This is a genomic window from Paenarthrobacter sp. FR1, assembly GCF_051106045.1.
Taxonomy (GTDB): Bacteria; Actinomycetota; Actinomycetes; order Actinomycetales; family Micrococcaceae; genus Arthrobacter; species Arthrobacter nitroguajacolicus_A.
The window spans coordinates 513,360-740,278 of sequence record NZ_JBPFSF010000001.1 but is presented as its reverse complement, the minus strand read 5'-3'; the positions used below and the strand labels follow the sequence as shown (position 1 = coordinate 740,278).

The 226,919-nt window shown below is 62.7% G+C and carries 213 protein-coding genes, 4 tRNA genes and 2 pseudogenes (2 of these 219 cut by a window edge); 136 read left to right on the top strand and 83 right to left on the bottom strand.

Translation table 11 applies throughout. The features are described from left to right. Both ACR30Z_RS03460 and ACR30Z_RS03455 read right to left on the bottom strand, forming a co-directional pair. Positions 1-566, bottom strand: the 5' portion of a protein-coding gene (locus ACR30Z_RS03460; protein ID WP_144650456.1) for an ABC transporter substrate-binding protein. Its footprint begins 232 nt before the window's first position; the window shows 566 of its 798 coding nt (coding positions 1-566); its start codon is at positions 564-566; its stop codon lies off the left edge, out of view. 158 nt (positions 567-724) lie between these two features. Further along, complete coding sequence (locus ACR30Z_RS03455) at positions 725-2,080, bottom strand: isochorismate synthase (protein WP_434371217.1); 1,356 nt, start codon at positions 2,078-2,080, stop codon at positions 725-727. 91 nt (positions 2,081-2,171) lie between these two features. Here ACR30Z_RS03455 and ACR30Z_RS03450 point away from each other — a divergent pair, with 91 nt between their 5' ends. The 3 genes from ACR30Z_RS03450 to ACR30Z_RS03440 are packed head-to-tail and all read left to right on the top strand — an operon-like array spanning position 2,172 to position 5,418. After that, positions 2,172-2,933, top strand: coding sequence for a demethylmenaquinone methyltransferase (locus tag ACR30Z_RS03450; protein ID WP_434371216.1), 762 nt, complete (start codon positions 2,172-2,174; stop codon positions 2,931-2,933). A gap of 28 nt (positions 2,934-2,961) precedes the next feature. Further along, complete coding sequence (locus ACR30Z_RS03445; RefSeq protein WP_434371215.1) at positions 2,962-4,305, top strand: geranylgeranyl reductase family protein; 1,344 nt, start codon at positions 2,962-2,964, stop codon at positions 4,303-4,305. Between the two features lie 9 nt (positions 4,306-4,314). Beyond that, positions 4,315-5,418, top strand: coding sequence for a polyprenyl synthetase family protein (locus ACR30Z_RS03440; RefSeq protein ID WP_144650449.1), 1,104 nt, complete (start codon positions 4,315-4,317; stop codon positions 5,416-5,418). Between the two features lie 124 nt (positions 5,419-5,542). Here the strand turns inward: ACR30Z_RS03440 and ACR30Z_RS03435 are convergent, their stop codons facing one another. From ACR30Z_RS03435 to ACR30Z_RS03425, 3 genes are all read right to left on the bottom strand, one after another. Then, on the bottom strand, positions 5,543-6,412 hold the full coding sequence (locus ACR30Z_RS03435; RefSeq protein WP_434371214.1) for a type IV toxin-antitoxin system AbiEi family antitoxin domain-containing protein: 870 nt from the start codon (positions 6,410-6,412) through the stop codon (positions 5,543-5,545). Between the two features lie 388 nt (positions 6,413-6,800). Then, positions 6,801-7,223 (bottom strand): hypothetical protein, encoded by a 423-nt coding sequence (locus ACR30Z_RS03430; protein WP_144650446.1) that lies wholly within the window; start codon positions 7,221-7,223, stop codon positions 6,801-6,803. A 13-nt stretch (positions 7,224-7,236) separates the two neighbouring features. Next, positions 7,237-7,908, bottom strand: a complete 672-nt coding sequence (locus ACR30Z_RS03425; RefSeq protein ID WP_434371213.1) for a trimeric intracellular cation channel family protein — start codon at positions 7,906-7,908, stop codon at positions 7,237-7,239. Here ACR30Z_RS03425 and ACR30Z_RS03420 point away from each other — a divergent pair, their 5' ends adjacent. From ACR30Z_RS03420 to mmuM, 6 genes are all read left to right on the top strand, one after another. Beyond that, the gene (locus tag ACR30Z_RS03420) at positions 7,909-8,676 is read left to right on the top strand and encodes a sirohydrochlorin chelatase (RefSeq protein WP_144650441.1); all 768 of its coding nucleotides are present in this window, start codon (positions 7,909-7,911) and stop codon (positions 8,674-8,676) included. Between the two features lie 153 nt (positions 8,677-8,829). Further along, positions 8,830-10,572: a nitrite/sulfite reductase gene (locus ACR30Z_RS03415; RefSeq protein ID WP_434371212.1), complete on the top strand. Its 1,743-nt coding sequence runs from the start codon at positions 8,830-8,832 to the stop codon at positions 10,570-10,572. Further along, positions 10,569-11,321 carry a phosphoadenylyl-sulfate reductase gene (locus ACR30Z_RS03410; RefSeq protein WP_434371211.1) on the top strand — a complete coding sequence of 251 codons (753 nt, stop codon included), beginning with the start codon at positions 10,569-10,571 and terminating at the stop codon, positions 11,319-11,321. Before ACR30Z_RS03415 ends, ACR30Z_RS03410 begins: the two co-directional genes overlap by 4 nt. Continuing rightward, entirely contained in the window at positions 11,318-12,364 is a 1,047-nt protein-coding gene (gene cysD / locus ACR30Z_RS03405; RefSeq protein WP_434371210.1) for a sulfate adenylyltransferase subunit CysD, read from the top strand. Before ACR30Z_RS03410 ends, cysD begins: the two co-directional genes overlap by 4 nt. Then, positions 12,365-13,783: a sulfate adenylyltransferase subunit 1 gene (locus ACR30Z_RS03400; protein ID WP_434371209.1), complete on the top strand. Its 1,419-nt coding sequence runs from the start codon at positions 12,365-12,367 to the stop codon at positions 13,781-13,783. A gap of 98 nt (positions 13,784-13,881) precedes the next feature. Continuing rightward, positions 13,882-14,838 carry a homocysteine S-methyltransferase gene (gene mmuM, locus ACR30Z_RS03395; RefSeq protein ID WP_434371208.1) on the top strand — a complete coding sequence of 319 codons (957 nt, stop codon included), beginning with the start codon at positions 13,882-13,884 and terminating at the stop codon, positions 14,836-14,838. A 25-nt stretch (positions 14,839-14,863) separates the two neighbouring features. On the opposite strand, the gene ACR30Z_RS03390 is transcribed toward mmuM, so the two are convergent. Further along, on the bottom strand, positions 14,864-15,505 hold the full coding sequence (locus ACR30Z_RS03390; RefSeq protein ID WP_434371207.1) for a hypothetical protein: 642 nt from the start codon (positions 15,503-15,505) through the stop codon (positions 14,864-14,866). Between the two features lie 395 nt (positions 15,506-15,900). On the opposite strand from ACR30Z_RS03390, the gene ACR30Z_RS03385 reads away from it, so the two are divergent. The 3 genes from ACR30Z_RS03385 to ACR30Z_RS03375 all read left to right on the top strand — a co-directional run bounded on the left by ACR30Z_RS03385 (position 15,901) and on the right by ACR30Z_RS03375 (position 18,814). Then, positions 15,901-17,052 (top strand): ABC transporter substrate-binding protein, encoded by a 1,152-nt coding sequence (locus tag ACR30Z_RS03385; protein WP_434371206.1) that lies wholly within the window; start codon positions 15,901-15,903, stop codon positions 17,050-17,052. Positions 17,053-17,148: 96 nt separating this feature from the next. Continuing rightward, positions 17,149-17,880 (top strand): ABC transporter ATP-binding protein, encoded by a 732-nt coding sequence (locus tag ACR30Z_RS03380; protein ID WP_144648714.1) that lies wholly within the window; start codon positions 17,149-17,151, stop codon positions 17,878-17,880. Then, positions 17,870-18,814: an ABC transporter permease gene (locus ACR30Z_RS03375; RefSeq protein ID WP_144648713.1), complete on the top strand. Its 945-nt coding sequence runs from the start codon at positions 17,870-17,872 to the stop codon at positions 18,812-18,814. Before ACR30Z_RS03380 ends, ACR30Z_RS03375 begins: the two co-directional genes overlap by 11 nt. A 329-nt stretch (positions 18,815-19,143) precedes the next feature. On the opposite strand, the gene ACR30Z_RS03370 is transcribed toward ACR30Z_RS03375, so the two are convergent. Further along, on the bottom strand, positions 19,144-19,761 hold the full coding sequence (locus ACR30Z_RS03370) for a DUF305 domain-containing protein (RefSeq protein WP_434371205.1): 618 nt from the start codon (positions 19,759-19,761) through the stop codon (positions 19,144-19,146). A 691-nt stretch (positions 19,762-20,452) separates the two neighbouring features. On the opposite strand from ACR30Z_RS03370, the gene ACR30Z_RS03365 reads away from it, so the two are divergent. Further along, positions 20,453-21,010 (top strand): dihydrofolate reductase family protein, encoded by a 558-nt coding sequence (locus ACR30Z_RS03365; RefSeq protein WP_144648711.1) that lies wholly within the window; start codon positions 20,453-20,455, stop codon positions 21,008-21,010. Between the two features lie 50 nt (positions 21,011-21,060). Here the strand turns inward: ACR30Z_RS03365 and ACR30Z_RS03360 are convergent, their stop codons facing one another. The 5 genes from ACR30Z_RS03360 to ACR30Z_RS03340 all read right to left on the bottom strand — a co-directional run bounded on the left by ACR30Z_RS03360 (position 21,061) and on the right by ACR30Z_RS03340 (position 24,916). Beyond that, complete coding sequence (locus tag ACR30Z_RS03360; protein ID WP_144648710.1) at positions 21,061-21,591, bottom strand: hypothetical protein; 531 nt, start codon at positions 21,589-21,591, stop codon at positions 21,061-21,063. 107 nt (positions 21,592-21,698) lie between these two features. After that, entirely contained in the window at positions 21,699-22,253 is a 555-nt protein-coding gene (locus ACR30Z_RS03355) for a hypothetical protein (RefSeq protein ID WP_434371203.1), read from the bottom strand. Between the two features lie 85 nt (positions 22,254-22,338). After that, positions 22,339-22,755, bottom strand: coding sequence for a hypothetical protein (locus ACR30Z_RS03350; RefSeq protein ID WP_434371202.1), 417 nt, complete (start codon positions 22,753-22,755; stop codon positions 22,339-22,341). A 221-nt stretch (positions 22,756-22,976) separates the two neighbouring features. Next, entirely contained in the window at positions 22,977-23,504 is a 528-nt protein-coding gene (locus ACR30Z_RS03345; protein ID WP_434371201.1) for a hypothetical protein, read from the bottom strand. Between the two features lie 20 nt (positions 23,505-23,524). Continuing rightward, positions 23,525-24,916 (bottom strand): hypothetical protein, encoded by a 1,392-nt coding sequence (locus ACR30Z_RS03340; RefSeq protein WP_434371200.1) that lies wholly within the window; start codon positions 24,914-24,916, stop codon positions 23,525-23,527. Between the two features lie 661 nt (positions 24,917-25,577). Here ACR30Z_RS03340 and ACR30Z_RS03335 point away from each other — a divergent pair. The 6 genes from ACR30Z_RS03335 to ACR30Z_RS03310 all read left to right on the top strand — a co-directional run bounded on the left by ACR30Z_RS03335 (position 25,578) and on the right by ACR30Z_RS03310 (position 32,762). Next, entirely contained in the window at positions 25,578-26,630 is a 1,053-nt protein-coding gene (locus tag ACR30Z_RS03335) for an LLM class flavin-dependent oxidoreductase (protein WP_434371199.1), read from the top strand. A 94-nt stretch (positions 26,631-26,724) separates the two neighbouring features. Then, positions 26,725-27,636 carry a glutaminase gene (locus ACR30Z_RS03330; protein ID WP_434371198.1) on the top strand — a complete coding sequence of 304 codons (912 nt, stop codon included), beginning with the start codon at positions 26,725-26,727 and terminating at the stop codon, positions 27,634-27,636. Positions 27,637-27,651: 15 nt separating this feature from the next. Beyond that, complete coding sequence (locus ACR30Z_RS03325) at positions 27,652-28,452, top strand: DNA alkylation repair protein (RefSeq protein ID WP_434371197.1); 801 nt, start codon at positions 27,652-27,654, stop codon at positions 28,450-28,452. A 90-nt stretch (positions 28,453-28,542) separates the two neighbouring features. Continuing rightward, positions 28,543-29,820 (top strand): uroporphyrinogen-III C-methyltransferase, encoded by a 1,278-nt coding sequence (gene cobA, locus ACR30Z_RS03320; protein WP_144648703.1) that lies wholly within the window; start codon positions 28,543-28,545, stop codon positions 29,818-29,820. Positions 29,821-29,839: 19 nt separating this feature from the next. After that, complete coding sequence (locus ACR30Z_RS03315) at positions 29,840-31,306, top strand: FAD-dependent oxidoreductase (RefSeq protein ID WP_144648702.1); 1,467 nt, start codon at positions 29,840-29,842, stop codon at positions 31,304-31,306. Between the two features lie 91 nt (positions 31,307-31,397). Then, positions 31,398-32,762 (top strand): MBL fold metallo-hydrolase, encoded by a 1,365-nt coding sequence (locus tag ACR30Z_RS03310; protein ID WP_434371196.1) that lies wholly within the window; start codon positions 31,398-31,400, stop codon positions 32,760-32,762. Positions 32,763-32,838: 76 nt separating this feature from the next. On the opposite strand, the gene ACR30Z_RS03305 is transcribed toward ACR30Z_RS03310, so the two are convergent. The 3 genes from ACR30Z_RS03305 to ACR30Z_RS03295 all read right to left on the bottom strand — a co-directional run bounded on the left by ACR30Z_RS03305 (position 32,839) and on the right by ACR30Z_RS03295 (position 36,280). Next, complete coding sequence (locus tag ACR30Z_RS03305; RefSeq protein ID WP_144648700.1) at positions 32,839-33,519, bottom strand: FadR/GntR family transcriptional regulator; 681 nt, start codon at positions 33,517-33,519, stop codon at positions 32,839-32,841. Beyond that, positions 33,516-34,772, bottom strand: a complete 1,257-nt coding sequence (locus ACR30Z_RS03300; RefSeq protein WP_144648699.1) for an MFS transporter — start codon at positions 34,770-34,772, stop codon at positions 33,516-33,518. The genes ACR30Z_RS03305 and ACR30Z_RS03300 overlap by 4 nt, the downstream gene beginning before the upstream one ends. 65 nt (positions 34,773-34,837) lie before the next feature. Next, positions 34,838-36,280: a PucR family transcriptional regulator gene (locus ACR30Z_RS03295; protein ID WP_144648698.1), complete on the bottom strand. Its 1,443-nt coding sequence runs from the start codon at positions 36,278-36,280 to the stop codon at positions 34,838-34,840. Positions 36,281-36,424: 144 nt separating this feature from the next. Here ACR30Z_RS03295 and ACR30Z_RS03290 point away from each other — a divergent pair, with 144 nt between their 5' ends. The 3 genes from ACR30Z_RS03290 (at position 36,425) to ACR30Z_RS03280 (ending at position 39,572) form a co-directional block, all read left to right on the top strand. Then, complete coding sequence (locus ACR30Z_RS03290) at positions 36,425-37,855, top strand: gamma-aminobutyraldehyde dehydrogenase (protein WP_144648697.1); 1,431 nt, start codon at positions 36,425-36,427, stop codon at positions 37,853-37,855. A gap of 59 nt (positions 37,856-37,914) precedes the next feature. Then, positions 37,915-39,270 (top strand): 4-aminobutyrate--2-oxoglutarate transaminase, encoded by a 1,356-nt coding sequence (gene gabT / locus ACR30Z_RS03285; protein ID WP_144648696.1) that lies wholly within the window; start codon positions 37,915-37,917, stop codon positions 39,268-39,270. A 149-nt stretch (positions 39,271-39,419) separates the two neighbouring features. Further along, positions 39,420-39,572 carry a hypothetical protein gene (locus ACR30Z_RS03280; RefSeq protein ID WP_434371195.1) on the top strand — a complete coding sequence of 51 codons (153 nt, stop codon included), beginning with the start codon at positions 39,420-39,422 and terminating at the stop codon, positions 39,570-39,572. On the opposite strand, the gene ACR30Z_RS03275 is transcribed toward ACR30Z_RS03280, so the two are convergent. The 3 genes from ACR30Z_RS03275 to ACR30Z_RS03265 all read right to left on the bottom strand — a co-directional run bounded on the left by ACR30Z_RS03275 (position 39,569) and on the right by ACR30Z_RS03265 (position 44,301). Continuing rightward, the gene (locus ACR30Z_RS03275; RefSeq protein ID WP_434371194.1) at positions 39,569-42,010 is read right to left on the bottom strand and encodes a polysaccharide lyase 8 family protein; all 2,442 of its coding nucleotides are present in this window, start codon (positions 42,008-42,010) and stop codon (positions 39,569-39,571) included. The two genes, ACR30Z_RS03280 and ACR30Z_RS03275, sit on opposite strands and share 4 nt — an antisense overlap. 171 nt (positions 42,011-42,181) lie before the next feature. Beyond that, entirely contained in the window at positions 42,182-43,276 is a 1,095-nt protein-coding gene (locus ACR30Z_RS03270) for a LacI family DNA-binding transcriptional regulator (protein WP_144648695.1), read from the bottom strand. Further along, entirely contained in the window at positions 43,276-44,301 is a 1,026-nt protein-coding gene (locus tag ACR30Z_RS03265; protein WP_434371193.1) for a hydroxyacid dehydrogenase, read from the bottom strand. Before ACR30Z_RS03265 ends, ACR30Z_RS03270 begins: the two co-directional genes overlap by 1 nt. A 259-nt stretch (positions 44,302-44,560) precedes the next feature. Between ACR30Z_RS03265 and ACR30Z_RS03260 the strand changes: the two genes are divergently transcribed. Genes ACR30Z_RS03260 through ACR30Z_RS03240 form a run of 5 tightly spaced genes read left to right on the top strand, consistent with a single transcriptional unit; the run spans position 44,561 to position 51,554 of the window. Beyond that, entirely contained in the window at positions 44,561-45,604 is a 1,044-nt protein-coding gene (locus ACR30Z_RS03260; RefSeq protein WP_434371192.1) for an ABC transporter permease, read from the top strand. Further along, positions 45,588-46,517, top strand: coding sequence for a carbohydrate ABC transporter permease (locus ACR30Z_RS03255; protein ID WP_144648693.1), 930 nt, complete (start codon positions 45,588-45,590; stop codon positions 46,515-46,517). The genes ACR30Z_RS03260 and ACR30Z_RS03255 overlap by 17 nt, the downstream gene beginning before the upstream one ends. 31 nt (positions 46,518-46,548) lie before the next feature. After that, a complete protein-coding gene (locus ACR30Z_RS03250) occupies positions 46,549-48,198 on the top strand; it encodes an extracellular solute-binding protein (RefSeq protein ID WP_434371191.1) in 1,650 nt (549 codons plus the stop codon). A 45-nt stretch (positions 48,199-48,243) separates the two neighbouring features. Beyond that, positions 48,244-50,193 (top strand): DUF2264 domain-containing protein, encoded by a 1,950-nt coding sequence (locus ACR30Z_RS03245; protein WP_434371190.1) that lies wholly within the window; start codon positions 48,244-48,246, stop codon positions 50,191-50,193. Positions 50,194-50,243: 50 nt separating this feature from the next. Beyond that, complete coding sequence (locus ACR30Z_RS03240; protein WP_434371189.1) at positions 50,244-51,554, top strand: alpha-L-fucosidase; 1,311 nt, start codon at positions 50,244-50,246, stop codon at positions 51,552-51,554. On the opposite strand, the pseudogene ACR30Z_RS03235 reads toward ACR30Z_RS03240, so the two are convergent. Together ACR30Z_RS03235 and rarD are read right to left on the bottom strand one after the other, a co-directional pair. After that, a pseudogene (locus tag ACR30Z_RS03235) lies at positions 51,551-52,544 on the bottom strand (IS481 family transposase). The gene ACR30Z_RS03240 and the pseudogene ACR30Z_RS03235 overlap by 4 nt on opposite strands. Positions 52,545-52,676: 132 nt before the next feature. Then, complete coding sequence (gene rarD / locus ACR30Z_RS03230; protein WP_434371188.1) at positions 52,677-53,747, bottom strand: EamA family transporter RarD; 1,071 nt, start codon at positions 53,745-53,747, stop codon at positions 52,677-52,679. A gap of 118 nt (positions 53,748-53,865) precedes the next feature. Between rarD and ACR30Z_RS03225 the strand changes: the two genes are divergently transcribed. The 6 genes from ACR30Z_RS03225 (at position 53,866) to ACR30Z_RS03200 (ending at position 61,686) form a co-directional block, all read left to right on the top strand. Then, the gene (locus ACR30Z_RS03225; protein WP_434371187.1) at positions 53,866-55,305 is read left to right on the top strand and encodes an FAD-dependent oxidoreductase; all 1,440 of its coding nucleotides are present in this window, start codon (positions 53,866-53,868) and stop codon (positions 55,303-55,305) included. A gap of 145 nt (positions 55,306-55,450) precedes the next feature. Further along, entirely contained in the window at positions 55,451-56,800 is a 1,350-nt protein-coding gene (locus ACR30Z_RS03220) for a GAF domain-containing protein (RefSeq protein WP_434371186.1), read from the top strand. A gap of 96 nt (positions 56,801-56,896) precedes the next feature. Continuing rightward, a complete protein-coding gene (exaC, locus tag ACR30Z_RS03215; protein ID WP_144648686.1) occupies positions 56,897-58,420 on the top strand; it encodes an acetaldehyde dehydrogenase ExaC in 1,524 nt (507 codons plus the stop codon). Between the two features lie 95 nt (positions 58,421-58,515). Next, positions 58,516-59,538, top strand: a complete 1,023-nt coding sequence (gene adhP / locus ACR30Z_RS03210; RefSeq protein WP_208759945.1) for an alcohol dehydrogenase AdhP — start codon at positions 58,516-58,518, stop codon at positions 59,536-59,538. Between the two features lie 11 nt (positions 59,539-59,549). After that, positions 59,550-59,966 (top strand): DUF779 domain-containing protein, encoded by a 417-nt coding sequence (locus tag ACR30Z_RS03205; RefSeq protein WP_434371185.1) that lies wholly within the window; start codon positions 59,550-59,552, stop codon positions 59,964-59,966. Positions 59,967-60,132: 166 nt separating this feature from the next. Then, complete coding sequence (locus ACR30Z_RS03200; RefSeq protein WP_144648684.1) at positions 60,133-61,686, top strand: APC family permease; 1,554 nt, start codon at positions 60,133-60,135, stop codon at positions 61,684-61,686. 135 nt (positions 61,687-61,821) lie between these two features. Here the strand turns inward: ACR30Z_RS03200 and ACR30Z_RS03195 are convergent, their stop codons facing one another. The 4 genes from ACR30Z_RS03195 to ACR30Z_RS03180 all read right to left on the bottom strand — a co-directional run bounded on the left by ACR30Z_RS03195 (position 61,822) and on the right by ACR30Z_RS03180 (position 65,353). Then, a complete protein-coding gene (locus ACR30Z_RS03195; protein WP_434371184.1) occupies positions 61,822-62,457 on the bottom strand; it encodes a DUF2461 domain-containing protein in 636 nt (211 codons plus the stop codon). A gap of 129 nt (positions 62,458-62,586) precedes the next feature. Next, positions 62,587-64,071, bottom strand: coding sequence for a catalase (locus tag ACR30Z_RS03190; protein WP_144648732.1), 1,485 nt, complete (start codon positions 64,069-64,071; stop codon positions 62,587-62,589). Positions 64,072-64,078: 7 nt separating this feature from the next. Then, positions 64,079-64,558 carry a Fur family transcriptional regulator gene (locus tag ACR30Z_RS03185; RefSeq protein WP_434371183.1) on the bottom strand — a complete coding sequence of 160 codons (480 nt, stop codon included), beginning with the start codon at positions 64,556-64,558 and terminating at the stop codon, positions 64,079-64,081. A 30-nt stretch (positions 64,559-64,588) separates the two neighbouring features. Then, entirely contained in the window at positions 64,589-65,353 is a 765-nt protein-coding gene (locus tag ACR30Z_RS03180; protein ID WP_434371182.1) for a hypothetical protein, read from the bottom strand. A gap of 79 nt (positions 65,354-65,432) precedes the next feature. Between ACR30Z_RS03180 and ACR30Z_RS03175 the strand changes: the two genes are divergently transcribed. Together ACR30Z_RS03175 and htpX are read left to right on the top strand one after the other, a co-directional pair. Continuing rightward, positions 65,433-66,704 carry an MFS transporter gene (locus ACR30Z_RS03175; RefSeq protein WP_144648680.1) on the top strand — a complete coding sequence of 424 codons (1,272 nt, stop codon included), beginning with the start codon at positions 65,433-65,435 and terminating at the stop codon, positions 66,702-66,704. A 110-nt stretch (positions 66,705-66,814) separates the two neighbouring features. Beyond that, the gene (gene htpX / locus ACR30Z_RS03170) at positions 66,815-67,684 is read left to right on the top strand and encodes a zinc metalloprotease HtpX (protein WP_090819055.1); all 870 of its coding nucleotides are present in this window, start codon (positions 66,815-66,817) and stop codon (positions 67,682-67,684) included. Positions 67,685-67,755: 71 nt separating this feature from the next. Here htpX and ACR30Z_RS03165 read toward each other — a convergent pair. Both ACR30Z_RS03165 and ACR30Z_RS03160 read right to left on the bottom strand, forming a co-directional pair. Further along, a pseudogene (locus ACR30Z_RS03165) lies at positions 67,756-68,520 on the bottom strand (Dyp-type peroxidase); the annotation flags it as partial. 38 nt (positions 68,521-68,558) lie between these two features. Next, a complete protein-coding gene (locus ACR30Z_RS03160) occupies positions 68,559-69,050 on the bottom strand; it encodes a YajQ family cyclic di-GMP-binding protein (RefSeq protein WP_017200185.1) in 492 nt (163 codons plus the stop codon). Between the two features lie 182 nt (positions 69,051-69,232). Between ACR30Z_RS03160 and ACR30Z_RS03155 the strand changes: the two genes are divergently transcribed. Together ACR30Z_RS03155 and ACR30Z_RS03150 are read left to right on the top strand one after the other, a co-directional pair. Further along, complete coding sequence (locus ACR30Z_RS03155; RefSeq protein WP_434371181.1) at positions 69,233-69,499, top strand: hypothetical protein; 267 nt, start codon at positions 69,233-69,235, stop codon at positions 69,497-69,499. 128 nt (positions 69,500-69,627) lie between these two features. Further along, positions 69,628-69,709: transfer RNA gene (locus tag ACR30Z_RS03150), tRNA-Tyr, on the top strand. Positions 69,710-69,854: 145 nt separating this feature from the next. On the opposite strand, the gene ACR30Z_RS03145 is transcribed toward ACR30Z_RS03150, so the two are convergent. Then, positions 69,855-70,613: a potassium channel family protein gene (locus ACR30Z_RS03145; protein ID WP_144648678.1), complete on the bottom strand. Its 759-nt coding sequence runs from the start codon at positions 70,611-70,613 to the stop codon at positions 69,855-69,857. 446 nt (positions 70,614-71,059) lie between these two features. Between ACR30Z_RS03145 and ACR30Z_RS03140 the strand changes: the two genes are divergently transcribed. Next, on the top strand, positions 71,060-71,605 hold the full coding sequence (locus ACR30Z_RS03140) for an acyl-CoA thioesterase (protein ID WP_434371180.1): 546 nt from the start codon (positions 71,060-71,062) through the stop codon (positions 71,603-71,605). Here the strand turns inward: ACR30Z_RS03140 and ACR30Z_RS03135 are convergent. The 3 genes from ACR30Z_RS03135 to ACR30Z_RS03125 are packed head-to-tail and all read right to left on the bottom strand — an operon-like array spanning position 71,602 to position 74,061. After that, entirely contained in the window at positions 71,602-72,402 is an 801-nt protein-coding gene (locus ACR30Z_RS03135; RefSeq protein ID WP_144648675.1) for an ABC transporter permease subunit, read from the bottom strand. The genes ACR30Z_RS03140 and ACR30Z_RS03135 overlap by 4 nt on opposite strands. After that, positions 72,395-73,387, bottom strand: a complete 993-nt coding sequence (locus ACR30Z_RS03130; protein WP_434371179.1) for an ABC transporter ATP-binding protein — start codon at positions 73,385-73,387, stop codon at positions 72,395-72,397. Before ACR30Z_RS03130 ends, ACR30Z_RS03135 begins: the two co-directional genes overlap by 8 nt. After that, on the bottom strand, positions 73,384-74,061 hold the full coding sequence (locus tag ACR30Z_RS03125; protein WP_434371178.1) for a TetR/AcrR family transcriptional regulator: 678 nt from the start codon (positions 74,059-74,061) through the stop codon (positions 73,384-73,386). Before ACR30Z_RS03125 ends, ACR30Z_RS03130 begins: the two co-directional genes overlap by 4 nt. A 172-nt stretch (positions 74,062-74,233) precedes the next feature. On the opposite strand from ACR30Z_RS03125, the gene ACR30Z_RS03120 reads away from it, so the two are divergent. Beyond that, positions 74,234-76,105 (top strand): GDSL-type esterase/lipase family protein, encoded by a 1,872-nt coding sequence (locus ACR30Z_RS03120; RefSeq protein ID WP_434371177.1) that lies wholly within the window; start codon positions 74,234-74,236, stop codon positions 76,103-76,105. 81 nt (positions 76,106-76,186) lie between these two features. Continuing rightward, complete coding sequence (locus ACR30Z_RS03115; protein WP_144648671.1) at positions 76,187-76,564, top strand: thioredoxin family protein; 378 nt, start codon at positions 76,187-76,189, stop codon at positions 76,562-76,564. Positions 76,565-76,661: 97 nt separating this feature from the next. On the opposite strand, the gene ACR30Z_RS03110 is transcribed toward ACR30Z_RS03115, so the two are convergent. Beyond that, positions 76,662-76,940, bottom strand: coding sequence for a putative quinol monooxygenase (locus ACR30Z_RS03110; RefSeq protein ID WP_434371176.1), 279 nt, complete (start codon positions 76,938-76,940; stop codon positions 76,662-76,664). Positions 76,941-77,023: 83 nt separating this feature from the next. Here ACR30Z_RS03110 and ACR30Z_RS03105 point away from each other — a divergent pair, with 83 nt between their 5' ends. Beyond that, the gene (locus tag ACR30Z_RS03105) at positions 77,024-78,700 is read left to right on the top strand and encodes an AMP-binding protein (protein WP_434371175.1); all 1,677 of its coding nucleotides are present in this window, start codon (positions 77,024-77,026) and stop codon (positions 78,698-78,700) included. Here the strand turns inward: ACR30Z_RS03105 and ACR30Z_RS03100 are convergent, their stop codons facing one another. From ACR30Z_RS03100 to ACR30Z_RS03090, 3 genes are all read right to left on the bottom strand, one after another. Continuing rightward, a complete protein-coding gene (locus ACR30Z_RS03100) occupies positions 78,701-79,513 on the bottom strand; it encodes an ABC transporter permease (RefSeq protein WP_434371174.1) in 813 nt (270 codons plus the stop codon). It lies immediately after the preceding gene. Beyond that, a complete protein-coding gene (locus tag ACR30Z_RS03095) occupies positions 79,513-80,481 on the bottom strand; it encodes an ATP-binding cassette domain-containing protein (protein WP_434371173.1) in 969 nt (322 codons plus the stop codon). The genes ACR30Z_RS03100 and ACR30Z_RS03095 overlap by 1 nt, the downstream gene beginning before the upstream one ends. Before the next feature lie 113 nt (positions 80,482-80,594). Next, positions 80,595-81,569: a DNA-3-methyladenine glycosylase family protein gene (locus ACR30Z_RS03090; RefSeq protein WP_144648667.1), complete on the bottom strand. Its 975-nt coding sequence runs from the start codon at positions 81,567-81,569 to the stop codon at positions 80,595-80,597. Between the two features lie 141 nt (positions 81,570-81,710). Between ACR30Z_RS03090 and ACR30Z_RS03085 the strand changes: the two genes are divergently transcribed. The 3 genes from ACR30Z_RS03085 (at position 81,711) to ACR30Z_RS03075 (ending at position 84,780) form a co-directional block, all read left to right on the top strand. Beyond that, entirely contained in the window at positions 81,711-82,103 is a 393-nt protein-coding gene (locus ACR30Z_RS03085) for a VOC family protein (protein WP_144648666.1), read from the top strand. A gap of 80 nt (positions 82,104-82,183) precedes the next feature. Beyond that, a complete protein-coding gene (locus tag ACR30Z_RS03080; protein WP_144648665.1) occupies positions 82,184-83,569 on the top strand; it encodes a cystathionine beta-synthase in 1,386 nt (461 codons plus the stop codon). 47 nt (positions 83,570-83,616) lie between these two features. Beyond that, positions 83,617-84,780, top strand: a complete 1,164-nt coding sequence (locus ACR30Z_RS03075; RefSeq protein WP_144648664.1) for a cystathionine gamma-synthase — start codon at positions 83,617-83,619, stop codon at positions 84,778-84,780. Between the two features lie 86 nt (positions 84,781-84,866). Here the strand turns inward: ACR30Z_RS03075 and ACR30Z_RS03070 are convergent, their stop codons facing one another. Beyond that, the gene (locus tag ACR30Z_RS03070) at positions 84,867-87,005 is read right to left on the bottom strand and encodes a phosphocholine-specific phospholipase C (protein WP_434371172.1); all 2,139 of its coding nucleotides are present in this window, start codon (positions 87,003-87,005) and stop codon (positions 84,867-84,869) included. Between the two features lie 116 nt (positions 87,006-87,121). Beyond that, positions 87,122-87,628: a hypothetical protein gene (locus tag ACR30Z_RS03065; RefSeq protein ID WP_434371171.1), complete on the bottom strand. Its 507-nt coding sequence runs from the start codon at positions 87,626-87,628 to the stop codon at positions 87,122-87,124. 320 nt (positions 87,629-87,948) lie between these two features. On the opposite strand from ACR30Z_RS03065, the gene ACR30Z_RS03060 reads away from it, so the two are divergent. Further along, a complete protein-coding gene (locus tag ACR30Z_RS03060) occupies positions 87,949-88,482 on the top strand; it encodes a winged helix-turn-helix transcriptional regulator (RefSeq protein ID WP_434371170.1) in 534 nt (177 codons plus the stop codon). Next, positions 88,479-89,861 carry an MFS transporter gene (locus ACR30Z_RS03055; protein WP_434371169.1) on the top strand — a complete coding sequence of 461 codons (1,383 nt, stop codon included), beginning with the start codon at positions 88,479-88,481 and terminating at the stop codon, positions 89,859-89,861. The genes ACR30Z_RS03060 and ACR30Z_RS03055 overlap by 4 nt, the downstream gene beginning before the upstream one ends. 72 nt (positions 89,862-89,933) lie before the next feature. On the opposite strand, the gene ACR30Z_RS03050 is transcribed toward ACR30Z_RS03055, so the two are convergent. From ACR30Z_RS03050 to ACR30Z_RS03035, 4 genes are read right to left on the bottom strand one after another with little or no spacing between them, the layout of a single operon-like run. Then, positions 89,934-93,017: a glycoside hydrolase family 2 TIM barrel-domain containing protein gene (locus tag ACR30Z_RS03050; protein WP_434371168.1), complete on the bottom strand. Its 3,084-nt coding sequence runs from the start codon at positions 93,015-93,017 to the stop codon at positions 89,934-89,936. Further along, positions 93,017-93,931, bottom strand: coding sequence for a carbohydrate ABC transporter permease (locus tag ACR30Z_RS03045; RefSeq protein ID WP_434371167.1), 915 nt, complete (start codon positions 93,929-93,931; stop codon positions 93,017-93,019). The genes ACR30Z_RS03050 and ACR30Z_RS03045 overlap by 1 nt, the downstream gene beginning before the upstream one ends. After that, positions 93,928-94,875, bottom strand: coding sequence for a carbohydrate ABC transporter permease (locus tag ACR30Z_RS03040; protein WP_144648658.1), 948 nt, complete (start codon positions 94,873-94,875; stop codon positions 93,928-93,930). Before ACR30Z_RS03040 ends, ACR30Z_RS03045 begins: the two co-directional genes overlap by 4 nt. After that, on the bottom strand, positions 94,872-96,206 hold the full coding sequence (locus tag ACR30Z_RS03035; RefSeq protein WP_434371166.1) for an ABC transporter substrate-binding protein: 1,335 nt from the start codon (positions 96,204-96,206) through the stop codon (positions 94,872-94,874). The genes ACR30Z_RS03040 and ACR30Z_RS03035 overlap by 4 nt, the downstream gene beginning before the upstream one ends. 143 nt (positions 96,207-96,349) lie before the next feature. Between ACR30Z_RS03035 and ACR30Z_RS03030 the strand changes: the two genes are divergently transcribed. Next, the gene (locus ACR30Z_RS03030) at positions 96,350-96,964 is read left to right on the top strand and encodes a TetR/AcrR family transcriptional regulator (protein ID WP_434371165.1); all 615 of its coding nucleotides are present in this window, start codon (positions 96,350-96,352) and stop codon (positions 96,962-96,964) included. A gap of 19 nt (positions 96,965-96,983) precedes the next feature. Here ACR30Z_RS03030 and ACR30Z_RS03025 read toward each other — a convergent pair whose 3' ends face one another. The 4 genes from ACR30Z_RS03025 to ACR30Z_RS03010 are packed head-to-tail and all read right to left on the bottom strand — an operon-like array spanning position 96,984 to position 101,623. Next, the gene (locus ACR30Z_RS03025) at positions 96,984-98,159 is read right to left on the bottom strand and encodes an acyl-CoA dehydrogenase family protein (protein ID WP_434371164.1); all 1,176 of its coding nucleotides are present in this window, start codon (positions 98,157-98,159) and stop codon (positions 96,984-96,986) included. A 28-nt stretch (positions 98,160-98,187) separates the two neighbouring features. Continuing rightward, entirely contained in the window at positions 98,188-99,714 is a 1,527-nt protein-coding gene (locus tag ACR30Z_RS03020; protein WP_434371163.1) for an APC family permease, read from the bottom strand. Then, positions 99,711-100,916 (bottom strand): glutathionylspermidine synthase family protein, encoded by a 1,206-nt coding sequence (locus ACR30Z_RS03015; RefSeq protein ID WP_144648654.1) that lies wholly within the window; start codon positions 100,914-100,916, stop codon positions 99,711-99,713. The genes ACR30Z_RS03020 and ACR30Z_RS03015 overlap by 4 nt, the downstream gene beginning before the upstream one ends. Before the next feature lie 2 nt (positions 100,917-100,918). Then, positions 100,919-101,623, bottom strand: a complete 705-nt coding sequence (locus ACR30Z_RS03010) for a Tat pathway signal protein (protein WP_434371162.1) — start codon at positions 101,621-101,623, stop codon at positions 100,919-100,921. 150 nt (positions 101,624-101,773) lie between these two features. Here ACR30Z_RS03010 and ACR30Z_RS03005 point away from each other — a divergent pair, with 150 nt between their 5' ends. From ACR30Z_RS03005 to ACR30Z_RS02965, 9 genes are all read left to right on the top strand, one after another. Then, positions 101,774-103,291, top strand: a complete 1,518-nt coding sequence (locus ACR30Z_RS03005) for a sensor histidine kinase (RefSeq protein ID WP_434371161.1) — start codon at positions 101,774-101,776, stop codon at positions 103,289-103,291. After that, positions 103,288-103,962 carry a response regulator gene (locus tag ACR30Z_RS03000; RefSeq protein ID WP_434371160.1) on the top strand — a complete coding sequence of 225 codons (675 nt, stop codon included), beginning with the start codon at positions 103,288-103,290 and terminating at the stop codon, positions 103,960-103,962. Before ACR30Z_RS03005 ends, ACR30Z_RS03000 begins: the two co-directional genes overlap by 4 nt. Positions 103,963-103,993: 31 nt before the next feature. After that, on the top strand, positions 103,994-104,647 hold the full coding sequence (locus ACR30Z_RS02995) for an MOSC domain-containing protein (RefSeq protein WP_434371159.1): 654 nt from the start codon (positions 103,994-103,996) through the stop codon (positions 104,645-104,647). A 407-nt stretch (positions 104,648-105,054) separates the two neighbouring features. Then, on the top strand, positions 105,055-107,211 hold the full coding sequence (locus ACR30Z_RS02990) for a DEAD/DEAH box helicase (protein ID WP_144648649.1): 2,157 nt from the start codon (positions 105,055-105,057) through the stop codon (positions 107,209-107,211). Between the two features lie 158 nt (positions 107,212-107,369). Beyond that, positions 107,370-107,861, top strand: a complete 492-nt coding sequence (locus tag ACR30Z_RS02985) for a LysM peptidoglycan-binding domain-containing protein (RefSeq protein ID WP_144648648.1) — start codon at positions 107,370-107,372, stop codon at positions 107,859-107,861. Between the two features lie 118 nt (positions 107,862-107,979). After that, positions 107,980-108,051, top strand: a tRNA-Thr gene (locus ACR30Z_RS02980). A gap of 61 nt (positions 108,052-108,112) precedes the next feature. Next, positions 108,113-108,186: transfer RNA gene (locus ACR30Z_RS02975), tRNA-Met, on the top strand. A 63-nt stretch (positions 108,187-108,249) separates the two neighbouring features. After that, positions 108,250-108,906, top strand: coding sequence for an NAD(P)-dependent oxidoreductase (locus ACR30Z_RS02970; RefSeq protein ID WP_144648647.1), 657 nt, complete (start codon positions 108,250-108,252; stop codon positions 108,904-108,906). A gap of 97 nt (positions 108,907-109,003) precedes the next feature. Then, the gene (locus ACR30Z_RS02965; protein ID WP_434371158.1) at positions 109,004-110,572 is read left to right on the top strand and encodes a Na+/H+ antiporter; all 1,569 of its coding nucleotides are present in this window, start codon (positions 109,004-109,006) and stop codon (positions 110,570-110,572) included. On the opposite strand, the gene ACR30Z_RS02960 is transcribed toward ACR30Z_RS02965, so the two are convergent. Then, positions 110,569-111,792, bottom strand: a complete 1,224-nt coding sequence (locus tag ACR30Z_RS02960) for an ROK family protein (protein ID WP_144648645.1) — start codon at positions 111,790-111,792, stop codon at positions 110,569-110,571. The genes ACR30Z_RS02965 and ACR30Z_RS02960 overlap by 4 nt on opposite strands. A gap of 247 nt (positions 111,793-112,039) precedes the next feature. Between ACR30Z_RS02960 and ACR30Z_RS02955 the strand changes: the two genes are divergently transcribed. From ACR30Z_RS02955 to ACR30Z_RS02935, 5 genes are all read left to right on the top strand, one after another. Then, positions 112,040-113,299 carry an ABC transporter substrate-binding protein gene (locus tag ACR30Z_RS02955; protein WP_434371157.1) on the top strand — a complete coding sequence of 420 codons (1,260 nt, stop codon included), beginning with the start codon at positions 112,040-112,042 and terminating at the stop codon, positions 113,297-113,299. A 23-nt stretch (positions 113,300-113,322) separates the two neighbouring features. Then, complete coding sequence (locus ACR30Z_RS02950; protein ID WP_434371156.1) at positions 113,323-114,240, top strand: carbohydrate ABC transporter permease; 918 nt, start codon at positions 113,323-113,325, stop codon at positions 114,238-114,240. Then, on the top strand, positions 114,240-115,151 hold the full coding sequence (locus ACR30Z_RS02945; RefSeq protein ID WP_434371155.1) for a carbohydrate ABC transporter permease: 912 nt from the start codon (positions 114,240-114,242) through the stop codon (positions 115,149-115,151). Before ACR30Z_RS02950 ends, ACR30Z_RS02945 begins: the two co-directional genes overlap by 1 nt. 75 nt (positions 115,152-115,226) lie before the next feature. Next, a complete protein-coding gene (locus ACR30Z_RS02940) occupies positions 115,227-116,981 on the top strand; it encodes a glycoside hydrolase family 13 protein (protein ID WP_434371154.1) in 1,755 nt (584 codons plus the stop codon). A gap of 22 nt (positions 116,982-117,003) precedes the next feature. Then, a complete protein-coding gene (locus ACR30Z_RS02935) occupies positions 117,004-117,963 on the top strand; it encodes an aldo/keto reductase (protein ID WP_434371153.1) in 960 nt (319 codons plus the stop codon). 103 nt (positions 117,964-118,066) lie between these two features. Here the strand turns inward: ACR30Z_RS02935 and ACR30Z_RS02930 are convergent, their stop codons facing one another. Genes ACR30Z_RS02930 through ACR30Z_RS02915 form a run of 4 tightly spaced genes read right to left on the bottom strand, consistent with a single transcriptional unit; the run spans position 118,067 to position 121,892 of the window. Then, a complete protein-coding gene (locus ACR30Z_RS02930; RefSeq protein WP_144648639.1) occupies positions 118,067-118,996 on the bottom strand; it encodes a TauD/TfdA dioxygenase family protein in 930 nt (309 codons plus the stop codon). A 54-nt stretch (positions 118,997-119,050) separates the two neighbouring features. Next, a complete protein-coding gene (locus ACR30Z_RS02925) occupies positions 119,051-119,971 on the bottom strand; it encodes an ABC transporter permease (protein ID WP_434371152.1) in 921 nt (306 codons plus the stop codon). Next, complete coding sequence (locus ACR30Z_RS02920; RefSeq protein ID WP_144648637.1) at positions 119,971-120,861, bottom strand: ABC transporter ATP-binding protein; 891 nt, start codon at positions 120,859-120,861, stop codon at positions 119,971-119,973. The genes ACR30Z_RS02925 and ACR30Z_RS02920 overlap by 1 nt, the downstream gene beginning before the upstream one ends. A gap of 2 nt (positions 120,862-120,863) precedes the next feature. Then, positions 120,864-121,892, bottom strand: a complete 1,029-nt coding sequence (locus ACR30Z_RS02915) for an ABC transporter substrate-binding protein (RefSeq protein WP_434371151.1) — start codon at positions 121,890-121,892, stop codon at positions 120,864-120,866. A gap of 379 nt (positions 121,893-122,271) precedes the next feature. Between ACR30Z_RS02915 and ACR30Z_RS02910 the strand changes: the two genes are divergently transcribed. From ACR30Z_RS02910 to ACR30Z_RS02880, 7 genes are read left to right on the top strand one after another with little or no spacing between them, the layout of a single operon-like run. Further along, positions 122,272-123,135: an HpcH/HpaI aldolase/citrate lyase family protein gene (locus tag ACR30Z_RS02910; RefSeq protein ID WP_144648636.1), complete on the top strand. Its 864-nt coding sequence runs from the start codon at positions 122,272-122,274 to the stop codon at positions 123,133-123,135. Between the two features lie 2 nt (positions 123,136-123,137). Continuing rightward, complete coding sequence (locus ACR30Z_RS02905) at positions 123,138-124,058, top strand: DUF2797 domain-containing protein (protein ID WP_434371150.1); 921 nt, start codon at positions 123,138-123,140, stop codon at positions 124,056-124,058. Between the two features lie 43 nt (positions 124,059-124,101). After that, positions 124,102-124,326: a DUF3188 domain-containing protein gene (locus tag ACR30Z_RS02900; protein ID WP_434371149.1), complete on the top strand. Its 225-nt coding sequence runs from the start codon at positions 124,102-124,104 to the stop codon at positions 124,324-124,326. A 41-nt stretch (positions 124,327-124,367) separates the two neighbouring features. Next, complete coding sequence (locus tag ACR30Z_RS02895) at positions 124,368-124,817, top strand: FAS1-like dehydratase domain-containing protein (protein ID WP_144648633.1); 450 nt, start codon at positions 124,368-124,370, stop codon at positions 124,815-124,817. Positions 124,818-124,819: 2 nt separating this feature from the next. Continuing rightward, positions 124,820-125,257 (top strand): MaoC family dehydratase, encoded by a 438-nt coding sequence (locus ACR30Z_RS02890; protein ID WP_144648632.1) that lies wholly within the window; start codon positions 124,820-124,822, stop codon positions 125,255-125,257. A gap of 41 nt (positions 125,258-125,298) precedes the next feature. Further along, positions 125,299-126,603 carry an MFS transporter gene (locus ACR30Z_RS02885; RefSeq protein WP_434371384.1) on the top strand — a complete coding sequence of 435 codons (1,305 nt, stop codon included), beginning with the start codon at positions 125,299-125,301 and terminating at the stop codon, positions 126,601-126,603. A gap of 9 nt (positions 126,604-126,612) precedes the next feature. Then, the gene (locus tag ACR30Z_RS02880; RefSeq protein ID WP_434371148.1) at positions 126,613-127,680 is read left to right on the top strand and encodes a UDP-N-acetylmuramate dehydrogenase; all 1,068 of its coding nucleotides are present in this window, start codon (positions 126,613-126,615) and stop codon (positions 127,678-127,680) included. Here the strand turns inward: ACR30Z_RS02880 and ACR30Z_RS02875 are convergent. Continuing rightward, on the bottom strand, positions 127,677-128,156 hold the full coding sequence (locus tag ACR30Z_RS02875; protein WP_144648630.1) for a hypothetical protein: 480 nt from the start codon (positions 128,154-128,156) through the stop codon (positions 127,677-127,679). The genes ACR30Z_RS02880 and ACR30Z_RS02875 overlap by 4 nt on opposite strands. Before the next feature lie 85 nt (positions 128,157-128,241). On the opposite strand from ACR30Z_RS02875, the gene ACR30Z_RS02870 reads away from it, so the two are divergent. Together ACR30Z_RS02870 and ACR30Z_RS02865 are read left to right on the top strand one after the other, a co-directional pair. Then, the gene (locus tag ACR30Z_RS02870) at positions 128,242-129,375 is read left to right on the top strand and encodes a winged helix DNA-binding domain-containing protein (RefSeq protein WP_434371147.1); all 1,134 of its coding nucleotides are present in this window, start codon (positions 128,242-128,244) and stop codon (positions 129,373-129,375) included. A gap of 196 nt (positions 129,376-129,571) precedes the next feature. Next, on the top strand, positions 129,572-130,606 hold the full coding sequence (locus tag ACR30Z_RS02865) for a type IV toxin-antitoxin system AbiEi family antitoxin domain-containing protein (protein ID WP_434371146.1): 1,035 nt from the start codon (positions 129,572-129,574) through the stop codon (positions 130,604-130,606). Here ACR30Z_RS02865 and asd read toward each other — a convergent pair. From asd to ACR30Z_RS02815, 10 genes are all read right to left on the bottom strand, one after another. After that, positions 130,603-131,745, bottom strand: coding sequence for an aspartate-semialdehyde dehydrogenase (asd, locus tag ACR30Z_RS02860; protein WP_144648627.1), 1,143 nt, complete (start codon positions 131,743-131,745; stop codon positions 130,603-130,605). The two genes, ACR30Z_RS02865 and asd, sit on opposite strands and share 4 nt — an antisense overlap. A gap of 107 nt (positions 131,746-131,852) precedes the next feature. After that, positions 131,853-132,074, bottom strand: a complete 222-nt coding sequence (locus ACR30Z_RS02855) for an NF038396 family protein (RefSeq protein WP_434371145.1) — start codon at positions 132,072-132,074, stop codon at positions 131,853-131,855. 10 nt (positions 132,075-132,084) lie between these two features. Beyond that, positions 132,085-132,684 (bottom strand): dihydrofolate reductase, encoded by a 600-nt coding sequence (locus ACR30Z_RS02850; RefSeq protein WP_144648625.1) that lies wholly within the window; start codon positions 132,682-132,684, stop codon positions 132,085-132,087. Continuing rightward, complete coding sequence (locus ACR30Z_RS02845) at positions 132,681-133,442, bottom strand: thymidylate synthase (protein WP_434371383.1); 762 nt, start codon at positions 133,440-133,442, stop codon at positions 132,681-132,683. The genes ACR30Z_RS02850 and ACR30Z_RS02845 overlap by 4 nt, the downstream gene beginning before the upstream one ends. Before the next feature lie 35 nt (positions 133,443-133,477). Then, positions 133,478-133,888, bottom strand: coding sequence for a GntR family transcriptional regulator (locus ACR30Z_RS02840; RefSeq protein WP_434371144.1), 411 nt, complete (start codon positions 133,886-133,888; stop codon positions 133,478-133,480). After that, entirely contained in the window at positions 133,885-135,528 is a 1,644-nt protein-coding gene (locus tag ACR30Z_RS02835; protein WP_434371143.1) for a hypothetical protein, read from the bottom strand. Before ACR30Z_RS02835 ends, ACR30Z_RS02840 begins: the two co-directional genes overlap by 4 nt. Positions 135,529-135,604: 76 nt before the next feature. After that, on the bottom strand, positions 135,605-136,573 hold the full coding sequence (locus ACR30Z_RS02830) for an NUDIX hydrolase (RefSeq protein ID WP_144648621.1): 969 nt from the start codon (positions 136,571-136,573) through the stop codon (positions 135,605-135,607). Positions 136,574-136,581: 8 nt separating this feature from the next. Next, on the bottom strand, positions 136,582-138,831 hold the full coding sequence (locus ACR30Z_RS02825) for an RNA degradosome polyphosphate kinase (RefSeq protein ID WP_434371142.1): 2,250 nt from the start codon (positions 138,829-138,831) through the stop codon (positions 136,582-136,584). Positions 138,832-138,935: 104 nt separating this feature from the next. Continuing rightward, a complete protein-coding gene (gene mshD, locus ACR30Z_RS02820) occupies positions 138,936-139,907 on the bottom strand; it encodes a mycothiol synthase (RefSeq protein ID WP_434371141.1) in 972 nt (323 codons plus the stop codon). Between the two features lie 280 nt (positions 139,908-140,187). Next, positions 140,188-140,886, bottom strand: coding sequence for a winged helix-turn-helix transcriptional regulator (locus ACR30Z_RS02815; RefSeq protein ID WP_018776718.1), 699 nt, complete (start codon positions 140,884-140,886; stop codon positions 140,188-140,190). 262 nt (positions 140,887-141,148) lie between these two features. On the opposite strand from ACR30Z_RS02815, the gene ACR30Z_RS02810 reads away from it, so the two are divergent. The 7 genes from ACR30Z_RS02810 (at position 141,149) to ACR30Z_RS02780 (ending at position 147,219) form a co-directional block, all read left to right on the top strand. Further along, on the top strand, positions 141,149-141,883 hold the full coding sequence (locus tag ACR30Z_RS02810) for a permease (RefSeq protein WP_144648618.1): 735 nt from the start codon (positions 141,149-141,151) through the stop codon (positions 141,881-141,883). Positions 141,884-142,049: 166 nt separating this feature from the next. Then, a complete protein-coding gene (locus ACR30Z_RS02805; protein ID WP_144648617.1) occupies positions 142,050-142,649 on the top strand; it encodes an FABP family protein in 600 nt (199 codons plus the stop codon). A 51-nt stretch (positions 142,650-142,700) separates the two neighbouring features. Then, positions 142,701-143,423, top strand: coding sequence for a flavodoxin family protein (locus ACR30Z_RS02800; RefSeq protein WP_144648616.1), 723 nt, complete (start codon positions 142,701-142,703; stop codon positions 143,421-143,423). 22 nt (positions 143,424-143,445) lie between these two features. Then, positions 143,446-144,531: a YgfZ/GcvT domain-containing protein gene (locus ACR30Z_RS02795; RefSeq protein WP_144648615.1), complete on the top strand. Its 1,086-nt coding sequence runs from the start codon at positions 143,446-143,448 to the stop codon at positions 144,529-144,531. Beyond that, positions 144,528-144,956: an ankyrin repeat domain-containing protein gene (locus ACR30Z_RS02790; protein WP_434371140.1), complete on the top strand. Its 429-nt coding sequence runs from the start codon at positions 144,528-144,530 to the stop codon at positions 144,954-144,956. The genes ACR30Z_RS02795 and ACR30Z_RS02790 overlap by 4 nt, the downstream gene beginning before the upstream one ends. Before the next feature lie 111 nt (positions 144,957-145,067). Further along, complete coding sequence (locus tag ACR30Z_RS02785; RefSeq protein ID WP_434371139.1) at positions 145,068-145,697, top strand: PadR family transcriptional regulator; 630 nt, start codon at positions 145,068-145,070, stop codon at positions 145,695-145,697. After that, on the top strand, positions 145,681-147,219 hold the full coding sequence (locus tag ACR30Z_RS02780; RefSeq protein WP_144648612.1) for a DHA2 family efflux MFS transporter permease subunit: 1,539 nt from the start codon (positions 145,681-145,683) through the stop codon (positions 147,217-147,219). The genes ACR30Z_RS02785 and ACR30Z_RS02780 overlap by 17 nt, the downstream gene beginning before the upstream one ends. A gap of 7 nt (positions 147,220-147,226) precedes the next feature. Here the strand turns inward: ACR30Z_RS02780 and ACR30Z_RS02775 are convergent, their stop codons facing one another. The 5 genes from ACR30Z_RS02775 to ACR30Z_RS02755 form a co-directional block, all read right to left on the bottom strand. Beyond that, a complete protein-coding gene (locus tag ACR30Z_RS02775) occupies positions 147,227-147,976 on the bottom strand; it encodes a GNAT family N-acetyltransferase (protein ID WP_434371138.1) in 750 nt (249 codons plus the stop codon). 17 nt (positions 147,977-147,993) lie between these two features. Next, positions 147,994-149,019: a 6-phosphofructokinase gene (locus ACR30Z_RS02770; RefSeq protein ID WP_018776708.1), complete on the bottom strand. Its 1,026-nt coding sequence runs from the start codon at positions 149,017-149,019 to the stop codon at positions 147,994-147,996. Between the two features lie 209 nt (positions 149,020-149,228). Next, positions 149,229-149,477 carry a PspC domain-containing protein gene (locus ACR30Z_RS02765; RefSeq protein ID WP_144648609.1) on the bottom strand — a complete coding sequence of 83 codons (249 nt, stop codon included), beginning with the start codon at positions 149,475-149,477 and terminating at the stop codon, positions 149,229-149,231. Positions 149,478-149,508: 31 nt separating this feature from the next. Continuing rightward, on the bottom strand, positions 149,509-149,883 hold the full coding sequence (locus ACR30Z_RS02760) for a hypothetical protein (RefSeq protein ID WP_434371137.1): 375 nt from the start codon (positions 149,881-149,883) through the stop codon (positions 149,509-149,511). A 1-nt stretch (position 149,884) separates the two neighbouring features. After that, positions 149,885-151,444, bottom strand: coding sequence for a PspC domain-containing protein (locus tag ACR30Z_RS02755; protein WP_434371136.1), 1,560 nt, complete (start codon positions 151,442-151,444; stop codon positions 149,885-149,887). Between the two features lie 125 nt (positions 151,445-151,569). Between ACR30Z_RS02755 and ACR30Z_RS02750 the strand changes: the two genes are divergently transcribed. Further along, positions 151,570-153,099, top strand: coding sequence for an ATP-binding protein (locus ACR30Z_RS02750; RefSeq protein ID WP_434371135.1), 1,530 nt, complete (start codon positions 151,570-151,572; stop codon positions 153,097-153,099). Next, complete coding sequence (locus ACR30Z_RS02745) at positions 153,096-153,770, top strand: LuxR C-terminal-related transcriptional regulator (protein ID WP_144648606.1); 675 nt, start codon at positions 153,096-153,098, stop codon at positions 153,768-153,770. Before ACR30Z_RS02750 ends, ACR30Z_RS02745 begins: the two co-directional genes overlap by 4 nt. A gap of 111 nt (positions 153,771-153,881) precedes the next feature. Here ACR30Z_RS02745 and ACR30Z_RS02740 read toward each other — a convergent pair whose 3' ends face one another. Further along, complete coding sequence (locus tag ACR30Z_RS02740; RefSeq protein ID WP_434371134.1) at positions 153,882-155,111, bottom strand: pyridoxal phosphate-dependent aminotransferase; 1,230 nt, start codon at positions 155,109-155,111, stop codon at positions 153,882-153,884. Between the two features lie 255 nt (positions 155,112-155,366). On the opposite strand from ACR30Z_RS02740, the gene ACR30Z_RS02735 reads away from it, so the two are divergent. From ACR30Z_RS02735 to rplL, 9 genes are all read left to right on the top strand, one after another. Beyond that, a tRNA-Trp gene (locus tag ACR30Z_RS02735) sits at positions 155,367-155,439 on the top strand. Between the two features lie 80 nt (positions 155,440-155,519). Further along, on the top strand, positions 155,520-155,801 hold the full coding sequence (gene secE / locus ACR30Z_RS02730; protein WP_144648604.1) for a preprotein translocase subunit SecE: 282 nt from the start codon (positions 155,520-155,522) through the stop codon (positions 155,799-155,801). Between the two features lie 113 nt (positions 155,802-155,914). Continuing rightward, positions 155,915-156,778, top strand: a complete 864-nt coding sequence (nusG, locus tag ACR30Z_RS02725; RefSeq protein WP_434371133.1) for a transcription termination/antitermination protein NusG — start codon at positions 155,915-155,917, stop codon at positions 156,776-156,778. Positions 156,779-156,907: 129 nt separating this feature from the next. After that, positions 156,908-157,339, top strand: coding sequence for a 50S ribosomal protein L11 (gene rplK, locus ACR30Z_RS02720; protein WP_011775609.1), 432 nt, complete (start codon positions 156,908-156,910; stop codon positions 157,337-157,339). A 144-nt stretch (positions 157,340-157,483) separates the two neighbouring features. Beyond that, the gene (gene rplA, locus ACR30Z_RS02715) at positions 157,484-158,191 is read left to right on the top strand and encodes a 50S ribosomal protein L1 (protein WP_026539797.1); all 708 of its coding nucleotides are present in this window, start codon (positions 157,484-157,486) and stop codon (positions 158,189-158,191) included. Between the two features lie 107 nt (positions 158,192-158,298). Next, positions 158,299-159,405 (top strand): GNAT family N-acetyltransferase, encoded by a 1,107-nt coding sequence (locus ACR30Z_RS02710; RefSeq protein ID WP_434371132.1) that lies wholly within the window; start codon positions 158,299-158,301, stop codon positions 159,403-159,405. Next, positions 159,384-160,553, top strand: a complete 1,170-nt coding sequence (locus tag ACR30Z_RS02705; protein WP_434371131.1) for a GNAT family N-acetyltransferase — start codon at positions 159,384-159,386, stop codon at positions 160,551-160,553. Before ACR30Z_RS02710 ends, ACR30Z_RS02705 begins: the two co-directional genes overlap by 22 nt. 300 nt (positions 160,554-160,853) lie before the next feature. Next, positions 160,854-161,447 (top strand): 50S ribosomal protein L10, encoded by a 594-nt coding sequence (gene rplJ / locus ACR30Z_RS02700; protein WP_144648600.1) that lies wholly within the window; start codon positions 160,854-160,856, stop codon positions 161,445-161,447. 76 nt (positions 161,448-161,523) lie between these two features. Continuing rightward, a complete protein-coding gene (gene rplL / locus ACR30Z_RS02695; protein ID WP_090817745.1) occupies positions 161,524-161,901 on the top strand; it encodes a 50S ribosomal protein L7/L12 in 378 nt (125 codons plus the stop codon). Between the two features lie 105 nt (positions 161,902-162,006). On the opposite strand, the gene ACR30Z_RS02690 is transcribed toward rplL, so the two are convergent. Beyond that, positions 162,007-162,501, bottom strand: a complete 495-nt coding sequence (locus ACR30Z_RS02690) for an aminoacyl-tRNA deacylase (RefSeq protein ID WP_144648599.1) — start codon at positions 162,499-162,501, stop codon at positions 162,007-162,009. Next, positions 162,501-163,700: an acetyl-CoA C-acetyltransferase gene (locus ACR30Z_RS02685; protein ID WP_144648598.1), complete on the bottom strand. Its 1,200-nt coding sequence runs from the start codon at positions 163,698-163,700 to the stop codon at positions 162,501-162,503. Before ACR30Z_RS02685 ends, ACR30Z_RS02690 begins: the two co-directional genes overlap by 1 nt. A gap of 440 nt (positions 163,701-164,140) precedes the next feature. Between ACR30Z_RS02685 and rpoB the strand changes: the two genes are divergently transcribed. The 8 genes from rpoB to ACR30Z_RS02645 all read left to right on the top strand — a co-directional run bounded on the left by rpoB (position 164,141) and on the right by ACR30Z_RS02645 (position 180,978). Then, the gene (gene rpoB / locus ACR30Z_RS02680) at positions 164,141-167,647 is read left to right on the top strand and encodes a DNA-directed RNA polymerase subunit beta (protein ID WP_144648597.1); all 3,507 of its coding nucleotides are present in this window, start codon (positions 164,141-164,143) and stop codon (positions 167,645-167,647) included. 105 nt (positions 167,648-167,752) lie between these two features. Then, positions 167,753-171,652: a DNA-directed RNA polymerase subunit beta' gene (locus ACR30Z_RS02675; protein ID WP_144648596.1), complete on the top strand. Its 3,900-nt coding sequence runs from the start codon at positions 167,753-167,755 to the stop codon at positions 171,650-171,652. Positions 171,653-172,066: 414 nt separating this feature from the next. After that, positions 172,067-172,441: a 30S ribosomal protein S12 gene (gene rpsL / locus ACR30Z_RS02670; RefSeq protein WP_009358312.1), complete on the top strand. Its 375-nt coding sequence runs from the start codon at positions 172,067-172,069 to the stop codon at positions 172,439-172,441. Between the two features lies 1 nt (position 172,442). After that, on the top strand, positions 172,443-172,913 hold the full coding sequence (gene rpsG / locus ACR30Z_RS02665) for a 30S ribosomal protein S7 (protein WP_003803829.1): 471 nt from the start codon (positions 172,443-172,445) through the stop codon (positions 172,911-172,913). A gap of 69 nt (positions 172,914-172,982) precedes the next feature. Further along, positions 172,983-175,097 (top strand): elongation factor G, encoded by a 2,115-nt coding sequence (gene fusA, locus ACR30Z_RS02660; RefSeq protein WP_011775599.1) that lies wholly within the window; start codon positions 172,983-172,985, stop codon positions 175,095-175,097. 231 nt (positions 175,098-175,328) lie between these two features. Beyond that, a complete protein-coding gene (tuf, locus tag ACR30Z_RS02655; RefSeq protein ID WP_011775598.1) occupies positions 175,329-176,519 on the top strand; it encodes an elongation factor Tu in 1,191 nt (396 codons plus the stop codon). Positions 176,520-176,675: 156 nt separating this feature from the next. Continuing rightward, entirely contained in the window at positions 176,676-180,824 is a 4,149-nt protein-coding gene (locus tag ACR30Z_RS02650) for a hypothetical protein (RefSeq protein ID WP_434371130.1), read from the top strand. 28 nt (positions 180,825-180,852) lie between these two features. Then, complete coding sequence (locus tag ACR30Z_RS02645; protein ID WP_280115942.1) at positions 180,853-180,978, top strand: hypothetical protein; 126 nt, start codon at positions 180,853-180,855, stop codon at positions 180,976-180,978. 20 nt (positions 180,979-180,998) lie between these two features. On the opposite strand, the gene ACR30Z_RS02640 is transcribed toward ACR30Z_RS02645, so the two are convergent. Next, the gene (locus ACR30Z_RS02640) at positions 180,999-182,432 is read right to left on the bottom strand and encodes a GH1 family beta-glucosidase (RefSeq protein ID WP_144648594.1); all 1,434 of its coding nucleotides are present in this window, start codon (positions 182,430-182,432) and stop codon (positions 180,999-181,001) included. 383 nt (positions 182,433-182,815) lie between these two features. Between ACR30Z_RS02640 and rpsJ the strand changes: the two genes are divergently transcribed. From rpsJ to map, 23 genes are all read left to right on the top strand, one after another. After that, on the top strand, positions 182,816-183,124 hold the full coding sequence (gene rpsJ, locus ACR30Z_RS02635) for a 30S ribosomal protein S10 (RefSeq protein ID WP_003803825.1): 309 nt from the start codon (positions 182,816-182,818) through the stop codon (positions 183,122-183,124). Positions 183,125-183,141: 17 nt separating this feature from the next. After that, on the top strand, positions 183,142-183,792 hold the full coding sequence (rplC, locus tag ACR30Z_RS02630) for a 50S ribosomal protein L3 (protein WP_018776685.1): 651 nt from the start codon (positions 183,142-183,144) through the stop codon (positions 183,790-183,792). Between the two features lie 4 nt (positions 183,793-183,796). Further along, entirely contained in the window at positions 183,797-184,414 is a 618-nt protein-coding gene (rplD, locus tag ACR30Z_RS02625) for a 50S ribosomal protein L4 (RefSeq protein WP_089595800.1), read from the top strand. Continuing rightward, positions 184,411-184,716 (top strand): 50S ribosomal protein L23, encoded by a 306-nt coding sequence (rplW, locus tag ACR30Z_RS02620; RefSeq protein WP_011775593.1) that lies wholly within the window; start codon positions 184,411-184,413, stop codon positions 184,714-184,716. Before rplD ends, rplW begins: the two co-directional genes overlap by 4 nt. A gap of 29 nt (positions 184,717-184,745) precedes the next feature. Beyond that, positions 184,746-185,585, top strand: a complete 840-nt coding sequence (rplB, locus tag ACR30Z_RS02615; protein WP_011775592.1) for a 50S ribosomal protein L2 — start codon at positions 184,746-184,748, stop codon at positions 185,583-185,585. A 12-nt stretch (positions 185,586-185,597) separates the two neighbouring features. Continuing rightward, positions 185,598-185,879 carry a 30S ribosomal protein S19 gene (gene rpsS / locus ACR30Z_RS02610; protein WP_011775591.1) on the top strand — a complete coding sequence of 94 codons (282 nt, stop codon included), beginning with the start codon at positions 185,598-185,600 and terminating at the stop codon, positions 185,877-185,879. Positions 185,880-185,917: 38 nt separating this feature from the next. Next, positions 185,918-186,283: a 50S ribosomal protein L22 gene (gene rplV / locus ACR30Z_RS02605; protein WP_090817766.1), complete on the top strand. Its 366-nt coding sequence runs from the start codon at positions 185,918-185,920 to the stop codon at positions 186,281-186,283. Then, positions 186,284-187,105 (top strand): 30S ribosomal protein S3, encoded by an 822-nt coding sequence (rpsC, locus tag ACR30Z_RS02600; protein ID WP_011775589.1) that lies wholly within the window; start codon positions 186,284-186,286, stop codon positions 187,103-187,105. It begins immediately after the preceding gene. After that, complete coding sequence (rplP, locus tag ACR30Z_RS02595; RefSeq protein WP_003803795.1) at positions 187,106-187,522, top strand: 50S ribosomal protein L16; 417 nt, start codon at positions 187,106-187,108, stop codon at positions 187,520-187,522. Between the two features lie 2 nt (positions 187,523-187,524). Continuing rightward, the gene (rpmC, locus tag ACR30Z_RS02590; protein ID WP_014922387.1) at positions 187,525-187,845 is read left to right on the top strand and encodes a 50S ribosomal protein L29; all 321 of its coding nucleotides are present in this window, start codon (positions 187,525-187,527) and stop codon (positions 187,843-187,845) included. Further along, positions 187,842-188,138: a 30S ribosomal protein S17 gene (rpsQ, locus tag ACR30Z_RS02585; protein WP_011775587.1), complete on the top strand. Its 297-nt coding sequence runs from the start codon at positions 187,842-187,844 to the stop codon at positions 188,136-188,138. The genes rpmC and rpsQ overlap by 4 nt, the downstream gene beginning before the upstream one ends. A gap of 352 nt (positions 188,139-188,490) precedes the next feature. After that, positions 188,491-188,859: a 50S ribosomal protein L14 gene (gene rplN / locus ACR30Z_RS02580; RefSeq protein ID WP_003803789.1), complete on the top strand. Its 369-nt coding sequence runs from the start codon at positions 188,491-188,493 to the stop codon at positions 188,857-188,859. A gap of 3 nt (positions 188,860-188,862) precedes the next feature. Continuing rightward, the gene (rplX, locus tag ACR30Z_RS02575; protein WP_062073171.1) at positions 188,863-189,222 is read left to right on the top strand and encodes a 50S ribosomal protein L24; all 360 of its coding nucleotides are present in this window, start codon (positions 188,863-188,865) and stop codon (positions 189,220-189,222) included. Then, positions 189,222-189,809 carry a 50S ribosomal protein L5 gene (rplE, locus tag ACR30Z_RS02570; RefSeq protein ID WP_144648593.1) on the top strand — a complete coding sequence of 196 codons (588 nt, stop codon included), beginning with the start codon at positions 189,222-189,224 and terminating at the stop codon, positions 189,807-189,809. The genes rplX and rplE overlap by 1 nt, the downstream gene beginning before the upstream one ends. A 78-nt stretch (positions 189,810-189,887) precedes the next feature. After that, positions 189,888-190,286: a 30S ribosomal protein S8 gene (rpsH, locus tag ACR30Z_RS02565; protein ID WP_011775584.1), complete on the top strand. Its 399-nt coding sequence runs from the start codon at positions 189,888-189,890 to the stop codon at positions 190,284-190,286. A gap of 18 nt (positions 190,287-190,304) precedes the next feature. Further along, the gene (gene rplF / locus ACR30Z_RS02560) at positions 190,305-190,841 is read left to right on the top strand and encodes a 50S ribosomal protein L6 (protein WP_026539812.1); all 537 of its coding nucleotides are present in this window, start codon (positions 190,305-190,307) and stop codon (positions 190,839-190,841) included. Positions 190,842-190,844: 3 nt separating this feature from the next. Then, positions 190,845-191,228: a 50S ribosomal protein L18 gene (gene rplR / locus ACR30Z_RS02555; protein ID WP_089595796.1), complete on the top strand. Its 384-nt coding sequence runs from the start codon at positions 190,845-190,847 to the stop codon at positions 191,226-191,228. Between the two features lie 29 nt (positions 191,229-191,257). Further along, positions 191,258-191,929, top strand: coding sequence for a 30S ribosomal protein S5 (gene rpsE, locus ACR30Z_RS02550; RefSeq protein WP_011775581.1), 672 nt, complete (start codon positions 191,258-191,260; stop codon positions 191,927-191,929). Positions 191,930-191,931: 2 nt separating this feature from the next. After that, entirely contained in the window at positions 191,932-192,138 is a 207-nt protein-coding gene (rpmD, locus tag ACR30Z_RS02545; RefSeq protein ID WP_090817772.1) for a 50S ribosomal protein L30, read from the top strand. Beyond that, positions 192,138-192,620, top strand: coding sequence for a 50S ribosomal protein L15 (gene rplO / locus ACR30Z_RS02540; protein ID WP_144648592.1), 483 nt, complete (start codon positions 192,138-192,140; stop codon positions 192,618-192,620). The genes rpmD and rplO overlap by 1 nt, the downstream gene beginning before the upstream one ends. A gap of 186 nt (positions 192,621-192,806) precedes the next feature. Continuing rightward, positions 192,807-194,117: a preprotein translocase subunit SecY gene (secY, locus tag ACR30Z_RS02535; RefSeq protein WP_144648591.1), complete on the top strand. Its 1,311-nt coding sequence runs from the start codon at positions 192,807-192,809 to the stop codon at positions 194,115-194,117. Between the two features lie 5 nt (positions 194,118-194,122). After that, complete coding sequence (locus ACR30Z_RS02530) at positions 194,123-194,692, top strand: adenylate kinase (protein WP_434371382.1); 570 nt, start codon at positions 194,123-194,125, stop codon at positions 194,690-194,692. Between the two features lie 186 nt (positions 194,693-194,878). Beyond that, entirely contained in the window at positions 194,879-195,706 is an 828-nt protein-coding gene (gene map / locus ACR30Z_RS02525; protein WP_144648589.1) for a type I methionyl aminopeptidase, read from the top strand. 61 nt (positions 195,707-195,767) lie between these two features. Here map and ACR30Z_RS02520 read toward each other — a convergent pair whose 3' ends face one another. The 3 genes from ACR30Z_RS02520 to ACR30Z_RS02510 are packed head-to-tail and all read right to left on the bottom strand — an operon-like array spanning position 195,768 to position 199,067. Continuing rightward, positions 195,768-197,114, bottom strand: coding sequence for an ABC transporter substrate-binding protein (locus tag ACR30Z_RS02520; protein ID WP_434371129.1), 1,347 nt, complete (start codon positions 197,112-197,114; stop codon positions 195,768-195,770). 52 nt (positions 197,115-197,166) lie between these two features. Continuing rightward, positions 197,167-198,075, bottom strand: a complete 909-nt coding sequence (locus ACR30Z_RS02515; RefSeq protein WP_434371128.1) for a carbohydrate ABC transporter permease — start codon at positions 198,073-198,075, stop codon at positions 197,167-197,169. Continuing rightward, the gene (locus tag ACR30Z_RS02510; RefSeq protein ID WP_434371127.1) at positions 198,072-199,067 is read right to left on the bottom strand and encodes a carbohydrate ABC transporter permease; all 996 of its coding nucleotides are present in this window, start codon (positions 199,065-199,067) and stop codon (positions 198,072-198,074) included. The genes ACR30Z_RS02515 and ACR30Z_RS02510 overlap by 4 nt, the downstream gene beginning before the upstream one ends. Before the next feature lie 321 nt (positions 199,068-199,388). Between ACR30Z_RS02510 and ACR30Z_RS02505 the strand changes: the two genes are divergently transcribed. The 8 genes from ACR30Z_RS02505 to ACR30Z_RS02470 all read left to right on the top strand — a co-directional run bounded on the left by ACR30Z_RS02505 (position 199,389) and on the right by ACR30Z_RS02470 (position 204,681). After that, positions 199,389-200,342, top strand: a complete 954-nt coding sequence (locus tag ACR30Z_RS02505; RefSeq protein WP_434371126.1) for a P1 family peptidase — start codon at positions 199,389-199,391, stop codon at positions 200,340-200,342. 194 nt (positions 200,343-200,536) lie between these two features. After that, entirely contained in the window at positions 200,537-200,758 is a 222-nt protein-coding gene (infA, locus tag ACR30Z_RS02500; RefSeq protein ID WP_011775571.1) for a translation initiation factor IF-1, read from the top strand. 72 nt (positions 200,759-200,830) lie between these two features. Beyond that, the gene (gene rpmJ / locus ACR30Z_RS02495; RefSeq protein ID WP_011775570.1) at positions 200,831-200,944 is read left to right on the top strand and encodes a 50S ribosomal protein L36; all 114 of its coding nucleotides are present in this window, start codon (positions 200,831-200,833) and stop codon (positions 200,942-200,944) included. A gap of 196 nt (positions 200,945-201,140) precedes the next feature. Then, positions 201,141-201,518 carry a 30S ribosomal protein S13 gene (rpsM, locus tag ACR30Z_RS02490; protein WP_011775569.1) on the top strand — a complete coding sequence of 126 codons (378 nt, stop codon included), beginning with the start codon at positions 201,141-201,143 and terminating at the stop codon, positions 201,516-201,518. Between the two features lie 51 nt (positions 201,519-201,569). Beyond that, on the top strand, positions 201,570-201,971 hold the full coding sequence (gene rpsK, locus ACR30Z_RS02485; RefSeq protein WP_014922380.1) for a 30S ribosomal protein S11: 402 nt from the start codon (positions 201,570-201,572) through the stop codon (positions 201,969-201,971). A gap of 149 nt (positions 201,972-202,120) precedes the next feature. Then, entirely contained in the window at positions 202,121-203,131 is a 1,011-nt protein-coding gene (locus ACR30Z_RS02480) for a DNA-directed RNA polymerase subunit alpha (protein ID WP_011775567.1), read from the top strand. A gap of 66 nt (positions 203,132-203,197) precedes the next feature. Then, positions 203,198-203,758: a 50S ribosomal protein L17 gene (gene rplQ / locus ACR30Z_RS02475; protein WP_434371125.1), complete on the top strand. Its 561-nt coding sequence runs from the start codon at positions 203,198-203,200 to the stop codon at positions 203,756-203,758. A 32-nt stretch (positions 203,759-203,790) separates the two neighbouring features. Further along, positions 203,791-204,681 carry a tRNA pseudouridine synthase A gene (locus tag ACR30Z_RS02470; protein ID WP_244296497.1) on the top strand — a complete coding sequence of 297 codons (891 nt, stop codon included), beginning with the start codon at positions 203,791-203,793 and terminating at the stop codon, positions 204,679-204,681. Positions 204,682-204,800: 119 nt separating this feature from the next. Here ACR30Z_RS02470 and ACR30Z_RS02465 read toward each other — a convergent pair whose 3' ends face one another. The 9 genes from ACR30Z_RS02465 to ACR30Z_RS02425 all read right to left on the bottom strand — a co-directional run bounded on the left by ACR30Z_RS02465 (position 204,801) and on the right by ACR30Z_RS02425 (position 212,799). Continuing rightward, complete coding sequence (locus ACR30Z_RS02465) at positions 204,801-205,679, bottom strand: type II secretion system F family protein (RefSeq protein ID WP_434371124.1); 879 nt, start codon at positions 205,677-205,679, stop codon at positions 204,801-204,803. 12 nt (positions 205,680-205,691) lie between these two features. Continuing rightward, the gene (locus tag ACR30Z_RS02460) at positions 205,692-206,633 is read right to left on the bottom strand and encodes a type II secretion system F family protein (protein ID WP_144648584.1); all 942 of its coding nucleotides are present in this window, start codon (positions 206,631-206,633) and stop codon (positions 205,692-205,694) included. A 2-nt stretch (positions 206,634-206,635) separates the two neighbouring features. Beyond that, complete coding sequence (locus tag ACR30Z_RS02455) at positions 206,636-207,955, bottom strand: CpaF family protein (RefSeq protein ID WP_144648726.1); 1,320 nt, start codon at positions 207,953-207,955, stop codon at positions 206,636-206,638. Between the two features lie 122 nt (positions 207,956-208,077). After that, entirely contained in the window at positions 208,078-209,277 is a 1,200-nt protein-coding gene (locus ACR30Z_RS02450) for an AAA family ATPase (RefSeq protein ID WP_144648583.1), read from the bottom strand. Further along, positions 209,274-210,041, bottom strand: a complete 768-nt coding sequence (gene cpaB / locus ACR30Z_RS02445) for a Flp pilus assembly protein CpaB (protein WP_144648582.1) — start codon at positions 210,039-210,041, stop codon at positions 209,274-209,276. Before cpaB ends, ACR30Z_RS02450 begins: the two co-directional genes overlap by 4 nt. A 51-nt stretch (positions 210,042-210,092) precedes the next feature. Continuing rightward, positions 210,093-211,139 carry a TadE/TadG family type IV pilus assembly protein gene (locus tag ACR30Z_RS02440; protein ID WP_144648581.1) on the bottom strand — a complete coding sequence of 349 codons (1,047 nt, stop codon included), beginning with the start codon at positions 211,137-211,139 and terminating at the stop codon, positions 210,093-210,095. Continuing rightward, positions 211,127-211,528, bottom strand: coding sequence for a TadE/TadG family type IV pilus assembly protein (locus ACR30Z_RS02435; protein WP_144648580.1), 402 nt, complete (start codon positions 211,526-211,528; stop codon positions 211,127-211,129). The genes ACR30Z_RS02440 and ACR30Z_RS02435 overlap by 13 nt, the downstream gene beginning before the upstream one ends. Before the next feature lie 111 nt (positions 211,529-211,639). Beyond that, positions 211,640-211,834, bottom strand: coding sequence for a Flp family type IVb pilin (locus ACR30Z_RS02430; protein WP_026539837.1), 195 nt, complete (start codon positions 211,832-211,834; stop codon positions 211,640-211,642). Positions 211,835-212,154: 320 nt separating this feature from the next. Then, positions 212,155-212,799 carry a prepilin peptidase gene (locus ACR30Z_RS02425; RefSeq protein ID WP_434371123.1) on the bottom strand — a complete coding sequence of 215 codons (645 nt, stop codon included), beginning with the start codon at positions 212,797-212,799 and terminating at the stop codon, positions 212,155-212,157. A gap of 288 nt (positions 212,800-213,087) precedes the next feature. On the opposite strand from ACR30Z_RS02425, the gene rplM reads away from it, so the two are divergent. The 3 genes from rplM (at position 213,088) to glmM (ending at position 215,609) form a co-directional block, all read left to right on the top strand. After that, positions 213,088-213,531: a 50S ribosomal protein L13 gene (rplM, locus tag ACR30Z_RS02420; RefSeq protein ID WP_011775554.1), complete on the top strand. Its 444-nt coding sequence runs from the start codon at positions 213,088-213,090 to the stop codon at positions 213,529-213,531. Between the two features lie 39 nt (positions 213,532-213,570). Beyond that, the gene (rpsI, locus tag ACR30Z_RS02415) at positions 213,571-214,077 is read left to right on the top strand and encodes a 30S ribosomal protein S9 (RefSeq protein ID WP_011775553.1); all 507 of its coding nucleotides are present in this window, start codon (positions 213,571-213,573) and stop codon (positions 214,075-214,077) included. A gap of 167 nt (positions 214,078-214,244) precedes the next feature. Further along, a complete protein-coding gene (gene glmM / locus ACR30Z_RS02410; RefSeq protein ID WP_144648578.1) occupies positions 214,245-215,609 on the top strand; it encodes a phosphoglucosamine mutase in 1,365 nt (454 codons plus the stop codon). A gap of 67 nt (positions 215,610-215,676) precedes the next feature. Here the strand turns inward: glmM and ACR30Z_RS02405 are convergent, their stop codons facing one another. Both ACR30Z_RS02405 and coaA read right to left on the bottom strand, forming a co-directional pair. Then, positions 215,677-216,546, bottom strand: a complete 870-nt coding sequence (locus tag ACR30Z_RS02405; RefSeq protein WP_434371122.1) for a D-alanyl-D-alanine carboxypeptidase family protein — start codon at positions 216,544-216,546, stop codon at positions 215,677-215,679. 1 nt (position 216,547) lies between these two features. Next, positions 216,548-217,519 (bottom strand): type I pantothenate kinase, encoded by a 972-nt coding sequence (gene coaA, locus ACR30Z_RS02400; RefSeq protein WP_026539842.1) that lies wholly within the window; start codon positions 217,517-217,519, stop codon positions 216,548-216,550. Positions 217,520-217,657: 138 nt separating this feature from the next. On the opposite strand from coaA, the gene glmS reads away from it, so the two are divergent. From glmS to treZ, 6 genes are all read left to right on the top strand, one after another. Continuing rightward, positions 217,658-219,541, top strand: coding sequence for a glutamine--fructose-6-phosphate transaminase (isomerizing) (glmS, locus tag ACR30Z_RS02395; RefSeq protein ID WP_144648577.1), 1,884 nt, complete (start codon positions 217,658-217,660; stop codon positions 219,539-219,541). A 4-nt stretch (positions 219,542-219,545) separates the two neighbouring features. Then, on the top strand, positions 219,546-219,893 hold the full coding sequence (locus ACR30Z_RS02390) for a holo-ACP synthase (protein WP_144648576.1): 348 nt from the start codon (positions 219,546-219,548) through the stop codon (positions 219,891-219,893). A gap of 16 nt (positions 219,894-219,909) precedes the next feature. After that, on the top strand, positions 219,910-221,487 hold the full coding sequence (locus tag ACR30Z_RS02385) for an NAD(P)H-hydrate epimerase (RefSeq protein WP_434371121.1): 1,578 nt from the start codon (positions 219,910-219,912) through the stop codon (positions 221,485-221,487). A 69-nt stretch (positions 221,488-221,556) separates the two neighbouring features. Continuing rightward, entirely contained in the window at positions 221,557-223,836 is a 2,280-nt protein-coding gene (glgX, locus tag ACR30Z_RS02380) for a glycogen debranching protein GlgX (RefSeq protein WP_144648575.1), read from the top strand. After that, positions 223,833-226,145: a malto-oligosyltrehalose synthase gene (gene treY / locus ACR30Z_RS02375; RefSeq protein WP_434371120.1), complete on the top strand. Its 2,313-nt coding sequence runs from the start codon at positions 223,833-223,835 to the stop codon at positions 226,143-226,145. Before glgX ends, treY begins: the two co-directional genes overlap by 4 nt. Before the next feature lie 47 nt (positions 226,146-226,192). Then, positions 226,193-226,919 carry the beginning of a malto-oligosyltrehalose trehalohydrolase gene (gene treZ, locus ACR30Z_RS02370; RefSeq protein WP_434371381.1) on the top strand. The gene runs 1,049 nt beyond the window's last position, so 727 of the gene's 1,776 nt are visible here — the first part of the coding sequence; its start codon is at positions 226,193-226,195; the stop codon falls past the right edge of the window.

Genomic DNA, 226,919 nt, shown 5'->3' with positions numbered 1-226,919 from the left:
GCCTTGAGGGCCTGGACCAGGAGGCCGGAATCTTCGAACTGCTGTGCGTCGATTCCCTTGTCCTTGGCGTACTGGGCTCCGGTGGTGGCCTGCTGGACGCCCACCTTCTTGCCCTTGGCGCCGTCGATGTTGCTGATGCCGGAGGCAGATGTGGCCACGAGGGTCAGGTCGTCGTCCAAGTACGGGGTGGAGAAGTCCATGACGTTCTTGCGGACGTCGGTGATGGAGATGGAGGAGATGGAGACGTCGCAACCGGTCAGTGCGGTGCCGGTCTCGATGGCTTCGAAGGAGCTGTCCACCACATTGAGTTCAGCCTTGACGTCCTTGGCGAGCTCGGCAGCGATGTCCATGTCGAAGCCGACAATCTTGCCGTCCTTCTGGAATTCGAAGGGCTCGTAAGGAACATCGGAGCACACCGTGAGCTTGCCGGCGTTGATGAGCTTCAGGCCCGAGTCACCCGACGCGGCCGGGGTGGACGAGCCACCGCAGGCGGTGAGGGCCAGTGCGCCGGCGGCGAGCACGGCGGCAATCTTGGTGCCGGACATAACCGAACGGGAGATCTGCATGTTGTTTACCTTTTGTTGCAGTGGATGCTGAACTGAGTCGGTTTTAGTGTAGCGCCGAACGTGAGATGTGCATCACAGGAAACGAAGTTTCACTATTGGATAACTACTTTACCCATTAATCAAGCACTCAAAAGGAGTATCAGTCTGGAATCCCAGATTCAGCGCTTAATGCCGAGAGCCTCAAGCATCGGCCTGAACTTGGCCCATGTTTCGGCCAATTCGGCCTCCGGCTGGGAGCCCTCCACAATGCCGCAACCCGCGTACAGGCGCACCGTGTTGGCATCTTCGATCACTGCGCCGCGGAGCGCGATGCCCCACTCGCCGTTGCCTGCGGCATCGAGCCAACCCACCGGGCCGGCATACGGTCCGCGGTCCAGATGCTCGAGTTTCCGAATCAAGGCGCCGGCCACCAGTGTGGGTGTTCCGCAGACTGCAGCTGTGGGATGGAGCGCGTTGATCAAAGCCAGGCAGGTGGGGACATGGCCCTCGATATCCGCCAGCTCAGCCTTCACATCCGAGGCGAGATGCCACACATTGGGCAGTTCCAGAATGAACGGCTCGCTGTGCGAATTCATGGCCTCGGAGAACGGAGCCAACTGACGCGTCAGGGAATCGATCGCAATCTCGTGCTCGTGGCGTTGCTTCTCGGACCCGGCCAAAACCCGCTCGGCGTAGGCCATGGGGGAGTCGTCCACGCCCTCGGCATCCCTGCGGTCCAAAGTTCCGGCCAGCACACGCGCTTGCGCGGTCCTGCCCTCCACCTGGATCAGCATCTCCGGCGTGGCGCCAACCAGGCCATCAACGCCATACGTCCAGCACTCGCGATACCTGGCCGCGAGCTGGCGAAGTACCTCCGCAGCGTTGACTCCTTCCGGCAGGGTGGCCACGACGTCGCGCGCCAGCACCAGCTTCTCCAGCTTGCCGGCGCGGATTTCCTCCACTCCATCGGCAACAGCCTTCATCCAGTTGGCTTCGCTCAGGGAGCCATGGCTGAGGTGACCGGACCCGCCGTCCTGCGAAACGACCTCAGGTGACAGCCCGACGTCGGACCCTTCTGCGGCTGAACCGTCGCCGTTAGGCTCGGGCTCGGTAAGCCAGCGCTCCACGGACGCGAGGACGCCCGCCTCGGTGAGGGGGCCGTCGTCGAACGTCAACTGTGTTGCCCAGGCGCGTCCGTCGCGGATACCGACCACCAGCTCCGGAAGGATCAGGCGGGAAACGTGCGGGGACGTCTTGGAGAAGGCGAAGGAGCCGAAAGCAACGGGGCCGGTGCCCGGGAGCTCAACATGGTCCGTGATTTCCGCCTCAAGAATGAGGTGCCGCCACCAGATGTCGGCCTCGAGGAAACGCTCTGGGCCCGTGGCGTTAAAACGCGTCAGCTCGCCGTAGCCAACCAGGCCGGCTTCGCGTCGTGACCAGCAAAGGACGTCGTCCCGGACCAGAAACGACGGCAGCCCCCCTGGGGATGATTCAACATCGAGGGGGACTGTCAAGGTACGGAGCGTGCTCGTCATGATGGAACTACAGTACTCCCGGGTGCGGGCAGAACCGGCCCCTTCTTCTACAGCGCAGCAAAGTCGGCTGAATGTCTGAGACAATTACAGGGTGAACCGAGCATCCTTGGAAAAGCGTCCGGACGAAGTTGCGACGATGTTTGATGATGTCGCCCCAAAATACGACGTCGTCAACGATGTGCTGTCCATGGGGCAGACCCGGCGTTGGCGCCGGATCGTGGTGGACGCCATGGATGTGAAGGTGGGCCAGAAGGTCCTTGACCTCGCCGCCGGAACCGGCACGTCAAGCGAACCGTATGCCGATGCAGGCGTGGACGTTGTTGCGTGCGACTTCTCCCTGGGCATGCTCAAGGTGGGCAAGCGCCGCCGCCCGGACATTGACTTCATTGCCGGGGATGCCACCAACCTGCCGTTCGCTGACAACAGCTTCGACGCTTCCACCATTTCCTTTGGCCTGCGCAACGTCGTGGAGCCCCGCAAGGCCCTCGAGGAAATGCTGCGCGTCACCAAGCCCGGCGGTCGCCTGGTCATCGCCGAGTTCTCCCACCCCGTAGTTCCGCTGTGGCGCAATCTCTATACCGAGTACCTGATGCGTGCGCTCCCGGCCATCGCCACCAAGGTTTCCTCCAACCCGGACGCCTACGTGTACCTCGCGGAGTCCATCCGCGCCTGGCCGGACCAGGACCACCTGGCGCAGTGGCTCAGCGATGCCGGCTGGAACGACATCACCTACCGCAACCTCAGTGGCGGCATCGTTGCCGTGCACCGTGCGCAGAAGCCCGCCGAGCACCGCGAAAGCGTTCCCGTGGCCAAGTTGCGCCGCCAGATCAAGCCGCGCCACCAGGCCGGCTGACTCGTACTGCCTGCTGATTTAGGACGACGTGAAAGTACTGATTGTTGGCGCGGGCCCTGCCGGGTCCACCGCCGCGTATTACCTCGCCCAGGCGGGCATTGATGTCACGGTTCTGGAAAAGACCTCCTTTCCCCGCGAAAAGGTCTGCGGCGATGGACTGACTCCGCGCGCGGTCCGCGAGATCCAGAAGCTCGGCCTCCCGCACTCTGTTGAGGAGGGGTGGCGCCGGAACAAGGGACTGCGCCTCATCGCTGGCGGCCGGACCATTGAGTTGCCGTGGCCCGAGGTTGCGGACTTTCCGACGTACGGCCTGATCCGCACTCGTCTCGGTTTCGACGAGGACCTTGCCCGTCACGCCCAGTCCGCAGGCGCCGTCGTCCTTGAACGCCACAGTGTCACGTCCGCACTGCAGGCCGAGGACGGCCGTGTCATCGGCGCCCGGGCTTCCATCCTTGACGAGTCCGGACGCAAGACGGGCGAAACGCGCGACTTCCATGCCGACGTCGTGCTCGCTGCCGACGGCAACTCGACCCGAACCGCGGTGTCGCTGGGCATGCACAAGCGTGACGACCGTCCGCTGGGCGTCGCCGTCCGCACCTACTTCACATCGCCGAGGCACGACGACGACTGGATGGAAGGCTGGCTGGAACTTCCCGGCAAGTCCGGCAAGCCGCTGCCCGGCTATGGCTGGGTGTTCGGCGTCGGAGACGGCACGTCCAACGTGGGCCTCGGCATCCTGAACTCGTCCAAGGAATTCGGCAAGCTCGACTACAAGCAGGTCCTCCGCGAATGGACCGCCGGTATGCCCTCGGAGTGGGGTTTCACGCCTGAAAACCAGGTGGGGGAGATCCGTGGCGCGGCACTGCCCATGGGCTTCAACCGCACACCGCATTACTCGCCCGGACTGCTTCTGCTGGGCGACGCCGGCGGCATGGTGTCCCCGTTCAACGGTGAGGGCATCTCCTACGCGATGGAATCGGCCCGGTTCGCGGCCGAGTTTCTCATAGACGGCGCCGCACGTTCGCGTTCTGCCGGTTGGACCGCCGACGACGCCGACGCGCACCTTTCGCGGTACGCGGACTATGTGCGGGACCAGTGGGGTTCGCACTTTACCCTGGGACGGGCATTTGCCGCGTTGATTGGTAAGCCCGCCGTGATGAAGCTTGCACTCCGGACGGGCATGCCCATACCCGTGCTGATGCGCTTCGTTGTCCGCATGCTGGCGAACCTCACGGATCCGTCCGCGAAGGGCTTCGAAGACCGGGTGATCCGCGTCCTCGAGATGCTGGTTCCGGCAACGTCCAACACTTCTTCGCCTGGCGCTTTGACCGCAGCCGGCTCCGACACCGCGGTTTCCGCAACAACTAGTTAGGGTTAACCCGTGACCAACTCTGCCGAACACAGCTGGACGCATGCCGGGCACGGCCTGCCGCAGACTGTTGAGCCTGCTCCCAACACCACCGCGATTGCCACGGGACTCCAGCTGCCCGCCGGATTTGCCGCCATTGCAGGCGACGTGGAACTCGGCCCGGCCATCACCACCAACCTTGCCCGGGTGGAGAAGAAGCTTCGCGAAGCCATCTCCAACTCGGACCCGCTGGCTGACGCGACGTCGCGCCACCTGGTGGAAGCCGGTGGCAAGCGCATCCGTCCGCTGCTCACCCTGCTGTGTGCGCACCTTGGCGATGCTTCACGCCCTGAGGTTGTCCAGGCTGCCGTGGTTGTTGAGCTGACCCACCTTGCGACGCTCTATCACGATGACGTGATGGACTCGGCTCCCTTCCGACGCGGTGCTCCCACGGCACACGAAGTGTGGGGAAACTCGGTGGCCATCCTCACGGGTGACCTGATCTTCGCCCGCGCATCGATTCTGGTGTCCGAACTCGGCTCCCGCGCACTCGGCATCCAGGCCCGCACCTTCGAACGCCTGTGCCTTGGCCAGCTCCACGAAACCGTGGGACCGCGCGAAGACGAAGATCCCGTGGAGCATTACCTGTCCGTGATTGCTGACAAGACCGGCTCGTTGGTTGCAGCTTCGGGGCAGCTCGGTGCGATCTTCGCCGGGGCGGATCCGGAGTTTGAGGATGTGCTGGTGGAGTACGGCGAGAAGGTTGGCGTGGCGTTCCAGCTTGCCGACGACGTCATCGATGTCACCGGTGTGAAGGTCAAGTCCGGCAAATCCCCGGGCACCGACCTCCGCGAAGGTGTTCCCACGCTGCCCGTACTGCTGCTTCGCCGCGATGCTGCAGCCGGGGATGCCTCGGCGATTTCGCTCCTGGAACTCGTGGATGGGGATCTGTCCTCGGACGAGGCCCTCGCTGAGGCCGTTGCGGGTCTGCGCGAGCACGCCGTCACTGACGAGTCCTGGAAGATCGCCCGCCAGTGGTCCGCCGAAGCCGTTGCCGCTTTGGCCCCGTTGCCCGAGGGGGTTGTGAAGGCCTCGCTGACCAACTTTGCCCACGCCGTGGTGGACCGCAGCAGCTAAGTCTTCCTCGGCGTAGCTTCCTGACCCGGTTTAGGCGCTTGACGGCCGCTATGCACCCTTTTCGGGTTGCAAAGCGGCCGTTCTCGTTCCAAAGTAGCTCGGGTCGCCACGGCAGCCGCTCGAATCACGACGCCGGAACCCACTTTGGCGTCCACCGGGACGGTCCGAAGTGCCCGGCTTCCCTGTTGCCCAGAACGATGAGCACTTCGTCCACCATCCTCCCCGGATGGTGGACGACGTCGGAGTAGTAATACCGAAGAACCAGCAGCCCGCCACGCATGCTGGCGTTGTTCCGGTACTGGTCCTTCTTGACTTGCCTGCCTTCCACGTGGGTACCACCGTCCAACTCGATCACCAGGCAATCGTTGATCAGGCAGTCGACTTCACCAACTCCGGGTAGCTGCACGTGCATCTTCACCCTGAGTCCTGCCCTGGTGAAGTGGACATGAGCCAAAACTTCCAGCAATGAATCTGCCCTGGGAAGGACCAACCCCACAACAGTCCGCGCCCGGCCGTTGCGGGGACCCGGCAGTTTGGACGTTAGGTAATCCGGGCTGAGCAGCGCCTGGCTCACAGCACTCTGGACCATGACCAGGGACTCCAGCTCCGGCCGGCACCGAAGGGCGTGCATGAGAACGTCAGCCACGCCCGCAACGGGTAGATAGGGATGCGGGGGATGCGTCATACCGGCGTGGTCAACAACCCGCGGTTTGGGCAGACCGTTGCCGCAGCTCAGGTGCAGAGTTTCTGGTTCGCGAAGTACCCAAAGGCCGTAGAACCTCGCTGCCGAGATGCAAGTCAGGCGGCCATTCGCGCGAAAGGCGGTTACGACGTCGGGGTCTGCTCCTTTGGTGACGTAGACGCCTCGCTGCAATCTGGTGATCACCCCGTTGCTCAACGCCGATGCCAGTGTTCGTTCAGAGAACCCGGCACGCTTCAAGTCTGCGGTTCTGGCCGCGCCAAGTCTGGATCGAAGGAATTGGGTGAGGTCCATCAGGTCATGGTTGCGGCGTTGGAGACTCCTCAGAGCCTGCTTTTCGGCCTATGTGGATAACTACACCGGGCCGTAAAGGCGCCACGGGATCTTTGAATTTTCATTGACGCTAGGAGTTGCGCTTGTGACAGGATTGTCATAAGCTATTCACGGATCCACTAAATGCCTCCGGTGGGTCTGATGCGAACGGAGATTGTGGTCCCGGTTCGGTGCAGCGTATGACTCGTAACGTTGCAGCGAGCCGGGGCCATTCCGTTTAAGCCCGGAAACCTGTGGCTTTGTGACCTTCTTTCAAAGCGAAACAGCCCTTATGCAATCAATAAAGGTTGCATAAGGGCTGCGTGTCGTTCAAAGAAGGTCAGGAAGCCGCGAGGGCCGCCCGGGGGACTTAGTCTTCGTCGTTGAACGCCCACTCGAACATGTCGAAGACGAACTCGGAGAACGTGCCTTCCTCGCTCTTCCACTGGCCGCGCGCATTGTTGCGGCGCCAGACGATGGGGTCCGGGATGCCGAGGTCGGCGGTGCGGAAGCCCCAGGTGAACTGTTCGTCCTCGTCCTCCAGGAACATGAGGAAGCCTTCGTCATCTACTTCGAGTTCCTCGGGGTCCCAGAAGTAGTGGTAGGCCTCCATGAGGTCTTCGCAACCGCCGAGGGCAAGGTAGAACTCGCGCAGAACCAGGGGGATGGTGAAGGAGTGATCAGCGAGGGCGTCGTCCAGTTCGTCGGGCGTAAGGCCGTCTTCTTCCTGCCATTCATCCTCGAGATACTTTGGGACCAGCGCGCGGAACTTCTCGAGGAACATGTCAGTCATGCTCTTATCCTAGCTAATCCCGGGCACCCGAAATTGCGCCTGTTCCACTGCCGGGCCGGTGCCAACCACGGACCGCGAGCGGCACGTGCCAGCTTCGTCGCCATGCGGTGACACGGAAGGCGAACACCACCCCGGCAATAATGCACGCTGTCAGCCCGGTGAAAGTACCTAAGTGCCATAAAAGGGTGGTGAGTCCCGCGCCAACAAAGGCAGGCAAGGCATAGAGGTCGCGGGCATTGAAGAGGGTGGGAATCTCGTTCGCCGTAATGTCGCGCAGCAACCCGCCACCCACAGCAGTGGTGACACCCAGCAGAATGGCGGCCACCGGGTTGACCCCAGCGGTGAGCGCCTTCAAAGTCCCCGTGATGCAGAACAAAGCCAACCCGCCGGCGTCGAACAGGGTCAGCAAGGAGGTGAAACGCTGGACTGACGAGAACAGGAAGTAGACCAGCATCGCGGCCAACAGCGGCGGGGCAAGATACGCAGGGTTCGTGAACGCGATGGGAGGCCCTGCGTTGATGATGATGTCGCGGATCACACCGCCGCCCAAGGCGACGATGGATGCGAGAAGCACCGAACCCACAATGTCGAACTGTTTGCGGGCCGCCAGCAGCGACCCTGAGACCGCGAAGAAGAACACGCCGACCAGGTCAAGCCACAGAAGGACGATGTCGATGGAAATCAAGTGGACGGGTTCTTTCTGGGTGCGGCTCTCAACAGATGCTGGCTCAACGTTACGCTAGCTCCCATGAACAGCCCCGTTTTGATCGCGTGCGCCCACGGAACCCGCAATGCTGAAGGCCAAGCTGCCATCCGCCAGGTGATGGCTGACATCGAAGCCCTCCGTCCAGGCCTTCAGGTGCTTGAGGCCTACGTCGATGTGCAGGAGCCCGAGTTGTCAGGCGTGGTGGAGGGCCTGCCCGAGGGGACGGACGCCGTCGTCGTGCCGCTTTTGCTGTCCACCGGCTTCCACATCAAAGTGGACGTACCCAAGGCGATCAAAAGCCGGAACGAGGTGGTGGCCGCCAGGCCGCTGGGTCCGGATCCGCGACTGGCTGAGCTGCTGGCCACTCACTTGCGAGCCGCTGGGCTGACCGAGAACGACGGCGTGCTGTTGGCTGCCGCGGGGTCCTCCCTTCCGGACGGTTCGGTGGATTCGGAAGAGCAGGCGAGATTGCTCGCAGAGCTGCTGCCGAACAAGGTGCGGGTGGCCTATGGCGCCAGCGCCCAACCAACAGTGCCCGACGGCGTTGCCTCCTTGCGTGCGGAGCTCGCCGCGGAAGGGAGAACAGGAAGGGTCTTCATCTCCTCGTACCTGCTCGCGACTGGCTATTTCCATGACCAATTGGCCAAGGCAGGGGCGGACATTGTGTCGGCTCCTTTGCTGCCGTCGACGGTGCTCGCCGAGATCGCGCTGGAACGGTACGACTCAGTGTTGGAAAGGCTCTCCTAACCTTTATCTGTGCGGAAAAGTGCTCAAAAGGACCTGCACAAAACGGGCCCTCCGGACAAGGCCGCTGGCGTGTTCGTGACGAAATGTTTCCCTAGGTGACTTAGCATTTCCGGACCTTTGCTGGCGAAATCTGGCCAGACCTACAGTCGAGTTATGACAGATACAGCTGTAGCCGGTGCGTCCGCGGACACCGCAGTCCCTTCGCGCCCAGCACGCACCCGCCCTGCCGCCAAGCCCCATGGCCAGTGGAAGGTTGACGGCACCACCCCACTCAATGCCAACGAGACCTGGAAGCAGGACGATAACGGGCTGAACGTCCGGGAGCGCATTGAGTCTGTCTACTCCAAAGAAGGCTTCGACTCGATCGACGGCACCGACCTCCACGGCCGTTTCCGCTGGTGGGGCCTCTACACCCAGCGCAAGCCCGGGATCGACGGCGGCAAGACCGCAACGCTTGAACCGCACGAGCTTGAAGACAAGTACTTCATGCTGCGCGTCCGGATCGACGGGGGTGCATTGACCACCGAGCAGCTGCGGGTCATCGGCCAGATCTCCGTGGACTTCGCTCGCGGCTCAGCCGACCTCACCGACCGCCAGAACATCCAGTTGCACTGGATCCGCGTTGAAGACGTGCCGGAAATCTGGCGCCGCCTCGAATCCATTGGCCTCTCCACCACTGAAGCGTGCGGCGATGTTCCGCGCGTCATCCTCGGCTCCCCGGTTGCGGGCATCGCCAAGGACGAGATCATCGATCCCACGCCGCTCATCCACGAGCTCGCCGAGCGGTTCATCGGCGACCCTGAGTTGGCCAACCTGCCGCGTAAGTACAAGACGGCCATCACGGGCCACCCGTCGCAGGACGTGGTCCACGAGATCAACGACTTCGCCCTGGTTGGCGTTGTCCACCCCGAACTCGGTGCCGGCTATGACCTCTGGGTGGGCGGCGGCCTGTCCACCAACCCGCGCCTGGCCGAACGCCTGGGTGTGTTCGTCTCCGCCGATGTGGCCGCTGAAGTATGGCTGGGCGTCACCAGCATCTTCCGCGACTACGGCTACCGGCGCATGCGCACCAAGGCCCGCCTGAAGTTCCTCATGAACGACTGGGGCCCGGCCAAATTCCGCCAGATCCTCGAAGACGAATACCTCGGTTTCAAGCTTCCGGACGGCCCTGCGGCTCCGAAGCCCACTTCGCCAGGCGATCACATCGGTGTGCACGAGCAGAAGGACGGCAAGTTCTTCATCGGCGTCACTCCCACAGTGGGGCGTACATCCGGCGAGGCACTGGTCACGCTTGCTGACACGCTGGAGAAGCACGGCAGCTACCGCCTGCGCACCACTCCTCACCAGAAGCTCGTCATCCTGGACGTTGCCAAGGATGAGGTAGAGCCGCTGATTGCTGAGCTGGACACGCTGGGCCTCTCCGCCCGACCGTCCGTGTTCCGCCGCGGCACCATCGCCTGCACAGGCATTGAGTTCTGCAAGCTGGCCATCGTGGAAACCAAGGTCACGGCAGCTACCGCTATCGCCGAGCTGGAACGCCGTTTGGCCGACCTTGTGGAGACCAAGCAGCTGCCGTCGGCACTGTCCCTCCACATCAACGGCTGCCCGAACTCCTGCGCACGTATCCAGACGGCCGACATCGGCCTGAAGGGCATGATGCTGCCAACGCCCGACGGCGACCCCACCCCGGGTTTCCAGGTCCACCTCGGTGGCGGGCTGGCTAACAACGAGCGTGAGGAAGCCGGTTTGGGACGGACGGTCCGCGGCCTCAAAGTCACGGTGGAAGACCTGCCCGATTATGTGGAGCGCGTGGTCCGCAAGTTCGTCGCCGTGGGCGCCGAGGGCCAGACCTTCGCTGAGTGGGCACACTCCGCAGATGAAGGAGATCTCCAATGACAGATCCCGTCACCATTACCGACCTCGCCAGCGCAGCAGCCCGTCCGGCCCTGCGTTCACACGAAGAACTCAAGGCACTGGCTGATGCCGGAGCCGCTGAGCTCGGCTGGAACGCCCCGGCACGGGACGTCATCGCCTGGGTGGCGCGCAACTTCGAATTGCCCACTGTGACAGTAGCCTGCTCCATGGCCGACGCCGTCCTTCCGGCCTTGGTGGCGGACCAGCTTCCCGGCGTCGACGTTTTGTTTCTCGAGACCGGCTACCACTTCAAGGAAACGTACGAGACCCGCGATGAAGTTGCTGCGAACCTGCGCGTCAACGTGGTGGATGTCCTTCCGGAGAACACTGTGGAACAGCAGGACCGCCTGCTGGGTAAGGACCTGTTCGCCCGCGACCCCGCCCAGTGCTGCGCACTGCGCAAGGTCCAGCCGCTGCGCCGTTCGCTGGCCGGCTACGAGGTGTGGTTCACCGGTGTCCGACGCGACGAGGGACCCACCCGCACCAACACGCCGGTTGTCAGCTGGGATGAGGGCTTCGGCCTGGTCAAGGTGAACCCGATGGTCGACTGGACGTTCGATCAGCTGATCGAGTACTCCGAAGACAACATCCTTCCCGTCAACCCCCTCCTGAGCCAGGGCTACCCGTCCATCGGCTGCCAGCCCTGCACCCGCAAAGTGGCCCCGGGCGAAGATCCCCGCGCCGGCCGCTGGGCTGGATCCGACAAGACAGAATGCGGACTACACACATGAGCACTCAAACAACGTCAGCGGACGCCTACGCAGCAGATGCCGCCCCCGCCCCTTCGCTGGACGGCAATGCTGCAAGCAGCATTGCGTCCAGCTACGACAGGCCCGATGCCACTCCCGGGGCGGCATCTGCTGCTTCGGCTCTGCAGTCGACTCGCCTTTCGTCTCTGGACACCCTCGAGTCCGAGGCTATCCACATCATCCGCGAGGTCGTCGCCGAGTTCGAGAAGCCTGCGCTGCTGTTCTCAGGCGGCAAGGACTCCGTGGTCATGCTCCACCTCGCCACCAAGGCCTTCTGGCCGGGCAAGGTTCCGTTCCCGGTCCTGCACGTCGATACCGGACACAACTTCCCGGAGGTCATCGACTTCCGCGACCGAACTGTTGAGCGCCTGGGCCTGAAGCTGGTTGTCGGCTCGGTGCAGGAATTCATCGACCGCGGCGAACTGGCCGAGCGCGCCGACGGCACCCGCAACCCGTTGCAGACCGTTCCGCTGCTGGACGCGATCCAGCGCAACAAGTTCGACGCCGTGTTCGGCGGCGGTCGTCGTGACGAGGACAAGGCCCGCGCCAAGGAGCGCATCCTGAGCCTCCGTGACGAATTCGGCCAGTGGGATCCGCGCAACCAACGCCCCGAGTTGTGGAACCTGTACAACGGCCGCCACACGGTGGGCCAGCACGTCCGTGCGTTCCCCATCAGCAACTGGACCGAGCTGGACATCTGGCGCTACATCGAGCGCGAGAACATCGAGCTCCCCAGCCTGTACTACGCCCACGACCGTGAGGTCTTTGCCCGCGACGGCATGTGGCGTGCAGTGGGCGAGGTTTCCCAGCCGCTGCCGCACGAGGAAGTCATCACCAAGCTGGTGCGCTACCGCACGGTGGGCGACATGTCCTGCACCGGTGCAGTCGAGTCCGATGCCCGTACCGTGGCCGACGTCGTAGTTGAAGTCGCTGCCTCCACCCTGACCGAACGTGGCGCCACCCGAGCAGATGACCGCATCTCAGAGGCCGCCATGGAAGACCGCAAGAAGGACGGCTACTTCTAAATGAGCACCGAAACACTGGCTGCCGGGCTGGAAACAGCCCTGCCCACAACCCTGTTCCGTTTTGCTACTGCCGGATCGGTCGACGACGGCAAGTCCACTTTGGTGGGCCGCCTCCTTCACGATTCCAAGGCGATTCTTGCTGACACGCTCGACGCCGTTGCCCGCACCTCCGCGGATCGCGGCTTCGGCGGCGAGAAGGGTGGGATCGACCTCGCCCTCCTGACCGACGGCCTCCGTGCCGAGCGTGAACAGGGCATCACCATCGACGTCGCCTACCGCTACTTTGCAACGGACCGCCGCAGCTTCATCCTGGCGGACTGCCCCGGCCACGTTCAGTACACCAAGAACACGGTGACCGGTGCGTCCACTGCGGATGCCGTCGTCGTACTCATTGACGCCCGTAAGGGTGTGCTGGAGCAGACCCGCCGGCACCTGTCCGTGCTGCAGTTGCTGCGCGTGGCCCACGTGATCGTTGCCGTCAACAAGATCGACCTGGTGGACTTCAGCGAGCAGGTGTTCCGCGACATCGAAGCGGACGTGCAGAAGGTCGGCCGTGAGCTTGGCCTTGGTCGTGACGATTCACATGCTGGCGGAGTTGCAGATCTTTTCGTGGTTCCGGTGTCCGCCCTGGATGGCGACAACGTAGTGGACCGCTCCGAGCGCACCCCTTGGTACACCGGGCCTGCGCTGCTGGAGGTCCTCGAAACCCTCCCGGCGGCTGACGAGCTGGAGGCCGAGCTGGAAAGCTTCCGCTTCCCGGTCCAGCTGGTGATCCGCCCGCAGGGTGCCCTGGCTCCGGATGCTGTTGCTGCCGGGCTCGATGTCGAGGCATACCGCGATTACCGCGCCTACGCTGGCCAGATCACTGAGGGTTCCGTGAAGGTTGGCGACGAAGTGTCCGTCATCAGCCCCGGGCACGAACCGCGGACCACCACTGTGGTTGGCATCGACTTTGCCGGCCAGTCGATGGAGGAAGCTGCCGCGCCGCAGTCGGTGGCGGTCCGCCTGGCTGACGAGATCGACATCGCCCGTGGCGACACCATTGCTGCTGCCGGAACGGTCCGCGAAAGCACGGCCGACCTGTACGCGTCACTGGCTTGGCTCTCGCCCAAGCCTTTGCGTGAAGGGCAGAAAGTCATGGTGAAGCACGGTACACGCACCGTCCAGGCCCTGGTCCGCAATGTCACCGGAAAGCTGGATCTGGCGACGTTCAACGTGGAGCCGGCATCCAACCTGGAGCTCAACGACATCGGACACGCACAGCTCCGGTTGTCTGCTCCGCTGCCTCTGGAGAACTACCTCCACCACCGCCGCACCGGCGCATTCCTGGTGATCGACCCCATCGACGGCAACACCCTTGCTGCCGGCTTGGTCAAGGACCACCCGGGCGACCACGAAGACGAACGTTACGTCATCTAGGGGCACACCTAGTCACAAAACCGCAGCTTGTTCGCGACTCCTCACGTTGTACGGCGGGAATATCGAGCAGGCTGCGGTTTTCTTTTTTGGAAGGTCGCATGCCACAGAACACCACCCTCAGCACGCTCCTGGCCTCCGGTAAGGACCTGGTTCTGGACGGAGCGTTAGCTACGGAACTCGAAGCCCACGGCTGCGATCTTGAGGATCCGTTGTGGTCGGCCAAGGTCCTGCTGGAGCAGCCCCACCTGATCAAGCAGGTTCACCGCGACTACTTCGAGGCCGGTGCGTCCGTTGCGATCACGGCCAGCTACCAGGCGACTCCGCAGGGGTTTGCCCGGCGTGGGCTTGGTGCTGAGGAGTCGCTGGAACTCGTGGCGTTGAGCGTGCGGCTGGCAGACGAGGCGCGCCGGGAATCTCTTGCGGCTGGCTCTGCTAATGGCCCGCTGTTGGTGGCTGGGTCGGTGGGGCCCTATGGCGCCTACCTTGCCGATGGCTCCGAGTACCGCGGTGATTACACGCTTTCTGCCGCAGAATTCCGGGACTTCCACCTTCCTCGCATTGCCGCGCTGGTGGAGGCCGGCGCGGATTTCCTGGCGTGCGAGACGCTGCCGTCGTTCGCCGAAGCAGAGGCGCTGTTGGCGCTGGTGGCGGAGGAGTTCGACGTCGAATCATGGTTTACGTTTACACTGCGGGACAGCGGCCACATCAGTGATGGAACGCCCCTTGCGGATGTCGCTGCGCTGCTGCGCGCGGAACCGCGCGTGGCCGCCGTCGGGGTTAATTGTGTGCCGCTGGACCTGGTGACGGACGCGCTGGGCACCCTGCAAGAGTCCTCCGACAAGCCGCTGGTGGCCTACCCGAATTCGGGTGAATCATACGATGCCGTGACCAAAACCTGGAGCCCGTCGGAGGGTGTTCAGGGCATTGGAACGTTGGCTGGAAACGCGGCTGAATGGCGGGGCCTGGGAGGCCGTCTCATAGGTGGCTGCTGCCGTACAACCCCACGCGACATTGAAGCCCTCGCGGCGAATATGGCGCCAGGTGACCCTGCGTGAACCTGCGTGAACCTGCAGACAAGGACTACAGGGGCTCCACGGTGGACGGATCAAACGGTGCGCTGTGATGCGCTGGAAATTCGTCGCACACCCACATAGGAACCTTTTCGATTGACCGGAGCGACATGCGTGAGTGTCGACCATTCGAGGAACACCAAGGGCACTCGCCCTTGACCTGTGTTGCGTAGACCGTCCCGTCGTAGCTCTTTTCGTAGGTTCCAAAAGGGCTAACTATGACCTGACCCGGCATAAACACAAGGCGGAAATACGCCCAGCCGAGCAGCATGAAACCGCCGAGCAGGCCGAACACTGTCAGAGGAAGGAACCATCCGCTTCGAATTGATGGCGGAAGAATCGCAGAAATCACAAAGGACAAGATGGTACAGACAGCAGCGACGGCCGCCAGCCAATTGTCCGGAAGTACGCTCTTTTTCTTCGATGTGCGTTCAATGGGCATTCGAAGATCGAACGGGTCCGAGGGGTCTTTTCCGACGATGACCCGGTCTGCGATGAAGTCCCTGCCAGCCTGGATGCCACCAGTGTTGTCGCCCATGGTTATCGCATAGTCCGAGCCGATCGACTCGTCATTGACGTGCGGGACTGGCTGGCCGCAGCCGCAGTACTCGTATCCTTCCGGCGGAGTGCGGCCGCAATCGCATACAAACATCGAGTTCTCCCTCTGCTGTCGTTTCCCAGAGTGTCCATCCACCCACTGACATTTCAGTGTTGGAGGACTGGGATTCATGACGAGGCAAGCGGGGTTGTTCCATTTTGCTGGCTCATTCCTTCTGGATCGCCGGAGGACGGCGGGCTGGCGGGATCTTTGGAGGGGCGGGTCGGAATGATCCAGCAGAACCGGGGCGATGGTTCCCGCGGCGAATATGACGCCACGTGAACCTGCGTGAACCCTGATTTCTACGGGATTGAAGCCGAAATATGACAGTCCCTACTGTGAATGTATGACCTCTCCGGAATGGTCCTTGTCTGCCCTCGACGGGCGATGTCACGGGGCCTGATCCTCGCCCCCCACTTCGCATCCCACATTCATAAGGACCCACCCTCATGTCGAACACTCCCGAGTCACAGAAACCCGGTTCCGGTACCACCCGCATCGTCGCCGGTGAGACCGCCCCCAAGCCCAAGCGCCGCCGCACAGTTGAGATCGCCCTGGCCGTCGGCCTGGTGCTGCTGATCGGTGCAGGCGCCGCAGTTGCTTCCGCTGTTTCGCAGAACAACCAGGCCGCCCCCGCTCCCACTACGTCGCCTGCAGCTGAGCTCAAGCTCGGCTACTTCAGCAACGTCACCCACGGCCCGGCGCTGGTAGGTACCAGCAAGGGCTTGATCGCCAAGGAACTGGGCGACACCAAACTCAGCACCCAGGTCTTCAACGCCGGCCCCGCCGCGATCGAAGCCCTGAACGCCGGCGCCATCGATGCCACGTACATCGGCCCGAACCCGGCCATCAACTCCTTCGTCAAGAGCAAGGGCGAGTCCATCAGCATCATCGCCGGCGCAGCATCGGGCGGTGCGCAGTTGGTGGTCAAGCCGGAGATCAACTCCGCGGCCGACCTCAAGGGCAAGATCCTCAGCTCCCCGCAGCTTGGCGGTACCCAGGATGTGGCCCTCCGGGCCTGGTTGGGCGATCAGGGTTTCAAGACCAACACCGATGGCAGCGGCGACGTCAACATCAACCCGACAGAAAACGCCCAGTCGCTGAAGCTCTTCCAGGATGGAAAGCTCGACGGCGCGTGGTTGCCTGAGCCGTGGGCCTCCCGCCTGGTTCTCGAAGCCGGGGCGAAGGTCCTGGTTGATGAGAAGGACCTGTGGGAGAACGGTGACTTCACCACCACCATCCTGATCGTGAACAAGAAGTTCGCCGCCGAACACCCGGAAACCGTGAAGGCACTCCTGAAGGGCCACGTTGAATCCGTGAACTGGCTCAACTCCGCCTCGGCTGAGGAGAAGGCGACCACCATCAACGCGGTTCTCAAGGACACGGCAGGCAAGCCGCTTCCGGCCAACGTGATTGAACGCGCTCTGCAGAACATCAAGTTCACCACCGATCCACTGGCAGGAACGTACAACAAGCTGCTGGAAGACGGCGTCAAAGCCGGGACCACCCAGAAGGCCGACATCAACGGCATCTTCGACCTCCGAACCTTGAACGAGGTTGAAGGCAAGAAGACCTCAGCTGCAGGACTCGGCCAAGACTAAGCAAGACAGGCTGGTCCGCTTCCCTTGCGATTCGCGCGGGGAGCGGACCGGCCTTTAGCCACATCAGCTCTACCAATCAACACGAAGGACGGGACCATGCCAGTCGTACTCGAGAACCTGGGCAAGCGCTTCGGCGACGGCGCCCCGGTGCTGGACGACGTCAACGCCACCATCGCGCAAGGCGAGTTCGTCGCCCTCCTCGGTGCGTCGGGCTGCGGTAAGTCCACCCTGCTGAACATCATGGCGGGACTGGAAAAGCCGACGTCGGGCGCTCTTGAAGTACCAAGCGACGGTGCCGCCTTCATGTTCCAGGACGCATCCCTGTTCCCTTGGCTGACCGCGCGCGGCAACATCGAACTCGCCCTGCAGTTGGCTGACAAGACCAGCACCAAGGCCGGCCGGCGTGAACGTGCCAGCGAACTGTTGGAACTGGTCCACCTAGGTGGCGCGGGGGATAAGCGTCCCCACGAACTGTCCGGCGGCATGCGGCAGCGCGTGGCCTTGGCCCGCTCCTTGGCACAGGATCGTCAGCTCCTGCTGATGGATGAGCCGTTCGCGGCACTCGACGCCATTACCCGCGACCTACTTCATGACGAGCTTGAGCGGATCTGGAAGGAAACGGGCCGGACCATCGTGTTCGTGACCCACAACGTACGCGAGGCCGTGCGACTGGGCCAGCGAGTGCTGCTTTTGTCCTCGCGTCCCGGCCGGGTTGTTGCCGAATGGGAAGTCACCGAGGAACACCGTACCGATGCTGGTCGTGCTGGGGAGCTGACCGGTGTCATCACCCGCCGTCTTCGCGAGGAGATCCGCCGCCATGCCAAGTAACCCCATCACCACCGAAGAGCGGACCCTTCCCGTGACTGAATCCAAAGAGCACATCACCTCGCCGTCGCTGAAGGGCAACGCCTCGGAGCTCCGGGACCTTGAAGCGGGCCTGGACAACCTCCAGTCAGATACGGGCCGCAAGGCCGGCATCGAATGGAAGCGGGTGTTGCTACCCGTTGCCGCACTGGTGGTCCTGATCCTCGCGTGGCAGTTCTACGTTTCGCTCGAATTCAAACGGCGCGACCTCGTACCCGGACCACTCGACGTGCTCACCCAGTTCGTGACCATGTGGGGCGAAGGCAAGGTCCAGGAAGCGGTGTGGACTTCGCTGCAGCGTGGTGTGATCGGCTTCCTGATCTCCGTGGTCATCGCTACTCCCGTGGGGTTGATCCTGGCTCAGGTAGCTCCCTTGCGCCGCGCGTTTGGACCGCTCATTTCCGGCTTGCAGGTTTTGCCGTCCGTGGCATGGGTTCCTGCCGCCATCATCTGGTTCGGTCTGACCGACGCCACCGTCTACTTCGTGGTGTTCATGGGCGCTATTCCGTCCATCATCAACGGGCTCATTTCCGGTGTGGACCAGATTCCGCCGCAGTACCGCAGCGTGGGCACGGTCCTCGGTGCGAACCGGCTCCAGATGGCGCTGCAGATCGTCCTCCCCGCAGCCCTCCCCGGATACATCGGCGGGCTAAAGCAGGGCTGGGCTTTCTCGTGGCGCTCCCTCATGGCCGCCGAAATCATCGCAGTGGGCGGCACGATCGGGTTCGGGCTGGGCTCGTTGCTGGATCAGGGCCGTTTGCTCTCCGATATGACCATTGTGATGTCCGCGATCCTGCTGATCCTGTTCGTGGGCATCCTGATCGAGCTCCTGGTATTCGGGCCGATCGAGAAGCGACTGCTGCAGCGCCGGGGCTTGTTGGCAGGCAGCAGCCGCTAACCCTTCGGAGTTTTTGTACAAGTAATGCCCTTAAGAGTGCTTCTTAGGGGCATTACGTGTACAAAAACTCGCCACCAAAACCGGCGGCAACGTAGAGATCTCTGAGCAGACACAGCTGGCACACGGTCCTGTGGGTGGCGTGCAGGGCCCCGGCGAGGGGTACGTCTACGACCAAACCGTTGAACTGGCAAAATCCGGGGAAGGCTGGAAGATCGTCAGTGTCCTCGGCCCTTCGCATCGACCGCTGCATAACGTCGACTTCCGGACCGCGAGCAAGGGCTCGACGGCGACCTCCCGCCGTCGAGCCCTTGCGTCACCAGACGGTGAGGTTAGAGTCCGGTCAGCAGATCCCGCATTTCCCGAATCTCTGCTTCCTGCGCCGTGACGATGTCCTTGCCTAGCTGGACAGCCTCAGGGTTCTTGCCTTGGGCTATTTCGGTTTTGGCCATGGTCACAGCACCTTCGTGATGCGCGATCATCTGCGTCAGGAAGAGCTTGGCCGCTTCCACACCCCGGGCATCCCTGAGCTTCTGCAGGTCCGCCTCGCTCAGCATGCCGTCCATGCCGTGGCCGCCATGCCCGGAGGATCCCATAACAGGCACGTCCCAGTTCGTCAGCCAACCCGTCATCTTCTCTATTTCGGGTGCCTGCGCGTCTTTGATCTTCACTGCCAAGGCAGTCACTGCGGGCGGGATGTCAGCCTTCGCCAGCATGGCGTCGGACATCTCCACTGCTTGAGAGTGATGGGGGATCATCATTTGGGCGAACATGGTGTCCGCTGCGTTGTGCCCGGCGTCGCTGCTGCTCGCAGAGGGGCTGATGGAGGTGCCGGAACTTCCATGGTCCATGCCCGGCATGGAACCGGAGCCGGGGTTGGAAGCGCAACCAGCCAGGGCAAGCAGACCTGCGAGAGCCGCTCCGGTCACAGTGAAGTGAGTTCTGTTCATGAGTAAAAGTCCTTTGCATTTCGGGCGGCGGTGATAGTCAGCCGCCCGGTGGTGAGCAGGTGGTGATGGATGTACAGTCCCGGCTGTTACCGGATCATCCAGTGCTCACGTGCGGCTGATGCAGAGTTGCCCGGGTGTAGGACCGTGGGGTTGGTAGGACCAGGACGGAAAGATGGTGGGCAGTCCCCACGATGCAGGGGTGAGTTCCCCTGTCGTGTCGGGTGGGGGAGCGCTCAGGGAAGCTGATGTGAGGGATGGGATGCAACTGGCAGCCTGAGTGCAGGAGCAGCTTCCAAATTCCGTGCCGTGATCGTCGCCAGCCGAGGTACCGCTCACTTCATGAGAAGAGCCGTGCGCAGGGTGGGATGAGGAGGTGCTCACTACAGGTGATGCCGCATGAGTCCCATGCGATCCACCTGCCCCATGGGAACCGCTGATGATGTGCATTCCTAAAATGCCCGCCATGACGGCCGCCACCAGAAGCAGAAGCGACGCCCGCCCGAGGCGGGCGGCAGGAGCTTGAGGGGACAGCTGCTTGCTCACGATGCTTCACCACCTTCGTCCACTTCCAGTGCTGACAGTATACCCCCATAGGGTATCTGAGAGTGATTCATTCCTGTTGGTACTCCTGACCCTGGGCATTCCTCCAATTTCCGCTGCGCCATTGCGATTCGCGGCCTAGAATCGTCGAATGGGCCTTCTAACGTTCAGCATCAACGTCACGCTCGATGGTTGCGTGGACCATCAGGAGGGCATCGCCGACGACGAGACGCACGCCCACTTCACGCGTCTCTTGGATCAGAGCGGCGCAATGCTCTGGGGCCGGACTACCTACGAAATGATGGAGGTTTACTGGCCCTTGGTTGCCCGCGGCGAAGTAGAAGCGCCGCCAGCCTTACGCGAGTGGGCGATCACCTTGGAGGGAAAACCCAAGTACGTCGTTTCCACAACGCGGAGCGACTTCCCCTGGACCAACAGTCATCGGCTGGTTGGCCAACTGGGTACGGCCGTTCAGGAACTTAAGGACAGGACTCCCAAAGGGGTGCTTGTTGGCAGCGGGAAACTAGCAACAGAGTTGGACCGATTGGGCCTGATCGACGAGTACAAATTCCTCATCCACCCCATGATCACAGGCCACGGACCCACCCTTTACCAGGGCGGACTGCCCAGCACCCGGCGCCTTGAACTGATCTCGGCCGAGCCGCTCAGTAACGGGGCGGTGGCGATGCATTATCGCCGGGCTGTCTGACGAATGTGCAGGCAACATGACAACGCCAACCATCCCCATGAACTCCGGTTTTAGAAACCCCCACCGGGATATATGCCCTCGGGCAATGTGAAGCACGGCGAACCGGAATCAATGCGAATTTGATGTGGGGCTAACCCTTCGGCGACAATATAGTTTTCATCGCTTGTGTTGTGAGGGCTTACTTGGACTTCGCAGGATCCTCTGATATCAAGCCTGTTCCCGACTTCGTATTGTCCAATTTGATAGTGGGTTTCGACTTCTTTCAGGATCGGCTCGATTTTGGTTTTTCCGGTGACCGTGATTGTCGTTGAACCATTCCAGCTGTGCTGGGTCTTGTTGCAGGACAAGAGCACGCCCTTCTTCTTCTGATCGATCGAGATAACAGCTTCTTTTGGGATCAGGGCGGCGATCTCCAGTTCCATTGCTTGTGTATGAGCTTTCGCTTGCTGCCATGTCAGCTCAGCATTCATCGTTGCCTCCTGTGTTTTGGCCGCAGTTGGCACAGTCGACTCCGTCGAACTCCCGGTGGGTGGCCCGGCGCAACCGGCAAGCCCGATTGAAACGACCAGCATCAACGCCATGGCGCCGCTCCGAACCCTCATCGAATCGCACTTCCCAGCATGTCCATGAGCGCCTGTTCGTTGTCCTCGCTATTAGAGGAGATGAGGTTACGGTTGTTCATGAGGACCTAAAAATCCCCACCCGGGTAGATGCCCTCGGGCAAGGTGAAGCACTCAGATCCTGATGCAATACGGATTTCGTTTGGAGACAATCCTTCGGAGACGATGTAACTCTCCCCTGGAGCAGGCGGGTCGATTTGGATTCGATAGTTTTCGTTTACATTTCTATCTACGGACACATTTAAGCCATTCGCGCGGTAGTGGGCTTCGATGTCCTTCACGACCGACTGGATTTTGGTTCCTTCAGCTACCGTGACCGTGATTGAAGCATTCCAGTTGTGCTGCGTCTTGTCGCAGGACAGAAGCACGCCCTTCTTCTTCTGATCAAACGAGATGACAGCATCTTTTGGGATCAGCGCGACGATCTCCAGTTGTATGGCTTGTGCGTGGGCTTTAGCTTCCTGCCAGGTTAGTTCAGCTTTCATCGGTTCCTCTTGTGTTTTAGCAGGCGTTGGCACAGCCGACTGGATTGAACCCGTGTTGGGGGTTTTTCCAGCACAAGCGGCGAGCCCGATCGAACCTGCCACCAGCCACAACGCCATGGCACCGCGACGCGCCCTCATCGAGCCACAATTCCAAGCATGTCTTTGAGTACTTGCTCGTTGTTTGCACTGTTTGAGGCGATGAGGTTGTGGTTGTTCATCGGATCTAGAAATCCCCGCCTGGGTAGATGCCCTCGGGCAGTGTGAAGCACGGCGAACCCGAATCGATCCAAATCTCAAAAGGTTTAACGCCTCCACCGACGAGGTAACTCTCCCCGGGAGCAGGCGGATCAATTTGGATAAGAAGCTTTTCATCTATATCCATATCGACGGACACCTTGAGTCCGTTCGCCCGGTAGTGGGCTTCGATGTCTTTCACAATGGGATCGATTTTGGTGCCTTCGGCAACCATGACCGTCGTCGAGCCATTCCAATTGTGCTGTGTCTTGTTGCAGGACAGCAGCACGCCCTTCATCTTTTGATCGATCGAGACAGCAGCATCTTTTGGAATGAGGGCGGTGATCTCCAGTTCCATTGCCTGGGTGTGGGCTTTCGCTTCCTGCCAGGTCAGTCCAGCTTTCATCGGCTCCTCCTGTGTTTGAGTCGCAGTTGGCACAGTTGACTCTGTCGAACCCCCGTTGGGTGGCTCGGCGCAAGCGGCGAGCCCGATCGAACCTGCCACCAGCAACAACGCCATGGCACCGCGACGCGCCCTCATCGAGTCACGATTCCAAGCTTGTTTTCAAGCGCTTTCATGTTATTTTCGTTGTTTGAGTCGATGAGGTTGTGGTTGTTCATGAGGACCTAAAAATCCCCACCCGGGTAGATGCCCTCGGGCAAAGTGAAGCACACAGATCCTGAGGCGATACGGATTTCATTTGGGGCCAAGCCTTCTGCGACGATGTAGTTCTCCCCGGCTCCCAGATCGATTTGGATTCGATAGTCTTCGTCGACATTCCTGTCGGCGGATACTTTCGTTCCTTTCGCCCGGTAGTGGGCTTCGATGTCCTTCACGATCGGCTCGATGTTGGTTCCTTCAACGACCGTGATGGTCGTGGAACCTTTCCATTTGTGGTGTGTGCTGTTGCAGGACAGAAGCATGCCCGTCTCCTTCTGATCGATCGAGACAATGGTGTTGTTTGGGATCAGGGCGGCGATCTCCAGTTCCATAGCTTGAGTGTGGGCTTTGGCTTCCTGCCAGGTCAGTTCAGTTATCAACGGTTCCTCCTGTGTATCAGTGGCAGTTGGCACGGTTGACTCGGTCGAACTCACGCTTGGGTTTCCGGCGCAACCGGCGAGCCCCATCAGCAATGCCAGCAGCACCACCACCACCGTGGCACCGTTCCGAGCCCTCATCGAGTCACAATTTCTAGCATGTCTTCTAGTGCTTTTTCGTTGTCATTATTGGTGGAGGCGATGAGGTTGTGGTTTTCCATGAGGATGTTCCCTTCTTCGACGGTGTTAATCGCCCCAAGTTGGTCGTCGTGGGGGCCGCGGTAATAGTGCTGTTCGAATTCATCCCGATGAATGGGGTTATTTCCATCCCACACCACCCCTTTATTCGTGATGAGGTTGGGAATTCCCTGACCATGGACGAGCAGATCATAGTAGTACAGGTTGGAGTATTCCGTGGTTGGCTGTGGTTTCCAGTCCGGGAGCATGCCGGCCCCGGCGAGGGAGACCACCTTGTCGTATCGGGCTCCGGCGACTTCGGAGCTGGTGACGTTTGCCAGGCCCCAGCTGTGCCCGATGCCGGTTTGTTCGGCACCGTTCAGGTAGGGGTCAGTGCGCATCCCAGTCTCGAATCTTGCCAGTTGCTGCCCCGAGGTGCGTGCGAGGTTCTCATCGTTGGCCTCACCGATTCTCCCCAGGTTGGGACCTCCTGCGGTGTCCTCCTCTCCCGGGAGCCGCCCATCCTTGTAGACGAAAGCCACCGTCCCTGACACCTGGCTGCTGAGGTAATTGGCTACCTGCTGTACGCCGCCTTCGTAGAAGATGTTCATCCCGGTGAAGGTTCCTGGGACGTAGGTGATCACGTGCCGTGTGTCGGGGCCCGGGGTGCCGATCATTTCCACGATCCGGGACCGGCCCCGGTCATAGAGGTAAAGCTGTACGTCCCCGGCTTCCACCTGCTTCAGGTATGCCACCTCATTTTGCAGCATTTTTGTTCGGTTCGGGTCGTGGTGGGCTTGCCCGATCCCCGACAACTTCCGGGCTGTTTCCAGGTTTTTCTCCGCCGCGCGGAGCAGGCTTGGCGCGTTCAACTGGTTCGCCCGGACCCTGGCCAGTGCGGGCATCCCGTCCAAAGCGCCGAACATGGCCGGAGCAGTAGCCAACAGGAGTTCCTGCACCTGCGTGAACCCGGACTCGTCCGCAACAGGGTGGGCTCCCGTGTTCATGCCCGCCCACCAAGTCCCGATCTTCGATGCGTCCAAGCCTTGCAGGGTCTGCTGCCATCCGGGCATTGTGGCCAACGCCTTCACGTCAGCCTCGGTGGCAGTGGACAAGTAGCTCAGCAGAGCCACACCCGATAAGGACGTCGGCACCGTGGCAAGCACCAGAAGGCCGTTCGATACCGTTACCTGCCCGACGTCACCGCTGCCACCGGCAGCGCGGAACGTCGACGCGACGTCGGAAAGCCGGGTCGCGTCCTGATGATTGTCTTCCAAGAACCGTCGCAGCCCGCCACGGACAGCGTCGAGATTAGAGTGCGCCCAGGAGCACTTGTCCTCGAACTCGGACACAGCTGCACTGACTCTGTTGGCCGCGCTTCGGTCTGAGCCGTCTTGGATCCAAAAGGTTGACACTGCGGAGTCCAAGGTGTCTGGATCAGCGGAACTCGCCCCAGCAGTGCTTCCACTCGCCCAGACCCCTGCCGCACAGTGTCCGCGCTCACCACCGGACGGTCAGTCTCCTCCATCGACGGGTGCGGCCCCACGTCCACTGCAAAACCTCCGCCAGCAGGCGCCCAACCGGAGGCAAGCGCCCACTCCCTCACGTCATTCAATCGACGCTGCTCAACCTCCGCCGCGCTCTTCGCTTCGTGGACCTGACGGGCAACATCTTCCAACATGTGGACCAGCTCCGAGCGGGCCGCCCGTTCAGCGGCAACGTTTTCCCGGAAACAGTCTGCGAACACGCCCCGGAATTCCATGAGGGCAGCCGTTGAGATCGTTTCCCGTCCGCGTTGATCCTGCAGCGTACGCGCTGCGTCTCGACATGCACCGATCAGACGTTCGGCAACCCCCGTGTCGAAATCCATTTTACTCCATCAAATAGATAAACCGCCGGCGGCTCCACTATACCTACTGCGCTCGACAGGTTCTGAATCACTTTCGGAAAGCGCTGAGCGGTGGACGAGGGGGTCCGTGGAATTCTCCGGGCCCCAGCGGAGTTGTCCCGAACATGCACAACAAACGGATCGGTTTCCTCTCCTTCGGTCACTGGGCCCGTGTCCCGGGTTCCCTCGTGCCAACGGCTGGGGAAGCCCTGAAACAGGGGATCGAACTCGCTGTGGCTGCTGAGGAACTGGGCATCGACGGAGCCTTCTTCCGCGTGCACCACTTCGCCCGGCAGCAAGCATCGCCCTTTCCACTGCTGAGTGCTATTGCGGCACGGACCAGCCGGATAGAAATGGGCACCGGCGTGATCGATATGAGATACGAAAACAGCCTCTACATGGCCGAGGAAGCAGCAGCCACGGACCTCATCAGTGATGGACGGTTGCAGCTCGGAGTGAGCCGTGGTTCACCCGAACCCGCACGGAACGGAGCCGCGAACTTCGGCTACGTCCCCGAGGACGGTGAGGACGGCGGTGAAATGGCCCGCCGCCACACTGCCCTGTTCCGCAAGGCCATCGCCGGGCACGGGGTGGCCGAAGCGGACCCGCACTACGCCGGCGGGGCCACAGGTCTGCTGCCCATCCAACCCCAGTCACCCGGCCTCCCGCAGCGGATCTGGTGGGGCGCCGGAACCCGCAAAACGGCCGTGTGGGCTGCTGAGCAGGGAATGAACCTGATGAGCTCAACCCTTCTTACCGAGGACACCGGTGTTCCCTTTGACGAACTGCAGGCAGAGCAGATCCAGATGTTCCGCGAAGCCTGGGCGGCCGCAGGGCACGACTTTGAACCGAGGATCTCTGTGAGCCGCAGCGTGATCCCCATCGTGGACGACGTCGACAACCACTACTTCGGCCTCCGAGCCCAAGCGGACAGCCAGGACCAAGTGGGAATTCTCGACGGCGCGTTGTCGCGTTTCGGGAAGAGCTACATCGGCGAGCCGGATCAATTAGCGGACGAACTGGCGAAGGACGCAGCCGTGCAAGCAGCCGACACGGTCCTGCTCACAGTGCCCAACCAGCTTGGCGTCGACTACAACGCCAAGCTGCTGGGCAAAGTCGCCAAGCACATTGCACCGGCTTTCGGATGGAAGGCCCACCAAGGAGTGCAAGGCAGGTAGTGTTGCTGGCTGTGTGTTCTTGCGCCAAGACCGCGCGAGCACTTGACGGTCCCTTCAACGGCGAGGGGACTACGCAGAAAGCAAAGGTTACCCCGTGGACATTCAGAACCTCCTGGAAGACATCGTCGGAGCAGTTCAACCGCACGTCGGCCAAGGCAACGTGGCCGATTACATCCCGCAGCTCGGGGCAGTAGACCCGCATCAATTCGGGATCTCGGTGGTCACCCGGGACGGTGAGGTATTTTCGGCGGGGGACGCCCACGTGGAGTTCTCCATTCAAAGCATCTCCAAAGTCTTCGCCCTCGCCCTGGTGCTGGCTTCCGACGGCGACCACATCTGGAAGAGGGTGTTCCGCGAGCCCTCGGGTAACCCCTTCAACTCCTTGGTCCAGTTGGAAAGCGAAGATGGCATTCCCCGGAATCCGTTCATCAACGCAGGTGCCATCGTGGTGACGGACAGGCTCCTCAGCCTGACTGGCAACGCTGCCCACGCAGTCCGCGACCTGATGCGCCAAGAAACAGGCAACGCAGGGGTCGAAACAGATCAACGGGTTGCGTCATCCGAGTTGGGCAAGGGGCACCGGAATGCCTCATTGGCCCACTTCCTGGCAAGCTGCGGCAACCTGGAGAATCCAGTGGATGACGTCCTGGACTCCTATGCCAAGCAATGCGCCCTGGCCATGACCTGTGAAGACCTGGCGCTCGCAACCCGGTTCCTTGCGTCCAACGGCTTGGGGGCAGACGGGACACTCTTGCTCTCTCCGGCGCAGACCAAGAGAATCAACGCCGTCATGCTCACCTGTGGTACCTATGATGCCGCGGGCGAATTCGCGTACAGAGTTGGGCTCCCGGGCAAGAGTGGGGTCGGCGGTGGCATCGTGGCCGTGGTTCCCAACAAGTGCTCCATCAGCGTGTGGAGCCCTGGTCTGGGAAGGTCGGGTAACTCGGTGGCCGGTGTGGCCGCGCTGGACGAATTCACCACGCGTACTGGCTGGTCCGTGTTTTAGGCGCATTATGGAGAGATGACCCCCAAGGCCGGAAAGATCCCCAAAGCGGGCAAGGCCCGAAAGCCTGCAGCGCTGGCGCCGGGAACCCAGCCCACCGCCGTCGGGTTCCTTGAGCGCCTGAAAATCCGTCAGTCGGACGTCGAACAAGCCAAGTACCAGCGGTACTTCAAGACCGGCCAGGGTGACTATGCCGAGGGCGACTTCTTCATGGGCGTCCGCATGGGCGAGGTCTTCACGCTCGCCAAGGAGTTCGCGGCCATGCCTTTGGACGAGATCGAGAAGCTGCTGGATGAAGACATCCACGAGGCGCGGGCCGGTGCCGTGAAGATCATGTCGCTCCAAGCCCAGAAGAAGAAGACCACCGAAGAGCGCCGCCACACGCTGTTCGAGCTGTACCTGCGACGCCATGACCGCATCAACAACTGGGACCTCGTGGACCTGGGAGCGGGGCGCGTGGTGGGTGGCTGGCTCATGGATAAGTCACGGGACCCGCTGTATGAACTGGCCCGGTCGGAGAACATGTGGGAGCGTCGGACGGCCATCGTGGCGACGTCGGCGTTCATCCGTGAAGGCCAACTGGATGACACCTTCGCCATCGCCGAAATATTGCTGCATGACAAAGAGGACCTCATCAACAAAGCAGTGGGGGGCTGGGTCCGCGATGCCGGTCGCAGCAGTCGGGAACGATTGCTGGCTTTCCTCGATGAACACGCGGCCACCATGCCCAGAACCACCCTTCGTTACGCCATTGAGCATTTGGGCAAAGAGCAGCGGGCCTACTATCTGACGCTTAAAGACAGGGTTTCTCCGGGCTGACCGCGGAGATATGTGACGCTGGATTACCCAGCGTTACCGGGTGTTTCTGAGCCTTTGAAGCATGTTACGGAGCCGCCCTACAGTTTTTTCATGGCAATACAGGACATTTACCCCACCGCGCTGCGGCTGCTTGGCCGCCCGGTGCTGGTGGTGGGCGGCGGCCCCGTTGCGGAACGCCGTGCCAAGGGACTGCTCGACGCCGGTGCGAAAGTCACCGTGGTCGCTCCCGTTGCCACCGAAACCCTTCGCGGACTCGCAGCTTCCGGCCTCGTCACCTGGGCGCAGCGCGAGTACCGCACGTCAGACCTCGACGGCGTCTGGTTCGTTCAGACCGCCACTGGCACTGCCGCTGTGGACACCCAGGTATCGGCCGACGCCGAGGCGCAACGCCTCTGGTGCGTCAATGCCTCGGACCACGAAGCATCAGCCGCGTGGACACCCGCCGTCGCCGTAGTGGACGACGTCAAGATCGCCATCAACGCCGGGGGAGACCCGCGCCGTGCCATGGCCCTTCGCAACGCCGTTGCCACCGCACTTGAAACGGGTGACCTTCCGCTGCGACGCCACCGCAAGCCGGACGCAGCTGGAAAGACTCCGGCTGGTTCCGTGGCTCTGGTCGGTGGCGGTCCGGGCGACTCGGGACTCATCACCGTCCGCGGCAGGCGCCTGCTGGGCCAGGCCGACGTCGTTGTTGCAGACCGTCTTGGCCCGCGTGAGCTGCTCAAGGAACTGGCCCCGGACGTCCGCGTCATCGAGGTGGGCAAGACACCCGGACACCACCCGGTCCCGCAGCTCGAGATCAACCGCATCCTCGTGGACGAAGCACTCAAGGGCAACCGCGTGGTCCGCCTCAAAGGCGGCGACCCCTACGTCCTGGGACGCGGCGGCGAGGAAGCAGAATTCTGCCGGCAGAACGGCGTCGAAGTTGAAGTGGTGTCCGGCGTGACGTCAGCTATTTCGGTTCCGGCCGCTGCTGGCATCCCCGTGACGCACCGCGGCCTGGCCAAGGGCTTCAGCGTGGTGACCGGCCATGAAGAGCTGTCCGAGGTCCCCGCACGCCCCGACCACACTGTGGTGTTGCTCATGGGAGTGGCGCAATTGCGCGATTCCGCTGCTGCGCTGGCCGGCTCGGGTCTGCCTTTGAACACACCAGTAGGTATCGTAGAGAACGGGTATTTGCCGGAACAGCGCGTCACCATCGGTACGTTGGGGACCATTGCGGACCAGGCGGAAGCCGTCGGCGTGGCCAATCCAGCGGTCATCGTGATCGGCGACGTCGTCCGTGTCAGCCCCTTCGCGCCGCAGCATTTCAAGACCGCTGACTACAGCACCATCACCCCCAATCGTCCCCGCGTCCGCAGTAACTGAGAAAAGAAGGAACACAGCCGTGTCAATTAGCACCCCCGTAGGTTCTGCGGACCGTCCGCTTCGCGTCGCCGTCATCGGCTCTGGCCCGGCCGGCGTGTACGCAGCGGACATCCTGACCAAGAGCGAGGCCGTCAAGAGCGGCGAACTTACCGTCAGCATCGACCTCTTTGACCGCTACCCGGCACCGTATGGCCTCATTCGCTACGGCGTTGCTCCGGACCACCCCCGCATCAAGGGCATCGTCAACGCCCTGCACAAGGTCCTGGACCGCGGCGACATCCGCTTCTTCGGCAACGTCGACTACGGCACGGACATCTCCATCGAGGACCTCCGCAAGCACTACGACGCCATCATCTTCGCCACGGGTGCCATCAAGGACGCGGACCTGAACATCCCCGGCATCGAACTTGAAGGTTCCTTCGGCGGCGCCGACTTCGTCTCCTGGTTCGACGGACACCCGGACGTTCCCCGTGAATGGCCGCTGGAAGCCACCGAAATCGCTGTCCTCGGCAACGGCAACGTGGCCCTGGACGTGGCCCGCGTCCTGTCCAAGCACGCCGATGACCTGCTGGTCACGGAGATCCCGGACAACGTGTACGCCGGCCTGAAGAGCTCGCCGGTCACAGACGTGCACGTCTTTGGGCGTCGTGGCCCGGCCCAGGTGAAGTTCACCCCGCTGGAACTCCGCGAACTCTCGCACTCCAAGGACGTGGACATCATCCTCTACGCCGAGGACTTCGAATTCGACGAAGAGTCCGACCGCCAGGTCCAGACGAACAACCAGATCAAGACCATGGTTGGCACGCTCACCAACTGGATTGCCGAGCAGCCCGAGGACCTTTCCGAGCTCAAGGCTTCCCGTCGCCTGCACCTGCACTTCCTGCACAGCCCGGTGGAGATCGTGGACTCCGCAGAAACCCCGGGCAAGGTTGCGGGCATCAAGTTCGAACGCACTGAACTGGATGGCACGGGCAACGCCCGAGGCACCGGCGAGTTCATCGACTACCCGGTCCAGGCCGTGTACCGCGCCATCGGCTACTTCGGTTCGGCCCTGCCGGACGTCGAGTTCGACCACAAGAAGGGTGTCGTCACCAACGACGGCGGTCGCGTCCTGGACGCCGACGGCCAGCACGTTCCGGGCCTCTACGCAACGGGCTGGATCAAGCGTGGTCCGGTTGGCCTTATTGGCCACACCAAGGGCGATGCCCTGGAAACCGTCACGTACCTCCTGGAAGACCGCCAGAACCTGCCGGTAGCCGAGGTTCCCGCAGCTGACGCAGTGGTGGATCTTCTTGATTCCCGCGGCGTGAAGTTCACCAGCTGGGAAGGCTGGTTGGCACTGGACGCCCACGAACTCGCCCTCGGCGCAGCAGCCACCGAGGCCGGCACCTCCCACGGTGTTGAGGTCAAGCGTGAGCGCATCAAGGTTGTACCGCGCGAGGACATGGTCACCATCTCCCGTGATGGTGTAGCCGCGCAGGTCTAGCTTCTGTAATGGCAGGCGGGGTCACGCACTTCACGTGGGTGTGGCCCCGCCGCTGCTTTTAAGGGGTTAACCTTCGGCGGTACCCTGAATCATGGACGTCGTGGTCATCGAAACTCCCCAGCTGGGGGACCGAAGCTACCTGGTGCACGACGGCAGTGTTGCGTTGGTGATCGACCCTCAACGGGACATTGACCGGATGGAAGCGGCGGCGCGGGATGCAGGAGTCCGCATCACGCACGTGGCCGAAACCCACCTGCACAACGACTACGTCACCGGCGGTCTGGTCCTTGCCGAGAAACACAGTGCCGACTACTTGGTGAACGGCGCCGATGAGGTGTCATTTGCCCGCGTCCCCGTCACCGATGGCCAGGTTGTCCACGTTGGCCGGCTCACCGTGACGGTGGTGGCGACTCCCGGGCACACGCACACGCACCTCTCGTACGTGGTGCGGGATGACAGGCACGACGGCGGCCCTGAGGCTGTGTTTTCCGGCGGCAGCTTGCTCTACGGTTCGGTTGGACGGACGGACCTGGTCTCGCCGCAGGACACCGCCCGGTTGGCCCACGAGCAATACTCGTCGGTTCGGCGCCTGGTGGAGTCGGCACCTCCCGACGCGGCACTCTACCCGACCCACGGCTTCGGATCGTTCTGTTCAATCGGGCCTGCGAGCCACCAAGAATCATCAACGATCGGTGAGCAAGCCGAATCCAACCACGCCCTGACGGATGCAAACGAGGACCACTTCGTTTCGCAGCTGCTGGAAAACATCACGGCCTATCCCGCGTATTACGCCCACATGAGTCCGCTCAATGCGGCCGGTCCGGATGCGGCGAAGCTCGAGGTTCCGGACTCTGTGGACCCTGAAGAACTGGGCCGGCGGTTGAAGGCAGGGGAGTGGGTGGTGGATCTGCGGCATCGCGTGGCCTTCGCGGATGGCCATCTGCAAGGCAGCGTGAGCTTCGAGTACGGGAAGGGCGACAACTTCACCAGTTACCTCGGCTGGGTGATCCCGTGGAACCAGCCGCTCACGTTGCTGGGACCTGTGGTTGAGGTTGAAAAGGCGATCCGTGACTTGGCGAGGATCGGCATCGACAGTCCGGATGCCGCCGTCGGGCCTCAACCGGGAGCCCTGGCGCCACAATTGCCGCAAGCAAGCTATCCACACGGTGACTGGGCTGCACTCCTCAAGGACCGGGTGCCTGAGGATGTGGTGCTGGATGTTCGCCGGCCGGAAGAATACAAGGCCTCGCATGTGGTGGGTGCGCTGAATGTGCCGGTGTACGAACTCCTCGGCAGAATCACTGAGCTGCCGGACGCGAGAATCTGGGTGCACTGTGCAACGGGTTACAGGGCGAGTGTTGCCGCCAGCCTGCTGGACAGGGCCGGGCGTGATGTTGTGCTGATCAATGCCAGGTTCCGGGACGCGATCGGGGCAGGGACTGAGACGATGCCGTAACGCGTTGCCGCCCCGCTAAACCGTGGTTGGGCAACAACGGAAAAGCGGACTTGCAACGTCTTAGCAAAGCCGAGAGTTACCGCGGGGCTGAGTCCGAGCAGTAATCAAGATTCCGGTACACGCTCTGGACGGCTGCATCGGGATCGTGGGCCTCCAGGGCATCAACCAGTTCGTCGTGGCCTTCGCGCGGGATGCCGTTGAAGCCGCCCTTGCGTTGCTGCCGAAGGAGGTCGTTGTGGAAGACGCCGCCAAAGGAGACGTACAGCTGGTGCAGCAGCGGATTCCCGGAGGCCAGGGCAACGCGCTCGTGGAACTCCCAATCGGCGCTGGCCCAGGTGGGGTAGTCCTCGGCCTGCCAGGCATCATGGCGGAGCGCGAGGAGTCGGCGCATCTCGGCCAGGTCCTCGGCGGTGGCATGCTTGGTGGCCAGGCGCGCTGCCTGCGTATCCAAGCCGAGCCGGACTTCCACAATGTGTTCCTGCGTGTGCTCCAAGTACATGCGCTGGGCTGCGCCGGACATCTCGCTGTTGGCCCGGACATACGTGCCGTCACCGCGGCGGACCTCCAGCATGCCCGAGTGCGCCAGTGCTTTGATCGCCTCGCGCAGGGTTCCCCGCGAAACGCCCAGTGTCGCCATGAGTTCCGGTTCGGCAGGGATGCGTTCCTGGAGCGGCCACTCGCCGGACTTGATCATGTCCCGCAACTTGGCGGTGATCTCCTCGGCCAGTGCCGGGCGATGCGAAGGCGTCAGGGTCATGCTGTCCTCGGTCCGGTCTTGGTGGCAGTGCGCTTGCTGGTGAGCATGTGGCAGGTAACCATGAGTGCCACCGCCACGATGGACAGCAGGCTCAGGGGCAGCACCCAGCCGCCCGTGGCGCTGTGGAGCAGGCCCATGCCAAAGGGACCAATTGCCGCAATCAAGTATCCCAGCGATTGGGCGATGGTGGAGAGTGCGGTGGTTTCCGCCGTCGAGCGTCCACTGCGGCTGATGATCACCAGAACCAACGGGAAGATGCCCAGGCCGAATCCAAAGAGCACGGCGGGGATCACCGCAAGTGAGGTCGGCAGCCAGATCATGGCCGCGATGGCCAGCAAGGTGGAGCTGCTGGCGAGGTAGAGGGCCGGGCGGAGCATGCCGGGCCGCGAGCCGAAGGCGAGCAGGATCATGCCGGCGGCTACGGAGACCAACTGCATGACGCCGAACTGCAGTCCGCTCTCGGAAGCGCTGAGGCCTTGGGAGGTCAAGATGTAGGCGAACCAGCTCATCACGGCATAGGCCAGGAACGCCTGGAACGTGAAGATGGCGGTGATCAGGATGCCGAGTCGGGTGCGGAGCAGCGGCCACATGGAGACGCGCGGGCGGTCGGTCTTGGTGGAGTTCCGGTGGGTGTGGAGGACCACCGGCAGGAAGCCGAGGAGCGCCGCGACGCCCAGCAAGCCCCATGCGGCCAAGCCCATGGACGGCGAGCCGAGCTGCTGGGCCAAGGGTACGCTGACTGCCGCGGCGAAGGTGGCGCCGCCGGACATGGTGAAGGTGTAGAGGCCGGTCATCATGGACGTGCGCTCGGAGTAGTGCTCGCGGATGAACGACGGCATGGCCACGTTGCACACAGCCAGGCCGGACATCGCCAGGACCGTGCCGCCGAGCAGCGCGCCGGTTACCGGCACGCCACGGACCAGCAGGCCTGCGGCGAGCAATGCCAAAGCGATGGCGATGGCCTTCTCGACGCCGACGCGCCGGGTCAACCAGGAAGTCCCCATGCCTGCAACCGCGAAGCACAGCAGCGGGATGGAAGGCAGAATCGAGGCCACCAACGCGCCATAGCCCAGCACCTGCTGCAATTCGTGGAACAGTGCCGCAGCGCTGGTAATACCGGCGCGGAGGTTCAGGCCAATGAGCACCACGGCAATAATGCCGACGACGGCGACGACGCGCGTCTTAGGGGCCGCCTGCGCGGGGGAGACCAGAGGGATGTTTCCTGTCGTTGTCGTAAGAGAAGTCGTCGCCATATCTAAAGGTTAGACGTTTGACGTCTAATGTCTAGACTTTTGTGGCGAACCTCTCCGCCGGGTGCCTAGCGGGGGTTTCTGGACCCCAAGCGCTGCACGGCCAAGGCGAGCCACAACTGCACCCGGTCCTGCGTCTGCGAAGGGTCGTAGCCCGTCAGTTCGGTGATCTGGGCCAAGCGATACCGCACAGTGTTGCGGTGCAGGGTGAGGGCTTCGGCGACGGCGGCTACTGAGCCGTTGTGGTTCAGGTAGCTTTCCAGCGTGGCCACCAGTTCGGCTCCATGGGCGGCGTCGAACTTCCGCAGCGGCGTCAGCGATTCACTGGCCATGTCGGCCAGGGGAACATCCTCGCTGGCGAGCAGCAGGGACGTCAGGCTCAGGCGTTCCGGCTCGTTCACCGGCAAGCCGTGCGCCACGGCGTCGCGCGCTTCAAAGTAGCTCCACCGCAGGCCGTTCGGCTTCGTGTAGGCGCCCCCGATCCCTATCAGCGCATGGATGCCGGCCTCCTGCAGGTGGTCGCTCAGGCTCTTGGCCAAGGCGGTGGCCGAACTGCCGTCGTCATTGATGACCGTCACCAGGTCCTTCCCAACGACGGCGCTGACGCCGCCTTCCAGTGCCTGGGGCAGGGAGATGCTGATGAGCTGTTTGTGGTGTGCCGTGGATTCGGCAACCAGCACAACGTTTTTCCTTGTGCTGTTGATCCCGACACCTGCCAAGCGACGGGCCGCCTCGATGGTTTCCAAGGTGCCGTGGATGACGTCATCCAGGACCTGCCCGGCCATGGCGCGCTGGGCCTGGCGCTGCTTGACCATGTTGTTGAGCTCCACGCTGATGAGGTTCTGCGCGTAGCTCACGATCCCGGAGTCGACGAAGGGCTGCCGCAGCCACAGCGTGCAGGCGTCCCTGCGGCCGGTGGGAATCGGATACGAAGCCCAGCCGTCCGCCGTCGGGGCCGGCTTCCCCACCACGCTGTTGTAGAGCTGCGCGCTGAACTGGGTGAGTACAACGTCCGTGCGGAGCATGCTGCCGAGTTGCTTGAGGAGTTCGTTGAGTCCGCCGCCGGTGAGCAGCGAGCGGGCCAGGATCTGGTGCCCGGCAAGGAGGCGTTCCAGATTGGAGTAGTGGTCCGCGGAGTGCGATTCGGCAACGAGCTTGCCGATGGCGATGAACGGGATCTCGTACGGCACCTCCACCAGCGGCAAACCCCAGCGGTTGGCCTCTGCGATGAGCGCATCCGGAACGGACTCGTGGGTCAGCCCAATGCCGAAGCCGATTCCCACGGCACCTGCGCGCTGGGCCTGGCGGACGAAGCGCCGCTGATCGGCAGCGCTCTTGAGGCGCAGGCCGGTGGTGAGGACCAATTCTCCGCCGCTCAGGAAACGCTGCGGGTCTTCCAGCTCCGTTACCGCAACCCAGCTGATGTCCTGGTTCAGCGTGGTCTCTGCAAGGCCGGCTTGGCGGAGTTTCAGGGAGGGGACAGCGACGAGCGAAGCGAGGGACATTGCCATGCTTAAAAGCCTAACCCGTCGCTGGGCAAGCGCACTAAGGGAGGGGTGCGTCTGTGTGCAGCTGACTATTCCTCAGACCCCCTCCCTGGCATAGGCTCTGATCAGCTAAATCCATGCCCAGACACCGAAAGAGGGTTGCACGCCGTGGTTCAAACCTTGCAGAACTTCATCAATGGCGAATTCGTTACGCCGGCAGGTACGGGTCTCCTGGACATCGTTAACCCTGCCACCGGGGAAATCGTTGCCAAGTCGCCCATTTCGGTGCAGGCCGATGTGGACGCAGCCATGACCGCGGCCAACGAGGCCTTCAAGTCGTGGAAGAAGGCCACCCCCGGCCAGCGCCAGCTCATGCTCCTCAAGCTCGCCGACGCCGTGGAGGCCAACAGCGACGAACTCGTGGAAGCCCAGCACCGCAACACCGGACAGGTCCGCTCCCTGATCGCTTCCGAGGAAGTTGCCGCCGGTGCAGACCAGCTCCGCTTCTTCGCAGGCGCTGCACGCATCATGGAAGGCAAGTCCGCAGGCGAGTACTTCGAGGGCCACACCTCCTACGTGCGCCGCGAACCGATCGGCGTCGTAGCCCAGGTTGCGCCGTGGAACTACCCGTTCCTCATGGCCATCTGGAAGATCGGCCCCGCCCTGGCTGCCGGCAACACCGTTGTCCTCAAGCCGTCCGACACCACCCCGGAGTCCACCCTCGTGCTGGCACGACTCGCCGGTGAGATCTTCCCGGCCGGCGTCCTCAACGTTGTCCTGGGCACCGGCGAAACCGGAGCCATGATGGTTGACCACAAGGTCCCCGGACTAGTGTCCATCACCGGCTCCGTCCGCGCAGGCATTGCAGTTGCCAGTGGCGCGGCCAAGGGCCTCAAGCGTGCCCACCTGGAACTTGGCGGCAAGGCTCCGGCCATCGTCTTCAAGGATGCCGACATCAAGAAGAGTGCAGCGGCCATCGCCGAGTTCGCCTTCTTCAACGCAGGCCAGGACTGCACGGCCATCACCCGCGTGCTAATCGAAGACTCGGTCCACGACGACGTTGTGGCAGCAATGGTGGAGCACACCAGGACCCTGCACACCGGTTCGCAGAACGACGAAGACAACTACTTCGGACCGCTCAACAACGTGAACCACTTCAACGCCGTGACCTCCGTGGTGGAGCACCTCCCGGCCAACTGCAAGATCGAAACCGGCGGCCACCGCGCAGGCGAGAAGGGATTCTTCTTCGAGCCCACCATCATCACCGGCGCCAAGCAGAGCGACGACATCGTGCAGAAGGAAACCTTCGGCCCGGTCATCACCGTGCAGAAGTTCAGCACCGAAGAAGAAGCGCTGGAACTGGCCAACGACGTCGAATATGCCCTGGCGTCCAGCGTCTGGACCACCGACCACGGAACGGCCATGCGCATGAGCCGAGACCTTGATTTCGGTGCGGTCTGGATCAACACCCACATCCTCCTGACGGCAGAGATGCCGCACGGCGGCTTCAAGCAGTCCGGCTACGGCAAGGACCTCTCCATGTACGGCGTCGAGGACTACACGCGCATCAAGCACGTGATGAGTGCATTGGATGCATAACGCAGTTGCATAACGCGTCCGCGTAACCCGTACGAATTTCCCAGAAAGGCAACCACCCCATGACCACCACCGCGAACGAACTGTCGTACCGCATCGAGCAGAAGCGCAACATCAACGGCGCCTTCCCCGGACCCAAGTCGCAGGCACTGGCCGAGCGTCGCTCCGCCGTCGTTGCTGCCGGCGTCGCCTCCGGCGTCCCCGTCTACGTTGAAGACGCCGATGGCGGCATCATCCGCGACGTCGATGGCAACTCCTTCATCGACCTCGGCTCCGGCATCGCCGTGACCAGCGTCGGCGCGTCCGACCCCGCCGTCGTCGCTGCCGTCCAGGAAGCTGCCGCGCACTTCACGCACACCTGCTTCATGGTTACCCCGTACGAGGGCTACGTTGCAGTTGCCGAGCAGCTCAACCGCCTCACCCCGGGCGACCACGCCAAGCGCACCGTGCTTTTCAACTCCGGCGCTGAAGCCGTAGAGAACGCCGTCAAGGTTGCTCGCCTGGCCACCGGCCGCGACGCCGTGGTTGCCTTCGACCACGCCTACCACGGCCGCACCAACCTGACCATGGCACTCACCGCTAAGGCCATGCCGTACAAGACCAATTTCGGCCCGTTCGCGCCCGAGGTCTACCGCATGCCCATGAGCTACCCGTTCCGTGAAGAGAACCCGGACATCACCGGTGCCGAGGCAGCCAAGCGCGCCATCACCATGATCGAGAAGCAGATCGGTGGCGACCAGGTTGCTGCGATCATCATCGAGCCCATCCAGGGCGAGGGCGGCTTCATCGTTCCGGCCGAGGGCTTCCTGCCGGCACTGTCCGCATGGGCCAAGGAAAAGGGCATCGTCTTCATCGCCGATGAAGTCCAGTCCGGCTTCTGCCGCACGGGCGAATGGTTCGCCGTTGACCACGAAGGTGTTGTCCCTGACATCATCACCATGGCCAAGGGCATCGCCGGCGGCCTGCCGCTGTCCGCGATCACCGGCCGCGCCGACCTGCTCGACGCCGTCCACCCGGGCGGCCTCGGCGGCACCTACGGTGGCAACCCGGTTGCCTGCGCAGCAGCACTCGCAGCGATCGACACCATGGAACAGCACGACCTCAACGGCCGCGCCCGCCACATCGAAGAGCTGGCCCTGGGCAAGCTCCGCGAACTGGCCGAAGAAGTTTCCGTGGTTGGCGACATCCGTGGCCGTGGCGCCATGCTGGCCATCGAGCTCGTCCAGCCCGGCTCCAAGGAACCGAACGCCGACCTTACCAAGGCCGTTGCCGCTGCTTGCCTCAAGGAAGGTGTCATCATCCTGACCTGTGGCACCTACGGCAACGTGATCCGGTTGCTCCCGCCGCTGGTGATCAGCGACGAACTGCTCCTCGACGGCCTTGAGGTCCTCGCCGCAGCCATCAAGGCCAACGCGTAAGCCTCACCGCTCTACACAGAAGGAGGGCCGGGATTTCCCGGCCCTCCTTCTGCGTTTGCGCCGAGTTCGCCGGAGCGCGCCGGGTTCGCCGGAGTGCGCCGGGTTCGCCGGAGTGGGCCGGGTTTGCCGTAGCTACCCAGCGATCCCGCATGACTCCCGCGATCTCGACGTCGGAGTGGGCCGGGTTCGTCGGAGCGCCGGGTTCGTCGGAGTGGGCCGGGTTCGTCGGAGTGGGCCGAGTTCGCCGTTGCTATCCAGCGATCCTGCATGGCTCCCGCGATCTCGACGTCGGAGTGCCCTAGGTGCCCAGCGTCAGGTTCTTCTGGTGGCCATGTCCGTCCAGCTGGACCTCGACGACCAGGGGCTCGGCACTGACCAAGGCCACGCCGTCGTCGGCCTGTACGACGGTGCGCCACTGCGAGCCGGCCAGCGTAATCCTGACGCTGGCCTGGGTACGAGAGGGGTCGGCCACGGACAGAGTGAGCTTGTCCCCGGCCTGCCGGGCCGCCACAGTGCAGGGGCCGGAGACTGTGTAGCCGCTTGCGGTGCCTGCTGCGAAGAAGTTGGCCAGGAGCAGCTTCTGGTTGCCTGCCTCTACCATTTGGACCTCCGGCGAATTGGCCAGGACCTTCACATCCGGGTTGGCCGACTGGGAGAACGTGGTGGAGTGACCGGCCGCGGGCAACACCATGTACGCATAGCCCGACCCGGATGGATCCACACCGTGGCGGTGCGTGACGGTCACATAGTCCCGGGTAACAGGATCGGTTGACCCGCCGGTGTCTGCTCCGGAGTTTACGTCGAACCAGCTCCCGGTTCGGCGGACCACTGCCACTTCAGGCGCCCCCGATACTCCCGGTGCGTCCAGGAACACATAACCGCCGTGCCCTTCGATGTGCACGGACCTCTTGAGCTGCACGGCTGCGTCCCCGGGTGCCATGCGGCGATTCCGGGAATCGGTCCGCAACGCAGGCACCGCACCTGACGCGAAGGACCTGTTCTCGATTGTCGTCTGGACGGAAGCCCCACCTGTGCCGGTGATACCCGCACCCAGGCAGACCACCGCGTCATCAAGGAAGAACCAGGACTTCCTGCCGGACAAGGTTTTGTTGTGGTTGAGGTGGTCCATGCCGACGACGCCCCAACGCCCTTCCACGGTGAGCCCACCGGCGAAGGCCTGGAAAGCTCGCGGGATGCCGGTTCCGGCGGCACCGGCCCCGCTGGCCCGGACCTGGTCATTGACGGTGGTGCCGGGAAGGCCGTAGGGATCCACGGTGGGCCAGAAATCGGCGCTGAACTGAGAGGGGTCCTGCCGGGTGTAAACGAAGGTCATGCCGTCGCCTTGGTACCAGCCCAGGTTGTTCTCGCTGTTGCCCCATTCGTACCTGCCGATGCGCTTGGAGGAAAGGTTCACCGTGCAGCCCCACTGCGGGCGGTGGTGGACCAGCCGGTCCTGGTCGGCAAACATGCGGCTGTACACCGGCGCCGGCGTCGCGACCACGCCGGTATCGGAGAGGACTCCCAGGGACAACAGCGACTTTGCCAGGCTCTGTGTTGGGTGCCCCACGAGTTTCTGGTCCGCGCAGCGTTCCAGCCAGCCCTTGGCCAACGCCAGGAAACGCGAACGGTACGGCTCCTCGCAGCCCGGCGCCAACAGCAGCACAGCGGAGATCAGGCCGAAGCCGCTGACGTAGTCGGGTTCCCGCTGGCGGGAGACGGCGCGGCCACGGACGGTGTCCATGATCCGGCCGTCCCACACAAACGGGGCATAGGTGTCTTCCACTGCGTCAAGGAGCACGGACCGTTTCGGGTCGTTGACTGCCCAGGTGCTTCCACCGAGCATGGCAACGATCTCCGCGATGCCGGCCAGTGCCACCACGCCGTAGGTCCCTGCATAAGGCAGGTACGTGTGCTGCACGAAGGATCCGTCCGTATAGAAGCCGTCGCCGCTGGTCACATAGGTGAACACGCTATTAACGCCTCCGCGGACGGTATCGCTCAGGGCATCCCGGCCCAAAGCGATCTCGTCCGCTTTGTTATCCAGGATGCCGCGCATGCAGCAGGCCAGGGACTTGTCCACACGGTTGGCGCCCGTCTCGGCAAAGAATGTAGCACGGCCGCGCCAATTCGGGTTGGGCGCAAACCATCGGACAGCTGCCAGCAGGGATGTCCGCAGGGTTTCGGGGACCTCGGCATGAAGCAGTGTCAGGATATCCACGGACTTACGGGGGATACCGATTTCCCAGAACCACCAGTTGCCCGCAGCGCGCATCCCGGGCTTGTACGCGGTGTCGTTGAGGAGCTTCAGCCCGGCAACAATGTCAGCGGCCAGCTCCGGGTTCCCGGCGTAGGGATTGCCGGGAACCGCGTAGCCCAACGCCATGTCGTAGAGGCGGTTGAAGTGCAGGCCCATGTTGCTGGTGGCCGTAGTGGACTGTCCGATGCCCGTCAGCGGAATATCGCTCCACAGGGACGTCCGGACCGGAGCCTTGTCCATGGAGGTCCACCACGTTCCGGCAGTCTTACCCATTCCTTCGAGCTGCGCCGCGAGTTCGGGGACATCCGCGGCGCTCCGGCTGCCAGTGAGGACCAAGCGCCGGCGATCGATGAGCTCCTGCAGGCTGGCATCGCTTGTGGCAAAGGATGGTCCTGCCTGCGACAACAGGACACCGGCAAGGGCGGCAGCTCCTGTCGTGCGGAAAAGGGTACGGCGGCTCATGGTGGGTCCGGTGAAGTTCAAAACTGCTCCGTTCAGGCAACCCAACTGGCTGGCAGTAGTGGTTGTTCCCAGCGCTGGGAACAACCACTACTGCGAGTTACTTGGGCAGGGGGTGGGGTGGACGTGGTTGCGAAAGTTTCCGCAACTTTATGTCCGGTTCCCGGGCCCCTCAACAGAAGTGAACAAAACTGCTCAGGACTGCTTGGGAGGCGAAACCGAGTCCCGGATGACGATGTGGGTACCGACGGTGAGGGTGTTGTCAGAGGAGGCCCCGGCGTCGTGCGGTGACTGGGCCAGCGCCAAACGCACGGCTTCGCGCCCCAGTTCTTCGAGCGGAACCCGAACGGTGGTGAGCCGTGGGCGCAGCTCGCTGGCCACGGGAACGTCGTCGTAGCCAACCACCGACATGTCCTGGGGGACCCTGATGCCGCGTTCCTCGAGCGCCTCCAGGATGCCGGCGGCCACGAGGTCGTTGGCTCCAAAGACGGCCGTGAAACCCAGATCCTGGTCCAGCAGTTCGCGCATGCGGCTGTACCCGAAACCGCGGCCAAAGGCGCCTTCGTGGACCAAGGCGGGATCGCGCTCAATCCCGCGCGCGTCCAAGGCCCGATAGAAACCGGCCAGGCGTGACGCCGTCGTCGAAAAATCACGGGGGCCACCGACGTATAGGATCCTGCGGTGTCCCTGCGAGATGAGGTAGTCGGTGATGGCGAAGGCGCCTCCTTCGTTGTCATAAGTGACCATTTTGGTGGGAACATCCGGGCCCAGGGACGGCCTGCCGCACAGGACCAGCGAGGATCCTGCCGCAGCAAGCGCCCGGGCACGGTCGGCCATCTGCTTCCGGTAACGGGGGTCGTCCGACGCTCCGCCCACCACAATCACGGCATCGGTCCGTTGCTCGCGCATGAGGTCCACCAGCGCGAGTTCACGTTCCTTGTCACCATGGGTGGCGGTGATGAGGCACAGGCGCCCTTCGGCGCTCGCCTGCCGCTCCACGCCACGGGCGATGTAGGCGAAGAAGGGATCGGCGACATCGTTGATGATGATTCCGACCGTGCGGGTGGTGGCGCCGGCCAGGGCCCGCGCGTGCGCGTTGGCCACGTAACCGAGGTCCGTCACGGATCGGAAGATGCGCTCGCGCGTGGCTTTGGCCACCGGGTAGTTGCCGCTCAGGGCCCTGGAAACGGTGGCCACGGACACGCCTGCCGCCTGTGCGACGTCGGCAATGGTGGCGCCGCTGCCGCCGCGGGCATGGATCGGATCTGTGGGGGAGCTTTTCTCAGTCACTAGGCGATTCTCGCAAGATCCGCGGCCAATACCGGATAAGCCAAGGGCAAGCCCTCGCTCAATCGTCGAACTTCCATCACGGCGTGGCTGCCCAAACGGTGGATCTCGTTGCCCATAGCCCCCGCGATATGGGGAGTCAGCACTACATTGGGCAGAGTGTGCAGGACCGAACCGGCAGGGAGCGGTTCTGGATCCGTGACGTCAAGATACGCGTCCAGCCGCCCCGACACGAGTTCCGCCGTCAGGGCTGCGGCGTCGATCAACGCACCCCGGGCGGTGTTGATGACCAGCGTTCCGTCCTTCATGAGGCCAAGCTGCCGTGCCCCGATGAGGCCCCTCGTTTCTGCGATGTCCGGTGCGTGGACGCTCACGACGTCGGACAGTGCGCACAGTTGGTCCAGGCCAACAGCTTCAACGCCCAGTTCCAAAGCCTCGACGGCGGTGAGGTAGGGATCGTAGACCAGTACCCGCGCGTCGAGGTTCTTCAGCAGGCCGATCACCAGGCGTCCGACGCGGGAGGCACCCACCAAGCCGATAGTGACGCCGTTGGTTCCGATGGTGGGGAAGCCGGCAGCATTGCGTGACGCCCCGGTGAGGCGGAGCTGTTCGCTGAACCTGCGGGCCCTCTTGAGGCCCATGACGATCGCGGCGAAGGTGAACTCGGCGACCGGCACGGCATTGGCCGCAGCCGACGATGAAACCTGGATTCCCCGTGAGTAGACCTCCGGGGACAGGAAAGTTTTCACGGTGCCTGCCGCGTGGACGATGCAGCGCAACCGGGGCAAGCGGTCCAGGACAAGGGCGTCGATGGTGGGAGCGCCCCAGCCGGTTATGAGGAGCTCTGCGTCCCTGAGGAGTTCGAACGCGCCATGGGCGGAGAAGTCAGCAACGGGTTCGGGATCCAGCAGGGTGACGATTCCACGGAGCCGGGCGAGGTCCTCGGTGCTGAACAGGGTGGGCAAATTGCTGCGGCCCATCACGAACGCAGCCTTGATGGAGCCGGCGTGCTGGAAATTGGTGGTCACTGCAGGTTTCCGTCCGGTCGTGGTGGTAGAAAACTATAGAAAGCGCTTGCTATCGAGAGTCAGCCTAAGTGTGCGATTGAAAGGCTGTCAATCCCGAATATCCAGTGGATGTAAGGATTTGTGCATGTTATTGACATCACACATTTCTACTGGGTAGCTTGTTCTCCATAGTAAACGCTTACTATTTCTAGCCACTGAGCGTTCCCCAAACGCCGGGCCACTCCACATCCGCCGGCTTCGGCGCAGACAGAGGAAATACATGAGCAGCAACAGCCAGACACTCACGCCCCAGGCGACGCCCGACGTCGGCGGGCTGGCGCCGGTGGCGGAAGGCCGCCGTCGGGGCCGCCCACCGGCGGAACCCGCCGCAGGGCAGGGCCGCAAGAAGAGCCTCATGGCCCGGATCCGCCGCGACAAAGTGATGTTGCTGCTGATCGCGCCGGGCTTCTTATACTTCGTGGTGTTCCACTACGTCCCGCTTGCCGGCAACATCATCGCTTTCCTCGACTACAAGCCGTACCTCGGTTTCGTGGACAGCGTCTGGGTGGGCCTGGACAACTTTGCGGCAATGTTCCAGGACGGCGCCTTCTGGGAAGCACTCCGCAACACCTTGGTGATCACGGGGCTCCAATTGGCCCTGTTCTTCCCGGTTCCCATCTGCCTGGCCTTGCTGTTGAACAGCATCGTGTCCAACAGGATCAGGAAGTTCGTCCAGAGCGTGGTCTACCTGCCGCACTTCATCGGCTGGGTGATCATCGTGGCAGTCTTCTCCGAAGTCCTCGGTGCCACCGGCGCTGTCCCGCACCTGCTGGAGAGCCTGGGCCTTCCGCGCTTCGACGCCATGACCACTCCCGAGTTCTTCCCGTTCCTGGTCACCATCCAGTCCATCTGGAAGGACGCAGGATGGGGGACCATCATCTTCCTGGCAGCCCTGATGAACGTGGACCAGGAACTCTACGAAGCCGCGGCCGTGGATGGAGCGAATGCACGCCACAGGCTGTGGCACATCACCCTCCCCGGAATCATGCCGGTGATCATCCTGCTCCTCATCCTCAACCTGGGCAGCATCCTGTCCGTCGGCTTCGAACAGATTGTCCTCCAGCGAGACAACGTGGGCCCCGGCGCCGGAGAAGTGCTGGATACCTACGTCTATTTCCACGGTATCCAGGACGGCCAATGGGGTCCTGCGGCGGCCGTGGGCCTGGTAAAGGGCATCGTGGGCCTGATCCTGGTGCTCGGTGCCAACAAACTCGCCCATCTCTTTGGACAGGAAGGTGTCTATTCCAATGGCAAATCCAAGTAGCACGCTGGTGGCCGGCCTGGGCCGCCTGAAGTCCAAGGACACCCGCCCCATCTGGATGGAGAAGCCGAAGCCCGCCATCCAGGTTTCCAAAGCCATCGCCCTGGTGATCATCTGCTTCCTTGCCCTGTACCCGCTGCTGGCCGTCTTGGCTACGAGCCTCTCCAGCCAAAGCGAGATCGCCAACAACAACGGCTTGGTCCTCTTCCCCAAAGAGCCCACGTTCGCTGCCTACCAGACCATCTTCGCCGGCGGCGTCGTGACCGATGCTTTGATCCGCTCGCTCCTTATCACCACCGTGGGCACGGCCCTCTCCCTGGTGGTCACGGTGGCCATGGCCTACGGCCTCACGCGGCGTGACCTGGTCGGCGGGCGCTTCTTCCTCATGACAGCCCTCTTCACCATGCTTTTCAGCCCCGGCATCATCCCCAGCTTCCTCATGGTCAAGGAACTCGGACTGCTGGACAGCTACGCGGCGCTGGTCCTGCCCACCTTGATGAGTGCCTTCAACCTGGTGGTGGTCCGGTCCTTCTTCATGAACCTCCCGCAGGAACTGTTCGAGGCCGCGAAGATCGACGGCGCGGGAGACTTCCGCATCCTGGTCCAGATGGTGCTGCCGCTCTCGCGAGGCGTGCTGGCCGTCGTCGGACTGTTCTACGCAGTGGGCTACTGGAACGCGTTCTTCAACGCCATGCTCTACCTGAACGATGACAAGTGGCCGCTGTCCATGATCCTGCGGCAATACGTGTTGCTCGGCCAGCCCATGGGCGACTCCGCAGTAGCCGAGATCGCGGTGCCGTCGCAGGCGATCCAGATGGCCGTCGTCGTGATTTCCCTGATCCCCATTGTGATTGTGTTCCCGTTCCTCCAGCGGTACTTCACCAAGGGCGTCCTCACCGGCGCCATCAAAGGCTAGTCAAACTCTCCACTCTTGAAAGGGAAGACCCATGAACGCAGTACCCTCTGCCGGCCCCAGCCGCCGGAACTTCCTCTCCGTAGCAGGCATCGGTGCGCTGGCTCTCTTCAGCGGCGGAGCCCTGGCAGGCTGCGGACAGCGCACCACCAGTGTTGCCTCGAACGCCAGCGAAGCCTTGTTGCCCACGCACATGCCCCTCCAGGCAGCCGCCGCCGACATCCCCGGTACCGCCCAAGGCGTGCCGTCGGCGTTCTACAAGTACCCCGCGCCGTTCCGCAGCGTGCAGACAGCACCGCTGAAGGGAGGCAAGATCACGGCTATCACCAACTTGTTCGGCACCGCCCCCAATGCGCGGGCGGACAACCCTGCATGGCAGGCCATCGAAGCCCGTCTGGGCGGGCAGGTGGACATCACCTCGGTCTCCTCGGACGACTACGCCACCAAGTTCAACACCATCATCGCCGGCGGCGAGCTTCCGGACCTCATGCTCAACGACGGCGCCGCAGTGCCCAACATCGTGGAGTTCCTGCAGGCCAAATGTGCGGACCTGACTCCGTTGCTGGGTGGCGACAAAATCAAGGACTATCCCAACCTGGCGGCCATTCCGGAGGTGTTCTGGAAGCAGACCGTCCAGGCCGGCAAGCTGTACTCGCTGCCCATTCCGCGCAACCTCACCGGTGGGTCCGGCTTCGTGAACCAGACGCTGCTGGAGAACGTTGGCCTCAAGTCCACGGAAGACATCAAGGACAAGGACGACTTCTACCGGGTGGCCAAGGAACTCACCAACCCCTCCAAGAACCAGTGGGCGTTGGGCAGCACCAAGTTTGGGCTCACCATGCTGCACCACATGTTCCGCACACCGAACGTCTGGAAGAACGACGGCGGCAAACTGACCAGGGCGTTCGAGACGGACGAATACATGGCTGCGATCGAGTTCGCAGCCAAGCTGTACAAGGACGGTTTGTACGTTCCCGGCTCCGAGGGCTGGACGAAGTCGCAGATGGTGAACTCCTTCATCTCCGGCAAAGTGGCCATGATCTATGACGGACTCCCGGCCTACATCGGACCCACCGGGTACGGCCGCAGCATTCCCGCGGCGAACAAGGCCAACAAAGCCGTGCCGTTCATTCCGGTGGGCCACGACGGCGGCAAGGCGCAGACCTGGTTGGACAACATCACGTTCGGCACCGTGATGCTGAAGAAGGCGGACGAAGCCAAGCTCAAGGAAGTCCTGGCGGTGGCCAACTTCCTGGCGGCACCATTTGGCAGCGAGGAGTACCTGCTGCTGAACTACGGGGCTGAGGGCGCGGACTACACCTTGGATGCCAACGGAAACCCCGTGGTCACTGACCGGGCCCTGTTGGATAACGCTGTCCCGTGGAAATACCTCGCGGCGCCGCAGCAAGTGGTCTACGACCCCAGCAACAAGGACATTGTGGACATCATGCACAATGCCTACTCAAAACTCATCCCTTTGGGTGTGGAAGATCCCTGCGGCACGCTGTTCAGCCCCACCAATGCCAGTAAGGGCGCCAAGCTGGGCCAACCCGTCTCCGACGCCGCGACCGCAGTCATCGCCGGCCGTGGCACCATGGACGCACTCAAGAGCGCCGTCGCGGACTGGAAGAAGAATGGTGGCGACACCATCCGCGGCGAATACGAGTCAGCGCTGGCAAAGTAGCCGGTCCCCCTAACCCAGTCTGCACAAGCCCAAGGATTCAACACCGTGACACAGCCACTGCCAGCAACCCAGCCCTGGCTCCCAAAACCCGACCCCATCCTGTCCCCGCTCACGGGTTGGACGCGAGACCACTGGGAGAACACCGCCGATCACTGGCTCGGACACATCCGTGCCTACTCCAGCCCGCTCAAGGCCAGCCCACGCCTGCCGGGCCCGGTGACGCGTGACGGCGAGCGCCGGGAGGGCATGGAGACCATAGGCCGAAGCCTGCTGATGGCGGCGCCGCGTATTGCCGGTGCCCGTGGCCAGGAACGCTTGGGCTTGGCGGCCTGGTACCGGGAGGCGTTGCTGGCCGGAACCGATCCTGAGGGGGCGGAGCGTTGGCCGTTGGGTGTCACGTGCAAGTCTCCGTTGCTGGGGGTGACCAACTCGATTGTGGAGGCCGCGAACATTGCTTTCGCGCTCCACATTGCCAAGGAGTGGCTGTGGGAGCCCTTGGATGCGGGGGAGAAGAAGCAGGTTGCCGGCTGGTTGCGGCACCATGCCCGGCTCGAGGTGTGGGGCAATAACTGGCAGCTTTTCCCGGCGATGGCGGAGGGTTTCCTGCGTTCGGTGGGCGAGGACGTGTCAGGCTGCACGGGTGCGCGGAATGTGGCCCGGGTGGAGTCCTGGTACCTGGGCGACGGCTGGTACACGGACGGGCCGGAGCACGCCATCGACTATTACAACGCGTGGGCCATCCACCCCTATTTGTGGGCTTGGTACGCGATGACGGGCCGCGAGGACACCCCTGAGGGTCGCCGTCATCTGCAGCGCTTGCGCGAATTCGTGGGTACGCAGAGCCTGATGTTCGCCAGTGATGGGGCAGTGCTGCATGTCGGGCGATCCCTGGCGTACCGCACCGCGGTCCTGGCCGCTTTGTGGTGTGCCGAGATCTCTGGCGTGAACCCGTTGACGCCGGGTGCCACACGTCGACTGGCGTCCGGGGTCCTGGCCAACTTCACCGCGAAGGGCATTGGCGTTGATGGGCCGCCGAACTTGGGTTGGTATGACGAACACCTGGGCTCCTGCCAAGCGTACAGCGGGTTCGGTTCACCGTATCTGGCAGGCATCGGCTTCCTGGGTTTGGCGCTGCCGCCGGAGCACAGTGTATGGCAGGACGTTGAAGAGCCGCAGCCTACCGATGGCCCGGCCGCAGTTCGGGCCTTGCCTGATGCTGGTTGGACTGTGATCAGCGATGGCGGCTTGGTTCGTCTCACCAACCACGGCAGCGACCATTGCGGCCTGCCCGTGGGCGGCGGCACGGATCCTGATGATCCGCACTACGCCAAGTTCTCCTATTCCACCCATACAGCGCCGGGTACAGGAGTTGCGTGGGAGGACAACGTGGATGGTCACCTCGCGTTGCTGGGGTCCGACGGCGTGGCGAGCCGGCGCTGTGCCCTCCGCGCCACCCGCACGGACGGCCTCGTCAGTGGTTCCGTCCATATCCCGCAGTTGTACGGGAAGACCTTGCCCGGCACGGCCGTCACTACAGTTTCGGTGGTGGACGGCATCCACGAACTTCGCTGCCATTTGGTCCGTGGCCCGGTGGAGTATTCCGTCCGGGAGGGTGGCCATGCTGTAGCCGGCGCCACACCGGTGGACGTTGGAACGACGGACAACACCGCGTGGGCCGGCAACGGTGATGTCTACGCCGCTGTGACGGCGGTGCACGGCTGGGAAGAGCCGCGGACCACGCGGTATACGGATGCCAACGCCATGGGCAAGCACTCAGCAGTCCCGAGCCTTGGTGCGGAGCGCAACAGTGAGGAAACCGTCCACGTTGCCCTCCACACGCTGACCCGGGGACAGGCTCTGGTGCCCGACGCGCTCCAGGCGGCTGCCGCCGTCGTGGTTTCCGGTACCGAAGTTTCCGTGTCGTGGGCCAGCGGCACTTCGCAGACTTTTGACCTGCGGACGTTTGTTCCGTGGGACGGGCAGGTGGGAAAGTAATGGAACTCAACTACGGGGCGTCGCGGGAAAAACCTCGTGAGGATGCTGCGATGCAGCGATTCCGCGGCCATCGCGTGGGGCAGTTCATTCACTGGGGTCTTTACGCCCTGCCGGCTGGTCGCTGGGAAGGCAAAGACGTGGAGTTCGCGGCGGAGTTCCTGCCGCGGGTGGCAAAGGTTCCGCAGCAACGCTGGGAGGCGCTCGCCAACGATTTCACGCTGGCGGATTTCGACGCCGAGCGGTGGGCGGACACAGCCGTGGCGCTGGGTGCCCGCTACATGACCATCACTACCAAACACCACGATGGTTTCTGCCTGTGGCCGAGCGCCCACACGGACTTCCACATGGGCAACACCCCTTCCGGTCGCGATGTCCTGGGCGAACTGGTGGCGGCGTATGAAGCCCGGGGGATTGACTTCAACTTCTACTACTCGGTGCTGGACTGGAGGCACCCGGACTGGCGCTTCACGCTGGAGAACGACGCCGACAACCTGGCTTTCGCCCGCTACCTCGACTTCGCGATGAAACAGTTGGAAGAACTGGCCGAACGCTATCCGAGCGTGAAGGGGTTCTGGTTCGACGGCACGTGGGACGAATCCGTGAAGGCCAACGGGTGGTGGACCTGGGAGGTCGAACGGATGTTGAAAGAACGTCTTCCCGGCGTGGTGGTCAACAGCCGCTTGCGGGCGGACGACCTTGGAGCCAGGCACGTGGACTCCAACGGCTTGCTGATGGGCGACTACGAAAGCGGTTACGAGCGGAGGCTGCCGGAGCCGTGGGACCGCAGCGTGACTGCCCGCGACTGGGAAGCGTGCATGACCATTCCGCAGGCCAGCTGGGGATACCACCAAGGCTCGTGGGCGCAGTCGACGCTCAAGCATCCGTGGGATGTGGTGGACATGATTGCCCACTGCACGTCCTTGGGCGGCAACTTCCTGCTGAACTTCGGCCCCCGAGGCGACGGCTCCATGGCCCCTGCAGAGGTGGAGATAGCGCGCACCGTGGGGGAATGGCTCGCGGTCAACGGCGAAGCAATCTACGGGTGCGGCTACGCCGAGGGCTGGGACTATCCGGGGTGGGGGTATTTCACCCGGGAAAGCAGCACGGGAAAGGTGTTCGCGGTAGTGACACGTGCGCCCGCATCCGGGCGGATCCGTTTGGAACTGCCCACAGGCCTGGAACTCGTGGGCCTGCGGTTGTTGGGCTCAGGTGAGTATCCGTTCAAGGGGCTGGCCGACTCTGTATTCGAGGTGGAATTGGGGGGTGCCTCGAATGCCGGACCACGCGTCTTCACCGTCGAAACCAGTGCCCTTGCCCATCCTGCTTCCGAAAAGGAACCCAACCCGGACGTGCTGGACTAGCTGTACTGCCCAGGCAGGTTAGTTAAGCGGCTGATGGGCGGGCGGCCTCCGATTGCGGTGTGGGGCCTGTGGTGATTGTAGTGGTGCAGCCATGCGGGGAGCGCGTTTCTGCGGGCTGATTCCGTGGCGTAGAAGCGCTTGAAGGCCCACCCGTCGGCGAGTGTGCGGTGGAAGCGTTCGATCTTTCCGTTGGTCTGCGGGCGGTACGGCCGGGTTTTCTTTGCCTTGATGTTCAGCTCCCGGCAAGTGTCTCGCCAGAGGTGGGACTTGTAGGCTGATCCGTTGTCGGAGAGGACTCTCTCGACGGTGACGCCGCGGGCGGCAAACCAGGACACAGCCCGATTGAGCACTCCGACTGCGGTAGCTGCGGTTTCATCGCTGTGGATTTCGGCATATGCGACCCGGGAGTGGTCGTCGATGACCGTGTGGACATAAGCGGTACCGATCAGCGGATTACGGTGGCTGCTCTGCGGCCTTTGACGGTGTCGCAGCCCGGTTCCGTTTCCCTTGCTGGCGGCCGACGTAGCGCCAACCGCCACCGTCGGGGATGTTGCCGAGTTTCTTCACGTCGACATGGATCATCGCTCCGGGCTTGTCGTGCTCGTAGCGGCGGATGACTTCCCCGGTGCGCTTGTCCACATGATGCAGACGGTTCAGCCGGCACCGGACCAGAACGGCGTGAACCGTCGATGCCGGCATAGCCAGCTTCGCTCCGATCGCGACAGGCCCCAGCCGCTGCTTCCAACGCAGGTGCACGACCTTGCGTACAAGCTGTTGCGGGGTCCTGTTCGCTACCCGGTGAGGGCGCGAAGACCTATCGGCCATGCCCACCTCTCCCATCGCAGCGTAGCGCTCGGCCCACCGTTTGGCCGTCGGCCAGGAGCAATTGAACTGCTCGGCGGCCCGAGTAACCGGCCAGCCATGGTCAACGATCAAACGCGCAACGCGTAAACGTTGGCGTGGAGTCAATGCAGCATTAGCGTGGGACATTGAGGACCTCCTGGTCGCCTCAGCGGTTGTCTAAGCAACTCCACTGTGCAACCGGAGGTCCTCACCCATGAGTCAACGACTCCAGCGAGTCATCACATTCACCCAACCAACGTCCCTGGGCAGTACAACTAGCTAAGCTCCGGCAGCTGCCAGCCGCGCTTTCTTTTTCAGCACCGAGTTCTTCCTGGTGGTGCGAAGCATGTCGATGGTCAGCAGGATCAGCGCCAGCCACACCACGCAGAAGCCGATCCAGCGGGCCGTCGTCATGGTCTCGTTGAACACCGTCAGCGCCACAATGAACTGAAGGACCGGGGCGAAGTACTGCAGCAGACCGATGGTGGTCATGGGCAGGCGACGGGCCGAAGCGCCGAAGAAGAGCAGCGGCACGGCAGTGATGACACCGGAAGCCACCAGCAGCCAGAAGTGGCCGGCGCCCAGGGTGGTGAGAGTCTGGGCGCCTGTGACGCCCAGGACCACCATGGTGATGCCGGCAAGGGGAGCCAAGACCACGGTCTCGACGCTCAGGCTGGTGAGCGCGTCCACTTTTGGTCCTACGCGCTTCTTCACGAAGCCATACAGGCCGAAGCTGAAGGCCAGGATCAAAGCGATCCAGGGTAGCTGACCGTAGGAAAACGTCAGCACGCCCACCGCGACGAAGCCAATGCCCACAGCTGCCCACTGCAGGGGACGCAGCTTCTCCTTCAGGACGAAAACGCCCAGGAGCACGGAGACCAAGGGGTTGATGAAGTAGCCCAAGGACGTCTCAACGGCATGGCCCGTGGTGACACCAAAGGTGTAGGTCAGCCAGTTGATGGCGATCAGTCCCGCAGCCAAGGCAAGGGGACCGAACACAGAACGATCCTTCACCGCGGTCCAGAACGTCTTCCATGCACGGGTGATGGTGATCAGCAGGGCACAGAAGAGCAAGGACCACACGATCCGGTTGGCCACGATCTCGATGGCACTGGCCGGCATCAGGACGAAGAAGTACAGCGGAAGCAGCCCCCACAGGCCGTAAGCGCCGATGCCGAACAGGATCCCCGCCGTCGACTCGCTCCTCACCGGTTTGGCGGAACCGCCGGTGCCTTGACCGCCGCCCCGGGCTGGCGCCGTCGTGGGCTGGTTTGAAGAAGAGCTTGAGATGATCTGATCCGGAGTCGACACATTGTCGCCAACACCATGCCGGCGCGCAATATTCCGCAATCTTTGCGAATTTCTGTGACTCCTGCCATATAAGCGGCCGCGCGTAAGGTCGACATCTAGAATTGAAATCTGCGCGCCCCTACAACGGCGTGGCTTACTGCTTTCGGAAGGGCTCACGGTGTCCAACTCAGCCGCAACCACCCCCAAACGTCCGCTTCGTGTCGCCATTGTGGGCGCAGGCCCGGCCGGCGTTTACGCCGCGGACATCCTGACTAAATCCAATGAGGTCAAGGATGGGGACGTCGAGGTCAGCATCGACCTCTTTGAGGCCTACCCGGCGCCCTACGGTTTGATCCGCTACGGCGTGGCGCCCGATCACCCCCGCATCAAGGGGATCGTCAATGCACTGCACAAGGTGCTGGACCGCGGCGACATCCGCTTCCTGGGCAACGTCACCTACGGCAAGGACCTGACCTTGCATGATTTCCGCGCGTTCTACGACGCCGTGATCTTCTCCACCGGTGCCATCAAGGACGCGGACCTCAAGATCCCGGGTATCGAGCTGGACGGTTCCTTCGGTGGCGCCGACTTTGTTTCCTGGTACGACGGACACCCCGACGTTCCCCGGGACTGGCCCCTGGAGGCCAAGGAAATCGCAGTGATCGGCAATGGCAACGTGGCCCTGGACGTGGCCCGCATGCTGGTCAAGCACCCCGAGGAACTGCTGGTCACGGAGATCCCGGACAACGTTTACGCCGGACTCAAGAAATCCCCTGTCACCGATGTCCATGTGTTCGGGCGGCGCGGTCCTGCCCAAGTGAAATTCACTCCCTTGGAGCTGCGCGAACTGTCCCACTGCAAGGACGTGGACATCGTGCTGTACCCGGAAGACTTCGAGTTCGACGATGCATCGGATGAAGCCATCAAGACCAACAACCAGATCAAAACCATGGTCAACACCATGACCAACTGGCTGGTGGAAGAGCACGCGGAGTCCGAGCAACCGTCCTCGCGCCGCCTGCACCTGCACTTCCTGCACAGCCCGGTGGAGATCCTGGATTCGCCGGAAACGCCCGGCAAGGTGTCAGGGATCAAGTTCGAGCGCATGCAGTTGGACGGCACAGGCAACGTCAAGGGCACCGGCGAGTTCATCGAATACCCGGTCCAGTCCGTGTACCGCGCCATCGGCTACCACGGTTCGCCGTTGGAAGAACTGGAGTACGATTCCCGCCGCGGCGTCATCCCGAACGACGGCGGCCGCGTCCTGGATGCCGACGGCAACCACGTGCCGGGTATCTACGCCACCGGCTGGATCAAGCGTGGACCGGTAGGACTGATCGGCCACACCAAGGGCGATGCCCTGGAGACCATCGGCTTCCTCCTTGAAGACCGGCTCACCCTGCCGCCAGCCGAGAACCCGGACCCGCAGGCCATCATCAACCTCCTCGAAGAACGAGGGGTGGAGTACACCACCTGGGAGGGCTGGAACCGGCTCGATGCCCACGAAGCTTCCCTGGGTGCCTCGTGGTCCGCCGGCGAAGGAAACGGCAACGGTGTGGTCCGCGAGCGCATCAAGGTTGTTCCGCGCGAAGAAATGATCCAGATCTCCCGCGGCTGACCCTTGGAGTTTTTGTACACCTCATGCCCCTATTCGGACGCTTTAGGGTCATCAGCTGTACAAAAACTCCATCTGGCGAATTAGACTCTCTCGTACTGTGCTGCCCACCGCGCGCGGCCCAACGCACAGAATGTCAGGGAGTTCGATGAGGAATCCAATCCATCCGCCCGTTCCAGGCAGCGATGCCGCGGAACTCCTCCAGAAGCGTGCCCTGGCCAGCCATGAACGCCTGGACTCCTTGCGCTTCGGGGTACCGGAGGGCGAGGAGATTTCCGGCCTCCGCCGCCTGGTCCGCGAGTCCTGGCAGCGCTCGGCAAGTTTGCAGGCCAACCCGGACGTCGCCGAGGCGCCGCTCGCGATGGACCACGACGAGCTCGAGGAGTACCGCCGGAGGCACCCCTTGGCTGCGATCATGCCGGTCATCAAGAAACTGCTGGTCCAGCCCAGCCATGACAGCGGACTCCTCGTGGCGGTGGGCGACGACGTTGGCCGGCTTCTGTGGGTGGACGGCGATCCTGTGATGCAGCGGCGGGCAGAAGGCATGATGTTCGTGGCCGGCGCCGACTGGTCCGAAGCCTCCGTGGGCACCAGCGCACCCGGTACCGCCTTGGCCCTTGACCGCAGCATCCAAATCTCAGGCGCTGAACACTTCAAGCGGTCGGTCCATCCGTGGAGCTGTACCGCTGTGCCCTTCCACGATCCCGATTCAGGCGCCGTGCTGGGGGTCGTGGACATCACCGGCACGGAAACTGCCGTAGCGCCGCACACCCTTTCCTTGGTGGAGGCGACAGTGGCGGCAGCACAGGCCCAATTGCGGATCGAACGCCTGCAGCTCGCGGCAGCGGTGCGGGAAAAGCCCCGCCGTCGGAGTCCCGCAGCAACGACCAACCAGGCGCTGTATAGGAACAGCCTTCAGCTTTTGGGACGCGACCAAGCCCTGCTCAGCATCGACGGCCGGACGGTTTCCCTGTCCGCGCGGCACAGCGAAATCCTGGCCATCCTCGGCAGCCACCCGGACGGGCTGAGCGCCGAAGACCTGTGCATCCAGCTCTATCCGGGAGACGGGTCCTCAGTGACCCTCCGGGCCGAGATGGTACGGCTTCGCAAGGTCCTCCACGAGCTCAGCCCCGGCGCGGTTCCGGAGTCGCGTCCGTACCGCCTCCCTGTGGAGTTGCTTCCCGATTCCGGCCAGGTGCTTAGCTGCCTGCAGCGCGGTGCCCACCGCATTGCCCTGGAAATCTACAAGGGTGCCGTCCTCCCTCGCTCGGAGGCACCCGGCGTCGTGCAGTTGCGCGAGCGGGTCTCGCACCTGCTGCGCGAAGCGCTGCTCAGCGACGGCAGCGTCGATTCGCTGCTCAAGTACGCGGAGCTGCCTGAGGCGAAGTACGACGTCGACCTCCGCCTTGCCGTGTTGAAGCTGCTGCCGCCGCGCTCACCCAAGCGGGCCGCCGTCGTGGCCGATCTTGAGCGGATCGATACCGAGCTCACCGCGTGAGCTGAATCACATGGTTGCAACGTAGCTGCAACCTCCCCGCTCCTACGCTCGAAGCAATGGCGACAGCCACCGTGATTCGCAGCAAAGGAGCTAGCAATGACTGTTTACGCACAGCCGGGTGCCGAGGGTTCGAAGGTCACTTTCAAGGACCGCTACGAGAACTGGATCGGCGGCGAGTGGGTTGCCCCAGTCAAGGGTGCCTACTTCGAGAACATCACACCGGTGACGGGCAAGGCCTTCTGCGAAGTCGCCCGTGGCACCTCCGAGGACATCGAACTGGCCCTCGACGCCGCCCACAAGGTTGCCCCGTCCTGGGGCAAGACCTCCGCCACCGAGCGCGCAGCCATCCTCAACAAGATCGCCGACAGGATTGACGCCAACCTGGAGCTCCTCGCAGTGGCGGAGACCTGGGACAATGGCAAGCCCGTCCGCGAGACCCTGAACGCAGATATCCCGTTGGCCGCTGACCACTTCCGCTACTTCGCCTCCGCCGTCCGCGCCCAGGAAGGACACCTCTCCCAGCTGGACGAAGACACCACGGCCTACCACTTCAAGGAGCCACTGGGCGTGGTGGGCCAGATCATCCCGTGGAACTTTCCCATCCTCATGGCCGTATGGAAGCTGGCCCCGGCGCTCGCCGCCGGCAACGCCGTGGTCCTGAAGCCGGCTGAGCAGACGCCCACCTCCATCCTTGTCCTGATGGAACTCATCGGCGACCTCCTTCCGGCAGGCGTGGTGAACGTGGTCAACGGCTTCGGCGTTGAAGCCGGCAAACCCCTTGCTTCCAGTTCCCGCATCCGCAAGATCGCCTTCACGGGTGAGACCACCACCGGCCGGCTGATCAGCCAGTACGCCTCCAACAACCTCATTCCCGTCACGTTGGAACTTGGCGGCAAGAGCCCCAACATCTTCTTCGACGACGTCGCCGCCCAGAACGATGCCTTCTACGACAAAGCCCAGGAAGGGTTCACGCTCTTTGCCTTCAACCAAGGCGAAGTCTGCACCTGCCCGTCCCGTGCGCTGGTGCAGGAAGGGATTTACGACTCCTTCATGACCGACGTCGTGGCCCGCACCAACAAGATCATCCAGGGCAACCCGTTGGACACGGATACCCAGGTGGGTGCCCAGGCCTCCAACGACCAATTGGAGAAGATCCTGTCGTACATCGACATCGGAAAGCAGGAGGGTGCCAAGGTGCTCACCGGCGGTGCCCGGGCCGAGCTCTCCGGAGACCTGGCCGGCGGCTACTACGTGCAGCCCACCATCTTCGAAGGCCACAACCGGATGCGGATCTTCCAGGAGGAAATCTTCGGACCGGTGGTGTCCGTGACCAAGTTCAGCGACTACAACGACGCCATTGGCCTTGCCAACGACACGCTGTACGGACTTGGCGCCGGAGTCTGGTCGCGCAACGGAAATGTCGCCTACCGCGCCGGCCGGGAAATCCAGGCCGGTCGCGTGTGGGTCAACAACTACCACGCCTACCCGGCAGGTGCCGCCTTCGGTGGCTACAAGTCCTCAGGTATTGGCCGTGAGAACCACGCCATGATGCTGGACCACTACCAGCAGACCAAGAACCTCCTGGTCAGCTACAACGAGAACAAGCTCGGCTTCTTCTAAGAGTTTTTGTACAGCAGATGCCCTTATAGAGCGGACTTAGGGGCATCAGCTGTACAAAAACTCCCATCATTCGTACAGATCAAAGGAGATCGTCAATGTCCACCACCATGCAAGCAGCAGTAGTCACGGAATTCGGAGCCGACCTCACGGTCAAGGAAGTGGAAAGGCCGACGCCGGGTCCCGGCCAGGCGCTGGTCCGCCTCATCACGTCGGGGGTATGCCATACCGACCTGCACGCTGCTGAAGGCGACTGGCCGGTCAAGCCGACGCCACCGTTCATTCCCGGCCATGAGGGAGTGGGTGAAGTAGTGGCCCTCGGTGAGGGCGTCACTGATGTTGCAGTTGGCGACCTCGTAGGAAATGCCTGGCTGTGGTCGGCCTGCGGTGATTGCCAGTACTGCCGCACCGGCTGGGAAACCCTGTGTGAGTCCCAGCAGAACGGCGGTTACAGCGTTGATGGGTCCTTCGGCGAATACATGCTGGTAGACACGCGCTTCGCCGCACGCATCCCGGAAGGTTCGGATCCTGTGGAGGTTGCTCCGGTGCTCTGTGCCGGCGTCACGGTCTACAAGGGACTGAAGATGACCGAGGCCCGGCCGGGGCAGTGGGTCACCATCTCTGGCATTGGCGGCCTGGGGCACATCGCCGTCCAGTACGCCGTGGCCATGGGTCTGCGGGTGGCAGCAGTGGACATCGCCGACGACAAACTCGCATTGGCCAAGGAACACGGGGCCGAACTGACGGTCAACGCCTTGCACGAGGATCCAGCCGAGGTCATCCAGCGGGAAACAGGTGGTTGCCACGGCGTGCTGGTCACTGCCGTGCACCCCTCGGCTTTCGGCCAGGCAATCGGCATGGCTCGACGCGGTGGAACGATCGTCTTCAATGGGTTGCCTCCGGGAGATTTCCCGGCGCCGATCTTCGAGATCGTACTCAAGGGACTCACGGTCAGAGGGTCGATCGTGGGCACCAGGCAGGATCTGGAAGAAGCACTGGAGTTCTACGCCCAGGGAAAGATCAAGCCAACGGTCTCCACCCGGGAACTCTCGGAGGTCAACGCGGTGTTGGACGAGATGAAGCACGCCAAGATCGACGGCCGAGTGGTTCTGAAGTTCTGATGATTCCCAACATGTCCCAGGACATCCTGGAAGCTTCGGTGACGTTGCCCGGGGAGGACTTCTCCCGAGTGGCGCTCACCGGAGCGTCCGTGGAACTGCTCCTCAAACTCTGGGAGCAGCATGGCCCCCTGATGTTCCACCAATCGGGCGGCTGCTGCGACGGCTCGGCGCCCATGTGCTACCCGGCGGGGGAGTTCCTGACAGGAGACTCCGACGTTCTCCTTGGACGGTTCGACCTCGGGCACGATGGAAATGCCAAGCCACTGGAGTTCTGGATGTCCAAGGAGCAATTCAACTACTGGTCCCACACCCACCTCACCGTGGATGTGGTTCCGGGCCGAGGCAGTGGGTTCTCCGTTGAGTCTCCCGAAGGGAAGCGATTCCTGATCCGATCAACGCTCATGGACTGGGACGTGCCAAGCATTTAGGGTGGGTGGCTGGTGTGATGGGGGTTACGGGCCTTCATCACACCAGTCACACCTGTCACGCGAATTCGGTAGGCGTCTCACTATCTGGGATAAATATGGCCGTCCATTGGCCGGACACTATTCTTGATGAGTCCTATACCACTCCCATCCAGAATGTGGCATTTTTATGAACATTTTCAGGACCAAGTCGATCGAGCAGTCGATCGCTGATGCCGACGAACCCGGTCGCAAGCTCAAGCGCAGCCTGAGCACCTGGGATCTCATGATCATGGGCGTCGCCGTTGCCGTCGGCGCCGGGATCTTCTCGGTAGGCGCCAAGGCTGCCGCAAACTTTGCCGGCCCCGCCGTCACCATTTCCTTCGCCATCGCCGCTGTCACGTGTGCGCTGGCCATCATGTGCTACGCAGAATTCGCCACGGCAATCCCCGTGGCTGGCTCAGCCTACGTGTTCACCTACGCCACCATGGGCGAGGTCCTCGCGTGGATCATCGGCTGGAACCTTATCCTTGAACTTTTCACCGCCGCGGCCGTGATTGCCAAGTACTGGGGCATCTACCTCAGCACGGTCTTTGGCTTGATGGGCGTGGAGATGCCGCCATCGGTCAGTGTCTTCGGCATCGACCTCTACTGGGGCGCCTTCCTGATCGTCGCGATCTTCACCGTGCTGCTGGTGCTGGGGACAAAGTTGTCCGCCCGCGTTGGCAATGTCTTCACTCTGATCAAGATCGGCGTGGTGCTGTTCGTGATTGTTGTTGGCTTCAGCTACGTGAAGTTCTCCAATTACACCCCCTTCATTCCTGCCTCCGAGCCCACCGACTCCGGTGCTGCTGATGTCATGAAGCAGTCGTTCTTCGGCTTCCTGACCGGTGCTGCCCCGGCGCAGTACGGAACCCTCGGCGTCTTCGCTGGTGCTGCACTGGTGTTCTTCGCCTTCATCGGCTTCGACGTGGTGGCAACCTCCGCCGAAGAGGTCAAGAACCCGCAGAAGACCCTTCCGCGCGGTATCTTCGGTGGCCTGGCCCTGGTTACCCTGCTCTATATCCTGGTCTCCCTGGCACTGACCGGAATGGTGTCTTACACGCAACTGGCCGAGGTGAAGAACCCCACCCTGACCACGGCCTTCGAAGCCGTGGGCAATACGGATGCAGCGAAGGTTATTGCCTTCGGCTCCCTGGTTGGCCTGACCACGGTCATCATGGTGCTCCTCATGGGGCTGTCCCGTGTGGTCCTGGCGATGAGCCGAGACGGACTGCTGCCGCGTTCGCTCTCCAAGACCAGCGAGAAGCGCTCCACTCCGGCCCGACTGCAAATCATCTGCGGTGCCGCAGTGGCCGTGGTTGCCGGGGTGACCAAGGTGGATCTGCTCGAGGAAATGATCAACATCGGAACGCTCTCCGCGTTCGTAATGGTGAGCCTGGGCATCCTGGTGCTGCGCAAGAAGCGCCCGGACCTCAAGCCTGCCTTCCGGGTGCCCTTCGGCAAGGTGGTTCCCTGGATCTCCGCGGTCCTGTGCTTCTACCTCATGACCAACCTCGCCGTGGAAACCTGGATCTTCTTCGCGATCTGGCTGGTCATCGGCATGGTCATCTACTTCTCCTACGGGCAGCGCCACTCACGGCTCAACGAGAAGTTCGCCGCAGCCAAGGCCTCGGTCAACGGTGCTCCTGAAAGCCGTAAAGCCGAGGGCGACGAGGACGAAGACAGCTACACGAAGGTCTAACGCCTGCAGCAACTGCTTGTCAGACAGCTGCGTCAAAACAGCCATGAGGCGCCCGGGAACCCATCGGTTTCCGGGCGCTTTTGTCTGATCGGGCCAGCGCCTGCTCCAGCACCCCCGTTCACCCCCCCCACGCCGTCAGGGCGACGCATGCTCACTTACCCACTCCACCAGCGGCCTCAGTTCCTCCCAGCGGGCAGCGATCTCGTCCTTGGCCGCCGCGCTGGACAGCCAATCCGGCTGGCCCACCTCAACGCCCGCTGACAAAGATTTGTGCTTGAGGAGCTCAGCCCGGGGATGGTCTTTGTCGAACCCCCGGGGGACCGTCTTCAGTTTCTCGCCCTCGATGGCGAAGCCCGCTGCAGCCACGGCATCAACAATCCTCTGCAGTTGCTCCCCACTCGAGGGGGCATCAACGGCGGCCCGGAATCGTGCCAGTTGGGCCGGAGTGTGGGAATGGTACCCGCCACCGATCAGCAATGTGTCCGCGCTGATCTGGATGTAGAAGCCCACGCCCTCCTGTGTGGCAGCGAAGGCGCCTTGGGCGGTCTTGTACGGTGATTTGTCCTGGGAGAATCGGATGTCCCTGTTGGGACGGAAGATTTTTGCCGGCCCGAATTGTGGTTCCAGCTCTGAGAGGAGGGCGGTGAGCGGCTCCCTGACTTCGGCGTCGTATGTTGCTTTATGCTCCAGCCACCACTCGCGGTTGTTGTTCTCCTCAAGATCTTCGTAAAAGCGGAACGCGGCTGCCTGAATGCCTTTGAATGTGTCCATGGAAGGATCCTATGGACCTGAATATCTGCCCAGCCATAGGTGTACGACCCTATGTGGAAAACAAAAAGAACACCCCGCCGCGGAGAATCCGCAGCGGGGTGTTCTGCCAGTGCAGTAACGCGACGACGCTTAGAGCTTGTTGGCTGCTTCGGCGTCGGAGGTGGTCTGGCCGGCGCCGAGGTTGGCGCGCAGCTTGGCACCGAGTTCGGCGTCAACGTTGGTCCAGTACTGGATGGCGCGTTCCTTGATGTCGGCGTTCTTCACGCCGCCAACAGCACCGGTGATGGTTTCGAGCAGGCGGGCCTTGGCGCCGTCGTCGTAAACCTCGCGGTACAGGGCACCGGCCTGGACGAAGTCGCTGTCCTCGGAGTGCAGGGTGTGGGCAGCGAGGGTGAGCTCACCGTCGTTCTCCCAGCCACCGGCAGGGGAAGTGGGCTCAACAGCAGCCGGGCCACCAACGGAGTTCGGTGCGTACACCGGGGTGCTGGGGGCGTTGAACAGGTAACGTCCCTGGCCATCCTGGCTGTAGTTGTTCACCTGGTTCTTCGGCTGGTTCACCGGGATCTGGGCGTGGTTTGTGCCCACGCGGTAACGGTGTGCGTCGGCGTAGGAGAAGATGCGGGCCTGCAGCATCTTGTCCGGGGAAGCGGCGATGCCCGGTACGAAGTTCGACGGCGCGAAGGTGGCCTGCTCGATCTGCGCGAAGTAGTTCTCCGGGTTCTTGTTCAGCTCCATGGTGCCCACGTGGATCAGCGGGTAGTCAGCGTGCGGCCACACCTTGGTGAGGTCGAACGGGTTGAAGCGGTACGTCTTGGCGTCCTCGTAAGGCATGACCTGGACGTGCAGTTCCCAGGAGGGGAAGTTACCGGCTTCGATGTTCTCGGAGAGGTCGCGGATGTAGAAGTCTGCATCCGAACCGGCCAGCTGTTCTGCCTGGTCGGAGGTCATGGAGTTCACGCCCTGGTTGGACTTGAAGTGGTACTTGACCCAGAAACGCTCGCCGGCGGCGTTGATCCACTGGTAGGTGTGCGAGCCGTAGCCCTGCATTTCACGCCAGGAAGCCGGGAGGCCGCGGTCACCCATGAGCCAGGTGACCTGGTGGGCGGACTCGGGGGAGAGGGTCCAGAAGTCCCACTGCATGTCAGCGTCACGCAGGTGGGTGCCCGGGAGGCGCTTCTGGGAGTGGATGAAGTCCGGGAACTTGATGCCGTCGCGGATGAAGAAGACGGGGGTGTTGTTGCCCACGAGGTCGTAGTTGCCCTCGGAAGTGTAGAACTTCACAGCGAAACCACGGGGGTCGCGCCAGGTGTCGGGGGAGCCGTTCTCGCCGGCGACGGAGGAGAAACGGATCAGCATGTCGGTCTCGGTACCCGGCTGCAGGAAAGCTGCCTTGGTGTACGCGGAGACGTCCGACGTGGTCTTGAAGGTACCGAATGCGCCGCCACCCTTGGCGTGTACTACACGCTCCGGGACACGCTCACGGTTGAACTGTGCGAGCTTTTCCACCAGGTAGTGGTCGGTCAGGATGATGGCACCGTCAGCGCCGACGGACTTCGAGTGTGCGTCGGAAGTGACAGGGGCGCCCGACTGTGTGGTCGAGATGTTCGCGGTCATCATTCTCCTATTTCTTGGTTACGGAAGGTTGGACGGGAAGCTGTTGTTTGGACTGGCAGTCCTGGCAGATGCCTTGGTACAGGACGTCTGCGATCTGGATGGTCATGGGCTTGGAATCATCGTTCCAATGCGGCGTTAGGCACGGTGCGTGCCCTACGGCGCAGTCCACATCTTCCACGCGCCCGCAGCTGATGCAGACGGCGTGGTGGTGGTTGTCGCCCACCCGTGTTTCGTAGAGCGCGGGGGAGTGCGGCGGTTCGAACCGTCGCAGCATCTGAAGGTCCGTGAGATCACTCAGAACCACATAGACGGACTGCGCCGTCAGTTCAGGAAGTTCCTTGCGGGCAGCGGCAAGGATGCCTTCTGCGGGGGAATGCGGATGGTGCTGGACCGCGGCGAGTACTGCCAGCCGCTGCTTGGTCACACGCCGGCCATGGGCATGCAGGGCGGCGGCCCATGCTTCCTGCTCGGCTGTGTGATCGGTCATGCATTCATTGAAACACTTATTTTGAGGAGTTCACAATAAGGCAAGGCTAACTTCGGGTGAACGGAGCAAGCCCTCCATCGGATTCACCGTCTCAGCGGCCGATCGCCCCAGCGCGTGCACCCTAAGCGGGGTGCCCGGCGCCTCGGATTCGACGGCAACGCAACTGAAGCCACTGTGCCCCGGAGCCAACGGAAGACCACTCAAAGCCGTTCCCATCGCCAGGAGTTCGGAGGGCCGAACGTCCCGGATTGATGCGGCACCGCTGGCGGGCTGGATCACGGTATGGTGCTTTCCCACGGCCAGGGTCCGGACCAGCGGCGCAGGCTCGACGGCGGCACCGGCCTGGTCATCGGACGTCACCATCGCGTCCGGCACGCCACGCCGAAGCGATTGACGGATCGCATCATCATCAGCCGCAAGGTCGCGCGCAGGCTCCCCAACGCGGCGGTGGGCCGGCAGCGACAACTGGAGTCCCGGCGTCGTGGCTTCACCGTCCCAACGAGCGAAAAGGTGGAACGTGGGCGTCGACGATTCGGCGACGGGCTCGCCGATAGCCCCGCCCAACGGGTGCCAGCGGTGGGCGAACAGCACGGCAGAGCGGGTTGCCCCTAAAACGTCGTGGAGGGCGCCGCGCACCAGGTTGTGACAGAAGAGCCAGTCGGCCGCCGAAGGGTGGGCGAATTCCGTGGAGGGGTCCGACAGTCTGATGAGGACATGCCCCGCGTTCAGGGGAGCGCGTGGCCTGGCGATCTCCCAAAAGGCCGAACGGTACAGCAATCGCCGAGACATCACCATGTCAACTCCTTCCCCCGGGTGAGCCTACCAAGCAGGGTGGTGTGACGGGAGGCTGCGGTGATGCCAATAGGGTTGGACGGTGGCGAAACTACTGGCAGACATCACTCCACTGAGGGAGAGTCCCGCATTCCGTCGGCTCTGGTTGGGGGCATCAGTAGCTGCCATCGGAACCCAACTGACACTGGTGGCTGTCAGCCTGGAGGTCTACCGGCTCACGCAGGAGAGTTTCTACGTGGGGTTGCTGGGGATCTTCGCACTTGTTCCGTTGGTAGTGGCGGGACTCTACGGCGGATCGATTTCCGATGCCTACGATCGCCGGAAAGTGGCCATCATAGCCTCGCTGGTCCTCTGGGCCACCACGGCGGCCTTGGCGTTGCAGGCATGGCTGGAGATCGGGAACATCTGGGTCCTGTACGCGTTGGTTGCGATTCAAAGCGGCGCGCAGGGCATTAATGGACCCGCCCGCAGTGCCATCATTCCGCTGCTGGTCCGCAAGGACCTGCTGCCGGCCGCCAATGCCCTGAGCATGCTGACGTTCGGCCTGTCGATGACCGTGGGACCCCTGTTGGCGGGCGTGCTCGTGGCCACCATTGGCTTCGGCTGGACCTACACCATCGACGTCATCAGTTTCACGTTCGCGCTATGGGGCCTCTTCAGGCTTCCGCCGCTGCCACCGTCCAAGGACGCCGTGAGGCCGGGACTCCGCTCCGTGGTGGAAGGGTTCCGGTTCCTTGGCACCCGTCCCAACGTGCGCATGACCTTCATCATTGACCTCATCGCCATGATCTGCGCCCAACCCCGCGCCCTGATGCCGGCTATCGGTGCGGTCATGATCGGCGGAGGTGAAACGACAGTGGGTGTGCTGCTCGCATCCACGGCAGTTGGCGCCTTCCTGGCCGGCCTCTTCTCCGGACCCCTGGGACGCGTGCGCAAGCAAGGCAGCGCCGTGGTCTGGTCCGTTGTCGGGTGGGGCGCCTCGATCGCCGGTTTCGGACTGGTGGTGCTGCTTGCCGGCGATACCGGCCGGGACGGAGTCACGCTCTGGTTGGTCCCTGCCGCCCTATGCTGCGCCCTGGCTGGGATTTCCGACTCCATCAGCGCCGTCTTCCGCACCACCATCCTCCAAGCGGCCACACCGGACCACCTGCGTGGGCGGCTCCAAGGCGTCTTCATCGTGGTGGTCGCGGGAGGTCCGCGCGTGGGGGACATGCTGGCCGGCGGTGTCACACAGTTCCTCAGCGAAGGCGGCGTGCTGCTCCTCGGCGGGCTCCTGTGCATCGTCCTGGCAGGGCTCGCCTCCCGCCTCCAACCGGGCTTCATCGCGTACGATGCGAAGCATCCGGTGCCCTAGCTTTGCCGGCCACGCCGCCACCGTCCGCCAACGACGGAACATGGCGGCCGGCGTCGGCGTTAATCCGAACAGAAGCCCTGCAAGAGCCGACGAAAGCGACAAGAACAACCGTGCATAAACACAACAATGGACTCAAGACCGCGGCACTTTTCGGTGTGCTGTGGGCGGTGTTGTTGGGTTTGGGCGCCATCATCGCCGCTGGGACCCGCAGCACCACGCCCATCTGGATCATGGCGTTGATCGGCGTCGGAACCACTGCCTACGGCTACTGGAACAGCGACAAGATCGCCATCAGGTCCATGGCTGCCTATCCGGTGACCGAGGCGCAGGCGCCGCAGCTCTACCAGATTGTCCGGGAGCTGTCCGTCCGCGCCAACAAGCCCATGCCTCGCATCTACCTCTCGCCCACTATGACGCCCAACGCCTTTGCCACCGGCCGCAACCCCAAGAACGCTGCCGTCTGCTGCACGGAAGGAATTCTGCACCTACTCGACGCACGCGAACTCCGGGGTGTCCTGGGGCATGAACTGATGCACGTGTACAACCGCGACATCCTCACCTCCTCCGTGGCTGCTGCCGTGGCCGGTGTCATTACCTCCGTGGGGCAGATGTTGCTCATTTTCGGCAGCGGGGACAGGCGAAATGCCAACCCCCTGGCCACCATTGCCATGGCCCTGTTGGCTCCGTTTGCGGCCTCTCTGATTCAGATGGCCATCTCGCGAACCCGTGAATACGACGCCGACGAGGACGGCGCCGAGCTGACCGGTGATCCCTTGGCGCTCGCCTCTGCCCTGCGCAAGATCGAGTCGGGCGTCAGCCAGCTGCCGCTCCCGCAGGATCAAAAGCTGGTCAACGCCTCACACCTGATGATCGCCAACCCTTTCCGCGGCGGAGGCATGCGGCGCATGTTCTCCACGCACCCGCCCATGAAGGAACGGATCAGCCGACTGGAGCGAATGGCCGGGCGCCCACTGTCGTAGCGGCTCAACACGTCGTGAACCCGCTGTTCCGTTGTTGGCCGACAACGGAACAGCGGGTTCACAACGGCGGGCGCGCCCGAGCCCACCCACACGTGTTCGTCCAGCAGCGTGTTGTCCTCGACCTTGAGGTTGTTGGTGCCGTCCTTGAAACCGAAGAGGTTCCTGGGCGTCACCTGCGCCCTGGAGGTGGATGACGTTCGGCCAAAGCCCAGCTGCGACCAGCGGACCCGGACCTTTCCGAATCCGATCCTGGCGAGGTTGCGGATGGCATGGACGGCCACTTGGGGATCGTCCGCGCATGCCTGGATCACCAGGTCCCCGCCTGTCCGACCCGGTTGAAGATCGTCGCCAGGGAAATGCGGGAGGTCGATCAAAGCCTCGGGCCTGCGGCCGTCCAGCCCAAAGCGGGCCGTGCCGTCCTTCTCGAACAGCCCTGGACCGAAACCGAACGTCAGGGTCAGTTTGGCAGCGGGAAGATCCAAGGCCTCGCCAGTATCTTCCGGCGGTGCATCGTAGGGACCATCGACGGCGCCGGTCTTTCCCATGGGGATGCCGGTTGTCATGGCCTCGGCCGCGGCAGTCCAGTCCTTGAGGAGCTTGATGAGCTCCTTGCGGTCCTCGGTGGTCACGTCGAACGCAGCCATGTGCAGGCGGTCCTGGGCGGGAGTGGTGATACCTGCCTGGTGGTTGCCAAAGAAGGGGACTGCTGCATCCGCCGCGGTGGTGTCCGCAGCAGAAGCAGTCGCAGCAGTCAGGGCATCCCGGCCCAGGAATCCGGCGGCCAGCCCGGCGACGGCCCCGGCGCCACCAAAAAGCCGGGATGCGCGCCCTGTCACGGGCGCACACCCCGGCTTTCCGAATGGTGCCGGGCTACCTAGCTGCGGAAGTTCACGAACTGCAGGTCGGCCTCTTCGAACTTCTTGAGGATGTTCATGGTTTCCTGGAGGTCGTCGCGGGACTTGGAGGTCACGCGGAGTTCGTCGCCCTGGATCTGGGACTTGACGGACTTGGGAGCCTCGTCGCGGATGATCTTGTTGATCTTCTTGGCGATGTCCTGGGCAATGCCCTCCTTGATGGTGCACTCCAGGCGGAATTCCTTGCCCGAGGGGAAGGGCTCGCCCTGGTCCAGGGACTTCAGCGAGATGCCGCGCTTGATGAGCTTGGACTGGAAGACATCCAGGACAGCGAGGACGCGGTCCTCGGAGTTGGCCTTCATGAGGATCTTTTCACCGCTGAAGTCGATCTCCGCGCCGACGCCCTTGAAGTCGTATCGCTGTGCGATTTCCTTCTGGGACTGGTTGAGCGCGTTGGCGACCTCTTGCTTGTCTACCTTGCTGACGACGTCGAATGTGGATTCGCCTGCCATGACTCTCCTTAGGTTTGGGGCCCTGTGAGGGCGGGTTGGTCTGGCATCCAGCCTAGTACGGAAGCCGCTGCTTGGGACGGTGGAGGGCTTTCACAGTTCGCTCACAGCACACGCAGGGTTGGAACTGAGGCTACCGGTTGAGAGTTGTACCAGTTGGAAGAACGCATCGTCGGAGGATCAGCATGAGCAACAAGGCCGTCCAGTCCATCAGCAAATCCGCATCAGCAGCAGCGGGCTCCATTGGCACGGCGGCAGTTGCCGCAGCCAGTGCCGTAGCCGCCGCGGCGGTGGCAGCATCGATTGTCCTGAGCCCGGTTCCCGATGCCACGTCCCGAATGGACGGCGTGCATGCTGACCTTCTTCGCGCCGTGCAACTCAACCAGATCACCGCCGAGCAGGCAGAGAAGTTCGAAGCGAAACTGGCCGGCCGGATCCTCGGGGAAGCCTGAAACACGCGCAAATCCGGGGTGTCTGCTCCCGATTAGATTCTTCGCTGAAACTTCTGTAAGGTTGTCTCTGCCTTCGGTTACCGGATCGAAAAGAAACGGTCTCCGGAAGTGATCTTCTTTTGAAGTTCGGCAGATTACCCGAGCGGCCAAAGGGGGCTGACTGTAAATCAGCTGGCAACGCCTACGGGGGTTCGAATCCCTCATCTGCCACCCAAGGAGAATCCCCGGAACCACTGGTTCCGGGGATTTTTTGTGCCCAAAGGGTTCCGCTGGGGCCGAGGGGTGTGCGGCTACCACCCACTGTGATTCCGCAATCCGGGAGTCGCGCCGCAAACCACGGCCCGGGCCACCCCGCTCAGCGGCTCTCCGAGATTTTCCGGAGTTCCGCGATTTCGAGCCGCAGGGCAGCGATTTCCGTCACCAGGTCAGCCACCTCCGCACGCACAGGTTCCTCGGCGGCGGCTGCTTTCTCTCCGGCGGCCGCTGCGACGCCTTCGGCGTTCTCCTCGATTCGCTGAACGAGCCACGAAGCGATGGACGCCGTCACGATACCGAGAACGGCGATGCCACTCATCATGAGGGCTGCGGCGACGATCCTGCCGATGGGAGTCACCGGGTAGAGGTCTCCGTAGCCAACGGTGGTGATGGTGGTGACAGCCCACCAGGCAGCGTCACCGAAGGTCAGGATCTTGGCGTCAGGTGCGTTCTGCTCTACGTCCAGCACGGCGAGCGCGCCGATGAGGATGAGCATGGCCGCCGCGCCAGCAACGTAGGTGGCCACCCGTCCGCGGAGGGTTTCACCAACGGTGCGCTGCAGGACGGACAGGAGGGTCACCAGCCGCAGCAGCCGGAGTGGCCTGAAAAAGGGGAGCACCACGATCAGGAGTTCGTGGAGGTTCCACAGGAACCATCGCATCCGGTCTTCGGCCAGCCAGAGGTTCACGAAGTAGTCAAGCGCGAAGATGCCCCAGGTGATCCACAGGATTACCTCGAAGGGGATGGCCGCGGCCCCATCGACGCGACCGATAACCTGCCAGGCGTAGGCGGTGAGGAAAATCAGTGCCGTGGCCATGAGGGGCCACTCGACCAGGTCCCGGTATCGCGCTTGTGTCATACGGGAATACTAGCCACCGTGGGCAGTTGCTCCCGGGATCAACCCCATCAGGCTGCGGGGTCTCCAGCCAGTAACCATCCAAGTGGTGAATCAGCTGTCGCCCCAGCCCGCCCTTGAGCTGGATCCATAAGGTGCTGCGATCATCGGTCATGCCGTCGATGGTTCCCTCAATGCGGTTGCCGCGGGCATCCTGGAGGACGACGTCCTGCTGACGGGAGAGTTCAGGCCAGACTTCGCCGTGCGGCCTGGTGGTTTGCAGCGTGCTCAAAGGGGTCCCCCTTGTGTTCTTAGATCATGACGAGTTCCAGATATTGTGCACGTCTTTCATGAACCGGCGGTAAACGTTAGTGCAATCGTTGGACATACAGCGGGCCATGGTCTAGGACTTGGTCCACCATCCGGTCCGCATATTCCCAGCAAAGTTACCGGCGGGTAACATTGCTGGCATGCATCTGCTTCTCCGCACCCTCATGCTGCTGTTCACCTCCTCCAAGCGTTCGCTGCTGGGCGTTTGGGAAGAGTCGTCCCTGCCCCTGCGCGTACTGCCCACCGATATCGACATTGCCATGCACGTGAACAACGGCATGTACTTCTCCCTGATGGACCTGGGACGTTTCGACCTCATGGTCCGCAGCGGGATCTGGGCCAGAATGCGCAAACGGGGTTGGAGCCCGGTAGCGGCAGGGGAGACCATAGCTTTCCGCAAGTCCCTGCAGTTGTGGCAGCGCTACACCATCGAGACGCGGATCATTGGGCTGGACACCAAGGCCATCTACTTTGAACAGCGCATGGTGGTGGACGGCGAGATCTACGCCCGAGCCCACATCGCCACGCGACTGGTCAGCAAGGGCAAACCCGTGACGCAAGAAGAAATCATCGCAGAATTCGGGGCACCCCCAGCAGACCTTGTACTGCCGGAGTGGATCCACGAGTGGCGCGAAAACAATGCCCTTCCCGGAGCGCGTCGCCCCGCCCCGCACGTCTGGAGCTAGACCCCCACGTCGCGTCGTTGCAGTGCCACCGCACCAAGGGCGATGAGTGCTGCCGAAATTCCGTAGAGTCCGGCAGCAGCACCCCAGTCGGCGCCGTTGGCCACCGGTGAGTTGCCATAAGCCCAGTGGTAAGGCGAAAGGTTCAGCAGCCACTCGACGTCGGGACTCTGCCGCCCCACAGCATTGAACACGTAGCCCAGGACAGCGACGGCGGCACCGGCCGCGACCGCGTAGACCTTTCGTCCGGTCAGCGCGCCGGCGCACAGGGCAGCAGTGCCGCTCAGCAGCGCCAAGGCAGCGAACAGCAGGACCGCTCCGACAAGATGCCCGACGTCGATGCCCAGTTCCGCTGGACCGTTCAGCAGGAGCACCAAGACGAAGACGAGCACTGAGAGAAAAGCGACCCGGACAATGATCGCCAAGGCACGCTCCACCACCACTTGCACCCGCGTCACGCTGTGGGCGAGCGTTAGTTCCAGCAGCCCTGATTCCTCGTCTCCGCCCACGGCAGCGGCACCCCATCCCACTGAGGCCATGGACATCAGGAGGAAGCCGACCAAACCGAACAGCGTGGCCTGCGTGTAGCCGGGCCCTGTGGCGATCTGGTCGTAGTTCAGGGCCTTGGTCATTTCCGGGGGCAAAGCGTTGATCAGGTCCTGCATTTGCGAGTTTCCGCCGATGGACGGATACAACGGCAAATAGAGCATGATGGCTGCTGTCAGTCCCAAGGCCCACGCAAGCGTGGAACGCCACGAATCCGTCAGGGCCTTGATGAAAAGTGGCAGGATCCTAGGCACGGTGGGCTCCTTCCGAGTGGGCGGCCCGTCGCTGGCTGCCATTGGCCGGTTGGTCTGGAGTGCTGCCTGTGTAGAGCGTCAGCACAGCCTCCTCCAGGTCCGGTTCCTCGAGGACCAGGTCCGTGAGGTCCAGTCGCGCCAGTGCCTGGACCAGCGGTTGCACCTTGCCCGAAAGAGTTGCCGTGGCTTCCACGGTGCCCGTAGCGTGACCGTCAGCCGGCAGTTCCCGTACCGCCACGTTGGCGACTCCCGGCACCCTGGCCAGCAGTGCGCCGACGTCGTTCGCTGCTGTTCCGGTGCTGTTGAAGCGAAGCTGCCGGACGGCCGCCGTCCTGAGCTTCTCCACGGTGGAAACGGTGATGATCTCGCCGTCGCGGAGAATCGCGACGGCGTCGGCGGCCTGCTGGACTTCGCTGAGTACATGCGAGCTGAGGAACACCGTAGCGCCATGGTCCACCGCCTCGCGGACCATGGAATGGAACACCTGCTGCACCAAGGGATCCAGTCCGCTGGTGGGCTCGTCCAGCACCAGGAGTTCGGGGCGGTGCATGAACGCCTGCAGGAGTCCCAGCTTTTGTTTGTTGCCCTTGGAGAGCTTGCGGGTTTGCCGGTCCAGGTCCAGGTTGAGCCGCTCGGCCAGCTCATTGACGTGGCGCGGCTCAACGGGGCCGCTGATGGCGGCGAAGTGTTCCAGCATGCGACGGCCGGTGGTCCTGTTCTCCAGTTGGAGCTCACCGGGAAGGTAGCCGATCCTGCGGCGCAGTGCGGTTCCTGCCCGCTGCGGGTTCTGGCCAAGGACTGAGATTGTTCCTGCACTGGGCCGGATGATGTCCAGGAGGCAGCGCATGGTGGTGGTCTTGCCCGCGCCGTTCGGCCCGATGACTCCGAACACCGTTCCGCGTTCAACCGCGAAGTCGACTCCGTGAAGGACTTCCCGGGTTCCGAACTTCTTGCGCAAACCCTCGACGACGATTGCCTGGGTCACGGGGCATGCTCCCTTCCTGCGTTGGTAGTGGTCTCAAGGAGGACGCCGCGGGCCGCATCAAGGAACCGCGAGTCTGTGTAAAAGCCGTTGGTATAGATGTCGAGGGCCGGCAGCGTCAGCTGCCGCAACAGGTCCGGCCCGATGCCATGGGGCTCCGGCGATTCGGTGCCCAGGGCCCGGGAGAGGTGTCTGCCCAGCATGAGCATGGACAGGCTGTTGGACGCGATGACCACCGCCGTGGCGCGGAGGTCCTGGACCTGGCGGATTGCGCCGGCCTCGATTCCCGTCCGGATGATGTCCTGGGTCTGCCTGACCACGGCGTCGAAGAAGGCGTCGCCGGCTTGGGACTCATCACCCAAGGACCGGCGAATGTAGGCGATCTCGTCGGAGTATTGGTCGGGATGGTTCAGATAGTCCTGGATCAACTCCCGTGTGGAGCCGGGATCGGTTTTCTCACGGCCCTGGGTGGCTGTCTGGGACAGGACGTGCTCATCGCAGGCTTCGCGTAGCGCCGCCTTGCTGCCGAAATGGTGGATGACCAATCCGGGACTGACTCCGGCAGCGGAAGCGACGGCGCGGACTGTGGCGCGGGAGAAGCCATCGCGGCCGAAAAGTCCGATGGCGGCGTCGCGGATGCGGGCCCGAGTGGTTAAATCGTCTGCGCCTGAACGCATGTTTAATAGGCTAAACACCTGTTCAGTCCACATCAAGAGTGCCGGATATAACGATGTGGCACGCATTGGTTGCGTCGCGCTGCGCGGAGCCCCGAAGTCGAAGATACTGGCTTCACTGTTTTCATGTGGGGGAGCAGTTTGGGGTATGCCCGTAGTTTGAGGGGTTTGAGAAGTGAGAAGTGCAACGTCGGCGTTTAAACGCTGGTTCTTCGGGTCAGTGGCAGCGGTGATGCTTGTTCCGGGTTCCTTGGGAACGTCGCCCCTGGGAATGGCGTCCCCTGCACAGGCCACCCCTCATTCCGCAGCACCCCTGGCTGTTCAGGCCCAGACGTCAACGCCGCCCCTCACGGGTGCCATCGGCAACTTATATAACACCAGTGCATGGGCACGCAGTGTGCTGCTGCAGCCAACTGCCGCGGAAGAATGCACAGGCAGCGGAAGCACAAGCGGCTGCGTGCAGCGGTTCGCAGGCGGCGACATCGCGTGGTCGGCCCGCACCGGAGCCCGTGTGGTGGTCAACGGGCCGGTCCGGACGTCGTGGGGCAACGCCGGCGGTCCCGCCGGCTTCCACGGGTACCCCACTACCCATACCGTTACGGGACTCCGCAATGGCGGTTCCAAGCAATCCTTCGAACGCGGAGCCATCACGTATTCCCCGGCTACCGGCGCCCGGGGTACCAGTGGATCCATCCACCTGGCGTGGGGCCGCGCCGGCTTTGAAGGCGGCTTCCTTGGCTACCCTGTCACCGGCGAAAGCACGGGACTGCGCGACGGCGGCGCCTGGCAAGCCTTCGAACGCGGCTTCGTGGTGTGGTCGCCCGCCACCGGTGCGCATCCCTCCATGGGCGCCATCCGGGAACGGTGGCGGCAATCCGGGATGGAAGAGGGTGAGCTCGGCTATCCGTCCACGGACGAAGCTACAGGACTGCGCAGCGGTGGCTCGTCCCAGCAGTACCAACGGGGCACCATCATCTGGTCACCCTCCACCGGGGCACGTGCCCTGACGGGGGCCATCCGCAGTTACTGGTCTTCAACGGGGGCCCAAAACGGCGCCCTTGGGTATCCGGTCAGCGAGGAACACCGGCAAAACAATTTCGTCTACCAGCTCTTCCAGGGCGGGACCGTCTACTGGTCCGCAGCCACCGGTGCGCACTCCACCACGCACGGGGATGTCCACAACCGCTATGTGTCGCTGGGCGGGGCCGCCGGGCAGTTGGGGTTGCCGCTTACGGACAAGCTTCCGCGGGCCGGCGGCTTGGTCCAGCAGTTCACCAACGGCTGGCTCGTGTGGGGGCCGTCCACTGGAGCCCGGATTGTGGGACACCCCACCTACAAGGTGTGGTCCGTCAATCCGGGCGAATTTGGCTGGCCGGTCAAGGACACCTGGTCGGATTCCAGGGGAACCCACGTGGCCTTCCAGAAACTGGAAACCATCTGGAGCGATGCCACGCAGGAGCTCTACTCTGCCGAAGCGGTTGATGCCTCTACCGTGGTTTTCCTTGGTGACTCGCAACTGGACATGGATTCATGGGGCGAGCAGGGTGCCCGCGCAGCCGGCTACCCCCGTCAAGTGGTCCGCAGCATAGGCGGCATCGGCTACGTCTCGGGAAGTCCGGCCGTTGGTGGAAGCTCGGCGACGGATGCTGTAGTGCTGGACCGTATCCTCCTTCCGCAGGGCAATCCCGGACTGGTAGTGGTCACACTGGGCGGAAACGACGCCCGCATCATGGCCACCGACGCCGCCATCCTGTCCCAGGCCAACCGGCTCTGGGACGAATTGCGCCGGAAGTATCCGCGCAGCACCATCCTCATCAACGGAGTCCTTTCACGGTACGACGCCAGCCACGCCCAGCGCCGTTGGGTGGATGGCCTGGTAACCCGGGAAGCCGCCGTCCGTGGCTTGCCGCGCATCTCGATGTCCGGCACAGCCACCATCGCCGGCGCGGCGGGTAACTACCTCGATGACGCCCACATGAACCAGACCGGGCACAACAAGGTGGCGCCGCTCTACGCGTCCGCGATCAAGTACGTCCTGGGCAAGTAGCCGTTTATTCCCGGTGACGCGGGAAGCGAACAGGCCACCCTTCCACGGGACATCGCAAGCAGCGTCGCGTACCGTGGAACCATGGCTACAGTTGACATCACTGGAGAACAGTTCGCATCGACCATTGAGGACAATGACATTGTCCTGGTGGATTTCTGGGCTGCCTGGTGCAGCCCGTGCCGCCAGTTCGCCCCCACCTACGGGGCAGCTTCGGAGAAGCACTCCGACGTTGTCTTCGCGAAGGTGGACACCGAGGCAGAGCAGCAGCTCGCCGCCGAAGCCGGCATCACGTCCATCCCCACGCTCATGGCTTTCCGCGAAAAGGTCCTCGTCTTCTCCCAGCCGGGCGCCCTCAACGGCCCGCAGCTTGAGCAGGTCATCGAGGCCGTGAAGGGCTTGGACATGGAAGAGGTCCACGCCCACGTTGCCAAGGCCCGTGCCGAGGCACAGGAAAACTAGATCCCACTCGGCGAAATCGCCGGAACGCACCGAGGTCGCCGGAAAATTCCGGCGACCTCGGTGCTTTAACGCGTTCTCGCAGTGTTGAGGCGTTTTCCTAGAGACGTTCCAGCTTGACTGGCTCGGCCAGCAGCGCGCTGAGGGACTCGTTCAGATCCTGGACGGCAATGCCCTTGGAGTGCTTCTCGAGCAGTTCCTCGGATTCCCAGCGCTCCGTGAGGACGAGCTTTTCCTCGTTGGCTTCGGTCAGTTCGTAGCGGATGCAGCCGGGCTCGTTGACGACCTCATCGATCGCGATTTCCAAAGCGAGCTTCACGCGGAAAAACTCTCCTTCGTTGGGGATGAACGTGGCCTGCAGGTCAATGGGTGCACTCATGGCTCCAACCCTACCGGCAGGACACGGCGCCGCTGGAGGTGGTTACGGTTCTGTTGCGCGCAGTCCCTTGGTAGCGTTCCGTCATGTTGTCCTACACTGCCGGAGACACTGACGTCCCGCTGCTCGAAGAGACCATCGGCGCCAATTTTGAGCGGATCGCCGCCCAGTTCCCGTTACGCGACGCACTGATTGAAGCGGCGCCCACCCCCGGCGGAGACGCCCGCCGCTGGAGCTACGAAAAACTGAACGACGACGTCAATCGCCTCGCCCGCGCATTGCTCGCCTTGGGCCTGGACAAGGGCGAACGGATCGGCATCTGGAGCCCTAACTGTGCCGAGTGGACCATCCTCCAATACGCCACCGCAAAGATCGGTGCGGTGCTGGTGAACGTGAATCCGGCCTACCGCAGCCACGAGCTGGAATTCGTGGTGAAACAGAACGGCATGCGGATGCTGGTGACCGCGCCGTCGGACAAGAACAGCGACTACGTCGGCATGGCCAGGGAAGCTGCTGGTATTTGTCCCGGACTCAAGGAAGTGGTTTTCCTTCCCGGCGAGCCGGCAACTGGACTCACCGCTGGCGTCCCCGAAGCCGGCCACGAACTAACGTACGCCGAGCTCCTGACCCGGGCGGACGGCGTCGGGCCTTCGGCGGTGCGCGACCGTATGGCCCAACTGGACCCGCACGACCCCATCAACCTGCAGTACACCTCAGGCACCACGGGCTTCCCGAAGGGAGCCACCCTGACGCACCACAACATCCTTAACAACGGGCACTCGATCGGCCGGCTGCTGGGCTATACCGAGCATGATCGCGTGGTTATTCCGGTGCCGTTCTACCACTGCTTTGGCATGGTGATCGGAAATCTGAACGCGCTGAGTTTCGGTGCCGCCACCATCATTCCGGGCCGGGGATTCAACCCTTCGGCTGCGTTGGAAGCCGTGCAGGACTTCGGCGGGACATCGCTGTACGGCGTGCCCACCATGTTCATCGCTGAGCTGGCCTTGGAGGACTTTGCATCCTACGACCTGTCGACGTTGAGGACCGGGGTCATGGCCGGCTCCCTGTGTCCCATCGAGGTCATGCGCCGCGTCATCGATGAGATGCACATGGTGGATGTGGCCATTTGCTACGGCATGACCGAGACCTCGCCGGTGTCCACCATGACGCGCGCCGGGGACACTTTGGGGCAGAGGACCAGCACAGTGGGCCGGACCATGCCGCACTTGCAGAGCCGGATCGTGGACCCAGGGACCGGGGAAGTGGTGGAGCGCGGCGTCATCGGAGAGCTCTGCACCCGCGGTTACGCAGTGATGCAGGGTTATTGGGGTCAGCCGGACAAGACCGCGGAGGCGATCGATGCCGAAGGCTGGATGCACACCGGAGACCTCGCCCGCATGGACCAGGACGGCTACCTGGTGATCGAGGGCCGCATCAAGGACATGGTGATCCGCGGCGGCGAGAACATCTACCCCCGCGAGATCGAAGAGTTCCTGTACCTCCATCCGGCGATCCAGGATGTCCAGGTGATCGGAGTGCCGGACGAGAAATACGGCGAGGAGCTCATGGCCTGCATCATCCTCAAACCCGGTGCGGACACCATCACCGTGGAGGACATTGCCGAATACTGCCGGGGCAAGCTGGCCCATTACAAGATTCCGCGCTACATCGATGTCCGTGAGAGTTTTCCCATGACGGTGTCCGGCAAGGTCCGGAAGGTGGACATGAGGCAGGAGGCGGTGTCCCGCCTTCATCTGTAGTTAGTTGGTGTTCCGGCTGATGGTCCGGATTCCCACCACAAGCCCGACGGCGGCAGTCACCACTGCGGCCACGAGTCCCCATACTGTGTCCATGCCAATGCGTCCGGCGAACAACTCCCGCTCGGCGTTGACAAGGTACGTCAGGGGGTTGAACAGGCTGGCCACCTTCATCCACCCTGGACCGGCTTCGATGGGCAACATGATGCCGGAGAGGATCATCAGCGGGAACAGCAGGGTTTGCTGCACGCCCCAGAAGATCCATTCCTTGTTTTGCGAGACCAGGGCCAAAGCGTAGGACAGCGCGCCCAGCCCGATGCCGAAGATGCCCAGGATGACCAACCCCAGGAGCACATGCAGCGGATGGAACACGAAGCCGAACGGGATGCACACCACGGAGATCAACAGGCCCTGCACCACCAGGGGAGCCCACTCCTTCAGTGCACGGCCAATCATGAGCGATGAACGGGACAGCGGGGTGGCCAGGATCCGCTCGTAGGAACCCGTCATCAGTTCGTATTGCAGGTTGGAACCGGTCATCGACGTGCCGAACAGCGCGATCATCACCACCACGCCAGGCAGGAACCACTGCAGCGTTGACTGGCCGCCGAACGCCGGAGCACCCACCGCCGAGCCCAGCAAAGGACCGAATAACCCGAGGAATACCAACGGTTGGATGAGGGAGAAAATCAGCGAGAACGGGTCCCGTAATGGCAGCAGCATCTCGCGCCAGAACACGAACCACGTGTCCGTCACAAGGCTCCGGGGCCCGCGTTGTTGGATGGCCACACCCGGGGTTACGGCTTGCTCGATCATCAGACTTCAGCTCCTTCCCGCAGGCTGCGGCCGGTCAGTTCCAGGAAAACGTCGTCCAGCGTTGGCGGTTTGAGTTCCAGAGACTGGGCGGGAGCACCGGCGTCGTGCATTTCCTTCAGCAGTCCCGGTGCGAGTTGGGCGCCCTGCGCCAACCGAAGGCGGAATCGGACCACGCCGTCGTAGGCGTTCTCCTGGATGTCGCCCTCGGCGGCAGCCCTTCCCAGCAGGCCACGTACCTCGGACGCTGAGCCCGCGGCAACCTCCACGGCGAGGAGATCCCCGGCGAGGTTCGCTTTGAGCCGGGAGGCGGTGTCGTCCGCGATGATGGTGCCGTGGTCGATCACGATCACGCGTTCGGACATGGAGTCGGCCTCGTCCATGTAATGCGTGGTCAGCACGATGGTGGTCCCGTGTTCTTCACGCATCCGCATGATGTGCTCCCAGAGGTTGGCGCGGTTTTGGGGGTCCATGCCAGTGGACGGTTCATCCAGGAACAGCAAACCGGGGGAGTGCATCAACCCCAGGGCCACATCCATGCGCCGCCGCTGCCCACCGGAGAGCTTGATGACCGTCCGCTTGGCGAGGTCGCCCAGGTCCAGGGAGGCCATGAGAGTCTCTGCCCGCGCCTTGGCCTCGCTGGTGTTCATTCCGTAGAACCGGCCCTGCATGATGAGTTCGTCGATCACCCGGTAGCTGTGCCCGCCGCCGTTGCCCTGGCCGATGTACCCGATGCGGGCACGGACGCCGGCGGGGTCCTTCTCGACATCGACTCCTGCCACCGTGGCCGAGCCCGACGTCGGTCTCAGCAAGGTGGTGAGCATGCGCAGCGTGGTGGACTTGCCGGCACCGTTAGGCCCCAGGAACGCGACGAGTTCGCCAGGGGCGACGTCGATGTCCACGCCCTTGACGGCTTCCACCGTTTCCTTCTTCACGGTGAACGTCTTGGTGAGTTTTTTGGTGTGGATCACGGTCACTCCAAGGACTCCATGGGCGGCTGGGGATGGCTGCTACGCGCCACGCTATACCCGGCAGTGGAGGGCAGTCCATGCCCTTGCGGACAGCTCCCGTCCGCGATGAAAACTCAGTGTCCGCGGTGATCCTGGACGGTCATCCTGGGCCCAAACGTGGGTTTGCGGAAGCCGCTCAAATACAGCATCCGTACCAGCCGCTGCCGTTGCCCACGCCATGGTTCCAGGAGGTGGAGCATGCCGGCGTCGTCGGTCTTTTCACCTGTCAGGGCATACCCCACATATGCCGCCAGATGATAGTCGCCCACGGAGATCGAGTCCGGGCAGCCATGCGTCCGTTGGACCACCTCCGCCGCGGACCAGATCCCAATGCCGGGAATGGTCTGCAGCTTGGCGGCGGCCTGAGCAGAGTCAAGGCCTGCCAGGCGTTCAAGCGCGACGGCGGACTGCAGCGCCCGCATAACGGTGGCCGAACGCTGTGGTCCCACTCCCGCCTTGTGCCACTCCCATGACGGAATGGCCAGCCACTGCCGGGCCGTGGGAGGAACAAGGAGGCCCGGGGGAGCCGACGCGCCGGGGGCCTTACTGCCGAAGCGATACATCAAGTATCGGTAGCCACGCCTGGCTTCCAGGGTGGTGACCTTTTGCTCCAAGATGGTGGGCACCAGGGAGTCAACCACCCGCCCCGTGGAAGGCAGCCGCACCGCCAGGTTCCGGCGTCGTGCTTCCGTGACCAGGCGCGGGAGCGTGGCATGGAAGGCGGGTTCATCAAAGCTGGACCAATCGTCGTCGGCTCCCAGCAGCCTGGGAACACCGGCCACGGCATCCTGCGCTCCGGGACCCCAAGCTTGGGCATCCACAAAGGAATCGGCCCCCACGCCACCTGCGGAAAGCCTCATGGTCACCGGTCCGGAGGCGGTGGTGAAGGCCATCCAGAAACCGCTGGAGTGCGACGCGAAGGACGGATCCGCGTTGCCGCGCATGAGCGGAAACATGGTCTGGTCCAGGCGGAAGGAGCTGCCAGGATGCCACCGAACGGCCGCATCTGCCGCAGCCGCCACAAGGGGCGGGGCGTCTGCGATGGTCATGCATTTATGGTCCCATGCCCGGCTGACAATCGTGCCCTGGAAGCCCTTACGGCCCGGTACCTCCACCGCTAGACTCCCTGATGTGGCGTGGGTGGCCGCGCCATATCTCAGGAACAAATCCAGGAAGCAAGGAGCGCCATCATGGCCGCAATAGTGCATTTCGAGATTCCTACGGACGACAAAGACCGGGCCAACACCTTCTATGAAAGTGCCTTCGGGTGGAACCTGAGCCCCATGCAGGGGATGGACTACACCATCGCCCTCACCGCCCCTTCCGACGAACAAACCGGCACCCCCAAGGAACCAGGGGCCATCAACGGAGCGCTGTTCCCACGTACCGACGCCCTGAAGACCCCCATCCTCACCATCGATGTGGAAGATATTGACGCCGCGCTGGGACAGATCGAGTCTGCCGGTGGCAGCGTGGTCCAGGCCAAGGACGCCGTACCCACCATGGGCTGGTACGCCTACTTCAAGGACACCGAGGGCAACGTTCTGGGTGTGTGGCAGAACGACACCTCCGCGGGCACCTAGGCCGCAGGCCCCTTCCTGGCTTGGCCCGGGCACCGGCGCCGGGTCAAGCCCTACTGCGGGCAGGCGGTAACTTTGTACCTATGAAGTACGCCCAGTCAGTGTTGGACCTCATCGGCAATACGCCGCTCATCAAGCTCAACCACGTAACGGACGGGATCAAAGCCACCGTCCTCGTGAAGCTCGAATACGTCAATCCCGGCGGTTCCATCAAGGACCGGATCGCCGTGAAGATGATTGAAGACGCGGAAAAGGACGGCCGGCTCAAGCCAGGCGGAACCATCGTTGAGCCGACATCAGGCAACACCGGCGTGGGACTGGCACTCGTGGCCCAGCAAAAGGGCTACAAGTGCGTTTTCGTCGTGCCGGACAAGGTGGGCGAGGACAAGCGCGCGGTGCTGAAGGCCTACGGCGCCGACGTTGTGGTGACCCCCACCGCTGTCGCGCCTGACAGCCCCCAGAGTTACTACGGCGTCTCCGACCGCCTCGTCAACGAGATCCCGGGCGCCTTCAAACCGGACCAGTTCTCCAACCCCGCCGCCCCCGGCAGCCACTTCGAATCCACGGGCCCGGAAATCTGGCGCGATACCGACGGCCGCGTCACGCACGTGGTCATCGGCGCCGGAACCGGCGGCACCATTACCGGCACAGGACGCTTCCTCAAGCAGGTCTCGGCGGACCGTGCGGAGTCCGACGGCGGCCCGGTCAAGATCATCGGCGCGGACCCGGCAGGCTCGGTCTACTCGGGCGGGACCGGCCGGCCCTACTTCGTGGAGGGCGTGGGCGAGGACATGTGGCCCGCCAACTACGATCCATCTGTGCCGGACGATGTCATCGCTGTTTCCGACGCCGACTCCTTCTCCATGACCCGCCGCCTGGCACGCGAAGAGGGCCTCTTGGTGGGCGGTTCCTCCGGCATGGCCGTGGTGGCCGCACTGCAGGTAGCAAAGGACCTGGACGAGTCCGCCGTGGTGGTGGTGATCCTTCCGGATTCCGGCCGCGGCTACCTGGCCAAGATCTTCAACGACCAGTGGATGCGTTCCTACGGCTTCCTTTCCGGCGGCGAAGAGTCCTCCGTTGGCGAGGTCCTCAAGTCCAAGACCGGCGAAATGCCGGACCTGGTCCACATCCACCCCAACGAGTCCGTCCGCGACGTCATCAACATCATGAACGAGTTCGGTGTGTCCCACATCCCCGTCCTCTCACAGGAGCCTCCCGTGGTGATGGGCGAGGTCCTTGGAGCCGTGGACGAGCGCAGCCTCACCACCAAACTGTTCCGCGGCGAAGCGAAGCTCACGGACAAGATCGCCGAACACATGGGTGAGCGCTTGCCCGTGATCGGCTCACTGGAAACCATTTCCGCCGCGCGTGAGCTGCTGTCCGACGTCGATACCGTCATGGTGACCTTCGTGGGAGCACCCGTGGGAATCCTGACCCGCCACGACCTCCTTGCCTACCTGAGCAACTAGGCGCCTTGCGCCTGATCCACCCGTTGAACGAACACAGAGGAGCATCCATGTCTGCCACCAACAACGCCGGGTTCAACACGCGCGCCGTCCACGCCGGGCAAGCCTTCGAGCCGCGGACCGGTGCCGTGGTGCCGCCGCTGCACTTCAGCTCCACCTATGCGCAGGACGGGATCGGCAACCTGCGTTCCGGCTACGAGTACGGCCGTGGCGGCAACCCCACCCGTGACGCCCTGCAGGAACAACTGGCGGCCCTTGAGGGTGGAACGGCTGCGTTCTCCTTCGGCTCGGGCCTGGCTGCCGAGGATTCCCTGATTCGTGCGATCGCCCGCCCCGGAGACCACATCGTCCTGGGTAACGACGCCTACGGTGGCACCTACCGACTGATCAACCGCGTGCTCGGCGACTGGGGCATCGGCAACACGCCTGTGGACATGGCCGACCTCGACGCCGTAGCGGCCGCCGTAGCCGCGAACAAGACCCGGCTGGTGTGGGTGGAGACGCCGTCCAACCCGATGATGAAGATCACCGACATCGAGGCGCTCGCCGCTGTAGCGCACGACGCCGGTGCCCTCCTGGTGGTGGACAACACCTTCGCGTCTCCCTACTTGCAGACGCCGCTCGCCTTGGGTGCCGACGTCGTGGTCCACTCGACAACCAAGTACATTGGCGGGCATTCCGACGTTGTGGGCGGCGCAATTGTGGTCAAGGACGCCGGGCTCGCAGAGAAAATCGGGTTCATCCAGTTCGCCGTGGGCGCCGTCTCCGGCCCGATGGATGCCTTCCTGACCACCCGTGGCTTGAAGACCTTGGGAGTCCGCATGGACCGCCACAGCGAGAATGGCCAAGCCGTGGCTGAATGGCTGCTGCAGCGCCCCGAAGTTGAGGCTGTGCTGTACCCGGGCCTCCCGGACCACCCCGGCCACGACCTCGCTGCCAAGCAGATGAAGAAGTTCGGCGGCATGGTGTCCGTGCAGTTCAAGGGTGGCGAGGCTGCAGCTCGGACGGTCGCCGAATCCACCTCGGTGTTCACGCTCGCGGAATCCCTGGGCGGCATCGAATCCCTGATGAACTATCCCTCCGAGATGACGCACGCTTCGGTGAAAGGCACCGAGCTGGCTGTCCCGGTCAACCTCCTGCGCCTTTCCTGCGGCATTGAAGAAGCCGAGGACCTGATCGCCGACCTGGAGCAGGCCTTCGCCAAGATCAGCTAGGACCCACTCATCCGGCTCTTGCTCGCACACCACACCGTTCCGCGGCGATGGAGGCGAACAAGAGCCGGATTTCCTGTGGTGTCCGGCTAGCCGGAGATACCCTCGTTGCCGTCTTCTTCACGGCCGGTCAGGCGGCGGCGGAACGTCGCGTCTTCGGCTGCAGTGATTTCCAGGTCGTACCAGCCGTTCAGGGTCTCCCAGCCGATTTTCTTCTTGTGTCCCGGCTTCAGCTTCACGGTTTCCTTGCCGTCTGCATACTGCAGCGACTCCAGCGTCAGTGTCACTGTCCCGGTGCCGTTGTTGCGCACCTCCAGCTCCACTGCCTTCTTGCCGCGGCGACCGTTCACGGTGACGTCGACGCCGGACGCCGCGCCCGCCGTCGTGCCTTTCAGTTCGTACTGGTACCGGTTGGGGCCGGTGACCACTACGTCGAACGTACCGGAGGCGAGGGGGAGGTCCACGCTCAGGCTGCCGAGGACATCCAGGTGCCGCGGTTCGGTCACTTCGCCTGCGTAGCCATACACGGTGAAGTGCGTGGAACGTGTGCCGATGTTGCCCAACGTGAGGGCGATCTTGCCGGGCTGGGCCATGGCAGAGACCTGCGGCCGGTAAGGGAGCGCGCGGGCCGGGCGGCTGCCGTCCTCCTGGATCGGAGCCACCTGGACCGCCGGGGGATTCGGGCGCCAGCGGCTGATCTTTGCCGGAACAGCGGCAGGGTGGTCGAGCGTTGGCGGAGTACCGGGCGTTTGGAAGTTGAAGACGCCGGTCAGGTCACCGCAAACTTCGCGGCGCCACGGCGAGATGTTGGGTTCCTCCACGCCCGTCCAACGCTCCAGGAAGCGGAGCACCGAGGTGTGGTCGAAGACTTCGGAGCTGACGTAGCCGCCCACCGTCCACGGCGAAACCACGGTCATGGGCACGCGCGGGCCAAGGCCGATGGGGCGTGCCGTGGTCCAGTCGGTTGACTCGCCGGATGCCGGGCGCGGCTGGACGGGCGGCGGCACGTGGTCGAAGTAGCCGTCGTTTTCGTCGAAGTTCAGGAAGATCGCGGTGCTGTCCCAGGTCTCCGGGTTGCTGGCCACGGTGTCCAGGAGGCGGTAGACGAAGTTCGCGCTGCCCACAGGGGTGGAGGCTCCGGGGTGTTCCGAATCGGCCGCGGACGGAACCAGCCAGCTGACGCGGGGGAGGGTTCCGTCGACGATGTCCGCGCTGAGGCGTTCCAAGAGCGTGTTGGGCCGCCCGCGCCACATGGCTTTGTCGAAGAGTGTCCGCTCGGCGTCCGTGAGGGTGGCGCGGCCTTTCTCCAGTTGGGCAAGGAGGCGGTCCTGTTCAGCGGCGGACTTGCCCTTGATCGTGTCGTAGAACTCCTCGGTGGTTCGGAAGTTTCCCTCGACGGAGGCGAGCATTTTGCGGCCAATCGCCTTGAAGGTTTGGAAATATTCCACGGCGTTGTCGGTGAAGTTGTCCCAATCCTGGTAGATCTTCCACGAGACCCCTGACTGTTCCAGGCGCTCGGGATAGGTGGTCCAGTCGTAGCCGCCGTGATCATAACCGTAGGCCGCATTGGTCACCGCACGTTTGGGGCTGCCGGGCTCGTTCCCCGTGGTGCCACTCCAGAGGTAGTTGCGGTTGGGGTTGGTGGAACCGTTGACGGAGCAGTGGTAGGCATCGCAGATGGTGAAGGTGTCCGCGAGTTCGTACTGCAGCGGGATGTCCTGACGCTCGTAGAACGTCATGGTGGACGCGCTCTTGGCGGGAATCCACTTGTCGCACCAGCCGTTGTTCCATGCCGTCGTAGTGCCTGTGAAGGAATGGTCCAGATCGCCGAGGTACTGGATGTCGGAGCCCGGCCTGCCGGCGAGTTCGGCTGCCTTGCGCAGGGAGAACGGAAGCACGCTCTCCCCGGTGGCGCGGGGCTGCTCAAACATGGACTTTCCGTTGGGCAGTCGTGTCACGGATTTATCGCCATATCCGCGGACACCGCGCAGCGATCCAAAGTAATGGTCGAAGGAACGGTTCTCCTGCATCAGCACAATCACGTGCTTGATGGACTGCAGGCTTCCGGGCGGCACCGGCTTGGCCATCGCTGCCTGGACAGAGGGAGGCAGGAGGGAACCGGTTGCCGCCAGCGCCGTCGCTGCGGCTGCGGTGCCGAGGAAGCCGCGGCGGGAGAGCTCGCTGGAATTGGTTGAACGATTAACCGTCTCAGGGGTATTCGAGGACATTCAGGGTGCCTTTCGTGGTCAGAGTTGACCGGGCAAGCGTAGGCACCCCGAGTGAACTACCGATGAAACCGGGGCAAACCGAGGGGGTGTGTCGCGCAGATCACACGTGGACTTTGTTAGTTAAGGGCTATCACCAGCATCTGGCTGGTGCCGGGAATGCAGGTCTGCAACACCGCTTTGGGGAAGCCGCCAAAGACTTCCGAGACGTGGCTGGTGGTGCCACCCAGGGGAACCTGCCCACGAGCCGAAACAGTGTAGGTTCCGTAACCGGCCAGGGTCACCGTTTGGCCCACGCCAATGCTCGAGAACCTTGCCCAACCGCCGCAGAAGTCGTGCTCGGTGATGAACAAGGAGAAGGCATCCGTGGGCGTGTAGTGGATCGGGCCAATGCAGGCATCCACCAGATCCTGCCCCCCGGATCCGGCAACGGGGATGGTCCATGCTGCCGGCTCGTGTTTCAGTTCGGCGGGTGGCACTTGCACTGCGGGCGCCGCCACTGGACGTACGACGGCGGGCGTTGCCAGCCGCTCGAACGCGACGGCGTGGAGGGCGGGGGAAGAATCTGAGGGCATTGACGTTGCCGCGCCCGGGAAGGGCGGGGTCAGCGCGATTGCCGCGACCATGGCACCTGCCGCCACCAGCGCCCTGAAAGAGATGCCCGGGGCTGGCCTTCGGAATCGAAGGGGAGGTTCTGTTGGCGCGGTTTGTGGTTGTGGGTCACCCTGCAGAGTCATGGGAACTCCAAGCGGGAGTGGATCCGCTATGGAAGCCGGAACGGATATTCGAAAATCCCCAGACACTTCGATTGTAGGAACTACCTGGCCGTTGGGAAGCCAGAGGGGATACTCGACTTTGGCGCGGCGCTACTTGGATTTGCTGCCGTGCCGAAAGGGGCATCGGCAGCATCGTAGCTTTCTTTAGAAAAGTCAGGTATTTTTGGCGCATGCCTCTTCGTTCCGACTGGTCCGCACGCACGTGCAGCCTCGCCCGCGGCCTGGATGTCCTTGGCGATCCCTGGGGAAGCCTTGTCCTGCGGGAGATCTTCTTCGGGAACGGCCGTTATGAAGCCATGAAGCACCGCCTGGAAGTGGCGGACAACGTCCTCAGCAAGCGGCTTGGCTGGCTCCTCGAAGCGGGTCTCCTGGCCCAGCGCCCCTATCAGGATGGGGCACGTACCCGGCAGGAGTACGTCCTGACTCCCAAGGGGGAGGACGCGTTGCCGGTGCTCAACGCCATCATCATTTGGGCGGAGAAGCACTTGGACGCTCCCAACGAGGTCTCCCATATGAAGGTCATCCATACAGACTGCGGCGAGGCCACGATGTCCGCCGACACCTGCACCCACTGCGGCTCCCGGCTCACCGCCGCCAACACGAGCTGGCACAGCTTCAAACGCAGCGACCATCCACTGCCACTCGCCGTCGCACCCCTTGAAAACCGCACCCCGGCTTCCCCCGAAACGGAGATCCCCGTATGACCGCTCCCGACGTCACAGGAACGCCGCCCGGCACCACGGGCGGTCCCACCGGGAAACGACGGCGACTGCACCCCGCGTGGATTGTTGCGGCAGTGGCCTTCCTTGCCTTGGTGGGGGCAGCCGGTTTCCGTGCAGCCCCCGGCGTGCTGATGGTCCCGCTGCAACAGGAATTCGGCTGGTCCACCACGGTGTTGTCCCTGGCGGTCAGCATCAACCTGGTCCTGTTCGGCTTGACGGCGCCGTTCGCGGCAGCTTTGATGGAACGCTTCGGAATCCGCAAGGTCACGGCTCTTGCTTTGTGCCTTATCGGCCTGGGTTCGGCCCTCACCGTGTTGGTGAACCAGTCATGGCAGATCCTCCTCACCTGGGGGCTGCTGATCGGGCTCGGTACGGGATCCATGGCCCTCGTCTTCGCTGCGACCATCGCCAACACGTGGTTCGCGAAGAGCCGCGGACTGGTGATCGGCATCCTGACCGCGGGCAGCGCCGCCGGGCAGTTGGTGTTCCTGCCCTTTATCGCCGCCCTCGCCCAAAACCCCGGCTGGCGGGGCGCGTCGCTGCTCATCGCCGCGGGTGCGCTCGCGGTGGTCCCGCTGGTGCTGCGCTGGCTGCGGAACTCACCGGCCGACGTCGGAGTGTTGCCTTACGGTGCTGAAACACCGAAAACGCAAGCACCCGACGCCGGAACCCCCACGACGACAGCCAGCGAGCCCGCCGCGGTGGTTGCCGCGCCAGGCTCAGGGGATTCCCCCAACGCGGCCGTCCGTGCCGTGCAAGTCCTCAGGCGTGCCATGAGAGTCCGTACATTCTGGGCTTTGGCGGCCGGCTTCGCGATTTGTGGTGCCACCACCAACGGGCTCATCGGCACGCACTTCATTCCGTCTGCACACGATCACGGCATGCCGGAAACCACGGCGGCAGGTTTGTTGGCCGTCGTCGGGATTTTCGACATCGTGGGGACCATCGCCTCCGGCTGGCTGACCGACCGGTTCAACCCTAAAGTCCTGTTGGCCGTGTACTACCAGTTCCGTGGGATAGGCCTGCTGGTGCTGCCGCTGCTGCTGGGTTCCTCCGTGGAACCGAGCATGATCATCTTCGTGGTGGTCTACGGGCTGGACTGGGTGGCCACTGTGCCGCCCACCGCGGCGATCTGCCGCTCAGTGTTCGGCGCGGACGGCTCAGTGGTGTTCGGCTGGGTTTTCGCCGCCCACCAGCTCGGAGCAGCTGCTGCCGCCCTCGCTGCAGGCTTCATTCGTGACGCCACCGGGCACTACAACTACGCCTGGCTGGGCGCGGCTGCCATGTGCACCGTGGCTGCGGTCATCAGCGCCACCATCCGCAAGGACGCGGTGAAAAAGGAACCCATCGCTGTTGCCTGACGGTGTTGCGGGGCCCGCTCTGCGCTCCATTCTCCGCTGGACGTGCGCAGAGCAGGCCCCGCAATGGGGGTACTAGCCCGTTTCGGTGATCCGGAACGTCACAGTCCGGGCTTCCGGTCGCAAGGCATAATCCGGCCAGACGTCCGGCCCGCAAGCCCTGGAGCCGAGGCCGTGCTGTGCAGCGTCGAGGTACAGGTAGCTGGCCTGGCTTGCCGGCAGTTCATGCGGGTGCGCGGCCCCGGAGATCTCCTGGGCCGTATGCCGCGAAAGCGTGAAGCCCGGCAAGCGGCCACGGGAGTCGGGGATGGCATTGAGCTGCAACCACGGAGTGCCGGAGTTCTGCAGGGCCAAGGACCGGACAGCACTGCGGTGACCTGATTCCTGCGGCTTGGCGTAAGGCACCGCGAGTTCGTCAATGCCCGCCGAGTATCGGCCCACCAGCGTCGCGTGCATGCTGTCCGGGTAGGACTCCCGCGGCCCGGCGCCGAACCATGAGGCACCATCCACGGATCCGGGCAGGTCGAATCGGACGCCGACGCGTGGCCAGATGATGTCCCAGCCGGCGCTCGGAAGAATGTCCAGGCGAAGCCACAGCTCGCCGTCGGACAGCTGCCAGTTTTCCTCCACGGAGACCCAGCGGGCAGCGTCGGCTGCGGAGTAGCGGGTCTGGATGACGACACCGGATTCGCTGGCCGTGACTTTCTCCACCCGGCCCGTGAGCCTGTCCAGGCCAGCGGCGCGCCAGACGGTTTCCATGGAAGGAGCGGGAACGCCGTCGCCGTTGTTGAGCCACGCATCGGCGAGGTCGTAGCTGCCACGGCCCGCGCCGGCGTCGTTATCCGTGGGGGCGCGCCACAACTCCAGGCGCGGACCGGAAACCGGCAATCCCGCCAAAGCGACGAGCCGGCCTTCCTCGAAGCGGGCAGGGCCCAGCGAAACGCTCCCCTCCCCACCGTCGGCCCCGCCAACCGACGCCAGCGGGCGCGGTGCGGCCAGGTGAGGACGGGCCCCGGTCAGTTCCAGCTGAGCGGCCGAGATCACGTGCCCGGCCTCAGCCCAGGCTGTGTCCTTACGAAGGGCGGCCTCCACCGTCAGCCAATACTCGCCGGATGCCAAGGGCGCGAAGTCCGGCAACTCGATCCGCGTCGTAGTGCCTGCGGCCAGTGGGGTGCCCACTGAGGTGACTACATCGAGCTCGCCGGAAGCGTTCGCCACGCCGTCCACCTCGGTGCGCCAGCGCAGCACGATATCCGAGGAATCGGCCGTGTGCCGCAGGTTGGCGACAGAAACGAAGCGGCGCGTGCCGTCGTCGTGCGTTTCGGTGGAGAAGCCCAAACGGATAGGCGCGACGATCTGCTTGTACTCAAAGAGGCCCGGGCTGGGCGTGGAGTCGGACAGGACCATGCCGTCCATCACGAAGTTCCCGTCGTGCACTACCTCGCCGAAGTCACCGCCGTAGGCAAAGAACTCCGTACCATCGGCCGTGGTGGTGCGGATGCCGTGGTCCCGCCATTCCCACACGAACCCGCCGTGCAGCCTCGGGTAGCGGTCCACGAGGTCCTCGTATTGGTCGATCGCGCCCGGGCCGTTGCCCATCGCGTGGACGTACTCGCACAAGATGAACGGTTTGGTACGCTGCCGCGCCGACTCCGCAGCGGAGCAGCCGAGCAGGAGGGAACCGGAATCATCGCGCCCGATCGCCTCCGTTTCCGGCACCGACGAGTACATCCGCGAGTACACATCCGTATAGGCGCCGGTGTAGTCACCCTCGTAATGGACCGGCCGGCCGGTATCCCGGGCGTGGGTCCACGCGGACATCGCGGCGAGGTTGGAACCGGTGCCGGACTCGTTGCCCAGCGACCACATGACAATGGACGGGTGGTTCTTGTCCCGCTCCACCGTGCGCTCCATGCGGTCCACATACGCCTCGCGCCAGGCTGGGTCGTCGCTGGGGTTGCCCACCCAGCCGTGCCGTTCGAAACCGTGGGTCTCAAGGTCGCATTCCAGGATCACCCAGAAGCCCAGTTCGTCAGCGATGTCCAGCAAACGGGGGTGCGGCGGGTAGTGGCTGGTGCGGATCGCGTTGACGTTGAACTGCTTCATCAGGGCCAGGTCCGCGCGGGCGAACTCCTCATTGAAGACGCGGCCCCGGTCCGGGTGCGTCTCATGCCGATTCACGCCATGGAACACCACCCGCCGGCCGTTCACCAGGAACTGGTCGCCCCGGATCTCCACGGTGCGGAAGCCCAACCGCAGCGAAACGGTCTCGCCTTCGCTGGCCACCGTCGCGTTGTAGAGACGCGGAACCTCCGCGGACCAAGGCTCGACGGCGGGAATCGCCACCGGGGCGACGTCGGCAGGGGAGTCCCATACGACGTCGACCTCCAGTTCCGGGACGGACAGGCGAACGGGGAAGGCAGACTGGTCTGCGGTAATCTCCGGGTCAATGACGCCGGAGCCGGCCGTGAAGGACGTCCGCAACCAGACGTCGTCGATGCCCTTCCTGGGGCGTGCCTGAAGTGTCACGTCGCGGAAGATTCCGGGCATCCACCACTGGTCCTGGTCCTCGATGTAGCTGGACGCGGACCACTGGTGGACACGTACGGCAATGACATTCAGGCCCTCGCGGACGGTGTGGGTGATGTCGAATTCCTGAGCCAGGCGGCTACCTGCACCCACGCCGACCTCGGTTCCGTTGAGCCACACCTTGTACCGGGACTCGACGCCGTCGAAACGCAGTACTGTCCTGGCTGCCGTGTCCCAATCCGCCGGGAGTTCGAACGTCCGGCGATAGTCGCCGGTAGGGTTTTCGTCCGGGACATGCGGTGCGTCGGTGGGGAACGGAAACTGGACATTGGTGTAGATGGGCCGCCCGTAGGCTCCGTCGCCCTCCAACACCCAGTGCGCAGGAACCGGGATCCTGTCCCAGCCGGAATCGTCCAAGGCCTCCTCGGCAACACCCTCAACTGCTTCGCCCGCCGGGAGAACACCGCGTCCACCCGGAGTGCCGGGAGCGCCTGCCAGGAAACGGAAACGCCACTGCCCGTTCAGCGAAAGCGTGGGAGCGTCCGTGTGCAGCCACGAGCGGGCCGGAAGCCTCTTGCCTGTTCCCGGACCGCGGTCGGTGATGTAGCTGGCGATCAATGACGTGGTCATTACTTAACGGCTCCTTCTGTGAGTCCACCGCGCCAGAAGCGCTGCAGGACAATCATGGCGATGCTGAGCGGAATGATGGAGAGCAATACTCCGCCCGTGGTCAGTTCGTAGAATTCGGGCAAGCGGTCCACCTGGCTGAGCCAATTGTTCAGTCCCAGAGTGATGGGATAGAGCTCGGAGTCGGAGAGCATGACCAGCGGCAGGAAGTAGTTGTTCCAGATGCCCACCAGTTGGAACAGGAACACGGTGACCAGGGCCGGGGTCAGAACCTTGAGCCCGATGGTGTGGAAAATGCGGAGTTCGCCCGCGCCGTCGATCCTGGCGGCCTCGATCAGCGAGGTGTCCACGGTGGCCTGCGCGTAGATCCTGCACAGGAACAGCCCGAACGGCGACACCAACGAGGGCAGCAGCACACTCCAGTACGTGTTGGCCAGGCCCATCTGGCTGAACAGGAGGAACAACGGAAGCGCCGTCGCTGTACCGGGAACCAGCACGCCGCCGAGGATGGTGCCGAACACCAGGTTGCGTCCCTTGAACTCGTACTTGGCCAAGGCGTAGCCGCCTGCTGCCGCAAAGTACGTGGCCAGGAGCGCACCGACGCCGGCGTAGATGGCCGAGTTCAGGAACCAGCGGCCAAAGATCCCGTTGTCGTAGCTGACAACACGGCCGATGTTCTCCCACAAGGAGAAGGTAGGAGCGAACCAGAAGCCGTTGGTGGAGAAGAGGTCCGCCGTGGACTTCGTGGAGGCAACGAAGACCCAGTACACGGGAATCAGGAAGTAGAGGGCCACCACCACCAAAAGGGCGGTGACGATGATCGTGGACGACCGCCGTCGTCCGGCTGATCGGTCTGGACCCGCGGACCGGGCCCTGGCAGCGGGCGTGACGGGTGGCTTGGTAGCGGTTGCGGTCATGATGACTTCCTGTTGGTGAGTGCGAGGAAGGCGAACGAAAGGGCGAACGCGGCCACGGCAATGATGACCGACTGGGCGGCAGCGACGTTGTAGTCGTTGTAGGCAAAGGCCGTGGTGTAAGCGCTGAGGTTGGGCGTGTACTGGCTGTCAATGGCAGGGGCTACGGTCTTGAGGACCTGGGCCTCCGCGAACAACTGCAGCGTTCCGATAATCGAAAACACCGTGGTGAGCATGAGTGCCGGGCGGATCAGGGGGAGCTGGATGCTCCGGGCCACGCGCCACGTCGACGCACCGTCCACCTTGGCGGCCTCGTAAAGTTCCACCGGAATGGCCTTGAGTTGCGCCACGATAATCAGCATGTTGTAGCCCGTGTAGCTCCACGTGACGATGTTGGCGATGGACCACAGCACGCTGTTGGCACCCAGGAAGTCCGGGGTGAGGCCCACGATCTTGGCCACGTCGAACAGTGGGCTGAGGCCGGGCACATACAGGAAGGACCACAGGATGGTGGCGATGACGCCGGGGACACCGTAGGGCATGAAGTAGGCGGCGCGGAAGAATCCGGGCCACTTGGCAGAAGCCGATTCCAACATCAGTGCCAAGACCGTGCACAGGACGATCATGACGGGCACCTGGACGATGCCGAACAACAGCATCCGGCCGATCGAGGCTACGAAGCTGCCATCTGCCAAGGCCTGCGCGTAGTTGCTGAACCCAGCGAATTCGCTGGTCACGCCGGCCTCGCCGAAGAGTCCGCTCCTGGTCACTTTGGTGAAGCTGGACAGGATGGCTACAACAATTGGCAGCAGGAACGTGAGGACGAACAACCCCAGGAACGGCGCCAGCAAGAGCCAAGGCGCGCGTGCTGCTGCGCCAGTGCGCTTGCTGCGCCGGGGTACGTCGGCGGGACGCCTTGCGGCAGGTGCTGTACGAGTGGTCGTCATGCCGTTTCCTTCCGGATGGTGAGGCCCTTGTTCTTGAAAACGGTGATGATCTGCTGCTCGGAAGCCGCGATGGAGTCCACCAAGGAGGTCCCGAAGGCCTTCTTGCGGAAACCGTCGCTCAGGATGTTGAAGGACTGCTGGGTCACCGGCCACCAGGACCAGTCACGGTTCTGCTGTTGCGCTGCCGGGACGAAGACGTCCTGGTTGTAGTCCTGGCCGCCGAAGAAGGCCGAAGGTTGTTGCCGGTCCGTTCCAATGAAATCGGGATTCGGGGACCACCCGATGCCGCTGTTCTTGATCTCGGCGTCGATGCCTTCTTGTGAGGTTGTCAGCCAGACGGCGAACTCCACCGCTTCCTTGGGGTGCTTGCTGTTGGCAAGCACGGCCGCGGTGGAACCACCCAGGTAGCTGGACCCGAACCCGGTGCCGTCCCATGTGGGCATGGGGGCAACGCGCCACTTACCTTCGGAACCACTGACGCCCTCCACCAGCGCATCGCCCCAACTGCCGGTGACGGTGGAGGCGATGCCGCCCTTGCCTGCCGCAGCGAACCAGCCCGGCGAGAAGGCGCCGTACGCAGTGGTGACGAGGTCGTCGTCGATCGCTTTGTCGAAGAAGCGCGCGGTGTTCAGCGTCGCGTCGTCGGTCATGTTGATGACCCAGCCATTCTCCTCTGGACGAAGCCAGGCAGCTCCTGCTTGACCAGCGAAGGAGGCGAAGGGCGAGGCGTCGCTGATGGGGAAGCAATCAAGGTACGTGTCCACGGAACGGAGCTCGCGGGCCAGTTCCGCCCATTCGTCCCAGGTTGTGGGGCTGGTTCCGCCCACCTTGTCCAGGATGGCTGGCTGGTAGAACATGGCCATGGGTCCGGAGTCCTGGGGTAATCCGTAGACGCCGCCCGTGTAGCTGACCTGCTTCCACAGAGTGGGGTCGTAGAGGTGCGCATGGTCGTTGGCTCCGTAGCGGGAGACGTCCACCAGCCCGTTGACCAGCATGAACTCCGGAATGGAACGGAGCTCCACCTGCGCCAGGTCCGGTCCACCGCCGGCTGCCAGGGCCGAGTACAGCTTCTGGTATCCACCTGCGTTGCCGCCCGGGATCCACACGACGTCCACCTGAACGTTCGGATTCTGTGCATTCCAGATGTCGGCGACATTCTGGAAGTCCTTCAGCCATGCCCAATACGTGAGCCGCACTGGACCGGTGGCGGCGGGGATGGTGGGTGCAGCGTTGACGGATTGGGTTCCCGGCGTCGCGCAGCCGGACAGCAGTCCCATGGCTGCCGTGCCCAGGCCTGCGCCCAGAAGTTGTCTTCGAGTGAAACGGGTCATGAGCCTTCACCTCTTCGTGTCAGGTTGACGCTGCCGGCACTCGGAGAGCGGCCCCGGCACGTCGATTGTGATCACGGTAACAGATAATTCGAGTGCTTACTCGAATTTCGAGTGAGGTCAGTACCCGCGTACACTGTCTAGCCATGACCACAAAGGACGTGGCCCGCGCAGGGAAGCGCGGCCCCTACGCGAAATCCGAGGAACGGCGCCAGACAATTCTGGACGCTGCGCATGCGGTGTTCGCTGCCCGTGGCTACCGCGGGGGATCGCTGCAGGACGTTGCGGACCGTGCAGGGATGAGCCAAACAAGCTTGCTGCACTACTTCCCGTCAAAGCGCGACCTCCTGATGTCGGTCCTGGAACGCCGCGACGAGATCACCAGTGGCGCCTTCCCTGACGACATGGAAGAGGGCTTGGCGGATTCCGTCATCCGGACGGCCCTCTACAACGAGGGCATTCCAGGAGTGATCGAGCTTTACGCGGTCCTCTGCGCCGAATCGGTCACGGATGAGCACCCTGGCCGGGACTACTTCACCGAGCGCTATGAGCGGTTGCGCGCAAGCTACGGTCGACGGTTCGCGGAATTGGCAGCTGTTGGCCGGCTGCGCCCGGGCGTTGATCCGGACGAGGCCGCGATGTCCCTGGTTGCCTTGTGGGACGGGCTTCAGACGCAATGGTTGTTGGCCCCCGACGACGTGGACGTTGCCGAGCGCCTTCGCGGCTACTTGAAACTCGTGATCCTCCCGGAGTCCAACTAGGGACAGCCAGTTGGGTGGGTTAGCCCCGGAATGCGCCGATGCCAGTGATGTGCTGGCCCAGGATCAGCGTGTGGACTTCGTCGGTGCCTTCATACGTCCGGACGGATTCCAGGTTGTTGGCATGCCGGAGGGGTGAGTAATCCAGTGTGACGCCGTTACCGCCCAGAATGGTGCGGGCTTCCCTGGCAATCTTGATGGCTTCCCGGACATTGTTCAGCTTGCCCATCGAGATCTGCTGCGGGTGCAGCTGACCGACGTCCTTCAACCGGCCCAGGTGGAGGGCCAGCATGGTGCCTTTCTGGATCTCCAGGAGCATGTTCACCAACTTCTCCTGCGTGAGCTGATAGCCGGCCAGGGGTCGCCCGAACTGCAAACGGTCACCGGCGTAGGAAAGTGCGGCCTCGTAGGAGTCGCGGGCGGCCCCCATGGCGCCCCAAGCGATGCCATAGCGGGCCTCGTTCAAGCAGGAGAACGGCCCTTTGAGTCCCAGGGCACCCGGGAGGAGTGCCTCCGGACCCAGCCTCACGTCGTCGAACGTTACATCGCACTGGATGGAGGCACGCATGGAGAGCTTCGGTTCGATCGGCGTGGCGGTCACGCCGGTTGTTCCTGCGGGAACCAGGAAGCCGCGGATCCCGTCGTCCGTCTTTGCCCACACCACCATCACGTCGGCAATGGAAGCGAGGCCGATCCAGCGTTTGACGCCGTCAAGGACCCAGCCGTCGGCTGTCTCGCGGGCGACCGTGGTCATGGACGACGGGTCCGATCCCGCCGTTGGCTCCGTCAGGGCGAAACAGCCGATCAGCTCGCCGGCCGCCATTCGGGGCAGCCATTGTTCCTTTTGGGCCTCCGAACCCCACTTGTGAATGGCGGTCATGGCCAGGGAACCCTGCACCGAAACGAAGGTGCGGATCCCAGAGTCGCCGGCCTCCAGTTCCATGGCGGCCAGACCATATTCGACGGCGGTGCGCCCCGGGCAGCCGTAACCCTCCAGATGCATGCCAAGGACGCCGAGTTCACCCAGTTCAGGAGCGATCTCCCGGGGGAATTCGGCGTCCTCGTACCAGCGGGCGATGTTCGGACGGATCCGTTGTGCGGTGTAGTCACGGACCGTGTGGCGGAGGGCAAGCTCGTCCGCGGACAGCAGGGAATCCAGGGCCAGGACGTCGGAGGTGTTCGTCGTTGAATCGCTCATTCCAGCATCCTAGGCGGACAAGCCTGAGTTACTCGCCGCGGACTATCCCGGCCTCTTTCCGTTCGCCGGTGAAGTACCCGCGTGTGGACGGTGCGAACCGGCAGACGATCGCCAGCACCACACCCAAGGCCAACAGCAGGACACCGCTGATGAACGCACCGCCGATTCCGAAGATCTGCGTATCCCCATAGGCCGGGTCCCACATTTGGACCGCCGAGATGAAGAATGCAGCGGTCAAGGACACCGCGCCCAGGAACGGCAGGATGCCCCGGAACCACAGGTTGCGGGCGGAGTCCCGGAGCGTGGAGCGGAAGAACCAGACGCAGGAGAACCCGGTGAGGGCGTAGTAGAACGCGATGAACAGGCTGATGGCGCTGATGGAGTCGGACAACAGGTTTTCGCTGAGGAAACTCATCGCTACGTAGTACACCACGGCCACGACTCCCATGACCTGCGTGGAGAAGCCCGGCGTCTGGAAGCGTTCGTGCACCTTGCCGAAGCGGGCCGGCAGGGCGCCGTTGACACCCATGGACAGCGTTCCGCGCGCGGTCGGCAGGATGGTGGTCTGCGTGGAGGACAGCACGGATGCCAGCACCGCCACAATGATCAACCAGCCCCACGGACCCAAAACAACGTCCTTCATGGCCAGGAAAACGTCGTCCTGGTTGGCTTCATTGCCCAGGCCGATGCCATCGGTCCCGATCGTGGCGTACATCATGACCAGCAGTGCCACTGACACGTAGATCGCCACAAGCACTGATGCGGAGATGACTGCGCCACGGCCCGGCGTCTTGGTGGGATTCTCGGTTTCCTCGTTGAGCGCCAGGCACGTGTCCCAGCCCCAGTAGATAAAGAGCGCCAGCAAGACACCGTGAACCACGGCACCGGGGTCGGCAAAGGCACCTGCGGGATTGAACCACTCGAAATCGAAGGCCTGGCCCTCGGGTGCTCCTCCGGCGATCCGGACAATGATGGCCACCGCGAAAATACCCAGCGAAATGTATTGGATGTACGTCAGGGTGCGCTGGACGTGCTCCCCGAGCCTGATGCCGCGGTTGTTCACGTACGTCATGAACGCGATGAACAGCACGCCCGTGGCGGTCACCAGCCACTTGTTCTCCGCCAGGGAACCATCGCCCACCAGCAGCCAGAGGTACTTGCCGGCAATTTGCGCCAGGTTGGCCAGCACCACGATGCCGGCAAGGGCAACCCCCCAGCCGCCAAGCCAGCCCGCCCACGGACCGAATGCCCTGCGCGCCCAGAAGAACGTGGTGCCGCAGTCCGGCATGGCGCTGTTCAGCTCCCGGAAAGCGTAGGCGATGAAGAGCACGGGGATGAAGCCAAGGATCAGGATCAGGGGAGTGTAGTTGCCGTTCACGGCAACAATGAGTCCCAGCGTGGCCGCCAGCGAATAGACAGGGGCGGTGGACGCAAGGCCCAGCATGACGGAGTCTCCCAGGTCCAGGATTCCGGCGTGGAGGCCCTTGGAAGGTACGACGGCGGTACGGTCGCCGCCCGCTGAGCCGCCACCCGGCGTCGAGGTTTCAGTACTCATAGTGCGGCTCCATAGGAAGTAGCAGGGGGCGCCACGGGCGCCGGGGAGTCGATGGTGTTGGGGACGAAACGGCAGAAGTAGTCCGTGATGGGGCCGTCCGATTCGCGGATGCCGCAGCCAACGGACTCGCCATCTACCACCCACAGACCCAGGACGGGATGGTTGCCGTCAAAATCGGGGAGGGAGTGGTACTGCTGGAAGCACCAGCCTTCACGGCCATAACCACCGGGCTGCTGGATTTCGATGCCGGGGGCATGGATGCGGATGTTGTCGCCCTCGCGTCCGTGCAGCGGTTTGGCCACCCATTCCTTGAGCGGCCCTGGGTCGCCGAGGTAGGCAGGCAGTAGGTTCGGGTGGTCCGGGTAGAGGTGCCACAGCGCAGCCAGGAGGGCTTTGTTGGACAGCAGCATCTTCCAGGCCGGCTCCACCCAGCGGGGGTTGTGTGCCCGCTGCAGGAGTCGTTGCCCGAATGGCTCCTTCATCATGAGCTCCCATGGGTACAGCTTGAACATGGTGCTGATCATGAAGTTGTCCAGGTCCACGAAGCGGTTCAGGTTCGGGTCCCAGCCAATGTCAGACATATTGATGCCTATGGTGGTCCATCCGCCTTGGCTGGCGACATCCCGCATGTATGCGGCCGTCATCCAGTCCTCGCCGGATTCCTCTGCCTCGGAGTGCGCCACATGCAAGGTGCTCATGCCGGTCCGGAACTGCAGTTTCTTCCACTGCCGGATCAAGGCTTCGTGGATGCCGTTCCACTGGTCCTTCTCCGGAAAGACGTCCTGCAGCCAGAACCACTGCGCCACGGAAGCTTCGATCAGCCCGGTGGGAGTATCGGCGTTGTACTCCAGCATCTTGGCCGGACCACCCTTGCCGTCATAGATGAAGTCGAAGCGGCCGTAGATATCCATGTCCGCGGCCAGGAGCGACTCGCCGGCGAGTTCCAGCGCCTGCTGGCCGATCCCGATATCGCCCATGGCTCCCGTGGCCAGGTACTTCGCTGCCTCCAAGCACATGAGGTGCATGTCCTCGGCGGTCTTTTCGAGGGTTTCCACCTCGTCCATGGTGAATTCGTAATACGCCGATTCGTTCCAGTATTCGATCTTGCGGCCGTCGGGCATGGTGGTGGTGGAGAAAACCAGGCCCTGTTCTTCGATCTTTTGCTTCCAGTCCGGCCTGGGCGCGGAGTGCAGTCGACGCACGCCTAGCCTCCCGAGCTTCCGCCGCTTTTGGAACTGCTGCCAAAGCCGCCCCGGCTGACCGTACCGCCCTTGGTGCTGTATCCCGTGGACGACTTGGCCCCCGCAGGCACATTCTTGGTGTAGCTGGGGTAGGAGCTGCGGTTCTGCCCCACGGCAGGCACGCTGGCCCCCCTGGAGTAGAAGTACCAGGCGTAGACGGCTGAACTGCGGCCGGCCGAGCTGCTGTTGTCGCACTGGTTGTCGTCGACGCGTTCGCCGGTCTCCTCGTTGAAACAAACCTGGGCGTAGTCAGCCTCCTGCTCGTTGCTGGCCACGATGGCGGTAATGGTTCCAGCCAGCAGGGCAGTGACGCCCAAACCCACCACCACGGTGCGGCGCTGCGAACGCTTCTTCTTCTTTGCGGCCGCAGCAGCGTCGCGTTCGCGCTCCTTGGCAAAGGGGTCCACCACGGGCAGGGGCTGGCCGGGAGATGGCGTGGCGGGGGTGTCCTGGCGGGAGGCTGCCGGGCGCTTCTTGCCCTGCTTCTTGTCTTGTTGATTTCCCTCCGGGCTGCCTTCTACAGGCGTGAACAGCTCAGGGTGGAGTTCCGGCTTGGGCACCTGCCAAGGTGGGGGCTTGGGCGGATTGTTGGCCGCACCAAAGTCGCCGTTGTTGTCCCTGCCGCTGCCGTTGGTGCCGGACGCGTCAGGGCTGTCTTTCGGGCCCATGTGTATCCCCCTGGATAGACCGTAGATGTGTCCGGCGCCACGCCGGACCAGAATGCTCAGAGCAAGCCTAGTCGCTGTGCGGGGTACAGGCACGGGTGGCAGGCCAAATGGGGAGAACTGCCCACCCTGGGAACATGCAAGGATGTAGCCATGGCGGCCCCTGAGACACACAGCAACGGCGACGACGGCGTGTTGCTGCGGCTTCCGCCGGTTCGGGGCATCGGCCAAGGCCGTGTGATCACCGGCCTGGTTTTGGCACTCGTGCTGCCACCCGTCGTCGAAGTTTTGGTCACCGTCCTCAATTTCCGCAACTTCGCCATGATTATGCTCCTGCAGTTGGCCGTTGCGGTAGCCGTTGCCGCCATCGGTGGCCTGTGGCCGGCTGTGGTCGCCGCCGTCTTGGGCAGCTTCCTCCTGAACTACTTTTCTGCGGACCCGATTGGTTCCCTGTCCATCGCAGACCCCACCACGTTGTTCACCCTGGTGGTGTTCCTTGCCGTGGCTTGCGGAGTTGCGCTCGCAGTGGGCCTTGCCAGCCGCCGGGCCCAGGAAGCGGCACGATCCGGGGCCGAGGCAACGGCCCTCAGCGAGCTGGCGCTGCGAATCCTGAGCTCCGACGGAAGCCTGGAATCGTTCCTTGAAAAGGTCCGAAGCAATCTGGGCATGGAAGCGGTGACGTTGCTGGGCACCACGAACCTCGCTGCGGCAGCCCCCGGAACACAACCGGAATGGCGCGCCCTTGCCAGCGCTGGCCCCAATCCGCCGGTGACCCATGCAGCCGCAGACCATGCCGCCGTCGTCGACCCCCACTACACGCTGTTGCTTCGCGGCGGTCCGCTGACCGCGCAACACCAGCGCCTGCTGGCTGCGTTTGGTGCCTTTGTGGTGGCCGTGCGGGAGCGGCAGCAACTGGTGAAGAGCAGGCGCGACAATGTACGGCTGGCCGAGGGCAACAAGATGCGGACATCCATCCTGCGCGCTGTCTCGCATGACCTGCGCACGCCGTTGGCCGGCATCAAGCTCGCCGTCAGCAGCCTGCGCCAGGAGGACGTGAACTTTCCACCCGACGTCGAGCGGGAATTGCTGGAGACCATCGAGGACTATGCGGACCGTTTGGATCATCTGGTGGACAACCTCCTGGACATGTCCCGCATCACGGCCGACGCCGTCAATCCGTTGCTGGCAGGAATTGTGTGGGCCGATGTGCTGCCCCAAGCTTTGCGTGGTGTTCCCGTGGACCGGCTGCGGAACGAACTGCCGCCCAACCTTCCGCCGGTTCAAGCCGACGCCGGCATGCTGGAACGCGTGGTGGCCAACATCGTGGAGAACGCCGTGAAGTACGCGCCCGACTCGGATGTTGTCCTGACCGCCCGGGCCGGAGCCGGCATCACCTTGGGCGACCGGCCCGCCAGCGAACTGCGGATCGTGGACCACGGCCGGGGAATGGGACACGAAGAAGTCCTCACCATGTTCCAGCCCTTCCAGCGCTTCGGGGATTCTCCGTCGCCCGCAGGTGGAGGCAGCACTGGCGGCGGGATTGGCTTGGGCCTGGCCGTTGCAAAGGGATTCAGCGAAGCCATGGGAGGCAGGCTCGCAGCGGAGCCGACGCCGGGCGGCGGCTTGACCATGGTGGTCACCTTGCCGCTGTGGACAGGTGACCCGGAATGACGCTGGTACTCATTGTCGAGGACGAAGCCCGTATTGCCCGGGCCATGCAGGTCACCCTTCAGGCCCATGGATACCAGGCCCTGACGGTGGGAAACGGTGCAGACGCCCTGAACGCGGCCGCGAAGCAACCCGTCAACATCGTGGTCCTGGACCTGGGGCTGCCGGACATGGACGGAGTGGAGATCATCCGCCGCATCCGCGGCTGGAGCAGCATGCCCATCATCGTTTTGTCGGCCCGGCACGCGTCGGAGGACAAGGTGGAAGCGCTCGACGCCGGTGCGGACGACTACGTGACCAAGCCTTTCGGTTTGGATGAGCTGCTTGCGCGGCTGCGGGTTGCCTCGCGTCGCGTTGTCACCGAGACCGAGGAACCCACGCTGGCGACTGCGGACTTCATTGTGGACCTGGCCGGGAAGAAGATCGTGAAGGACGGCTCGGAAGTCCGGCTGACGCCTACGGAATGGAACATCCTGGAGTTGTTGGTCCGCAACAAGGGCAAGCTGGTCAGCCAGCAGCAGATCCTGACCCAGGTTTGGGGGCAGGCCTATGCCAAGGAAACCCAGTACCTGCGCGTCTACATAGCCCAGCTGCGGCGAAAGCTGGAGCGGGATCCGGCCGAGCCCCGGCATCTGCACACGGAAGCGGGGATGGGCTACCGGTTCGATCCTTAGCCCGGGCTGTGGTGATCCGTAGACTGTAGCCATGAACACCGCATCCCTCCTTGCCGTCTGCCGTGTCCACCAGTTGTTGCCTGATCCTGGCAGCGTCGGCGTCACTGCCATTGACAAGCGTCCTGTCGAGGGCCCGGTCAAGGTTCACAAGCTCGGAATCCATGGCGATGTGCAGGCCAGCCGGATTGATCACGGTGGGGAAGACCAGGCCGTGTACGCGTACTCGCAGGCGGACGCTGACTACTGGTCCGGCGAGCTGCAGCGCGAGGTTCCGGCGGGTCTCTTCGGAGAGAACCTGCGCGTGGCCGGCATTGAAACCACGCATGCGGTCATCGGGGAGCGGTGGAAGATCGGCCTGGACGTGGAGCTGGAGGTCACGTCCCCGCGTGTTCCTTGTGCAACGTTCCAGCGGGTGCTGGGGGAGCCGCAGTGGGTAAAGCGTTTCACGCAGGCCGGCCGTGTTGGCACCTACCTCAGGGTGATCAAGACGGGCACCATCTCCGCGGGTGACCATATCCACCGCACGTTCGTGCCCAAGCACGGAATCACCGTGGGCCAGTGGTTCAGCGAGCCCACCCCGGAACTGGTCCAGGTTCTGCTGGACGCCGAGGCTGACGGAGAGATCCGCCTGCAGGATGAGTACCACTCGAAGTTTGAAAAGCTCCTCCGGCGAAACGGGCTCTAGGAGTCCCGGAAACCCCTCAGTACCCCCTCAGAGACAAGTGTGAACAAGCTCACCCGGCCATCTTGGTCCCTGAAGTCGCGGTGACTGCGGTCCGTACCTTACACTTGAAATATCCCCCACTCCGGAAATCCCTTTATCCTGCCCAATTCTTGAGGCAGGACTGGTAAGTGTTGGGGCCCGCAAATGTGTGCGGGCATTTTCATAGGGAGAGCCGGCTAAAGAAAACGCTGTACAGACTGCTGGGATAGCAGCCAAGAGATGCAGCGGGAAGTCCTGCCATGGGATTGCGATAGCGCCGGACTTCTTGCGAAAGCAGGGCACCTATTTCCCTGTCTCTTCGCGACGAGTACTGCGGCCAAGCCCAACCGGGCCGCGCCGACTGCCCTATGGATGAGGAATTTCCCCCTATGACCGAAAATCTCAACGAAACCTTCGACGCCCAGACCGCTGACTCCGCTGTTGCAGCCGAGGCCACCGCACCCGCCGAAGCTGAAGCACCGGCCGCTGCCGCTGCCCCCGTCGAGACTGTTGCAGCTGAGACTGCAGCCCCCACCTTCACCGAAGCTCCTGCCCCCAAGGCGGAAGAAGAGGAAGAAGAAGGCGTCCGCTTCGTCGATCTTGGCATCGACGGTCGCGTTCTGGCCGCCCTGCAGGACGTCGGCTACGAAAAGCCGTCTCCCATCCAGGCTGCCACCATCCCCCTGCTGCTCGAAGGCCGCGACGTCGTTGGCCTGGCCCAGACCGGTACCGGCAAGACCGCAGCATTCGCTGTTCCGGCCCTGTCCCGCCTGGCTGAGCTCCACGACCTCAACGGCCCGTCCCGCAAGACCCAGGCCTTGGTCCTGGCTCCGACGCGTGAACTGGCCCTCCAGGTTGCCGAGGCCTTCACCTCATACGCCAAGCACATCGACGACTTCACCGTCCTCCCGGTCTATGGTGGCTCGGCCTACGGCCCGCAGCTCGCCGGCCTGCGCCGCGGTGCACAGGTTGTTGTCGGTACCCCCGGCCGCGTGATCGACCACATCGCCAAGGGTTCCCTGGACCTGTCCGAACTCCAGTACCTGGTACTGGACGAAGCTGACGAGATGCTGCGCATGGGCTTCGCCGATGACGTGGAGCAGATCTTCCAGCAGACCCCGGAGACCCGCCAGGTTGCACTGTTCTCTGCCACCATGCCGGGCCAGATCCGCCGCATGTCCAAGCAGTACCTGAACAACCCTGCTGAAATCTCGGTGAAGTCCAAGACCACCACCGGTGCCAACACCAAGCAGCGTTACCTTCAGGTCATGGGCCCGCACAAGCTGGACGCCCTGACCCGCATCCTCGAGGTTGAAGAGTTCGACGGCGTTATCGCCTTCGTGCGCACCAAGATGGCCACCGAGGACCTTGCCGACAAGCTGAAGTCACGCGGCTTCCAGGCTGCCGCCATCAACGGCGACATCCCGCAGCAGCAGCGCGAACGCACCGTCGACGCCCTGAAGGAAGGCCGCATCGACATCCTGGTTGCTACCGACGTCGCAGCCCGTGGCCTTGACGTTGAGCGCATCAGCCACGTCATCAACTACGACATTCCCCACGACACCGAGTCCTACGTGCACCGCATTGGCCGTACCGGCCGTGCAGGCCGTTCGGGTGACGCCATCCTCTTCATGACGCCGCGTGAGAAGTACTTGCTGCGTTCCATCGAAAAGGCAACGCGCCAGCCGGTGGAGCAGATGCACCTCCCGACTGCCGAGACGGTCAACACGTTGCGCCTGGGCAAGTTCGCCGAGCGCATCACCGAGACCCTCGCGTCCGAGGATGTCGCAGCATTCCGCGACCTCATCTCCTCCTACGAGGAAGAGCACAACGTTCCGGCTTCCGAGATCGCTGCAGCCTTGGCCGTCATGGCCCAGGGTGGTCAGCCCTTGTTGGTCAAGGAACTGCCTGCCGCTCCTGAGTACCAGAAGCGTGAGCGCTCCAAAGACGGCTTCGGTTCCCGTGGCCCGACCCGTGCGCTCACCGAGGGCAACGCTACCTACCGGATCGCCGTCGGACGCCGTCAGCGCGTCATGCCGGGTTCCATCGTTGGCGCCATTGCCAACGAAGGTGGCATTTCCTCCGCACAAATCGGTGGCATCGACATTCGCTCGGACCACTCCTTGGTGGAGCTTCCGGCAGACCTGAGCCCCGAGCAGCTGCGCGCACTGTCCCGCACCCGCATCGGTGGCGAGCTGATCCACCTTGAGCTGGACAACGGCCGCAAGCCGAACAGCGAGCGTGGCGGCTACCAGGGCGGTGGACGCGGTGGCTATGGCGACCGCGAGAACCGCGGTGGCGGCAACTTCAAGGGCAGCGGCGGTTTCAAGAAGGACTTCCGCAAGTCCGACGGCGAGCGTTCTTCCGCTGACCGTGGCGGCCGCTCGTACAGCGACCGCTCCGAGCGCACGGCAGGCAGCTACGGCGACCGCGATCGCGGCCAGGCCAGCGGCTCACGCTTCGGTGGCCACGGCGACGGTGCCCGCAAGCCCCGCACCGGCGGCGAAGGCAGCAACCGCGACTTCAACCGCAAGGGCAAGTGGTAAACACACGCCAAGTGGTCAACACTAGGTAGTTCCCATCAGGGGGTCGGCTTTCGGGCCGGCCCCCTGAGGCGTTTAACGGGGTTACGTGCGGCTGCGCCCCGCCGTACCATCAAGGTGCCGGCCAAGTGGCTGGGAAGCGGAACGCAGGAGGATGCTCCATGGGATTGCTGGACAACTTGAAGAAGAACCTCGGTTTCGGCGATAAGGATCACAGCGTCCCTGCTGCTCCCGAAACCGGCCCAGTGGACACTGCCGCAAGCCAAGCGGCTGAGGACGCAGCCGCCGTCGAGGTTGCAACGTTGGACCGCAGCGCCGCTGAGGCGGCGGCCGCACAGGCGGCGGCCCAGCAGGAAGCTGCGGACGTTGCCGGGGTGCAGGCAGCCCGGCAGGTGGAGGCTGACGTTGACGGCGCGCAGGAGGCGCAGGCGGCTCAGGAAGCCCACGAGGCCACCCCTGGGGCCCCTGCAGAGGGCGGCGGGACCGCAGCGGCGGCTCCACGGGTCACGGAGGTTGTGGTGGAGCCAGGGGACACTATGGGTGGGATCGCCGCACAGTTCGGCGTGGACCTCGGTGCACTGATCGCGAGCAACGCAGATACGGTCCCTAACCCGGACCTGATCTATCCCGGACAGGTGCTTCGGCTGCCCTGATTTTCTCCGTTTGTAGATCAGGAAATGGGCGTCTTTGCAAATTGTGTCGACGCCGTTTTTCCGCGTTCTTTCGCCGATTTGTAGCTTCTGAAAACGTCCGGTAGAGTATTTACTCGTTGCCCCCCTAGCTCAGTGGTAGAGCGCGTTCTTGGTAAGAACGAGGTCACCGGATCGATTCCGGTGGGGGGCTCTGGATGAGGGCCTGTGTCAAGGCGGTTTTGACCGGCTTGACACAGGTTTTTCTCATTCGTGGCGGTGTAGCTCAGTTGGTTAGAGCGCACGACTCATAATCGTGAGGTCGGGAGATCGAGCCTCCCCACCGCTACAGAGCAAAACCCCGCAGATTCTGTCTGCGGGGTTTTTCCGTTTCTTGGGACAGAATGGGTCAATGAGCCGAATCGCAATCATTGGCGGCCACGGCAAAGTGGCCCTGCATCTGTCCCGCATCCTGAGTGGCGAAGGTCACGACGTCACCTCCTTCATCCGAAATCCCGATCATGTGGCAGATGTCACGGACACGGGCGCCTCTGCTGAGGTGCTGGATGTAGAAAACTCGACGACGGCGGAACTCGCCCAAGCGCTCAAGGGCCACGACGCCGTGGTCTGGTCAGCCGGTGCCGGCGGAGGGAACCCCGCCAGGACGTACGCCGTGGACCGGGACGCAGCCATCCGCTCCATGGATGCGGCAGCCGAAGCCCAGGTAACGCGGTATGTCATGGTGTCCTACCTTGGTGCTTCCACGGACCATGGGGTCCCGGAGGACAACCCGTTCTTCGCCTACGCAGAGGCCAAGGCTGCTGCTGACGAATACCTGCGGGGTACCGACCTCGACTGGACCATTCTGGGCCCCGGAACCCTGACCGATGAACCGGCTACCGGCTTGATTGAGACCGATCCTGCCAACCCGGGCAACGGTACGCAGACTTCGCGGGCCAACGTGGCGCTCGTGACGGCGGCAGTCCTGGAGCTGCCGGAGACCGTCCACCGCACCATCGCCTTCAAAGATGGAGCCGAGGACGTGGTGGACGCCCTCACGGCCGAGTAGCCAGGGCCGGCAGTGCCGGGATCCCGGGATATGTTGGTAGGGAACTTTTTCGGCTTTGCCCGGGGGAGAGCTCTACAACATCTGGGGAAGCAGGAACATGGATCAGTTGGCGCTCATTGTCGGGTTGCTGCTTGCAACAGTGGTGGCAGTGGGTTTGGGGGACCGGCTCCGGCTTCCATATCCGGTGCTGATGCTGCTCTTGGCTGTTGCGCTGACCTTCATTCCGGGTTTCCCCGAATTTGAGATCTCCCCTGAACTGATCCTGCCGATCTTCCTTCCGCCCCTGCTGTTCGCAACCGCGCAGAAGAGCTCGTGGGCGGTCTTCAGGGTGCGATGGCGGACATTGCTGCTCCTGGCCGTGGCGTTGGTGGTGGTCTCCACGGCCGTTGTGGCCGGAGCTGCCTGGCTCATGATCCCGGGCATCGGAATTCCCGCCGCTATCGCCTTGGGCGCCATGGTGGCCCCGCCGGACCCTGTGGCCGTCGAATCCGTAGCTGGCCGTGTCCACATGCCCCGACGCCTCATCACAGTCCTCCAGAGCGAAGGTCTCTTCAACGATGCCGCGGCCATCGTGATCTTCCAGGCCGCTGTGGCCGCCACGATGTCCGGCAAGGAAGTGGGCCCGGAAGTCATTCCCCAGTTCGTGATCGGTGCAGCCCTGGCCGTGGTGATCGGCATTGCGATGGGTTGGCTGACCAAATTCATCACCACACTGGTTGCCTCCATGGTGGCCCGAAGCGCGGTCACCTTGGTGGTGCCGTTCGCGGCCTACATCCTCGCGGAAGAGCTGCACGCCTCAGGTGTGGTGGCCGTCGTCGTTACCGCCTTGGAGCTGCAGCGCCATACGCGGCCGCAGGACGCCGCTGAACGCATCACGCGGACGGCCTTCTGGGACGTGGTGGAGTTGCTCGCCACGGGCTTGGCCTTTGGACTGGTGGGCCTGGAGATCCGCCACGTCATCCGCGACGAGGGAACGGCCATTTTTGGGATGATCGGCATGGCCGTGGTGATCTGCATCCTGGTATTCGTGGTCCGATTCCTGTGGTTGGCGCTGCTGTCCTTGTCTGCGCGCAGGCGGGGGAACCTCCTGCCCACGTCCCCAAAGGAAGTGTTGATCCTGACGTGGTGCGGCATGCGCGGGCTGGCGACGTTGGCCCTTGCCTTGGCCCTTCCCATGACCTTGCCGGATGGCAGCGACTTCCCGGCGCGGCACGAGATCCTGGTGATCGCCTGCGCCGTTCTTCTGGCGACGCTGGTCCTCCCCGGCCTCACGTTGCCGTGGCTCATGCGCGTCCTGAAGGCCACGGAGGATGGTTCGCACGAGCAGGATGCCGCCAAGCTCCTGGCCAAGCGTGCCCAGTCCGCGGCGGTGGCTGCGCTCAAGGATCATGACCTCATGAAGGAACTTCCGCCTGAGAAAGTAGCGCTGGTCAAGGAGAAAATGCGCCGCCTGCATGCGGAGCTGTTGGATGGCACGCTGCAGAACGAGTCGGCCTCTGAGAAGCGAAAGCGGGGACGGGAGCTGTCCATCGCCGTCCAGACCATCGCCCTCGACGCTGCCCGCCAAGAGGTGGTGGCGGCCCGCAACGAACCCGGCACTGATCCGGAAGTGGCGGATCGCGTCCTCCGTCAGCTGGACCTCCGCACCATGTCCATGCCGGACTAGCCGGCGGCCTCGTGCTTTCGTAGTGAGGCCGGGTAGAGGTCCAAGGCATGCTCTTCGACGTAGTCCAGTGCATGGCGGATGGCTCCGAGGGACACAATGCCATCGCCCAGGACGGATGTTGCCAGCCGCGGGGGAGTGAAGGTGAAGTCTGCCAACTGCTTCTCGATGTCCGGGAGCAAGGCGTGGACGGACGCTGCGACACCACCGGCAATGACCACCAGCTCAGGGTTGACCAGCGTGCTGATCGAGCCGATGACTCGGGCCATGCGGTGTGCCACGCGATCAAGGGCGATGCGGGCGGCACGGTCATCGTCTGCTGCCGCCTTGAAAACCATCTCCGCCGTCAGGGCTGCGGGGTCTCCGCCGCAGAGTGTCCCCAAGGAACTGGTGGCGTCGTTGGCCAGAGCTTCCCGCCCCCACAGCGAGGCGTAATGGGCGATGCCGTAGGTGTCGCCAACTCCGTCCACGTTGTCCAGGTAACCCAGTTCGCCAAAGCCGCCCACTTGTCCATGGAGCAAACGGCCGGACTCGAGGATGCCCGATCCCAGGCGATCCCCGGCGAGCATCACCACCAGGTTGTCGACGCCCTGAGCTGTACCCTGCCACCTCTCCGCAAGGGCTGCTAAGTTGGCGTCGTTCTCGAGGAGTACCTGCCAACCGTGCCGCTCGGACACAATCCTGCGGACATCGAAGGATTTCCAGAACTCCTGGGCCGTGAGCACCTCGCCGTCGCGGCTGACGGGTGCGGCAACACCAACCGAAACTGCCAGGACGGAGTCGGCCGTGACGCCGGCTTTTTCCAGGGCATCCGCCGCGATCCGGTCCAGCACGTCGGCACGCTCATCTGCAGGGACGTTGAAGGTCCGGAAAGGCATGGTGGTCTGCGTCAAGGTGGTTCCGGCCATGTCGGCCACAATCGCGGTGATCTTGTTCGCGCCGATGTCGATTCCGATTACGCTGGCGGCACTGTCATCGAAGATGAAGCGACGCGCAGGCCTGCCCTTGACGTAGTCTCCTGTGCCTCGCTGGTTTTCCAGTTCCTGGAGCCATCCGAGCTGCACGAGCTCATCGCAGATCGAAATGACGGTGGCCCTCGAGAGTCCAGTGGACGCCATCAGTTCCGTGCCGGTGACCACGCCTGCTCCGCGCATGGCCTTCAGCATTGCACCCGCATTAACCCTGCGTACAAGCTGTGTTGACGGCGCAGTCCCGATCAGCATTCGTGCTCCCAATTGTTCAGTGGTCCATCGGAACGATAGGACGGTCTCTCTAAATTTAGTCCATAAATTTAGATGACGACGCATTTGCTCCAAAGCTTGACCCTGTGGCGCGAATCACTCACCATAGTTAGCGATAGGTCGTAAATTTATCTCCTATCTAAACTTCGGATGGCGTGTTCTGACCGCCGCACGATGGAAATGCGGCCACTGAGGTCCGCGCGACGAAAGGGCTACGGTGTCCGTGAAAATGACACGCGGGAAACGCTTCGCAGCTATGGGTTTGGGATTGGCACTGCTGGCCGGCCTCCTCTCAGGCTGCACCGGGGAGTCGGGCAAAGAGACAATCCGTTTTACGTTCAGCAAGAGGGAAGCAATCGGCTTCATGACCAAACTCGTCGCTGACTACAACGCTTCGCAGGACGAAACCGAAGTGGTCCTGGACACTTCAGGCGTGGACGTCGTGTCCGCGAGCTTCGTCCGCGGCAATCCGCCGGACATCGCACTGGCCAACTACAACATGGAGACATCCCGCTTTGTGCAGCGCGGAGCGTTGAGTGACTTGTCCGGCACGAACGCCGCATCCACTATCCGCGAGGACCTTCAGCCGCTTATGGACCAGTACGGTTCGTATCCCGGGCGCACCAGTGCCCTGCCTTACTCGGTGATGGCGTCCTCGGTGATCTACAACAAGGAGATTTTCGCCAAGCACGGCGTGGTGGTGCCCACTACTTGGAGCGAACTGATCGCAGCGTGCGAAAAGCTGAAGGCTGCTGGAGTGACGCCGTTCTACGCGACGTGGAAGGATGACTGGACCATCGCCCAGGGGTGGTTCGACTACTCCGTCGGTGGTCAGGTGGACACCATCGATTTCTTCAAGAAGCTTGACGCTGAAGGCGTGAATGTAGGGCAGGACTCGGCGGTGTCGTTCGAGAAGGACTTCGACCAGCCCGTGGAGAAGATGCTGACCCTTGCCAAGGGCTACGTCAATAAGGATGCTGCAAGCCGGGCCTACGGCGACGGCAACCTTGCATTCTCGAAAGGGGAGGCTGCCATGTACCTGCAGGGTCCGTGGGCCTTCAGTGAGATCGCCAAGACAGCTCCGGACCTCAACCTTGGAACCTTTCCGTTGCCCATGACCGAGGACCCGGAAGACTTGCGCGTCCGAGTCAACGTGGACCTCGCGGCCTGGATCCCGGAGGCCTCCAAGCACAAGGACGCGGCCCGGGACTTCCTCGAGTACCTGTACCAGCCCGAGGTAATTGAGGCCTACAACCAGTCGCAACTGGGCTTCACGCCCACCAAGGATGCCGCTGGCGTGCCCGATCCCCGGATCCAAGGGATGGTGAAGTACTACGACGCCGGAGACGTTTACCAGGGCCCCTCGGTGCTGGTGCCGCGCACGATTCCGATCATGAACTACACGCAGGCGATCGTCTTCGGCGCGGCCCCTGCAACCACCCTTCGCACACTCGACGCAGATTGGGCGCGCCTGGCGTTCCGCCAGTAGTGCAGAACCAGGGAGTAAAAACCATGTCAACCATCACCACGCCCTCCTCCACGTCCGCTGTGGCCCCCCAAAAGCAACGAGCCAGGCGCCGGGTGGAACCGATCTTCTACTTTTTCCTGGTTCCCAGCCTTGTCCTGTTCACCCTGGCCATCACGATTCCGGGCATCATAGGGATCTTCTTCAGCTTCACCAATTCCATTGGAATCGGTGACTGGGACTTTGTGGGCCTGACCAACTACATCGCCATCTTCAGTGATCCCGCCATCCTGCAGAGTTACCTGTTCACCTTCGGTTTCTCCATCGTGACGGTGATTGCGGTCAACGTGGTGGCATTCCTCCTCGCCGTCGGGCTGACTTCACGCATTCGGATGAAGTCGGCGCTGCGAACCGTCTTTGTCATTCCCATGGTGGTTTCCGGCATCATCATCGCGTACGTCTTCAACTTCCTGTTTTCGAACTCGTTGCCCTCCCTCGGAGCCGCGGCCGGGATCCCCTGGCTGGAAAGCAGCCTCCTTGCCAATCCAGACCTCGCGTGGGTTGCCGTCGTGCTCGTCACGGCCTGGCAGGCTGTGCCCGGAGCGCTGCTCATCTACATTGCGGGCCTCGTCGCAGTGCCGGGGGACGTCTATGAGGCTGCGGAAATCGACGGCGCCAGCAAGTTTCAGCAACTGCTGAAGATCACGCTGCCGCTGGTCTCCGGCTACGTGGTGATCAACATCATTCTCGGTTTCAAGGGCTTCCTCAACGCCTACGACATCATCGTCGGCCTGACAAACGGTGGTCCCGGGACTTCAACAAGGAGCATCGCGATGACCGTCATCGCCGGCTTCAACGGCGGCGACTACGCCTACCAGATGGCCAATGCGACGATCTTCTTCGTGGTGGCCATCGTTATCTCTCTCGTACAGCTTTCGCTGACTCGCGGACGGAATGCACTCTGATGACCAACCAAGCAACCCTCGCCATCGACGGCTCTACCCGCGGGCAGGCCGTCACCACCGGAGCCGGCCGACGGCGATCCACACCCAAGGTGGAACGCGTCAACTGGTCGGCCACCACCATCCTCGTGCTGTGCGCGGTGACGGTGCTCCTGCCCCTGTACGTCACCGTCTCCATGGCATTCAAGACCCAAGGCCAGGCTGTGGACGGAAATGCCTTCTCCTTCCCGGCTCCCTTCAGCCTCGACGGTTTCGTCCAGGCCTGGACGCTGACCAACTTTCCTGTGGGCGCAGCGATGTCCTTGCTGGTGACCGCGGGGACCGTCCTGGCCACCATCGTCCTGGCCGCCTTCGCTTCCTACGCGATCGTGCGCAATTGGGAACGGCGACTGTTCCGGTATTCGTTCTTCTACCTCCTGGGGGCTATGTTCATTCCCTTCCCGGTGGTGGCCCTGCCACAGATCCAGCTCACAGGCCGCCTCGGCCTGGATAACCCGTTTGGTGTCATTCTCCTGGCCACCATGTTCCAACTGAGCTTCAGCGTGCTGCTCTTCACGGCATTCCTTCGCTCCATCCCCATGGAACTGGAAGAGAGTGCCAGGATCGACGGCGCTACCACGTGGCAGACCTTCTGGAAGCTGATCTTCCCGCTCCTGGCGCCAATGAGTGCAACCGTGGGGATCTTCGCCTTCCTCTACGCGTGGAATGACTTCATGATGCCTTCGCTGATCATTTCCGATCCTGCATTGCAGACGCTTCCCGTCAGGCAGAACCTGTTCCAAACCCAGTTCAGCAACAACTACCACGTGTCCTTCGCGTCTTACCTGATGGCGATGGCCCCCGCCATCATCGCGTACCTGTTCACGCAGAGGTGGGTCATGGCGGGCGTGACGCAGGGCGCCGTCAAGGGCTGACGTTGTTGACCTTCCGCGTCCAGCGTTTCATACTGGTCCGGAACATAAATTTAGATTCTAAATCAAAGGAGTTTCGTGAGCACTTCCGCCACCAAGGCACACCGTACCGACGCCCACCGCATGTCCGATCCGAACTGGTGGCGCCAGGCTGCTGTCTACCAGATCTACCCGCGCAGCTTCCATGACGCGAACGGCGACGGACTTGGCGACATCAAGGGCATCACTGAGAAAGTCCCGTATTTGAAGGAACTGGGAATCGACGCCGTCTGGCTGAGCCCGTTCTACCCCTCGGCGCTGGCTGACGGCGGCTACGACGTTGACGACTACCGCAACGTGGACCCGAAACTGGGGACATTGGAGGACTTCGACGAGATGGCCGCCGCCCTTCACGCCGCGGGAATCAAGATCGTGGTGGACATCGTCCCCAACCATTCCTCCGACCGCCACGAATGGTTTAAGGAAGCGCTGGCGTCGCCCAAGGGTTCGGCGGCACGCAACCGCTACATCTTCCGCGATGGCCGGGGAGAGAACGGCGAACTGCCGCCCTCCGACTGGGACTCCGTCTTCGGCGGACCCATCTGGGACCGCATCACCGAGCCTGACGGCACACCCGGCCAGTGGTACCTGCACATCTTCGCCAAGGAGCAGCCGGACTTCAACTGGGAGAACCCGGAGATTCGCGAGGACTTCCTGAAGACCCTTCGCTTCTGGTCCGACCGCGGCGTGGATGGCTTCCGTATCGACGTCGCCCACGGCATGGCAAAGGATCTTACCGAGCCGCTGCCCATGAAGGCGGACCTGGAAGCCAAGGCACACGGCACGGATGGCTTCACCGACGGTTCCCACCCGTTCTGGGACCGGGACGAAGTCCACGAGGTCTACGCCGATTGGCGCAAGCTCTTCAACGAGTACAACCCCCCGCGGACCGCTGTGGCCGAAGCCTGGGTCCACGAGTCCCGCCGTGCCCGCTACGCCAGCCCCGAAGGACTCGGCCAGGCGTTCAACTTCGACCTCCTGCAGTCCGATTTCGACGCCGCATCGTTCAAGCAGATCATCACGGACAACCTTGTGGCGGCCAAGGAATCGGGAGCGTCTTCCACCTGGGTCTTCTCCAACCACGACGTCGTCCGTCATGCAACCCGCTACGGCCTGCCCAAGGGCGGCTCCGTAGCGCAGGGAACCAACGCGGCGCAGGATGTCACCGGCGGAAAGCCCAAGGGCCAAGACGGCAAGGGCTGGCTGCTGGCCGGCGCGCCTGCTGATGAGCTCGACGTCGAACTCGGCTTGCGTCGTGCCCGCGCCGCAACGCTCTTGCTGCTGGCGCTTCCCGGTTCCGCTTACCTCTACCAAGGTGAGGAGTTGGGCCTGCGCGAAGTGTCGGAAATTCCCGATGCGGATCGGCAGGACCCGTCCTTCTTCCGCAATCCGGGCGTGGAGATCGGCCGTGACGGTTGCCGCGTGCCTTTGCCGTGGACAGCGGACGGCCCTTCCTTCGGGTTCGGTACCGGCGGGGCACACCTTCCGCAGCCTGAGTGGTTTGCGGAATATGCCGTAGCCAAGCAGGAAGGTATCAAGGGATCCACCCTGGAGCTCTACCGCGACGCGCTGCGCCTGCGCAACGAACTCCAGACAGATGAGGAGCTCGAGTGGGTGGAGACGGGTAACAAGGACGTGCTGCATTTCAGCCGCCCCGGTGGCTGGCACACCGTGACCAACTTCGGCAGCAACCCGGTGGAACTCCCGGAGGGGAACGTCGTGGTGGCCAGCGGCCCCCTGGAAGACGGCAAGTTGCCCTCCGACACCACCGCTTGGGTTGTCCGCAACTCCTAGCCACGTCGGGGAATACTGAAGTATGACTATCGCGAACGGGCGGGGACGCCTCATTTACGGCTGCATGGGACTTGGCGGTCCTTGGGACGGCACGTCCTACGGCGCAACCGAGATCGATCAGGCCGCTGCGGTGATTGCTGCCGCGCGGGGCATCGGGATCGAGTTGTTTGACCACGCGGACATTTACCGCAGTGGTAAGTCCGAGGCCGTCTTTGGTGAGGTCCTTGCCCGTTCGCACGGTTTGCGCGAGAAGATCCAGCTGCAGACCAAGTGCGGCATCAGGCTGGGAGAGCGCGGGCTGGCCACGCACTACGACCTCAGCCGCGAAGCCATTCTTGAACGGGTCAACGGGAGCCTGAAGCGGCTACAGACGGACTACGTGGACGTGCTGCTCCTGCACCGGCCCGATCCGTTGATGGACCCGCACGAGGTGGCGGACGCCGTCGGGCAGTTAATGACGGAAGGCAAAGTGCGGCAGTTGGGCGTGTCCAACATGTCCGGCGCGCAGATCGCCTTCCTGCAGGACGCCCTGGAGGTGCCCATCGTGGCGAACCAGCTGGAAATGAGTTTGCTTCGGAGGGACTGGCTGGAAGGCACTGTGCTGGTCAATCATGCGGAGGGCCTGGAGTACAGCTTCCCGCACGGGACCGTGGAGCATTGCATGGCCAAGGGAATTGAACTTCAGGCCTACGGTTCCTTGGCACAGGGCCGCTACACCGGGGCGAAGTCCGACGAGCTGTCACCGGCTGAGTCTGCGGCCGCGGCGATGCTGGAGCAGCTGGCGGGGGAGAAGGACACCACGCCGGAGGCTGTGCTGTTGGGCTGGCTGATGAAGCACCCCGCCCGGATTTCGCCGGTCGTTGGAACCACCAACTCTTCACGGATACAGGCATGCGCCGATGCCGCCGCCGTGGCTGCCACCATGTCCCGTGCCGAGTGGTACGGATTGTGGGTGGCGGCGCGGGGGAACAACATCCCCTGACGCTTGTTTTAACCCAACTGACTGACAGTAGTGGTTGGAATGAGGACTCATAACAACCACTACTGCCAGTCAGTTGGGTGACAACAGCAACACATACGCGCTCCTACGAAACTGCCACGGGCGCAACCACGGAGTACGTGCTCGAGTCGCCCTGGATTGCCTGGCTCGGCTTGCCGTCGATGCTGACCGGGATGTCGCCGGCAATGGTCACCCGGTTGAGCTTGCGCGGCTGGCCGTCGTAGTTGTCCGGTGCGTAGTGCTGGGTGATGCGGTTATCGAACAAGACCACCTGGTTGGGCTCCCAGTTCACCCGGACCACGTTCTCCGGACGTGTCACGTACGCCTGCAGCAGCCGAATGATGTCCTTGGACTCCGTGTTGGACAAGCCCACGATTCTGAGCCGCTGCGCGAAGCCCCCAATGAACAATCCGCGCTCGCCGGTCAAGGGGTGGACCCGCACCACAGGGTGGGCAGTTTCAAACTTCAGCCGCGTGAACTCCTTGCGGCGCTCCTCAGCGTTGGAATGCTCCAGGTTCTTGGGCACCGAGTAGTCGTAGTCGTTTGTGTGGATGGCCCACAAGCTGTCCGCGAAGGTGCGGAGCTCCTCCGGGAGGTCCTTGTACGCGCCCGCCGAGGACGCAATCAGGGTCTCGCCACCATACGCGGGCAGATCGATGCTGCGCAGCGTGGAAGCCTGTGGCGGGTTCACCACGAACGTGACATCCGTGTGCCAGTTGTTCGCCGAGCCGTTCTCGCTGTCCACGGGCAGGACGTTCTCTTCGCCTTCCACCGACGCCACCGTGGGGTGTGCCTTGGTGAGCGGGCCGAAGTGCGAGGCGAACTTCACCTGCGCTTCGTCGCTGAGAATGTTGGCCTCGCGGAACACGAGTGCCTTGTGTTCGTTGAGTGCCGCCCTGATCTGTGCGACCGTGTCTTGGCTGAGGTCGCCGCTGATGTCCAGCCCGCGGATTTCGGCACCGATGCGGGAGCCCAGTTTGGCGAACTCGAGTTTGGTTTCGGTAATGACGGTCATGATTCCTGTTCCTTACTTGTTGTGATGGTTGCGGCGGATGCCGCGGGGATGGTTCTAGGAGGCTGCGGCGCCAACGGCGGTCCGCCATCGGGAGAAGTGCCGCTCAAGGGCAACCAGGAGGAAGTTCACGCCGAGCCCCAGCAGGGAGACCGTGAGGATGCCTGCGTACATATCCGGGATGAGGAAGCTGCTCTGCGCGTTCACGATCAGGTAGCCCAGGCCGGCCTTGGCGCCCACCATTTCGGCGGCGATCAGTACCAGGATGGAGGCGGTGCCGGCCATGCGGATGCCCGTGAAGATCGTGGGTACTGCGGACGGAAGGATGACCTTCTGGAACAGCCGGACGCTGTTGAGTCCCAGCGACCGCGCAGCCCTGATGAGCAGCGGATCCACGGTCTTCACGCCGGCAATGGTGTTCAGGAGGACCGGGAAGAACGCAGCGTAGGCAACAATGCTGATCTTGGATTCCTCGCCGATGCCCAGCAACAAGGTGAACACCGGCAGCAAGGCAAGGGCCGCCGTATTGCGGAACAGCTCCAGCAGCGGGTTCAGGACCGAGTTCAGCCGTCCGTACCAGGCGATGAGAAGCCCCAGCGAGACACCGGCCACCAGCGCAGCACCGAACCCGGCAACCGAGCGCGTGAGGCTGGCAGCGATGTGCCCTTGGATGGTCCCTGCTTCGAAGAGCTTGCCCCAGGCCAGGAGTACTTCGTGCAGCGGCGGCAGGAACACCCGGGTGGACGGGCTGGCCAAGTACGTCGGCCCGAGCTCCCACAGCGCCAGGAACGCCAGGATGGCTGCGGACTTCCACAGTGCCGACCCCGCCACCGAGGTGACCCGCCGCACTGTGGCGAGGGCGGGCGTCGTGCGTTGCGTTTTTGACTCTTCGGTGACGGAAGGTTCGACGGCGGCACTCGGGTCTACCGGTCCGGCCGCCTTGGGTGCCGCTTGTGTTGGCGTGAGCGTGGTGGTCATCAGGCCGCGCTCCTTTCGGTGATGGTGGTGGCGGGCTCGTCCGGTGCGCTGCCGTCCGGGAGGATCTTGCGATGCCCTGCGTCTTGTGCGCGGCGGACCTCATCGTGCAGGAGCGTCCACACCTGGTGGCGGTGCTCAACGAAGGCAGGGTTTGAGCGGATGTCCTCGTCGCCGTCACGGTCGGGGATGGCGATGTCCACGATCTCCTTGAGCCGGCCAGGGCGGGCGCTCAACACGGCAACGCGCTCGCCGAGATACACGGCCTCGTCGATGCCGTGCGTGATGAAGACGATCGTTTTCCCCGTGGCCTTCCAGATCCGCAGGAGTTCGTCCTGCAACTGTTCGCGGGTCTGGGCGTCCAAGGCGGCAAAGGGTTCGTCCATGAGCAGGACATCCGGCTCGTAGGCCAGGCTGCGGGCAATGGCCACACGCTGCTTCATGCCACCGGACAATTCATGCGGGTAGCGGTCCTCAAAACCGGCCAATCCCACCAACGCCAAATATTCACTGGCTTTGGCGGCACGTTCGCGGCGGTTGAGCTTCTTGCCGTCGGGCCCCACTCCTTCGAGGCCGATCGAGACGTTAGCGGAGGCTGTGCGCCACGGGAACAGTGCGTACTGCTGGAAGACCACGGCGCGGTCCTTGCCCGGCCCGGTGACGGGCTTGCCGTCCACCAGGACTTCGCCGGAGGTCGGAGTGGACAACCCGGCGAGCAGGTCCAGAAGCGTGGTCTTGCCCGATCCACTGGGTCCCACCAGGGTGAGGAACTCACCGGAGCGGACGTCCAGGCTCAGCGAATCGATGGCGGTGAGCCGGGTGGCCGCAGTGTCCTTGGTGGCCCTGACCGTGAACTCCTTGGTGACGTTCCGGAGGCTGATTTTGGCTGTCATGACTATCCCTTCTTCGCCGCGGCGAGCTCGTTGAAGTCGTTGGTGTAGTACTTGGACGGAGTGAGCTTGTCCTTGACGATGCCGGCTGAGCTCAGCCAAGCCTCCCAGCGGGTGAAGTCCTGGTCCTGGATCACGCCGGAGTCCGGGACGCCGGGGCTCTTCCAGAACTTCAGGTTGGCTGTGCTCTCATTGCGTCCGCGGCTTTCGATGATCTTGGTGAAACGGGCAATGACTTCGTCGCGAGGAGTTTCCGCTGCCCACTTGATCGCCTTGGCCACGCCCGTGGTGAAGGTGCGGGTGGTGTTGGGGTTCTTCTCGATGAAGTCGTTGCGGAGCATAATCTGGCCTCCCGCGAACGTGCCGAACAGTTCCACATCGCTGAACAACGACCGCAGTCCGCCGGCCTCGATGGCCCTGTCCTGCAGCACTCCGCCGAGCGTTCCCGCATCCACCTGACCTCGACGGATGGCTTCCTCCGTGTCGTTGGGTGCCAGCGGTACCAGTTGGACCTGCTTGATCTCGTCCTGGCTGAGTCCGTTCTTGGTCAGCCAGGTGTTGATGACGGCTTCGTGGTGTGCGCCGAGGGTGTTGACCGCGATCTTCTTGCCGATCAGGTCACGCGGTTCCTTGATGGTGCTGTCCGCCTTGACGTAGTACCCGCTGAACGTCTTGTCGTCCGAACCGTAATAGTTGGTGACGGCCTTAACGGGAGCTCCCGCTTCGATGAGCTTGACCACCGCCCCGGAGAACGCGCCACCGAAGTCGGTTTGGTTGGTTGCCGCGGACTGGATGTCCTGGGGGCCGCTGGTGGTGTTGCCCACCCAGTTCAGCTTCAGGTCGCCCAGGTAACCCAGATCGGCTGCAAGTTCGGGGAACGTCACGTTGTTGGCTGAGCCTTGGTAACGGAGTTCCTTGACCTCGTTGCCGGCCTGGTTGGCTTGTCCGGCTTCGGCTGCACCGCCGCAGCCGGACACCGTCAGCGCTAGTACGACGGCGGCCGCGACGCTCAGGAGGGGCAGATGCAGTTTCATGGGAGCTACTTTCGATTGAAGAGTGGTGTGTTGGGTGGCCGGCCTATGCCAGGGCTGGGGGAACCTGTGCAACGGCTTGGGAACGATGAAAGCCCATTTCGACGGCGGGTGGGAAGCGATGGGGTAACGCCTGGAAACGCTGCGAAACAGCCCGACACGGGACGAAATCCAGGGAAATTCCCGGCAATCGGGGGACACAAGACGCCGCGTTGAGCTGTGTGAACAACAGCGACAGGTGGGTCGAAGATGACTGGCGAGTATCGTCGTCGGACGTTCATACTGCCGGACCCCACAGTCATATGGGGTTTAGTTCGTATTGATCCTCACAACCGGGCGGATTTCTTCGCCTTGCGACCCGCAGGACGGATACGGTAGATACATGACGTCTAGCATCGCCGCCGAATCCATTCGGCCTACCCGCAACATTCCCGCCGATATCGCCCGTTCCTGGCTCCTTGTGAATGCCATGAAAACGGAGCTTTTTGATGAATCCGCGGGTTCACGGGCAGACGCCATCATCCTTGACATCGAAGACGCCGTTGACCCGTCCCAAAAGGACGCAGCGCGCGAGAATGTGGTGAACTGGCTGACCGCAGGTGGCCAGGCCTGGGTCCGGATCAACGATGCCACCAGCAAGTTCTGGGCCGACGACCTCGCAGGACTTCGCGGCACCCCCGGCCTGCTCGGCGTGATGCTGGCCAAAACCGAGTCCGCTGACCAAGTCACCGAGTCCTACCACCGCATGGATGGAAAGACTCCCGTGATCGCCCTGGTGGAGTCCGCCCTCGGCATCGAAGAAGCCAACCACATTGCACGCGCACAGGGTGCCTTCCGCCTGGCTTTCGGTTCGGGCGACTTCCGCCGCGATACCGGTATGGCTGCCACCCCGGAGGCCATGGCCTACCCGCGTGCCAAGCTCGTTGTCGCCAGCCGCGTTGGCAACCTGCCAGGCCCCATCGACGGCCCCACTGTTGGCACCAACCACCCCATCCTGCGCGAGCAGACGGGCATCACCGTGACCATGGGCATGACCGGTAAGCTCTGCCTGGCCATCGACCAGACCACCGTGATCAACGAGGTCATCAGCCCGACGCCGTCCGACGTCGCCTGGGCTACTGACTTCATGAACGACTTCGAGGCCAACGGCCGCGTGATCCGTGATGGTTCGGACCTTCCGCGCCTGGGCCGCGCCGAAAAGATCATGAAGCTCGCAGTGGCCTTCGGAGTCCAGCCCTCCCTGTAAGGATGCTGGTTCACGGAGTCGTTTGGGACTCTTCGTCACCGGCTTTGAGGATGTTCTCGCCGGACACGGAGTTCAGTGATATTGCGTTGGCCCAGGGCACAGCCCTGGGCCTGCGCGTTATCCCCGGTTTGTGGTGCCTGGGCCACACGAAGGTGCACGGTCCGGGCAACCGCACGCATGTTCCGTGCCGCAGCGGCTCTCCGGCCGAGCGGGGCAAACAATGCGGGGCGTGCTTTGCGCGCGACGACTCCCGGCTGATGCACGACTTCCACCGCGGCGGCTCCGTTCCCACCGGCCTGCGCGCGTACCTGATGCAACCGCACTGGCTCTACGTTGCAACGTTCGCCAACGGTGCGACCAAGATCGGCACCGCGTCCGCTCAGCGCAAGTGGAACCGTTTGGCCGAACAAGGCGCAGTGCACGCATCCTATGTAGCCCACGCCGAGGACGGCAGGGTGGTTCGCGTGCTCGAAGACCTGGTGACCCGCGAGCTTGGGCTTGTCCAGCAAGTTCGCTCCGCAGCCAAGGTGGCAGCCCTCGCGGAGCCGCGTGCCGGCGTCGAGCTTGCGGCGTTGAACCGCCAACACGCCGCGCGGGTGCGCGAGCTGCTGGGCGGATTGGCGATGACTGGCTATGCCCTTGTGGAGGAAGAGTGGGACCGGCCTGCCCTGGCCGATCGGCTCTGCACGGTTCGTGCCGAAGGCGGACTGCGCCACCCGTATCCGGCAGCGTTCGACGGCGGCGGGCACGGCCTGCGGGTCCACTCACTGTCCGGGGCGATCGCCTTGGCTGGACTGCCCGACGCTTCGGGAAACGAGGTTGAGGGCAGCTTCGTGGCGGACTTAGGTGCCCTGAAGGGTCGTCGGATTGAGTTCGGCCCGCACACCACGGAGATCCCGGCCTTGCAGGACTCACTCTTCTGACCCCTCGGCAAGCTCCTCCGCCGCGCCCCGGTAGACTTGGACGGTGCTAGAAGAATTCTGGGCCAACGCCTCCACGTCCTACAAAGCCCTGGTTTTCAGCGCCATGGGCCTCATCGCCGTGGGACTCATCATGTCCATTGTTGGGAACACTTCAGGCAACCAAGGCCTTGCGATGGCGTCCCTGCCTGTGATCGGTGTGGGTCTGGTGCTCCATGTGGTCGGACTCGTGGTCAGGGGCCAGAGAATTCGCAAGGGCTACAAGAAGTAAACGGCACGCCACCCGGCCCCGCGGGCCGATAGGGTTGGATCATGAGTATCAATCCGGACCTGCAGGGCCGAAGCTACCCTGCCGCAGAGGTATACGACGTCGGCCGTGAAAAGATCCGCGAGTTCGCGAAGGCCGTGAAAGCCAGCAACCCCGCGCATTTCGACGTCGAGGCAGCCAAGGCCCTGGGCCACAGCGACCTCGTCGCTCCGCCAACGTTTGCCATCATCGTCGCCCAGCGTGCTGACGCCCAGTTGGTGGAGGACCCCGAGTCGGGCATCGACTTCTCCCGCGTGGTCCACGCCGACCAGCGGTTCACCCACCACCGCGCCATCGTTGCCGGAGACCGACTCGTGGCCGAACTACACGTCGACGGCGTCCGGGCTATGGGCGGAGGCGCCATGATCACCACGCGCTCCGAAATTTCCACGGAGGCCGGCGAAAAGGTCGCCACCACCACCTCGTCCATCCTGGTCCGCGGAGAGGGACAGTAGCCATGAGCCCCACATTCGAAGAATTGACGGTAGGCCAGGACATTGGCACCCGCAGCATTGAAGTCACCCGCCAGGACTTGGTCAAGTACGCAGGAGCTTCGGGCGACTTCAACCCCATCCACTGGAATGAAGCGTTCGCTACCTCCGTTGAGCTGCCGGGCGTCATTGCCCACGGCATGTTCACCATGGGTGCCGCAGTGCAATTGGTGAGCGATTGGGCAGGCGACCCGGCCGCCGTCGTCGACTACCAGACCCGCTTCACCAAGCCCGTGCTCGTCACGGACACCACGGGTACCGATGAAGCCGGCGCCGTCATCGACGTCACCGGTGTGGTGGGAGCGCTCGACGGCGACGCCCGCACCGCGCGCATTGACCTCACCGTCGTCGCGGCCGGGCTGAAGGTCCTGATGAAGTCCCAGGCGGTCGTGAAGGTCTCTTGAACCAACTGAACGCTTCTCCGCGACGCGCCACCCCGACTGAAATGTCGCGGTGGCGCGTCGCTGTTCTGGCCTCCTACGCCGCCAGCGGCATTGCCTTCGCCACGTGGGTATCCCGCCTACCGGCAATCCGGGACGGGCTCAACCTCACTCCCGGGGGCATCGGGCTTCTGCTCATGTGCATGACCGTGGCCTCGTTCATCTCGATCTCGGCCTCCGGTCTCATCGTGCTGCGGCTCGGCCCCAAGCTCACCAGCTGGATCGGCAGCTGCATGGTGGGTGCGGGACTGGTCACCGTGGGCGTTGGCGCATCCCTCGCGGGGAGCCCCTTGGTGGTGGCCGCGGGGTTGGTGGTGCTGGGGCTTGGCACGGCCAGCTGGAACACAGCGTCCAACGTTGAAGGGGCAGCACTCGAGCGCTCACTGGAACGGCACATCATGCCGCATCTCCACGGCGCGTTCAGCCTGGGGACCGTGGCCGCCGCCGGTTTCGGTGCCTGGGCCGCAGCCGTGCACATGCCCGTGTTCTGGCATTTCCTGATCTCCGGCGTTGTGGTGACCACGGCCGTGATCACTGCAGGTTTCTCTTTCCGTGCGGAAAAGACTCCTGCCACATCATCGAGCACCATCCGATCGGGTGAAACGGACACCTTCCAGGACCCCTCCACCGGTCCTCTGCCGATCATCACGCCGGAGTCCCAGAATTCCTCGCTCCGGTCGGACGCCAGCCAGGGCGCACCTCCGCTGGACAGCAAGCGACTGGTGGCCCTTGCCTGGCGTGACCGCCGAACCCTGCTGATCGGCGTCCTGGTCCTTGGCCTGGCATTGGCCGAAGGAGCCGCCGGGGACTGGGTGGCGTTGGCACTCGCCGATGGCTACGGCCAGTCCGACGCCGCGGGGGCGGTGGGCTACGGGCTGTTCGTCACCTTCATGACTATTGGGCGCTTCGCCGGGACGTCCATCCTCGACCGATTTGGACGAGTGGTGGTGATGCGCTGGTGCTCGGCCACCGCCGTCGTGGGTCTTGCGCTCTTTGTCTTTTCGCCCGTCCCTTGGCTCGCGTTCGTTGCGCTGGCGGTGTGGGGCCTGGGCGCCTCGTTGGGCTTCCCCGTGGGGATGTCCGCTGCGGCCGATGACCCGGTGCATGCCGCTGCCCGTGTCTCCGTGGTGTCCACCATCGGCTACGGAGCTTTCCTGTGTGGCCCTCCGCTCCTTGGCCTCTTGGCAGAACATTTTGGCATTCTGCACTCGCTGTTGGCACCGCTGGTGCTGCTGGTGGTCAGCTTCTTCCTGGCACCCTTGGCCGGCCAACAGAAGGCAAAGTCCGTGCACTCCGGCGATGCCCGTTAGGCTTGATTGGTGACCCAAACGCTGATTTCCGAATTGACCACTGCCGCCGTTGGTGGCCCCGCAGGCAACTACGTTGAGGCCCGCACCGAGGCAGAAATCATCGACGCCGTCCGATCGGCTGATGCTGCAGGCGAGAAGCTCCTGATCATCGGCGGGGGCTCCAACCTGCTGGTTTCGGACGATGGCTACCATGGCACGGTCCTGAAGATCGCGTCCGAGGGCTTCACAGTGAATTCCGAAGACAGCTGTGGTGGTGTGTCCGTGGTGGTCCAGGCCGGCCATAACTGGGACGCGCTGGTGGAGCACTCCGTACTGCATGCTTGGTCCGGCCTGGAAGCGTTGTCCGGTATTCCCGGAGCGACCGGAGCCACGCCCGTCCAGAACGTGGGTGCTTACGGCGCCGACGTCTCACAAACCATCGCCGCAGTACGGACCTGGGACCGTGAGCGCAATGCCGTCCAGACTTTCACCAACTCTGAGCTTAGGTTCGGGTACCGCGATTCTCTCCTGAAGCAGACCACGGTGGAGGGCTCGCCACGCTACGTTGTGCTGACCGTCGAGTTCCAGCTGCCCCTTGGGCGGATGAGTGCCCCCATCCGGTATGCCGAGCTCGCCCGTGTGCTGGGCGTGGAGGTCGGCAAGCGTGCCTACTCCAATGACGTCCGACGCGAAGTCCTTAAGCTCCGGGCGTCCAAGGGCATGGTCCTGGATGCGCAGGATCGCGACACCTATTCAACGGGATCCTTCTTCACCAACCCGATCGTCCCCGCCGAGCGTGCGGCCGAGCTGCCGGAGAACGCACCCAAGTATCCTGCCGGCACCGACGGATTGGTTAAGCTTTCCGCGGCCTGGTTGATCGATCAGGCCGGATTCGGGAAGGGCTTCGGGCTCGAGGCGCACAGCGTTTCCGGTGGTCGGGCTTCCCTGTCCACCAAACATACGCTGGCTATCACCAACCGGGGTTCAGCCTCGGCAGCGGACATGGTGGCGGTCGCGCGCGAGGTGCGTGACGGCGTCGTCGAGCGCTTTGGTATTGAGCTGCACCCCGAGCCGCTGCTGATCGGCGTCAGCCTCTAGCGGGTTCGCCGTTCCGCGATGGGCAGGACTTTGTTCAGCAGCAGGAACGTGAGCCCGCAGCTGACTGAGCCCAGCAGGAAGATCTGGGTAAAAGCGATGCTCTGCGGCGACGGGCCGCTGGGCATGAAGAGTCCTGCCGTCGCGAAGCCCACCAAGCCCAGGAGCATCACCAGGGCTCCGAGGAGGAAGCTTCGGACCTGTGCCGCGGCCGCCGGGTAGAACCACGGCTCGGGGGCGTCGTCGTCGCGATCGGCCACGGGCTGGCTGGCTGCAGCGGTTCCAATGAGAAGCGCGGCTGCAGCGGTAGCCACCAGGCCAGCTGTCTGGATGCCCTGCATGGAGGGGGAGAGGCTCACGCCCGTTCCAACCGCAACTATCAGCCCGGAGCCCAGGCCAACGAGCGTGCAGAACCAGCCGGCGGTAGCCAACCACCGGCTCATCGGCCGCACAAACGGGGCAAGGTCACCAAAAAGCATGAACCCATCCTAGAATCCGCGGCTGGAAGACGGCTGGGAGGCGCGGCAAGGTTCCCTGTACCGCCGAGCCCTCTTAGGATGAAGCATGCCTGCAGCCCGCACCAGCCTCACTCCGCGCGTCATGGGCCGGCTTCGGCTCGCCAGCCAAGGACTCCTTGGCGACGGGTTCGCCTCGGTTCCTCAGGCCGTCCGCTGGATGACCGCCATGCAGGCGCAGGATCTTGGCTCGGCTCTCTGGGCGGTGGGACAACGTGTGCGCGGCACCGCTGCCTCCCACGTCCGAAGTGCCCTCGACGCCGGGACGGTGGTCCGCTCCTGGCCGATGCGGGGGACTCTGCATCTGCTCGCGCCGGAAGATCTCGGCTGGATCCTGGGGATCACCAGTGACCGCCTCATGAACATGGTGGCGGGGCGCCACCGCGAGCTCGCCATCACGCCCGACGACATCAACCACTGCCGGGACATTGCCTTTAAGACATGTGAAATCCTCAAGACGGCCGAGGGCGCACCTGGAGCATCCCGCGAGCAGCTGTTCCAAGCTTTCGAGGAAGCCGGTCAGGTCACCAAGGCCCAGCGGGGGATTCACCTGCTCGGGAGCCTCTGCCAGCGAGCGTGGCTGGTCCAAGGACCAATGGCGGTGTCCAACGGCAAGGTGGGCGTCCAGCAACTGTTCGTACCGTTCGCTGAATGGATTCCGGAGTCGAGGGACCTGGGGCGTGAGGAGGGAATCTCTGAGCTGCTGTTCCGCTACGTCCAAAGCCACGGCCCAGCGACAATCAGGGACTTTTCGTGGTGGAGCCAGGTGCCGCTCACCGAAGCACGCAAGGCGCTGGCGGCGGTAAAGGATCGTCTGTTTGAGCTGCCGTTCGGGGGCACCAGCTATTGGCTCTCACCGGAGGCAGCGGCAATGCTCGACGACGGCGTTCCCGGCGCCCGCTCGCTGCTGGCACTCCCGGGCTTCGACGAATACCTGCTCGGCTACCAGGACCGGAGCCTGGTCCTGGCGCCGGAGTTTGCCGAGCGGGTGGTTCCCGGGAAGAACGGCGTCTTCAAACGCATCATTGTCTCCGGCGGCGAAGTGGTGGGAACGTGGTCCAGGACCGCCACGGGCAAGACCACCGGCGTGGCGTCCGAGCCCTTCGCGGATCAGCTTGGTCCAGCCCCCGAGCGTTCTTTCCAGGCGCAGGGCAGGGCGTACCTGAAATTCATGGCGGGTTGACTGGCCGGCCCGCTGCTACCTGGCCGGCCCCCGCGCCCGTTGCCGGCCCCCGCTGTTACGTTGCCTGCCCGCTGTTACGCTGCCGGCCCGCTGCTACGTTGCCGACCCACAACGAATTAGCGGCCGCCCAACGGGGTTGTCCACATACGATGCCAGCAAGCTCGCTGCACGGCCCAACCCAGTACACGATGGGCCCATGCAAAGCAGAAAACTTGATGCCCTGATCTCCACGCATTGGCCGGACACCGTCATTGCCACCACCACGGATCTGGCACGGAAGGGACTTGGCGACCGGGCCCTGACGCAGGCGGTCCGCTCAGGAAAGCTGATCCGGCTCCGGCGGGGCGCCTACATTCGGACACACGATTGGCGCCAAAGGAAACCGTGGGAGCACGAGCTGTTGCGAATCCAAGCGCACCATTCCAATGCAAGCCGCAGAAGCGTCTACAGCCATGCCAGTGCAGCACTGTTGCATGGGTGCTCTCCGTGGAACAGCGGCTCCTCGGTACATGTCACCACGCCCTTTTCGCCGGCGCAGGCAAGCTCGGGCGATGACGTGATAGCTCACGGCGGCCTGCTGGAGCCGTGGGAGATTGTCGAGCTGCAGGCAACGTGGCCCCGGCCCGTACGTGTGACGAGCCTCGAGCGTACCGTCATCGATTGCGCGCGGACCATGGACTTGGAACCCGCCGTGGTCATCGCAGATCAAGCGCTTCGCCGCGGGGCGGATCAGGGGTTGCTTCAGGACTATGTGGACAGCGGGCGGATCACACGGGGTGTTCGCCGCGTTCGCCGCGTCCTCGAAGCAATGGACGCCAGATCCGAATCGGTGGGTGAGACGCGCACGCGGCTTCTGCTGCGCAAGCTTGGCATCCAGGACGCCATCCTCCAGCTAAGCGTGGACACGCCCCTTGGACAGTACCGGGGAGACTTTGGTTGGAAGGACCCTCGGGTGATCCTGGAGTTCGACGGGCGTGCCAAGTATTTCGACTATGCACCCACTGACGAGGTGATTTTCAACGAACGCCGCAGGGAAAAGGAACTGGTGGAGGCTGGTTGGGAGATCATCCGCATCGAGTGGGATCATCTCAGCAGGCCGTGGGATGTGGAACGGAAGGTCAAATCCGCGTTGGAGCGCCGGCCGTATGAACGTCGAAAACCCGCTGTTCCGTTGCTTGGCAGCAACGGAACAGCGGGTTGGCAACGTGTTCGGCGGGCGGACGGAGCCTAGAGCTTGCCCGTCACGATGTTGAGCATGCGCCGCAGCGGTTCGGCCGCGCCCCACAGGAGCTGGTCGCCCACGGTGAAGGCGCTGATGTACTCCGGACCCATTTCGAGCTTACGAATACGGCCTACCGGAATGTCCAGGGTGCCGGAGGCGGCCACCGGGGTGAGGTCCTCCATGGAGGCTTCCTTGGTGTTGGGAACCACCTTGGCCCATTCGTTGTCCTTGGCCAGGAGATTCTCGATCTCCGTCACGGACAGGTCCTCGCGGAGCTTCAGCGTGAGGGCCTGGGAGTGGGAGCGCATGGCGCCGATGCGGATGCACAGGCCGTCCATGGCGATATGGTCCTTGCCGTCGGTGCCTTTGCCGGTGCCCAGGATCTTGTTGGTCTCGACTCCGGCTTTCCATTCTTCCTTGGACTGGCCGTTGCCGAGGTCGGCGTCGATCCAGGGAATCAAGGACCCTGCCAGCGGCACGCCGAACTGCGTAGCGTCCACACCATTGCGCTGGGCAGCGAGGACCTTATGGTCGATTTCCAGAATGGCCGACGCGGGGTCGTCCAGTTCGCTGCTGACCTCGTTGTTGAGGGTGCCGAACTGGTTCAGGAGCTCGCGCATGTGGCGGGCGCCGCCCCCGGAAGCTGCCTGGTACGTCATGGAGGTGCCCCATTCCACCAGGTTGTTCTTGAACAGGCCGCCGAGGCCCATCAGCATGCAGGAAACCGTACAGTTGCCGCCGATGAAGTCCTTCACGCCCCCGGAAAGGCCGGCGTCTATGACGTCGCGGTTGATGGGGTCCAGGACGATGATCGAATCGTCGTTCATGCGCAGCGTGGAAGCAGCGTCGATCCAGAGGCCATCCCAGCCGCGATTGCGAAGTTCGCCGTGAACCTGCTTGGTGTAGTCGCCGCCCTGGGCGGTGACAATAATCGGCAGCTTGGCAAGCGTCTCAATATCGAACGCATCCTCGAGCTTGCCGGCCCCATCAGCGAAGGACGGGGCGGCACCTCCTGCGTTCGAGGTGGAGAAAAATACCGGGTTGATGTTGGCGAAGTCGTTTTCTTCCTGCATGCGCTGCATCAGGACGGAACCGACCATGCCACGCCAACCGACCAGTCCAACGGACGGATTAGCTGCTGTAGTCATTCATCAAGTCTAGACTTTCGGAGCAACCTGCCGCTGTTGGTTACGTCACGCAGCCCAAGCACGACGACGACACGTGGTCAGGCAGCCGGGCTCGCCTCCCGCGGAACCTAGTGGCCGGCGTCGGGCTCTTGGAGAAGTACGGCCTTGCGCTTACGGAGGGCGAAGAACGCGCCGAACGTAAACACCTGCGTCACCAGCACCAGGACGATGATGCCTGCAATCCTGTTGCCGCCAAGGATCATCGTCAGGCCCACGATGGCCGAGATCAGCGCGAAAAGCGGCAGCAGCATATAGCCCAGCACGAACAGGGTTTCAGGTTTTTTCAACATGCAGGCTTTCCTAGCTTTCGGTCCGGCGCCACGTGGTGAACCGGTAGTTTGTGCCGTTCTTGGCGGTGAGCCAGCCATCGGCCGGCGCCACGGTGTCAAAGGTCCAGTCATCACCGAGCTCGGGGGCGTAGGTGTCACCCTCCACCTCGGTATCGATGATGGTGATCACTGCAAGGTTGGCTATGCCCATGCACTGGCGGTAAATTTCGCCGCCGCCGACGATCCACACCTTCTGGCCACCGGGCGCGAACTGCGACTCCAGCAGTGCGGCATCAAGGGACGCAACCACGACGGCGCCCTCCGCCTCGGGCGTTGACGCCCACTCTTGGTTGCGGGTCACCACAATGTTGGTGCGGCCCGGGAGGGGACGGTACTTTTCCGGGAACGACTGCCACGTCCTCCGGCCCATGATCACGGGGTGCCCCGTGGTGATCTGGCTGAAGTGCTTCATGTCTTCGGGGAGGTGCCACGGCATGGCGCCGTCCTTGCCGATCACGCCGGACGTGGTTTGCGCCCAGATCATGCCGATGCCGGTCATTTTCGCCGCGGTTTCCTGCGTGAAGATGACGCCGGGAAGCTGGGCTGGATCCTCGGAGGAAGGAGTGCTCATACCGCGATCGGTGCCTTGATGGTGGGGTGGTGGCGGTAGTCCACAACCTCGAAGTCGTCCAGCGTGTAGTCGAAGATCGAGTCCGGCTTGCGGAGGATCTTCAGCTGCGGGTACTGGTAAGGCTCGCGGCTGAGCTGCTCGGCAACCTGGTCCACGTGGTTGTCGTAGACGTGGACGTCGCCGCCGGTCCAGACGAATTCACCCGGCTCGAGGCCAAGCTGCTGGGCCACCATCCGGGTCAGCAGCGCGTAGGAGGCGATGTTGAAGGGAACGCCCAGGAAGGTGTCCGCGGAGCGCTGGTACAGCTGGCAGGACAGTTTGCCGTCCGCAACATAGAACTGGAAGAACGCATGGCACGGCGGCAACGCCATGTCCTTGAGCTCGGAGACATTCCATGCGGACACGATGTGCCGGCGGGAATCGGGGTTGTCTGCCAAGTTGGTCATGAGTTCGGAAATTTGGTCGATGTGGCCGCCGTCGGGGGTGGGCCAGCTTCGCCACTGCACGCCATAGACTGGGCCGAGCTCGCCGTCGGCATCCGCCCATTCGTCCCAGATGGAGACGCCCTGGTCCTGCATCCATTTGACGTTGGAGTCACCGCGCAGGAACCACAGGAGTTCCACTGCTACGGACTTGAAGTGCACCCGCTTGGTGGTAATGAGCGGGAAACTCTCAGCAAGATCGAACCTCAGCTGACGGCCGAAAACGCTGCGCGTTCCGGTTCCGGTGCGGTCCGACTTGTGCGTGCCGTTGGCCATGACATCGCGCAGGAGGTCTTCATACGGGGTGGGAATCACGGTTCAAGCTTACTTGTACCGTGCCCATTAACCGCCAGCCGTCCACGAAGCAGATCAATGAGCGTTTCGTCACTCACCCCCGCGTCGCGCGCTGTCAGGATCAAGTCGTCGACGGCGGCAATCACCTCCGCGTCACCGCGGACTGAGCCTGGCGCCGCCTCCGGTGGGCCGAGCACCACGGTCCCGTTCCGGCGTCGTGATTCAATCAGCCCGGACTGCTCTAGTTCCTTGTAGGCACGCGCCACCGTGCCCGCTGCGATGCCGAGGTCGGCCGCGAGGCTGCGGACCGTGGGAAGGCGACTGCCGGGTTGGAGTACCCCTATGGCGATCAGCGAGCTGAGCTGCCGCCGGATCTGCTCGTAGGGCGGCACGGGATCGGAGAGATCCACGGTGATCCCGGCGGTCATGGCGTCGGCTGGTTCTGCTTGGGTTGGGTGCCCCTGGGAATGGCCCGGAAAAGGCTCCGGACAGGCGTAACCGCGACGACGACGGCAATGACGGCTACAACGACTCCTGTCATGTACACAGGACTCGGTCCCAGCTGATTGAAAGCCGGGAACAATGTTCCCCATGCTTCGGCGTTGCCAAGCAGCATCACCGCTGACTGTGCCAGAAGGAATGCTGCCAGGGTTCGGACAATCCGGTACATCGAAATGGCACGCAGTGCGGCATCAAGCCCTCTCTCGTCCCGCAGTTCAGGAAGACCTCGACGACGGCGCGTGGCCAGGATCGCGGCAGCGCCCATCAGTCCCACCCCCATCGTGAGAAAGAGGTTGGCCGGCCAGGCGGGTGGGCCGACCAGGAGTGATTGGCCTGTACCCGTAAGGACGAGCGTTACGGCAAAGACCGTGGCCGAAACGATGCTGAAGGTGAGCAACCCCTTGGACACCGGCTGCCGCGGCCAATCGAGGGGCGCCTCTGGGTGACCATAGTTGCGGGCGATCAGTAACTCGCCTGCGGCAATGGTGAGCAGGACCAGGACGGCCGCCACGGTGACGACAATCGCCGGGGCAAGGGAGCGTTGGCCTTCTACCGGAATGAAACCGAACCACAACACGAGTGTCACAAGCGGCAAGACGGCGGCGACTCCCAGGACAGCTCCGAGGGAAACGCTGAGTTTTGCTGCGCCGTGGGTGCGGGGATCGGCGCGGAGAGCAGTGCCGCTGATGGCTTTCGCGGCTGCCTGAAGCGAAGGAAGGACCGGCACCTTCCACCACAACATGACGAGCAGCACAGCCATGTTGACAAGACCCAGAACGTTGAACCACGACGATTGCCACGTTGCCCCAGGCGTCGGGAGTGTGGCAAAATTTCCCGCGATGCTGGCGAGGCCTGCGGCGATGGTGGCAACGGTCCGCAATAGCCTGTTGGCTGCAATGGCTCGAAGCATGCGGTTGTCGTCACTGCTTAGCGTCTCCAGTTGGCGCCGCCGTGCGATGAGTACCAGGACGAGCCATGTCCCTGCAACCAGAACCACTAAGGCGCCACCAAGCCACCCGGCAAGTTCCGAACCCGCGATCCTTCCGTCCTGGCCCTGGCCTGTGTAGACCGTCGTTCCTATTGGTGATGGGGGAGCAGGGGCGGGACGCACGGGAGCGTGAGCGGGCAGGGCTGCAATCGAGGCTATGGCGGTCCCGGCATAGGCAACGATCACGACTGTTGTCCAGGCGAGTTTCGCCGGGAGGAAATCGCGGATCCTGCGGACGGTGAGTTCAGCGTACCTGTGCGGGGATTTCGGGGCAGGGTAGCTCCACTGGCCCAAGGCATGGACCATCAAGGTCGCGGCGATCGGCCAAGCCAGGGCCGATAGGAGGTCTTCCGAGGTGAAGGGCGCATTCGGAGAGGTCGGATTGGCCCGGATCACCCCCGCGCTCATGGCTCCTTGCAGGGAGCTGGCCATCCAGCCAATGATGCCGACCCACAGGCCGTGTGATGCCACAGAGGTGGCGTCGGGCTTGGACCACACTTGTAACCGCAGGAACAGGTACACCAGGACGGCGCCCACGACGGGCCCCACCAAAAGCAACGGCGGCACATAAAAGGACACGGTAAAGACCCCCAAGTCTTCGAAACAATGTGTCAAGTATTTGATACAAAGACTCAGGGGTCAACCGTGTCGGTACCTAGTCGTCGAAAGGCTTGACCTGTTCCACGGACACGATCTTCCGTTCCGAACCGCGGGCGACCTGGCAGATGATGACTTCACCAGGCGTGAGGTAAGGGTCCACGGATGGAAGTTTTGACCGGAGTGCCTGTGACATGTGCTGGCCCAATTGCTTCAGCGCCGTGGGCAGCGCCGGGCGATGCGTGCACACAGCGATGGGCACCTGTTTGTCGAACAATGCCTCAACCGCCGCAGCAGTCTTCTTTGGTGAGCGCTGGTGGTTGTGCTCGGTGAGGGCTTCCACCAGTTTCACCTTGGCCCCGCTGGCCTTGGCATACGGTGCGATGGTGGCAACGCATCGCACCCAAGGGCTGGTTACTACGCGTTGCGGCTTCCATACCTGCAGTAGCCGCTGAACCGCGACTGCCTGCCGCTGGCCGGTGGCAGCCAAAGGACGGTCGCCTTCGGCCTTTGTCCACGAGGACCGGGGTTTCGCCTTGGCATGGCGGATCAGCACCAGGGGCCAGGTGTCCAGCTCGCCCCTGACATGGGCCTTCTCGAGGTATTCGAGCGGCTCCACATCCGTGGGGTTGCTGAGGAAGGATGCGGCCCTGTCAGGGCTGCACCACATCACGCTGTCCACTTCCTTGCCATCGGGGCGGAGCTGCGCCCCGTTGACCTTGACGGCCCAGTAGCGCACAACCTTCAGGCCCGCCGCCACGTGATAGTGAATGGCCGGGAGCGGAATGCCCAGTGGGGCCTGGAGCCCAATCTCTTCCCACACCTCACGCGCCGCGCATTCGGGAACTGTTTCGCCGGCGTCGAGCTTTCCTTTTGGCCAGGACCAATCGTCGTACCGCGGCCGATGGATCAACAGAACCTCAAGGGCGCCCTTGCTGATGCGCCACGGAATGGCTCCGGCCGCGACAACGGCCACCGGCTCGCCGGGGTGGTCTGTTTGATCCTCCACGGGAGTATCGCTGTTCAACTGCGTCCTTACCGCCGGGCCGATGCGCGCTGGCGGGAACGCGAGTCCAGAAGCCAGGATTGCATGTCCAGCAGCGGCTTGCCGTCCTGGTCCTGGTGGAACCTCGTCCAGTGGCCCTGGTTGTCCAAGTGCCAGCTCGCCGTTCCGTCGTCGACGTAGCGGCGCATCAGGTCCATGACAGTCGCCGTATCTTCCTTGCTGGCCAACTGCACCAGGGCTTCCACGCGGCGGTCCAGGTTGCGGTGCATCATGTCGGCGGAGCCGATGTACACCACGGGATCGCCGCCATTGCCAAAGGCAAAGACGCGCGAGTGTTCGAGGAAACGGCCCAGGACGGACCTTACCGTGATGTTTTCGCTGAGGCCGGGCACCCCAGGGCGGAGGGAGCAGATGCCGCGCACCACGACGTCAACCTTCACGCCGGCCTGTGAGGCACGGTAGAGCGCATCGATGATGGCTTCGTCCACCATCGAGTTGACCTTGATCTGCACCAGGCCAGGAAGTCCCGCCCGGGCATTGCGGATTTCGGTTTCGATCCTCTCCACCAGTCCTGCCCGCACTGAGCGGGGAGCGACGAGCAGCCTCTTGAACGTGGACTTCGGGGCGTAACCGGAAAGCTGGTTGAAGAGCTTTGACAGGTCCTCGCCTACTTGCTCGTTGGCGGTCAGCAGGCCGAGGTCCTCGTAGTACCGGGCAGTGCGAGGGTGGTAGTTGCCGGTGCCGATGTGGCAGTAACGGCGGAGGCCGTCCACTTCCTGGCGAACCACCAGCGACAGCTTGCAGTGGGTTTTAAGGCCGACGATGCCGTACACCACGTGCACGCCGGCCTGTTCCAGCTTGCGTGCCCAGGAAATGTTGGCCTGCTCGTCAAAACGGGCCTTGATCTCCACGAGGGCAAGGACCTGCTTGCCGGCCTCGGCGGCATCGATCAAAGCGTCAACAATGGGGGAGTCACCGGAGGTGCGGTACAAGGTCTGCTTGATGGCCTGGACCTTGGGGTCCGCGGCGGCCTGCTCCAGGAAGGCCTGAACGGAGGTGGAGAACGAGTCGTAGGGGTGGTGGAGCAGGATATCCCGGCGGCGCATCGCTGCGAAGACGTTGGCGGCCTTCGACGTCTCGGACTCGTTAAGGTACCGCGAGGTATGCGGCACGTGCTTGGGGTAGTGGAGATCGGCGCGGTCGATGTTGCTGATGGCAGAAAGGCCGCGAAGATCCAAGGGAGCCGGCACGGAGTAGACCTCGGACTCTTCGACGCCAAGTTCCCGGATCAACAGGGCCTTGATGTTCGGGTTGATGTCCGTGGTGACTTCAAGGCGCACCGGCGGACCAAAGCGTCGACGCAGCAGTTCCTTCTCCAACGCTTGGAGCAGGTTCTCGGCGTCGTCTTCTTCCACCTCAAGGTCCTCGTTGCGGGTAACACGGAAGGTGTGGTGTTCCAGGACCTCCATGCCGGGGAAGAGCTTGTCCAGATGGACCGCGATGACTTCTTCCAAGGCAATGAACCGTGCCACGCGGCCGGGAATGGCACCTGCACGCGGGCCGTCAACGGCGATGAGGCGGGGGAGCTGGTCCGGAACCTTCACGCGGGCGAAGAGTTCCTTGTCGCTGATCGGGTTGCTGACGATCACGGCGAGGTTCAGGGACAGCCCGGAGATGTACGGGAAGGGATGTGCAGGGTCCACTGCCAGCGGGGTCAGGATGGGGAAGACCTTCTCCTGGAACATGATGCTGATCCGGTGGCGGGCATCTTCGTCCAACTCGTGCCAGTGCATGAGGTGGATGTGCTCGTAGGCCAGGGCCGGACGGATTTGCTCGGCGAAAACGCGGGCATGGCGTTCCTGCAGCCTGTGGGCTTCTTCACCGATTTGTTCCAGCACCTCGATGGGACTCAGGCCGGCGGGGGAGGGCACGGCGAGCCCGGTGGCGATGCGGCGCTTAAGGCCTGCGACGCGGACCATGAAGAACTCGTCAAGGTTGGAGGCGAAGATCGAGAGGAAGTTGACACGTTCCAGCAGGAACAGGTCAGGATCTTCGGCAAGCTCCAATACACGGGAGTTGAAGGCAAGCCAGCTCAGCTCGCGGTCCAGGAAACGGTCCGGGGAGATGTCGCCTTCAGGCTCCAGGCTCGGTGCGAATTCCGGGATGTCGATGCGGTCCTGGGTGGCTCGCGAGGCCGGCACTTCCGAGGATCCGAAGCGTGGGGGCAATGTCGCACCCTTCGAGGTGGATCCGGCGGTGCCGACGGGGTCCGGCTGCATGGGGTTCTCCTAAGCTCAGGACTGGGGTTTCCTCCCACATTACAAGCAATTGCGGTGCCCGAATCCAAGATGTCACCGGCTTTCCGTCCGGCGAAGTTCCGCGGTTAATTTTTGGTTAACGGACCATACATCACATCGGTGTCCCAGCGGACGAAGCCAAGTTTCTGGTATAGGGCCACGGCAGCGTGGTTGTCGGCATCGACGTACAGCATTACTGCATGCAAACCCTTGTCCTGGAGGTGCTTGATTCCGGCCACCGTCAGCGCTTTGCCCAAACCCAAACCTTGGGCGGCCGGGGTGACTCCAACCACGTACACCTCACCGATGGCGGGGTGCGCACCCTGGCGGGGGTGGACTTTGGTCCAGTGAAAGCCCAGGAGCTCACCCTCGGTGTTGACGGCCAGCAGGAATCCCTCGGGGTCGAACCACTCTTCAGCTTTGCGTGCTTCGAGGTCCGCGAGCGTCATGGAGCCCTGCTCAGGGTGGTGGGAAAAGGCGGCACGGTTGGCAGCCAGCCATGCCTGCTCATCCCGGCCCGGCACGAAGGCGCGGAGCGAAACTCCATCCGGGAGGCCGGCGTCGGGCAATTCAGAAGTGGACGACATGAGGCGCATCTTCCACAGCTCTCGTACGGGCCCGTACCCGAAGCGGGTGGCCAGCTCAGCGGCCGCCTCATGGTTGCCGTGGGACCACGCGCTCAGTCCGTCGAGGCTTCGTTTGCCCTGCAGCGCCCCCAGCAACCTGCCGGCCACGCCTTGGTTGCGGTAAGTGGGGTGGACAGCCAGCTCCAACACGCCAGTGCCGTCAGGCGCTTCGACCACAACGGCGATTCCAGCCAGGTCCTCGGCCGTCGCCGGGTCCGAGTCCTCATCCGGCGCATAGAGGGCGAAGGACACCACGGAGTGGTCGCCGGAATCGGCTCCCCGCAGCATGACCAGCGTCTGTTCAGAGAGGGGAGGATTGCCGTCGGATTCCTCCGCGGCGGCTGCGAGGGTCTTGAAATCCTTGAGGAGTTCGGCGTCCAAGGCGCCGTTGATAATCAGTACGGGCCAGTTCTCCGGGTGCGCGTGACTCATGATGCAAGGCTATACGCCCCGGGCAAGCCTGGTGATTTGATGTCCTGCAGGAACGGATGTATTCTCGACATCTCGTTCGGTTTTGAAGTGAACTTCGCTTTTTGAATTGAACAGACTCATTCGGCTTCGGCTGGATAACAGGGGGGATCCACCAGTGGGGTGGCCTCGATACGTTCGACCCGTATGTCCTCCACTAAACAACGCAGAAGAGGCCAGGATCCTTGTGGATCCTGGCCTCTTCTGCGTTGTTCTGAATGTAGTGTGCCGAAGGGTGGGAAGCCTAGGCTTCGGAGAGTTCGTCGTCCGGCAACCGGACCAGCGTGAGCCGGTAGCCCACGTTGCGGACCGTGCTGATCAGGTTCTCGTGATCCACGCCCAGCTTGGCCCGGAGGCGCCGAATGTGGACATCCACGGTCCTTGTTCCTCCGTAGTAGTCATAGCCCCACACCTCGGTGAGCAACTGTTGGCGCGTGAAGACGCGGCCCGGATGCTGTGCCAGGTACTTCAGGAGTTCGAACTCCTTGAACGTCAGGTTCAGGGGCTGGCCGCTGACACGTGCCGTATAGCTCGCTTCGTCAATTACGACGCCGGCGGCCCGGATTTCCGTCTGCGTTTCCTCTTCGCCCGGTACAGCCCGTGCCATGGCAAGCCTGATGCGGGCTTCCACCTCAGCGGGGCCCGCCGAGTCCAGCACGATGTCGTCCACTGCCCATGCGGAGGAAACGGCAGCCATGCCGCCCTCCGTGAGGATCAGCATCAGGGGTGCGCTCAAGCCGGTTGCTTTCAACAGCTGCGTCAGTGAGCGTGCGCCCACCAAGTCCTTGCGGGCGTCCAGGAAGACAATATCCGTGGGGTCGGTTTCCAAAAGGGCTGTGGGTTCTGCCGGGAGGATGTGCACGCGGTGGTTCAACAGTTCCAAGGCAGGCAGAATGTCCACCGAAGAGCCGGTGCTGTTCGTCAGGAGCAGGATGTGCGACATAGTTCCTCCAATGGGCGGTACGCGCATCATCGGGCGTCGAAACCGGAGTCTCACCGGTCGGTCACGACGCGGTGGCCGCCCCTGACCGTTGTAACGGGATGAGGGCAAACACAGTGCGTCGTTGAAGTCTGAGTATACCCATCAGTGCCCTGCGACACAGGGATTCGTGACGGGCTGGCAGTGGAATTACGACATATTGGGCCGGCTTAAGGCAGGATTGTCGAGAGGTCGTAAGGCGCATCGGATTGAGGTCGGGCACACAGTGAAGTCTTGGAGCATCGGGGTATTCGGACTCGTGGCGCTCGCAGCCATCGTGGCCAGCACCTTCGTTTCCCGGGAAGCCATGGTGGGCGTGGGCATCGCGGCCTCCGCGGCTGTGGGGATCGGTTGGCCGCATTTCCTTGCAGTTCCGGCCAAGAAAACGTTGGCGGCCGTCATTGGATTGGCCGGTGCCGGGTCGGCTGTGACTGCCGCCTATATGCCGGCGCCCGGGTTCCTGGAGGGGACCCCCGCGTTCGCTGCCTTGGGCGTCATGGCGGTCTTCATCGTCCAACTCGTTCGAGGTACCGGACAAGCCCAACGCCTGGAATCCACGCTTGGTTGCAGTGCCGGTGTCCTGTTGAACTGCCTGGGGGCCGGCTGGATTGCCAGCGCACGGTTCAACGGCGTCAAGGAAATGGTCCTTGTGGCGGGCCTGAGTGCCGCGGTGGCCCTGCTGGTGGGAATCATCCGCTGGCCGGACCGGATCGTGGCCCCCCTTGGCGTGGTGATGGCAGGACTCATGGGTCCGCTGGCAGGCCTTGTTTTCTCGGATATCGCAGTACTTCCCGCCGCCTTGGTCGGCGTTGTGATCGGGTCCGTCCTGGTGTGCTTCCGGCGGATGACCACCCTGAGGCGCGGACGCCTCAACATTCCGGCCGCGCTCGGAATGGGCATAGCGCCGGTGTGGGCCGTGGGGGCCTTGGCTTACTTCATAGACAAACTACTCATCTACTAAAGGTTAGGATTGCATCATGTCTGTTCTCGCATTCGAAATTTTCTTCCTCGTTCTCCTTGGCCTGGCCAGCGTCGCCATGGCATGGTTTGCGGGATTTGTCGTTTACCGCCTTTTCAAGGGCCAGAAGTAAACCTTCTGTTCCTGCAGCCCAACCGAGGTAATCGTTGTGCCTATTGAGATCCCCACAGATCTGACGCCCGAACTCGTCCCCCTTTCATGGCTCATTGGTGAGTGGGAAGGCCGCGGCCGGCTTGGCAGCGGAGACGAGGATTCCGAGCATTTTGTCCAGCACGTATCCTTCACGCACAACGGGCTGCCGTACCTGCAGTACCGGGCTGAGACCTGGCTCAGTGACGACGCCGGAGAGAAGCTGCGCCCGCTGACGGTGGAAACCGGGTTCTGGGCCCTTGAGCGGAAGCTCGAAGAGGGCGACGGCGGCCCTGGACTTATTCCCGCTGACATTGTCCCGGTGCTCAAGACCGCCGATGAGGTGGAGGAGCGCCGCAACGAGGACGGCGGGTTCGACATTTCAGTGTCGATCGCCCACCCCGGCGGCATCACCGAGCTCTACTACGGCCAGATCAAGGGACCCCAGATCCAGCTGAGCACCGACATGGTGATGCGCGGAAGCCACTCCAAGGAGTACACCGCAGCTACCCGGATTTTCGGCTTGGTTGATGGCAACCTCTTGTGGCGTTGGGACGTTGCGTCCAGCGGCAAAGCACTCGAAGCCCACGCATCGGCCTTCCTCCACAAGGTGTCCTGACCCAAAGGCCTCACTGTACGTTCCACAAGCAACCAGCAGAAGGAGCAGATAGTGAACACCAACCTCAAGCCGGGCGGCTACGAGGGCCTCAAGGCTGTCTTCTTCAACGGCACCCTGAAACCTTCGCCGCAGCTCAGCAACACCGATGGGCTGATCCGGATCAGCCGGGACATCATGGAGAAGCAGGGCGTCACCACCCGCCTCATCCGGACCGTGGACCATGACATTGCCAGCGGTGTTTACCCGGATATGCGGGAGCACGGCTGGAAAACGGACGCATGGCCGGAGATCTATCCGGATGTTCGCGATGCCGACATCGTGGTGGTTGCCGGCCCTATCTGGCTGGGCGACAACTCCTCCCAAACAAAGAAGCTCATCGAGCGGCTTTACGCCCATTCGGGAGAGTTGAACGGCCAGGGGCAGTGGGCCTTCTACCCCAAGGTGGGTGGGTGCCTCATCACAGGCAACGAGGACGGCATCAAGCACTGCTCAATGAACGTGCTGTACAGCCTTCAACACATCGGGTTCACCATTCCGCCACAGGCCGACGCCGGGTGGATCGGTCCCGTAGGCCCCGGACCCAGCTATTTGGACGAGGGATCGGGTGGTCCGGAGAGTGATTTTACTAACAGGAACACCACGTTCATGACGTGGAACCTGCTCCACATGGCCAAGCTCCTGCGTGACGCCGGCGGCATTCCTGCCTATGGCAACCTGCCGGAGGAATGGAAAGCGGGCACCCGATTTGATTTCGAAAACCCGGAATACCGCTGAGACGCAAGGACTTCTACTACATATGACTTACAAGAGCCCTCTGTTGTCGCGCCCTGGCGCCGTTGAGGACACCGGCCTGGATGCCGGCGTCGCTGCCCATTACGGTGAACCGCTGCGTGAGCAGCGCGCCCTGGCCGCAGGCACCGCCGTCGTCGATCTTTCGAACCGTGGCGTGGTGACAGTCTCCGGCCCCGACCGCCTCAGCTGGCTCAACACGTTGTCGTCGCAACAGGTCACCAATCTCCAGCCCGGCATTTCCAGCGAGCTGTTGCTGCTCAGCGTGCAGGGCCGCATCGAGTTCGATGCCCGCGTCGTGGACGACGGCGGCACCACTTGGTTGATCGTCGAGGCCGCCGAAGCGGCGCAGTTGGCCGAGTGGCTGAACAAGATGAAGTTCATGCTCCGCGTCGAGATCGACGACGCTTCGGAGCAGTGGGCCGTAGTGGGTGCCACCAAGCCGGTGGAGCAGTTGTCCTCCCGCTTGGTCTGGGAAGATCCGTGGCCGCATGTCAGCCCCGGTGGCTATGCGTACAGCATCGTCCCGGAGGAATCGCATCCGGGACTCGAGCGGCCGTGGTTCGAATACCTGGTCCCTGCCGTCGAGCTGGAACAAGCGGTGGAAGGCCTGCCCCTGGCTGGTGCCATGGCCGCCGATGCCCTCCGTGTTGCGGCGTGGCGGCCGCGCCTTGGTGCCGAGACGGACGAGAAGACCATTCCGCACGAACTGGATCTCCTCCGCACTTCGGTCCACCTGAACAAGGGCTGCTACAAAGGCCAGGAGACCATTGCGCGCGTCCACAACCTCGGCCACCCGCCGCGGCGCTTGGTGTTCCTGCAATTGGATGGCTCGCAGCACACGCTGCCGGCCGTTGGCAGTGTTGTATTTGTCGGGGACCGCAAGGTGGGTACTCTGACATCGGTGGCGCAGCACTTCGAGATGGGACCCGTTGCTTTGGCCGTGATTAAGCGGTCCGTGTCAGCTGAGGAGACCCTGACGGTCATGGACGGCGAGGAGCCGTACATCGCCGCGCAGGAAGTGATCGTCGCCCCCGACGCCGGCCAGGTTGTCGGGCGCCAGACCGGATTCCTGAAGGGACCCCACCGATGAGCCAACTGAACCAGCCTGCAGGCCACGAGGCGGCCAGTCCGACCACAGGCGCCGATGAAGAAACCTTGGCGCTTGCGCATGCCCTGTTCGATGCCGCCCGGGACGGCGACACGGAATTGCTGAGGGGCTATCTGAACGCCGGCGCGCCGTCCACCCTGACCAACGCGGCGGGCGATTCGCTCCTGATGCTGGCCGCTTACCACGGGCACGAGGAAGCGGTTCAGTTGATTCTTCATCACGGCGCTGATGTCAACGCCGCCAATGATCGTGGCCAGACGCCGCTGGCTGGAGCGGTGTTCAAGGGATACACGAGCGTCGCCAGAGTGCTGTTGGACGCCGGAGCTGACCCCGACGCCGGAACCCCCACCGCGCGCGAGGCTGCGGCCATGTTCGCTCGCTCCGAAATCCTGGCCCTCCTGGGCTGACGCGGACCAGCAGAGGACAGCCCGGTCGCTGAGGCGGCCGGGCTTACTTGCACCCTAATATTCCACGTGGAATAGTTGTGGTGGAATATTAGAGGATGGAAGGGGTTGCACATGCCCAAAGCAGCTGAGTTGACGCCCTTGGGTGTCGCGTCGTTGGCGCTGCTGGTTGAACAACCCATGCATCCGTATGAGATGTATCAAGTGCTGATGGCCCGCCATGAAGACCGGCTCGTCAAAGTACGCCCTGGAACGCTCTATCACGCAGTCGGCCGGCTCGAAGAAAACGGGCTGGTTGAGGCAACCGGAACCGAACGGGAAGGCAACCGCCCCGAACGGACCACGTATCGGATCACCGAAGCGGGGCACCAGGCCCTCGACGCCCGGCTCCAGGCCATGCTGTCCACGCCCGTCAACGAGTACCCCCTCTTTCCGCACGCCATCGCCGAGGCACATCACCTGCCGGCCAGCGTGGTGATTGGACTGCTGGAAGACCGCTTGGTGGCCCTCAACGCCGATCTTGACTTCCTGGTCAGGGCAGAGTCCACCGTGACGGCCAAGGGATTGGATCGCAAGTACTGGATCGACATCACGTATCAACAAGCAATGCGCCGCACGGAGATCGCGTGGATCCGCGGCCTCCTTGAGGAGTTGGGCAGCGGGCTCCTGCCCTGGGACGAACCCCGGCCGACTCCAACCGAACTCTCACACAAGCCAAAGGAATCCCTTGGAAAACGTAGCTAAGCCGTGGCCCGCACTGTGGTCACTGGTGGTTGGCTTCTTCATGATCCTTATCGACACCACCATCGTGTCGGTCGCGAATCCGCGGATCATGGAAGGCCTCAATACCGATATCAACGCAGTCATCTGGGTCACCAGCGCCTACTTGCTGGCCTACGCGGTGCCCCTGCTCATCACCGGCAGGCTGGGTGACCGATTCGGACCCAAGAACCTGTACCTGATTGGCCTGGTGGTTTTCACCCTCGCCTCGTTGTGGTGTGGTCTCTCCGGTGATGTCACCATGTTGATTGCCGCCAGGGCCGTTCAGGGCCTCGGTGCGGCCATGATGACTCCGCAGACCATGGCCGTCATTACCCGCATCTTCCCGCCGGACCGCCGCGGCGCCGCCATGGGACTGTGGGGAGCCACCGCGGGCATGGCCGTATTGGTTGGCCCGATCCTCGGAGGCTTGCTGGTGGACAGCCTTGGCTGGGAATGGATCTTCTTCGTCAACGTTCCCATCGGAATCGTGGCCTTCATCCTGGTGACCCGCTTCGTGCCGAAGCTGACCACCCACAGCCATTCGTTCGACGTCGTGGGTGTGGTGCTGTCCGCCGTCGGCATGTTCCTGCTGGTCTTCGGCATCCAGGAAGGCCAGACGTATAAGTGGGGGACAGTCACCGGCTTCGTCACTGTCTGGGGCCTGATTGTCACAGGGCTCGTTGTCCTGGTCCTCTTCGTGGTTTGGCAGTGGCTCCTTGAACGTCGTGGTGGGGAACCCTTGCTGCCCCTTGGTTTGTTCAAGGACCGCAATTTCTCCTTGGGCAACACCACCATCATGGCGGTCGGCTTCACCGTGACCGCGTTCCCGTTGCCCACCATCTTCTACTACCAGACCGTCAGGGGCCTGACGCCAACCCAGTCGGCCCTGCTGATGATTCCGATGGCTGTGATTTCGGGTGCCCTGGCTCCATTCGTGGGCAAACTTATTGACCGCGCCAATCCGCGCTGGTTCGCGTCCTTCGGTCTGGTGTGCCTCGCGGCAGCGCTGTTCTGGACGGCCTCCCTGCTGGGACCGGACACCCCCATCTGGATGTTCCTCTTGCCCAGCGCCCTCCAGGGTATTGCCAACGCCTTCATCTGGGGACCGGTCTCCAACGCGACCACGCGAAACCTGGAGCCCCGCCAGGCAGGTGCCGGATCGGGCGTCTTCAACACCACCCGCCAGATCGGTGCGGTACTCGGTTCGGCAGCCATCGCTGCCCTCATCCAGTCGCGGTTGGCCGCGGAGTTGCCGGCGGCCCCTGCGGGCGCCCCTGTTGGCGAAGCTTCCGTTGGTGGCGTCCTTCCGGAGGCGCTTCACGCAGGATTCTCGACGGCGATGAGCCAGTCAATCCTGCTGCCTGCCTGTGCAATTCTGCTGGGCGCCGTGGTGGCGATGTTCTTCGGCAAGCCGAAATCGGTGACCGGCTGGGGCCGGAAGCCTGCCTCGGAGGCAGAGGCACCGTTGCAGGACACCGTCTCCCAGGACGCTGCCGGAAAGTAGGCCTAACTCAGCCGAGCAGGACGCTCGCGTGGAGCCCGCCCGTGGCGAAGCCAAGGCTACGGGCCATCGCGAGCGCTCCTGTGTTGCTGACATCGGCCTTCCACTGCAGGGTCAGCCCCGCTGCCAGGGCTTCATGCGCAGCTATGGACGCGGCCAGCGTGCCGATGCCCCGGCGACGCCATGGAGGTGCCACCAAGACGCCCATGTTGGCCAGGATGCCCTCCCACTCGGAGTAGGCGCCGCAGGCCACGGGCGTGGGCGGATCCTGGTCGGGATGCATAATCGTGAAGCGGTGCTCAAGACTTTGGAGCCGCACCTCGTTGACGTCGTCCGGAGGGCACAAAGCTTCAAGGCTGATTGCTTCGGGGTTGCCCTGTGAGACCGTCAGGTCTTCCGAAGGCTGCTGAAGGGGTAGATCGTCCGCGAAGAACAACGCCGAGGATCCCAGCCCGTGTCCGCCGTGGGATCTGGTCAGGGTCAGCAACGTAACGTGCTGTGCGAGCTCGGTATCGGGGATTCCGGCGGCTGCGTCCAGCGCCCACTGCGGCCCTACCAATGCCGAAACGCCGAAGAGTCGCAGGAACGTCACTGCCCGCGCCGAGTCGTCCACGCGGATGATGCGGCGCGTGGGGTCCCCCGGGTCCGCTTCAGGGGTGGTGAGCCGGGCGGCCTCCGTGGCGAAGGCGTCGTCGTCGAGTCCCAAATGGCGAGCCCACGCCAGCTGGATGATGGCAGCGGACGTGGGCTCTAGGGTCATGGATTCAGCCTAGCCGACTAGCCGAACAGCACCGACGCTTCGTCGTAACGGTGCTGCGGAACGGTCTTGAGCTTGCCCAGGGCTTCCTCGAAGCCAACATGGGAGATGTCCGTGCCCTTCAAGGCCACCATGGTGCCCCAACGGCCTTCCACCACCGAGTCGATGGCGGCCATCCCCAGGCGCGTCGCCAGGACGCGGTCGTAGGCGGTGGGTACGCCACCACGCTGGATGTGGCCGAGGATCGTGGCTCGGGTTTCAATGCCCGTTCGCGCCTCGATTTCGGGTGCCAGTTGATCTGCGATGCCGCCAAGGCGGGGGCGGCCGAACGTATCGAGGCCGCGCTCGGAGTGCGGAGACTCCATGTGATCCGGCACGAATCCTTCGGCCACTACCACCAGCGGCGCACGGCCGCGGTCGTGGGCTTCCTGCACCCATTCGGTGATCTGCTCGATGCTCGCCTTCTGTTCCGGGATCAGGATGGCATGGGCTCCGGCTGCCATGCCGGCATGCAGTGCGATCCAGCCGACGTGGCGTCCCATGACTTCGGCGATCATGCAGCGGTGGTGGGATTCGCCGGTGGTGCGGAGGCGGTCGATGGCCTCGGTGGCAATCTGTACCGCGGTATCGAAGCCGAAGGTGTAGTCAGTGGCATCGAGGTCGTTGTCCACGGTCTTGGGGACACCAACGATCTTCAGGCCGGCGTCGGTAAGCCGCTTGGCAGCGGCCAGGGTTCCCTCACCGCCGATGGCGATAATGGCGTCAATGCCCAAACGCTCCATGTGGGCCTTGATGACGTCCGGCCCGCCGCCGTTCTCGAAGGGGTTGGTGCGGGAGGTGCCCAGAATGGTGCCACCCTGCTTGGCGATACCACGGACCATGGTGCGGGGGATGTCGATGACGTCACCTTCAACCACGCCACGCCAGCCGTCGCGGAAGCCCACAAATTCCTGGCCGTGGATGGCGATGCCCTTGAGGACTGCTCCCCGGATCACTGCATTGAGGCCGGGGCAGTCGCCACCGCTGGTAAGAATGCCAATTTTCATGTTTGCTCACTCATGGCTTGGAGGAATACGTGCAGAGCGCCACGCTGAGCTCCCAATGATTGTAGACGCGCATGTGGGGTGGGACACAAATGGTTACTTCGGAGCCCGGCTGTGCGGTAGTGGAAACCTGCCTGAAAACGACGAAAAGCGCCCCACCGGCGGCGGGGCGCTTTGTATCGCTGTGAAACTTTGCAGTGGTGTATCGGCAACTACCGGGAACGTTGGCTGATAAAGGATTCCAGTGCGATTTTGTTGTTCTGGTCCGGCAGGATGAGCCAGCCCAGGATGTAGACCACGATTGCCGGTCCCGGAAGCAGGCAGAAAAGCAGGAAGGCAACCCGGACATACGCTACGTCTACCTTGAGCTTTGCGGCGATGCCTCCGCAGATGCCGCCCAGCCACCGTTGCGGTCCACGCTTCAGGCCGAAGCCCCTGACGATGCTGAAGAACTTGTCCATGGCTACAGACTCCCTTGTTGCAGGTGCTTTGTCACTTTGTGGTGGTCACTTTCTTGGATCCCTTGCGGGCCGACAGAAGCCCACCTACCACCAAGGCAGCGCCCGCGCCGATCATGAGGCCGATCAGCACATAGGTCCCGTTGAGTGTCACCCACCCGAGCGTCGAAACGACGATCAAGGCGGCCAAAGCCATGACGATCAGCCCCCACACCACGGTGCCGATCCGGGCTTCCCGGGGTTGGTCGTTATCCTCGGGGGCTTCAACCTTGAAGCTGGGCTCCAGGGGCGGCGTGAGCGGAATCGGTTGGAGGGTGGGCTTGGGAAGAGCTTCCGTGGGGTTCGTTTCCCGGGGCAGGGGCTGGGTTGGCTGGGCTTCGTGGGCCTTGCCTGGCTCGTTGGTGCTCATGTCAGTTTCCTTCCTGGATGGTCACGTTGCTGAACGTGCCGTCGATTTCCACCACGAGCCTTGCGCCGGGTTTTTCGGTGTTGTATAGGGTCCTGTCGTCCTGCAGCCGGCCACCCCGGTCCGTGCCACGTTCGTTGAGGTTGCCGAAGGTCATGTCGGCCCGGACCTCAACGGGGACATCGTCGGGGATGATGACCGTGACGTTGCTTGCCGTGGCATCCACGGGAATCAGGACTTCGGAAATCAAGGGAGGCGTCATTGTGATCTCGCTGAGGTCCACAAGGCCCTTGGCTCCAGTGACATCAATTCCCTGCCGCGCCTGCTCCAGGCTTGTAGGTGCCCAATTGACGTCGTCGAACGTCCAACGGTCGCCGTTCCTTGGAACCACGTTGAAGATTCCGCCGATGATCAAGGCAACCACTGCGAGGAAGCCCAGGAACCCTGACGTCCGCCCCCGAAGCCCCGCCACAAGAATGCCCAAGCCGAGAACTGCGGCACCTGTAGCCCAGACCACGGCGTTGCCCGTGTTGCCCAGCTCAATGACGTTGCCGGCGTCGAGGGCTTTCAATGTACCGCCGGCCAGCAATGCTGCGCCTGCAGAGACGGCCACGATCGCGGCGCCCGGCCCCTTGCGCTTGGGTGCAGCCGGCTTAGGCTGCCATCCATGCGGGGGAGTGGGGCCGTACGGTGGCCGCGGACCCGAAGGCACGGAGGGGCCGGAAGGATTGTGGGGGACCGACGGCGGAACCGGGCCGGAGCTGTATCCGCCGGAAGGATTGGGCCGTCCCTGGTGCTTGGTGCCGGGGACGGATGCGCCGTACACGGGCACGCCGGTGTTGGTTCCGGTAGTTGCCGTGCTTCCGTAGGTGGTCGGGGTCCCGTAGGCATGAGTGCTGCCTGGTGCGGCTGCGTAGTTCTGCGGGCCCATGGGTGGAGTTCCCTTCGAAGCTTTGTTGCGTTGAACCAGGAAGTAGATCAGGTAGAAGACGCCACCCATCCAGAAGAGTGTCCAGAAGAGTCCTGGCAGTCCGTCCCAGCCCCAGCCCCAGAATCCGCGGCCCAGGCTCGGCAGTCCGATGATGGAGGTGATCAACGCCCCGGTCATGCCTCCGGACCATCGGCCGGCTGCAGCCTCTTGAACGTGGATGCGGCCGTCCGGCTCGGGCAGGAGCGCCCATGCCACGCCGTACAGCAGAACGCCCACGCCGGCAAAGAGTGCCAGGACGATGAAGATGCCTCGGACGATCAGCGGATCGATGCCGAAGCGGTGGGCCACGCCACTTGCCACGCCGCCGATCCAGCGGTCCGGTCCGCGGCGGATCCCTTGGCTGCGGATCCAGTCGAAGAAGTTCTGCTGGGAGGATGCGGGGTCGGCGCCAGCGGGTGTGTAGGTACCTGTGGCAGGGCCAGAGCCGGCGGAAGCGCCGGCGGCGGGTTCTTCCGGGGTCCCGGAAGCGGAACCGGCGGCGCCGGTGGAAGCGCCACTGGTGGCGCTGGAGCCGGATGTGCCGGCGTTGCCTGGCGTTCCGGGTTCCTCTGGGTTCATGCTGTTCGCGTTCATACTTCGATCCTGCCGTTCGGCCTGCCCTCCCCTCTACTGGGGGATACCCTGAATGATCCCTGAGAGAACCCCCAACAACCCGGGATTCCAATCCGGGGCACCCTGATCCGTGCTTGGATTGATACATGACAACCGCTGTACAACGCCCCACGCTGGTCCGCAGCAGCGACCGCATGATCGCAGGCGTCTGCAGCGGACTCGCCGATCATTTGGGCTGGCCCGTCAAGCTCGTCAGGCTGGGCATGATCCTGGCCTGTTTCGCAGGCGGAGCAGGCGTGGCCTTCTACGCGTGGTTGTGGACCATGGTTCCCACCGCGGACGAGAACGCCAAGCGCAATGCCCGCCGCCCGGCGTCGCCCATTGCTCCTGCCGTGAGCCTGCCGCCCGTCCCGGCGGACAGCGTAGGGATCACGACCGCGCCGAAAACGTACGACGCCGGACCCGTACCGGCGGCGTTCGGCGGACCGTCGGCGGCTGGTGGTCCGGGGGGTGGCTCAGCGACCGGCGGAACCACCGGCCCAGCCGGCGCCCGTCCCGCATCCGGCATCAACGCTTCTGGGGATTGGTGGGGCGGCAGCGCGCTGGCCTCCTGGTTCTCGTTCCGCAAGATCCAATACGGCAAGGAAATCCTGCTTGGCGCGGCACTGCTGTTGGTGGCTGCCATCCTGATAGCCCGCCAGTTCGGCGTGGACGTTCCTTTGGGCACACTGATTCCGGCGGCAGCAATCCTGGGCGGTGCTGCGATTGCGTGGATGCAGCTGGACGAAACCCGCAGGGCCGGACTGGTGGACAAGACGAAGGCCGACCAAGCAGGTGGATGGGTCCGCCTCGCAGCCGGCCTGGCCCTGGTGGTTGCCGGTGTCCTGGTGATGGTGTCCGGTTCGGGGTCTTGGGAGCAGACCTGGCTGGCGCTCCTGGCATCGGTTGCCGTCCTTGGCGGCGTCGCCTTGGTATTGCTGCCTTGGGGGCTGAAGTTCTGGAAAGACCTGGAATCCGAACGGGCAGGCCGCGTCCGTGAGACGGAGCGCGCGGAAATCGCCGCGCATCTGCACGACTCCGTGCTCCAGACCCTGGCTCTCATTCAGCGGAGGGCGGGCTCCGAACAGGACGTGGTCAGGCTGGCCAGGGCGCAGGAACGCGAACTCCGGGCATGGCTCTTCAGCGATGCCGCCAAGGAAGCCGGGCGCTTGGCCGAGCGGATCAAGTCGATCGCGGCTGAGGTGGAGGACTCCCACGGCCACGCGGTGGAGGTGGTCACCGTGGGCGATACCGACATGACGGACCGGCACGAGGCCCTGGTCCAAGCAGCCAGGGAAGCGATGCTCAACGCTGCCCGGCACGGCGGCGGAACGGTTTCCGTGTACTTGGAGAGCGCCGACGGCAGTGCTGAGATCTTCATCAAGGACCGCGGCCCCGGCTTCAACCTCGATGCCGTGCCCGATGACAGGCTGGGCGTTAAGGAATCGATCATTGGCCGTATGAAACGGCACGGTGGAACTGCGGTCATCAACAGCAGCAGCGACGGCACGGAAGTCCGCCTGGCCCTTCCGTCAGCAAACGCCGATGCCGGGGACCAGCGGAACAGTGAACCAATACGGAACAGTGAACCAGCGCGGAACAGTGAACCAATGCGGAACGGAGAAGCGAAGCGATGAACAACGCCCCTGACAACGGTGCAGGACGCACCGTGCGTGTGGTGATCGTGGATGACCACACGATTTTCCGGTCCGGTTTGAAGGCCGATCTCGATGCCCGGATGGATGTGGTGGGCGAGGCCGGAACCGTGGAGCAGGCTATTGCGGTGATCGTTGAAACCCGCCCGGAGGTGGTGCTCCTGGACGTGCACCTGCCTGGTGGCCTGGGTGGGGGAGGCCGCGAGGTCATCGCCGGCTCCGCCGCGTTGCTGGGCACCACCAGCTTCCTGGCCCTGAGCGTGTCCGACGCCGCGGAGGATGTGGTTTCCGTCATTCGTGCCGGTGCCCGCGGCTACGTCACCAAGACCATTTCCGGCAAGGAGATCTCCGACGCCGTGATGAGGGTGGCCGATGGCGACGCGGTGTTCTCGCCGCGCCTGGCCGGTTTCGTGCTCGACGCTTTTGGAACCGCTCCGGCGGACATTGCGGACGACGAACTGGACAAGCTCTCCGCACGGGAGTTGGAAGTCATGCGGCTAATCGCGCGGGGCTACAGCTACAAGGAGGTGGCCAAGGAGCTGTTCATCTCCATCAAGACGGTGGAAACGCATGTCTCCGCCGTCCTGCGGAAGCTCCAGCTCTCCAGCCGTCACGAACTCACCAAGTGGGCGGCCGAGCGTCGCCTCCTCTGACGCCCTTTCACATCCCGCGGGGATTTACCCATCGCCCGCTCACATCCCGTGCCTTAAACGCAAACGCTCTTCCACCTGTCACGATGGAAGAGCGTTTGCGTAGGTTGCTTGCTACTTGGCCTTGCCCAGGAATTCCTGGATGCGGCGAACACCTTCAGCGAGGTCGTCGTCGCCGAGGGCGTAAGACAGGCGCACGTAGCCGGAGGGCCCGAACGCCTCGCCCGGAACCACGGCAACTTCGACTTCGTCAAGGATGAGCGTGGCGAGTTCTGCGGAGGTGGTGGGGCGGACGGGACCGTTGGAGGTCTCGAATTCCTTACCCAGCAATCCTCGGACGTCCGCGTACACGTAGAACGCGCCCGTCGGCGTCGGGCATTCAACGCCCTCGATGGCGTTCAGGCCGGCCACAATCGCCTTGCGGCGGCGGTCGAAGGCAACCTTCATCTCGTCGACGGCGGTCAGTGGGCCCGTGAGGGCAGCGGCGGCGGCGACCTGCATGATGTTGGAGACGTTGGAGGTCGCGTGCGACTGCAGGTTGGTGGCGGCCTTGATGACGTCGGCCGGGCCGATCATCCAGCCCACGCGCCAACCGGTCATGGCGTACGTCTTGGCCACGCCGTTGAGGATGACCACTTTGTCGCCGAGCTCAGGCGCGGCCGTGGCGATGGAGGTGAACTCAACGCCGTCATAGGTGAGGTGTTCGTAAATCTCATCGGTGACAACCCAAAGGCCCTTGGCCGCTGCCCACTTACCGATCTCCGCAACCTGTTCCGGGCTGTAGACGGCGCCCGTGGGGTTGGACGGGGAGACGAACAGCAGCATCTTGGTCTTGTCCGTCACGGCGGCTTCCAGCTGTTCAACAGTCACCAAGTAGCCCTGCTCCGGTCCAGCGAACACCTCGACGGGTACGCCGCCGGCGAGGCGGATGGCCTCCGGATACGTGGTCCAGAACGGCGTGGGGATGATGACTTCGTCACCCGGATCAACCAAGGTGGCGAACGTGTTGTACACGGCCTGCTTGCCGCCGTTGGTCACCAGGACCTGGGAAGGATCCACCGTGTAGCCGGAGTCCCGAAGGGTTTTCTCGGCGATGGCCTTCTTCAGTTCGGGAAGACCGCCGGCGGGGGAATACCGGTGGTACTTCGGTTGGCTGGCAGCTTCGATGGCCGCCTGGACGATGTAATCCGGGGTAGGGAAATCGGGTTCGCCCGCACCGAAACCAATCACGGGTCGCCCCGCGGCCTTCAGCGCCTTGGCCTTGGCGTCAACGGCAAGGGTGGCGGACTCGGCAATGGCGGAAATTCGCTGTGAAATGCGGGCGGTAGTTGTTCCGGCAGACATCTATGTACCGTTCTTCGCAGGCAGCTCGTGGGCTGGATGATGGGATTCGACGTAAACTACCTTATGCTGTTCTGCGGAGCTCCCGGGTGCCTGCCGAACTTTGTGACTGATAATGCTGGTCACAGGCTTTATTGAGGGCTGGGAGGTCCGGAAATGGGCCGGTTCGACTATCGCGAAATTCTTGCGTAGACTGGTTCACCGGTGTTGAAAAGCACCACAGGCTGAAGTGCGGCCTGAAACATGGATTTGATCCATAGGGTAGTGGCGCAATTGGTAGCGCAGCGGTCTCCAAAACCGCAGGTTGCAGGTTCGAGTCCTGTCTGCCCTGCGCAAGCTGTTCCGGTGGAAACGCCGGAGCACGCGCAGCAACCATGGCTCTGATCAGAGTCGGGTCAACGACTTTGCAAGGTGAGTGAGGACCAGGTGACCGAAACAGCTGCCAGCAGCTCCAAGGGCCGTCCCGCCAAGAAAGCCGATCGCGGCTTCTTTGCCCGTATTGCACTCTTCGTCCGCCAGGTCATTGGTGAACTGAAGAAGGTCGTTGCACCCACCCGCAAGGAACTGATCAATTACACGCTCGTGGTGCTGGTGTTCGTGGCCATCATGATGCTCATCGTCACCCTGTTGGACCTTGCCTTCGGCACGGGAGTCAGCTGGGTCTTCGGTGGGACAGGGGCCGGGGACCGCTAAGCGGATCTGTCCGCAAACTGTGTGAACTCCTTGGTAACTCAGGGATTTTGCGGGGTTTGCGGAATTGAGCCATTTAAATAGGCATGTTAGGCAATGAGGAAGCAGGAGACCAAGTGTCTGAGCAGGAGCTCGAGGTAAACGAGACTGAGCTGGGCGGATCCGCCGAGGACTCAGCCGACGCCACGGCAATTGTCGCGGAAGAGTCCGAGGTTGATTCCGCTGCGCCCGAATCTGCCGACGTCGACGCCGACGATTCCGAAGAGGACTTCGAGGCTGACGTAGACGACGAGTCCGACGCCGAGGAAGACTCTGACGTCGACGCTGCAGGAGAGACCGACGGCGACGAGCTGGCAGCCGCTGCTGCTGCAGCCCCCGTGGATCCCGCTGACGAGTTCAAGGCCAAGCTGCGCCGCCAGGAAGGTGACTGGTACGTCATCCACTCCTACGCCGGTTACGAGAACCGCGTGAAGGCCAACCTTGAGACCCGCATCCAGACCTTGGACATGGAAGATTACATCTTCGAGATCCAGGTCCCCATGGAAGAGGTCGTCGAGATCAAGAATGCGCAGCGCAAGGTCATCAACCGCGTTCGCATCCCCGGCTACGTCCTGGTCCGCATGGACCTGACGGACGCCTCCTGGGGCGCCGTCCGTCACACCCCGGGTGTCACCGGCTTTGTGGGCAACGCCCACAACCCCGTCCCGTTGCGCCTTGACGAGGTCTTCTCCATGCTGGCCCCGGTCTTCGAAGAAGAGCAGGCTGAGCAGGGCAAGCCGGTCAACAAGCAGAACCAGGCTCCCGTGGCCATCGACTTCGAGGTCGGCGAGTCGGTCATCGTCAAGGAAGGTCCGTTCGAGACCCTGCCTGCAACGATCTCCGAGATCAAGCCCGAGTCCCAGACTCTCGTGGTGCTGGTCTCGATCTTCGAGCGCGAAACTCCGGTGACGCTCGCATTCAACCAGGTCACCAAGATCTAGCTGATTCCAATTTTCGCTCCAGTCCTGCCTGCTTAGCAGTTCGGGAGCGGCCGGCCGCCTCGCCATGGCGGCCACCAACCTGGGACGCGCTCCTGTGTCCCAGGAAGCTATTGAGAGAAGGACCCTACATTGGCTCCCAAGAAGAAGGTCACCGGCCTCATCAAGCTGCAGATCCAGGCAGGTGCCGCTAACCCGGCTCCGCCGATCGGTCCTGCACTTGGCCAGCACGGTGTCAACATCATGGAATTCTGCAAGGCGTACAACGCTGCAACGGAATCCCAGCGCGGAAACGTTATCCCGGTTGAAATCACGGTTTACGAAGACCGTTCCTTCACCTTCATCACCAAGACCCCGCCGGCTGCAGAGCTCATCAAGAAGGCTGCAGGCGTTGCCAAGGGTTCGGCTACCCCGCACACCGTCAAGGTTGCCAAGCTGACCCAGGCGCAGGTTGAGGAAATTGCTTCCACCAAGATGGAAGACCTCAACGCCAACGACATCAAGGCAGCTGCCCTGATCATCGCAGGCACCGCCCGCTCCATGGGCATCACCGTAGAGGGCTAATACCCTCCAAGGCTTTTTTGAGCCTTACCGCCGGGCAACCGGCATCTGAAACATTGAAATGTCGCAGGATCCTTGCCGGATCCACGGCTGTGGCAGGGCCCAGCGCGGTCCGCAGACCACAACTGCACAAGGAGAAACAGCAGCATGGCAAAGCGCAGCAAAGCATATGAGGCAGCCGTAGCCAAGATCGAGGCAGACAAGGTCTACGCCCCGATCGAGGCCATCAACCTCGCGAAGGACACCAACCCTTCCAAGTTCGACGCAACCGTTGAGGTCGCATTCCGCCTGGGCGTTGACCCGCGTAAGGCTGACCAGATGGTTCGTGGCACCGTCAATCTGCCGCACGGCACCGGTAAGACCGCCCGCGTCCTCGTTTTCGCAACCGGTGACAAGGCTGAAGCAGCAATCGCTGCCGGCGCCGACTTCGTTGGTTCCGATGACCTGATCGAAAAGATCGCAGCCGGCTGGACCGACTTCGACGCCGCAGTGGCAACCCCTGACCTCATGGGCAAGGTTGGCCGCCTCGGTAAGGTTCTCGGCCCGCGTAACCTGATGCCGAACCCGAAGACCGGTACGGTTACCCCGGATGTCACCAAGGCTGTCAACGACATCAAGGGTGGCAAGATCGACTTCCGCGTCGACAAGCACTCCAACCTCCACTTCATCATCGGCAAGGTGTCCTTCGACGCCAACAAGCTGGCTGAGAACTATGCAGCAGCACTGGAAGAGGTGCTTCGTTTGAAGCCGTCCGCTTCCAAGGGCCGCTACATCCAGAAGGCTACCGTTGCCACCACGTTCGGACCGGGCATCACCGTTGACCCGAACGTCACCAAGGTTCTCACCGACGCGTAAGTTTCGGGAGCACTTGCTCTGATGAAGGACCGTCCGGCATTGCCGGGCGGTCCTTTTTTCTTGCCTTGCCCTGTTCACCGGCAGTGGTGCGCCGTAGGCTGTGGTGCGTGTCGTCGTCGAACTCTTCCGCAATCGCCCGGTTGTCCGTCGAGCGGATCCCGGTTCCCGAGGGCCTCGATGCAAGCGCGCCCGACTTCCGTGCCTTCCATGAACTGGATGTTGCCCACCACATGGAACTCTGGGGAAACCTGGACCGCTGCGCCACCCTGACCGAGGCCGTCCTTTTCTGGCGGGGCGACGAGTACGAGGAGCGGCAGGTCTTCCTGGCCCGACTCGACGGCGCGGTGGTGGGCAGCGGCACGCTGACGCTTCCACTCAGTGAAAACACGACGACGGCGGGCGTGGACGTTCTGGTTGGCGCGGCTTTCCGCCGGCGCGGGTTTGGGTCGAAGATCCTCGGAGTACTCGAGCAACTGGCACGCGATCGGGAGCGCATGTCCTTTGACGCGTACTGCGGGGAGCCAATCGCGCCGATCGAGTCCGGTGTGGAACTGCTGGAGGCCAAGTCTGGAACGGGTGGAGTTCCGTTGAATTCAGCCTCCACACGCTTTGCCGTCCATCACGGCTATTCGTTGGAGCAGGTGGAAACCAACAGCACGCTGGCCTTGCCGGTCCAGGAAGCTCGATTGCAGCAACTTGAAGCGCAAGCACTGCAGAGCGCCGATGGCTATTCCGTCCTTGCGTGGCGGGACCGTTGCCCCGACGAGCTGGTGGACGTCTTCGCGCGACTCAAGAGCCTCATGAGCACGGAGGTGCCCATTGCAGGTTTGGGTTGGGAGGGCGAAGTATGGGACGCCGCCCGGGTTCACCAGGAGGAATCCACCTGGCTGGCCAGCGGGCTGGAGTCCGTAGTGTCGGTTGCCCGTCATGAGGCCAGCGGCGAACTGGCGGCATATACGGTCCTGACCCACCGTGAAGCTTCGCCCGCGGTGATCTACCAGGAGGACACTCTGGTGGCGCCCGGGCACCGCGGTCATCGCCTGGGTATGGTGGTGAAGATAGCAAACCTGCGGCGTGGGAAGGAGCTGTGGCCGGGCGCCACGGTAGTGATGACATGGAACGCCACTGAAAACCGGCATATGCTGGCCATTAATATCGCCCTTGGATTCAAGCCTTCCGGCTTTGAAGGCGAATGGCAGAAACGGCTGGAATGACTGTAGACGAGGCGAAAACCGTTCAAGTTGAACAGCTGTGGGTGCCTGACACCCTGGACAGCCCCGATGCCGCTGACTTCCTGGCCGCCGTGGAAGTAGGGCGCAAGGTCCGTATGGAGACGTGGGGGAGCGACGACCTCGCGTACACCCCCCTGGAAAAACTGCTTGAATTTTCCGATACCTACGAGCGCCAGATCATCTTGGTGGCAAAGGTTGACGGCGTCATTGTGGGCACCGTGGACGTTGCCTTGCCCTTGGCAGACAACCAGGACCTGGCCGAATTCACTTTGGACATCCTTCCTGAGTTCCAAGGCCAGGGCGTCGGGCGGCAACTTCTGGAAGCGGCTGAGGAATTGGCCAGGGCGGAAGGCCGCACCATGGCCCTGGTGGACACGAACCATCCGGCGACCTCGCTCACCGAGATACCCGAGGATCAGCTGATCCCCGGAAGCGGCGCGGGCTTTGTTCCCGTCAGCAGCAGGGAAGTGGATTTCGCCAAGCGCGCCGGCTATACCCTCCAGCACATCGAGCAGTTCAGCTCCTGCGCATTGCCACTGGATTCCAAACTCGTGGGTGAGCTGCAGTTGGAGGCCGAGGAGGCCAACGGAGGGCGATATCTCCTTCATCACTGGACGGACCGTTGCCCGGAGCACTGGTTAGACGCTGTGGCCGCGCTGGAGAACGCTGCTGGCGAGGTGGTCCGTGATGAAAGCGAAGATGATGCTCCTGAGGTAGAGGCGAGCGGAATGGTCTTCGATCCAACCGTCCTTCGTGAAACTGAGGACGCTGCAATGGCGCAGGGACGGCGCACGGTAGTGACCGCCGTCGAACATGCTGAAAGCGGGCGGATCGTCGGCCTGACTACCATCAGCGTCCTGGCGCACCGCCAGGACGTGGTTTTCCAGGACGATACCCTGGTTCTCCAGGAGCATCGTGGTAACAAGCTCGGGCTGCTGATCAAAGTGGCCAACATGGAGCGGCTCAGCGAGCAGTTCCCCGACGCCCGTGTGATTTACACCTGGAACGCGCCGGAAAACCGCTACCTTCTGACGGTCAACAAGCAACTCGGATTCACGACCGCGGGCGTCACCGGACTCTGGCAAAAGGAACTTCCCGGCAGGGACAAGGGCACTACGTCCTCGGACTAGCGCGCCGTCGATTTGGTTTGCCGAACACTGTCCCGTAACCTTGAAGTACCAAAGACCGTCGGTTGATGGGAATCCACTCTTTCGAGCGCAGCTCAATTCTGCAGCCACGCCCCTGAGGCCCAAGTGAATTCCTTGACGAAGGACCCTGAACATAGGGCGGCCGGCGCAGGTGAACGAAGCTAGTCTCCACGGATCAAACTGTGTTGAGCCAAGCCCCGTGCATCTGCGCGGGGCGTTTTTAGTTTTAGCTCTCGTGAGCGGGGACCCGGAAGACCGGCTTTATTCCCCGGAAGGAGGGTTATGACAACGCCTAGCAAGATCTCCGCAGTTGCAGAGATCACGAACGATTTCAAGGAATCGAACGCGGCTGTCCTGACCGAATACCGCGGGCTCACTGTTGCACAGCTCAAGGAACTGCGTGTTGCGCTCGGCCAGGACACCAAGTTCTCGGTCGTCAAGAACACCCTGAGCGCAATTGCAGCCAAGGAAGCTGGTGTTGAAGCATTCAACGATCAGCTTGCCGGCCCCACTGCAATCGCCTTCATCAAGGGTGACGCTGTTGCTGCTGCCAAGAGCCTGACGGACTTTGCCAAGGCCAACAAGCAGCTGGTTATCAAGACCGGCGTCTTCGAAGGCAAGGCATTGGACGCAGCAGGAGTTGCCGCACTGGCAGCCCTCGAGTCCCGCGAGCTGCAGCTTGCACGTGTTGCTGGTGTCCTCAAGGCTCCCGCATCCGCTGCTGCCCGTATCATCGACGCCCTGCGCCTCAAGCTTGAAGAAGAGGGCGGCGCACCTGCACCGGCCGCTGAAGAAGCCCCGGCCGCTGAAGAGGCTGCTGCTGAAGAGGTTGCGGCTCCGGCCGAAGCCGCTGAAGCTGCAACCGAAGAGAACTAAGTTCTCCCCTCAATCAAACTCTGGTGCATGGACCGGCATGATCCGGATCTGCACCAACTAATGGAAGGACGCCACCATGGCGAAGCTCAGCAACGAAGAGCTCATTGAAGCTTTCAAGGAACTGACCATCATCGAGCTCTCCGAGTTCGTCAAGCTCTTCGAAGAGACCTTCGAAGTTACGGCTGCTGCTGTTGCAGTTGCTGGCCCCGCTGCCGGCGGTGCTGCTGAAGCTGCTGAAGAGAAGACCGAATTCGACGTCGTTCTCGAAGCTGCTGGCGACAAGAAGATCGCAGTGATCAAGGAAGTTCGCGCTATCACCTCCCTCGGCCTCAAGGAAGCCAAGGACCTGGTTGACGGTGCACCGAAGGCTGTTCTCGAAGGCGCCACCAAGGAAGCCGCAGAGAAGGCAAAGGCTCAGCTCGAAGAAGCTGGCGCAACGGTTACCCTCAAGTAACTCGTCTTGCTTGTGGAAGCCCCGTCCGGTTCGCCGGGCGGGGCTTCCTGCGTTTAAGGTCCCCTACCGGGGTTCCGTCGGCTGGGTTCGATCAGTTGGGTTCGATCAGTTGGGTTCGCTGATGTCCGCTACCACTGCGCCAAGTGCGGCGGTGAGGGCGTCTGCGTCTACGAACGCGCTGCGGCCGTGTGCCCCGGCGCCCATGGAGATGCGTCGCCCCGTGATGGTGGCATCGGCGTAGACGGGCCACGGGGTGGTGCTTCCCAAGGGAGTGATGGTTCCACGTTCGTAGCCTGTGGCTGCCAGGGCGACGTCGGCGTGGGGGAGCGAGAGCTTGTTGACACCCACCAGCGCGCGCAATTTTGGCCAAGAGATCTGGCGGTCCCCGGGGATGAGCGCAAACAGGAAAGTTCCATCGCGGTGCTTGACCACCAGCGACTTCACGATGTCGGCAGGGCTAATGCCCAGAATGCCCGCGGCCTCTTCCAGGCTGCGGGCAGCAGGGCGCTCGACGACGTCAACGTCCAGTCCGCGGGCGGCCGCATCGGAAAGGAACCGTTCGGCACCATCCATGCCCGGCCCAATCGCTTCGCCGGCCATCAGTCGCGGTACAGGAGGAGTGCTTCGCCCTGGCCGCCACCGCCGCACAGCGAAACGGCGGCTTTGCCCGTTCCCCGACGCTTGAGTTCATGGGCGGCGTGCAAGGCCAACCGTGCGCCGGATGCCCCGATGGGGTGCCCAAGGGCTATGGCGCCACCATGGATGTTGCACTTTTCCAACGGATATTGGAGGTCCTTGAGGGACTGGACGGCGACGGAGCCGAACGCCTCATTGATCTCGATGAAGTCCAGGTCTTCTGCGGTCCAACCGGCACGCTTCAATGCCTGTGCAATGGCGTTGGACGGCTGGGAGTGGAGCGAATTGTCCGGTCCGGCAACCTGGCCTGGCTTGCCAACGACGGCAAGGTAGTCCAGTCCGTTGTCCTCGGCGAAACGGCGACTGGTCAGCACCAGTGCGGAGGCGCCGTCGGACAGTGGGGAAGAGTTGCCTGCAGTGATGGTGCCGTCCGTGGCGAAGGCGGCCTTCAGCGGGGCCAGGGTCTCAACCGTGGTGTTGGGCCTCACGCCCTCGTCCGTGGTGAGGACCAGGGGATCGCCCTTGCGCTGCTTGACGCGGACCGGAGCGATTTCGACGTCGAAAATTCCGTCAGCGACTGCGGCAGCGGCGCGCTGGTGGGAGGCAGCCGCAACTTCGTCCTGGGCCTTGCGGTCGATGCCGAGCGTCACGTTCTTGGTTTCCGTGGAGAGGCCCATGGACTGGCCATCGAACGCGTCCGTCAGGCCGTCGTGCGCGGCGACGTCCAGCGCCTGGATGGCGCCGTACGTCCAGCCCTGCCGGGATCCCGGGAGGAGGTGTGGCGCGCGGGTCATGGATTCCTGGCCACCGGCGACAACCACCGTTGCGTCGCCGCTGCGGATCAAGCGTGCGGCATCGATCACGGCGGTCAGGCCGGACAAGCACACTTTATTGATGGTGACAGCCGGGATGTTCCAGCCGACTCCCGCAGCGATGGCACTCTGGCGGGCGGGGTTCTGGCCGGCCCCTGCTTGGAGCACTTGGCCCATGATCACGGCGTCCACCTGCTCAGCCTTGACGCCGCTGGCTGCCAGGGCGGAGCTAATGGCATGTGCGCCAAGGTCGACGGCGGTGAAGCTCGCCAGTTGTCCGTTGAGCCGACCCTGTGGGGTGCGGGAAGCGGCAAGGATGACAACGTCATTGTCGTCAGCGGAGTTGGTCATGGTCTCTCTTCCGATCCGGGAGTGGTGTACCAAGGCTATCGCGGGGCGTACGCCAGCCTACCCATTCAACGGTTATGGCCGTCGCCGCATTCCGGTGGGCTGTTCCGGCGGGCAGTTCCACGGTCGCCCTCCACCTGGAGATCCTGCTTAGGTGCCTGCAGCAACGGTGCTTGCAATCACGGACGATCTGGGGTAGACAGGAAGGCTGCTTTGCCGTATCGTAGATATTTGCGTCTTCCCTGTTAACCTTCAGCCTTCATATAGCGGTGGGCTTTACCTCTCAGCTGCGTCATTGACGTGCCGTTCCGAAACGTGCACGGCCATGAGCAGGCTGGGTCCGGGTCATATAGCGGAACCGGAATAAGTATGCTGCGGAGCACTCTGCAGGATGCAAACGGGGGAGATCTGAAAACGCCTGAAGGTCTGTGGAAGGATCCCTCTTGGTCGCCTCGAGCACCTCTAATAACGAAACCGCTAACACGGCAAGCACCGATGGTGCCACCCGCCGCCTCTCATTCGCAAAGATTCACGAACCCCTTGATGTTCCGAATCTTCTCGCCCTGCAGACGGACAGCTTTGACTGGCTCGTCGGAAACGAACGCTGGCAGGCGCGGGTAGCGAAGGCTGTCGAGGAGGGCGACCTCAGCGTCGCCACCACCTCCGGACTTGCCGACATCTTCGAAGAGATCTCCCCAATCGAGGACTTCCAGGGCACCATGTCCCTGAGCTTCTCCGAGCCGGAGTTCGCTGATCCGAAGTACACCATGGCCGAATGTAAAGACCGTGACGCCACCTACTCGGCACCGCTGTATGTCAAGGCCGAGTTCATGAACAACAACACGGGCGAAATCAAGCAGCAGACCGTGTTCATGGGCGACTTCCCCCTCATGACTGAAAAGGGAACGTTCGTCGTCAACGGCACCGAGCGTGTCGTTGTCTCCCAGCTGGTCCGCTCGCCGGGCGCCTACTTTGAGCGCACCGCTGACAAGACCAGTGACAAGGACATCTTCACTGCGAAGATCATCCCGTCCCGTGGAGCATGGTTCGAACTCGAAATCGACAAGCGCGACCAGGTCGGCGTACGCCTCGACCGCAAGCGCAAGCAGTCGGTCACCGTTCTGCTGAAGGCCCTCGGCTGGACCGAAGGCCAGATCCTGGAAGAGTTCGGCCAGTACGACTCCATGCGCGCAACGCTGGAGAAGGACGCTACCGAAACCCGCGAAGACGCGCTTCTGGACATCTACCGCAAGCTGCGTCCGGGCGAGCCGCCCACAGTCGAGGCTGCCCAGTCCCTGCTGGACAACCTGTACTTCAACGCCAAGCGCTACGATCTTGCCAAGGTTGGCCGTTACAAGATCAACCGCAAGCTCGGCATCGACCGCTCCCTTGGCGACAAGGAAGCGTCGGTCCTGCACGTTGAAGACATCGTTGCCATGATCAAGTTCCTCGTTGCGCTCCACGCCGGCGAGAAGACCCTCATGGGCAAGCGCGACGGCGAAGACCACGAGCTCCGCGTCGACATCGATGACATCGACCACTTCGGCAACCGCCGCATCCGCGCCGTTGGCGAACTGATCGAGAACCAGGTCCGCACCGGCCTTTCCCGCATGGAGCGCGTCGTCCGCGAACGCATGACCACGCAGGACGTCGAGGCCATCACGCCGCAGACGCTGATCAACATCCGTCCCGTTGTTGCAGCCATCAAGGAGTTCTTCGGAACCTCCCAGCTGTCGCAGTTCATGGACCAGAACAACCCGCTTTCGGGTCTGACCCACAAGCGCCGCCTGTCGGCCCTTGGCCCGGGTGGTCTGTCCCGTGACCGCGCAGGCATGGAAGTTCGAGACGTTCACCCGTCCCACTACGGACGTATGTGCCCCATCGAAACTCCTGAAGGCCCGAACATTGGTCTGATCGGTTCGTTGGCTTCCTACGGCCGCATCAACCCGTTCGGCTTCATTGAGACGCCGTACCGCCTGGTTTCCGAGGGCGTCGTTTCCGATGAGGTTCAGTACCTCACGGCAGACGACGAAGCAGAGGTCCTGATCGCACAGGCCAACGCTCCGCTGGACGCTGACAAGAAGTTCTCCGAAGAGACTGTCCTTGTCCGTGCCCGTGGTGGTGGAGGCGAGCCCGTTCTGGTTCCCGCTGCAGACGTTCAGTTCATGGACGTTTCCCCGCGCCAGATGGTGTCTGTGGCAACTGCCCTGATTCCGTTCCTCGAGCACGACGATGCCAACCGTGCACTCATGGGTGCCAACATGCAGCGCCAGGCCGTGCCGCTGGTCCGTTCCGAGGCTCCCTTCGTGGGCACCGGCATGGAGCGCGCAGCAGCAGTCGACGCCGGTGACGTTGTCATCGCGAAGAAGGCAGGTGTGGTCACCGAGGTTTCCGCCGAGCTCGTTGTGATGATCAACGACGACGGTACCGAGACCAACTACCGCATCAACAAGTTTGCCCGCTCCAACCAGGGCAACTGCTACAACCACCGTGTCCTGGTCAACGAAGGCCAGCGCCTGGAAGTTGGCGGCATCATCGCCGACGGTCCCGCAACGGACCAGGGTGAACTCGCCCTCGGTAAGAACCTGCTCGTGGCATTCATGTCATGGGAGGGCCACAACTTCGAGGATGCCATCATCCTGTCCCAGCGCATTGTTGCTGAGGACGTCCTTTCCTCCATCCACATCGAGGAGCACGAAATTGATGCCCGCGACACCAAGCTTGGTGCCGAGGAAATCACGCGTGACATCCCCAACGTGTCCGAGGAAGTCCTGGCAGGTCTTGACGAGCGCGGCATCATCCACATCGGTGCCGAGGTTGAAGCCGGCGACATCCTGGTCGGTAAGGTCACCCCCAAGGGTGAAACCGAACTGACCCCGGAAGAGCGCCTTCTCCGCGCGATCTTCGGTGAGAAGTCCCGCGAAGTCCGCGATACCTCCCTGAAGGTGCCCCACGGCGAGTCCGGTACGGTCATCGGCGTGCGCGTCTTCGACCGCGACAACGACGACGAACTGCCCCCGGGCGTGAACCAGCTGGTCCGCGTCTACGTTGCAGCCAAGCGTAAGATCACCGACGGCGACAAGCTCGCCGGCCGTCACGGCAACAAGGGCGTCATCTCCAAGATCCTCCCGATCGAGGACATGCCCTTCCTTGCGGACGGTACCCCGGTGGACATCGTCCTGAACCCGCTGGGTGTTCCGGGTCGAATGAACGTTGGACAGGTCCTGGAAACCCACCTCGGTTGGGTTGCCAAGACCGGTTGGAAGATCGAAGGCGAGCCGGAGTGGGTCAAGAACCTCCCGAACCTGCCCCGTGAAACCGGCCAGACCACCGTTGCCACCCCGGTGTTCGATGGCGCCCGCGAAGAAGAAATCACGGGCCTGCTCGACTCCACCAACGTGACCCGCGATGGCGATCGCCTGATCGACTCCTCCGGCAAGACGCGTCTGTTCGACGGCCGCTCCGGCGAGCCGTTCCCGGACCCGATCTCCGTCGGTTACATGTACATCCTGAAGCTCCACCACTTGGTGGACGACAAGATCCACGCCCGCTCCACCGGCCCGTACTCCATGATCACGCAGCAGCCGCTGGGTGGTAAGGCTCAGTTCGGTGGCCAGCGCTTCGGTGAAATGGAAGTGTGGGCGCTCGAAGCTTACGGTGCCGCCTACACGCTTCAGGAACTCCTCACGATCAAGTCCGATGACATCCATGGTCGTGTGAAGGTCTACGAAGCCATCGTCAAGGGCGAGAACATCCCTGAGCCTGGCGTTCCCGAGTCCTTCAAGGTCTTGATCAAGGAAATGCAGTCGTTGTGCCTGAACGTGGAAGTTCTTTCCACGGACGGAACCACGATCGAAATGCGTGACTCTGATGACGCAGTCTTCACGGCTGCGGAAGAACTGGGCATCGATCTGTCTCGTGCAGAGCCCAGTTCCGTAGAAGAGGTTTAGCAGCCGTTCCGGCGGGTGAGGGCAATGTCATTGCCCGCCGGGACAGCTCCCTCTTCCCGTAACCAAGACTTCAGAATTTAGAGAACAAGAGAGAACAGGGACCATATGTCCAGCGAATCCTCCTTCGGCCTCATGCAGATCGGCCTCGCCACCGCGGAAGACATCCGCGGATGGTCTTACGGTGAGGTCAAGAAGCCGGAAACCATCAACTACCGCACACTCAAGCCCGAGAAGGACGGCCTCTTCTGCGAGAAGATCTTCGGCCCGTCCCGCGACTGGGAATGCTACTGCGGTAAGTACAAGCGCGTCCGCTTCAAGGGCATCATTTGCGAGCGTTGTGGCGTTGAAGTCACTCGCGCCAAGGTGCGCCGTGAGCGCATGGGCCACATTGAACTGGCCGCGCCTGTAACCCACATCTGGTACTTCAAGGGCGTTCCCTCGCGCTTGGGCTACCTTTTGGACCTGGCACCGAAGGACCTTGAGAAGGTCATCTACTTCGCCGCCTACATGATCACGAGCGTTGACACGGAAAGCCGTCACGCCGAATTGCCGAACCTCCAGGTCGAGCACGACCTCGAGAAGAAGCAGATGGTGGACAACCGCGACAGCGACATCGCCACGATCGCCCGCGACCTTGAAGACGAGCTTGCCCGTCTTGAGGGCGAAGGCGCCAAGGCTGCCGACAAGAAGAAGGCCCGCGACTCTGCTGACCGCCAGATGGCGAACGTCCGCAAGCGTGCCGACGCCGACATCGAGCGCCTCGAGCAGGTTTGGGACCGCTTCAAGAACCTCAAGGTCGCTGACCTTGAGGGTGACGAGGGCCTTTACCGCGAACTGCGCGACCGCTACGGCTTGTACTTCGAAGGCTCCATGGGTGCCGAAGCCATCAAGAAGCGTCTCGAGACCTTCGACATGCAGGCTGAAGCCGAGTCCTTGCGCGACACCATCCAGAACGGCAAGGGCCAGCGCAAGACCCGCGCCCTGAAGCGACTGAAGGTTGTCAACGCATTCCTGACCACCAACAACAGCCCGCTCGGCATGGTTCTGGACGCCGTCCCGGTGATCCCGCCGGAACTGCGCCCGATGGTCCAGTTGGACGGTGGCCGCTTCGCGACCTCCGACCTCAACGACCTCTACCGTCGTGTGATCAACCGCAACAACCGACTCAAGCGCCTGCTTGACCTCGGTGCTCCGGAGATCATCGTCAACAACGAGAAGCGCATGCTTCAGGAAGCTGTTGACAGCCTCTTCGACAACGGCCGTCGTGGCCGCCCCGTTACGGGTCCGGGCAACCGTCCGCTGAAGTCCCTGAGCGACATGCTCAAGGGCAAGCAGGGTCGCTTCCGCCAGAACCTGCTCGGTAAGCGCGTCGACTACTCCGGCCGTTCGGTCATCGTTGTCGGCCCGCAGCTGAAGCTGCACCAGTGTGGTCTGCCCAAGCAGATGGCCCTGGAGCTCTTCAAGCCGTTCGTGATGAAGCGCCTGGTTGACCTTAACCATGCCCAGAACATCAAGTCGGCAAAGCGTATGGTCGAGCGTTACCGTCCGCAGGTTTGGGACGTACTGGAAGAGATCATCACCGAACACCCGGTGCTGCTCAACCGTGCACCTACCCTGCACCGCCTCGGCATCCAGGCCTTCGAACCGCAGCTTGTGGAAGGCAAGGCAATCCAGCTTCACCCGCTGGTTTGTGGCGCCTTCAACGCTGACTTCGACGGCGACCAGATGGCAGTCCACCTGCCGCTGAGCCCGGAGGCCCAGGCCGAAGCACGCATCCTGATGCTGTCCTCGAACAATATCCTGAAGCCGTCCGATGGCCGTCCGGTGACCCTGCCTTCGCAGGATATGATCATCGGCCTGTACCACCTGACCACCAAGCGCGTCGGTTCCGCCGGCGAAGGCCGCATCTTCTCCTCGGTTTCGGAAGCGATCATGGCGTACGACGCCCGTGACCTGCACCTGAACTCCCAGGTCAAGATCCGCCTTGACGACTTCGTGCCGTACGCAGGGTGGGAAGCTCCGGAAGGTTGGGAGCCCGGTCAGCCGGCCCTCGTTGAAACCTCCCTGGGCCAGGTCATCTTCAACCAGACGCTGCCCGAGGATTACCCCTGGGTTGAGGCTGTTGCAGACAAGGGCGAACTGTCCCGGATCGTCAACGACCTCGCCGAGCGTTACCCGAAGGTTGTTACGGCGGCAACGCTGGACAACCTGAAGGATGCCGGTTTCTACTGGGCCACCCGTTCGGGTGTCACTGTGGCAATCTCCGACATCGAGGTGCCTACTTCCAAGCCCGCCATCCTGGCTGGTTACGAGAACATGGCCGCCAAGATCCAGGGCCAGTACGACAAGGGCCTGATCGACGACGACGAGCGTCGCCAGGAACTGATCGAGATCTGGAACAAGGCAACCAACGAAATCGCCCAGGCGATGCGCGACAGCCTGTCCCCGATGAACACCATCAACCGCATGGTGTCCTCCGGTGCACGTGGTAACTGGATGCAGGTCCGCCAGATCGCGGGTATCCGTGGTCTTGTGGCCAACCCGAAGGGTGAGATCATTCCCCGCCCGATCAAGTCCTCCTACCGTGAGGGCCTGTCGGTTCTGGAATACTTCATCGCCACGCACGGTGCCCGTAAGGGTCTGGCCGATACCGCTCTGCGTACCGCCAACTCGGGTTACCTGACCCGTCGTCTGGTGGACGTTTCGCAGGACGTCATCGTCCGTGAAGAGGACTGTGGCACTGAGCGCGGTCTGGTCACCCCGATCGCCGTGCCGGATTCCAACGGTGAGCTCGTCCTGGACGAGAACGTCGAGAACAGCGCCTACGCACGTACGCTGGCTGTCGACGTCGTCGATGCCCAGGGCAACGTCCTGGCTGCCGGCGGCACCGACTGCGGCGACGTCGTCATCGACCAGCTGCTGGCTGCAGGCATCACCGAGGTCAAGGTCCGCTCCGTACTCACCTGTGAGTCCAAGGTGGGCACCTGCGCCCTTTGCTACGGCCGCTCGCTGGCCACCGGCAAGACCGTGGACATCGGCGAGGCCGTGGGCATCATTGCCGCACAGTCCATCGGTGAGCCCGGTACCCAGCTGACCATGCGTACGTTCCACACCGGTGGTGCTGTTTCCGCCGGTGGTGGCGACGACATCACCCAGGGTCTGCCCCGTATCCAGGAGCTCTTCGAAGCCCGTACTCCGAAGGGTGTTGCACCGATTGCTGAAGCAGCCGGCCGCATCACCATTGAAGAGTCCGAGCGCCAGATGCGCTTGGTCATCACTCCGGACGATGGTTCCGAAGAGATTGCCTACCCGGTGCTGCGCCGTTCCCGCCTCCTCATCGAGGATGGCGAGCACGTCAGCGTCGGCCAGAAGCTGATCAACGGTCCGGTGGACCCGAAGCAGGTTCTGCGCATCATGGGCCCGCGTGCCGCTCAGAAGTTCCTTGTGGACGAGGTTCAGGGCGTTTACCGCAGCCAGGGTATTGGTATCCACGATAAGCACGTCGAGGTTATCGTCCGCCAGATGCTGCGCCGCGTGACCGTCATCGAGTCCGGCGATTCCGACTTGCTCCCCGGTGAGCTTGCAGAGCGCGCCCGCTTCGAAGACGAGAACCGCCGCGTCGTATCCGAGGGCAAGTCCCCGGCTTCGGGTCGTCCGGAACTCATGGGTATCACCAAGGCTTCCTTGGCTACCGAGTCCTGGCTGTCGGCAGCTTCCTTCCAGGAGACCACCCGCGTCCTGACGCAGGCGGCCATGGAAGGCAAGAGCGATCCTCTGCTCGGCCTCAAGGAAAACGTCATCATCGGTAAGCTCATCCCGGCTGGTACGGGTCTGCCCCGCTACACAGAGGTCACTGTGGAGCCGACGGAAGAAGCAAAGGCAAGCCTGTTCACGGGCCCCAGCGCTTTCACCGACTTCTCCTATGACGCCCTGGGCGGCGACGGCGCTCCTGAGTTCCACGCCATCCCGCTGGATGACTACGATCTCGGCAACGACTTCCGCTAGAAGCGGCAGTCGGCGTTATGACGGTCAGGCCCCGCACTTTCGAGTGCGGGGCCTGACCCGTTAACACAACCCTGAAAGCCGACCCGGGGGAGAGCGGAGGACGACGGCGGAAGCCGGCTGCCGCCGTCGTCCTCCATACACCCGATTAAGGCGTCAGATCAAGCCGTGCTAGACTTTTGGTAATTGTTCTGTGTGGCAGTGGATGAAGGCCGCCGCAGCATCATTTTGGTTTTGTTCTCATGGTGCTGGGTGGAGCCTGTTTCCGGGTTGCGGGCAACATGCGCAACGAATGCCGCACTTTTGCACGCCTACCGGAGTTTTCGGCCGGCTGCACGAGCAACGCCAAAGTTCCCACGTTTACACTGGCTGGCGCCTGTGTGTGGGGGCAGAGATCAAACAACGGAGAACACGAAAGTGCCTACGATTAACCAGCTGGTCCGCAAGGGCCGCACGCCGAAGGTCTCCAAGACCAAGGCTCCCGCGCTGAAGGGCAGCCCGATGCGCCGCGGTGTTTGCACCCGCGTTTACACCACCACCCCCAAGAAGCCGAACTCGGCTCTTCGTAAGGTGGCACGTGTGCGCCTCAACGGTGGCGTTGAAGTTACCGCTTACATCCCGGGCGTTGGCCACAACCTCCAGGAGCACTCCATCGTGCTCGTCCGTGGTGGTCGTGTGAAGGACCTTCCGGGTGTCCGCTACAAGATCGTCCGCGGCGCACTCGACACCCAGGGTGTCAAGAACCGCAAGCAGGCCCGCAGCCGTTACGGCGCAAAGATGGAGAAGAAGTAATATGCCTCGCAAGGGTCCGGCCCCGAAGCGGCCGCTAGTTTCCGATCCCGTTTACGGCTCCCCGTTGGTCACGCAGCTGATCAACAAGGTTCTGGTTGACGGCAAGAAGTCCACCGCAGAGCGCATCGTTTACGGTGCACTCGAAGGTGCACGTGCCAAGTCCGGCGGCGACCCCGTTGCCGCCCTCAAGAAGGCCATGGACAACGTCAAGCCTTCCCTCGAGGTGCGTTCACGCCGTGTTGGTGGCGCCACCTACCAGGTTCCGGTTGAGGTCAAGCCGGGTCGCTCCACCGCCCTCGCTCTGCGTTGGCTCGTGGGCTACTCCAAGGCCCGCCGGGAGAAGACCATGACTGAGCGCCTCCAGAACGAAATCCTGGATGCCTCCAATGGTCTTGGTGCCGCTGTGAAGCGTCGCGAAGACACCCACAAGATGGCCGAGTCCAACAAGGCCTTCGCACACTACCGCTGGTAAAAACTTTCCGGACGCCGCCGGCTCACTGAGCCGGCGGCGAACGTGTAGTCCATCCGAAAGGGAGACCCCGTGGCACAGGACGTGCTTACCGACCTTAATAAGGTCCGCAACATCGGCATCATGGCCCACATCGATGCCGGCAAGACCACCACTACCGAGCGCATCCTGTTCTACACGGGTGTGAACCACAAGATCGGCGAGACGCACGACGGTGCTTCGACGACTGACTGGATGGAACAGGAAAAGGAACGCGGCATCACCATCACGTCTGCCGCCGTGACTTGCTTCTGGGACAAGAACCAGATCAACATCATCGACACCCCGGGCCACGTTGACTTCACCGTTGAGGTTGAGCGCTCCTTGCGCGTCCTCGACGGTGCAGTCGCAGTGTTCGACGGCAAGGAAGGCGTGGAGCCGCAGTCCGAGACTGTTTGGCGCCAGGCTGACAAGTACAACGTGCCGCGTATCTGCTTCGTCAACAAGATGGACAAGCTGGGTGCTGACTTCTACTTCACCGTAGACACCATCATCTCCCGCCTTGGTGCCAAGCCGCTGGTTATGCAGCTGCCCATCGGCGCCGAGAACGACTTCATCGGTGTTGTTGACCTCCTCGAAATGCGTGCCCTGGTTTGGCCGGGCGACGCTAAGGGTGACGTCACCATGGGCGCTTCCTATGAAGTGCAGGAAATTCCGGCGGACCTCCAGGCCAAGGCCGAAGAGTACCGTGCACAGCTCGTTGAGACTGTGGCCGAAGCTTCCGAAGAACTCATGGAGAAGTACCTCGAAGGTGAAGAACTCACCCTCGAAGAGATCAAAGCCGGCATCCGCAAGATGACCATCAACTCTGAGCTCTACCCGGTCTTCTGTGGTTCTGCCTTCAAGAACCGCGGCGTGCAGCCGATGCTGGACGCTGTTGTTGACTTCCTGCCGAACCCGCTCGACGTCCCGCCGATGATCGGTCACGATCCCCGCGACGAAGAGAAGGAACTCACCCGCAAGCCGTCTGCAGACGAGCCGTTCTCGGCCCTCGCCTTCAAGATTGCTGCGCACCCGTTCTTCGGTCAGCTGACCTTCGTCCGCGTGTACTCCGGTCACGTCGAGGCCGGCGCCCAGGTGGTCAACTCCACCAAGGGCAAGAAGGAACGCATCGGTAAGCTGTTCCAGATGCACGCCAACAAGGAAATGCCCGTAGAGGGCGCTACCGCCGGCCACATCTACGCAGCTATCGGTCTGAAGGACACCACCACGGGCGACACCCTGTGCGATGCGAACAACCAGATCGTTCTCGAGTCCATGAGCTTCCCGGAGCCCGTGATCTCGGTTGCTATCGAGCCCAACACCAAGGGTGACCAGGAGAAGCTCTCCACGGCCATCCAGAAGCTCTCCGCTGAGGACCCGACCTTCCAGGTCTCCCTCAACGAAGACACGGGCCAGACCATCATCGCCGGCATGGGCGAGCTTCACCTGGACATCCTGGTGGACCGCATGCGCCGCGAGTTCAAGGTCGAGGCAAACGTTGGCAAGCCGCAGGTTGCTTACCGCGAGACCATCAAGCGCGCCGTTGAGCGCCTTGACTACACGCACAAGAAGCAGACCGGTGGTTCGGGTCAGTTCGCAAAGATCCAGATCGCGATCGAGCCGATGGACACCGCTTCAGGCGAGCTGTACGCGTTCGAGAACAAGGTCACTGGTGGCCGCGTTCCCCGCGAGTACATCCCGTCGGTTGACGCCGGTATCCAGGATGCGCTGAACGACGGCGTCCTGGCCGGTTACCCGGTTGTTGGCATCAAGGCCACGCTGATTGACGGCGCGTCCCACGATGTTGACTCCTCGGAAATGGCGTTCAAGATCGCCGGCCGTATGGCTTTCAAGGAAGCTGCACGCAAGGCGAACCCTGTTCTGCTTGAACCGCTGATGGATGTTGAGGTCCGCACACCTGAGGAATACATGGGTGATGTTATTGGTGACCTGAACGCCCGCCGTGGCCAGATGCAGTCCATGGAGGACGCAGCAGGTGTGAAGGTTATCCGTGCACACGTTCCGCTGTCCGGCATGTTCGGCTACATCGGTGACCTGCGGTCCAAGACCCAGGGTCGCGCTGTGTACTCGATGACGTTCAACAGCTACGCGGAGGTCCCGAAGGCAGTAGCCGACGAGATCATCCAGAAAACCCGCGGCGAGTAATCTCCCGGTAACGGATGCAATTCCGGTATCGGGAAGGCATCTAAGCGTGTGAGGCGGGGCTGCGGCGAGAGTCGCGGCCCGGCCCCTGCGCAAACAGGCTCTAGGAACTAAGATTGGTTCCTGAATCTGCAATTTCACCAAAACCAAGCCCCCAAGTAGACTTGCTAAAGTTTCTGCCGCGAAAAGCGCGGCCGAGGAGCACTTCACTTGAAATCGTTCTAGGAGGAACCTGTGGCAAAGGCAAAGTTCGAGCGGACTAAGCCGCACGTCAACATCGGCACCATTGGTCACGTTGACCACGGTAAGACGACGCTGACTGCCGCCATTTCCAAGGTGCTGTACGACCAGTACCCGGATCTCAACGAGCAGCGCGACTTCGCGTCGATCGACTCCGCTCCGGAAGAGCGCCAGCGCGGTATTACCATCAACATCTCCCACGTGGAGTACCAGACCGAGAAGCGTCACTACGCACACGTAGACGCCCCCGGTCACGCTGACTACATCAAGAACATGATCACCGGTGCTGCCCAGATGGACGGCGCAATCCTCGTGGTTGCCGCAACCGATGGTCCGATGGCTCAGACCCGTGAGCACGTTCTGCTCGCCCGCCAGGTTGGTGTTCCCTACCTGCTGGTCGCACTGAACAAGTCCGACATGGTTGATGACGAAGAACTCCTCGACCTCGTCGAAATGGAAGTTCGTGAGCTCCTCAGCTCGCAGGGCTTCGATGGCGATGAGGCTCCGGTTGTTCGCGTTTCCGGTCTGAAGGCTCTGGAAGGCGACCCGGTTTGGGTCAAGTCCGTCCAGGACCTGATGGCAGCTGTCGACGAGTCCGTTCCGGACCCCGTACGTGACCGCGACAAGCCGTTCCTGATGCCGATCGAAGACGTCTTCACGATCACCGGTCGTGGCACCGTTGTTACGGGCCGCGCCGAGCGTGGAACCCTCGCCATCAACTCCGAGGTCGAGATCGTTGGCATCCGCCCGATCCAGAAGACCACGGTTACCGGTATCGAGATGTTCCACAAGCAGCTCGACGAAGCATGGGCCGGCGAGAACTGTGGCCTCCTGCTCCGCGGTCTGAAGCGCGACGATGTCGAGCGTGGCCAGGTTGTCGTCAAGCCGGGTTCCATCACCCCGCACACCGACTTCGAGGCTAACGTCTACATCCTTTCCAAGGACGAAGGCGGACGTCACAACCCGTTCTACTCCAACTACCGCCCGCAGTTCTACTTCCGTACCACGGACGTAACCGGCGTTATCACCCTGCCGGAAGGCACGGAAATGGTTATGCCTGGCGACAACACTGAGATGACCGTTGCGCTCATCCAGCCGATCGCTATGGAAGAGGGCCTCGGCTTCGCTATCCGCGAAGGCGGCCGCACCGTTGGTTCGGGACGTGTCACCAGCATCATCAAGTAGTTTCTACTTGTAGATCTGTGACCTTCCGGCTCAACCGGTAGTTACGCACAGAAGAGCCCCACCGCTTCGGCAGTGGGGCTCTTCTTTGCTATGATTATTCAATCGAATGGATAAACGCCGTGCAGGTTCTGCGCCCGGCGCGACCAAGGAGCTGTCATGAATGCATTGCTCGTACTCGTGCTCCTCATTGTGACGGGGACGCTGAGCTATGTCCTGGGCGTGAGGCAGGGTCGCAGGGCGACACCGGGCGGCGCTCCGGGTCCTGTCCAACGCGACGGCGGCGCCTATCAGGCAGGTTACCTCGCCGGGCATGTGGCTGGCTGGCGTGATGCGGAGGCCAAACGGCAGGGGAGTGCGGCTCAACCGACTCCCCAGGTGGCCCCCGCTCCCGCGCCGGTGAACCTGCCACCGAATCCTGCCTACATCCAGTCGCCGGTACGCCTACCGGCTCCACCTGCCGCGCCTGCCCCGTTCCCTGCCGTCGCTGCGCAGCGGCCTTTTGTCCAACCTCAGCAAAATGTAACCCGGCCTCAGCAGCCGCCTATGGCTCGGGAGACGCCCGAAGCTGCGGCGGCCCGGAAGGCAAAGCGGGACCAACAGAACATCAACATCACCTTGTATGTCGCCAGCCTTTTGCTGGTGGCTGCTGGTGCCCTGTTCGTAGGCACGAGCCTTCCTGAACTTTTCCGATTCGTGGGAATCGGGTTCATTACGGTCCTCTTTTACGTTTCGGGTCTTGTCGTCCATGCCCGGGTGCCCCGCTTGCGTCCTGCCGCGATTGCCTTCGTTGGCACTGGCTTGGCGCTTATCCCTGTGACGGGTCTGGCAATGTACAACTTCGTGCTCCACAACGGTCCGGCGGCTTGGTTGCTGACGTCCCTGCTGGGAACCATCGCTTATGCCTACACAGCCGTCCGGTTGGACAATAAGGTCCTTGCCTTCCTGTCCCTGAGCTTTGTTGTGTCCACGGCGTGGTCGGGCGTGGCAATGCTTGGGGGTGCGTTGGCCTGGTACTTCACGGCCCTGATCGGCGTGGCAATCGCGTTGACGCTTGGAGCGCTGCTCCGACCCCGTTGGATCCCTCCGCTTTATGTCCGCCCGCTGATGCTGCTCCACCCATTGGTGGTTCCCCTTGTGGCGTTGGCAGTGACTTTGACACCGCACCTTTTGTCGAAGGGGGAGTATGCACTGGTCATGGCGATGTGTGGGATCTACTTCGCAGTGATGGTCTTTGTACCGGGCACCCTGTACAGGATTCAGCATGTTTACGCCGCACGGGCCGCCTTGACCCTTGCACTCCTCGGTTTGGTGTGGGACATCACCGAAGATGTCAGCACGGTGATGCTTGCTGCAGTTATCTGCCTCGGCGTTCAATCCATCGGAGTGGCCCTGGGCGGGGAAAAGCTGGCTCCACGCCTTTGGTTGACCGATGCTGTCTGGTGCCTTGGCCTGCAACTGGTTACCTCAGCCATCCTCACAGTGGTGCTGGGCCTTGGCAGGTACCAGCTGCCAGTTGAAGTCCCCCTGTATGTGGCGATGCTGACCGCCATGGTGGTGGGGTGGAAACTGGGCATGGGGTCGGAGTTCGCCCCAGCCGCAGTTCTCGGAGTGGCTCTGCCTGTTGTTGGACTGCTCGGGTCATGGCCTGTTTCAATACTCCTCGCGTCCTCCGCCGTCTATTGGGGACTTCGGGCGACCATACAGCCAAGTGCCCACCGACAGCACCTGATCCTCGCCGGCCGGATCGCCCTGACCCTGGCTGCACCGGCGGTAGCGGCGGGGGTATTCGAGGGGAGCCAGCAACGGGCGGTGCTTTCCTTGGTGGCCCTTGTGGCTTCGGCTGTAGTGCAGCAGCTGGTAAGCGCTGGGCTGGTTCGTGCGGGCGTCCGGCTCGTGGCGCCCCTGTCCTCAGTGGCTGGATTCGGGGCCGCCGCAGTGGCGGGGCTTCTTGCCCTCACGGTATTCGATCACGACGCCGGTCACCCGATGGTCGCCTCTTCGGTTTTGCTTGTTCTCTCCGCCGGTGTGGCTTCCGGCCTGCTGCTCCCTTGGCAGGTGGAGGCCAGAGGTGGTCCCACCGTGTGGCGCCCCACGCTGGGCGAACTCCTGGCTCCCGCAACGGCCGTTGTAGCGGGTGTGGTTGCGGCAGCTGTGGTCTCATTGACCTGGGGCAATGTGGTTCTTTTGGTGGCCGTGGGCTACTTCTGCGCGACCGCCCTGCGGATTCCGGCGTCATTCCATCGCCAGGCGTACTGGTGGTTGTCGCGGGCGAGTGCCACCGTACTGGCAGCAACCGCCTACGCGGATGCGACCAACCATGGATGGCACCTGCGACTGGCCGGCGAGGCTCCCAGCGTCGCTCTAGTCATCGTGTCGGCAGCGGCCCTCCAGCTGGCCCTTCCCTTGCTCTCGGGTTTCCGGCGCCGCTTCCCTCGGGCTTCCATGATTGACTCCGGCGTCGTCGTGGGAGTTATGGCCGCGGCCTCCACCGTCCTGACCGTCGCCAGTGTGACGGGAGAACCGGTGTTGCGTGATGGATGGCAGCCAGGCTTCGCGGCAGTGGTAACTGCCCTTGCGGCAGTCACCTGCGGTGTGGCTCTTCGACACCACCCCGCCGCATGGACGTTCGCACCTGCCGCTTTCGGCCTGCTCATCGCGCTGAGAATGGGGAACGTCCGCGATGTTGAGATCCTGTTGGGCGTCTTCGCCGCCTACAGCGGCTTCATGGCAACGGCCGTCAGGGGCCGCGTTGCCCGGGGCGGGTATGTGCTCGGCGTCCGGGGCCTCATCGCCGTCTTCATCGCGGTGGTGGTAGCTGATGTGACGGCGTCGCCAGCAGCGGTATCCATGTCAATGGCCCTGGTACTGGTGTTGCAGCACGTGCTGACATGGATCTTGAACAGCCGGAAGGTGGATGTCGCCTTCCAACCCACCCTGGTGTGGGTCACCCTGGGTGCCCAGCTCGCGTTGCCTTTGGTGTACGTTGTGGCGGGAGATTACGACGACGGCGGCCGGTGGGTGGTCCTCGTCGAGTTGGTCCTCGTGCTGGCTTCCGCGGCGGTCACCTCCCGTGCGCTGGGTGCACGTAGATCCCAATACTTCGGTGTGGCAGCGACCGGGTCGATGGTCATGGCTGCCGGACCAGCACTGACGTTCCCTCCTGGCACCTGGCTCCATGAACCCTTGCTTGAGAAATCCCAGGTCCCGCTTGTGCTCCTTGCACTCGCCGTTGCCATGATGGGGGCCCGAGTCGTCTTCCAGCGGCGACGGATGGCGGGACTGTCCGCTGGCGACCACCCGGACCGTTGGTTCTGGTTGGTGTCATCCCTGGCTTTCATCGCTGCCGGTGGACTCTTGGCCTTGGATGTTTCCACAGCCCTCGCCGGGTTGGCGGTGCTGGTGCTGGCGTCTACGCTGTTCGCTGCGTCCCACCTCGAGCGGCTACCTCGCCTTTATGCCGCAGCTGCCCCTTCTGTGCTGGTAGGTGCCGCACCCGCCGTCGAAGGTTTGCTGGGCGGCCTGCCAGCGGGGGTGTGGAGCGATTACGCGCCCTGGCTCGTGGGTGGAGTGGGCACCGCGTTGGCCATGTATGCGATCAGGATTCTCGGTGGGGCGTCCATCAAGGAAGAGTCGTGGCGCCGGAACGCCGTAGCTGCAACCGCAGCTCTGGCACTTGCTTGTTCTGCCGCAGTGGGGCTAGTGCACGATGAAACATCCTTGCTCGGCTTCGCCTTGGTGGTGGCAACCGGTGTGCTGGTGGTTGCCGAGATTCCTTACGGCAAGTGGCTTGCGGGGGAGATTGCAGGCTTGCTGGCCATGGCTTCCCTCCAAAGGGCAATGCTGTTCGTGGACGGGGCCAAGCCCGATTGGTTCTGGACTGCGCAGTGGTACGTCATAGCCGGCGCTGTTATAGCAGGGCTGCGCTATATGAAGCGGGAGCGGAGCGATGGCTTGCTGCGATTGTGCCTTGCCGCGGGTGCGCTGTCCCTGACGTCCTTGGGAACGATCTTGGGTGGTACCACATCGCAGCAACTGTACGTTCTGGTGGCACACGTGGTTCTCCTGGCGGCCGGGCTGCTCCTGGCCGAAAGGGTGTTCGTGTGGTGGGGGGCGGCTGGTGTTGCGTTGAGCGTGATGTGGGCGCTTCGTTCATACGCCTTCGCCATGCTGGCGCTGGTTGCCGTGGCCTTGATTGTGCTGGCAGTGTGGCGCCTGAACCGGAAACCTCCAGCGGCCACCGGGTTGCCGGCACCCGGAGGAGATCCGAGTGATGCCCCTTCGCGGAGCCGGGACGTCATCCGATAATGTTGCAGTCTAGGCAGAGGAGCGCACCATGGAATTCCTGATTTTCCTGGCAGTCATCGTCGCTATCGGCGGCGGAGTGCTGTGGGGCCGCAAGAACTTTCGGAACGAGATTGAACGGGCCAAGCGCATCAGGCGCGCCAACAAGAATCAATAGGCTGATTTAACCTGCCTGGGCTACGCGGGATGGTTGCGCGCACGTCCCAGGGCGCGATACCAGTAGAAGGAATCCTTGGGAGTCCTTTCCAAGGACTCGAAGTCCACGTGAACAAGGCCGAAGCGTTGTGAGTACCCCGCGGCCCACTCAAAGTTGTCCAGCAGCGTCCACACATAGTAGCCGCGTAGATCCACGTCTTGGGCCAGGCCCCCCGGACCTGTCGCGGTCAAGGCGTGGCCCAGGTGCTCAGCCAAATATGTGATGCGGTTGGTGTCTTGGACAGGACCGTCAACATGGGCGGGTTCGGGGAAGCTGGCTCCGCCTTCCGTGATGTACAAAGGTGGAAGGGCGTCCCCGTAGCGGTCCTTCATCTCTCGCAATAGCAATGCCAGATGTTCGGGTGCCACCGGCCAGCCGAAGCCCGTCGTGTCGTACTCCTGGTAGGCGGCCAAGTGGAAGGGAACTTTGGTCATTTCCGGAGAGGTTCCGGTGGGGATCTCCGCCGGACCGGGGCCCGCCGCAACCTTGATGGGATAGTAGTAGTTGAGCCCATAGAAATCCAAGGGTTGGCTGATCAACGCGAGGTCGCCATCGTGGATGGTGCCCAGGGATCGGAACCAAGGTTTCATGGGAAGCGGTGGCTTGGGGTACTGGCCGAGCAGTATTGCGTCGGCATAGACACGGTTCAGGATCAGATCGAAGGACTGGGCCATCAGGCGATCACCCAAGCTGTTGCTGGCGGGCTGGACAGGGGAATGCATGTTGGAGACCCCAACCTCTCCTTTGACCCCCGCGGTCCGGAGCGCCTGGACCGCCAGGCCGTGCCCGAGTAATTGATGATGGGCGGCTGGGAGGGCATCGAACAACAACTGGCGACCCGGAGCATGAACGCCCAAAGCGTAGCCCTGCAGAGTGACGGACACTGGCTCGTTCAAGGTGACCCAGCGTTCCACACGGTCACCGAAGCGCTCTGCGGCGGCGGCGCAATAGACCGCAAAGCGTTCGGCTGTGTCCCTGTTCATCCAACCGCCGGCGTGTTCCAACTCCAACGGGGTGTCCCAGTGGAACAAGGTGGCCATGGGGGAGATGCCGGCGGCCAGGAGTTTGTCGATCAGGCGGTCATAGAAGTCCAGCCCCCGCTGATTCATTGCCCCCTTGCCACCGGGCTGGATGCGCGGCCACGAGAGTGAGAAGCGGTACGAATCTATGCCGAGCTCCTGCATCAATGCGATGTCTTCATCAGAGCGGTTGTAATGGTCGCACGCTACGGTGGGGGAGCCGCCGTCGACAATTGCTCCCGGCTTTTCGGCGAACGCATCCCAGCCCGATGGGCCGCGGCCGTCCGCGGTGAGCGAGCCCTCGATCTGGAAAGCAGCGGCGGCCACGCCAAGCGTGAAACCCGGACGCAACCGCGCGGCGAGGTCTTCCACGGAGCCTGAATCCTGGACGGTCATGCCCCCATCTTCCTCAGCCGCTGGCGGCCGGGCAATGGCCCCCAAGGGCCCGATTGGCCTTTGCCCCACATTTCCGCCATACTGGATGAGTTGTTCAAGCGCTTCTTCGTGTCCCGATCCGGATAATGCCGGGTGTCAGGGTCCAGGTTGAAGCCCAAACATAACCCTGAACCCCATGGAATGCGGTCGAGTCTGCGTGGAAATCGCGACACGCCCGACCGCGGGGGTCGGTGCGCCGGCAGGTTGAGGAACCCGGAATATCCGGATTCAGCTTGTGCGGCGTGTGGTGGTACAACCTCAAACGCTTCGGCGGCCACATCAACAGGTAAGTAAACAGAGCAGCCCTAACTAGAGCAGCACTAGCTGAAAGAGAGTCAGGCGACATGGCGGGACAAAAAATCCGCATCCGGCTGAAGTCATATGACCACGAGGTCATTGATGTTTCAGCGCGGAAGATCGTTGAGACGGTCACGCGCGCAGGCGCAACGGTAGTCGGCCCGGTGCCGCTGCCCACGGAGAAGAACGTTTACTGCGTTATTCGCTCTCCTCACAAGTACAAGGACAGCCGTGAGCACTTTGAAATGCGTACTCACAAGCGTCTGATCGACATCATCGACCCCACGCCGAAGGCCGTTGACTCGCTTATGCGTCTCGACCTGCCTGCAGACGTGAACATCGAAATCAAGCTCTAGGGAGGTGCTGAGAGACTATGACCGCAACCCGTAACGTAAAGGGCCTGCTGGGCACGAAGCTCGGCATGACCCAGGTCTGGGACGAGAACAACAAGCTCATCCCGGTAACTGTCGTCCAGGCTGACTCCAACGTCATCACGCAGCTGCGCAACGCAGATGTAGATGGCTACGTCGCCGTCCAGATCGGCTACGGCCAGATCGACCCCCGCAAGGTCACCAAGCCGCTGGCTGGTCACTTTGAAAAGGCTGGCGTCACCCCTCGCCGCCACGTCGTCGAACTGCGTACCGCAGACGCCGCATCCTACGAGCTGGGCCAGGAGCTCTCTGTTGAGATCTTCGAAGCCGGCCAGAAGATCGACGTCGTCGGCACCTCAAAGGGTAAGGGCTTCGCCGGTGTTATGAAGCGTCACGGCTTCCACGGCGTTGGCGCTTCCCACGGTGCCCACAAGAACCACCGTAAGCCTGGCTCCATCGGTGGCGCATCCACCCCGAGCCGCGTCTTCAAGGGCCTGAAAATGGCCGGCCGCATGGGCGCCGAGCGTCACACCACGCTGAACCTCACGGTTCACGCTGTTGACGTTGAGAAGTCGCTGCTCCTTATCAAGGGTGCCGTCCCCGGTGCCCGCGGCCAGGTCGTACTCGTACGCACCGCCGTGAAGGGAGCCTAGTTCAATGACTAGCACTGTCAAGGTAGACCTGCCTGCAGAGATCTTCGACGTCCAGACCAACGTGCCGCTGCTGCACCAGGTCGTCGTCGCACAGCTCGCTGCTGCACGCCAGGGTACCCACAAGACGAAGACCCGCGCCGAGGTTTCCGGTGCAGGTCGCAAGCCGTTCAAGCAGAAGGGTACCGGCCGCGCCCGTCAGGGTTCCATCCGTGCTCCTCACATGACCGGCGGTGGCGTTGTCCACGGTCCGACCCCTCGTGACTACAGCCAGCGCACCCCTAAGAAGATGAAGGCTGCTGCACTCCGCGGCGCCCTGTCTGACCGCGCCCGCAATGGCCGCATCCACGTCATCGCTGAACTGGTAGCCGGCACCAAGCCGTCCGCCAAGGACGCACTGGCTTCGCTGCGCTCCGTTACTGAGCGCAAGAACCTGCTCGTCGTTATCGAGCGCGCCAACGATGTTGCTGCACTTTCCGTGCGCAACCTCCAGGATGTTCACGTTCTGTACGCAGACCAGCTGAACACCTACGACGTGCTTGTCTCCGACGACGTGGTCTTCACCAAGGCTGCTTTCGAGGCGTTCGTCGCTGACAAGGCAAAGAACGAGGAGGCCTCCAAGTGAGCGTAACCACCATCAAGGACCCGCGCGACGTCGTGCTTGCACCCGTCGTATCGGAAAAGAGCTACGGTCTGATCGACGAAGGCAAGTACACCTTCCTGGTGGACCCTCGCTCGAACAAGACCGAGATCAAGCTGGCCGTCGAGAAGATCTTCTCGGTCAAGGTTGACTCGATCAACACCATCAACCGTGCCGGTAAGCGCAAGCGCACCAAATTCGGCTGGGGACAGCGCAAGAGCACCAAGCGTGCAATTGTCACCCTCAAAGAAGGCACAATCGACATCTTCGGCGGTCCGCTCGCGTAGCGGAGACCACTTTAACGAGGAAATAAATTATGGGAATCCGTAAATACAAGCCGACTACCCCGGGCCGTCGTGGCTCGAGCGTAGCCGACTTTGCTGAAATCACGCGATCGACTCCGGAAAAGTCGTTGCTGCGTCCGCTGCACAAAACCGGCGGCCGTAACAACTCCGGTAAGATCACCACCCGTCACAAGGGTGGTGGGCACAAGCGCCAGTACCGTCTGATCGACTTCCGTCGTCACGACAAGGACGGCATCAACGCCCGCGTTGCCGAAATCGAGTACGACCCGAACCGCACGGCTCGCATCGCACTCCTGCACTACGTTGATGGCACCAAGCGTTACATCATCGCTCCTAACAAGCTGTCCCAGGGTGACTTCGTCGAGGCTGGTCCTGACGCTGACATCAAGCCGGGCAACAACCTGCCGCTGCGCAACATCCCGGTTGGTACCGTAATCCACGCAGTTGAACTGCGTCCGGGTGGCGGCGCCAAGATGGCTCGTTCCGCAGGTGCTTCGGTACAGCTCGTTGCCAAGGAAGGCCGCTTCGCACAGCTGCGTCTGCCCTCCGGTGAAATCCGCAACGTTGACGTGCGCTGCCGCGCAACCGTCGGCGAGGTCGGCAACGCCGAGCAGTCGAACATCAACTGGGGCAAGGCCGGCCGTATGCGCTGGAAGGGCGTTCGCCCGACAGTCCGTGGTGTAGCCATGAACCCGGTTGACCACCCGCACGGTGGTGGTGAAGGTAAGACTTCCGGTGGACGTCACCCGGTTAACCCGAACGGCAAGCCCGAGGGCCGTACCCGCCGTCCGAACAAAGAGAGCGACAAGCTTATTGTTCGTCGCCGCCGTACTGGCAAGAACAAGCGATAGGAGCCTGGACACATGCCACGCAGCCTGAAAAAAGGTCCTTTCGTTGACCAGCACCTCTTTGTGAAGGTCGCACGGGAAAACGATAAGGGCACCAAGAACGTCATCAAGACCTGGTCCCGCCGTTCGATGATCATCCCCGACATGCTCGGGCACACGATCGCCGTACACGACGGACGCAAGCACATTCCGGTGTTTGTCACTGAGTCGATGGTCGGGCACAAGCTCGGCGAATTCGCTCCCACGCGGACATTCCGCGGCCATGTTAAGGACGACCGTAAGGGCAAGCGCCGCTAGGCGCCTGACCTTACGTCTTAGACGAGAGAAGGAAAGCAATGGAAGCCAAGGCTATTGCGCGTCACATCCGCGTAACGCCTATGAAGGCCCGGCGCGTCGTCAACCTTGTTCGTGGTAAGCAAGCGAATGAGGCTCTGGCAATTCTGAAGTTTGCCCCCCAGGCAGCTTCGGAGCCGGTATTCAAGGTACTTCAGTCGGCAATGGCCAACGCACGTGTCCTCGCGGACCGTGACGGCGTTGCATTCGACGACAGCGACCTGTTCATCAGCGAAGCATTCGTTGATGAAGGCCCGACCATGAAGCGGTTCCAGCCGCGTGCCCAGGGCCGCGCCTACCGCATTAGGAAGCGGACCAGCCACATCACCGTGGTCGTCGCAACCCCGGAGAAAGAGGAGGCTCGCTAAGTGGGACAGAAAGTAAACCCGCACGGGTTCCGACTCGGCATCACCACCGACCACGTTTCGCACTGGTTCGCTGACAGCACCAAGCCCGGACAGCGCTACAAGGATTTCGTCCGCGAGGACATCAAGATCCGTCAGCTCATGTCCACCGGCATGGAGCGCGCCGGCATCGCCAAGGTCGAGATCGAGCGCACCCGTGACCGTGTCCGCGTGGATATCCACACGGCACGCCCGGGTATCGTTATCGGTCGCCGCGGCGCCGAAGCAGACCGCATCCGCGGCGAGCTCGAAAAGCTCACCGGCAAGCAGGTTCAGCTGAACATCCTCGAGGTCAAGAACCCCGAGATGGAAGCACAGCTTGTTGCGCAGGGCATCGCCGAGCAGCTGACTTCCCGCGTGGCTTTCCGCCGTGCGATGAAGAAGGCAATGCAGTCCGCACAGCGTGCGGGTGCCAAGGGCATCCGTGTTGCTTGCTCGGGCCGTCTGGGTGGAGCAGAAATGTCCCGCTCGGAGTTCTACCGCGAAGGCCGTGTGCCCCTGCACACCCTCCGCGCGAACATCGACTACGGCTTCTACGAAGCCAAGACCACCTTCGGCCGCATTGGTGTGAAGGTTTGGATCTACAAGGGTGACGTAACTGCCAAGGAACTGGCTCAGCAGGCAGCTGCTGCTCCGTCCCGTGGCCGTGCAGGAGACCGTCCGGGCCGCCCGGGTGGCGACCGCCGTCGTCGTAACGACCGTCCGGCAGCTGAGGCAGCACCTGCTGCCGTTGAAGCACCGGCCGCTGAAGCTGCTGCCCCCGCAGCAGAAGGAGGACAGGCTTAAATGCTTATCCCACGTCGAGTCAAGCACCGTAAGCAGCACCACCCGGGTCGTTCCGGCGCTGCTACGGGCGGCACCAAGGTCAGCTTCGGCGAGTACGGTATCCAGGCCCTGAGCCCGGCATACGTGACGAACCGTCAGATCGAGTCCGCTCGTATCGCGATGACCCGCCACATCAAGCGTGGCGGCAAGGTCTGGATCAACATCTACCCGGACCGTCCGCTGACGAAGAAGCCTGCCGAAACCCGCATGGGTTCCGGTAAGGGTTCTCCGGAATGGTGGGTCGCAAACGTCAAGCCGGGCCGGGTTCTCTTCGAACTCTCCGGTGTCAATGAAGAGGTAGCTCGCGAGGCCCTGCGCCTGGCAATCCACAAGCTCCCGTTGAAGGCACGCATTGTGCGTCGCGAAGGTGGTGAATAGAAATGGCAGTAGGGTCGAAGGATCTCGCACCCGCACAGCTGGACGGTTTCGACAACGAGCGTCTCGTTGAAGAACTCCGCAAGTCCAAGGAAGAGCTGTTCAACCTGCGTTTCCAGTCCGCCACCGGACAGCTGGAGAACCACGGTCGCCTGCGCGCGGTAAAGAAGGACATCGCACGCATCTACACCGTTCTCCGTGAGCGCGAGCTGGGCATTCGTGCCGAGGTTGCCGCACCGGTTGTGGAAGCCAAGGAAGAAAAGAAGTCCAAGAAGGCTGCCAAGGCTGAAAAGGCCGAGGTTGAAGCTGGAGAGGACGCCAAGTGAGCGAGAAGGAAACTGTGACGGAAGCAGCAGCCAGCGCTGAACAGCGCGGTTACCGTAAGACGCGTCGCGGCTACGTTGTCTCTGACAAGATGGAAAAGACCATCGTTGTTCAGGTTGAAGACCGCGTGAAGCACGCTCTGTACGGCAAGGTTATTCGCCGCACCTCGAAGATCAAGGCTCACGACGAAGAGAACACCGCCGGCATCGGCGACCTCGTTCTCATCTCTGAGACCCGCCCGCTCTCCGCTACCAAGCGGTGGCGTCTGGTGGAGATCCTCGAAAAGGCCAAGTAAATCCATCGCCGGGCTTGCCTGGCAGGGTTCACTGGGAAGGCCCGCGTTCCTTGGGGAACGCGGGCCTTTCCGCATCTCCGGCCGTTTCGGATTCAGCCTTGAAACGTGCTAGGATATTGAGTTTGTATGGCGCCACTTGTGCGTCATCAACTACCTCGTAAACAATCGTGCCGCTGCATACTGCCCCGCGCAGAGTTTTCTGCAAGGGAAGCTGATGCTTGTGGCACGGGCGTTTAGGCCTGTACTGGCAAAATCCAGGCAGGTCAAGAGACACCCCGATCAACCGTTCCGCAAGGCTCATTCCGTATGCATGATTTCGGTCTGAGAACCGGCGCGACGCAAGGAGTAAAAATTGATTCAGCAGGAGTCGCGACTCAAGGTCGCCGACAACACGGGTGCTAAGGAAATCCTTACCATTCGCGTTCTCGGTGGATCCGGTCGTCGCTACGCAGGCATTGGCGACGTCATCGTCGCTACCGTCAAGGACGCTATCCCTGGCGGCAACGTAAAGAAGGGTGACGTCGTCAAGGCTGTCATCGTTCGTACCAAGAAGGAACGCCGCCGTGCGGATGGTTCCTACATCAAGTTTGACGAAAACGCAGCTGTGATCCTGAAGAACGACGGTGACCCCCGCGGTACCCGTATCTTCGGCCCGGTTGGTCGTGAACTTCGCGACAAGAAGTTCATGAAGATCGTTTCGCTGGCCCCGGAGGTGCTTTAGTCCATGGCTAAGATCAAGAAGGGTGACCTCGTTCAGGTCATCACCGGCGCCAAGCAGGAACGCGGCGGCGACCGCGGCAAGCAGGGCAAGGTCCTGCGCGTATTCCCTGACACCAACCGCGTGCTGGTAGAGGGAATCAACCGCGTCACCAAGCACACCAAGGTCGGTCAGTCGCAGCGCGGCACCAAGACCGGTGGCATCGAGGTCGTTGAGGCCCCGATCCACGTTTCCAACGTTGCTTTGGTTGACCCGTCGACCAAGAAGCCGACCCGTGTTGGTTTCCGTCTCGACACCGTTGAGAAGGATGGCGCTACCAAGACCGTCCGTATCCGCGTGTCCAAGGCCACCGGGAAGGACATCTGATGAGTGAGACACTGTCTGAGACCACCGTCGCAAACAAGATCGTTCCGCGTCTGAAGACGAAGTACGCAGAGACCATCAAGAAGTCGCTGCAGGACGAATTCAGCTACGCGAACGTCAACCAGGTTCCCCGCCTGGTGAAGGTTGTAGTGAACATGGGTGTTGGAGATGCCGCCAAGGACTCCAAGCTGATCGACGGCGCTGTCCGCGACCTCACCCTGATCACCGGCCAGAAGCCGCAGGTAACCAAGGCCCGCAAGTCGATCGCTCAGTTCAAGCTGCGCGAAGGCATGCCGATCGGTGCACACGCAACTCTGCGCGGAGACCGCATGTGGGAATTCGTGGATCGTCTGGTTTCGCTGGCACTGCCGCGTATCCGTGACTTCCGCGGCCTCAACGGCAAGCAGTTTGATGGCAACGGCAACTACACCTTCGGTCTGACCGAGCAGGTTATGTTCCACGAAATCGACCAGGACTCCATTGACCGCGTTCGCGGTATGGACATCACGGTCGTCACCACCGCCAAGACCGATGACGAAGGCCGCGCGCTGCTCAAGGCGCTTGGTTTCCCGTTCAAGACCGAAAACTAACTACGTGACAGGTCCGTCCGCGCAGGCTCCTAAGAGCCAGCGCAACGGAAACCGGTACGAGGAAGGGCTATAGCCCAAATGACTATGACAGATCCTGTCGCAGACATGCTCACGCGTCTGCGCAATGCAAACTCGGCATACCACGACACCGTGTCCATGCCGTACAGCAAGCTGAAGGCACGCGTTGCTGACATCCTGAAGGCAGAAGGCTACATTGCCGGCTGGAAGGAAGAAGACGCCGAGGTTGGCAAGAAGCTGACCATCGACCTGAAGTTCGGTCCGAACCGCGAGCGTTCCATCGCTGGCGTCCGCCGCATCTCCAAGCCGGGCCTCCGCGTTTACGCGAAGTCCACCAACCTGCCTCACGTGCTGGGTGGCCTGGGTATCGCAATCCTGTCCACCTCTTCCGGCCTCCTGACTGACAAGCAGGCCGGTAAGAAGGGCGTGGGCGGCGAAGTCCTCGCGTACGTCTGGTAACGGGAAAGGAAGAGAATAATGTCACGTATTGGACGTCTCCCCATCACCGTTCCTGCCGGAGTTGAGGTCAAGCTCGATGGCTCCGTCATCAGCGTCAAAGGTGCCAAGGGCGAGCTGAGCCACACTGTGGCCAGCCCGATCGAGGTTACCCAGGAAGAAAACACTCTCACGGTCACCCGCCCGAACGACGAGCGCAACTCGCGTTCGCTGCACGGCCTGACCCGCACCCTGATCGCCAACATGATCCAGGGCGTTACCGAGGGCTACGAGAAGAAGCTTGAAATCGTTGGTACCGGTTACCGCGTTCAGGCCAAGGGTTCTGACCTGGAGTTCGCTCTGGGCTACAGCCACCCGGTTAACGTCTCTGCACCCGAAGGCATCACCTTCGTAGTGGAGGGTCCGACCAAGCTCTCTGTTTCGGGTATCAACAAGCAGCAGGTCGGCGAGGTTGCTGCCAACATTCGCAAGCTGCGCAAGCCTGACCCCTACAAGGGCAAGGGTGTCCGTTACGCCGGCGAAGTCATCCGCCGCAAGGTCGGAAAGGCTGGTAAGTAAACCATGGCCATCGCAATTAACAAGAAGCGTACGAACAAGAGCAAGTCTGCTGCACGCAGCCGTCGCCAGCTTCGTATCCGCAAGCGCATCACCGGTACGGCTGTACGTCCTCGTCTGGTCGTCAACCGTTCGGCACGTCACGTATTCGTCCAGGTTGTCGATGACAGCAAGGGTGTAACCGTGGCTTACGCTTCCACCCTGGAAGCTGACCTTCGCGCGTTTGACGGAGACAAGACTGCCAAGGCCAAGCGCGTCGGCGAGCTCGTTGCCGAGCGTGCCAAGGCTGCAGGCGTCGAAGCTGTTGTCTTCGACCGTGGCGGTAACAAGTACCACGGCCGCATCGCCGCCGTCGCTGACGGTGCTCGCGAAGGTGGGCTGGCACTGTGACCGTTGAAAATAACGAAAAGGACATTCAGGTGACTGAAGCTGTAGCTGCTGAAGCAACTGAGACCGCACCCGCTACCGATGACCGCCGCGGCGGACGTCGTGGCGAGCGTGGCGACCGTGGCCAGGGCCGCGGCGACCGTGGTGGCCGTGGTGGCCGCGACGGCGGTCGTGAAGCCGAGAAGAGCCAGTTCGTAGAGCGCGTTGTCACCATCAACCGCGTTGCCAAGGTCGTCAAGGGTGGTCGTCGCTTCAGCTTCACCGCTCTGGTCGTCGTCGGTGACGGCAACGGTATGGTTGGCGTGGGCTACGGCAAGGCCAAGGAAGTTCCCGCAGCTATCGCAAAGGGCGTTGAAGAGGCCAAGAAGTCCTTCTTCCGCGTTCCCCGCGTTGGCAGCACCATCCCGCACCGTGTGCAGGGTGAAGCTGCTGCAGGCGTAGTCCTGCTGCGTCCGGCTTCCGCCGGTACCGGTGTTATTGCCGGTGGTCCGGTCCGCGCTGTACTGGAGTGCGTGGGCATCCACGACATCCTCTCCAAGTCGCTCGGTTCTTCCAACGCGATCAACATCGTTCACGCGACCGTTGCCGCTCTGAAGCAGCTCGAAGAGCCCGCTTCCGTGGCTGCCCGCCGTGGCCTGCCGCTGGACGAGGTTGCTCCTGCTGCTCTGGTGCGCGCGCTCCAGAACCAGAAGGCAGGTGTTTAGTCATGGCTAAGAACCTGACTCCCTCCGACGCCAAGTTGGAGATCACCCAGATCAAGGGCGTCATTGGCGCCAAGCAGAACCAGATTGCGACCCTTCGCTCCCTCGGCCTGAAGCGCATCGGACACACTGTTGTCCGCAACGCTGACGCCGTGACCGTTGGCATGCTCAACACGGTTCCGCACCTCGTGAATGTAGAGGAGGCGAAGTAATGGCAGAGAACAAGACCGCCGCAGAGACTGCTGAGAAGCAGAACGCTCTGAAGGTCCACCACCTGCGTCCCGCCCCGGGTGCCAAGACCGCCAAGACCCGTGTTGGTCGTGGTGAAGGCTCCAAGGGTAAGACCGCTGGTCGCGGTACCAAGGGTACGAAGGCCCGCTACCAGGTAAAGGCTGGCTTTGCCGGCGGCCAGCTGCCGCTGCACATGCGCCTGCCGAAGCTGCGCGGCTTCAAGAACCCGTTCCGGGTCGAGTTCCAGGTTGTAAACCTGGAGAAGCTCAACGAGCTGTTCCCGGAAGGTGGCACTGTCACCGTCGAGTCCCTGGTTGAGAAGGGTGCAGTTCGCAAGAACCAGCCCGTCAAGGTGCTTGGCACCGGCGACATCACCGTCAAGGTTGACGTCACCGTCCACGCATTCTCTTCCAGCGCTTCGGAAAAGATCGCCGCAGCAGGCGGAAGCACCACCACTCTCTAAGAGTCAGTGGGGCAGATGCCCGTTGTAAAAAAAATCCCGGTACGCGGGGCCTCGGCCCGGTGTACCGGGATTTTTTGCGTGATTGTGGACTCTCGATTATTACGACGGCGTCACAAGCAGTTAGACTCGGTTGTTGGGTTTCATTGATCCCTTCCACATCCTTGTACTTTCTACTCAGGAGGACGCTTGCTAAGCGCATTCGGCCGGGCGTTTCGGACGCCTGATTTGCGACGCAAGTTGTTGTTCACGCTGGGAATCATCACAATCTTCCGCTTGGGAGCTTTCATCCCCTCGCCTGGTGTGAACTACCAGAATGTCCAGCAATGCTTGAACACCGGTGACACCTCGCAGGGCATCTACCAGCTGGTGAACTTGTTCAGCGGCGGCGCGTTGCTGCAGGTTTCAGTCTTTGCCTTGGGCATCATGCCCTACATCACGGCGAGCATCATCGTGCAGTTGCTCCGGGTAGTCATTCCCCGGTTCCAGCAGCTGTACGAAGAAGGTTCCTCGGGACAGTCAAAGTTGACGCAGTACACCCGGTACCTCACGATCGCCCTCGGCCTGCTCAACGCCACCACGTTGGTGTCGCTTGCCCGATCCGGCCAACTTCTGCCTGGCTGTAACCTGCCCATCATTCCTGATGACAGCATCATGACCACCATCCTCATCATCATCACGCTGACGGCCGGTACGGGCCTCATCATGTGGATGGGCGAGCTGGTCACTGAAAAGGGTGTTGGCAACGGCATGTCGCTGCTCATCTTCACCTCCATCGCAGCCAGCTTCCCCGGCTCGCTCGGTTCCATCTGGGAGTCCAAGGGCCCGGGAACCTTCTTCACCGTTCTGGCCGTCGGCCTGCTCACGGTGGCTTTGGTGGTCTTCGTGGAGCAGTCGCAGCGTCGCGTTCCGGTTCAGTACGCCAAGCGCATGATCGGACGCCGAACCGTGGGTGGCACCAGCACCTACATCCCCATCAAAGTGAACATGGCCGGCGTCGTGCCTGTCATCTTCGCTTCCTCCATGCTCTACCTGCCCGGCTTGATTGCGCAGTTCAACCAGCCGGCGCCCGGCGAGCAAATGGCACCGTGGGTTGAGTGGATCAACAACAACCTCACCCGCGGCGACCACCCCATCTACATGGCGCTCTACTTCGCCATGATCGTGTTCTTTACCTACTTCTACGTGGCCATCACCTTCAACCCTGAAGAAGTGTCGGACAACATGAAGAAGTACGGCGGGTTCATTCCGGGCATCCGGGCGGGTAAACCGACCGCGGACTACCTGCAGTACGTGCTTTCCAGGATCACCCTGCCTGGAGCCCTGTACCTGGGCTTCGTCGCGTTGATTCCGCTGGTTGCACTCGTCCTGATCAACGCCAACCAGAACTTCCCGTTCGGTGGCACGTCAATCCTGATCATGGTGGGTGTCGGCCTGGAAACCGTCAAGCAGATTGATGCGCAGCTACAACAACGTCACTACGAAGGGCTTTTGCGATGACGAGAATGCTGATCATTGGACCTCCCGGTTCGGGCAAGGGTACGCAGGCTGAACGGATTTCCGAGCGCCTCGGCGTAGTCGCCATCTCCACGGGCGACATCTTCCGTGCCAACGTAAAGGGCGAAACCCCTTTGGGCATCGAGGCCAAGAAGTACATGGATGCCGGCGACTTCGTTCCGGACAGCGTCACGAACAACATGGTTCGTGATCGCCTGAGCCAGGACGACGTCGAGAACGGCTTCCTCCTGGACGGCTACCCGCGCACCACGGCGCAGGTGGACTTCCTGGACCAGATCCTCGCTGAGGGTGAGCAGGAGCTCGACGTCGTGCTCCAGTTGACCGCCGACGACGAAGAACTGGTAGCCCGTCTCCTTGGCCGTGCCAAGGAAACCGGCCGCTCGGATGACAACGAGACCGTGATCCGTCACCGTCTGGACCTCTACCACGAGCAGACCGAAGCAGTTGTTGCCAAGTATGCCGAGCGTGGAATTCTCACGCAGGTTGATGGCATCGGCGGTATCGACGAAGTTACCGACCGTGTCCTCACGGCAATCGAGTCGGCCAAGGCCGTCTAGCTCGTTGTCCACATAGCCGGGTATCCGGCGGTGGAGCAAAGGGTGTGCCCCGTACCGTTGGTGCGGGGCACACCCTTCTTCGTTGAAGCAATCGTGCCAATTTCAACCACGCTCCCGGATACGGGAAAATGGTCGGAGCATGGGACCGTGTGATCGGCCCCAACAAACAATTTTCCAGAGGAGAACATGGCGTTCGGTCAGCCCCGCATTGAATACAAAACAAACGAGCAAATGCGCACCATGCACCAGGCCGGACTTGTGCTGAGCCGTGCACTCGACGCTGCCGTTGCGGCGGCCAAGCCGGGCGTCACCACCAAGGACCTTGACGATGTATTCGCCGCGGTCCTCAACGGCGCCGGGGCCAAGTCGAACTTCCTCGGTTACCACGGCTTCCCCGCCACCATCTGCACGTCCGTCAACGAAGAAGTGGTCCACGGTATCCCCGGTGGACGCGTCCTGGAAGATGGCGACATCATCTCCATCGACGGCGGCTGCATCGTGGATGGCTGGCACTCAGACTCGGCACGGACGGTCATCGTCGGTGCCGCCGATCCAGAAGACCAGCGTCTTTCGGATGTGACTGAAGCTGCCATGTGGCGCGGCATCGCTGCCCTGGCCCAAGGCAAATTCGTCGGAGACATCGGCAACGCCATCGATGACTACGTGTCCTCCGTCCAAGGCAAGCCCCTGGGTATCCTGGAGGACTACGTCGGCCACGGCATCGGTTCGGAAATGCACATGGCTCCGGATGTCCTGAACTACAGGACCGGACACCGCGGCCCCAAGATCCGCCCGGGCCTGTGCCTCGCCATCGAACCCATGCTGGTACGTGGCGGCATAGAGACGGCCACGCTCGACGACGACTGGACCGTTGTCACCACCGACGGCAAGCGGTCCTGCCAGTGGGAGCACTCGGTAGCCGTTCATGAAAAGGGCATCTGGGTCCTGTCCGCCCCGGACGGAGGCGCAGAGCAGTTGGCGCCGCTCGGCGTCGTGCCTGTCCCGATTCCCTGACACATGCAAAAGAAAAGCCGGGCTGCTGAAGCAGCCCGGCTTTTCCGGCGTTCAAAGGAAGTTATGCCTTCAGCTTGGGCTTGACGTCCTTGGTGTAGATGCCTTCGAGCGTCTTCTTCAGCTCGGTCATGGTTGCCTGGACATCGCCTTGCTGGGTGAGGATCTTGGCTGCCGACTTGGCCATTTCCTGATCAGCCCCAGGGAGGAACACGCGTGCGTTGTCCTGGACCTTGGTGGCCGCAAGCTGGTCCATGGCGGTCTTGATCTGCGGTGTCGCTGCGAGGACGGCGGACATGTCAGCCGAGAGCCGGGTAGGCATGTAACCCGTTGCTGCGGAGAATGCGGCAGTGTTCTCCGGCTCAGTCATGAACTTGAGGAACGTCGCGGCTGCCAACTGCTCTTCCTTGCTGATGCCGCTGGGGATGCCCAGGCCCGCACCGCCGGTGGGGCACACGCCGGTGGGTGCCTCTGGCCCGCCCGGGAGGAAGCCGACGCCCACGTTGAACTTGGCCGCCTTCAGGACACCCAGCAGGGATCCGGTGGAGGAAATGGTGGACGAGGTGATGCCGGCGGCAAAGTCGTCAGCGGCTTCCTTGGACGAGACGCCGGCCCAGCCGTCCTTGTAGATGGAATCCTGGGCCCACTGCAGCGCAGCAACGGACTCTTTGGAATCGCAGGTGATGTCCCAGTCCTTGGACCAGCTGCCGCCCCAGCCCCAGAGGTTGTTCTGCAGGGTCCAGCCGGCGTAGCCAGCCAAGGCGGGGTAGATGTAGGCGTATTGGGCGCCTGAGGTGGCCTTGAGCTTGGGTGCCCATTCCGCGAATTCCTGCCACGTGGCCGGTGCACGGTCAGGAAGCCCGGCAGCCTTGAAGTGGTCCTTGTTGTAGTAGAACAGCGGCGTGGAGCGCCCATAGGGGAGTGCCCACTGCTTGTCGTCGTACTTGTAGTCGTCCACCAAGGACCTCTGGAAGTCGTCGATCTTGATGTCCAGCTGTTTCACCAATCCATCGATGGGAATGATGCTGCCGTTGGAAAAGTAGCGGAACCACCAGACGTCGGACAGGACCACCAGGCCCGGAAGTCCTGTCTTGGCCGCCTGGGACGTTTGGAACTTCTGGGCGATTTCCTCGTAGTTGGCACCAGCCGTCACCAGATTGACCTTGATGTCCGGGAACTTGGCGTGGAACTTGTCGATGATCGCCTTCTCCACGTCCTGGGACTTGCCTGGGTGGTTGGTCCAGAAGTCGATGGAGGCGGCCGGTTTGACGCCGGCGAAATCGATCGTTGCGGCGTCAACGGCGTCCGCGGTGCCTGCCGTCGACGGTCCACCGCATGCGGCGAGGGCCGCAGCCCCGGCTCCGAGGCCTGCAAGTCCCAGGAAATGTCGGCGATCAAGGTTGGTGCGCATGGTGCTTCCTCTCAATTACTTACTTCGATGCGAATAGTGCGGTTGGAGAAAATCAGCCGGTGACACTGCCCTGGGTCAGCCCGGCAACGATGTAGCGCTGGAGCGCGGCGAACACCAGCAGGATGGGGACGATCACCAGCACTGCGCCCGCCATGAGGATTCCCCAGCCGGCCCCGTTGCCTTCGGAGTTTTGAAGCAGTGTCAGGCCCACGGGGAGCGTCATGGTTTCGGGGCGGTCAGTGATGATGAGCGGCCAGATGTAGTCGTTCCATTCGCTGACCACGGTCACCAGGGCCACTGTCGCGATCGACGGAACGGACACAGGGACGATGATTTGCCACAGTCGCCGCCAATGGCCGGCGCCATCGATCTCCGCAGCTTCAAGGATGGACGGCGGCAGGGTCAGGAAATGCTGCCGCAGCAGGAACGTGCCGAATGCCGTGCCAAGACCGGGGAGGATGATCCCCCACAGGGTGTTCTTGCCGCCCATCCCGGCGATGAGGATGTAGTTGGGCAGGATGGACACTTGGGCCGGAACCATGAGGGCCACGAGGATCAGCACGAAAATCACGTTCTTGAACGGGAAGCGCACGAACACCAGGGCATAGGCAGTGAGAATGGCGAGGATCACCTTGATGGTGGAACCCACCACCGTGACGATCAGGCTGTTGGCAAAGAACTGCGCGAACGGGACGGTGGTCATCGCAATGGCATAGTTCTCCAGGTTCAGCGACTCGGGCAGGACCCTCAAGTCCATGGTGACGATCTCGCCCGGTTGCTTGAAGGAGCTCAACAGCATCCACAACAGAGGGAGGAAAACCACCAGCGTGGCGATGATCAAGGGGAAGTAGCCGGTGACGACAGTCTGGAGCAGGTTCGCCCTTGAAAGCGGGCGGGGCCGCTCCTGCGGTGCGGCCTCCTGAGAGGAAGTACCGACGGCGGCTGGTGACGGCGCGCTCATGAGTAGTGGACCTTTCGCTCTACGAACCGCAGTTGGAGGACCGTGATAACCAGCAGGACCGCAAAGAGGATCACCGAGATCGCGGCAGAATAGCCGGCCCTGTTGTAGGCGCCGAAGGCCTGCAGATACGCCTCATAGATGAGGGTGCTGGTGCCGTTGCCCAGTGGAGTCATAATGCGGATGAGGTCGAACGCCTGCAGCGAACTGAGCATGGTGGTGATCAGCAGGAAAAAGGTGGTGGGGGAGAGCAGCGGAAGGGAGATGTGGAAGAACCGTCGAACACCGTTGGCTCCGTCCAGTGCTGCCGCTTCCATGACGTCGCGGGGGAGGGACTGGAGGCCTGCAAGGTACACCACGGCGCAATAGCCCAGGTTCTTCCAGACGTACACGATGATGACCATCACCAAGGAGAGTTGGGGGTCATTGATCCACTGCGGGCTCTGCTGCCCCAGGCCCCGGAGGATCCAGGCGAGCACACCGTAGCCGGGGTCGAAGATGAACAGCCACACCAACCCGACACCGACGCCCGAAAGCACGTAGGGTGCGAATACCGCGGACCTGGCGAAGGTGGTGCCCCGAACCTTTGAGTTCAAGGCGAGGGCAACCAACAATCCGAGGACCATCGACCCGCCAACTGTGATCAGCGTAAAGATCCCTGTAGTCCCAAGGACCTTGGCCGCATCCTCGCTGGTGAAGAACGTGACGTAGTTCTGCAGGCCCACCACCGTGGCCGAGGCCGAACCCAGCGTCCAATCCAACGTGGAGTAGTAGATGTTGTTGATCAGCGGCCAGTACGTGAAAGTGCCGATCAGCACAAGGTTGGGTAGGGCCATGGCCAGGAAGACCAGAAAGTCCTTCCGGCTGCGGCCGGACCAGCGCGGTCTTTCGGGGGTTGGCTTGGTTGCAGGTGCAGGTGCAGGTGTAGTTGCAGGTGGCTTGGTGGCCGGCCTGTCAGCAGGCGCGCTGCTGTTGTGAATCAAGGGGGCAGTCATGGGTCACTCGGTTTCGGGCGAATGCGGGGCGCCAGCTCCCGGACCGGGGCGGCGAAGACAGGCCTAGCTCACCACACCGAATGTCGCTGTTCGGGCCAAAATGGCGCACCGTAGCGATAGTTGGCTTACACTTCCGAACCCGTTTACTCAGCGTTACTCGCGTGTTTGTATTTGAGGCTCGACTCCCACTTTGCGCGGGGCGGTTGTCGCAGCCAATTGGCTGCCACCCTCTGCGCGCTCGGTCGTGCCCCCCTGGACGCGCGCTGCCGGGTGCCAGCCGATTTGCTGAGTGAGCTGTCTCCGCAGGTGGAGAATGGAGCCATGAATTCGATCACCGATGTTCCTGGCATACGGGTTGGGCATGTGCAGAAGACGGGGGCGGGGTGGTTGTCCGGCGTGACAGTGGTACTTCCTCCTGTGGGGACTGTTGGGTCCGTTGATGTTCGCGGGGGAGGTCCGGGGACGCACGAGACCGATGCCCTGGACCCGACCACCCTTGTGTCCACCGTGGATGCTGTGGTCCTGACGGGGGGCAGTGCTTTTGGGTTGTCATCGGCTACGGGTGCCCAGGTCTGGTGCGAGGAACAGGGGCGGGGGTTTGCGGTCCCCGGGACCGTGGTGCCGATTGTTCCGGCCGCGGCCATCTTCGACCTCGGGCGTGGCGGCGACGTCACAGCGCGTCCCGGCGCGGACATGGGTTACCAAGCAGCTGCTGCCGCTTTCGCGTCCGGTGACCATGCCGCCGTCGAACGTGGAAACGTGGGCGCAGGCACCGGCGCTGTTGTTGCGCGCGGGCAGTTCAAAGGCGGGATCGGCAGTTCCTCGATCACCCTCGACGGCGGTGTGATCGTAGGTGCCATTGCCGTGGTGAATGCGCTGGGGGCGCCAGTCTTTGGGGCGGCGGGGCCGCAACCTGCAGGCGAACCGTCCACGAGCACGCCGCAAGGGCTGAACACGACGCTGGTGGTCATTGCCACGAACGCCATCCTGGACGTTGCCGAGTGCAAGCGGACGGCAAGTGCTGGGCATGCGGGGTTGGCCCGGGCTTTGGATCCGTCCCATACGCTCGCGGACGGCGATACCGTCTTCGCCCTGGCGACTGGCGCCGTCGCGCTTGACCGCAGTAGCGAGCAAGCACGGCAAGTGTCCTTGATTACGCTCCAAAGCGCTGCGGCGGAGGCCGTTCGACTGGCCATACTGAACGGGGTGGAAACGGCCGAGGGGGTCGCCACCCCCGCCGGTGAGTTCCCGGCTTTCCGGCAGCCGGGGGAGTGACGGAGGCGGACGCTTGCGCTACCACGGACGGATTTAACTTTCCGGCCCGATTGGCGTAGAGTTATTTGTTGGTTGTCTGTGCAGCCACGCCCTTTTTAGTGTCGTGGTTCAAGAGAGCCAAGCAAACAAAAAACGTCCGCTGGATCTTCGGTGCCTAACTGGAGGACGGCGGCAAACAACAGTTAGCGGAGGATATGGCCAAGAAGGACGGGGTCATTGAGATCGAGGGCGTTGTGACTGAGGCGCTGCCCAATGCGATGTTTCGTGTTGAGCTCACCAACAAGCACGTCGTTCTCGCACACATCTCTGGGAAGATGCGTCAGCACTACATCAGGATTCTCCCAGAGGACCGCGTAGTGGTGGAGCTGAGCCCATACGACCTCACACGTGGTCGTATCGTCTACCGCTACAAGTAAATTGCTGGGCGGCCAGGCAACAGTGCCTAAGCCGCTCCAGCAGATCAACTGCAAAACACGCAAAGGAACGCCATGAAGGTCAAGCCGAGCGTCAAGCAGATCTGCGACAAGTGCAAAGTGATCCGCCGTAACGGCCGGGTCATGGTGATCTGCGAGAACCCGCGCCACAAGCAGCGCCAGGGCTAATTCCCCTTCAGGGAATCAGCGCCCGCAAGGGCAAACCTGGGTTGCTAGCCCACGCAAGTAAATAAAGGCAGCACAAGCTGTGCCAGGACTGCATTACAGAGCCTGGTCAGCGAACCCCCGGTCGGAGGCTGGGGCCACACGGAACGTGTGGGTGTACTGCCTACGACCTCCGGTTTATTCAAGGAGTACCGCCACTATGGCTCGTCTCGCTGGCGTAGACATTCCCCGCGAAAAGCGGTTGGAAATTGCGCTTACTTACATCTACGGCGTGGGCAAGACCCGTGCACACGAAACCCTGGCTGCCACCGGCATCAGCGCTGACGTTCGCGTCAAGGACCTGACTGACGCCGAGCTGGTCCAGCTGCGTGACTACATTGAAGGCAACTACAAGGTTGAGGGTGACCTTCGCCGCGAGGTAGCCGCTGACATCCGCCGCAAGGTTGAGATCGGAAGCTACGAAGGCCTGCGCCACCGCAAGGGCCTGCCCGTACGCGGACAGCGTACGAAGACCAACGCTCGTACCCGCAAGGGCCCGAAGCGCACCGTCGCCGGCAAGAAGAAGGCCGGACGTTAATCCCTCGGGATTGATCCGGTTTTCCCCCGATAACTTTCTGTAGGAGAAACAATGCCCCCGAAGACTCGTGGAGCGGTTCGTAAGCCGCGTCGCAAGGATAAGAAGAATATTGCGCTTGGCCAGGCGCACATCAAGAGCACCTTTAACAACACCATCGTGTCCATCACGGACCCGAACGGTGCTGTCATCTCATGGGCTTCCGCCGGTGAGGTTGGCTTCAAGGGCTCCCGTAAGTCCACCCCGTTCGCTGCCCAGATGGCTGCCGAAGCTGCTGCAAAGCGCGCTCAGGAGCACGGTCTGCGCAAGGTTGACGTATTCGTCAAGGGCCCGGGATCCGGACGCGAAACCGCAATCCGTTCGCTTCAGGCCGCTGGCCTCGAGGTTGGCTCCATCCAGGATGTCACCCCCAGCGCCCACAACGGTTGCCGCCCGCCGAAGCGCCGCCGCGTCTAATTAGGTCTTCCCTGCCTGACTGGCCGGGCCTGCTGTGGATGGTTTCGACCGTTCACAAGCATGGCCCGGCTGGTCAGGCTGGAAACCGAAGCCGATTTCCACCACCTGTGTTGCGTCATATAGCGGATGCTCGCCGAAAGGAAACCTAAGTGCTCATTGCACAGCGCCCCACCCTGTCTGAAGAAGTTGTATCCGAGAACCGCTCCCGTTTCATCATTGAACCGCTGGAGCCGGGCTTCGGTTACACCCTCGGAAACTCCCTCCGCCGTACCCTGCTCTCCTCCATCCCCGGTGCCGCTGTAACCAGCATCCGGATCGATGGCGTGCTGCACGAGTTCACCACGGTTCCGGGTGTCAAGGAAGATGTCACCGAGATCATCCTGAACATCAAGAACCTTTCGGTTTCCTCCGAGCACGATGAGCCGGTTGTTGCGTACCTGCGCAAGCAGGGCCCCGGAGTCGTCACCGCCGCGGACATCGCTCCGCCGGCCGGCGTCGAATTCCACAACCCGGATCTGCACATTGCCACTCTGAACTCGAAGGGCAAGTTCGAACTCGAACTGACCATCGAGCGCGGCCGTGGCTACGTTTCGGCAGCTCAGAACAAGTCCGGCGACTCCGAGATTGGCCGTATTCCGGTTGACTCGATCTACTCGCCGGTCATGAAGGTAACTTTCCGCGTGGAAGCTACCCGTGTTGAGCAGCGCACCGACTTCGACAAGCTCATTGTCGACGTCGAGACCAAGCAGGCTATCGCCCCGCGCGATGCTGTTGCTTCTGCAGGCACCACCTTGGTGGAACTGTTCGGTCTGGCTCGTGAGCTGAACACCGCAGCTGAAGGTATCGAGATTGGCCCGTCGCCGACGGACGCTGCCCTGGCAGCTGACATGGCTCTGCCGATCGAGGATCTGGACCTCACCGTCCGTTCCTACAACTGCCTCAAGCGTGAGGGCATCCACACCGTGGGTGAACTCGTTGCCCGCTCCGAGGCTGACCTGATGGACATTCGTAACTTCGGTGCGAAGTCCATTGACGAGGTCAAGGCAAAGCTCGTGGAACTGGGTCTGTCCCTCAAGGACTCCCCTCCCGGTTTCGATCTCGCAGCACGCGCCGCAGCCATCGAAGAGGACGACGCCGCGTTCAGCGACGACGAGCTCTAAACAGCAGATCTTGGCCGCCGGGTCCAGCAATGGACCTGACCGGCTTACATAACAGGAGAAATAACTATGCCTACCCCCACTAAGGGTCCGCGCCTCGGAGGCGGCCCGGCTCACGAGCGCCTGATGCTCGCGAACCTGGCAGCTGCTCTGTTTGAGCACAAGCGCATCACCACCACGGTTACCAAGGCCAAGCGCCTCAAGCCGTACGCAGAGCGTCTGGTCACCTTCGCCAAGCGTGGCGACCTCGCTTCCCGCCGCCGCGTTCTCGGCCTGATCAGCGACAAGGGCGTTGTCCACGAGCTGTTCACCGACATCGCCGGCGCCGTTGCCAACCGCGATGGTGGCTACACCCGCATCACCAAGATCGGCAACCGCAAGGGCGACAACGCTCCCATGGCTGTCATCGAGCTCGTCCTCGAGCCGGTTTCCCCGAAGCAGGCCGTTGTTGCTGAAGCAACAGCAGCTGCTGCCAAGGCTGCTCCGGCTGCCGAGGAAGAGGTCGTTGAGACCGAAGCCGTAGAAACCGAAGCTGCTGAGACTGAAGAGGCTCCTGCCGCTGAAGCCGACGCTGCTGACACTGTAGTTGCTGAAACCGAAGAGGCTCCGGCCGCTGAGGACAAGAAGTAATTCACTGAATTCTTCACAGTAGACTTAAGTCTATGAACGAACGAAAACCCGCTGCCCCCGTTATGGGGGGCGGCGGGTTTTTGCGTGTCCGGCTTGATCTTTCGTACGATGGCGGTCCCTTCAGCGGGTGGGCCCTTCAGCCTGGCCTTCTGACAGTGCAAGGAGCACTCGAAGAGGCATTGGCGCTCCTCCTGCAGCGACCCGTCCGCGTGACGGTTGCCGGCCGGACGGACGCAGGCGTCCACGCCCGCGGGCAGGTAGTCCACGTGGATCTGACCGACGATGAGTGGCTGTCGCTGCCACGCGGGCACGAACTCGATCCCGGCGTCGCGCTTTTGCGGCGCCTCCGCGGCGCCCTGAGCCGCATCCTCGGCGACCTCACCGGTGCCGTGGAAGTGCACGACGCCGGTCTGGCGCCCGAAGGATTCGACGCCCGGTTCTCGGCGTTGTGGCGCAGGTACAGCTACCGGATTGCCGACGGCCCGGAACGCTGGGACCCGGTCCTGCGGGGAATCACCTTGTGGCATAAGGCCCCTTTGGATGTTGCGCTCATGAACGAGGGTGCGGTGGCGCTCTTGGGTTTGCAGGATTTCCGTTCCTATTGCAAACCACGTGAAGGTGCCACCACCATTCGCGAGTTGCAGAAGTTTTCATTTGATCGTGGAGCCGATGGTGTCATCGTCGCTACGGTGCAGGCTGATGCTTTCTGCCACAACATGGTGCGTTCCCTTGTGGGTTCTGCACTGCGAGTGGGGGAGGGCCTGGAGACTCCCGGCTGGCTGCACTCGCGTCTGTTGGAGCGCCGACGCGATGCCAAGTCGGTGCTGGCGGCGCCCCATCCGTTGGTGCTGGAGGAAGTTGCCTACCCGTCGGACAGCGAACTGCTGGCACGGGCTGAACTGACGCGGGCCCGGCGCGAATAGTCCCTGGTCGCCCGGACATTGGAGGACCCCCTCCCGGCTCTGGGTACCGGAAGGGGGCCGTTGTGGCACTCCGTGGTCTGGGATCCACGAAGTGCCGGTCTGTTTCCCGCAAGACAGGGTCAGCTGAATGCCTCCATGATTCTGATACCGGCGGGGCCAAGGAGGATGATGAAGAGTACCGGGAAGATACAGAACAGCAACGGGAAAAGAACCTTCACCGGCAACTTCATGGCTTTCTCTTCTGCATTCTGACGTCGCTTGACCCGAGCTTGCTTTGCCTGCGCACGCAGCACGTTCGCGATGCCGATCCCATACTTGTCTGCTTGAATGACCGCAAGAACGAAGCTCCGGACGTCCGTCACAGTAGAACGCTCAGCCAACGCCTCGTAGGCTTCCTGCCTGGGTCTTCCTACCTGGATGTCCTGGAGGGTCCTCATGAGTTCATGTGCCAGCGGACCAGTCCCTTGAGCGGATGCCCGTTCCATGGCCGACTCGAAACCAAGCCCCGCTTCAACCGAAATCAACATCTGGTCGAGGGTATTGGGGAACTCCATCTTCATGGCTTCCTGTCGTTTGGCGCCTTGGTTGTAAACCAACAGGTCGGGAATGAAGTAAAGAAACAGCGTCAGGAAGAGACCAAGCCCAACAACCGTAGCGCTGGGGTTGGCGACGAAGAGCAGGACGCTGAAAAGGGCGCCACCGGCCGCCAACATCGGCTTGATCGCAATGAGCTTAGTGAGCGGCATGGACTTTGGGCGCCCCGCAAGTGCCAGCCAATGGTCAAGTTTGGCTTCGTAACTTCCTGGCGTGAGTTTCCGTGCGACACCAAGCAGCAGGGGAGGACGCTGGATGCTAACTCCGGCACCCTGTGCGAAGCCCGACCCGAGGTTGGTGTGAATGGCCACTATGCCCTTGCGGTCGATGGTGGCCAAGGACCAGACGAAGTAGGCGAGCGGAAGGACAATCGCGGCGATGATCAGCCACACATGGGTAGTCATGTCACTTACCTCCTAGAACTTGATCTTTACGGTGCGGTTCATCCAGAAGCCCCCCACGACGAAGAGCACACAGCTCAAGACCGTCAAGGCGATTCCGATGGGATGGTGGACGAAAACCCGTAGATACCCCGGGTTGATGACACCAAGTACCGCGCCGACTCCAACAGGTAATGCCATCAGGATGACGGCAGACATTCTGCCTTCAGCACTCAAGGATCGGACGTGGCCCTTGATCTCACTGCGCTCGCGGATAGTGCCCGCCACCTGTTCCAGAACTTCTGCCAGGTCTCCACCGACTTCGCGGTTGATTTGTATGGCCTGGCCGATCCAGCGAAAGTCCTCGCTGTCCATGCGGGCTGCGCAATCTTCTATTGCTTGGCGGGCGTCCTTGCCAATCCTCACTTCATTGACGATCCGGGCCAGCTCTTCCGATGTAGGAGCTTGGGACTCCTGGGCTGCGGCCTCAAGCGACCGCATGATGCTGTGACCGACACGAAGCCCGCCGATCAGCATCTGGATGGTATCGGTCAATTGGGTTTCAAATTTGGATCGACGTTTTTCGGTTCGGTAGACCAGAACCAGTTTTGCCGCAAAGGGCGTTGTTATGGCCGCCATTATGCCGATCAGGGGATTGGTCAGCAGCGCCCCGAGGATGCCCAGCACCACGGTGGCGATGGCTACCAGAACGGTGAAGTCAGCGGGAGACTGCTTTACCCCTGCGTTGTATAAAACCTCCCTGTTGTAAGGTCCTCCCGAACGGCCAAGGGCAGTGTCAACCACGTGGACGGCGGACTGGGATACACGCCCCAACGCGGACTCATCCGGAGTGAAGCCCAGACGGCGGCGCTCCAGGGGAATGCTTCCGTTGCGGGGCTTCATCACCACGACGACGAGAATCAGGAGGGCGGCAGCACATGTACCGATCGCGGAAAAGAACAGGACTGGGGTGTCCACGTTTACCGCCTCCCGCTGGTGACTGGTGCGGCTCCGAAGACGGAAGGTGGAACATTGATCCCCAGTTCCGTGAAGCGGTCCAGGAAGCGTGGGCGAATGCCTGTAGGCAGGGCCTTGCCCAGGAAGCGGCCCTCGGAATCGAGTCCAGCCGCGTAGTCGAAGAGAAACGCATCCTGTAGGGTCACGACCTCTCCCTCCATCCCTTGTACTTCGGTGACGTGCGTGATTCGCCGGCTTCCATCGCGTAATCGCGTGACTTGGACGATCAAGTCGACGGCCGAAGATACTTGCTCGCGGACTGCTCGGAGCGGTAGGTCCATGCCTGCCATCAGGACAAGCGTTTCCAGTCGTGCAATGGCATCGCGAGGAGAGTTCGCGTGAACCGTCGACAACGAACCGTCGTGCCCTGTGTTCATGGCCTGGAGCATGTCGAGTGACTCTCCACCACGTACTTCCCCGACAATGATCCGATCGGGCCGCATACGCAGTGAGTTCCGCACCAGGTCTCGAATGGTGACGGCGCCCTTACCCTCGATGTTGGGCGGGCGACTCTCCAACCTGACCACATGGCGCTGCTGCAGCTGGAGTTCCACAGCGTCTTCGATAGTGACGATCCGGTCGGATTCCGGGATGAAGGACGACAACACGTTCAAGAGCGTCGTCTTGCCGGTTCCCGTTCCTCCCGAAACGATGACGTTCAACCTGGCCCGCACGCAGGCACTGAGCAGTTCAGCCATTTCAAGGCTCATCGATCCCCATTCGATGAGATTTCGAACCGTCAGGGGAACATGACTGAATTTCCTGATGGTGAGCGAGGGACCATTCACGGCCAGCGGAGGAATGATGGCATTGACACGGGAACCGTCCTCCAGCCGGGCATCCACAAGTGGCGAGGACTCATCAATGCGACGCCCGACCTTGGAAACAATCCGCTCAATGACTTTTCTGAGGTGGGCATCCGAACTGAACTGCAGATCCGTGAACGCCAAGTGTCCATGCCGTTCGACGTAAATCTGGTCGAAGCGGTTCACCATGACTTCCGTGACGGATGGGTCCTCCAATAACCGTTGCAGGGGACCGAACCCCATCACTTCGTCCGAAATCTCGCGAATCAGCCGACGCCGCTCTTCGGGAGTGAGCGGCACTTGTTCTTCGTCAATGACAGCTGACAGTTCTTCAACGGCGAAGGAACGCAAATCCTCCTCGGAAGACGATGTGTCCCCGATTCTGCTGCCCATGCGTTCAAAGAGTGCCGAAGCAGCCCGTTGTTTCAAGCCGGCAAGAGCATCCACTGCTGGCACGGAAAGGGTTCCGCCCAACATCGGCCCGCTGGCGGGTGGCATGATTTGAGCGTTCTGCACGTCCTCGTCCTGACCTCCGTCGTCGGAAGCCAGGGCATCGGCGATAACATCCGGGTTCTTCTTCGAGAGCCGTTCCGAGAGTTTCATGACACCACCACCCTTCGGTGAAGTTTGCCTTGGGGGACTGTTTCCAGCCGCGGATCGAAGCGTTCGACGAGTTTTTTCAGCCCCTTTGCGGCCGAGTCCCGAGAGGTCCCTTGGAGAACTGGCACCCCACGGTTGGTCGAATACGGGAGATTCCGTGATCGTGGAATCACGGTGTCGATCGGCACTCCAATGGTCGCTTCCACGTCCTGGACGGAGATTCCGCTCTTCCTGTCCGCGAAGTTCAGCACAGTGTGTCGGCCCTGCGGCAGGAGTTGGAGTTCCCTCAAAACACTGAAGCACTTCCGTAAGCCGCGGATGCTGGGTACATCCATTCCACATACCCAAACACCATCCGTCGCAAGCTCCAACGTTGCGAGGCAATGCTCGCCCAAGCCCGGGGCAGTATCCACCACGACGTACTTGAACTCTGTGGCAAGTTGGTTGATCAGCCTTGTGACGTGATCCGCCGTGATGTAATCCGACTCAGACGGCTTCTTGGGTGCGCAGAGCGCGTAGATGCCCGACGGGTGCACAGTGAGGAACGCTTTGAGGACCATGGAGTCCTGTGAAGCTGAGCCATGAACAGCCTCAGTGATGGAATGCTCCGGTTCAAGCAGCAGGCCGGAAGCAACATCTCCGAATTGGAGATCCAGGTCCACAATCACAACACTCATAGGGGCAACGGCACCCAGCCCGACGGCAAGGTTCGTCGCGACAGTAGTCTTGCCCACGCCACCTTTGGGCGACATGACAGCTATGACTCTGCCCCTTTCCTGACCGGACTCGGAAACCGACTGCATTCCACGGCGCCTGCTGGCTGCGGCCAAACAGGCCCTTTCCAGGAGGACACGTAGCTCGTTGACGTCGATCTCAGGCGTCACGACGTCTCGAATGCCGGCGTGCATGGCGCGGAGGATGATGTCCGGGCTGGGTTCCGATACCAGCAGGAGGCTGATTTCCGGGTATTGGAGGTCGAAGACCGTAGCCAGTTTCAGGGCGTCGTCCGGGTTTACGCCCGGCCCCAGGATCATGACTTCCGGCGGTGCCCCGGTCAGTTGCTTGAAAACGTCATCTGTTCCGCCCTTCAATACCTCGGGGGACAGAGTTTGCAGGTCGCCATGCAGCGCCCCGGTGACGGCTTGACGCACACGGCCTTCGAAGTCCCGGACTGCCGTGATTGCTACGAAGCGGCTCATTGGACCAGCCCTCCAAAGTTGGTGGTGGGCGGCTCGGTCTTCACGGTCTTGTCGGTCTGCTTGGAGAGCCAGAGCGTGCCAAACTCAGCGCCAAAGACCATCTTTGCTGCGTTCGCGTCGCTGAGGGCGACGGTGACGTAGGCGGAACCATTCGGCAGTGCTACGCCCTTGTCCGCTCCGGCCGACTTCTCGGCATCGGGTGCTGCCTGTTGGACTGCTGTCACCAAGACGTCGTGATACAGCAGTTCCGTGAAATCTTTCCACCCGGTCATACCGGCCGGAAGGTTGGCTCCTGCCGGCACGGCCTCATCCAACTTGAACGATGCGAAAACTGTGACAGTGTCTCCGGCTTCAATTCTTCCACCGAGGATTCTCTCAGGGGCAAGGACAAAGGTAGCTTCCTGCAGGCCGTCCGGCACTGGTACGGTCCCAGGCGCCAGTTCCTTGGGATCCACGAGCTTGACGCCCAGCAATTGCTCGCCGGGCTGAAGGTCGGCCGACGTGACCTTTCCCCTCTGATCATTGAGTGCCTTGATGGTGCCGGGCGCTACCGCAGTCTGCGGAAGGGTTTCCACCCGAACCTTTGAATCCAGCTCTTCGGCTTTGGTACCAGCCGGAACACGTTCCTTGACGACCAGGACGTTGACGGGATCGAGCCCTTGCTGCGCACGTTTGTCTGCTCCCTGTACGTAGGTGACCAGTAGAACGGTGCCAATGACTGCCAAGAGCAGTGCTGCAATGCCTCCCAGTAGGCGTGTTTTCACTTTTAACTCCTTTCGAGTTTTTGGTGATGCTTTTGTTGAAACTGTGCGCAGCTAATCGGTCAGTGTGACTACGGATGCGCCGTAGTTGGGGACAGTGCCGCCTATCTGCGAGCCCTCTTCGAGAGATACGAAGCGGGAGAAGTACCCCTGAAGTCCCCGGCAGTTTCCACTGCAGTTAGGGGCAAGAGGATCGAGCACCGCCCCTGATCCGCTGAACTTGTAGCCGGTGACCTGAAAGGCGGCGAAGCCGATCAGCGTGTACTTTGCATTGCTTCCGTTTCCGGTTGCAGTCTTGAAAAGTGGTATGAGCGCGGGCTCGTCCATGATGGTGGAAAGTACAGCGTCACAAGCGGCCGCGTTGGGGAAATGATTGCCGGTTTGCCCGTTAACAGTCGCGTTGACAGAGACGTTGGTGGAGCAACCTGCGTTGGTGACGAGCCATCCAAAACCACCGGGCTGGTAGCCGTTTTGTGCAGCGCAACCTGGCATCGTGGGGGCGTTCTCGTCGTAGCGAAGCAGGATGTGGGTGGGAGTTGGATCGCCCGAGAAGTTGCCTGTGGAGTTGAGCGATGCCAGTTGAGTCGGTGAGAGGTACTTTTTGAAAACGCACTCACTCACCGTCCAAGGCAACGTTGTCGCAGCGTTTGGCGCCCCCCATTTTGCTTCTGCGGCGGCATCCACAGTTGCTGTGTCCATGCCCAGAACCCGGGCGAAGTACAGGGAGAAGCTGTTCGCCCCTGAGCCGTCATCGCGTGCATTCGTCACAACACGGACGGTGGTGGACGCCGGAAACGACACTGCGGATCCGCTGGAACCATCGTTGGCGTTGCTGTTGGCGAAGCTGTTTGCCGTGGCAGTGCTGTCTCCGCAATTCCCGTTGGCGCAATCGGTTGCGATGGCCAGGGCGGCGGCATCGGCGCCGTTCTGCAGTTGGGCTTTCTCCGCGTACAAGGCGCCGACATCAATGGCCAGGGCCGCGAAGCCCAATAGGACAACCATCAGCCCTGCGACCACTATGGTTGCTGCCCCTCGTTCGTTTGACGGATTGCCATCCAGGGAGGTCCGGCTCTTGTCCCGGATTTGCCTTAGCCGCCGCATCTCATCACCCCAACCCCTGTCATGTTGAGCGGGAAGATGCCCGGTGCTCCGAAGAAGCCGGCGTCCAGGAATCCTGACATCGAAGGCAGCGAAACGCTGGTTGTCACTTCGACATTGGCGCCCGGGGCGCAACTGGAAGCGTTGTCGCTGACACTTACACCCAGGCCATCCAATGAGGGCGCCGTGGACAACGCCGTGCCGGCAACATCCAAACCGCCCTCCTGGTAATGGACTGCTGCATAGCGTGCCCCCTCACGAGCCGCTTGTGTCAGCGATACTTGGACGTTGAGCACCCGGCCAAACTCGATGATTCCGATGAGGATGAGCAGCAGCAGCGGCAATAGGATCGCCATTTCAATGGCAACCGCGCCTCGTTCTTTCCGATCCATGTCGATTCCCCGACTTTCCCAGATAGGGCTGAAAGTGGAACTATTCGGAAAGCAGTTTGGCTCTGGTGGAACTACGCCACCAGAGCCAAACTACGTTTGGGGTGGTACTGCCTAGATGGCGGCGTCCACACGGGTGAAGAGGTTTGCGATCTGCGGACCAAGGAGGGTGACGGCCGCAAGCACCAGCAGGGCGATGAATGCCACCATGATGCCGTATTCAACCATCGTCGCGCCCTTTTCCTCTTTGGTGAAGCGGTCCTTGACGCCGGCGATGTACGAGGTAATGGTGAAAATGAAAGCAGACATTGGAATATCCTTCCCAGAAAATAAATTTCGAAGTTTCGTTATAGGTCCAGCAAATTATCGGAATTTGCTTCGACTCCCGAACTACCCCCATGTTTCCTTTAGCGGTCCGGAATTCGATGAGATAAGAATTCACCCTGGGAGGGCTGGCAAACAATGCGTAGTCGTACTCGAATTGCTGGTGCCGTATCGCGGGGACACTCGTTCCTGGGCAGGGGAGTACTCGGTTTTTGGTGCACGAGGTGAGTTGGGCTACTTGCTTTTGTCAGCAGCCTTAGAAAAAGGCGGAAGGGAACGTGCCTTCGCGCACTCCGCCAGGGGCCTTATTGGAGTACCAGCACCACGCCCATGGCGGCTGCGAACATGGCAGGTCCGTGAGCAGTTTCCACAGGCATTTCCTTGGGTTGGAGCCGTAACATCAGCACCGTCAGCACCCCACCCACCACGAATCCCAAGAGACCGCCGAAGAGTACTTGCTCCCAACCTAAGTACCCCAAGTACAGTCCCAGGGGCGCTGCGAGCTTCACATCGCCCATTCCGAGGCTCCCCGGCGAAATAAGTCCCAGAATCAAGTACCCCGCGAACAGGGTGGCCGCTCCCGCGAGTCCGCGAATCAGCTCTGGCCAGGCTGGCGAGACGACGGCAGCGACACCCAGGAATGCCACCCCGCCGCCCAGCAAGATCAAAACCAGGGGGTTGGGCAGTAAATGCAGCACGAAGTCGATCCGGGACAGTTGCACGCCGAGAAGTGCCAATAAAAGGAACGCCGGCAATTCAGGTGAGAAACCAAAGCGCCACGCCAGCAAGCCGAACAGCAGTGCGGTGACTGCCGCCGTCGTGATCCGGACCTTATGTGCAGGGAGTCCGCCAAGTCGCGGCAGCGTGCGGGCGATCAGGAACTCCGCTGCCGGACCCAACAACAGGCCGGCCAGGGCAGCAAGGAGGGGAAAGGCGACGCCGTAGGTCATGTGCTCTCCCTCTGCGCGGTGCGGGACCCCGAGGGGTGGATACCCCATTTTGACCCGGGCGCCCCGTTGAAGGTATTGTTTAGAGTCGTTGTGCGTGTCCTATCTCGATGACACATGCCTACAGGGGGATCCAGTTGCAGGATCGCTAACTCCAGAGGCATTTCGAGATCCTGGGATAACTGGTACATAGAGCCCTCACCTCTGCTCCGGTAGCGCATACATAGTAGGTACACGCCTCACTGCGTGTCGCCTAAAACATGAACGCCAGAACAAGAACGAGGCAAAACCGTGCGTACGTACACCCCGAAGCCCGGCGATATCAACCGCCAGTGGCACGTCATTGACGCCACCGACGTTGTCCTTGGTCGTCTTGCCAGCCAGACCGCAACACTGCTGCGCGGAAAGCACAAGCCGACCTTTGCGTCCCACATGGACATGGGCGACTTCGTCATCATCATCAACGCTGAAAAGGTTGCCCTCACCGGCGCCAAGCTGGAGCAGAAGCGCGCATACCGCCACTCCGGTTACCCGGGCGGCCTGACCTCCGTCAACTACGCCGAGCTGTTGGAATCCAACCCGGTTCGCGCTGTTGAGAAGGCCATCAAGGGCATGCTCCCCAAGAACTCCCTCGCAGCTCAGCAGCTGGGCAAGCTCAAGGTCTACGCAGGCCCCGAGCACCCCCACGCAGCTCAGCAGCCGAAGACTTTCGAAATCACCCAGGTCGCCCAGTAGTCCTGGCCACCAACTAAACTTTTTATTACAAGGAGAACCGTGGCTCAGAACGAAGAACTGACCGCCGAAGCCGTCGAGGCTGAGGAAACCCTCACCAGCTACACCTCTGAAAGCACATCTGCTGAAGATGCGCCCAAGAAGGAGCGCCCGGCACTGACCGTTGCCGGCGCAGCTGTTGGCCGTCGCAAGGAAGCCGTTGCACGCGTTCGCGTTGTTCCGGGTTCCGGCAAGTGGACCATCAACGGCCGCACGCTGGACAACTACTTCCCGAACAAGCTGCACCAGCAGGATGTCAACGAGCCCTTCAAGATCCTTGATCTCGAAGGTGCCTACGACGTCATCGCCCGTATCCACGGCGGTGGCATTTCCGGCCAGGCCGGCGCATTGCGCCTCGGTGTTGCCCGCTCGTTGAACGAGATCGACGTCGACAACAACCGCGCCACCCTCAAGAAGGCCGGTTACTTGAGCCGTGACGCCCGCGTCATCGAGCGCAAGAAGGCCGGTCTCAAGAAGGCACGTAAGGCTCAGCAGTACTCCAAGCGCTAAACCGCTTTTACCCCTTTGCCGGGGTATCGAAAGCCCGTTCCGCCCTATTGGCGGGGCGGGCTTTCGCCGTTAAGACCACGCCGCTGCTCGCCGATGCGGGTCCCGGATGTGACGCCCCGACACGCTCCTGAACTGGTGGCGCTCCGTCGTCGTCTAAACTTGAGCCGATGTCTAGATTATTTGGAACAGATGGCGTGCGCGGTCTCGCGAACGGATTGCTAACCGCCGAGCTTGCCATGCAGCTCGCCCAGGCCGCCGCCGTCGTACTCGGCCATGACCGCACAACCGACGGCAAGCGGCCACGCGCCGTCGTTGCCAGGGACCCCAGGGCAAGTGGTGAGTTCCTCGCCGCCGCTGTAGAAGCCGGGCTTTCGAGCTCCGGGATCGACGTCTACGACGCCGGTGTCCTCCCCACCCCGGCTGCGGCCTACCTGGTGGCAGATCTCGACGCCGACTTCGGCGTCATGCTGTCGGCCTCACACAACCCCGCGCCGGACAACGGAATCAAGTTCTTCGCCCGGGGCGGCCAGAAGCTTCCCGACGACGTCGAAGACGCCATTGAGGCTCAGCTGGGCAAGGAGCCCCAGCGTCCGGTGGGCGCCGACGTCGGACGCATCCAGCGATTCTCAGACGCCGAAGACCGCTACATCGTTCACTTGCTGGGCACACTGCCCAAGCGGCTGGACGGTCTTAAGGTAGTCCTGGACTGCGCACATGGCGCAGCGAGTGGGTGTTCGCCGCAGGTGTTCAAGGACGCCGGTGCCGAGGTTGTGGTGATCGGCGCCGAACCGGATGGCCTGAACATCAACGAGGGCGTGGGCTCAACCCACCTCGGCCCGTTGAAGGAAGCGGTCCTTAAGCACGGCGCTGACCTTGGCGTGGCCCACGATGGTGACGCCGACCGCTGCCTGGCTGTTGACCATGAGGGCAATGAAGTGGACGGCGACCAGATCATGGCGATCCTGGCACTGGCCCTCAACGACGCCGGAAAGCTCAAGGACAACGTGCTTGTTGCCACCGTCATGAGCAACCTTGGCCTGAAGATCGCCCTCCGCGACGCAGGCATCACCATCCTGGAAACCGCGGTGGGAGACCGCTACGTCCTGGAAGGCATGCGCGACGGCGGCTACAACCTGGGCGGCGAACAGTCCGGCCACGTGATCTTCTCCGACTACGCAACCACGGGCGACGGTGTCCTTACCGGCCTGCAGCTCGCAGCGCAGGTAGCACTTACCGGCCGCAGCCTCAAGGAACTGGCCACTGCGATGACCAAGCTTCCGCAGCTCATGATCAACGTCAAGGGCGTGGATAAGGCCCGTGCCGGTACCGATGAGGGCGTGGCAGCGGCGGTTGCCGAAGCCGAGCTGGAATTGGGCGAGACCGGCCGTGTCCTGCTCCGCCCCTCGGGCACCGAAGCCCTGGTCCGGGTGATGGTGGAGGCCGCGGACATGGAAACGGCCGAGCGCATCTGCACCGGCCTTGCCGCGGTGGTCAAGGAGCGTTTGGGCGCTTCCACAGAGCTGGCAGTCTAGGAACTCTTTTAACGGCGTCGGCCCGCTCTCCTGGTGACCAGGGGAGCGGGCCGATTCCTTTTAAGGCCTAGAGGTAGTCCGGCGCTGCTTCCAGTCCGAAGTACTCCTCGAGTGTCGCGATGCCTCGCGCAGCCATGTCCGTGGCCGCTTCGACACCGATGTAGCGAAGGTGCCAGGACTCGTAGAAGTAGCCCGTGGTGTCGTGGAACATCCAGGGATACCTGACGACGAACCCGAACTTGTGGGCATTGGTTTTGGCCCAGACGGCGGCGGGTTGGTCAGCGAAGCAGGGCTGGAAACTGCAAGCTCCTCCTCCGTCGCCGATGTCGAAGGACCAGCCCGTTTGGTGCTCGGAGTGGCCGGGGCGGGCGGACGCGCGGTCCGCCGCCGCCTGCCCGGTGCCGGCGACGTAGCCGTTATAGGTGGCTACCTGTGTGGAGTAGGAACGGTAGCCCGAGGCAAGGGTCATGATGACGCCCTCCGCTGCTGCGGCCGCGAACATCTTTTCTGCGGCAGCCGCCGTCGTGCTGTTGACGAGTGCGGCCTCGCCGCTGACGGCGAGCCGTATGTTCGGTTGGACAAGGTCTGCCGGGACGAAGTTCTGCGGATTCAGTGGCCGGTGCTTGTTGACTACTACCCAGGGGCTGGTGGGATCGGTCAGCGAGTGCTGGGTGGCCGCGGAACTGGACGGGGCGGCGCTTGTGGGCGCGGGGTCGGCGGCAGGCGCGACGACTGAAGGATCGCTGGTGGGGACGCCCGACGCGGCCATAGAGGGCGTGGCAGTGGCCGAGGGCGTGCTGGTCGCCGCATTCGCGGCAGCGGGAGAGGGGACGGCATTCTCCGGTGTGCACGCGGCAAGGGCGGCCATCCCGACGCCAGCGCTCAGGAAGCCCGCGAAGGCCCGCCTGCTGGGCATCGGCTTCGGGTGGTTGAGCACGTTAGACCTTCCTCAGCAGCATGCGGCGGATGGAGTGGTCCGCGTCCTTGGTGAGCACCAGCTGTGCACGGCCCCGCGTGGGCAGCACGTTCTCTTCGAGGTTCGGCTCGTTGATGCGCTTCCAGATGCCGCGTGCCGTTGATTCCGCGTCGTCGTCGGACAGGGTGGCATACCGGTGGAAGTAGGACTCGGGCTGCGCGAAGGCAGTGGTGCGCAGTTTCCGGAAACGGTCTACGTACCATTCCTCGATATAGGAGGTTTTGGCATCCACATAGATGGAGAAATCGAAAAAGTCGCTGACTGCCAGTCCCTGCTTGCCGTCCATGCGGGGGCGGGCGGGCGCCAAGACGTTCAGGCCCTCCACGATCAGGACATCGGGACGCCGGACCACCACTTCCTTGCCGGGCACGATGTCATATGTGACGTGGGAGTACCAGGGGGCCCTGACTTCTTCCGCGCCACCTTTGACTTCCGAGACGAAGCGAAGGAGGCCCCTGCGGTCATAGGACTCCGGAAATCCCTTGCGTTCCAGGAGGTGACGGCGCTTCAGCTCGGCCAAGGGATAGAGAAAACCGTCGGTAGTGATGAGTTCCACGTTGGGAGTTCCGGGCCAACGCCTGAGCATCTCGCGGAGTACGCGGGCGATGGTGGACTTACCAACCGCCACTGAGCCTGCCACGCCAATGACGAAGGGCGTGCGCTGGGTCTGTTCTCCCAGGAAGGTGGTTGTTGCGGCATGGAGCTGGTGCGAGGCCTGGACGTAGAGGTGCAGGAGCCGTGAAAGGGGAAGGTAAACCTCCCGGACTTCCTTCATGTCCAGGGGATCACCGAGGCCGCGGAGCCGAAAGATGTCCTCTTCGTTGAGGGGCTGCTCCATCTGGGCTGCAAGCCGGGACCAGGTCTGACGGTCCAGCTCTACGAACGGGGAAGCGCCGTCGCCGTTAGCTTCGGTGCGTTGCAAAGTCACGCTCATGATTCTGCCCTCCACGCGGCGGATCAGGAAATGCGAGACGACGGGACGATGAATTGTGAGTGATAGCCGACTAGCAGTAACAGTAGGAGATGGGATGTCCCACGTCAGTTGTTTGCGCTTGCCGTTAGGCTTGTACCCATGTGTGGAATCGTAGGCTATGTTGGCAATTCGTCTCGCAAGGCAGCTGGTCACAGCGCCCTTGACGTCGTCGTGGAAGGGCTGCGCCGTCTTGAGTACCGCGGCTATGACTCCGCTGGCGTCGCAGTGGTGGCTGACGGGACGATCTCGTCCCGTAAAAAGTCCGGCAAGCTGAGCAACCTGATCGCGGAACTGGAAGCAAATCCAGTCCCCGAATCCCTTACCGGCATTGGCCATACCCGTTGGGCTACCCACGGCGGCCCCACCGACCGCAATGCGCACCCGCACCTCTCCGACGGTGGTCGCCTGGCGCTCATTCACAACGGCATCATCGAGAACTTTGCCGAACTCAAGCAGGAACTGCTGGGCAAGGGCGTCACCTTCGAGTCGGAGACCGACACCGAAGTTGCAGCCGCGCTGGTGGGCGACATCTTCCGCAACCAGCTCAATGGCGACGGCGGAAACCTCACCGAAGCGATGCGCCTTGCATGCCAGCGCCTCGAAGGCGCCTTCACCCTCCTGGCAGTCCACGCGGACCAGCCCGACGTCGTTGTGGCCGCCCGCCGCAACTCCCCGCTGGTTGTGGGCCTGGGCGACGGTGAGAACTTCCTCGGCTCCGACGTCTCCGGCTTCATCGACTACACCCGTCGCGCCGTTGAGCTGGGCCAGGACCAGATCGTCACCATTACTGCGGATTCCGTGGAAATCACCGACTTCTTCGGCGCTCCTGCCGAGGGCAAGGAATACCACGTTGACTGGGACCCGGCTTCCGCCGAAAAGGGTGGCTTCAACTCCTTTATGGAGAAGGAAATCCACGACCAGCCCGACGCCGTTGCGCAGACCCTCCTGGGCCGCTCGGACCTTGATGGCAAGCTGACCCTTGACGAAGTCCGCATCGATCCGGAGCTCCTCAAGCAGGTTGACAAGATCATCGTCCTGGCCTGCGGCACCGCAGCTTATGCCGGCCTGGTGGCCAAGTACGCCATTGAGAACTGGTGCCGTATCCCCACGGAGGTGGAGCTTGCGCACGAGTTCCGCTACCGCGATCCGATTGTTGACTCCAACACACTGGTTGTTTCCATCAGCCAGTCCGGCGAGACCATGGACACCTTGATGGCGGTCCGTTACGCCCGCGAGCAGGGCGCCAAGACCATCTCCATCTGCAACACCAACGGTTCCACCATCCCGCGTGAATCCGACGCCGTGCTGTACACCCACGCTGGTCCGGAAATCGCCGTTGCATCCACCAAGGCCTTCCTTGCGCAGATCACTGCTGCCTACTTGCTCGGCCTGTACCTGGCCCAGCTTCGCGGCAACATCTTCTCCGGCCAGATCAAGGACGTCCTCGCGGACCTCAACAAGATCCCGGCCAAGATCCAGCACATCCTGGACAATGCCGGGCCCTTGCGCGAGCTCGCTCGCAGCATGAAGGACGAAAAGTCCGTGCTGTTCCTGGGCCGCCACGTTGGCTATCCCGTAGCCCTCGAAGGTGCCCTTAAGCTCAAGGAAATCGCCTACATTCACGCTGAAGGCTTCGCCGCCGGCGAGCTGAAGCATGGACCGATCGCCTTGATCGACGATGGCCAGCCGGTCTTCGTCGTGGTGCCGTCCCCGCGTGGCCGCGACTCCCTGCACTCCAAGGTGGTCAGCAACATCCAGGAAGTGCGCGCCCGTGGTGCACGCACCTTGGTTATCGCTGAAGAAGGCGACGAATCGGTCAAGGATTACGCGGAGCAGGTCTTCTACGTACCGGAGACCCCCACGTTGCTCATGCCGCTGCTCACCACGGTTCCGCTGCAGATCTTTGCCGCTGAACTTGCCGGCGCGAAGGGTTACGACGTCGATCAGCCGCGTAACCTCGCCAAGAGCGTCACCGTAGAATAACCGCATGATTGTTGGCATTGGCGTAGACGTCGTGGACATCGAGCGGTTCGGTCGGCAGTTGGAACGAACGCCTGGCTTGCGGGATCGTTTGTTTGTTCCTGCCGAACGGGAGCTCAACACGCGGTCCTTGGCTGCCCGTTTTGCAGCCAAGGAAGCCGTGGCCAAGGTCTTGGGAGCACCGGCGGGCATGAACTGGCAGGACTGCTGGATTGGTCTTGACGAGAATGGTCCTACCGTTCAGGTCAAGGGAACGGTGCTTGCTGTGGCTGAGGGCAAGGGCGTCAAGCGTTGGCACCTGTCCATGAGCCACGACGGCGGCATTGCCACGGCGACTGTCCTCGCCGAGGGCTAAGCGAACTTAAAAAGCAATGATCAGCGCCTTCACCGGACAACAGATCAGGGATGCGGAACAGCCGCTCCTGGACTCCGGGGAGGGCGCTGTTCTGATGCAACGGGCTTCGTACGGCCTTGCCCAGGTGGTGGTCCGCGAGCTGAAGGCCAGGCGCCGACTCGCGGGAGCCGGCGTCACCGTCCTTGCCGGCAAGGGAAACAACGGCGGTGACGGCCTTTTTGCTGCCGCTCTCCTTGCGCGCCGGGGAATGCGCACGACGGCGATTCTCGCCGCGGCTGACGTGCACCCCGAAGCACTTGCTGCTTTCACTGCTGCCGGCGGGCGGACTATCCGCTTGGAACCCGGAAACGCAGAGGAACTCGCGGTCATGTGCGCAGGCGCCGACGTCGTTATCGACGCCCTGCTCGGAACGGGCGCCCGTGGTGGTTTGCGGGACGACTCCGCGGAACTGGTGGCTTCGCTCCAGGAGTTGCGTCCACGGCTGGTCGTGGCGTGCGACCTCCCCAGTGGAGTGGATGCGAACACCGGCGAGGTCCATTGGCCGGTGCTGGACGCGGACGTGACGGTGACGTTCGGCGGCATCAAAGCCGGGCTGATGACGGACCCCGGTGAAGGCTGTGCCGGACGTATTGAACTGGTACCGATTGGTATTGAAGGATTCCTGTCCGCCGAAGGCCCTGAGGTGCGGCGGATGACTGCCTTGGATTTAGGCAGTGTGTTACCCAAACCCGGCCGACGTGCCCACAAATACTCCCGAGGAGTTCTTGGCGTCGTTGCTGGGTCCCCGCGTTTTGCCGGCGCTGCTGTGTTGAGCGTCCACGCGGCAGCCTTGGCTGGAACCGGCATGGTGAGGTACGTGGGTCCGGAATCCGCTGCGGGACTGGTCTTGGCGCAAACCCCCGAAGCCCTGTGGGAATCCGAGGACCCGGGCCGCGTTCAGGCGTGGCTGCTGGGCTCCGGAGTTGACGGCGAGGAACAAGTCGACCGCGCCCGGACCGCCGCCGCAGCTGCCCTGACCGCTGATCTGCCCGTCGTGGCCGACGCCGGCGCCCTGGGCCTTCTTCCTGACCGGTGCCCTCCGCACTGGATCCTGACGCCACACGCCGGAGAACTGGCCACACTGCTGGGTTCACTGCCTTCTACCGGGGAGGTGGCCGTGACCCGTGACGACGTTGAGTCCCGGCCACTGCACTTCGTACGGCAGGCTGCCCGGAAAACGGGGGCCACCGTCCTCCTGAAGGGTGCCACCACACTGGTGGCCTCGCCGTCGGGCGTCGTCTTCAGTCAGTCGGAAGGCACCGCATGGATGGCCACCGCAGGCAGTGGTGACGTCCTGGCGGGCGTCCTCGGGGCGTTGGTGGCGCAGAGCGCGGAAGCAGTCAAGGAGGACGACGGCGCGTACGCCCGGCTGGGGTTGAACCCAGAGGACCGCTGGGCTGCTGTGGCCGCCGTTGCTGCGAGCGTCCACGGACGCGCAGGCGTCCTGGCTTCCGCCGATTTCGCAGGAGGACCCCTGACGGCGTCGGCGATCATGGCGGCGGTTCCGCGCGTCATTGGTTCGCTGAACGCGGAATACGACCGAACAAGACCATAAGGTTACTGTCAATGTCGGGGACATGAGTAGGCTTGCAGCAGGTTATCCGCATCACCAAGAGGAGAACGCATGGAAGTCTGGCCTGGATCGGCTTATCCGCTGGGTGCCACCTTTGACGGCACCGGCACCAACTTCGCGCTGTTTAGCGAGAAGGCCGAGAAAGTGGAATTGTGCCTCTTTGACGACGACGGCGGGGAAGTCCGCGTGGATGTCACCGAGGTTGACGGCTATGTGTGGCACTGTTACCTGCCGCAGGCTCAGCCCGGGCAGAAGTACGGCTACCGTGTGCATGGCGACTACGACCCCGACGCCGGTCAGCGCTTCAACCCCAACAAACTGCTGCTGGACCCCTACGCCAAGGCGATCCACCGGCAGATTGATTGGGATCCGTCCCTGTTCTCCTACAACATGGGGGACCCGGATTCCCGCAATGATGAGGACTCGGCTCCGCACATGATGCTGGGCGTCGTCATCAACCCATTCTTCGACTGGGATGGGGACAAGCTGCTTCGGATTCCGTACCACAAGTCGGTGATCTATGAGGCCCACGTCAAGGGCTTGACCCAGATGCACCCTGAGGTGCCGGAAGAACAGCGCGGCACCTATGCCGGCGTCGCCCATCCTGCCGTCATCTCCCACCTGCAAAAGCTGGGCATCACCGCCATTGAGCTCATGCCCGTGCACCAGTTCGTCAATGACGGCATCCTGCAGGACAAGGGGTTGAACAATTACTGGGGCTACAACACCATTGGCTTCTTCGCGCCGCACAACAGCTACAGCTCCAAGGGTGATACCGGCCAGCAGGTCCAGGACTTCAAAGCCATGGTCCGGGCCCTGCACACTGCAGGCATCGAAGTCATCCTGGACGTCGTGTACAACCACACGGCAGAGGGCAACCACCTGGGACCTACGTTGTCCTTCAAAGGCATCGACAACTCTGCGTATTACCGCCTGGTGGAAGACGACCAGAAGTACTACATGGACTACACCGGCACCGGCAACTCGCTGAATGTCCGCAGCCCCCACTCCCTCCAGCTGTTGATGGACTCCCTGCGTTACTGGGTGACCGAAATGCACGTGGACGGGTTCCGTTTCGACCTCGCCTCCACCCTGGCCCGCGAGTTCTACGACGTGGACAAGCTGTCCACCTTCTTCGAACTGATCCAACAGGACCCGGTTGTTTCCCAGGTAAAGCTGATCGCAGAGCCGTGGGACGTTGGTCCCGGCGGTTACCAGGTGGGGAACTTCCCGCCGCAGTGGACCGAATGGAATGGCCAGTACCGGGACACGGTCCGCGACTTCTGGCGTGGGGAACCGTCCACCCTGGGCGAATTCGCGTCCCGCTTGACCGGGTCGGCGGACCTCTACGAACACTCCGGCCGGCGCCCGGTGGCATCCATCAACTTCGTCACCGCCCACGATGGCTTCACCCTGGCGGACCTCGTCTCCTACAACGAGAAACATAACGAGGCCAACGGCGAAGACAACAACGACGGCGAATCCCACAACCGCTCATGGAACTGCGGCGAGGAGGGACCCACGGACGATCCCACCGTCCTCGGTTTGCGGGCGCGCCAGCAGCGCAACTTCATCGCCACCCTTTTCCTCTCCCAGGGCGTGCCAATGCTGCTCCACGGAGACGAGCTGGGCAGGACGCAGCGCGGCAACAACAATGGCTACTGCCAGGACTCCGAACTCACGTGGATCAACTGGGAGAACGTGGACCAGCCACTGATCGAGTTCACCGCCGCCGTGTGCGCCCTGCGCGCCAAGCACCCCAGCCTTCGCCGCAGCCGGTTCTTTGACGGACGCCCGGTGTTGCGTGGGGAAGGCGAGCGGCTCCCGGACATCGTATGGTTGGACGCTGACGCCAGCACCATGAGTCCCTCGGACTGGGACGAGGCGCTGGGCCGCTCTGTGGGCGTGTTCCTAAACGGTGACGGTATCCACGGCCGCGACAACCAGGGACGACGCATCACCGACGTCAACTTCCTGCTCTACTTCAACGCGGACCAGGACGAGGTTGGCTTCCGGATTCCGTCCGATGAATATGCTCCGGCCTGGGACGTCATGATCGACACCGCGGGAGAAGGCGCCGAAGCAGGTGTCGTCAAGCCGGACCAGATCCTCATGGTAGGTGCCAAGTCCTTGGTGGTCCTTCGTGCGCACAGCACTCCCGAGGTGGAACCCGACCATTCGGTGGCAGCATCCCTCGCCGCGCTGACCCAGACGAGCACTCCGGAAACGGCCTCCATCACGGCACCTGCGGTGACGTCCCTCCCCTTCGACTACAAGGGAGACGCCACGGCCGACGATGAGTCCGATTCCGCGAAGAAGGCCGACTCGTGAGGACGCCCGTCTCGACATACCGGCTCCAGATCCGGCCGAGCTTCACACTGCAGGACGCTGCCGGGCTCACCGGCTACCTGCGGTCCCTGGGCGTCGACTGGATCTACGTTTCGCCGATCCTCACCGCAGAGGAGGGTTCGGACCACGGTTATGACGTCACCGACCCCTCCTCCGTGGATCCCACACGCGGCGGTCCCGAAGGCCTCGCCGCCCTCGCCAAGGCCGCACGCGAGCAAGGTCTGGGCATCTTGGCAGACATCGTGCCCAACCACATGGGCGTTGCCTCGCCCGGGCAGAACGCCTGGTGGTGGCAGCTCCTGAAGGAGGGACGCGCGTCCAAGTACGCGGAAGCCTTTGACGTTGACTGGGACTTCGGTGGCGGGAAAATCCGTATCCCCATCCTGGGCAGCGATGACGACCTGGATCACCTCGAAATCGTGGATGGAGAACTGCACTACTACGACCACCGGCTTCCGCTGGCCGAGGGGACTTTCACAGCCGGGGACAGTCCGCAGGAGGTCCATGCGCGGCAGCACTATGAGCTGGTGGGCTGGCGCCGGGCGGATGCTGAACTGAACTACCGCCGCTTCTTTGCCGTGAATACCTTGGCCGGCGTCCGAGTGGAGATCCCCTGGGTCTTTGACGAGGCGCATGAAGAGGTAGTCCGATGGTTCCATGAAGGTCTGGTGGACGGCCTCAGGATCGACCATCCGGACGGGTTGGCAGATCCCGAAGGCTATCTTGCCCGGCTGCGCGAGGCCACTGGCGGGGCGTATCTGCTGGTGGAGAAGATCCTGGAACCGGGAGAGGCATTGCCGGACACCTTCGACTGCGAAGGCACCACCGGCTACGATGCCCTAGCGGACGTGGACCGACTGTTCGTGGACCCGAATGCCGAGGAATACCTCGATTCTCTGGATGCCAGGTTGCGGGATGCGGATGAGCCGGCAGACTACGCCGCCATGATCCACGGGACCAAACGCCGCATCGCGGACGGCATCCTGCGCTCGGAGATCCTCCGCCTGGCGCGGCTTGTGCCGGAGGCCGCCCGGTTGTCTCCGGATATGGTGGCCGATGCCATCGCGGAAGTCATATCCTGCTTCCCCATCTACCGGACGTATCTTCCCTATGGCAGGGAGATCCTGCTGGAGTCCATCAACCGCGCGGCGGAGAACCGCGAAGACCTCAAGGCGGTGCTGGAGGACCTGACGCCGTACTTGCTGGACACTGAGGGCGAACTCGCCCGGCGTTTCCAGCAGACCTCCGGCATGGTGATGGCCAAGGGCGTTGAGGACACTGCGTTCTTCCGCTACACCCGGCTCGGGACGCTCACCGAAGTGGGGGCAGATCCCACTGAGTTTGCTCTTTCCACGCAGGATTTCCACGAGCGGATGGTTCGCCGCCAATCTGATCTGCCGTTGTCGATGACAACGCTGAGTACGCACGACACCAAGCGCAGCGAAGACGCTCGGGCACGGATCTCCGTGATTTCCGAGGCTGTCCCCGAGTGGGAGCTGTTCCTCGGCACAGTCCAGGAGCTCGCACTTATCCCGGATGGTCCCTTGGCCGCATTGGTGTGGCAGTCAATCGTTGGTGCATGGCCTGCAGATCGTGGCCGCCTCCAGTCATACGCGTTGAAAGCGGCCCGTGAAGCAGGCAATTCGACCAACTGGACCGACCCCGACCTCGACTTCGAGCGCCACCTTGCTGCCGCCGTCGACGCCGTTTTCGACGTTCCGGAGGTAACTGCCGCCTTGGAGAACTTCGTTGCCGAGCTTGAACCGTACGGCACCTCCAACTCGCTGTCCGCGAAACTGGTCCAGCTGACCATGCCTGGGGTCCCGGACGTCTACCAAGGCACGGAGTTCAGGGACGGTTCGCTCACGGATCCGGACAACCGCAGGCCGGTGGACTTCAAAGCCAGGATTGCGGCCCTCGCTGAACTGGACAAGGACTTCAGGCCTGCTTACACCGAGGAAGCTGCCAAGCTTCTGGTGGTGTCCCGGGCGCTCAGGCTTCGGCGGGACCGCCCTGAGCTGTTCGGCGGCTACCGTGCCGTGGATGCCCGAGGGGAAGCCGCTGGCCACGTGATCGCGTTTGACCGGGGAGCCGACGCTCCGGGCGCGGTGACTGTGGGCACGCGCCTGCCCAAGCGCCTCGCGGGGGACGGAGGATGGCGGGATACCACCATCGAACTCACAACCAGCGTCCGGGATGAACTTACCGGAACCACGTACAGCGCAGGTCCTGTGTCCCTTTCCACGTTGTTGGAGCAGTACCCGGTGGCGCTGTTGGTACCCACCGACTGATTCCAGAACCACACACCGTCACTCTTGAACACCTACTGGGGAGCATGATGCTGGAACACCCTGCTGGAAAAGACCTTTTCGACGTTTGGGCGCCGAACGCAGGTTCGGTCCGACTGCTCGCCGACGGTCGCGAACACGCCATGGAACAACATCACGACGGCGCCGCCACAGGTTGGTGGCGTGCGCCGGCTGACGTCGTGGCACAGGGAGCCGACAACGTTCCCTACGGCTACATCGTGGACGGGGAAGGGCCCTTTCCCGATCCACGCTCGCGGCGACAGCCCGAAGGCGTCCATGGGTTGTCCACAACCTTCGATCCCTCTGTCCATGAATGGAAGGACGCCGGCTGGAAGGGGCGGAACCTCAAGGGTTCCGTCATCTACGAGCTGCACTTGGGTACCTTCACCCCGGAAGGAACCCTGGATGCTGCTGCCGGGAAGCTCGACTACCTGGTGGACCTCGGGATCGATTTCATTGAGCTGCTGCCGGTCAATGGCTTCAACGGTGTGCACAACTGGGGCTACGATGGCGTTCTTTGGTACGCCGTCCACGAGCCCTACGGTGGGCCTGCGGCCTACCAGCGGTTCGTTGATGCGGCGCACGCTGCGGGGTTGGGCGTCATCCAGGATGTCGTCTACAACCACCTCGGACCCAGCGGCAACTACTTGCCTAAGTTCGGTCCTTATCTGAAGTCAGGGGAGGGCAACACCTGGGGCGACTCCGTGAACCTCGACGGCCCCGGCTCCGATGACGTCCGCCGCTACATCCTGGAGA

Bases quoted from the DNA above. Each gene is read 5' to 3' on its own strand.
- ACR30Z_RS02430 (WP_026539837.1), bottom strand. From the start codon at position 211,834: ATGTCTGCTTTCATTTTCACCATTACCTCGTACATCGCCGGCGTCAAG.
- ACR30Z_RS03240 (WP_434371189.1), top strand. From the start codon at position 50,244: ATGCAGCGATTCCGCGGCCATCGCGTGGGGCAGTTCATTCACTGGGGT.
- asd (WP_144648627.1), bottom strand. From the start codon at position 131,745: ATGACTACAGCAGCTAATCCGTCCGTTGGACTGGTCGGTTGGCGTGGC.
- ACR30Z_RS03435 (WP_434371214.1), bottom strand. From the start codon at position 6,412: ATGGACCTCACCCAATTCCTTCGATCCAGACTTGGCGCGGCCAGAACC.
- ACR30Z_RS03090 (WP_144648667.1), bottom strand. From the start codon at position 81,569: ATGACCATCGCAGACGCCCCGCCCCTTGTGGCGGCTGCGGCAGATGCG.
- ACR30Z_RS02690 (WP_144648599.1), bottom strand. From the start codon at position 162,501: ATGGCCGGCGAAGCGATTGGGCCGGGCATGGATGGTGCCGAACGGTTC.
- ACR30Z_RS02995 (WP_434371159.1), top strand. From the start codon at position 103,994: ATGAACACCGCATCCCTCCTTGCCGTCTGCCGTGTCCACCAGTTGTTG.
- ACR30Z_RS02915 (WP_434371151.1), bottom strand. From the start codon at position 121,892: ATGAAACTGCATCTGCCCCTCCTGAGCGTCGCGGCCGCCGTCGTACTA.
- ACR30Z_RS03070 (WP_434371172.1), bottom strand. From the start codon at position 87,005: ATGTCCTCGAATACCCCTGAGACGGTTAATCGTTCAACCAATTCCAGC.
- ACR30Z_RS03185 (WP_434371183.1), bottom strand. From the start codon at position 64,558: ATGACCGATCACACAGCCGAGCAGGAAGCATGGGCCGCCGCCCTGCAT.
- ACR30Z_RS02985 (WP_144648648.1), top strand. From the start codon at position 107,370: ATGGGATTGCTGGACAACTTGAAGAAGAACCTCGGTTTCGGCGATAAG.
- ACR30Z_RS02990 (WP_144648649.1), top strand. From the start codon at position 105,055: ATGACCGAAAATCTCAACGAAACCTTCGACGCCCAGACCGCTGACTCC.
- ACR30Z_RS02790 (WP_434371140.1), top strand. From the start codon at position 144,528: ATGAGCCAACTGAACCAGCCTGCAGGCCACGAGGCGGCCAGTCCGACC.
- ACR30Z_RS02465 (WP_434371124.1), bottom strand. From the start codon at position 205,679: ATGACTACCCATGTGTGGCTGATCATCGCCGCGATTGTCCTTCCGCTC.
- ACR30Z_RS02855 (WP_434371145.1), bottom strand. From the start codon at position 132,074: ATGTTGAAAAAACCTGAAACCCTGTTCGTGCTGGGCTATATGCTGCTG.
- rplL (WP_090817745.1), top strand. From the start codon at position 161,524: ATGGCGAAGCTCAGCAACGAAGAGCTCATTGAAGCTTTCAAGGAACTG.
- ACR30Z_RS02770 (WP_018776708.1), bottom strand. From the start codon at position 149,019: ATGAAAATTGGCATTCTTACCAGCGGTGGCGACTGCCCCGGCCTCAAT.
- ACR30Z_RS03430 (WP_144650446.1), bottom strand. From the start codon at position 7,223: ATGACTGACATGTTCCTCGAGAAGTTCCGCGCGCTGGTCCCAAAGTAT.
- ACR30Z_RS03030 (WP_434371165.1), top strand. From the start codon at position 96,350: ATGACCACAAAGGACGTGGCCCGCGCAGGGAAGCGCGGCCCCTACGCG.
- ACR30Z_RS02530 (WP_434371382.1), top strand. From the start codon at position 194,123: ATGCTGATCATTGGACCTCCCGGTTCGGGCAAGGGTACGCAGGCTGAA.
- ACR30Z_RS02815 (WP_018776718.1), bottom strand. From the start codon at position 140,886: ATGTCGCACATCCTGCTCCTGACGAACAGCACCGGCTCTTCGGTGGAC.
- ACR30Z_RS02470 (WP_244296497.1), top strand. From the start codon at position 203,791: ATGAACGAACGAAAACCCGCTGCCCCCGTTATGGGGGGCGGCGGGTTT.
- ACR30Z_RS03060 (WP_434371170.1), top strand. From the start codon at position 87,949: ATGCCTCTTCGTTCCGACTGGTCCGCACGCACGTGCAGCCTCGCCCGC.
- ACR30Z_RS03075 (WP_144648664.1), top strand. From the start codon at position 83,617: ATGTCTGCCACCAACAACGCCGGGTTCAACACGCGCGCCGTCCACGCC.
- ACR30Z_RS03155 (WP_434371181.1), top strand. From the start codon at position 69,233: ATGAGCAACAAGGCCGTCCAGTCCATCAGCAAATCCGCATCAGCAGCA.
- ACR30Z_RS02885 (WP_434371384.1), top strand. From the start codon at position 125,299: ATGTCGCGGTGGCGCGTCGCTGTTCTGGCCTCCTACGCCGCCAGCGGC.
- ACR30Z_RS03040 (WP_144648658.1), bottom strand. From the start codon at position 94,875: ATGACGACCACTCGTACAGCACCTGCCGCAAGGCGTCCCGCCGACGTA.
- ACR30Z_RS02385 (WP_434371121.1), top strand. From the start codon at position 219,910: ATGATCAGCGCCTTCACCGGACAACAGATCAGGGATGCGGAACAGCCG.
- coaA (WP_026539842.1), bottom strand. From the start codon at position 217,519: ATGAGCGTGACTTTGCAACGCACCGAAGCTAACGGCGACGGCGCTTCC.
- cysD (WP_434371210.1), top strand. From the start codon at position 11,318: ATGAGCACTCAAACAACGTCAGCGGACGCCTACGCAGCAGATGCCGCC.
- rpmJ (WP_011775570.1), top strand. From the start codon at position 200,831: ATGAAGGTCAAGCCGAGCGTCAAGCAGATCTGCGACAAGTGCAAAGTG.
- mmuM (WP_434371208.1), top strand. From the start codon at position 13,882: ATGCCACAGAACACCACCCTCAGCACGCTCCTGGCCTCCGGTAAGGAC.
- ACR30Z_RS03305 (WP_144648700.1), bottom strand. From the start codon at position 33,519: ATGACCCTGACGCCTTCGCATCGCCCGGCACTGGCCGAGGAGATCACC.
- ACR30Z_RS02440 (WP_144648581.1), bottom strand. From the start codon at position 211,139: ATGCGGCGGCTAAGGCAAATCCGGGACAAGAGCCGGACCTCCCTGGAT.
- infA (WP_011775571.1), top strand. From the start codon at position 200,537: ATGGCCAAGAAGGACGGGGTCATTGAGATCGAGGGCGTTGTGACTGAG.
- ACR30Z_RS03055 (WP_434371169.1), top strand. From the start codon at position 88,479: ATGACCGCTCCCGACGTCACAGGAACGCCGCCCGGCACCACGGGCGGT.
- rpmD (WP_090817772.1), top strand. From the start codon at position 191,932: ATGGCTAAGAACCTGACTCCCTCCGACGCCAAGTTGGAGATCACCCAG.
- ACR30Z_RS03140 (WP_434371180.1), top strand. From the start codon at position 71,060: ATGCATCTGCTTCTCCGCACCCTCATGCTGCTGTTCACCTCCTCCAAG.
- ACR30Z_RS02685 (WP_144648598.1), bottom strand. From the start codon at position 163,700: ATGACCAACTCCGCTGACGACAATGACGTTGTCATCCTTGCCGCTTCC.
- ACR30Z_RS02955 (WP_434371157.1), top strand. From the start codon at position 112,040: ATGACACGCGGGAAACGCTTCGCAGCTATGGGTTTGGGATTGGCACTG.
- ACR30Z_RS02390 (WP_144648576.1), top strand. From the start codon at position 219,546: ATGATTGTTGGCATTGGCGTAGACGTCGTGGACATCGAGCGGTTCGGT.
- rplV (WP_090817766.1), top strand. From the start codon at position 185,918: ATGGAAGCCAAGGCTATTGCGCGTCACATCCGCGTAACGCCTATGAAG.
- ACR30Z_RS03000 (WP_434371160.1), top strand. From the start codon at position 103,288: ATGACGCTGGTACTCATTGTCGAGGACGAAGCCCGTATTGCCCGGGCC.
- ACR30Z_RS03125 (WP_434371178.1), bottom strand. From the start codon at position 74,061: ATGCGTTCAGGCGCAGACGATTTAACCACTCGGGCCCGCATCCGCGAC.
- ACR30Z_RS03255 (WP_144648693.1), top strand. From the start codon at position 45,588: ATGGCAAATCCAAGTAGCACGCTGGTGGCCGGCCTGGGCCGCCTGAAG.
- ACR30Z_RS02755 (WP_434371136.1), bottom strand. From the start codon at position 151,444: ATGAACGCGAACAGCATGAACCCAGAGGAACCCGGAACGCCAGGCAAC.
- ACR30Z_RS03195 (WP_434371184.1), bottom strand. From the start codon at position 62,457: ATGGACACATTCAAAGGCATTCAGGCAGCCGCGTTCCGCTTTTACGAA.
- ACR30Z_RS02785 (WP_434371139.1), top strand. From the start codon at position 145,068: ATGCCCAAAGCAGCTGAGTTGACGCCCTTGGGTGTCGCGTCGTTGGCG.
- ACR30Z_RS03390 (WP_434371207.1), bottom strand. From the start codon at position 15,505: ATGTTTGTATGCGATTGCGGCCGCACTCCGCCGGAAGGATACGAGTAC.
- ACR30Z_RS03365 (WP_144648711.1), top strand. From the start codon at position 20,453: ATGGGCCTTCTAACGTTCAGCATCAACGTCACGCTCGATGGTTGCGTG.
- ACR30Z_RS02965 (WP_434371158.1), top strand. From the start codon at position 109,004: ATGGATCAGTTGGCGCTCATTGTCGGGTTGCTGCTTGCAACAGTGGTG.
- ACR30Z_RS03145 (WP_144648678.1), bottom strand. From the start codon at position 70,613: ATGACACAAGCGCGATACCGGGACCTGGTCGAGTGGCCCCTCATGGCC.
- ACR30Z_RS02640 (WP_144648594.1), bottom strand. From the start codon at position 182,432: ATGACCGTCCAGGATTCAGGCTCCGTGGAAGACCTCGCCGCGCGGTTG.
- ACR30Z_RS03105 (WP_434371175.1), top strand. From the start codon at position 77,024: ATGTTGTCCTACACTGCCGGAGACACTGACGTCCCGCTGCTCGAAGAG.
- ACR30Z_RS03080 (WP_144648665.1), top strand. From the start codon at position 82,184: ATGAAGTACGCCCAGTCAGTGTTGGACCTCATCGGCAATACGCCGCTC.
- ACR30Z_RS03205 (WP_434371185.1), top strand. From the start codon at position 59,550: ATGTCCCAGGACATCCTGGAAGCTTCGGTGACGTTGCCCGGGGAGGAC.
- ACR30Z_RS03115 (WP_144648671.1), top strand. From the start codon at position 76,187: ATGGCTACAGTTGACATCACTGGAGAACAGTTCGCATCGACCATTGAG.
- ACR30Z_RS03385 (WP_434371206.1), top strand. From the start codon at position 15,901: ATGTCGAACACTCCCGAGTCACAGAAACCCGGTTCCGGTACCACCCGC.
- ACR30Z_RS02945 (WP_434371155.1), top strand. From the start codon at position 114,240: ATGACCAACCAAGCAACCCTCGCCATCGACGGCTCTACCCGCGGGCAG.
- ACR30Z_RS02950 (WP_434371156.1), top strand. From the start codon at position 113,323: ATGTCAACCATCACCACGCCCTCCTCCACGTCCGCTGTGGCCCCCCAA.
- ACR30Z_RS03335 (WP_434371199.1), top strand. From the start codon at position 25,578: ATGCACAACAAACGGATCGGTTTCCTCTCCTTCGGTCACTGGGCCCGT.
- ACR30Z_RS03050 (WP_434371168.1), bottom strand. From the start codon at position 93,017: ATGACCACGTCATTGATCGCCAGCTACATCACCGACCGCGGTCCGGGA.
- ACR30Z_RS02935 (WP_434371153.1), top strand. From the start codon at position 117,004: ATGACTATCGCGAACGGGCGGGGACGCCTCATTTACGGCTGCATGGGA.
- rpsH (WP_011775584.1), top strand. From the start codon at position 189,888: ATGACTATGACAGATCCTGTCGCAGACATGCTCACGCGTCTGCGCAAT.
- ACR30Z_RS02505 (WP_434371126.1), top strand. From the start codon at position 199,389: ATGAATTCGATCACCGATGTTCCTGGCATACGGGTTGGGCATGTGCAG.
- glmS (WP_144648577.1), top strand. From the start codon at position 217,658: ATGTGTGGAATCGTAGGCTATGTTGGCAATTCGTCTCGCAAGGCAGCT.
- ACR30Z_RS03410 (WP_434371211.1), top strand. From the start codon at position 10,569: ATGACAGATCCCGTCACCATTACCGACCTCGCCAGCGCAGCAGCCCGT.
- ACR30Z_RS02895 (WP_144648633.1), top strand. From the start codon at position 124,368: ATGAGTATCAATCCGGACCTGCAGGGCCGAAGCTACCCTGCCGCAGAG.
- ACR30Z_RS02520 (WP_434371129.1), bottom strand. From the start codon at position 197,114: ATGCGCACCAACCTTGATCGCCGACATTTCCTGGGACTTGCAGGCCTC.
- rpmC (WP_014922387.1), top strand. From the start codon at position 187,525: ATGGCAGTAGGGTCGAAGGATCTCGCACCCGCACAGCTGGACGGTTTC.
- ACR30Z_RS03325 (WP_434371197.1), top strand. From the start codon at position 27,652: ATGACCCCCAAGGCCGGAAAGATCCCCAAAGCGGGCAAGGCCCGAAAG.
- rplR (WP_089595796.1), top strand. From the start codon at position 190,845: ATGGCCATCGCAATTAACAAGAAGCGTACGAACAAGAGCAAGTCTGCT.
- glgX (WP_144648575.1), top strand. From the start codon at position 221,557: ATGGAAGTCTGGCCTGGATCGGCTTATCCGCTGGGTGCCACCTTTGAC.
- ACR30Z_RS03300 (WP_144648699.1), bottom strand. From the start codon at position 34,772: ATGGCGACGACTTCTCTTACGACAACGACAGGAAACATCCCTCTGGTC.
- ACR30Z_RS03350 (WP_434371202.1), bottom strand. From the start codon at position 22,755: ATGAAAGCTGGACTGACCTGGCAGGAAGCGAAAGCCCACACCCAGGCA.
- ACR30Z_RS02930 (WP_144648639.1), bottom strand. From the start codon at position 118,996: ATGACCGTCATTACCGAAACCAAACTCGAGTTCGCCAAACTGGGCTCC.
- ACR30Z_RS02675 (WP_144648596.1), top strand. From the start codon at position 167,753: ATGTCCAGCGAATCCTCCTTCGGCCTCATGCAGATCGGCCTCGCCACC.
- ACR30Z_RS02865 (WP_434371146.1), top strand. From the start codon at position 129,572: ATGCAAAGCAGAAAACTTGATGCCCTGATCTCCACGCATTGGCCGGAC.
- rplC (WP_018776685.1), top strand. From the start codon at position 183,142: ATGACCGCAACCCGTAACGTAAAGGGCCTGCTGGGCACGAAGCTCGGC.
- ACR30Z_RS02890 (WP_144648632.1), top strand. From the start codon at position 124,820: ATGAGCCCCACATTCGAAGAATTGACGGTAGGCCAGGACATTGGCACC.
- ACR30Z_RS03380 (WP_144648714.1), top strand. From the start codon at position 17,149: ATGCCAGTCGTACTCGAGAACCTGGGCAAGCGCTTCGGCGACGGCGCC.
- ACR30Z_RS02775 (WP_434371138.1), bottom strand. From the start codon at position 147,976: ATGACCCTAGAGCCCACGTCCGCTGCCATCATCCAGCTGGCGTGGGCT.
- ACR30Z_RS02455 (WP_144648726.1), bottom strand. From the start codon at position 207,955: ATGTTGGGCGGAACCCTTTCCGTGCCAGCAGTGGATGCTCTTGCCGGC.
- rpsM (WP_011775569.1), top strand. From the start codon at position 201,141: ATGGCTCGTCTCGCTGGCGTAGACATTCCCCGCGAAAAGCGGTTGGAA.
- ACR30Z_RS02795 (WP_144648615.1), top strand. From the start codon at position 143,446: ATGACTTACAAGAGCCCTCTGTTGTCGCGCCCTGGCGCCGTTGAGGAC.
- ACR30Z_RS02740 (WP_434371134.1), bottom strand. From the start codon at position 155,111: ATGTCTGCCGGAACAACTACCGCCCGCATTTCACAGCGAATTTCCGCC.
- ACR30Z_RS03010 (WP_434371162.1), bottom strand. From the start codon at position 101,623: ATGGGCCCGAAAGACAGCCCTGACGCGTCCGGCACCAACGGCAGCGGC.
- ACR30Z_RS03200 (WP_144648684.1), top strand. From the start codon at position 60,133: ATGAACATTTTCAGGACCAAGTCGATCGAGCAGTCGATCGCTGATGCC.
- ACR30Z_RS03035 (WP_434371166.1), bottom strand. From the start codon at position 96,206: ATGACCCGTTTCACTCGAAGACAACTTCTGGGCGCAGGCCTGGGCACG.
- ACR30Z_RS03455 (WP_434371217.1), bottom strand. From the start codon at position 2,080: ATGACGAGCACGCTCCGTACCTTGACAGTCCCCCTCGATGTTGAATCA.
- ACR30Z_RS02425 (WP_434371123.1), bottom strand. From the start codon at position 212,799: ATGACCTACGGCGTCGCCTTTCCCCTCCTTGCTGCCCTGGCCGGCCTG.
- ACR30Z_RS03355 (WP_434371203.1), bottom strand. From the start codon at position 22,253: ATGAGGGCGCGTCGCGGTGCCATGGCGTTGTGGCTGGTGGCAGGTTCG.
- rplX (WP_062073171.1), top strand. From the start codon at position 188,863: ATGGCTAAGATCAAGAAGGGTGACCTCGTTCAGGTCATCACCGGCGCC.
- ACR30Z_RS03250 (WP_434371191.1), top strand. From the start codon at position 46,549: ATGAACGCAGTACCCTCTGCCGGCCCCAGCCGCCGGAACTTCCTCTCC.
- ACR30Z_RS03065 (WP_434371171.1), bottom strand. From the start codon at position 87,628: ATGGTCGCGGCAATCGCGCTGACCCCGCCCTTCCCGGGCGCGGCAACG.
- adhP (WP_208759945.1), top strand. From the start codon at position 58,516: ATGTCCACCACCATGCAAGCAGCAGTAGTCACGGAATTCGGAGCCGAC.
- ACR30Z_RS02650 (WP_434371130.1), top strand. From the start codon at position 176,676: ATGAATGCATTGCTCGTACTCGTGCTCCTCATTGTGACGGGGACGCTG.
- rplB (WP_011775592.1), top strand. From the start codon at position 184,746: ATGGGAATCCGTAAATACAAGCCGACTACCCCGGGCCGTCGTGGCTCG.
- ACR30Z_RS02705 (WP_434371131.1), top strand. From the start codon at position 159,384: ATGGCAGAAACGGCTGGAATGACTGTAGACGAGGCGAAAACCGTTCAA.
- ACR30Z_RS02840 (WP_434371144.1), bottom strand. From the start codon at position 133,888: ATGACCGCCGGGATCACCGTGGATCTCTCCGATCCCGTGCCGCCCTAC.
- rplQ (WP_434371125.1), top strand. From the start codon at position 203,198: ATGCCTACCCCCACTAAGGGTCCGCGCCTCGGAGGCGGCCCGGCTCAC.
- gabT (WP_144648696.1), top strand. From the start codon at position 37,915: ATGACCACCACCGCGAACGAACTGTCGTACCGCATCGAGCAGAAGCGC.
- mshD (WP_434371141.1), bottom strand. From the start codon at position 139,907: ATGAGTCACGCGCACCCGGAGAACTGGCCCGTACTGATTATCAACGGC.
- ACR30Z_RS02515 (WP_434371128.1), bottom strand. From the start codon at position 198,075: ATGAGCGCGCCGTCACCAGCCGCCGTCGGTACTTCCTCTCAGGAGGCC.
- ACR30Z_RS02845 (WP_434371383.1), bottom strand. From the start codon at position 133,442: ATGGCCAACGGCACGCACAAGTCGGACCGCACCGGAACCGGAACGCGC.
- ACR30Z_RS03190 (WP_144648732.1), bottom strand. From the start codon at position 64,071: ATGACCGCGAACATCTCGACCACACAGTCGGGCGCCCCTGTCACTTCC.
- ACR30Z_RS03020 (WP_434371163.1), bottom strand. From the start codon at position 99,714: ATGAGTACTGAAACCTCGACGCCGGGTGGCGGCTCAGCGGGCGGCGAC.
- ACR30Z_RS03005 (WP_434371161.1), top strand. From the start codon at position 101,774: ATGGCGGCCCCTGAGACACACAGCAACGGCGACGACGGCGTGTTGCTG.
- ACR30Z_RS02435 (WP_144648580.1), bottom strand. From the start codon at position 211,528: ATGGATCGGAAAGAACGAGGCGCGGTTGCCATTGAAATGGCGATCCTA.
- rplJ (WP_144648600.1), top strand. From the start codon at position 160,854: ATGACAACGCCTAGCAAGATCTCCGCAGTTGCAGAGATCACGAACGAT.
- rpsG (WP_003803829.1), top strand. From the start codon at position 172,443: ATGCCTCGCAAGGGTCCGGCCCCGAAGCGGCCGCTAGTTTCCGATCCC.
- ACR30Z_RS02450 (WP_144648583.1), bottom strand. From the start codon at position 209,277: ATGAGCCGCTTCGTAGCAATCACGGCAGTCCGGGACTTCGAAGGCCGT.
- ACR30Z_RS03100 (WP_434371174.1), bottom strand. From the start codon at position 79,513: ATGATCGAGCAAGCCGTAACCCCGGGTGTGGCCATCCAACAACGCGGG.
- rplP (WP_003803795.1), top strand. From the start codon at position 187,106: ATGCTTATCCCACGTCGAGTCAAGCACCGTAAGCAGCACCACCCGGGT.
- ACR30Z_RS03180 (WP_434371182.1), bottom strand. From the start codon at position 65,353: ATGGTGATGTCTCGGCGATTGCTGTACCGTTCGGCCTTTTGGGAGATC.
- rplO (WP_144648592.1), top strand. From the start codon at position 192,138: ATGGCAGAGAACAAGACCGCCGCAGAGACTGCTGAGAAGCAGAACGCT.
- ACR30Z_RS02750 (WP_434371135.1), top strand. From the start codon at position 151,570: ATGACAACCGCTGTACAACGCCCCACGCTGGTCCGCAGCAGCGACCGC.
- rplF (WP_026539812.1), top strand. From the start codon at position 190,305: ATGTCACGTATTGGACGTCTCCCCATCACCGTTCCTGCCGGAGTTGAG.
- ACR30Z_RS03045 (WP_434371167.1), bottom strand. From the start codon at position 93,931: ATGACCGCAACCGCTACCAAGCCACCCGTCACGCCCGCTGCCAGGGCC.
- ACR30Z_RS02960 (WP_144648645.1), bottom strand. From the start codon at position 111,792: ATGCTGATCGGGACTGCGCCGTCAACACAGCTTGTACGCAGGGTTAAT.
- ACR30Z_RS02910 (WP_144648636.1), top strand. From the start codon at position 122,272: ATGACGTCTAGCATCGCCGCCGAATCCATTCGGCCTACCCGCAACATT.
- ACR30Z_RS02825 (WP_434371142.1), bottom strand. From the start codon at position 138,831: ATGCAGCCGGACCCCGTCGGCACCGCCGGATCCACCTCGAAGGGTGCG.
- ACR30Z_RS02645 (WP_280115942.1), top strand. From the start codon at position 180,853: ATGGAATTCCTGATTTTCCTGGCAGTCATCGTCGCTATCGGCGGCGGA.
- ACR30Z_RS03295 (WP_144648698.1), bottom strand. From the start codon at position 36,280: ATGGCAATGTCCCTCGCTTCGCTCGTCGCTGTCCCCTCCCTGAAACTC.
- rpsK (WP_014922380.1), top strand. From the start codon at position 201,570: ATGCCCCCGAAGACTCGTGGAGCGGTTCGTAAGCCGCGTCGCAAGGAT.
- rplA (WP_026539797.1), top strand. From the start codon at position 157,484: ATGGCAAAGCGCAGCAAAGCATATGAGGCAGCCGTAGCCAAGATCGAG.
- map (WP_144648589.1), top strand. From the start codon at position 194,879: ATGGCGTTCGGTCAGCCCCGCATTGAATACAAAACAAACGAGCAAATG.
- ACR30Z_RS03375 (WP_144648713.1), top strand. From the start codon at position 17,870: ATGCCAAGTAACCCCATCACCACCGAAGAGCGGACCCTTCCCGTGACT.
- ACR30Z_RS02850 (WP_144648625.1), bottom strand. From the start codon at position 132,684: ATGAGCACTCCTTCCTCCGAGGATCCAGCCCAGCTTCCCGGCGTCATC.
- ACR30Z_RS02760 (WP_434371137.1), bottom strand. From the start codon at position 149,883: ATGAGCACCAACGAGCCAGGCAAGGCCCACGAAGCCCAGCCAACCCAG.
- ACR30Z_RS02875 (WP_144648630.1), bottom strand. From the start codon at position 128,156: ATGCTTTTTGGTGACCTTGCCCCGTTTGTGCGGCCGATGAGCCGGTGG.
- glmM (WP_144648578.1), top strand. From the start codon at position 214,245: ATGTCTAGATTATTTGGAACAGATGGCGTGCGCGGTCTCGCGAACGGA.
- rplD (WP_089595800.1), top strand. From the start codon at position 183,797: ATGACTAGCACTGTCAAGGTAGACCTGCCTGCAGAGATCTTCGACGTC.
- rpsJ (WP_003803825.1), top strand. From the start codon at position 182,816: ATGGCGGGACAAAAAATCCGCATCCGGCTGAAGTCATATGACCACGAG.
- ACR30Z_RS03085 (WP_144648666.1), top strand. From the start codon at position 81,711: ATGGCCGCAATAGTGCATTTCGAGATTCCTACGGACGACAAAGACCGG.
- ACR30Z_RS02970 (WP_144648647.1), top strand. From the start codon at position 108,250: ATGAGCCGAATCGCAATCATTGGCGGCCACGGCAAAGTGGCCCTGCAT.
- cobA (WP_144648703.1), top strand. From the start codon at position 28,543: ATGGCAATACAGGACATTTACCCCACCGCGCTGCGGCTGCTTGGCCGC.
- ACR30Z_RS03025 (WP_434371164.1), bottom strand. From the start codon at position 98,159: ATGAGCGATTCAACGACGAACACCTCCGACGTCCTGGCCCTGGATTCC.
- ACR30Z_RS03400 (WP_434371209.1), top strand. From the start codon at position 12,365: ATGAGCACCGAAACACTGGCTGCCGGGCTGGAAACAGCCCTGCCCACA.
- ACR30Z_RS03360 (WP_144648710.1), bottom strand. From the start codon at position 21,591: ATGGCGTTGATGCTGGTCGTTTCAATCGGGCTTGCCGGTTGCGCCGGG.
- ACR30Z_RS03415 (WP_434371212.1), top strand. From the start codon at position 8,830: ATGACAGATACAGCTGTAGCCGGTGCGTCCGCGGACACCGCAGTCCCT.
- ACR30Z_RS03160 (WP_017200185.1), bottom strand. From the start codon at position 69,050: ATGGCAGGCGAATCCACATTCGACGTCGTCAGCAAGGTAGACAAGCAA.
- ACR30Z_RS03280 (WP_434371195.1), top strand. From the start codon at position 39,420: ATGACTCCCGCGATCTCGACGTCGGAGTGGGCCGGGTTCGTCGGAGCG.
- ACR30Z_RS03310 (WP_434371196.1), top strand. From the start codon at position 31,398: ATGGACGTCGTGGTCATCGAAACTCCCCAGCTGGGGGACCGAAGCTAC.
- rpsS (WP_011775591.1), top strand. From the start codon at position 185,598: ATGCCACGCAGCCTGAAAAAAGGTCCTTTCGTTGACCAGCACCTCTTT.
- ACR30Z_RS03370 (WP_434371205.1), bottom strand. From the start codon at position 19,761: ATGAACAGAACTCACTTCACTGTGACCGGAGCGGCTCTCGCAGGTCTG.
- ACR30Z_RS02765 (WP_144648609.1), bottom strand. From the start codon at position 149,477: ATGGACAAGTTCTTCAGCATCGTCAGGGGCTTCGGCCTGAAGCGTGGA.
- ACR30Z_RS02745 (WP_144648606.1), top strand. From the start codon at position 153,096: ATGAACAACGCCCCTGACAACGGTGCAGGACGCACCGTGCGTGTGGTG.
- ACR30Z_RS03260 (WP_434371192.1), top strand. From the start codon at position 44,561: ATGAGCAGCAACAGCCAGACACTCACGCCCCAGGCGACGCCCGACGTC.
- ACR30Z_RS02510 (WP_434371127.1), bottom strand. From the start codon at position 199,067: ATGACTGCCCCCTTGATTCACAACAGCAGCGCGCCTGCTGACAGGCCG.
- ACR30Z_RS02925 (WP_434371152.1), bottom strand. From the start codon at position 119,971: ATGACCACCACGCTCACGCCAACACAAGCGGCACCCAAGGCGGCCGGA.
- ACR30Z_RS03110 (WP_434371176.1), bottom strand. From the start codon at position 76,940: ATGAGTGCACCCATTGACCTGCAGGCCACGTTCATCCCCAACGAAGGA.
- ACR30Z_RS03220 (WP_434371186.1), top strand. From the start codon at position 55,451: ATGAGGAATCCAATCCATCCGCCCGTTCCAGGCAGCGATGCCGCGGAA.
- ACR30Z_RS02920 (WP_144648637.1), bottom strand. From the start codon at position 120,861: ATGACAGCCAAAATCAGCCTCCGGAACGTCACCAAGGAGTTCACGGTC.
- exaC (WP_144648686.1), top strand. From the start codon at position 56,897: ATGACTGTTTACGCACAGCCGGGTGCCGAGGGTTCGAAGGTCACTTTC.
- ACR30Z_RS02905 (WP_434371150.1), top strand. From the start codon at position 123,138: ATGCTGGTTCACGGAGTCGTTTGGGACTCTTCGTCACCGGCTTTGAGG.
- rplE (WP_144648593.1), top strand. From the start codon at position 189,222: ATGAGTGAGACACTGTCTGAGACCACCGTCGCAAACAAGATCGTTCCG.
- ACR30Z_RS02870 (WP_434371147.1), top strand. From the start codon at position 128,242: ATGCCTGCAGCCCGCACCAGCCTCACTCCGCGCGTCATGGGCCGGCTT.